This is a genomic window from Streptomyces caniscabiei, from assembly GCF_014930365.1.
In the GTDB taxonomy this organism is placed as follows: Bacteria; Actinomycetota; Actinomycetes; order Streptomycetales; family Streptomycetaceae; genus Streptomyces; species Streptomyces caniscabiei.
Genome location: NZ_JABXWI010000006.1, coordinates 343245 through 536188 on the forward strand (window position 1 = coordinate 343245; position 192944 = coordinate 536188).

Sequence of the window (192944 nt, forward strand, 5' to 3'; positions counted from 1 at the left end):
CCCTCGTGGCCGGCTCGCTCGCGCTGGCCGGCTGCGCGGACAACGGCAAGAGCGAGACGAAGGACAACTCCAAGTCCCAGAAGGACGCCGCCGAGCAGTCGAAGCCTGTCGCCTACGGTGACGCCGCTGCCTCCACCGGCCCGGCCGAAGAGGTCAAGGGCGCCAAGTCCGGCGGTGTCATCAACGTCTACCAGCAGTCGGACATCACCCACCTGGACCCGGGGCAGATCTACGTCTCCGACGCCGGTCAGCTCGCGAACCTGATCCACCGCGGTCTGACGAACTACCAGGAGGACGACAAGGGCAACCTGACGGTCGTCGGTGACATCGCCACCGACTCCGGCAAGTCCTCCGACGGCGGCAAGACCTGGACGTACACGCTCAAGGACGGCATCAAGGACGAGGACGGCAACGCCATCACCTCGGCCGACGTCCGTCACACCATCGAGCGCCAGTACTCCAAGGTCATCTTCGACGGCCCGACGTACGTCCAGAGCTGGCTCTCCGGCTCCGACTACCGCAAGGCGCTGCCGGACGGCCCCTACAAGGGCAAGCACCTGCCGGACTCCGTCCTGGAGACCCCGGACGACAAGACGGTCGTCTTCCACTTCGACCAGCCGCGCCCGGACCTGCCGCAGGCCCTCGCCATGGCCGGTTACGCCATCGTGCCCGAGAAGCAGGACACGAAGGAGAAGTACGACAAGGCGCCGGCCTCCCTCGGCCCGTACAAGATCTCCGAGCTCAAGGCCGGCAAGTCGCTGACGCTGGTCAAGAACGACCAGTGGGACCCGAAGACGGACGTCGTGCGTCACCAGTACGTCGACGGCTTCAACTTCACCAACACCATCGACCAGGCCAGCCAGACCAAGCGTCTGATCGCCGACCAGGGCGAGGCCAAGAACGCCATGCAGTTCACGGACTCCGTGGACCCGGCGCAGATGTCGACGGTCATCGGCAACGCCGCGACCAAGAAGCGCACCATCCAGGGCTACCAGCCCTACGTGTGGCAGCTGACCTTCAACCTCGACGCCGCCGCCGTCAAGGACAAGAAGGTCCGCGACGCGATCACCTACGCGATCCCGTCCCAGGCCATGGTCCAGGCCGACGGTGGCCGCTACGGCGGTGAGGTCGCCGGTGGTCTGCTGGCGCCGACCCTGCCGGGTTACGACGCGTCCTACGACCCGTTCGGCAAGCACAAGAAGCCCAACGGTGACCTGGACAAGGCCAAGGCGCTGCTGAAGGAGGCGGGTGTCAAGGAGGGCACGAAGCTCACCTACGCCTACTCCAACACCCCGCGTGGCCAGGCCCAGCAGGTGATCATCAAGGACGCGCTGGCCAAGATCGGCTTCGACGTCCAGGCCAAGGAGATCGACCGGGCCAGCTTCTACGAGCAGGTCGGCAAGCTGGACAACCCGTACGACATCTACATGACCGGCTGGGGCCAGGACTGGTCCTCCCCGTCCACGGTCATCACCCCGGTCTACGACGGCACCCTGGTCGCCGACGGTGGCTCGAACTACTCCCACATCAAGGACGCCAAGGTCGACGCCCTCATCAAGAAGGCGCTGACCGAGGAGCCCGAGGCCGCGGCCAAGACGTGGGAAGAGGCTCACCACCGCATCGTGGAGGAGATCAACCCGGCCGCCCCGGTCTACTACTCGAAGCAGATCCAGCTCTTCGGATCGAACATCGGTGGTGCCCGGTACAGCACGGAGTCGAGCTACATCGACATCAACGACGTGTTCCTGAAGCAGCCGTAACACGTCAGTCCGGCTGATCCGCGGGGGTGTGCGCCAGGCGGAGCGCACCCCCGCGGTCGGTTCCACCCCCTCCGACCGCCGCGTTTTCGAAGAGAGCATCCACCCGCCATGCTTCAGTTCCTCATCCGCAGGCTGATCGGCGCCGTCGTCACCATGTTTTTGATCGGCGCCTTCACGTTCTTCCTGTTCTATACGATCCCCCAAGACTTCGCGCAGTTGTCCTGCGGCAAGAACTGCTCCCCCGAGAACATCGCGGTCATCAGAGAGAACCTCGGTCTCGACAAGCCCATCACCACGCAGTTCTGGGAGTTCATGTCGGGCATCGTCCTCGGCCGAGATTTTCCCGTGGGGCACTGCTCCGCGCCCTGCCTGGGCGTGTCCTTCAAGAGCGGTGACTTCGTCTGGGACTCCATCGCCGACAGTTTCCCGCTCACTCTGTCGCTGACTCTCGGCGGACTGGCCATCTTTCTGGCGCTGGGCCTCGGCTCCGGTCTGCTCGCCGCCTGGAAGCGCGGCACTCCGGTCGACAAGGCTGTCAGTGGCGCCTCCATGGTGCTGAGCTCGTTCCAGATCTACTTCCTCGGCCCGATTGTTCTCGGCATCTTCGTGTACAGCACGGGTTGGATGGAGATGCCGAAGTACGTGCCGTTCACCGAGAACCCGGTGGCCTGGTTCATGGGCCTGCTGATCCCCTGGGCTGTCATGGCCACCATTTTCACCGCCCAGTACACGCGTATGGCCCGCTCGACCATGATTGAGCAACTCTCGGAGGAACACGTCCGCACGGCCCGCGCGAAGGGCATGAAGCAGCGGTACGTATTCTTTCGTTACGCCTGGCGTGGTTCACTCATCCCGATCGTCACCATCATCGGCATGGACCTGAGCGCGCTCCTGTCCGGCGCGGTGGTCACGGAATACACCTTCGACCTGGCCGGTATCGGCCGTCTCGCGGTTGAGTCGTCGCAGGGCAAGGACATCCCGCTGACGATGGGCGTGATGCTGTTCGGCGCGTTCTTCATCCTGATGCTGAACATCATCGTGGACATCGCCTACGCCTACATCGACCCGCGCGTGCGCCTCAGCTAGGAGAAATACCGTGACCACTCTGACCAAGACCGAAGGTGAGAAGGCCCCGACCGGGCCGGAGGCCTTCCTCTCGGTCCGCGACCTGCGGGTGCGGTTCTCCACCGAGGACGGCATAGTCAAGGCCGTCGACGGGCTCTCCTTCGACGTCGAGCGCGGCAAGACGCTGGGCATCGTGGGTGAGTCGGGCTCCGGCAAGTCCGTGACCAACCTGACCGTCCTCGGTCTGCACAACCCCAAGACCACCACCGTCGAGGGCGAGATCATCCTCGACGGCAAGGAACTCGTCACCGCCAAGGAGAAGGAGCTGGAGCAGCTCCGCGGCAACAAGGTGGCGATGATCTTCCAGGACCCGCTGACGGCGCTCTCGCCGTACTACACGGTGGGCCGGCAGATCGCGGAGCCGTACATGAAGCACACCGGAGCCTCCAAGAAGGAGGCCCGGCAGCGGACGATCGAGATGCTGGCCAAGGTCGGCATCCCGCACCCGCAGTCCCGCGTGGACGACTACCCGCACCAGTTCTCCGGCGGTATGCGCCAGCGCGCCATGATCGCCATGGCCCTGGTCTGCGACCCCGACCTGCTGATCGCGGACGAGCCGACCACCGCGCTCGACGTGACCGTCCAGGCGCAGATCCTCGACCTGCTCAAGGACCTCCAGCAGGAGTTCGGCTCCGCGATCATCTTCATCACCCATGACCTCGGCGTCATCTCCGACATGGCCGACGACCTGCTGGTGATGTACTCGGGCCGGGCCGTGGAGCGCGGCAGCGTCCGTGAGGTGCTGCGTGAGCCCAAGCATCCCTACACCTGGGGCCTGCTCAGCTCGATGCCCCGCCTCGGCGGCGACACCGGGCAGGCGCTCACCCCGATCCCCGGCTCCCCGCCCAGCCTGCTCAACCCGCCCACCGGCTGCCCGTTCCACCCGCGCTGCGCGTTCACCGGTGAGGTCACCGGCAACCGCTGCAGCACGGAGCGGCCACCGCTCGGCGAGGGGCGTGCCTCTGCCTGCCACCTGACGGCGGACCAGAAGCAGACCATCTTCATCGACAAGATCCAGCCCCGGCTGCGCTAGGGAGAACCGAGATCATGAGTGACAACCTCACCCTCCCCGCACAGCAGGGCTCCCAGGACACCGCGGCCGAGACGCTGCTCAAGGTCGAGGGGCTGACGAAGCACTTCCCCATCTACGGCGGCTTCCCGATCAAACGCAAGGTCGGTGCGGTCCAGGCCGTGGACGGCATCGACCTGACCGTCGGGGTCGGCGAGAGCGTCGGCCTGGTCGGTGAGTCGGGCTGCGGCAAGTCGACCACCGGCCGGCTGATCACCCGGCTGATGGAGCCGACCGGCGGGAAGATCACCTACCGGGACCAGGACATCACCCACGCCTCGCGCAGGCAGCTGGCGCCGGTGCGGTCCGAGATCCAGATGATCTTCCAGGACCCGTACTCCTCCCTCAACCCGCGGCAGACGGTCGGCACGATCATCAAGTCGCCGATGGAGGTCAACGGGATCAACCCCGAGGGCGGCCGGGAGAAGAAGGTCCGCGAGCTCCTCGAACTGGTCGGGCTCAACCCCGAGCACTACAACCGGTTCCCGCACGAGTTCTCCGGTGGTCAGCGCCAGCGCATCGGTGTGGCGCGCGCGCTCGCCCTGAACCCGAAGCTGATCGTCGCGGACGAGCCGGTCTCGGCGCTGGACGTGTCGATCCAGGCGCAGGTCGTGAACCTGCTCCAGAAGGTCCAGGACGAGCTGGGCATCGCGTTCCTGTTCATCGCGCACGACCTCGCGATCGTCCGGCACTTCTCCAAGCGCGTCGCGGTGATGTACCTCGGCAAGATCGTCGAGGTGGCGGACCGGGACTCGCTGTACAACCGGCCCCGGCACCCGTACACCCACGCCCTGCTCTCGGCGGTGCCCGAGGTGGCCGTCGACGACGAGGTCGAGACGAAGGAGCGGATCCGGCTCGCCGGTGACGTGCCCTCGCCGATCGCGCCGCCGTCCGGCTGCCGCTTCCGGACGCGGTGCTGGAAGGCCCAGGACAAGTGCGCCTCCGAGGAGCCGCCGCTGGTCCAGCTCTCCGGCAACCTGGCCGGCCACCTGACGGCCTGCCACTTCCCGGAGGACCCGACGACCGAGGCCCGCACCGAGGACGTCGTGCTGGACCCGGGGTTGAAGGCGCTGGAGACGGGCGCCGCTGAGGTTTCTAAGGGGACGAAGGACTGACCTTTCGGCGCCGGCATGCCGGGCGACGGGAAATCCAGGCTGGGGAGGGGCTGTTGGCCCTCCCCAGCCTTTTTTGTTTCACCTCAGATGTACCTCAAGTCGCGTGACATGGCCTCGACATCTCCGCGAACATATTCGTTGTAGATCTTCCACGGTCCGATGTCGGTGTATGCGACGTCGGCGACGAAACTGCACTCGGGGATGAAGATGACCATGAGGCGAATCCTTTCCGTCGGTGTGATGGCGTCGGCAATGGCGGTGGGCATGGCTGTCAGTGCGCCTGCCCCCACCGCTCAGGCGGAGGCGGGTGGCCGGTGGTACATGGTGAACAAGTACAACGGCAAGTGCGTCAAGGGCAACGGGGTCAAGGAGAAGCTGGTCCTGGCCACCTGTAAGAAGAAGGACGCCTTTCACTGGAACAACTACGGTTCGGCTCAGTACGCGAACTACAGTGCGCCCACGATTTCCTACGCCGCTTGCATCGCGGACAACGGAAGGAACAAGCCTCCCTATCTGAGGGCCTGCAACGGCGGCAAGGGAACCAAGAGCTTTGCGCTCGCTTCGCTGAAGAACGGGGCCAAGACCCCGATCGCTGGAAATTGCGGCTACCTGCAGGCAGCGAGCAAGACCAGCCTCAAGTGCGGAAGGAAGCCGGCCAACTTCAATAAGGCCACGTGGATCATCAAGTACTCGCTGAAGTGATCCGGGCTTCGATCGAGTGGTTCGCGGCGGCGAGGCGGCGTCGGTCAGGTGTGTGCGCGAGCTACTCGGGCGGCCGTTGGTCGAGGATGACGAGCCCGGGGGCGCCCCGGCGGCGGCCGGGTGCTGATGACTGACGCCGAGGGCAATGAATTCCGCGTGGAGCGCGGCGAGTTGGGCTGAAGCTCAGGTGTTGCTCAAGTTGCGTGCGGGGCCCGTGAGTTCGCTGATAGAAAGAGAACACCTTCCGGGCCGGAGGGTAACGGGGAAAAACGGGGAAAACTTGATGAAGATCAGAAACAGGAATGTCGCCGGAATGGTCACGGCCGCGCTTCTCGCCGTGCTCACCTCCATGATTCCCGCGTCGTCGGCGCACGCCGAGGCAGGCGGCCGCTGGTATTTCGTGAACCAGTACAACGGCAAGTGCCTGAAGGGGAACGGTGAGGGCAAGGCGCTCTCGCTGGCCACCTGCAAGAACAAGGACGCCTTCCACTGGATCAACTACGGCCAGACCGGGATGGTGAACTTCAGCCTCGACGTGTACCCGTACGGCGCGATCTGCATCAACAACAAGGGCCGGGGCAAGACGCCCAACCTGAAGGCGTGCGGCACGGCCGACACCTCGGGCTGGCGGATCAATTCCGCCAAGAAGAACGCGAAGACCGGTCTGGTGCACATCGGGTGCGGTTATCTGCAGGCGGTGAGCAAGACCAAGGTCGTCTGCACGAAGCGCCCGAAGAACATCAAGAAGATGACCTACATCGTCAAGTACTCCCTGAAGTGACCGAGTCGTCGGTCGTGCTCGCGGTGTGAATTGCTGGTGGATCAAACGGGGGATTCACCGGGAAAGCGCGCCGCGGAAAGGCCCGGGTCCGTCTCTCCACGGACCCGGGCCTTTTTCCTGTGGCCGACCTTTTCGTATTTCCCGGGTGCCTTCGCGTGGGGCACGCCTTTTCGTGGACCCTAGGCCAGCCGCACCCGTGGATCGATCAGCGCGTACACCGCGTCGACCACGATGTTCGCGATGACGATCGCGGTGGCCGCGACCAGCACCACCCCCAGCAGCAGGGGCAGGTCGTTGTCGCGGACGGCCTTGATGGAGAGGGCTCCGATGCCGTGCAGGCCGAAGGTCTCCTCGGTGATGATGGCGCCGCCGAGGAGGTAGCCGATGTCGAGGCCGAGGATGGTGACGATGGGGCCCATGGCGCCGCGCCAGGCGTGCCGGAAGAAGACCGTGGGCCGGGACATGCCCTTGGCACGGGCCGTGCGGACGTAGTCCTCGGCGAGGCTCTCCACGAGCTGGGAGCGGGTCATCCGGGTGTAGTTGGCGGTGAAGATGATCGCGAGGACCAGCCAGGGCAGGAGCAGGCCCTTGAACCAGGCGAGCGGGTCCTGGGTCAGGCCCACGGCGTCCGAGGGGCGGGGGAGCAGGCCCCACTGGTCGGAGAGGTAGTACATCGCCACCACGCCGACGATGTAGATCTGGAGCGACGAGCCGACCAGGGACGCCGACGAGGCGATCTTGTCCGCCGCCTTGCCCTGCTTGACCGCCGCGATCATGCCGGTGCCCACACCGAACACCACGAAGACGACCGTGCTGCCGAGGGCGAGGGAGAGCGTGGTCGGGAAGCGGTCGGTGATCAGGCCGAGGACCGGTTCGTGGTTGGTGAAGGAGTAGCCCAGACAGGGGGCGGGGCAGTGGCCGAGCCCGGCGAAGTCCCGGCCGGCGAAGACCCCCACCAGCCAGTGCCAGTACTGCACGGGCAGCGGATCGGCGATACCGAGGTTGTGCCGGACCAGGGCGAGCGTCTGCGGGGTGCACAGCTTGCCGCAGGCGGCGCGGGCGGGGTCGCGCGGGGCGACGTAGAAGAGGAGGAAGGTGATGGCGCTGATGATCAGCAGGATCAGCAGCGCGCTCAGCGTCCTGCGTGCGATGAAGCGGAGCATGACTGCGCGGTTCCCTGGCCGGCTCAGGCCTTGGCGTACAGCTTGTGGATGAGGAACGCCGAGAACAGCGGGTCGAACTGGGCGCCGCCCACCTTCGAGCCGTACAGGTAGTAACGCCGCTGGTAGGTCTCCGGGATGATCGGCGCCTCCTTGGCCATGATCTCCTTGTCCAGGGCCGCCCAGGCGGCGTTCTCCTTCGCGGTGTCCGTGATGGTCGAGTCCTTCTTGATCGCCGTATTGACCCAGCCCACGTTCAGCTGGGAGACGTTGGGGGCGTTGTCGGCGATCGTGGTGCCGTCGAAGAGCGGCTGGATGAGGGTGTAGGCGGCGGGCCAGTCGGGCGACCAGCCGTACCACATCACATCGAACTGGTTGTCGATCTGGCCGACCTGGTCGTAGTAGCTCGTCGACTCCACGGGCTTGACGACCGGGTCGAAGCCCGCCTCCTTCAGGGCGTTGGCGATGACGACCTTGGTCTTCTCGTAGGCGTCGTTGCCGCCCTGTGGATAGGTGTAGACGATCTTCTGGCCGAGCTTGCCGGCCTCCTTCAGCAGGGCCTTCGCCTTCGCCGTGTCGCCGCGCGGGTTCTTCAGCTTGCCGTAGACGTCGAACTTCACCCGGCCCGCGATGTCCGGGCTGAGGATGGTCGTCGCGTAGTCACCGGCGGACGGGCCGCCGTAGATGGAACGGATCTGCTCCAGTGGCCAGGCGTGATTGAGGGCCTGGCGGACCCGGACGTCCTTGATGCGGCGGCAGTTGACGGCGTAGTAGTACAGGCCGGTCAGCAGGCCGTCGATCGTGCGGGACTCCAGCGTGCTGTCACTGATCACCTTCTGGATGCGCTCGGCCGGCACCCCGCTGTAGGCCATGACCGCGTACCGGTCGGTCCCCGAGTCGGCGATCAGCCGGTCGGTGGCCGGCAGGGCCTCGGGGCCGAACTCGAAGACGACGGAGTCCGGGTAGGCGTTGCGGATCGCGTCCGTCTTCGGGTCCCAGTGGGTGTTGCGCACCAGCGTCAGGGACTTGTCGACCGAGTGCTGCTTGATCCGGTACGGACCGCAGGAGACCGGGTCCTTGTCGTACTTCTCCTTGCTGTCGTGCGCGACCGGCACGGCACCGTAGGAGTGCATCGCCAGCGCCCAGTCGAGGTCGGGGCGGGCCGTCCTCAGATGGAAGGTGATGGTCTTCTTCGCGGTGTCCGTGACGACCGAGGAGAGATGCTTGCCGCCGTACGGGCCCTTGTAGACGGACCGGAAGTCGTGCGAGCCGGTCAGCCAGGTCTGGACGTACGTGGCGCCCTCGGTGGTGAAGCTCGCGAAGCCGCGCTCGATGCCGTGGCGTACGTCCTCGACGGTCAGTTCGCTGCCGTCCTCCCACTTCAGGCCGTCCTTGAGGGTGAACGTCCAGGTCGCGCCGCCGTCGGACATGGTCCCGGCGTCGGTGGCGAGGTCGCCGACGAGCTTCATGGAGCCGTCGGAGGCGATCTTGTAGCCGGTGAGGCAGCGGACGTAGAGGTTCGCGACCGTGGAGTTCCAGGCGAAGTAGATCCGCTGCGGGTCGAGGTGGGAGAAGTCGTCCGGGCCGATCGGACGGATCGTGCCGCCCTTGCGCGCGCCCGGCACCTCCGGAGCGGGGCCGGCGGAGTCCGCGGCGGTGCCCACCGCGACCTTGGAGTACGTGGCGGCGGAGCCGGAGGCCGTGCCGCTCCCCGCCGCACCGCCCCCGCCGCCGCTGCTGCACGCGCTGAGGACGAGGGCGCCGCCGGCCGTCGCGACCGAGCTTGCGATGACGAAGTTCCTGCGGGAGATCGACATGGGTGTCCTGCCTGAATCAGGGAGAGGGAGTTTCTGGAGAAAGGAGGGGCGGGGAGGGGGCTCGGAGGAGGGGGTCAGCGTCTGGTCTTCGGGTCCAGCGCGTCGCGGACCGAGTCGCCGAGGAGGTTGAAGGCGATCACGAAGATCACCATCGAGAGACCGGGGAAGAGCATGTACGTGATGTCGCTCTGGTAGACCTGCGCGCCGCGCTGGATCATCACGCCCCAGTCCGGGGTGGGGTCGCTGAGGCCGACACCGAGGAAGGCGAGGGCCGCCTCGGTGGTGACGTACATCGGCAGCGCGAGGGTCGCCTGGATGAGGATCGGCGTCCACAGGTTGGGCAGCAGTTCCCGGAAGACGATCCGGGCGGGGGAGGCACCGGTGACCTTGGCCGCCTCCACGAACTCCCGCTCGCGCAGGGCCAGTACCTCGCCGCGCAGCAGCCGGGCGATGGGGGCCCAGCCGAAGGCGGTCATCACCGCGATCAGGCTGACCACCGTCAGCCAGGTCGGGGTGTTCTCGTCGGGCGGGACCAGGATCGAGATCAGCACCGGCCACATGGCGATGAAGAAGAGGGTGGAGGGGAAGGCCAGCAGGATGTCGACGACGCGGCCCACGAGGTTGTCGACGCGGCCGCCGAGATAGCCCGCCGTCACCCCGACGGTGATGCCGAGCGCCGTGACCAGCAGGGTCGTCACCGTGGCGATGAGCAGGGAGTTGCGGATGCCGTAGAGGAGGAGGGTGAGGACGTCCCGGCCGAGTTGTGGTTCCACACCGAACCAGAAGTCGCCGCTGACACCGCCGTTGGGGGCCACGGGGAAGCCGAACTGGTTGAGCAGGCCCGGCTGGTTCTGCCCGTACGTCGTGTACGGGTCCTTGCCGTAGAGCTTCGCGATCAGGGGGGCGGCGATCGCGGTGGCGAAGAACAACAGGACGACGTAGGCCGAGGCGACGCCGGCGCGGTCGCGGCGGAAGCGGCGCCAGGCGATGCGGCCGGGTGAGCGGGTGTCGCCGGGTCGGGACGGGGTGGGTGGTGCCGTCTCGACGGGGGCGGCGGTGAGTGTTGGCGTGGTCCCCATGACGTGACCCTTCAACCGGCTGCGGTGGTGGGTCAATGCGTTCGTGGGGGCTTTGACCAAGGGGAGGGGGATTGCCGAACGCGCTCTTACGGGGGCGAACCCTTCTCTTACCGGCTCTTCGGGATTTTTTCAGACGCGGGTGGGTGGGGCGGGGTGGGTGCGTTGTCGGGTGCGGGCCCGGTGGGGGCTGGTCGCGCAGTTCCCCGCGCCCCTGAAAAAGCGGGGCTGCGCCCCTGGCTTTTTCGGCCCGAGAGGGCCGTAGGCCCTTAAGGGGCGCGGGGAACTGCGCGACCAGCCCCCACCCACCCGCACCCGACAACGCACCCGACACCCCCCGGACCATGCCCCCCATACGGCCCCCCAAATGTGCGGTATAGGCGAAACGCGTCGATATTGTCCGGTAACAAGAAGATCGCGCACGTACGACGAGGAGGCCCCATGCGTGGAGCCACGCACGCCCGATGGATCGCCGGCGCGGCCGCGGTGGCTCTCGCCGCGACCGCCTGCGGAGGCGGGGACGACGACAGCGGCGGCGGCAGCGGCAGTGGTGACACGGGCGCGGTGCTCAGCTCCTCCTGGGGTGACCCGCAGAACCCGCTGGAGCCGGCCAACACCAACGAGGTGCAGGGCGGCAAGGTGCTGGACATGATCTTCCGCGGGCTGAAGCGATACGACGCCAAGACCGGCGAGGCGAACGACATGCTCGCCGAGAAGATCGAGACGACCGACTCGCAGAACTTCACGATCGACGTCAAGGACGGCTGGACCTTCCAGAACGGCGAGAAGGTCACCGCCAAGTCCTTCGTGGACGCCTGGAACTACGGGGCGAGTCTGAAGAACAACCAGAAGAACGCGTACTTCTTCGAGTACATCGAGGGCTACGACCAGACGCACCCCGACGACGGCAGCAAGCAGACCGCCGACACCCTCTCCGGGCTGAAGGTCGTCGACGAGAACACCTTCACCGTCAAGCTCACCCAGAAGTTCTCGACCTTCCCCGACACCCTCGGCTACAACGCGTACGCCCCGCTGCCGCAGTCGTTCTTCACCGACCACGACGCCTGGCTCGCCAAGCCCGTCGGCAACGGCCCGTACGCCGTCGACTCCTACACCAAGGGCTCCCAGCTGTCGGTGCGGAAGTGGGACGACTACCCCGGCGAGGACAAGGCGCAGAACGGTGGCGTGGACCTGAAGGTCTACACCGACAACAACACCGCCTACACCGACCTGATGGCCGGCAACCTCGACCTCGTCGACGACGTCCCCGCCGCCCAGCTGAAGAACGTCCAGGCCGACCTCGGCGACCGGTACATCAACACCCCGGCCGGCATCATCCAGACCCTGTCCTTCCCGTTCTACGACGCGGACTGGAACAAGGAGGGCTCGGAGAAGGTCCGCCAGGGGCTCTCCCGGGCGATCGACCGCGACCAGATCACCGACACCATCTTCCAGAAGACCCGCACCCCCGCCACCGACTGGACCTCCCCGGTCCTCGGCGAGGAGGGCGGCTACAAGAAGGGGCTGTGCGGTGACGCCTGCGAGTACGACGCGGCGGCGGCGAAGAAGCTGATCCAGGAGGGCGGCGGCCTCCCCGGCGGCCAGGTCAAGATCACGTACAACGCGGACACCGGCTCCCACAAGCAGTGGGTCGACGCCGTCTGCAACTCCATCAACAACGCCCTCGACAACGACAAGGCGTGCGTCGGCAACCCGGTCGGCACCTTCGCCGACTACCGCAACCAGATCACCCAGCGGAAGATGAGCGGCCCGTTCCGCGCGGGCTGGCAGATGGACTACCCGCTGATCCAGAACTTCCTGCAGCCGCTGTACTACACCAACGCCTCCTCCAACGACGGCAAGTGGTCCAACGCCGACTTCGACAAGCTCGTCGACCAGGCCAACGCCGAGTCGGACACGACGAAGGCCGTGGAGACCTTCCAGCAGGCCGAGGAGGTCGTCCGGGACAACATGGCCGCCATCCCGCTCTGGTACCAGAACGGCAGCGCCGGCTACTCGGAGCGGCTCTCCGACGTCACCCTGAACCCGTTCAGCGTCCCCGTGTACGACCAGATCAAGGTCAGCTGACCTCTCATGGGACGGTACGTCGCCCGGCGCCTGCTCCAGATGATCCCGGTCTTCGTGGGCGCCACCCTCCTGATCTTCCTGATGGTGAACGTGATGGGCGACCCCATCGCGGGCCTGTGCGGCGACCGGGAGTGCGATCCGGCGACGGCCGCCCAGCTCAGACGGGAGTTCGGCCTCGACAAGCCGGTGTGGCAGCAGTACCTGACCTACATGGGGAACGTCTTCACCGGCGACTTCGGCACCGCGTTCAACGGGCAGGAGGTCACCGAGCTGATGGCCTCCGCCTTCCCCGTCACCATCCGGCTGACGATCGTCGCGATCCTCTTCGAGATCGTCATCGGCATCACCCTCGGTGTCGTCACCGGCCTGCGGCGCGGCCGGCCCGTCGACACCGGGGCGCTGGTGGTCACCCTGGTCGTCATCTCCGTCCCCACCTTCGTCACCGGTCTGCTGCTCCAATTGTTGCTGGGCGTGGAGTGGGGCTGGATCCGGCCGTCCGTCTCCTCCGAGGCGCCGTTCGACGAGCTGATCGTCCCCGGGCTCGTCCTCGCCTCCGTCTCCCTCGCCTACGTCACCCGTCTGACCCGGACGTCCATCGCGGAGAACGCCCGCGCCGACTACGTCCGCACCGCCGTCGCCAAGGGGCTGCCCCGGCACCGGGTGATCCGCAAGCACCTGCTGCGGAACTCCCTGATCCCCGTGGTCACCTTCATCGGCACCGACATCGGCGCGCTGATGGGCGGCGCCATCGTCACCGAGCGGATCTTCAACATCCACGGCGTCGGATACCAGCTCTACCAGGGCATCCTCCGCCAGAACACCCAGACCGTCGTCGGCTTCGTGACCGTCCTCGTGCTGGTGTTCCTCATCGCCAACCTGCTCGTCGACCTCCTCTACGCCGTACTCGATCCGAGGATCCGCTATGCCTGAGCCGCTGCCCGAGGAGCCGCACGTGTCGGGCGGCCAGCGCGCCCCCGAGGGCGGGGCGATCGCCGCGACCGGGCAGGACGGCACGATGGACCTGGCCACCACCGAGGGGGAGACCCTGGAGAAGCGACTGGGCGACGGTCCGGCCGGCGGCCCGGACGACAAGGCCCGCAGCCTCTGGTCCGACGCCTGGCGCGACCTGCGCCGCAACCCCGTCTTCATCATCTCGGCGCTGGTGATCCTCTTCCTGGTCGTCATCTCCCTGTGGCCATCGCTGATCGCCTCCGGCAACCCGCTCAAGTGCGACCTCTCCAAGGCCCAGGAGGGCGCGCAGCCCGGTCACCCGTTCGGGTACGACGGTCAGGGCTGCGACGTCTACACCCGTACCGTCTACGGGGCGCGGATCTCCATCGCCGTCGGTGTCTGCGCCACGCTCGGCGTCGCCCTCCTCGGGTCGGTGCTGGGCGGGCTCGCCGGGTTCTTCGGCGGGTACTCGGACTCGTTCCTGTCCCGGATCACCGACGTCTTCTTCGCGATCCCGGTGGTGCTCGGCGGTCTGGTGCTGCTCTCCGTGGTCACCAGCAACTCCATCTGGCCGGTGATCGGCTTCATGGTGCTGCTGGGCTGGCCGCAGATCTCCCGCATCGCCCGCGGCTCGGTCATCACCGCCAAACAGAACGACTACGTGCAGGCCGCCCGCGCGCTCGGCGCCTCCAACTCCCGGATGCTGCTGCGGCACATCACGCCCAACGCGGTCGCCCCCGTCATCGTCGTGGCCACCATCGCGCTGGGCACCTACATCGCCCTGGAGGCGACCCTGTCCTACCTGGGCGTCGGCCTGAAGCCCCCGAGCGTCTCCTGGGGCATCGACATCTCGGCCGCCTCCCCGTACATCCGCAACGCCCCGCACGCCCTGCTGTGGCCCTCGGGCGCCCTCGCGATCACCGTCCTGGCCTTCATCATGCTGGGCGACGCGGTCCGCGACGCCCTCGACCCGAAGCTGAGGTGAGGCGTCGTCATGCTGCTCGAAGTGCGTGATCTGCACGTGGAGTTCCGGACGCGGGACGGGGTCGCCAAGGCCGTCAACGGGGTCGACTACGGGGTGGACGAGGGGCAGACGCTGGCCGTGCTGGGGGAGTCCGGCTCCGGAAAGTCGGTCACCGCGCAGGCGATCATGGGCATCCTCGACATGCCGCCCGGCAGGATCACCGGCGGCGAGATCCTCTTCAAGGGCCGGGACCTGCTGAAGCTCAAGGAGGACGAGCGCCGCAAGATCCGGGGCGCCGAGATGGCGATGATCTTCCAGGACGCCCTGTCCTCCCTGAACCCCGTCCTCTCCGTCGGCGACCAGCTCGGCGAGATGTTCGTCGTGCACCGGGGCATGACGAAGAAGGACGCCCGCGCCAAGGCCGTGGAGCTGATGGACCGGGTCCGCATCCCGGCCGCCAGGGAACGGGTACGGGACTACCCGCACCAGTTCTCCGGCGGTATGCGCCAGCGCATCATGATCGCCATGGCGCTGGCCCTCGAACCCGCGCTGATCATCGCCGACGAACCGACGACCGCGCTCGACGTCACCGTCCAGGCCCAGGTCATGGAGCTCCTCGCCGAACTCCAGCGGGAACTGCGCATGGGCCTGATCCTCATCACCCACGACCTCGGCGTCGTCGCGGACGTCGCCGACCGCATCGCCGTGATGTACGCGGGCCGGATCGTGGAGTCCGCCCCCGTCCACGACATCTACAAGGCCCCGGCCCACCCGTACACGCGCGGCCTGCTCGACTCGATCCCGCGCCTGGACCAGAAGGGCCAGGAGCTCTACGCGATCAAGGGCCTGCCGCCCAACCTGATGGCCATCCCGCCCGGCTGCGCGTTCAACCCCCGCTGCCCGATGGCCCGTGACGTGTGCAGGACCGACGTGCCCCCGTTGTACGACGTGGAGCCGGCGGACGGGATCCGGATGAGCGCCTGCCACTTCTGGAGGGAGTGCCTCGATGACCACCGCCACCGCTGAGGCCGAGCCGATCCTGGAGGTCAGCGGCCTGGTCAAGCACTACCCGCTCACCCAGGGCGTCCTCCTCAAGAAGCAGGTCGGCGCCGTGAAGGCGGTCGACGGCGTCGACTTCGCCCTCGGCCGGGGCGAGACCCTCGGCATCGTCGGCGAGTCCGGCTGCGGCAAGTCCACGGTCGCCAAGATGCTGGTCCACCTGGAACGCCCGACCGCCGGCTCGATCCGCTACAAGGGCGAGGACGTCACCAAGCTCTCCGGCAAGGCCCTCAAGAACGTCCGCCGCAACATCCAGATGGTCTTCCAGGACCCGTACACCTCCCTCAACCCCCGGATGACCGTCGGCGACATCATCGGGGAGCCCTACGACATCCACCCCGAGGTCGCGCCCAAGGGCGACCGCAGGCGCCGGGTGCAGGAACTCCTCGACGTGGTCGGCCTCAACCCCGAGTACATCAACCGCTACCCGCACCAGTTCTCCGGCGGCCAGCGCCAGCGCATCGGCATCGCCCGGGGGCTGGCGCTCCGCCCCGAGATCATCGTCGCCGACGAACCGGTCTCCGCCCTGGACGTCTCGGTGCAGGCCCAGGTCATCAACCTGCTGGACCGCCTCCAGGGCGAGTTCGGGCTGTCGTACGTGTTCATCGCCCACGACCTGTCCATCGTGCGGCACATCTCCGACCGGGTCGGCGTGATGTACCTCGGGCGGATCGTGGAGATCGGCCGCGACGCCGAGATCTACGACCATCCGACGCATCCCTACACCCAGGCGCTGCTGTCCGCCGTGCCCGTCCCGGACCCCGAGGCGCGCGAGCACCGGGAACGGATCATCCTCTTCGGCGATGTGCCCTCCCCGACGAACATCCCCTCCGGGTGCCGCTTCCGCACGCGGTGCTGGAAGGCCCGGGAGCGCTGTGCGCTGGAGGTGCCGCTGCTGGCGGTCCCGGCGGAGTTCCGGCTCACCAGCGGCCCGGCCGCCCATGACTCGGCCTGCCACTTCGCGGAGGAGAAACGGGTGGTGCCGCCCGAGGAGTCGGCGGACGATCATACGAATGAGGCGGAATAAGCCTACAAACCAGCACCAAATGCGTTAACACGCAGGCAACTTGGCTGACGCGGTTCCGATATACGGACGCGCGAATCTACTACGCGTACGGCCGTGCGGGTGCCGTAAACGGGCCGGGGCTCGCCATGTAGCCCCGGCCCGTTGCCGTGCCCGCATCCGCTTCCGCTACGCCAGGTTCAGTGCACGCTTCAGGAAGTCGACCTGGAGCAGCAGCAGGTTCTCCGCGACCTGTTCCTGCGGGGTGATGTGGGTGACGCCGGAGAGCGGCAGCACCTCGTGGGGGCGGCCGGCCGCGAGCAGCGCCGAGGACAGGCGCAGCGCGTGCGCGAAGACCACGTTGTCGTCGGCGGTGCCGTGCACGATCATCAGCGGGCGGTGCGGTTCGGCGGGCGAGGACAGTCCCTCGTCCGTGATCAGCGAACTCTTCGCGTAGGCCGCCGGGTTCTTCGCCGGGTCGCCGAGATAGCGCTCGGTGTAGTGCGTGTCGTACAGCCGCCAGTCGGTGACCGGGGCGCCCGCGATGCCGGCGTGGAAGACGTCCGGGCGGCGCAGCACCGCGAGCGCCGCCAGCCAGCCGCCGTAGGACCAGCCGCGGATCGCCACCCGGGACAGGTCCAGCGGATGGGACGTCGCCAGGTCGTGCAGCGCCTCCACCTGGTCGTCCAGGGAGAGCGTGAAGTCCCCGTCGATCTCCTTCTCCCAGGCGGGGGAGCGGCCGGGGGTGCCGCGGCCGTCGGCGACCACCACCGCGAACCCCTGGTCGGCGAACCACTGCGAGGTGAGGTGCGCGTTGTGCGCGGCGAGCACCCGGGGGCCGTGCGGACCGCCGTAGGGGTCCATCAGGACGGGCAGGGGTGTGACCCCGTCGTAGTCGCTCGGCATAAGCAGGGCGCACGGTACGCGGCGTGCGCCCCCCTGTGTAAACCGCACGCGCGGGGACAGACCGGGAGCTTCCGCGAAAGACGCCACGGTCGCGCACTGCTTGCCGTCGCGCAGCACCTGCACCTGGGCGTCGGCCCGTCCCGGAACGGCCGAGACGAGCACGGTCACGCCCCCGGCGCGCACCGCCGAGTGCACGCCGGGCTCCTGGGAGACGCGCTCCACGCCCAGTTCGTTCACCCGGTAGACGTGGATCTCCCCGATCTCCGGATCGGCCGCCGCCTCGCCCGCCGAGGCGGAGACCAGTACATCGGCGTCCGCGACGTCGAGCACCGCGCGGACGTGCAACTGGGGCCCGGTCAGCGGACGTTCGCCGACCGCCAGCACCCGCGCGCCGCCCTCGTCCGCGACACGCACGAGCCGGCCCGACGGACTCCACGCGGGCACTCCGGGGAAAAGATCAAGCCAATGTGGATCTTCGTCGGCGTGCACCATCCGTGTTGCCCCCGAGTCCGGGTCCACGGCCAGGAACAACTGGCTGAGCTGGTCCCGCGCCTGCACCAGGATCAGCGGGGCCCCCGCCGCCGACCAGTGCACATGCGCCAGATACGGGTAACGGGCCCGGTCCCACACGACCTCCGTGCGCGTCCCGGCGAGGTCGATCACGAAGAGCCGCACCTCCGCGTCGGCGGTCCCGGCCACCGGGTACGCCACCTGCCGTGGGCCCCTTTCCGGTTGCGCCGGGTCGGAGATCCACCAGCGGCGCACCGGCGTGTCGTCCACGCGCGCCACCAGCAGGCGGTCCGACTCGGGAGCCCACCAGAAGCCGCGCGAACGGCCCATCTCCTCGGCCGCGATGAACTCCGCCAGACCGAGGGTGACGTTCTCCGCCTCCTCCTCGGCGACCACCCGGTCCCCCTCGCCCTCCGCCCCGACCACCCGCAGCGCGCCCCGGGCGACGTAGGCGACGTGCCGGCCGTCGGGCGAGGGGCGGGGGTCGATCACCGGGCCCGGGACGTCGAGTTCACGTGCCGTCCCGGCCCGTAGCTCGGCCACGAAAAGCCGCCCTGACAAGGCGAAAGAGGCCAACTCCACGGCCGCGTCGGTGGCGTAGCCGACGATCCCGGCGCCGCCCTCGCGCAGGCGCTCACGGCGTGCGCGCTCCTCGGCCGACAACTCCTCCACGGACCCGGCGAGCAGCGCCCCCGGGTCCGCCGCCACCCTCTCCCGGCCCTCGGCCGGGCGGCCCCCCGTCCCGCTTCGCGCGCCGCCGTCCGGCAGATCCAGCACCCACAGCTTGTTGGCCCGGTCGGTGCCGGACGAGGACCGCAGAAACGCCACGCGGGAGCCGTCCGGCGCGACGGAGAAGGCCCTCGGCGCGCCGAGGGAGAAACGCTGGGTCCGGGCGTGTCGGCGGGGGAAGGACTCGGGCTGGGTCGTCATGCTCCGACCATATTGGCCATGCGCCCCCTTGTGCGGCCGTGCGCCGACCGATGCGCGCGTATGGATAGTTATGATCACTACCGCTGGGTGGGTATGAACCTGCTGGCCGCTGTATGGATTTACAACTGCGTCACCCACGTCACCGGTTGACGACGGCTTCGCCGTCAGCCCTCGACAACTGCTTCGCTCCCCAGGTCCCAGGGAACTTTTGGAGGTGAGCCGCCGTGGCACTCTCGATTTCGGCGGTGGTGCTGCTGGCGATCATCGTCTTCATCCTGATCAAGAAGTCAGGGCTGAAGGCACCACACGCGATCATCTGCATCCTGCTCGGGTTCTATCTCGCCTCCTCGACCATCGCGCCGACGATCAGCGAGCTGACGACCAACATCGCGGGCATGATCGGCAGTATCAAGTTCTGACACCTCCGGCCGCCGGGGGCCTCTCCCAGGGCCCGTCCCACCGGGCCCGCGACCCCCGCGGCCGACTGTTCCCGTGAATGACCATGCCCGGCACGGGCGCGGACCGGGGGCCTCGTAGGGTGGCCCCATGACGGATCTGCCCTCTCCCGGCCTCGGGCCGGGGGGACCCCCATCTAGCGTCGCTCGCCGACTGCTCCTGGTGCACGCGCACCCGGACGACGAGTCGATCAACAACGGCGCGACCATGGCCAGATACGCGGCCGAGGGAGCGCGGGTGACGCTGGTGACCTGCACCCTCGGTGAGGAGGGCGAGGTCATCCCGCCCGGCCTCGCCCATCTCGCGCCCGACCGCGACGACATCCTCGGCCCGCACCGGGTGGAGGAGCTGGCCGCGGCCATGAAGAAGCTCGGCGTCACCGACCACCGCTTCCTCGGCGGCCCCGGCCGCTACCGCGACTCCGGGATGATGGGCGTCGAACAGAACGAACGGCCCGGCGCCTTCTGGTCCGCCGACGTCGACGAGGCCGCCGCCCAGCTGGTCGAGGTGATCCGCGAGGTGCGCCCCCAGGTCCTCGTCACCTACGACCCGAACGGCGGCTACGGCCACCCCGACCACATCCAGGCCCACCGCGTCGCCATGCGCGCCGCCGACCTGACCGCCGACCCGGACTTCCGCCCCGACCTGGGCGAGCCCTGGGAGATCGCCAAGGTCTACTGGAACCGGGTGCCGCGCGGGGTGCTCCTGGAGGGCTTCGGCCGGCTCCTCCGCGAGCTCGCCGAGCCCGGACGGCTGCCGTTCGAGCGGGCCGCGAGCGTGACCGACGTGCCCGGAGTGGTCGACGACCACATCGTCACCACCGAGATCGACGGCACCGGCTTCGCGGCAGCGAAGGCCGCCGCGATGCGCGCGCACGCCACCCAGATCGAGGTCGCCGAGCCGTACTTCGTCCTCTCCAACGGGCTGGCCCAGCCGCTCCTGACCACCGAGTACTACGAGTTGGTGCGGGGCAGACGCGAAGGAGGGGGCCGGGAGCGCGACTTGTTCGAGGGGATTCCCGGTTTTTCTTTCGAGGATCGGCAGACTTTCGGGGAACAGCAGAACGGAACGGCCCTGTGATGCGTACGCATGGGTATGACACACCAGTGGCGCGGGCGCACGGCCGCCGAGAGGCGGGCCGGCGATGACCGCGAAGGACCGGCCGACGGGCGGGCAAGGCGGTGCGCTCGCCCAGCCGTTGACGTTTCCCCCGCTGGGCCGGGCCGCCGCGCACCTGGGACTCTTCGTGCTGGGCGCCGTGATCGGCCTGGCCGGCGGGCTGATCCAAGCGGCCTGGTTCCCCGGTGGGTTGCTGCTCGCGCTGCTCGGCGCGGCCGGGCTGTTCCTGGGCGGCGCCCGGGCGACGGGCGGCCGGGCCGGGGCCGTTGCGCCGGCCGCCGGCTGGATGATCTCCGTCGTCCTGCTGACGTCCACCCGGCCGGAGGGGGACTTCCTGTTCGGCGCGGGAGCGGGCTCGTACCTGTTCCTGCTCGGCGGCATGGCTGTGGCTGTGATGTGCGCCACCCTTGTGCGGGGGCGGCAACCGACCGGGTCCGACGCCCGACTTGGGAAGTGACGTACTACTTCGCCGTAGCGCGCGGGTGCGGGTCCCGTGTGGGTTTCCCACGCGGTCGTGGGATACGCGCCGGAAGTGGCCAGTATGGTGGTGCGCGCCGCCGAGCTGCCCGCTGAGTTGAGGTCGTGACGGGCGGCGGAGCAAACCGGGAGAACCTGCCTTGAGTCGTGAAACTGACACTTCGTCCTCCGGGGCCAATGGGCGCGGCAGCACCGCGTACCCGTCGGGGACACCGCCGTACGGCACGCCCATGGCCACCGAGGCCGGTGCCGAGGCGGCCAGGTCGGCCGCCGGCGAGCGGCCGGACGGACCCAAGACCGAGACCACGCTGACGACGCGGGTCCGGATCAACATCCCCGGCTCGCGTCCCATCCCGCCGGTCGTCGTCCGCAAGCCGGTCGCCGACGGCGAGGGCACCGCGGACGACGGCGGGTCGGAGTCGGAGACCACCGGCACCACGGCCATGCCCGTGTTCACGGACACCCCGCCGCCCGCGCCGGAGCCGGCCGCACCCGCCGACGACAAGCCGGCCAGCGACTGGTTCGCGCCCCGCAAGGGCGCGACCCCCGCCAGGGGCACGAACACCGGCGGCAGCAACGGCGCCGGGTTCCCCGCCGGCTCGATCGGTGGTCCCGGTGCCGGTGCCCCCGGCACGGGTGCCCGCCCCGGCGGTGCGGGCGGTCCCGGCCCGATGGCCGGCGGCCCCGGCGCACAGCCCGGCGGCCCGCGCCCCGGCGCGGGCAACGGCTCCCGGCCCGGCGGCGCGAAGGGTGCCGGGCTGCCCGGCGCCACCGGCGGTCAGCCGGTCGCTCCCGGCCACGGCGGCGGCACCGGCTCCTTCGACGTCTCGGCCGCGCTGGCCGGCACCAAGCCCGAGCGCGACGACCTGCCGTACTTCTCCGACAACGGCGGCGGCCGCCCCGGCGGCCCGGCCGGCCCCACCGGCGGCCCCGTCACCGGCGACAGCCCGCTCGGCCCGCCGCCCGGCCAGGGCGGCCCCGGTGGCCACGGCTACCAGGGCAACCCCTTCGCCCCCGACGCCGACTTCTCCGCGCCCGGTGCCTACGCCCGCCCCGGGGGCGGCATCAGCGACGACACCGCGGTCCTCACCCCGCAGCGGCCCGCCCCCGAACCGGGCACCCCGGGCTACGGCGGCCCCGGCCCCCTCGTCGACAACCCCTCCGGGCACACCCTGACCAGCGGCATCCCGGTCGTGCCCCCCGGCACCCAGGGCCCGCCGTTCGGCGCGGGCGGCCCCGACGGCGCCGTGCAGCACACCCCGCCGAAGCTGCCCGACCCCGGCCCGCAGCAGAAGTCCGGCCCGGCGAAGAACACCAAGTCCGCCAAGCCGGCCAAGAAGAAGGGCCGCAGCAAGCTCGGCCTGCTCGTCGGCGGAGTGATCGTCCTCGGCGGCGGTGTCTACGGCGCCGGTCTGCTGATGAACCACTCGGACGTCCCCAAGGGCACCACCGTCCTCGGCGTCGACATCGGCGGCGGCACCCGCGACGAGGCCGTCAACAAGCTCGACGCGGCCTTCGGCAAGAGCACGAGCGAGGCGCTGAAGCTCACGGTCGACGGCGAGACCGTCTCCCTCAAGCCCGACCAGGCCGGACTCCAGTTCGACAAGCAGGCCACGGTCAGCGCCGCCGCCGTCAGCGACTACAACCCGGTCTCGGTGATCGGCGCGCTCTTCGGCCAGGAGCGCGTGGTCGATCCCGTCATGCCCGTCGACGAGGAGAAGCTCAGGGCCGCCCTCCAGCGCGCCGCCGGCGGCTCCGGAACGGCGAGCGACGGCACCGTCAAGTACGAGGCCGGCAAGGCCGTCGCCGTCTACGGCAAGGCCGGCAAGGGCATCGCGGTCGACGAGTCCACCGAAGCCGTCGAGGAGGCCTACCGCGCCCAGGTGGAGACCGGAGAGGCCGCGCCGGTGCAGCTGCCGACGACCACCAAGGAGCCGTCGGTCGACAAGGCCGAGGTCGACCGGTTCATGAAGGAGTTCGCGGAGCCGGCGATGTCGGCCCCCGTGACGGTCCAGACGGACGCCGCCCACAGCGTCCTGCTGAGCCCCCAGAACTCCCTCTGGAAATTCCTCACCGTCAAGGCCGTCGACGGCAAGCTGGTCGACTCCTACGACGAGAAGGCCCTCAAGGAGCTCTACGGCGGCACCTTCGACGGGGTCCTCATCACCCGCGGCAACGGCGAGAAGACCCCGGTCACCGTCCAGGACGTCTACGGCGCCCTCCGCCAGGCCCTGAAGAGCACCACCGAGCGCACGGCGGTCATCGAGACGGACCCCAGCTAGCGGCACCCGGCGAACGCCGGTGAGCGGATCGCACGGCACGACGAGGGGGCACCTGGTACATCCCGGGTGCCCCCTCGTCACTGTCGCGGGTATGACTTCCGTCATGCCGGGGTGTGGACCCCCGACACTGCCGCCCGCACCCCCCGCGCGCCCACGATGGTGCCCATGACGACGACCACGACGACGACCACCGAGGCCGCCACCCGGCCCGCGGTGGTGGCGTTCGACCACGTGACGAAGGCGTACGGCGACGTGCGGGCCGTGGACGGCCTGACGCTCGCCCTGTACCCGGGGGAGACCGTGGCCCTGCTGGGCCCGAACGGCGCCGGCAAGTCCACCACCCTCGACCTGCTGCTCGGCCTCAGGAACCCCGACAGCGGCACGATCGACCTCTTCGGCACCGGCCCGCGCGAGGCGATCACCGCCGGACGCGTGGGCGCCATGCTGCAGAGCGGCGGCCTGATGGACGAGGTCACCGTCGCCGAACTGGTCCGGCTCGCCTGCGCCCTGCACCCGAGGCCGTACCCGGTCTCCGAGGTGCTCGCCCGCGCCGGCGTCACCCAGATCGCCGACCGCAAGGTCCACAAGCTCTCCGGCGGCCAGGTCCAGCGGGTCCGCTTCGCCCTCGCCACGGCAGGCGACAGCGACCTGATCGTCCTGGACGAGCCCACCACCGGCATGGACGTCTCCGCCCGCCAGGCCTTCTGGGCCACCATGCGCGAACAGGCCGACCGGGGCCGCACCGTCCTCTTCGCCACCCACTACCTCGAAGAGGCCGACGCCATCGCCGACCGCGTGCTCGTCCTGCACCGGGGCCGCCTGCTCGCCGACGGCACGGCGGCTGAGATCAAGGCCAGGGCGGGCGCCCGCCGCATCACCTTCGACCTGCCCGACGGCCCGCCGGACGAGCCGCGGCTGCGCGGCCTCCCCTTCCTGACCACGCTCGACGTGTCCGGCCGTACCGTGCGCATCCAGTCCTCCGACGCCGACGCGACCGTGCACGCCCTCTACGGACTCGGGGTGTACCCCCGCAATCTCGAGGTCACCGGCCTCGGACTGGAGCAGGCCTTCGTCGCGATCACCGCCGCCGAGGAGGCGATGTCGAAGTGAACAGCCTCATCAAGCTGGAACTCGCCCGCGCCCTGCGCAACCGCAAGTCCATGTTCTTCACGGTGCTCTACCCGTCGCTGCTGTTCCTGCTCATCGCGGGCAGCGCGAGCGGCACGGACGAGCTGGGCGACACCGGTCTGACCCTGCCGACGTACATGATGGTCTCCATGGCCTCCTTCGGCGCCCTGACGGCCGTCCTGATGGGCAACAGCGAACGCATCGCCAAGGAACGCGAGAGCGGCTGGGTACGGCAGCTGCGGCTCACCACGCTGCCGGGGCGCGGCTACGTCCTCGCGAAGACCGCGAGCGCGGCCGTGGTCAGCCTGCCGGCCATCGTGGTCGTCTTCGTGGTGGCCGCCGTCGTGAAGGACGTACGCCTGGACGCCTGGCAGTGGCTCGCCCTGACCGGCGCGATCTGGGCCGGCAGCCTCGTCTTCGCCGCGCTCGGCGTCGCCCTCGGCTACCTCGCCTCCGGCGACGCGGTCCGCCCCATCACGATGATCGTCTACTTCGGCCTGTCGATGCTCGGCGGTCTGTGGATGCCGACGACCACGTTCCCCGACTGGCTCCAGTCCGTCGCCAGGTGGGTGCCCACGCACGCGTACGCCGCCCTGGGGCAGGCCATCGAACAGAGTCAGGCACCGCACACCCGGGATCTCGTCATCCTGGCCGTCTCCTTCGCCCTGTTCGCGGGCGGCGCGGCCTGGCTCTACCGGAAGGACACGCTGAAGGCGTGAGCGGCGTCCCCCTCGGGCAGCGCCCGCAGAACCGCAGGCAGAGGGCGATCAAGTTCCTCTGGACCGGGATCTGGCTCGCCTATCTGAGCGCCCCCGTCAGCGACCTGCTGCACGGGGGCCACAGCGACGGCGTCGTCGTCCTCGGCTGGATCGGCCTGGTGGCCTTCGTCGCCTGGTACTTCGTGCTGATCTTCCGCACCGGCCGCCGCGACACCACCCCCATGGTGCTCGGCGCGCTCGCCGTCCTCGCCGCCCAGTCCGTCGTGCTCGCGCTCTCCCTCGGCCGCGAGTGGCTCGTCCTCTTCGTCTACGTGTCGGTCGCCTCCGGCGCGGCCCTCCCGCCGCGGCTCGCCCGCTTCACGGTCCCGGCGGTGTCGGCCCTGCTCACGGCTGCCGCCCTCGCCGTACCGGGCGGCGGGGCCTACCTCGCCTCGCTGCTCCTCCCGGCCCTCCTCGGCGGCTTCTCCATGACCGGTGTCCGCGAGCTCATCCGCACGACACAGGAACTGCGCGAGGCCAGGGCCACGGTCGCCCAGCTCGCCGCGAACGAGGAGCGCCTGCGTCTGGCCCGTGACCTGCACGACCTCCTCGGCCACTCGCTCTCCCTGATCACGCTCAAGAGCGAGCTGGCGGGCCGGATGCTCCCCGGCCGGCCCGACCAGGCCGCCCAGCAGGTCGCCGACATCGAACAGGTCAGCCGCCAGGCCCTGGTCGACGTCCGGGAGGCCGTCACCGGCTACCGGCGCCCCCGCCTCGGCGCGGAACTCGCGGGCGCCCGGGACGCCTTGACGGCGGCCGGCATCACCCCCGAACTGCCCGCCGACCCCGACCTCAGCGACGTGCCCGAGGAGAGCGAGTCCGCCCTCGCCTGGGCCCTGCGCGAGTCCGTCACCAACGTCGTACGGCACAGCGGCGCCCACCGCTGCACGGTGGACCTCGTCCGCCGTCACACCCTCGACGGGCCGGTGCTCGAACTGACCGTGGACGACGACGGACGCGGCGCTCCGGGCGGCACCCCCGGCGTAGGGACGGGCAGCGGCCTCGCGGGCCTCGCCGAACGGCTCGACAAGGTGGGCGGCACCCTGGAGGCGGGCCGCTCCCGGCACGGTTTCCGCATGGTCGCCCGGGCCCCCGCCTCACCCTCCGGCCCGGACGTAGGATCCGGCGCATGACCCGCACGATCAAGGTCCTGCTCGCCGAGGACCAGTCCATGGTCCGCGAGGCCCTGGCCGCCCTGCTCGGCCTGGAGGACGACATCGAGGTCGTGGCCCAGGTCGCCCGCGGCGACGAGGTCCTGCCGGCCGCCCGCGCCCACGCCGTCGACGTGGCCCTCCTCGACATCGAGATGCCGGGCGCGACGGGCATCGAGGCGGCCGCCGAGGTCCACCGGGCCCTCCCGGCGGTGAAACTGGTCGTCCTCACCACCTTCGGCCGCCCCGGCTACCTCCGCAGCGCCATGGAGGCCGGCGCCGACGCCTTCCTGGTCAAGGACGCCCCCGCCGCCCGACTCGCGGACGCGGTCCGCAGGGTCCTCGCGGGCGAGCGGGTCATCGACCCGACGCTCGCGGCAGCGGCCCTGGCCGAGGGCGCGAACCCCCTGACCGACCGCGAACGCGAGGTGCTGCGCGCGGCGGCCGACGGCTCGACCAACGCGGAACTGGCCGAGGCCCTGCACCTCTCCCAGGGCACGATCCGCAACTACCTGTCGACGGCGATCCACAAACTGGCGGTGAGAAACAGGACGGAGGCGGTCAGAACGGCACGGGAGAAGGGCTGGTTGTAACCGCCGACGGGCTGCGGAAGGGCCAGGGGCAGCCACCGCCAGGGGCGCGGGGAACAGCGCGACCAGCCACGACGCACCCGCACCCGCCGGACAACAGCCGCCCCACGGCGAACACGCGCCCGCGAACCGCCGAACCGCACCCTCAGTTCAGCCGAGCCCGAGCCGCCTCCGCCTGCCTGCGCATCTTCTCCGCGGCCCCGGCATCCACCCCGGCCACGACCTCCGCGTACTCCTCCAACGCGGCGGCACCCCGCACGAACTCCCCCCGCTGCACCAGCAACCGCGCCCACTCGTACCGCAACCGCCCGGGATGCGAAGGCATCGCCAGCGACAACTCCAGCGCCCACAACGCCACATCCGTCCGCTCGGGCCGCGCCGCCGCCCAGGCCCGCACGTTGTTGAGGACCCGCACCACCACGTCGAGCGGATCGGCGGGAGTCAGCACCGAGGGGTCCAGCGGAGCCCCCGTCGCCCCGGCCACCAGCAACTCCGCGTCGCTCCCGCTCAGCACCCGCCCTCCGTCGAACGGATCGGCGAGGACCTGCTCCTCACGGGGCCCGAAGCCGACCACGAAGTGCCCCGGCAGCGCGACCCCGTACACCGGCGCACCCGCCCGCCGGGCCACCTCCATCCACACCACGGACAACAGGATCGGCAACCCCCGCCGCCGTTCGAGCACCTGGTGCAGCAGCGACGACTCCAGCCGCTGGTAGTCCCCGGCGGCCCCCCGGAACCCGTACCGCTCGCCGAGCAGTTCGGCCGCCGCGACCGCCCACGCACGCGGCGTGCCGGGCCGGTACGGCATCAGCCCGGCCAGCCGGTCGAGCTCGATCTCGGCGGCGTCGACGCCCGCGTCGTCCAGCGCGCCGTCGCCCGCGGCCCCCACCAGCAGACACAGCAGCGCCAGGTCGGGCCGCTCGGCCCGCGCCTCCTGCGCGAACCGCCGCCGCACCTCGGCCGCCCGCTCCGGCTCGGGGGGAAACGGCGCCGGCACGGCGGGATGATGCCCGCTCACGACGACCCGCCCGACACAGCACCGGCACCGGAACCGGCACCGGAATCGGCCTCCGAACCGGTACCCGAACCCGCACCCGCCCCGGACCCGGCGTCACCACCGCGGCTCGCGCCCCCGGGCTCCCGGTAGTGGTGGTACGCGTGATGCGAGGCGAACCCCAGCCCCCCGTACAGCGCCCGCGCCCCCGCGTTGTCCGCCTCCACCTGGAGCCACCCCGCCGAGGCCCCCTCGTCCAGCGCCCGCCGGGCCAGCGCGGCCATCACGGTCGTCGCGAGCCCCCGCCGCCGCTGGGCCGGATCGACCTCGACGGCCGCGAAACCGGCCCACCGCCCGTCCACCACGCACCGCCCGATGGCGGCGGGACCCGCGCCGCCGGCTCCCGGCACGGTCGCGAACCACACCGAAGGCCCGCTCCCGAGCACCTTCAGCGCGACCTCGCCGAGCCCCTTGCGCTGGTAGCGGCCGAGCCACGCCTCGTCCGCCGTGCGCGACAGCTCGACCCCGGCCCCCTCCCGGTCCGCGACCGGCGCGAGAGCGCCGATCCACAGCTCGGCGGTCACCTCACGGACCCAGCCACGGTCCGCCACCTCCGCGCACAGCAGCTCCTGCGTCCCCTCGGCGCCCGTGGCCAGCTGGAGGAAGGCGGGCAGCCCCCGGGCCGCGTACCAGCCGCGCACGGCCGTCAGCGCGTCGTCCAGGGGCATTCCGGGGTCCCCCAAGGGCAGCACCGAGTTGGCACGCCGGGTGAAACCGGAGGCGGCCCGCAGCTCCCACTCGCCGAGCCGCTCCCGTTCGACCGGCTGCCAGGCCCGCGCGGCGACCCGCGCCAACTCCGCGTACGAGGCGGCAGGCCCACGCCGACGGGCCGGGGCGGCGGGCACGACCTTCCCCGCGACCAGCGACGTCTCCTCGATCCGTACCCGCTCCCCGTTCCGGCGGGTGATCAACAGGACACCGCCGTCCCATGATGTGAGAACACCAACCGTGTCAGTGAATTTCCCACCCCCGGCGACAGCGTCGTCGAGGCAGCGCACGGACACGCGTTTGCCCACGTCAGCAGCAGAGACACGGATCTCGAGCCGTCCACCGGCAGAGATTTCCACAGGTCTGTCCACCCCTCCTGTTCGGATCATGCCCCGGAACGGAGATACTAGGTGCGGGCATCGACGACGCCGCGCTCCCGCGCGCCAGGCGGCGGAGCCTGAGGAGGCCCGCCAGCGCCCTATCGAGGAGGAACGACAGCGTGACCTACGTCATCGCGCAGCCTTGTGTCGACGTCAAGGACAAGGCGTGCATCGAGGAGTGCCCGGTCGACTGCATCTACGAGGGGCAGCGGTCCCTCTACATCCACCCGGATGAATGCGTCGACTGCGGCGCCTGCGAGCCGGTGTGCCCGGTCGAGGCGATCTTCTACGAGGACGACACCCCGGAGGAGTGGAAGGACTACTACAAGGCGAACGTCGAGTTCTTCGACGAGCTCGGCTCGCCCGGTGGTGCCAGCAAGCTCGGTCTGATCGAGCGTGACCACCCCTTCGTCGCCGCACTCCCGCCGCAGGCCTGAGAGCGACGCCGCAGGTCCCGGGGCCGAGCCCCGGCGGCCCGCATCCGCGCCGCCCCGGTCCCGTACGGCCCGATCAGCATGATCGCCGTACGGGGCCGGGGCGTTCGCCAGTGAGAAAGTGAGCCAGATCCCGTGTCCGCAGTCAGCGACCGCCTTCCCGCCTTCCCCTGGGACAAGCTGGAGCCGTACAAGGCGAAGGCCGCCGCGCACCCCGGTGGCATCGTCGACCTGTCCGTCGGCACCCCCGTCGACCCGGTGCCCGACCTGATCCAGAAAGCGCTGGTCGCGGCGGCGGACTCGCCGGGCTATCCGACCGTCTGGGGCACCGTCGGACTGCGCGACGCGATCACGGGCTGGCTGGAGCGGCGCCTCGGCGCCCGGGACGTGACCCACAACCACGTCCTGCCGATCGTCGGCTCCAAGGAACTGGTGGCCTGGCTCCCCACCCAGCTCGGCCTCGGCCCCGGCGACCGGGTCGCGTACCCGCGCCTGGCCTACCCGACGTACGAGGTGGGCGCCCGGCTCGCCCGCGCGGAGCACGAGGTCTACGACGATCCGACGGACCTGGACCCGGCCGGCCTGAAGCTCCTCTGGCTGAACTCGCCGTCCAACCCCACGGGCAGGGTGCTCTCCAAGGACGAGCTGACCCGGATCGTGGCGTGGGCCCGCTCGCACGGCGTCCTGATCTTCTCCGACGAGTGCTACCTGGAGCTGGGCTGGGAGGCCGACCCGGTCTCGGTCCTCCACCCGGACGTCAACGGCGGCTCGTACGAGGGCATCGTCGCCGTCCACTCCCTCTCCAAGCGCTCCAACCTGGCGGGGTACCGCGCGGCCTTCCTCGCCGGCGACCCGGACGTCCTCGGCCCGCTCCTGCAGATCCGCAAGCACGGCGGCATGATGACCCCGGCCCCCACCCAGGCCGCGGTGGTCGCCGCCCTCGGGGACGATGCCCACGTCCAGGAGCAGCGCGTCCGCTACGCCTCCCGCCGTGCGGCCCTCCGCGAGGCCCTGGTCGCGCACGGCTTCCGCATCGAACACAGCGAGGCGAGCCTCTACCTGTGGGCCACCCGGGGCGAGTCCTGCTGGACCACCGTCGCCCACCTCGCCGACCTCGGCATCCTGGTGGCCCCCGGCGACTTCTACGGCACCGCCGGCGACCACCACGTCCGCGTGGCCTTCACGGCGACGGACGAGCGCGTGGCGGCAGCGGTGGAGCGCCTGTCCCGGGCGTAGCACCCACGACGTCGAAGGGGCCCGGGGAAGTTCCCCGGGCCCCTTCGACGTACGGCAGGTCAGCCGAGCGGGCTCTTGGCCGGCAGCTGGCCCGTCGGCAGGCCACCCTTCGTCGCCGTCTTGGTCGTGTCACCCAGAACGGTGCCGGCGGACCCGGCAGCCTCCCCGGCGGCCTTCTGCGCGACGGGCGTCGTCGTCTTGACGGTCTTCCCGCCGGTCTTGCTCACGGTCGGCAGGGTCTGCTTGGACGCCTTGGTGCCGGCGTCGCTCGCGACCCCGGTGACGTTCTGCGTCGCGCCGTCCACGGTGCTACCCGCGTTCGCCCCGTCCACGGCGGACAGGCCGCCGAGGTTCGGGGTGGCCGGGAGTTCGGGCGCCGCGCTCGCGGAGCCGGCCGCACCGACCACGGAGGCCGCTCCCGCTGCGGTCAGCAGCGCGGCACGGGCGATCCGGCGGGTCAGGGGGAGGGACATGGTGCTCCTTAGACGGAAGAGGACGGTGAAGTGTCCGACCGCGCCCGGGAGTTGACCAGTGGATGTGATCGTTCCGGGCTCGGACGCAGTGACTACCGACGCGAAGTCCCCGGAGGTTGCGGCGCCCCGACGTAAAGAGTTGGTAATGCGTCGCATCATCAAATACGGATTCAGTCGGACAAACGCCACTCGCCGTGACCGTCTGCTGAATCCTTACGGCCCTGTGTTCCCAACGGATTCCGCACACCGGGGGTGAGCAGGGGAAACCCCGCGCACCCCGTCCACCCGACGCGCCGTGCCTACCCCGCACGGGTGAGCCGCGCGGGCTACTGTCCAGTGACGATTCGGACCTCGGTGGAGGAGCCCGCCGCGCCGCCCGCCGCGCCCCGGGCCTTGCGCCACGCACCGGCCCGGCCCTCGGCGACCCACTCGCGGCCCGCGTAGGAGACGCGCTCGACCCCGAGCCGGGAGGAGTTGGCCACGGCCCAGTGCGCCAGCTCCCAGCCGCGCTGCCGGTCCCGGTCGGCGTCCTTGCCGTCCAGGGGGATGATCACGGTGCCGGCGGCGGGGGAGGCGCTCGGACTCGGCGTCGCGCTCGCCGCGGCGGACGCGCCGCCCTCGGAGCCGACCACCGCCGCGGCCGACTCGAACGCGTCGTCCCCGAAGTCCCGGGCGAGCGCGCCGCGCACGGCGTCCGGGCCGCCCGTGGAGGCGGTGCCGGTGCCGGTCGTGTCCCGGCGCCCCTCGCACGTCAGCGTGGCCGCAGACCGCCCGGTCAGCGCGGCGGCGAGCAGCGTGGCGTCGGGCTCGTGCTTGGCGTACGCCTCCGGGTAGCCGCTGCGCTGCACGCGCTGGGCGGCCACGGTCAGCGGCAGCCGCTCGTAGCCGTCGACCTTGACGAGGTGCTCGTAGAACTCACCCGCCGCGTAGACCGGGTCCTGGATCTGCTGCTCGGTGCCCCAGCCCTGCGACGGCCGCTGCTGGAACAGGCCGAGCGAGTCCCGGTCGCCATGGGCGATGTTGCGCAGGCTCGACTCCTGCAGCGCGGTCGCCAGCGCGATCGTCACGGCCCGCTCGGGCAGCTCGCGCGAGGTGCCGACCGCCGAGATCGTCGCCGCGTTGGCCGCCTGCTCGGGCGTGAACTCGTACGACTCCCCGTCGCCCGACCCGGACACGACCACGCACCGAGGCGTGCCGTTCCCCCCGGTCAGGTACTGCACGGTGAGATACGCCCCGATCGCGGCGAGCACGACGAAGGCCGCCATGAACTGCAGCACGCGACGGCCGCGACGGCGGGGGCGGGGACCTGGGGGGAAGGGGTACGGCTGCGACACGCCGTCCAAGGTACTGGAGAGTAATGGCCCTCGTGCAGGAGTTGTGAACAGAGATGTGAACGGGGACGCGGAAGTGACCGGATCCACGTGCCGAGCGGTCCGCTCCCGGGGGCGCGTTAGGGTCGGTGACATGGCCGAGACCCCGATTGACCTCACGCTGGACGCCGCGCGGCTGACCGCGCAGCTCGTCGACTTCCCCTCCGAGAGCGGCACCGAGAAGCCCCTCGCGGACGCGATCGAGACCGCCCTGCGCGCCCTGTCGCACCTCACGGTCGACCGGTACGGCAACAACATCGTCGCCCGTACGAACCTGGGCCGCGCCGAGCGCGTGATCCTGGCCGGCCACATCGACACCGTGCCGATCGCGGACAACGTCCCCTCCCGCCTCGACGAGGACGGCGTCCTGTGGGGCTGCGGCACCTGTGACATGAAGTCCGGCGTCGCGGTCCAGCTGCGCATCGCGGCCACGGTCCCGGCCCCCAACCGCGACCTGACCTTCGTCTTCTACGACAACGAGGAGGTCGCCGCGGACCTGAACGGCCTGAAGCACGTCTCCGAGGCCCACCCCGAGTGGCTGGAGGGCGACTTCGCGGTCCTTCTGGAGCCCACGGGCGGCGAGGTCGAGGGCGGCTGCCAGGGCACCCTGCGGGTCCTGCTGACGACCAAGGGCGAGCGCGCCCACTCCGCCCGCGGCTGGATGGGCTCCAACGCCATCCACGCGGCGGCCCCCATCCTGGCGAGGCTGGCGTCGTACGAGCCGCGGTACCCGGTGATCGACGGTCTGGAGTACCGCGAGGGCCTCAACGCGGTCGGCATCTCCGGCGGTGTCGCAGGCAACGTCATCCCCGACGTGTGCGTCGTGTCGGTCAACTTCCGCTACGCGCCCGACCGCAGCGAGGAGGAGGCCATCGCCCACGTCCGTGAGGTCTTCGCCGACTGCGGGGTCGAGGACTTCACCGTCGACGACCACAGCCCCGGCGCGCTGCCCGGTCTGTCCCACCCGGCGGCCGCGGCGTTCATCGAGGCCGTCGGCGGCACCGCCCAGCCCAAGTACGGCTGGACGGACGTCTCCCGCTTCAGCGCGCTCGGCGTCCCGGCCGTCAACTACGGCCCCGGCAACCCGCACTTGGCGCACCGGCGCGACGAACGCGTGGAGACGGCGAAGATCCTGGCGGGCGAGGAGCGGCTGAGGTCCTGGCTGACGGCGTGAGCTGTCCCCGGTGACGGATCGCGGCGGACACGCTGACGTCCCCCGTCCGTAACCCGTATGGATCTACGCTGAGGTGAACCACCAGCACGGCGGAGGGAGCGGACATGGCGACCGGCAACCCCGAGGGCAAGAAGCAGCCACCCGAGGAGCAGCGGCTCGGACCGGTGCTGCGCAGACGCGGCCAGGTTCAGGCGAGCACCACGGACCAGCGACTGCTGGACGCGGGCGGTCCCTCGGACTGGGTCCACACGGATCCGTGGCGCGTCCTGCGCATCCAGTCGGAGTTCATCGAGGGCTTCGGCACCCTCGCCGAACTCCCGCCCGCCATCAGCGTCTTCGGCTCGGCCCGCACGCCCGCGGACTCACCCGAGTACGAGGCGGGCGTTCGGCTCGGCCGCGGCCTGGTGGAGGCCGGCTTCGCCGTCATCACCGGCGGCGGCCCGGGCGCGATGGAGGCGGCCAACAAGGGTGCGCTGGAAGCGGGCGGCACCTCCGTCGGCCTCGGCATCGAGCTGCCCTTCGAACAGGGGCTCAACCCGTACGTCGACATCGGCCTCAACTTCCGCTACTTCTTTGTCCGAAAAATGATGTTCGTGAAGTATGCGCAAGGGTTCGTGGTGCTGCCCGGCGGCCTCGGCACCCTCGACGAACTCTTCGAGGCCCTCACCCTCGTCCAGACCCAGAAGGTCACCCGCTTCCCCATCGTCCTCTTCGGCGAGTCCTACTGGAGCGGCCTGGTCGACTGGCTCACCAACACCCTGATCGCCCAGGGCAAGGCGGCGGAGAAGGACCTGACCCTCTTCCACGTCACGGACGACGTGGACGAGGCGGTGGCCCTGGTCTCGAAGGAGGCGGGCAGGTAGGACCGGGTTTTTCCCGCGCCCCTCTCAGGGGCGCGGGGAACTGCGCGAACGGGGTCCGGGGCGGAGCGAAGAATCAGGCGAGCCCCCGCCGGGCCACGGCAGGCCTCCGCCACCCCGCGATCGCCCCCACCATCTCCACCACCTGCCGAGTCTCCGCCACCTCATGCACCCGGTACACCTGAGCCCCAAGCCAGGCCGAGACAGCCGTGGTCGCCAACGTCCCCACCACCCGCTCCTTCACCGGCCGGTCCAACGTCTCGCCCACGAAGTCCTTGTTGGACAGCGACACCAGCACCGGCCACCCCGTGGCGACCATCTCGCCCAGCCGCCGCGTCGCCTCCAGACTGTGCCGCGTGTTCTTGCCGAAGTCGTGCCCCGGATCGATCAGCACGGACTCCCGCGGCACCCCCAACGCCACCGCCCGCTCCGCCAGCCCCACGGTCACCCGCAGCACGTCGGCCATCACGTCGTCGTACTCGACCCGATGCGGCCGCGTACGCGGCTCAGCCCCACCCGCGTGCGTGCACACCAGCCCCACCCGGTACCGCGCCGCGACCTCCGCGAGCCGGGGATCGACCCCGCCCCACGCGTCGTTGAGCAGATCCGCCCCCGCCTCGCACACGGCCTCAGCCACCTCGTGCCGCCAGGTGTCGACGCTGATGATCACGTCGGGGAACCGCCGCCGCACCTGCGCGACGAACCCCACGGTCCGCCGGGCCTCCTCCGCCGCGGTCACTTCCTCCCCGGGCCCGGCCTTCACGCCGCCGATGTCGACGATGGCCGCGCCGTCGGCCACCGCCTGCTCCACGCGCGCGAGCGCCGGCTCGTCGCGGAAGGTGGCCCCCTGGTCGTAGAAGGAGTCCGGCGTCCGGTTCACGATCGCCATGATCACCGGCTCGTGCGGCCCGAATTCCCGCTTGCCCAGCCTGAGCATCCGCTGTGACCTCTCCCAGTACGTCCCGTCGATCGCCGGGCCTGCCCGACCGCCTGCGACCTTAACTGTCAGACTCGCATGGCACGATCGGAGCCGAACACACTCGAGGGGACCCAGCGATGTTCATGTTCTTGTTCCTGGTCGTCGCGCTCGCCGTCGTGGTCGCCGCGGTGACGCTCGCGGTGGTCGGCGGCGGTGACAACGCCGTGCTGCCGGAGGCCGCGGGCGAGCGGCTCCGGGACCCGCTGCCGGCGGACCGCCCGGTCAACCGCGCGGACGTCGAGGCGCTCCGCTTCCCGGTCGCCGTCCGCGGCTACCGCATGGTGGACGTGGACGACGCCCTCGGCCGCCTCAGCGCCGAGATCGCCGAGCGGGACGCCCGGATCGCCGACCTGGAGTCCGCGCTCGCGGGCGCCCGCGCGGCCACCACGACCTCGCTGCACAAGCCCGAGGAGGGCGACCACCGGTGAGCGACGGCACCGCCCTGCCCGGCTCCGACGGCGCGCTGCGCTGCCCCTGGGCCCTGTCCACCGAGGACTACGTGGCGTACCACGACGAGGAGTGGGGCCGCCCGGTCCACGGCGACGACGCGCTGTACGAGCGGCTCTGTCTGGAGGCCTTCCAGTCCGGCCTCTCCTGGATCACCGTCCTGCGCCGCCGCGAGGGCTTCCGCGCCGCCTTCGCCGGCTTCGAGATCGCCTCCGTCGCCCTGTTCACCGAGGCCGACCAGGAGCGTCTCCTCGCCGACCCCGGCATCATCCGCAACCGCGCCAAGATCGAGGCCACCGTCGCCAACGCCCGCGAGCTGTCCACCTGGACCGCCGGCGAGCTGGACGAACTCATCTGGTCCCACGCCCCGGACCCGGCGACCCGCCCGGCCCCGAGAACCCTCGCGGACGTCCCGGCGGTCACCCCCGAGTCCACGGCCCTCTCCAAGGCGTTGAAGAAGCGAGGCATCCGCTTCGTCGGCCCGACGACGGCGTACGCCCTGATGCAGGCGTGCGGCCTGGTGAACGACCACTTGGAGACATGCGTCGCGAGAACGGCGACCCCCTAGAAGCGTCCGCCCCGAAGGGGCACGGGGAACCACGTGACCGGCCACGACGGACCCGCAGCCACCCCACGACCTGTGACCGGCCGCGTCCAGCGACGCGTCACCGCCCCAGGTACTCCGGCGTCTCCTTGTTCACGAACGCCCGCACCGCGATCTGGTGGTCCTCCGAGGCACCCGCCCGGGTCTGGAGTTCGTCCTCCTTCTCCAGCGTCTCGGCCAGCGAGTGGGTGAAGCCGTACGCCATCGCCTCCTTGATCGCCGCGTACGCCACGGTCGGCCCCCCGGCCAGCATCCGGGCCACCTCCTCGGCGGCGGTGTGCAGCGAGGCCGCCGGCACGATCCGGTTCGCGATCCCCAGCTCGTACGCCTCCTGCGCCTTGATGCTGCGCGGGAAGAGCAGTAGATCGGCGGCCCGGCCGGGGCCGATCACCCGCGGCAGGGTCCACGAGACCCCGGAGTCGGCCGTGAGCGCCACCCCGGCGAAGGACGTGTTGAAGGAGGCCGTGTCGGCGACCACCCGGTAGTCCGCGGCGAGCGCGAACCCCAGACCGGCACCGGCCGCCACCCCGTTCACCCCGGCCACCACGGGCTTCGCCATGCTCGTGAGCGCCTTCACCACGGGGTTGTAGTGCTCCTTGACCGTGCTCATGACCTGCCCCGAGTCCTCGATCAGCAGCCCGATGTGCTCCTTGAGGTCCTGGCCCACACAGAACGCCCGCTCCCCGGCGGCCGTCAGCAGCACCGCCCGTACCGCGTCGTCCCCGGCGGCCTCCTCCACGGCCTCCCGCAGCGCCACCTTCGTCGCGATGTTGAGCGCGTTCATCGCCTCGGGGCGGTTGAGCGTGATCTTCGCGAGTCCGTCGCGCACCTCGTAGAGCACGGTGTCGGCCATGGCGGTTTCCCCTCCGGTGTCGCTTCGGCAGGCGACGTACTGGTCAGTACGCCCTCGTCACACCACAGCATGGCGGAGTTCACGGGTGACGGCCGGGCCCGGACGTGTGACCTGCGTCAAAGAATCACCAATGGGCGAGCGCCCACCTGGGACCGAGGGGTGGCGCAGTATCGCAGTCACACCGCCGAATTGGGTGGTTTTGCTCGCGCGCGTTGCCCAAGCGATGCCGACCGATGTTGGTCATCGGGTCATGAGATGCGGGATAATGGCCTGGAAGCAATGTGTTCGATGCCGGTGTCGCGTGTCCCCAGGTGGGCCCGCGCCTGCCCTCCCGGGCCGTCGGCTTGGCGATGAGCTGGTTTCAGGAAGGGGTACGAGCATGGCGGCCATGAAGCCGCGGACGGGCGATGGCCCGCTCGAGGTGACCAAGGAGGGGCGGGGCATCGTCATGCGCGTTCCGCTCGAAGGCGGCGGTCGGCTCGTCGTCGAGCTGACCCCTGACGAGGCCGATGCCCTCGGAGATGCCCTCAAGAAGGTCGTCGGCTGACGCGCGTAGCGACCATACCCTTTCAGTTGCCCCGGCACCGCCGCACCCGGCGGTGCCGGGGCGCTGTCGTGCCAGGGGTGTCAGAGGGAGGCCGGGGAGGCCGGTCGGATCGCGGGCGGCCGCTCAGCGCTTGACCGCGCACAGCAGGCCGTCGCCCACCGGGAGCAGGGACGGCACGAGCTCGGGGCTCTCCCGGACCGTGCGCAGCAGCTCCCGCAGACGTATGACCTCGGTGGGCTGGGGGTTGGAGTCCACCGTCCGGCCACTGGCGAAGACACCCTCGAAGGCGACCAGGCCACCGGGTCTGAGCAGGCGCAACGATTCAGCGAGGTAGTCGAGGCACTCGAGCCGGTCGCCGTCGCAGAAGACCAGGTCGTACCCGGAGTCCGCGAGCCGGGGCAGCACGTCCAGGGCGTGCCCCGGGATGAAGCGCGCGCGGTTGCTGGCGAAGCCGGCCGCGCGGAACGCCTGCCGGGCGAACTGCTGGTGCTCCGGTTCCGGATCCACGGTGGTCAGCACCCCGTCGGGCCGCATGCCGTGCAGCAGATGGATCCCGGAGACACCGGTGCCGGTCCCGATCTCCGCCACCGCCTTCGCGTCCACGGTGGCGGCGAGCACCCGCAGCGCGGCGCCCGTGCCGGGCGACACCGAGCGCAGCCCTGCTTCCCGGGCCCGTTCACGGGCCCAGCGCAGCGCGTCGTCCTCGGCGACAAAGGCGTCGGCGAACGCCCAGCTCGTCAGCCGGTTGCCGGTAATGACCCTCTCCTTATGTCCCCGTGGTTGCCTGGGCGTGACTGTATCCGTTGCCGTCGGGAACCTGCTGATGGGACCGGTCGTTTAAAGGGATGAGTGAGTGACGGGGGCCGCGACGGGGGGCACGGGATGGATCGGTCCGACGAGCAGGGGCGCGCATCGACGTGCCTGCTGACCAAGCCACAGCGGCCGCATCAGCAGGACGCGCCCCACCGGCGTACAGCAATTTCTTATAAAACCGCTTATCCGGAGCTAACGGGCGAGGTGGCTATGGTAGGGGCTCCACTGGACACCACCAGAGCCGACAGGGGAGGTGCGGCTGCGCCCGCGGATCGGGGAGGAGTGCTGCGGCGCTTTCTCGGATCGGCAGGCAGGCCGAAATCCGTGAACGACACCGCTGACCACAGCCACGCCGACGCTTCCGCCTCGGGCGGAGCACAGACCGCGACCTTCACCACGGACGCGCACGCACAGGCGTGGACTCCGCCCACCTGGGAGGAGATCGTCAGCACCCACAGCGGCCGCGTCTACCGGCTCGCCTACCGTCTGACCGGCAACCAGCACGACGCCGAGGACCTCACCCAGGAAGTCTTCGTCCGCGTCTTCCGCTCCCTGTCGACCTACACGCCCGGCACCTTCGAGGGCTGGCTGCACCGCATCACCACCAACCTCTTCCTGGACATGGTCCGGCGCAAGCAGCGCATCCGCTTCGACGCCCTCGGGGACGACGCGGCCGAGCGCCTGCCCAGCCGTGAGCCCACCCCGCAGCAGATCTTCAACGACGCGCACTTCGACGCCGACGTCCAGCAGGCCCTCGACACCCTGGCACCCGAGTTCCGCGCCGCCGTCGTCCTGTGCGACATCGAAGGGCTGTCCTACGAGGAGATCGCCGCGACCCTGGGCGTCAAGCTCGGCACGGTCCGCTCCCGGATCCACCGCGGCCGCTCCCAGCTCCGCAAGGCCCTCGCGCACCGCTCCCCGGAGGCCCGGGCCGAGCAGCGCCGCGGGTTCGCGGTGCCCCGGGTGGCCGTGCTGGGAGGAGGGGGCGCGACCGCGTGAGTGGATCCCGTCCTACGCCTGCCGAGCAACACCTGGGAGACCGTCTCTCCGCCCTGGTCGACGGAGAGCTCGGTCATGAGGCGCGCGACCGCGTCCTGGCACATCTCGCCACCTGCGCGAAGTGCAAGTCGGAGGCGGACGAGCAGCGCCGTCTGAAGAACGTCTTCGCGGAGGCCGCTCCGCCGCCCCCCTCCGAGAGCTTCCTGGCCCGTCTCCAGATGCTCCCGGCGGGCGGCGACGGCGACGGCGGCTCACCGCTGTCCGGTGGCTTCGGCGGAAGACTCGGAGGCACGGCCGGAGGGTCGGGTCTGCCCGGTGACCCCTCCGACTCCCGGGACTTCGCCGACTTCGGGGTCTTCGGCTCCGGCGACTCCTTCGGGTATGTCCCGTCGGGACCACACGGCGGCGCGCTGACGCCGTCGGAAGGCCGCGGGCTGCTCGGTGGCGGCCGTGGAACGTCCGGCGGCCGCGGGTTCCTCGGTGACCGGGGTTTCCTGAGCGGCCGTGGCTTCCTCGGCGACCGCGGAGCGCTGGGCGACCGCGGCTTCCTGGGCGGCGGACGCGACCTCTCCGGCGGTGCGGACGAGCGTCCGGACGGGGAGGAGAGAACCACCGACGACACGGACGACCAGCACGACAGAGGGGTCAGACGCGACCGCGGTTTCCGGATCCATGACGTGCGCCGGCACGAGGCGGAGCGTTCCGCCTCGCGCGGGATGCGGTTCGCCTTCGTCGCGGCGGGAGCCGTGTCGCTGGCCGCGATCGCCCTCGGCGGTGTGACCAACGGCATGCCCGTCGAGACGGCGGACGCCCGGGGCGGCTCCGGCGCCGGGAGCAACGTCACCCCGCTGCGGACCCCGGCCGGCACGGTCCCGACGCCCGAGGCACAGCGCCGCCGGGGAGCCGTCGGCCCGCTGCTCGGACAGGGCCAGCAGTCCCTGGGCGACATGCCCGTCGCCCCGACGGAGATCTCCGCGCCCCTGCTGCCCGGGGTCCCCGCTCCGGCCGGCCAGGACCGTCGGTCCGTACACCCGCTGACCGCACCCGTGCTGGCCGGTGCGGCCGTCATGTCGCCGCTCATACGTCCGCTCACCGACGCGCCGCCGCTGCAGCTGACCGACTGGTCCCCGGCCTCCGAACTCGCCGGACCCGGCCTGCTGACGGCGCCCGACACCACCTCGTCCCCCACACCCACCTCGCCCGTCCTCCGCTGACCCCGAGTTCTGCGCGCCGGGCCGCGAACCTGGTTGAATCCAGAGTGGGCCGTGTCCGCTCGGGCCGGTTCCGGCTCGCGGCACTCGGTGAACGGTGGGCGTCGGGCCGGTCCTCGGGACAGGCCCTAGGTGTGGGGAGAACATGAACGAGGGGAAGCCCACGAAGGCGAAGTGGTGGAGCCGCCCCCGGGCGCACGGCGCGGAGGGCGGGACGACGGGGGACACGGGCCCGGTCGGCACCGCTGACTCCGGAGAGTCCGCCGGGAGTGTGGACGCCCTCGGGCCGTCCGCGAACGCGGCGCGTGCGGAAAACCCAGAGGGCGACTTCGAGTTGGAACGCCCGGCGACTCCGACGGTGACGGCACCGGCCTTCGCCGGGACCGACTCCCGGACCGAGACCGTGGGCAAGGCGGCCGAGATCGACGGCAAGACCGAGGCCGATTCCGGCTCCGATTTCGAACTGGCTCGCCCGGTCGCCGAGGCTTCGCCCGGGGGCGCCCTCACATCGGCGGTCGACGTGGCCGGTGACCGGGTGGGCGACTCGGACGGCGACTTCGAGTTGGAACGGCCGAGCGCGAGGAACGCGGGGCACGACGCCGAGGGCGGGGCGAACTCGCCGACGGAGGCCGACGGTTCGCCGGTCGCGTCGGGCGGTTCGGTGGCTGAGCCCGAGGGTGCGTCGGTCGGCACCGACGGGGTCGGTGCCGGCGCTGCCGCAGCCCCTGGCACGCCCGCGACCACGGTCGTGGGCGCCGTCGCGGTCGCCGATGCCCTGCCGTCGGCTCAGCAGGGTGCCCTGAGCGCCCCTGACGCCCCCTCTGAGCGCCCCAAGCCGCTGCACGACCCCGATCCCTACAGCACCCCGCCGTACGGCGAGCCCGGCCCCTGGGCGCCCGCTCCGCCGTTCCAGCATCCGGCGACCACCTCGGCCCCTGGCACGAACGTCCGGCCGGAGACATCGGCACACGACGCGCACCCGGTCGCGGAGGAGCCGGCACTGGCCGGGGCGCCCGCGACCGCCGCCCCCGGATACGCCGACACGAGCACCCCGGTGACTCCGGCCCACGGCACCGCCGTACCGGCGGCCGCTCCGCGGCCCACGAGGACGTACGCGGAGGCGCCTGTGGCCGCCGCCGCGGCCCCCTTCCCGGACGCGGCCCGGCCCGCCGCCGCGCCCTACCCCGACATCTCCCAGCCTCCCGGCGCCTCGTACGCGTATCCGTCCCAGCCGGGACCGCCGCCCTTCGGGGACGCGGCGCAGCCGGTCGCGCCCCCGTACGCGGGCGGGGCCCAGGCCGCGCCCGCCTCGCCGGGAGCCGGAGTCCCGCATCCCTCGGGGGCCTTCGCCGATCCCGGGCAGTCGCCGCCCGGCCCGCAGGGGCCCTGGCAGAACTACGACCCGTGGGCCGGGTCGGGGTCGCTGCAGCAGAACGGGGCCGCGGTGGACGACGTGGCGCGGCGGCGCCGGCGCAGGCGCAGGACGCTCGTGGTCGGGGCCGTGCTGATCGCCGTCGTAGCCGGCGGCATCGGCGGAGCCGTGGGCGCGTACCTGGAGCGCAACGGCGGCGTCGGGGCCATCGAGCTGCCGCAGACCAGCGACGGGGCGACGGGGCGGGCGCCCGACAGCGTCGCCGGGATCGCCGCCAGCGCGCTGCCCGGCGTCGTGACCCTGCACGTCAGCGGGGACAGCGCGCAGGGCACCGGCACCGGCTTCGTGCTCGACGAGCGCGGCCACATCCTCACCAACAACCACGTCGTCGACCCCGCCGGCAGCGACGGCGAGATATCGGTGACCTTCAGCGGCGGTGAGACGGCCAAGGCCACCATCGTCGGCCGGGACACCGGCTACGACCTGGCCGTGGTCAAGGTCTCCGGCGTCCGCGGACTCAAACCGCTGCCCCTCGGCAACTCCGAGGAGGTCCGGGTCGGCGACCCGGTCGTCGCCATCGGTGCCCCCTTCGACCTGGCCAACACCGTCACCTCCGGCATCATCAGCGCCAAGGAGCGGCCCATCACGGCGGGCGGTGAGAGCGGCGACGTCAGCGACGTGTCGTACGTGGACGCGCTGCAGACCGACGCGCCGATAAACCCGGGCAACTCCGGAGGCCCGCTCCTCGACGGCAAGGGCCGTGTGATCGGCATCAACAGCGCCATCCGCTCCGCCGGCAGCGGCTCCGAGTCGGAGGGCGGGCAGGCCGGTTCCATCGGTCTGGGCTTCGCGATCCCCATCAACCAGGGCAAGCGCGTCGCCGAGGAGCTGATCAACACCGGCAAGGCCACCCACCCGGTCATCGGGGTCACCCTCGACATGGACTACTCCGGTGACGGCGCCCGCATCGGCGACAAGGGCGACGGCGACGGCTCCGGGGTGACCCCGGGCGGTCCCGCCGACCGGGCGGGCATGCGCGCGGGCGACGTCATCACCCAGGTCGACGGCCAGCGTGTGCACTCCGGCAACGAACTGATCGTCAAGGTCCGCGCGCACCGGCCCGGCGACCGCCTGGAGCTCACCCTCCTGCGGAACGGCAGGGAGCGGACGGTCACCCTCACCCTCGGCTCGTCCGGCGGCTGACCGTGTCCCCGGTGGTCACGCATGCGCGGCCACGACGACGGGGTCCACTGACGCCAACTTCACAGGAGGGGCCCCGCACCCCCTCCTGCCAGGCAAACAGCTGGGAAAACCCGTCCTTCGGGCACGGTCCGAAGCGGCCCGAAGGTACCGGATCGGCGGGATCGCCGGGTACCGTGGATCCGGCCCGGACCACGGACGACCTGCCGAGGCCCGCGGATCGGGACCGAGGACATCGCAAGGAGCTTCAGGTGTTCAATGACATAGGTGCGCTCGAGGTGGTGACGCTCGTCGTCCTCGCCGTGCTCGTCTTCGGTCCGGACAAGCTCCCGAAGGTGATCCAGGACGTCACGCGGACCATCCGCAAGATCCGCGAGTTCTCGGACAGCGCCAAGGCGGACATCCGCAGCGAACTCGGACCGGAGTTCAAGGACTTCGAGTTCGAGGACCTCAACCCCAAGACGTTCATCCGCAAGCAGCTGGACAACGACGAGCTGGGGCTGAAGGAGATCCGCAACGGCTTCGACCTGAAGAAGGAGATGGCCGAGCTCACGGACGCGGTCCACGGCCGCGAGTCCGAGGGCTCGTCCGGCTCCTCCTCGTCCGGCTCCGCCTCGGACTCCTCGGGCGGCTCCTCCTCGGGTGCGGCCGGCGGCTCCGTCGACATGACGAAGAAGCCCGAACTCGAAGAGCGTCCGCCGTACGACATGGACGCCACCTGAGTCGTACGCCGGTGTGCTGCGGCGCCCCCTACGTGATGCGATTCATACCGTCACGCACCCTCGTACGGCCCGAACCCGCCAGTACGCCGTCCTACGCGCCGGGCGCTTTCCCTGCTGCTCGGAGAGCTGTGGCTATGCTGCCCAGTTGTTGTGCGGACCGTAAGAAGAGCGAGCGACGACGCCCGAGGGGGGCGGGCCGCTCCGGTCCGTCGAGAGCGAGGAGGCGTCCGGGCACATGGAGACGACAAGTCGGGTAGGCGCGCAGGCGTCGGCCGCGGAGGGTGGACAACAGGTCCCCTCCGCCCGACGCACGGTCGACGGCTACCTGCTGGCGCCCTTCCCGTGGTACGGCCTCGACGAGGCCTTCACGGGACCGCGCTGGCTGATGCAGGTGGGTACGTCGGCGGAAGGAGCCGTCGAGCACGGTTCGATCGGCCACGGTGACGAGCCCTCGGTGCGCAACGAGTACACCGCCGGGTCGGACGACGAGGTCAAAGAGCGGTTCGCGGTCGTGGTGACCGTCGCGGAGAACCCGTCCCGCAGGAGCGCCGACGGTACGGGGCTGCTGGAGGCCACGTCGGTCTCCTCGGCGGCGTGGCTCGCGGGTGTGGGGCTGCTGTCCTTCACCTGGCCCGGGCAGCTGGACCACTCCCTGCGGGACGACTGGCTGGACCAGCAGACCGAGGCCGCGTGGGTGCTGGCCGACGATCTCGCCGGGCCCGACTGGACGACCCTGTCCCTGCCGGTGGACGGCGTGCCGACGCCGTTCCACTACCGCGAGTCCGAGTTCGGGTGGGTGCTCGCGGGGTCGACGTCGCAGGGGGTGCATGTGGGGGCGTACGGGCGCGGGATGAGCGCGTACGGTCTTGGCTTCGCCGTGATCAAGGACATCGAGGCGTACGCATAGCGTTGGAGGGCACCGCCGGGTTGTGGTGCGGTGCCCTCCAACGCCGTAGGGGCTTCGGTGGTCAGGGGGCTGCGGGTGCGTCGTGGCTTGTCGCGCAGTTCCCCGCGCCCCTTTGCGGGCAGCCCCAGACTTTGACGGCCGCCCTAGAACTTGTTCCTCGGGGTGATGCCCAGGCTCATGCCCGACAGGCCCCGCTGACGGCCGCCCAGCTTGCCCGCGATCCCTCGCAGGGCCGAGCCCGCAGGGGAGTCGGGGTCGCTCAGGACGACCGGCTTGCCTTCGTCGCCGCCCTCGCGGAGGCGGACGTCGATGGGGATGGAGCCGAGGACCGGGACCGTGGCGCCGGTGGTGCGGGTGAGGCCGTCGGCGACGGTCTGGCCGCCGCCCGTGCCGAACACGTCGACCATCTCGTCGCAGTGCGGGCAGGGCAGCCCCGACATGTTCTCGACGACGCCGACGATCTTCTGGTGGGTCTGCACGGCGATGGAGCCGGCGCGCTCGGCGACCTCGGCCGCCGCCTGCTGCGGGGTCGTCACGACGAGGATCTCGGCGTTCGGGACCAGCTGGGCCACCGAGATGGCGATGTCGCCCGTGCCCGGCGGGAGGTCGAGGAGGAGGACGTCCAGGTCGCCCCAGTAGACGTCCGAGAGGAACTGCTGGAGGGCGCGGTGGAGCATCGGGCCGCGCCAGACCACCGGGGCGTTGCCCGGGGTGAACATGCCGATAGAGATGACCTTCACGCCGTTCGCGGACGGCGGCATGATCATGTTCTCGACCTGGGTGGGAAGGCCGTCGGCGCCCAGCATGCGGGGCACGGAGTGGCCGTAGATGTCGGCGTCGACGACACCGACCTTGAGACCGTCGGCCGCCATGGCCGCCGCCAGGTTCACCGTCACCGAGGACTTGCCGACGCCGCCCTTGCCGGAGGCGACGGCGTACACGCGGGTGAGGGAGCCCGGCTTGGCGAAGGGGACCTCGCGCTCGGCCTGGCCGCCGCGCAACGCGGTCGCCAGTTCCTTGCGCTGCTCGTCGCTCATGACGTCCAGCTCGACGTCGACGCGGGTGACGCCCCCGACCCGCTCGACCGCCTCCGTCACGCGCTTGGTGATGGTGTCGCGCATGGGGCAGCCGGAGACCGTCAGGTACACGGCGACCGCGACCGCTCCGTCCTCGCCGATCTCCACCGACTTGACCATCCCGAGTTCGGTGATGGGGCGGTTGATCTCGGGGTCGTTCACCGTCGACAGAGCCTCGCGCACCGCGTCTTCCGTAGCCATAAGGACGATGGTACGGCGCCGCGCGGGGCCGCTGGGAGCCTTCTCAGCGGTCGCCCATGTCACGTCCGCGGGCGTGTTCCGGCGGGAATACGGTCCGGGTCCCGCGCGGCCCGTCACCGTCGTGCTCGTGCATCTCCCTGACCAGGTCCTGGAGCTCCGAGCGCAGCCAGTCGCGGGTGGCGACCTCGCCGAGACCGATGCGCAGCGCGGCGATCTCCCTGGTCAGATACTCGGTGTCGGCGATCGACCGCTCGTTCTGCTTGCGGTCCTGTTCGAGGTTGACCCGGTCGCGGTCGTCCTGGCGGTTCTGCGCGAGCAGGATCAGCGGGGCCGCGTAGGAGGCCTGGAGGGACAGCATGAGGGTGAGGAAGATGAAGGGGTAGTTGTCGAAGCGCAGATCGCTCGGGGCGGAGACGTTCCACACCACCCAGAGGATGATGACGACCGTCATCCAGACGATGAACCGCCCGGTGCCCAGAAACCGCGCGATCCGCTCCGACAGCCGTCCGAAGGCCTCCGGGTCCCACTCGGGCAGGAACCTGGCCCGGCGCGGCAGCGGCAGGTCGAGACGCGTACGCGGGCGCGCGGTGGCCCCGGAGGGCGTGCGTTCCCTCAGGGGAGCGCCGGAGGGCGACGTGCGCTCCCGGTGGCCCGCGCCGGCGTGCGCCCGCTCCCGCCCCGGGTGCCGCCCCTCGCGCCCCTCGCGCCCCTCGCGGGCCTCGCGCCCGTCCCGGTCAGGAGCCATCGCCGGCCTCCTGCCCGTCCGCGACGTCGTCGTCCTCGGCCTCGTCCTCGTCCTCGTACAGATGGAACTCCGTCTCCCGCCAGTCCTCCGGAAGCATGTGGTCCAGGACGTCGTCGACGGTCACCGCCCCCAGCAGGGAGCCGCTCTCGTCGACCACGGGCGCCGCGACCATGTCGTACGTCGCGAAGAACCCGGCGACGGCGCGCAGCGCGGCCTCCGGGTCCAGTGGCTGGAGATCGTCGTCGACGAGCGAGCTGACCAGGGTGTACGGCGGATCCCGCAGCAGCCGCTGGAAGTGGACCGTGCCGAGGTACTTGCCGGTCGGGGTCTCGTCCGGCGGCCGGCACACGTACACCTGGGCGGCGAGCGCCGGGGACAGATCCGCGTTGCGGACCCGCGCGAGCGCGTCGGCGACGGTCGCGTCCGGGCGCAGCACGATCGGCTCGGTGGTCATCAGACCGCCGGCGGTCTTCTCCTCGTACGCCATCAGCCGCCGTACGTCGGCCGCGTCGTCCGGCTGCATCAGCGTCAGCAGCCGTTCCTGTTCCTCCTCGGGAAGCTCGGCGAGGAGGTCGGCGGCGTCGTCCGGGTCCATGGCCTCCAGGACGTCGGCGGCCCGCTCCTCCTTGAGCTTGCCGAGGATCTCGATCTGGTCGTCCTCGGGCAGCTCCTCCAAAACGTCGGCGAGCCGGTCGTCGTCGAGGGCGGCGGCGACCTCGGCCCGGCGCTTGGGGGAGAGGTGGTGCAGCACATTGGCCAGGTCGGCCGGGCGCAGCTGCTCGAAGGTGGCGAGGAGGTTCTCGGCGCCCTGCCCGTGCTCCTCCAGCGAGAAGCCGGTGACCGCCGACCACTCCACGGTCACCGTCTCGCCCTTGTGCCGCCGGAACGCCCCGCCCTTGCCCTTGCGGACGAAGACCCGGTCGATCTCCCAGTCCCGGCGGGCCGGCAGCTGCTGGACCGAGATGTCGAGGACCGTCACCTCCTCGCCGGTCTCGACGAGGGTCACACGGCGGTCCAGCAGTTCCCCGATGACGAGGCGCTCGGTGGGGCGCTGCTCGAAGCGGCGCACGTTCAGCACGCCGGTGGTGATGACCTGGCCCGACTCGATGCCGGTGACCCGGGTCATGGGCAGGAAGATCCGGCGGCGGGTGGAGAGTTCGACGACCAGGCCGAGCAGGCGCGGGGGCTTGCGGCCCACCCGCAGGATGGCCACCAGATCCCGGACGCGGCCCACCTGATCGCCGTTCGGGTCGAAGACGGCGACACCGGAGAGATGGGAGACGAAGATCCGGGGCGCCACCGCCGCCATGAGCCGCCCCTTTCCTTCCCGTCGTGAGGGGAATGTCCGCCGAGGACGGCTTCAGGCTAGCCCGTCCCGATCGGATATGCCCTGGTGAGCGGTGCGGACGGACTGGCTCAGTGGTGGGTCGGGAGCCCCGGTACTCTGCGGTACGCCTGGACTCCCCACGAAGAGGTGCATCGCCTGTGACTGTGATTCCCCGTACCCGAAGGGCCGCACTGGTGAGCGCCGTCTGCACCTTGGTGGTCGGCGGGCTGGGGCTCACGGGGTGCAGCGAGGATCCCGATGAGGGCACCAACGGGGTCGGCAAACTGGAGCCGGCGAAGATCCAGAACACGACCAGGGCGGCGGCCACGGCGGCGGACACGGTCCGGCTGTCCGGGGCCGTGGTGAGCAACGGCAAGACCTACAAGCTGGACATGCGCCTGAAGGAGGACGGCGGCACGGGTTCGGTGACGACGGAGGGCTCCACGTTCCGGCTGCTGAAGGTGGGGGAGCACCTCTTCCTCAAGGCCGACGCGGACTTCTGGGACCACGAGGACTCCGGGAAGGGCGGCGAGCAGGGCGAGGACTCGGAGACGGCCGCCGCGGACAAGCTGGACGGCATGTATGTGAAGGTGCCGACCGGTGACCCCGCCTACAAGCGGTTCAGCGGCTTCACCGACAAGGACGTCCTCCTCAACAGCCTGCTCACCCTGCACGGCACGCTTTCCACCGAGGGCCACCACGAGCAGTCCGGCACCCGCACCATCCGCATCACCGGCGACAAGGGCTCCGGCGGCACCCTCGACGTCTCCCTCGAAGGCACCCCCTACCCCCTCCGCCTCGTCCGCGCCGGCGACGCCGGCACCATCCTGCTATCCGACTGGGGCAAGGACTTCACCCTGGAGGAGCCGGACGGCAAGTCGGTGGTGGACTACGGCAAGCAACTGCCGACGTCGTAGTACGACGCAGTACGGGCGAGGACGAGCGGGACGGCCTGCGGCGTCGTGGAGCGGCGGCGTAGCGCGTGGGCGGTGCGGCGGGCGGGCGGGCGGGCGGTGCGGACGGGTGGGCCGCGAGGGCGAAAGGCGCCGCGCGCCCGCGTGGGGCCACCGCCCGGGGCAACGGACCGCGTCCGAGGGGCGCCCCCGGCAAGGCGCCCCGTGGCCCGGTGGGACGCGCCGCTTCTGATCAGTGCCCGCGGCTCGGCTCCGCGCCGCGGCCGGCGTCAGGCTGCTGCCCGTAGCTCCGCAGGTCCCCCGTACTGGCGGCGCCGCCGCTCAGTCGGTCGTCCATCTCCGCCGGGTCCCTCCACTCCGCCGCGGCTGCGACCTGCCGCGGTGGTGGGTTTCGGCGGTGTCGAGCGGGGCGCGGACGCTGTCAGGCGCCGGGGCTCATCGCTGTCGCTTGCGGCGGCCGAAGAGCAGGCGTGGCACCGCCGCCGGGATCGGCTGCCGTGTGGTCGCCGACGTCGCGACCGGTGCCTGAGCCAGGTCGTCGTCGGGCAGGGGCAGGGTCACCCCCGTCGGCCGCAGGCGGAGCACCCGGCACTCGCGCGCCCACCTGCCCGGCATCGCCTCCCCGTCGGGCGCGTTGAGCCGTTTGCCCTTCAGCTCGGCCACCACGGCCTCCCAGTCGGGGGAGTCCGGGGCCAGTTCGACGACGTCCGCGGCCCAGCTGACCAGCCGCCCGCCCTTGTCCTTGCTGCGGACGGTCACCACCGCCGACCCGCCGTCGGCCAGCCCGGGCAGCGGCTGCTCACCGGGCCCGTCGCCCACCACACACGCCGCACCCTCGTGCCAGACGTGCCACAGCGCCCGCGACGCCTCACCGCCCCGGACCCAGATCAGCCCGGACTTCTTGGTGGCCTCCTCGACGAGTGCCTGTTCGAGCAGCGCGTCGGGGGTCGGCGAATCGGCGGGGAGCGAATCGGCGGTCATGGGGGCAGCCTAACCGTGCTCCCACGAGCCTGGCCCGCCCCCTCGAAGCCCCCGGCCGACCGCCCCGACCGCGGCCTCCCGCGTCACAGCCACCCGTTGCGCTTCAGCGTCCGGTGGATGCCGAGGCAGAGCGCGACCGTGACACCGAGGACCACCGGGTAGCCGAACTTCCAGTGCGTCTCCGGCATGTAGTCGAAGTTCATCCCGTACACGCCGCACACCATCGTCGGTACGGCGATGATGGCCGCCCAGGACGTGATCTTGCGCATGTCCTCGTTCTGCGCGACGGAGGCCTGCGCCAGGTTCGCCTGGAGGATCGAGTTGAGGAGCTCGTCGAACCCGACGACCTGCTCCTGGACCCGGGCGAGGTGGTCGGCCACGTCACGGAAGTACTTCTGGATGTCGGGGTCGATCAGCCGCATCGGCCGCTCGCTCAGCAGCTGCATGGGCCGCACCAGCGGCAACACCGCGCGCTTGAACTCCATGACCTCGCGCTTGAGTTGGTAGATCCGGCCGGCGTCGGTGCCCCGGGGCGTGCCCTTGCGCCCGGGGGAGAACACCTCCGTCTCCACCTCGTCGATGTCGTCCTGCACGGCGTCCGCGACCGCCACGTACCCGTCGACGACATGGTCGGCGATGGCGTGCAGCACGGCCGACGGGCCCTTGCCGAGCAACTCCGGGTCGTCCTGCAGCCGGTGACGGAGCGCCCGCAACGAGCCCTGCCCGCCGTGCCGGACGGTGATGAAGAAGTCCCGTCCGGTGAAGCACATGACCTCGCCGGACTCCACGACCTCGCTGGTGGCGGTGAGTTCGTCGTGCTCGACGTAGTGGATGGTCTTGAAGACGGTGAAGAGGGTGTCGTCGTACCGCTCCAGCTTCGGCCGCTGGTGCGCGTGCACCGCGTCCTCCACGGCCAGCGGGTGCAGCCCGAACTCGGCCGCGATACCGGAGAATTCGGCCTCCGACGGCTCGTGCAGGCCGATCCAGACGAAGCCGCCGTCACGGCGCACCTGACGGATCGCCTCGTGCGGGGTCAGGTTGCGCTCGAACGACACGCGCGCGCCGTCGCGGTACACGGCGCAGTCCACGACGGCCGTGGCCGTCTCCGCCGGACGCGTGGCGTCGTACATCCCGCCGTCCTTGCGCAGCGACAGCCGCGAGGGACGGGACGGGCGGACCGCGGCACGCAGGTTGTGGATCATCGACATGAGCTGGCTCCTTCGCAACGAAAGGCCGCCGACGACGGTTGGAACTACCCGGAATGGGGACGTTTTGACTTCGGATGTTTGGCACGTCCACAAAGCGGGGAGCACCGCACCGTCGCGGTGACAGCTTCGCTTGATTCAGATCAAGACGGGAAAGAAGTGCTCTTCCGATGCGCGGCGACCGACGAGCGGCACGACGCGAGTGAGGGCGGTAGCGAGCGGAGCGAGAACTACGGCTACGACCAGAGCTACGGAACTCGAACAGCGGAAGAGCGGGTGGTACTGCCAGGTCGACTTCGGTCCATCGCAGCCCCACCTCCTCCGGCCGGTCCCTCGTAAGGGACGTTCCATACCCCATCCGGGGTTCCCCGTAGGGGAGTCAGTCTTCTCGGCGCGGGACGCGAAGGCGTGAGAAGCCTTGAGAGCGAGGCTTCCGTGTGCTGCCCGCGTGCTGTCCCGACCGGCGGCCCAGAGTAACAGTCGGCTGAAGTGTCAAGGCGCCCGTTTGCCGGTTCCTGACGAGTTCTATGCTCGGCTCATGGCTGATGTTCTTCCGTTGGTGGAGGCCCGTTTGCGCACCGCGCTGGGCGAACCGGACGCGCGCGCCGCGGTCACCTTCCTCGGCACGGACCGTATCGAGGTCCTCCGTTTCACCGACGGCGACGTCGTCCGCTACGCCACGCTCGGCATGTCCGCCCAGCCGATGGCCGACCCCACCGCGGTCCTCGCCGACCCCGTCAAGGGCCCGCGCGCCGAGCTCGTCCTGTCCGTGCGGCGCGGAGTCGCCGACACCGACAAGGTACTGCGCCCGCTGGCCGTACTCGCCGCGTCGCCGCAGGTGGAGGGCTTGATCGTGGCCCCCGGCGCCTCGCTCGACGTGGGTGATCCGCTCTGGCCCAAAGCACCCTTCACCTCCGTCCTCGTCGCCGAGTCCGGCGGCCTGGTCGAGGACCTCGAACTCGACGCCCCCGCCGACCCCGTACGGTTCCTGCCCCTCCTGCCGATGACGCCCAACGAGGCGGCCTGGAAGCGGGTGCACGGCGCCCAGGCCCTCCAGGAGCGCTGGCTCACCCAGGGGACAGACCTCCGTGACCCGGCCCGCACATCGGTCCCCCTGGACTGACCGGATGGACTGACCGGATCGCGCGACACGGCTTCCCCGTGTGACGGACGGCACGCCATACGTGACCGGAGGCGGCTCGACAGGTGGCCGAAAATCGCCGCTTCCCTTGGTCGTGTGGGTAGTTGATCCCGTTGGCCGGTCCGACGGGCCGACCGTGGGCCGCAGGCCGCCGTTCGTGCGCGGAACGTGCGCGGAATGTGACGCGCACACGCCGGACGGGTGATCGTCCTTGACGCGAGCAGGCACGGGGAGGACCGTTGGGCCCTATGAGGGGCGAACCCAGTTGCCCGAAGTGTGGTGGCCGGGTCAGGGCTCCCGGCCTCTTTGCCGACTCCTGGCAGTGCGCCGCGCACGGGACGGTGCACCCGCTGCAGCCCGTGATCCCGCCCAGCGTCGAGGCCCTCAGCGTCGTGGTGCACCGCGCCAAGGTGCCGGTCTGGATGCCCTGGCCGCTGCCCGTGGGCTGGCTCTTCACGGGTGCCGCCTTCGCCGGGGACGACCGCAGCGGCGGACGTGCCACCGCCGTGGCCTGCTCCGGTCCCGGCCCGCTCGGTGGCGTCGGGGAGCTCGTCCTCATCGCGGAGGAGCTCGGCGTCGGCCTCGGCGCGCGGTACGCGGGCATCGACGGTCCCGACCCCGGCCCCTACCTGAGCGTCGAGAAGCCGCCCCAGGCCAAGGTGCTGGCCGCCGGACGGCCCACACCGCTGTGGCACGTCACCGGCACGCCGGACGACCGCGCGGTCTTCGCGGGCGAGGCGCTCGGGCTGTGGCTGTGGGCGATCGTGTGGCCCGAACAGACGGGGTTGCTGATGTACGACGAACTGGTGCTGACGGACCTGCGGGACGCCGGCGCGGAGGTGGAACTGCTGCCGTGCGGGGCGCTCTCACCGCGCATCCTGGAGCCGTAGGGGGCCTCGCGCCCGAGGGCGGAGGCGTGGCTCCCGGTGGCGGAGGCGCGTCTCCGGGCATGTCCCCTGTAGGGGGTGCCCCCGGCTTTCGGGTGTGACAGGAGCAGCCCGGAAGGGCGCTATCCTTGAGCGTCCGCTTCCGTTTCCCCGCGCCTGGAGTCCGAGTCGTGCGTATCGATCTGCACTGCCACTCCACCGCGTCCGACGGTACGGACACCCCGGCGGAGCTGGTACGGAAGGCGCGGACGGCCGGTCTGGACGTCGTCGCGCTCACCGACCACGACACCACGCGCGGGCACGCCGAGGCGATCGCCGCGCTCCCGGAAGGGCTCACCCTGGTCACGGGCGCAGAGCTGTCGTGCCGGCTGGACGGCGTCAGCATGCACATGCTGGCCTATCTGTTCGACCCCGAGGAGCCCGACCTGCTGGCCGAGCGCGAGCTGGTGCGGGACGACCGGGTCCCCCGGGCCCAGGGGATGATCGCCAAGCTGAACGAGCTGGGTGTGCCGGTGACCTGGGACCAGGTCGCCCGGATCGCCGCCGGCGGTTCCGTGGGGCGGCCGCATGTGGCCACCGCGCTCGTCGAACTCGGCGTCGTACCGACCGTGAGCGACGCGTTCACGGAGCAGTGGCTCGCCGACGGCGGCCGCGCCTACGTCGCAAAGCACGAGACCGACCCGTTCGAGGCGATCCGGCTGATCAAGGGCGCCGGCGGTGTCGCCGTCTTCGCCCACCCCGCCGCCGTCAAGCGCGGCCGGACCGTGCCGGAGTCCGCCATCGCCGAGCTGGCCGCCGCCGGACTCGACGGCATCGAGGTCGACCACATGGAGCACGACCCGGCGACCCGGGCCCGGCTGCGCGGCCTGGCGAAGGAGCTGGGGCTCCTCGCCACCGGATCCTCGGACTACCACGGCAGCCGGAAGACCTGTGTGCTCGGCGAGTACACGACCGACCCCGAGGTGTACGGCGAGATCACGCGCCGGGCCACCGGCGCGTTTCCCGTCCCGGGGACCGGCGGGACCAGCTGACTCCCTGACCGTGGGGCGGTAGGCTCCGGCGGCCGCCGGTAGTGCCCGGCCCACCGCACTCTCCACTGTGTTCGCGCGGGGCGACGCCCCGTCTCTCCGCGCGACGATCGCCCCGGCCGTACCTCACCCGGTACCTCGCCGAGGGCTGCCCTCTCGCTCGCTCTTCCTCTCCGGCAAGGCATCCCCGTGTTCGATCTCGCCATCTTCGGTTCGCTCTTCCTCACCCTCTTCGTGATCATGGATCCCCCGGGGATCACCCCGATCTTCCTCGGCCTCACCGCGGGCCGTCCCGCGCGTACCCAGAAGCGGATGGCCTTCCAGGCCGTCTGTGTGGCCGGTGGTGTGATCACCGTCTTCGGGCTGCTGGGACACCAGATACTGGACTACCTGCATGTGTCCGTCCCGGCGCTGATGATCGCGGGCGGGCTGCTGCTCCTGCTGATCGCGCTCGACCTCCTGACCGGCAAGACGGACGAGCCGAAGCAGACCAAGGACGTGAACGTCGCGCTCGTGCCGCTGGGGATGCCGTTGCTCGCCGGTCCCGGTGCGATCGTGTCGGTGATCCTCGCCGTGCAGAAGGCGGACGGTGCCGCCGCTCATGTCTCCGTGTGGGCCGCGATCCTCGCCATCCATGTCGTGCTGTGGCTGACGATGCGGTACTCGCTGCTGATCATCCGGGTCATCAAGGACGGCGGTGTGGTGCTGGTGACCCGGCTCGCGGGCATGATGCTCTCCGCGATCGCCGTGCAGCAGATCATCAACGGTGTCACCCAGGTCGTACAGGGCGCCTAGCGCACGCGCCGACGCGCCTGGCCGGGACGTCGCAGAGCCCCGTACGGCGTCGTGCCGTACGGGGCTCCGAAGTGTGAACGGATCCGCGTCCTATGAAGCGGTCACGTCGGCCGGGCGGATCCAGAGGCGCTGTCCGATGGCGGCGGCCTGCTGCACGATCCGGTTGACGGAGGCGGCGTCCACGACCGTGCTGTCGACGGGCGTGCCGTCGATGTCGTCGAGTCGCAGGATTTCGAAGCGCAAGGGCTTCTCCCTTCGTCTGGTCATCCTCCTGAGGAGAACTACTGGTGGTGGTGGCCCACGGGTCGTCGGTGCCCGTGTTCCATGAGGAGTCAACGGTATGCGTGTTACAAACATTCCCTACGCTAAGGAAATTTTTCGGGAAGCTAATTACTAGCAGGTAAGCGGTGTGGTGGTATGTCTACCTGAAGGCAGGAAGACTGATTGGGACCGGTTGTGTTCGCAGCGTGACCGCCGGGACAATGGGCAGTAATGAACGACGACCTCACGGCGCTCGGCGCCCGCATCGACCGAACGAACGAGCTGCTGCACCGCATGCTCGCCGAGGTGGCGAAGACACCCTCGACGCACGCGATCTTCGTCGATGCCGGGTATCTGTACGCGGCCGTGGGACGGCTCGTCGCGGGGACGGAGGACCGGCGGTCCTTCGACCTCGACCCGGAAGGGCTCATCGACGCGCTGATCGACAAGGCGCGCACGATCTTCGCGGACAGCCGGCTGCTGAGGGTCTACTGGTACGACGGGGCGCGCCGCCGCATCCATACGGCGGAACAGCAGTCGATCGCCGAGCTGCCGGACGTGAAGGTCCGCCTCGGCAACCTCAACGCGAACAACCAGCAGAAGGGCGTCGACTCCCTGATCCGCACCGACCTGGAGTCACTGGCCCGCCACCGCGCGATCAGCGACGCGGCCCTGATCGGCGGCGACGAGGACCTGGTGTCGGCGGTCGAGGCTGCCCAGGGGTACGGGGCGCGGGTCCATCTGTGGGGCATCGAGGCGCCTGAGGGCCGCAACCAGGCCGAGCCGCTGCTCTGGGAGGTCGACAGCCAGCGCACCTTCGACCTCGACTTCTTCAAGCCGTACGTGTCACGCCGGGCCGCCGCCACCTACGACGCCCCCACCGGGGCGCGCCCCAGCCGTGAGGACGTCCGCTTCGTCGGCGCCCAGATCGCCGCGAAGTGGCTCGCCTCCCGGGGCCGGGAGACCTTGCAGGAACTGCTCCACGGCCACCCGTACCTCCCCGGTTCCGTCGACCAGGACCTGCTCGTCGAGGCGGAGGGCCTGCTCCAGTACTCGCTGCGGGGACAGGCGGACCTGAGACGGGCGCTGCGGGACGGCTTCTGGGAGCACCTGCGGGCCCAGTACTGAGGGCAGGGCAGGCGGGGCAGAGCAGAGCTGGGCCGGCTGTTCGGCGCGTTCGGCGGGGTTCGGTCCTAGTGGCGCTCAGCGGCCGAGCCGGTCCCAGAAGCCGATGAGGGCGTCGGCCGTCGCCTGCGGCTGATCGGTGTTGGGGGAGTGCTCGGCGCCGCGGACGACGGTGCGGTGGGCGCGCAGCCGGACGGCCATGTCGTCGAGGACCGGGATGGGCCAGGTGTCGTCGCGTTCGCCGGAGATGACGTGCTTGGGCAGGCCCACGGCGGCGAGTTCGGCGACGCGGTCGGGTTCCGCGCAGAGCTGGCGGCCCGTGGCGATGAGCTGGGCCGGTTGGGTGGCGAGCCAGCGGCGGCGCAGGTCGTCCCGGTCGTCCAGCCCCGCGTCGAGGGCGCCCGTGTCGGCCTCCTCCGGCTCCGGTGCCTCCATCGCCTGGATGGCGTCCCACACCTGCTCCATGTCCATCACGGCCAGGGCGTCCCGCAACAGCTTCACGCGCTCCTGCTGACCGGCCGAGATCTCGGCCGGGCCCGAGGCCATGAGGGTGAGGGAGGCGAAGGGGGAGGCGTCCCTCAGCACGGCGGCGCGGGAGATCTGGCCGCCGAGTGAGTGGCCGACGAGGTGGAGCGGGCCGCCGTCGCCCACGGCCTGTGCCTGGGCGAGCAGGTCCTGCGCCAACTCCGCCTGAGCGTAAGGCGCTTCGTCGTTCTCGGCGCCCGGGCTCTCGTACTGGCCGCGCCCGTCCACGGCCACCGTCCGGTACCCCGCCGCCGCCAACGGCTCGTGCAGCGCGATGAAGTCCTCCTTGCTCCCGGTGAACCCCGGCACGAGCAGGACGCTCCCCTTCACCGCCACCCCCGCCTCGATCACGGCGAACTCCCCACGAGGGGTACGCAAACGATGGGCGCGCGCGCCGGGAGGAGGGGTGAACGAGGGGGGACGGCTCATGGGGGGAGCGTAACGGGCCCCGGCGGGGGCGGCTCGTGGTGCCCCTGGGGGCGGCGTCGGGTGCGTTGTCGGGTGCGTGGTGGGTGGGGGTTGCTCGCGCAGTTCCCCGCGCCCCTGAAAAGCAGGGGCTGCGCCCCGTGCTTTTCGGCCCGAAATGGCCGTAGGCCTTTCAGGGGCGCGGGGAACTGCGCGACCAGCCCCCACCGAAGGGACGCTTGGGGGTCGAAGGGGCGCAGCCCCTCAAGGACGGGACGGGTAGGGGCGGCGGGGGCGAGCAAAAAAGGCCGGAGGCCCGGCCCCACCAGGGAACCGGACCTCCACCAGCCAGCCAGAACGGACTCAGCCCTCCGAGCCCTCCACCACAGCCACAGCAGCCTTCCGCACCCGCCGCCGAGGAGCCGGAGCCTCAGCCCCCGCCTCCCCACCGTCCACGGACGCCGCAGCCTTCCGCGTCCGACGCGGCTTCGTCGCCTGCTCCTCCGTAGGCTGCGCGGGAACCGCCCCCTCAGCCGCCGCCGTGACCTTACGGGCCCGGCGGCGCGGCTTGGGCGCCTCGGCGGCGTCGACGGCGGTCTCGGCGGCGCTGTCCGTCGCCTCGCCCACGCTCTCGACGCTCTCGGCGACCTTGCGGGTACGCCGGCGCGGCTTGGCCGTTGCCGGTGCCTCCTCGGCCGCGGCTTCCTCGCTCACGGTCTCGGCGGGCGCCGCCTCGACGGGGGCAGCGACCTTGCGCGTACGGCGACGCGGCTTGGTCACGGCCTCGGCGGCAGGCTCGGCGACAGCCGTGCCCTCCGCCGTGTCGACCACGGCCTCGGCGGCAGGCGCCTCGACGGCGGCCGCGACCTTGCGGGTCCGACGACGCGGGGCCGGAGCCTCGACCACCGCCTCCTCGGCGACAGCCTCCACCACGCTCTCGGCAGCCGTCGCAGCGACCTTGCGGGTCCGGCGGCGCGGCTTGGGCGCCTCGGCGGCGCTGTCCGTCGCCTCGACGGCACTCTCGACGCTCTCGGCGGCCTTACGGGTACGCCGACGCGGCTTGGCCGTTGCCAGGGCCTCCTCGGCCGCGGCCGCGGCTTCCTCGCTCACGGTCTCGGCCGGCGCCGCCTCGACGGGGGCGGCGACCTTGCGCGTACGGCGACGCGGCTTGGTCACGGCCTCGGCGGCCGGCTCGACGCCGGTCGTACCCTCCGCCGTGTCCAGCGCGGCATCCGCGCCGGGCGCGGCCTCGGCCACGGGAGCGGCGGCGGCCTCGACCGACTTACGGGTGCGGCGGCGACGCGGCTTGGGAGCCTCCTCCACCGACTCGACGGGCGCGCCCGCGACGGTGTCGACCACGACCTCCGCCGACTCGACCGGCGCACTGTCGACCGTCTCGGTCTCGGTCTCGGCCCCGGTCACGGCCTCGGCGGCGGGGTTCGCCCCGGCGCGCGTCCGGCGGCGACGGCGAGGCGTACGCGGCTCGGACGCGACGGAGTCGCTGCCCGGCGTCTGCGTGGACTCCGACGGCTCCGTGACCGCGACGGCCTCCGGCGACGCCCCTTCCGCGGTGCTGCCACCACGCGTACGGCGGCGACGACGCGGCGTACGCGCCGGGCGCTCACGCTCGGCGGACGACGGACCGGAGGAGCCACTGCCACGGCCGCCACGCCCGCGCGGACCACGCCCGCCCGGCTCGCCGAGGTCCTCCAGCTCCTCCGCGTCCAGCCCGGCGCGGGTGCGCTCGGAACGCGGCAGGACGCCCTTCGTGCCGGCGGGGATGCTCAGTTCCTCGAAGAGGTGCGGGGACGTCGAGTACGTTTCCGGCGGGTCGTTGAACCCGAGGTCCAGCGCCTTGTTGATGAGCTGCCAGCGCGGGATGTCGTCCCAGTCGACGAGGGTGATCGCGATGCCCTTGGCGCCCGCGCGGCCCGTACGGCCGATGCGGTGCAGGTACGTCTTCTCGTCCTCGGGGGACTGGTAGTTGATGACGTGGGTGACACCCTCGACGTCGATGCCGCGGGCGGCGACGTCGGTGCAGACGAGGACGTCCACCTTGCCGTTGCGGAAGGCGCGCAGCGCCTGCTCGCGGGCGCCCTGGCCCAGGTCGCCGTGGACCGCGCCGGAGGCGAAGCCCCGCTGCTTGAGCTGGTCGGCGAGGTCGGCGGCCGTGCGCTTGGTGCGGCAGAAGACCATGGCCAGTCCCCGGCCGTCGGCCTGCAGTATGCGCGCGACCAGCTCGGGCTTGTCCATGTTGTGCGCACGGTAGATGTGCTGCGAGGTGTTGCGGACCGTCGCGCCCTCGTCGTCCGGAGCCGTGGCGCGGATGTGCGTCGGCTGGGACATGTAACGGCGGGCGAGGCCGATGACCGCGCCCGGCATGGTCGCCGAGAACAGCATGGTCTGGCGGCGGGCCGGAAGCATGTTGATGATCTTCTCGACGTCGGGCAGGAAGCCCAGGTCGAGCATCTCGTCGGCCTCGTCGAGGACCAGGCACTTGACGTGCTTGAGGTTCAGCTTCTTCTGGCCCGCGAGGTCGAGGAGCCGCCCGGGGGTACCGATGACGACGTCGACGCCCTTCTTCAGGGCCTCGACCTGGGGCTCGTACGCGCGGCCGCCGTAGATCGCGGTGACGCGGACGTTGCGCACCTTGCCGGCGGTGAGCAGGTCGTTGGTGACCTGGGTGCACAGCTCACGGGTGGGGACGACCACGAGCGCCTGCGGCGAGTCGACGAGGTCCTCGGGCTTGGCGCGGCCGGCCTCGACGTCGGCGGGGACGATGACGCGCTCGAGGAGCGGAAGACCGAAGCCCAGCGTCTTGCCGGTGCCGGTCTTGGCCTGGCCGATGACGTCGGTGCCGGAGAGGGCGACCGGGAGCGTCATCTCCTGGATGGGGAAGGGGGTGATGATGCCGACGGCCTCAAGGGCCTCGGCCGTCTCGGGGAAGATGCCGAGATCGCGGAAAGTCGTAGTCAGGGTGCTGCCTCTTCTGTGTACGCGGTGTGAGGCGAGCGCGGGGGGGCGTGTCAGACCGTGCCGGGGGACGTCGGCCGCCCTCACGGGCGGACCGTGTGGGCACGGGACCACTGCCGACGCTCTAGCGCTCATACCGCTGAGGGGTTCCCTCCGGACGCCGTACGTGAAGTGCCGTACGGAAAAGGAGGGCTGTCGGGTCGGAGCCGATCGGGCCACCGACCGGGCATCCTCATGCGTGCGGCCTGTCGAGGCACCGTCGAACTACATCTCGGTACCAGCAGGCGCATTACCACCATACCCCGGAATCGCGCATATGCGATGGCCGATTTGGTCACGTAGTCGTCGTCACACTGTGGGGCGCGCGATATGACCGGGCCCTTCCGCCTTGCGCGGAGCGGGCTATTGTGCGCTTCATGACCACGTCTGACAAGCCTGAGAACGCCACCGGCGGCGAGTCCGCCGACGCCGCCGACACCACGGAGGTCACCGGGATCGCCGCCCAGAACTGGGAGCGTGCCTCCGCCGACCCGCAGTACCGCGCCGCGGTGGTGGATCTGCTGGGCGCGCTGGCGTACGGGGAGCTGGCGGCGTTCGAACGGCTCGCGGAGGACGCGAAGCTGGCGCCGACCCTCGTCGACAAGGCGGAGCTGGCGAAGATGGCGGCGGCCGAGTTCCACCACTTCGAGAGGCTCGCCGGCCGGCTCACCGAGATCGGGGAGGAGCCCACGCGCGCCATGGAGCCCTTCGTCGACGCGCTCGACGGCTTCCACAAGCAGACCGCCCCCTCGGACTGGCTGGAGGGCCTCGTCAAGGCCTACGTCGGCGACTCGATCGCCAGCGACTTCTACCGGGAGGTCGCGGCGCACCTCGACTCGGACACGCGCGGACTCGTGCTCGCGGTGCTCGACGACACGGGGCACGCCGGGTTCGCCGTGGAGAAGGTGCGGGCCGCGATCGACGAGGACCCGCGGGTGGGCGGCCGACTCGCCCTCTGGGCAAGGAGGTTGATGGGGGAGGCGCTCTCGCAGTCGCAGCGGGTGGTGGCCGACCGGGACGCCCTGTCCACGATGCTCGTGGGCGGTGTGGCCGACGGGTTCGACCTCGCCGAGGTGGGGCGCATGTTCTCCCGGATCACCGAGGCACACACCAAGCGGATGGCTGCGCTCGGCCTGGCAGCGTGAGCGCCTAGGGCGTGTTGCGAAAGTCCCGTCGTTCGCCCGAAGGGCGGGCCTCGCGGCGTCAGGTGCGTGCTCTCGGCGTGCCGGGCGGAAGCCCTCGTACTGGATGTACTTGGGCTTTCGCCCGGCGCGGCGAGAGTGCGTGCATGGCGTCGCGAGGCAGGCGGGACTTTCGCAACACGCCCTAGCCGCCGTGGGGTGAGCTGTCGTCCGGCCGGGGCGGGTGCGGGTGCTTCGTGGCTGGTCCCGCACTGCCCCGCGCCCCTGGATGGGGCTTCGCCCCTATCCGTTGATCCTCACGCTGTCGCTGAGCTGCTGCGTCGAAAGCGTTCCGTCGGGCGGAGGAGCAGCGAGAGGGAGGCCGCCGCGACGACGAGGGCGCCGGCGAGGACCACCAGGTAGTTGGCCGAACCCAGTGCCGTGTGCGTGAGGAACGCGCCGAAGAGGCCACCGGCGGTGCCCGTCGGCAGGACCAGAGCGCGGGCCGGCAGACGGTGCGGCAGACGGTAGACGACGGCGCAGGCGAGGGCGAAACCGAGGAGTGCGGATCCGAGTGCTTCCAAGAACATGATCGGGTTCCCTCCCGCACGGCCTGGCCTGGGCAAATCGGTTGTAGCCGGTATTACCCGCGAGGCGTGGGACGCAATCATCGTCTGTGGACGAGTTGTGGCCGCTCTGTGGCGCGCGTCCCATGGCGGCCATGAGACGCGGGCGCATGGAAGGGGCCCGGTGGTTTCACACCACCGGGCCCCTTCCGTACGCCTCTTGTGCTCGTGACTACAGCGCGCTGAAGCCCACCTTGCGGACGGTCGGCTCGCCGATGTCGATGTAAGCGAGACGGTCGGCCGGGATCAGCACCTTGCGGCCGTGCTCGTCCGTGAGGCTCAGCAGCGCCGACTTGCCGGTCAGCGCCTCGGCAACCGCACGCTCGACCTCCTCGGCACTCTGACCGCTCTCCAGAACGATCTCGCGGGGCGCGTGCTGCACGCCGATCTTGACCTCCACGGCTATGTCCCTCCGACGGTCAGTGAAATGCGCGGGCTTCCGCGCCGTACGCAGCACACATTAGCCCGGTGAGGGGACGTACACGCTCCGCCCGAGAACGCCAGGAGCGAACAGGGGGCGGGAACAAATCCCCGGACCTGTGTGCGGCGGGGTCGGCCGGCCGACGGGGTCAGTGCTGGTCGAGGCCGTGCAGGGGGAAGCCCGCGATACCGCGCCAGGCCAGCGAGGCCAGCAACTGGACCGCCTGCTCACGCGGGACGCTGCGGTCGCTGTGCAGCCAGGACCGTGCCACCACCTGGGAGAGGCCGCCCAGACCCGAGGCGAGGAGCATCGACTCCGCACGGGAGAGGCCCGTGTCCTCCTCGATGACGTCGCAGATGGCCTCGGCGCACTCGTTGGTGACCTTGTCGACGCGCTCGCGCACGGCGGGCTCGTTCGTCAGGTCGGACTCGAAGACCAGCCGGAAGGCACCGCCCTCGTCCTCGACGTACGCGAAGTAGGCGTCCATCGTCGCCCGGACCCGCTGCTTGTTGTCGGTCGTCGACGCCAGCGCGCCGCGCACCGCCTGGATCAGGGCCTCGCAGTGCTGGTCCAGCAGGGCCAGGTAGAGGTCGAGCTTGCCGGGGAAGTGCTGGTAGAGCACCGGCTTGCTGACTCCGGCGCGCTCGGCGATGTCGTCCATCGCGGCGGAGTGGTAGCCCTGGGCCACGAAGACTTCCTGGGCGGCGCCCAGCAACTGGTTCCGTCGGGCTCGGCGGGGCAGCCGTGTGCCCCGCGGGCGCGCCGCCTCTGTCTGCTCGATGGCTGTCACGCCGCCTCCCAAGATCGTCCACATGCGGGTGTGCGCCGCGCCGCCATCGTACTTTTCAGTAACCCTGGTGTGCGCGGTGCGAGCGCAGAATTTCACGGACCGGACAGCTGGGAAAGTGCCGCCAATCACGTCAAACGGGGGCAGGGCGGGCAGAAGGAAGCCCTTTCTCGTCACCGGTCGTCGTCCCTGGTGAGGATCGGGTTACCGATAGTCGTCCTCGTCCAGGGAGACCACGCGGGCCTGTTCCGCCAGATCGGCCTCGTTGGCCGTGCCCGGATCGACGTCGGTCAGCGGATCGTCCCGGTGCGGGGCGACGTCCGCGTGCTGCTCGGCGGCATCGGCCTCGGGGGCCTCGACATCGTCCAACTCCACGGAGTCCTCCTCGGCGAAGGTGTCGGGATCGGTCGGATCGACTGCCATCGTGGTTCCCCTTTCCTGCTGCTGCCCGGTGCTGTCCTGGTGCCGCCGGAACGTCCCCGACGGCGACGGGGGCCACGTACGGGTGCCCTCTTCGCGAGCCCGGATGCGCCGCCCGCGAGCTCGGCTCGCGAGCCTGTGCCCGGTCTCGGTCCGGGGTGCGTGCCCGGGCTGCCTCCGGGCCGCTTCCGGGCCGGCTCGTGGGCGGGCTTGCGGGCCCCTCCGCGAGCACGCTTCCGAGCCTAGGAGACAGGTCATCGCGGCGCTACGCGGTCGGGCCGGACCCGGTGCGGACCGTCGGGGCGCGGACGGTCCGGCGGCGAAGTGACCGGCATCCGGTACCCCCTGAGAAGTGGCTGAATTGTGGTGTCGTCTGTGACGGCGAACACATGAGTCACTGCGTGATCGTCTCGTAACATTGCCCGCATGTCTTCGACCGATCTGCCGTCCCTGCTGACCGCCACCGCGTCGCCGAAGGCGAGTGCCGTGCGCGTGGCGCCCGGTGAGCGGCTGAGGTCGGTCCGGTTGCCGGGCATCACGTTGTCGGTTCGGTCGAGACCGCCGGCGCGCGAGGGGCTGCCGCCCGCCCTGTACGTGCACGGCCTGGGCGGCTCCTCGCAGAACTGGTCCGCGCTGATGCCACTGCTCGACGGGCTCGTCGAGAGCGAGGCGCTCGACCTGCCCGGCTTCGGCGACTCGCCGCCGCCGGACGACGGCAACTACTCCGTCACCGGACACGCGCGCGCGGTCATCCGCTACCTCGACTCCACCGGGCGCGGCCCCGTACACCTCTTCGGCAACTCTCTCGGCGGCGCGATCACGACCCGTGTCGCCGCACTGCGCCCGGACCTCGTCCGCACCCTGACCCTCGTGTCGCCCGCCCTGCCGGAGTTGCGCGTGCAGCGGACCGCCGTGCCGACGGGGCTGCTCGCCCTGCCGGGCATGGCGGCGCTCTTCACCCGCTTCACCAAGGGCTGGAGCGCCGAACAGCGCGTCCGGGGCGTCACGGCGCTCTGCTACGGCGACCCCGGCCGTGTCACGGACGAGGGTTTCCGCAACGCCGTGGAGGAGATGGAGCGGCGCCTACAACTGCCGTACATGTGGGACGCGTTGACGCGTTCGGCCCGAGGGATCGTGGACGCCTACACTTTGGGCGGGCAGCACTCGCTCTGGCGCCAGGCCGAGCGGGTCCTCGCCCCGACCCTCCTCGTCTACGGCCGACGCGACCAGCTCGTCGGCTACCGCATGGCCCAGCGCGCCGCCCGCTCCTTCCGCGACTCCCGTCTCGTCTCCCTGCCGGACGCGGGGCACGTGGCGATGATGGAGTACCCGGAGGCGGTCGCCGCCGCGTTCCGCGAACTGCTCGCGGATTCGGGGAGCTCGCGGGGCGGGGCGGATGCGATGCCGGCGGGTTCGGAATCGGCGGATCTGGTGTCCGTGGGTTCGGAGGCGGCGGATCTGGTGTCCGTGGGTTCGGAGGCGGCGGATCTGGTGCCGGTGGGTTCGGAGAAGGGTGCAGAGTCCGGGTCCGGGTCGGGGTCGGTCGAGTTTTCGGGTGAGGGTGGTTCGGTGAGTGGCGGTGGGTCGGTCGGCGCCGACGACGGTGATTCGGTCGCCGAAGGGCCGCCCAAGGGCTCGCCCGGCGTGGGGAGCTGAGGCGCGGCGTGGGACGGCACAGCCGCAAGGGGCGGGCGCCGAAAGGCGACACAACCGATATCAAAACCGGTGTCACAGCCGATGTCACAGCCGACAACGCAGCCGATATGAGGACAGCTCGGACGGATGCGTCCACCGGCGCGGGTGGCCGGCCGTCCGCCGCTCGGCCGCAGGCGCAGCCGCCGCAGGGCGCTGCGCCGCCCCGGGGGCACGAGGCGCCGGGGTACGGCAGGACGCCGGGGCAAGGGGCCCCGGGCCAGGGGAGGCCGTCGGGGTTCGGTGGTGGCGTGCCGGGGCAGCAGGGTCGGCCGCCCGGCTTCGGGGGCGCTGCGCCCGGGCAGCAGGGCGCGCGCTTCCCCGACGGCACGCCCGCGCACGGCTTCCCGCGCCATCCCGACGGCACACCGGCACACGGCGTACCGCGATTCGCGGACGGCACTCCGGCGCACGGGTTCCCCCGTCTCCCTGACGGCGCGCCCGGGCAGCAGGGGGCGCGCTTCCCGGACGGCACGCCCGCGCACGGCTTCCCGCGTGTCCCGGACGGTGCCCAGGCGCGCGGCTTTCCTCCGGGTCGGGGAGAACACCCCGAACAGCGTGAAGCGGGCGGGGGTTGGGGCCACCTGGGTGGTGCCGGGCGTCGGCAGGGTGCCGGACCCGGCGTGGCGCCAGGGGCTCCCGGCGGGCCCCCCTATGGTGGGCCGGGCGAGGCGTCACCCCATGGCGCCCCGCACGGCGTGCCTCCGGAGAGTTCGGGCCGCCGTATCCCCATTCCCCGGCAGCGGCAGGAGACCATGCCCCCCGGAGGCCCCCGCCAGGCCTATCTGGACGCCTTCGACGAGGTCGACGACGCCTTCGCACCCGGCCGGACCCATCGCGGCGCGCCGGGGGCCGACGACGACGGCCGAGCCGAGACGGCTCTGGAGGAAAAACCGCTGCGCCGACGGTCACCCCGGCAGGGCGTGTCCGGACAAGGGCCGTCACAGGGCGCGTCCCAGGGGGCGTCCGAGCAGCCGCCGGGCGACGAGGCCGAGGTCGCCGGGACGGCGAAGGGCGGCAAGGGGCGGGCGTTCGTCGGGATCGCGGCCGCCGCTGTCACGACCGTGCTGGTGGTCGTCGTGGGCGGACAGATGGCCGTCGGGGAGGACGACACCGCCGCTCGGCCGCAGGCCGCCGACGCCGGCGAGCGTGCCGTGCGCGACGCCTCGCGCAGTGACAACCGGCCCACACCGTCGGTCCCGCCCAGCCCGAGCGCGACCCCGCTGACGTACGAGCAGAAGATGGACCAGAAGTACGCGCTCGCCGTGGATCTGGAGGGCGGCGGGAAGTTCGAGGCGGTCGGGGGCTTCGACAGGGCGCCGGGGGCGGGGCAGAAGTACCGCTACCGGGTCGATGTCGAGAAGGGGCTCGGGCTGGACGCGGAACTGTTCGCCGACGCCGTGCAGAAGACCCTGAACGACGAACGGAGTTGGGCCCACGGTGGTGGCCGTACGTTCGAGCGGATCTCCTCGGGCACACCCGATTTCGTGATCACGCTGGCGAGTCCGGGGACCACCGCGTTCTGGTGCGCCAAGTCGGGGCTCGACACCACCGTGGACAACGTCTCGTGCGACTCGGCCGCCACCGAGCGCGTGATGATCAACGCGTACCGCTGGGCCCAGGGTTCGGAGACGTACGGCGACGAGATCCACGCGTACCGGCAGATGCTGATCAACCACGAGATCGGCCACCGCCTCAAGTACCCCCATGTGACCTGCGACAAGGACGGCGAACTCGCGCCCGTCATGCAGCAGCAGAGCAAGTTCCTTACCTACGGCGGGATCACCTGCAAGGCCAATCCCTGGCCCTATCCGGGGAGTTGACCGGCTCCGCCGGGGCCGTCGGTGGCCCACGCAGCGTGATCGAGTGATCCTGTAGCGCGACAAAACGCGTCCCGCTAGTGAAAGTTACGACCGTTCACCCCTTTTGGTGGCGCGATGGACAACCGTCCGTCGCGCCACTGCCTTGTCCGCATACGTTCGTCCCGCTGCGGGCCGCCGGGCGAACGGCGGCTCCACAAACGGGAGATCGGGGGTGCACGCGTGCGCATCGGACTGCTTACGGAGGGTGGCTATCCGTATGTGAGCGGTGACGCCAGGCTCTGGTGCGACCGACTCGTACGTGGGCTGGAGCGACACGAGTTCGACATCTACGCGCTCAGCCGGAGCGAGCAACAGGAGGACGAGGGCTGGATCCCGCTGCCGTCGCAGGTCAGCCGGGTCCGTACGGCACCGCTGTGGACGGCCGAGGACGACGGGGTCGTTCATGGCCGCCGGGCGCGAAGGCGCTTCGCGGAGGCGTACGGCGAGCTCGTTGCGGCCGTCTGTTCGGGAGGAGCGGGCGGCGCCGATGCGGGTGGGCGGAACGGCGAGGGTCCGGTCGATGCCGAGGCGGACCGTTTCGGCAACGCGCTGTACGGGCTCGCCGAGCTGGCCCGGGACGAAGGCGGACTGGTCGGCGCGCTGCGCTCCGAGGCCGCCGTCCGCACACTGGAGCGCGCCTGTCGCGCGCCGGGCGCGCTGCGGGGGGCGCGCGAGGCTCGCGTACCGGATCTGCTGACCGTCGCCACCCATCTGGAACGCGCCCTGCGCCCCCTCTCGCTCGACTGGTACGAGGACGACGGCCTCGGCTCGGTCGACCTGTGCCATGCCGCGGCGGGCGGATCGGCCGCGCTGCCCGGGTTGTTGGCCCGACATTTCCACGGGGTGCCCCTCCTGGTCACCGAATACGGCGTGCCGCTGCGGGCGCACTACCTCGGGACGTCGGGAGAGGCGCCGGTACGCGCGCTCCTCGCGGCCTTCCACCGGCGACTGACCGCCGAGGTGTACCGGCAGGCCGCCTGTCTCACCCCCGGCAACACCCATGCCCGCCGCTGGCAGGAGCGCTGCGGCGCCGACCGGGCCAGGATCCGTACCGTCTACCCCGGCATGGACGCCGCCCGCTTCGCGGAGGTCGGCGAGTCGCCGGAGTGCGCGGATCCGCACACGCTGGTGTGGGTGGGCCGGATCGAGCCCGCCAAGGACCTGATCTCGCTGCTGCACGCCTTCGCCGAGATCCGCCGGGCGGAGCCCAGGGCGCGGCTCAGGATCGTCGGAGCGGCGGCGGGGGCCGAGGCCACCGCCTATCTGGGCCACTGCAAGGCCCTCGCCGCGCAGCTCTTCCCCGACGAGGCGGACGGCGTCCACGCCGTCGGCGACAACCCCGTCTCCTTCGAGGAGATCGGCGACCCGGCCGTCCCCGACCTGGCCGAGGCCTACGCCGCAGGCGCGGTGGTCGTGCTGTCGAGCGTCGTCGAGGGGTTCCCGATCAGCCTGGTCGAGGCCATGTTCTGCGCCCGGCCCACGGTCTCCACCGACGTGGGAGCGGTCGTGGAGGTCATCGGCGGCACCGGGCTCGTCGTCCCCCCGCGCAATCCGCGGGCGCTCGCGGAAGCGTGCGTGGCGCTCCTGCGTGAACCCGAGCGCCGTGCGCGCCTGGGCGCGGCCGCCCGCGCCCGCGCTCTCGAACTCTTCACGGTGGAGCAGAACGTCGCGGCATTTCGTGGCATCTACCTGGAGATCGTCTCCCACGCACCGGTACGCAAGATCGTCCTCGACTCCGCCGGCGAACCACTTCCCTTCGGGGCCCCTGCCGAGGCCCACGTCCCCGGCCGCTGGACCGAATCCCGGCCGTCTGCGGGGGGCCTTGGGGCAGTGAGGGGCGCGGGTGTGGTGGGCGTAGCGGGTGTGGCAGGGGTTGCGGGTGTGGCAGGGGTGGCCGGTGTCGTGGGGGTGGCTGGAGTGGCGGGGGCTTCCGGAATGGCCGGAGCTTCCGGAGCGGCTGGGGCTGTCGGGGGAACCGGTGGTGCTGGTAGTGCCGGGGGCGCCGGGACGGCGGGTTCGGATGAGAAGAGGGCCGGGGCCGGGAGACCGCGCTGGGCGGTTGGCTCAGCTGCGCGGACTGCGGCGCCGGGCCGGGAGGCGGTGCCCGAGCGGGATGGGGCGCCGGTCCGGGACGCGGTGATGGGGCGGGATGGGGCGCCGGTTCGAGACGCTGGTCCGGGTTGGGACAGGGCGGTCCGGGACGTTGGTCCGGGGCCGGACGGGGCGGCTCCGCGCGGCGGGGTGTCTGCGCGAGGGGCGGCTTCGGCGGTGGGCGGGACACCGGCCGTTGGGTCTGTTCCTGGGGCGGCTTCCGAGGCCGGCTCGGCTGTGGAGCGGGGCGCTGTACGCGGCTCGACCTCGGCTGAGGCCTCCGGCACGGCCTCAGCCGGGGGCGCAGCTTCGGCGGCGGCCACCACCGCTTCGACTTCCGCCGCGGACGCCGCTTCGGCGGGTGCCAGGGCCGTGGCCCGGTTCCCGGCCACGGCCTCGGCGTCCGCTGCGACCGCCGATGGGGCAGGTGCCACGACGGCGGCCCCCCGCTCGGTCTCGGCCACTGCCGCAGTCACCGGTGTGACCAGGGCGTCGGCAGCGGCGTCCGCTTCGGTACGGGCTGCGGAAAGGCCTTCAGGTGCGGGTGCCGACGAGCCGGTGCCCGCGGGGGAGGGGGCGCGATGAGCGAGTTGCGGTTGAACGGACTGGACGGGCTGGACGGGCTGGACGGGTTCGATGCGAAGCACCCGGTGGACGCCATGACGCCGGACGACCTCCTGGCCCCGCGGGACCTCGTCGCCCCGCCCGACCCTGTCCTCCGGGCGCCCCGCGACGACCTTTCCCTACCCGGGGCCGGACCCAGGTCCGCTCCCCGGCGCGGTGTCGTGGACCCCGTGAAGGCGCTGATGCACCGGCACCGGGAACTCTGCGAGCGGGCGGTCGACCCCCTGGAGATCGCCGCCGGCCTGGAGGCGCACGGGCTGACCGACCGGACGGCCGCCCGCTTTCGGCACCGCGACGTGTTCTCGCTCGCCGAGGAGATGTACGCGCGCGTGTCGCGGGACGGTGAGGAATCCGCGCAGCGCGCGCCAGTGCCGAGCGCGCCCGGCGCACGCGGTGGATGGGTCCTGTTCCCCCTGTTGCCGGGCGCCCTCTGCGCGGCGGGCGTCGTCGGGGTACGGCTCACCGAGGGCCAACCCCGGCTCGCGGCCGCGGCCCTCGGCGCCCTCGCGGTGGCGTTCGGCCTCCGCACGGCACTCGACCGGGGTCCACTGCGCGCCCCGTCCGGTACAGCGGGCCGTACTCGCGCCTGGACCTGCTGGCTGATCGCGTACGCCCTTCTCGGCGACGGCCTGCTCGCCGCCGGGCTCGACGGCGGGCCCCACGGGATGTGGCCCCTGTCCGTCGCACCCGTGCTCGCGCTCGCCCTGTCCTGCACTCCCGCCGTCTGGTGCGCCCACCTCCTCTCCGTGCGGGCTCGCCGCAAACTCACCGCCAGCCGGGGCCTCGCGGAGTTCGCCGAGTCCATGAAGCCGCTGATCCTCGGCGTGTTCGCACTTCACCTCGGTGCCCTGGCCGCCCTGCTGGCGCTCTGCGGCACCTTCCTGGACGAGCCCGCCGGCCACGCGGGCGCCGCGGCCCTCGGGGCGCTGCTGCTGCTCGCCCGTCTCCTCATCGCCCACGGCTTCGCCCAGGCCCCGGTGATCGCCCTCCGCACGGCCGCGCTGGCCGAGGCGCTCGCGCTCGGCACCGTCTTCGCGAGCCGCCTGCCGGGCTGCTCCTTCCTGGCAGTCCCCGTCGAGACCGTCACCCATGCCTGGGGGCCCGAGGCCGTTCCTGCCCTTGTCTGCGGCACCGCCGCACTCGCCCTGCTCCTTCACACCCTCCGCACCCTGACCCGGGCCTCGGCCCATGCCTTGCCCTCCGGGGCGACCTGACCCTCTCGGACTTCCCGCGACGGCCCCATGCCGCCGCGGGAAGTCCGAGCCCGACCGATGCGCGGGGCTCCCGCCCTGTGCGTCCCCTTCCCGCGGGGCCGACACCGCGGGACACCTCATCACCCACGGCACCACCCCATAAGGAGAACGCCAGATGATCACCTCCCGAACCGGAGAACCCGCCCCGGGAGCCGCCCGATGAGGGTCCTGCTGATCGGAGCCAACGGATATCTCGGCCGCTTCGTCGCCGAACGTCTGCTCGCCGACCCGGCCGTCCAGCTCACCGCCCTCGGCCGCGGCGACGACGCCGACGTACGGTTCGACCTCGCCACCGGCAGCCCCGGCGCGCTCACCCGCTTCCTGGACGCCGTCCACCCCGGAGTCGTCGTCAACTGCGCCGGCGCCACCCGCGGCGGTGCCCGCGAACTCACCCGGCACAACACCGTCGCCGTCGCCACCGTCTGCGAAGCCCTGCGCCGCAGCGGCTGCGGGGCGCGGCTGGTGCAACTCGGCTGCGGCGCCGAGTACGGGCCGAGCCAGCCCGGCTCCTCCACCGCCGAGGACGCCGTGCCCCGCCCCGGCGGCCCGTACGGAGTGAGCAAGCTCGCCGCCACCGAACTCGTCCTCGGCTCCGGCCTGGACGCCGTGGTCCTGCGCGTCTTCTCGCCCGCCGGACCCGGGACACCCGCCGGCTCCCCGCTCGGCCGCCTCGCCGAAGCCATGCGCCGCGCCATGCAGTCGGGCGACGGCGAACTCAAACTCGGCGGCCTCGGCGTCCAGCGCGACTTCATCGACGTACGCGACGTCGCCCGCGCCGTCCACGCCGCCTCGCTCTCCGCGGCCCAGGGTGTGATCAACATCGGCTCCGGCCGGGCTGTGCGCCTCCGTGACGCCGCGGCCGTACTCGCCCGCGTCGCCGGCTACGGCGGGGCCCTCCACGAACTGGACGCCCCGCCCAACCCCCTCAGGTCCACCATCGGCCACCCCCGCCCCGAACCCGACCACGCCGCCCCCGTCTCCTACCCCTACCCGGACGGCTGCGGCAGCTGGCAGCAGGCCGATGTACGCACCGCCCGCGACCGGCTCGGCTGGCGGCCCCGCATCAACCTGGAGGAATCCCTGGCCGACATCTGGATGGAGGCGGCGTGTCGTATCTGACCCCCGCCCCGTCCGGCATCGCCCGCACCGGGTTAAGCCTGGGCATCGGTGTCCCCGGCTATGCCCACCCCCTCGTCGCTCCACTGGAATGGGGCGAACTCACCCGCCCCGACACCCCTCTGCACTGGGTCGCCCTCGATGTCGCCGACGGCCCCGGCACCCGCCCCGACCGCCACTGTCTGGAGGCCGCCGGACGCCTGCGGAACGGGGGCGTCCAGGTCCTCGGCCGGCTGGACATGACCTATGGGGCGCGCGCCTTCGCCGAACTCACCGCCGACGCCCGCCGCTATCTCGACTGGTATCTGGTCGACGGCTTCCTCCTGGACCGCTGCCCCACCGAGCGCGGCGCCCTCGCCGAGACCGGCCGCACGGTCACCACACTCCGCGCACTCCTCGGCGGCGGCCACATCGTCCTCGGCCACGGCACCCACCCACACCCCGGCTATGTCGAGACCGCCGACCAGCTGGTGACCTTCTCCGGCCCCTGGAGCGACTACCGGTGGTCGCAGGCCGCCGAATGGACAGCCGACCATCCACCCGAGCGTTTCTGCCACTTCGTCCATGGCGTCCCGCGCGGTCACCTCGACGAGGCCCTGCGCATCGCCCGCTGGCAAGGGGCCGCCACGATCTACTTCACCGACCGTACGGATCGCGGCGGCAGGATCGACCCCTGGGAGACGATGCCCGGCTACTGGGACGAAATCGTCTCGCTGGTTGGAACGGGTGTCTCGGAATGAAAAAGGGCGTGGCAGTGTTACGGGGAGAACAACTGTAGTGATTGACCGACCAACGGAGTCCCCGTGTCGCTGCCACCCCTGGTCGAGCCCGCTTCCGAGCTCACCGTAGACGAGGTCCGCAGGTACTCCCGCCACCTGATCATCCCCGACGTCGGGATGGACGGGCAGAAGCGGCTGAAGAACGCCAAGGTGCTCTGTGTGGGCGCCGGCGGCCTGGGCTCGCCGGCGCTGATGTACCTGGCCGCGGCGGGCGTCGGCACGCTCGGCATCGTGGAGTTCGACGAGGTCGACGAGTCGAACCTGCAGCGCCAGATCATCCACAGCCAGGCCGACATCGGCCGCTCCAAGGCCGCGTCCGCGCGCGACTCCGTCCTCGGCATCAACCCGTACGTGAACGTGATCCTCCACGAAGAGCGGCTCGAGGCCGAGAACGTGATGGACATCTTCAGCCAGTACGACCTGATCGTCGACGGCACGGACAACTTCGCCACCCGCTACCTGGTCAACGACGCCTGCGTGCTGCTGAACAAGCCGTACGTCTGGGGTTCGATCTACCGCTTCGACGGTCAAGCCTCCGTCTTCTGGTCCGAGCACGGTCCCTGCTACCGCTGCCTCTACCCGGAGCCCCCGCCGCCGGGCATGGTCCCCTCCTGCGCCGAGGGCGGCGTCCTCGGTGTGCTGTGCGCCTCCATCGGCTCCATCCAGGTCACCGAGGCCATCAAGGTCCTCACCGGCACGGGCGAGCCGCTGGTCGGCCGTCTGATGATCTACGACGCCCTGGAGATGCAGTACCGCCAGGTCAAGGTCCGCAAGGACCCCGACTGCGCCGTCTGCGGCGAGAACCCCACCGTGACCGAGCTCATCGACTACGAGGCCTTCTGCGGCGTCGTATCCGAGGAGGCCCAGGAGGCGGCCGCCGGCTCGACGATCACTCCCAAGCAGCTCAAGGAGTGGATCGACGACGGCGAGAACATCGAGATCATCGACGTCCGTGAGATCAACGAGTACGAGATCGTCTCCATCCCGGGCGCCAAGCTGATCCCGAAGAACGAGTTCCTCATGGGCACCGCCCTGGAGGCCCTCCCGCAGGACAAGAAGATCGTCCTGCACTGCAAGACGGGTGTCCGCAGTGCGGAAGTCCTCGCGGTCCTGAAGTCGGCGGGCTTCGCCGACGCGGTCCACGTCGGCGGTGGCGTGATCGGCTGGGTCAACCAGATCGAGCCCAGCAAGCCGGTCTACTAGCCGCACGGACCGGTTCACCGGACGGGCGCCTTTTCGGAGGGGGCTCGGCACCATGCGTGCCGAGCCCCTCTTCGTTGCCCGGTGGGCCGGCGTGAGCCGGTGGCCGCACCGGACTACGCGCAGACCTTGCCGTCCTCGGGCACCTTCCCGTTCAGCAGATACGCGTTCACCGTCGAGTCGACACAGTCGCTGCCGCTGCCGTACGCGCCATGGCCCTCGCCCTTCCAGGTGAGCATCACACCGACGCCCTCGCCGAGTTCCCCGGCCATCTTCCGCGCGCCCTCGTAGGGCGTCGCCGGATCCCCGGTGTTGCCCACCACGAGGACGGGCTCCGCTCCCGGGGCGCTCACCTCCGGCGAGTCCGTGAGGCCGGGCACCGGCCAGTCGTGGCACCAGCCCGCCGTGTCCCAGCCCAGGAACTCGCCGAACACGGAAGAGATCTCCCGGAACTCGGGCAGGAGCCTCTTCGTCTCCTCCGGGGTCGGCCGCTGCTTCTGGTCCAAGCACGATATGACCCGTTGGGAGTGGGTCGTCGTGCCGTAGTGGCCCGACGGGTCACGCTCGTTGTACCCGTCGGCCAGCGCGAGCAGCTCGGTGCCGTCGCCGTCCTCGGCCGCGTCGAGCGCGCTGGTCAGTGTGGGCCAGCTCTGCTCGCTGTAGAGCGGCAGCACGATCCCGGTGGTCGCAAGGGTCTGGGTGAGCTCGCGGCCGGACGTCGTCGCGAGCGGCTCGGCGTCGATGCGCCGCAGCAGCTTCTCGATCTTCCGGGTGCCTTCGTCGGGGTCCTGGCCCGTGGACTTCAGATAGTTGTCGAGGGCGCGCTGGAAACCCAGGGCCTGGTTCTTCGCGTGGCCCACCGTGTCGGCGGTCGGGTCGACCACCGCGTCCAGGACCAGGCGCCCGACCTTCTCGGGGAACAGATGGGCGTAGACGCCGCCGAGTTCGGTGCCGTAGGAGATACCGAAGTAGTGCATCTTCTCGTCGCCGAGGACCTGGCGCATGACGTCCATGTCGCGGGCGGTCTCGGTGGTCGACACGTGCGACAGGAGCTGCCCCGCGGCCTTCTCGCAGCCCGCGCCGAAGTCGGCCGCGTCCTTGAAGAAGGCCGTCTCCTCGGATGTGTCGTCCGGTGTGGCGTCCACCGACTCACCCGCCTGGATCTCCTTGTCGCTGCGGCAGCGCACCCCGTCGCTCTGGGCCACCCCGCGCGGGTCCCAGCTCACCAGGTCGTACCGCTTGTGCAGTTCGCTCGTCAGGCCCGCGTACGACGGCAGAGTGGAGACGCCCGAGCCGCCCGGTCCGCCGAAGTTGAACAGGAGGGAGCCGACACGGTCGTCGGCGTCGCCCGTCGCCTCGCTGCGGATCAGCGCGAGCCCGATCTTCGGGCCGTCCGGTTCGGCGTAGTCCAGTGGCACCTTCAGCGTCGCGCACTGCCATTCGTCGCCCGGCGCCGGACCCTCCGATGTCGCCTTGCAGCGCCCCCAGTCGAGTTCCTGGGACGCGGCCGAAGGCGTCGGTGCGGTTGCGGAGGCCTTCCCGTCGTCCGTCCTGTCGTCGGCTCCGTCGTCCGTGCCGCCGCTACAGCCGGCGACCAGCAGCACGGCGGCGGCCAGCGCCGCCCCCCGTGGAAAACGCGCCATGAACACTTCCCCCCTCTCGCGGTACCGTCCGTCGGTTGTCCCGAATGACGGTCATGCCATGGTATGCGGATCGCGGGGAGCGCCGAGACGGCCTGTGGATAACGTTCTGACCTGCATGTTCACGAGCAGACGGTGCCGGATTTCGGTACCTTCCCCGACAGCAGGTAGCCGTCCACGGCACTCTGGACGCACCCGTTGCCGCTGCCGTACGCGCCATGGCCCTGTCCTTTGTACGTCAGCTCCACCCCGACCCCCGGCCCGAGCGCTTCGACCATCTTTCGCGCACCCTCGTACGGTGTGGCGGGGTCGCCCGTGGTGCCGATCACGAGGATCGGCGCCGAGCCGGGGGCCCGCACATCGGGATGGTCGGCCGCGCCGGCGACCGCCCAGTCGGTGCAGCTGAGCATGGACCAGGCGAGCCAGTCACCGAAGACCGGCGAGGCCGCCCGGAACTCGGCCAGCCTCCCCTCCACGTCCTCGACGGTGTAGCGCGGCTTGTCGTCGGCGCAGTTGACGGCGACGTTCGCCGCGGTGATATTGCTGTACTCGCCGTTCTCGCTGCGCCCGTTCAACGAGTCGGACAACAACATCAGCACCTGACCGTCCCCGTCGTACGCCTGTTGCAGGCCCTCCGTCAGGTACTGCCAGAGGTCCTGGGAGTACAGGGCCTGGGCGATGCCGTTCCTTGCCTCGGACTCGGTCAGGTCGCGGGGGAAGACCCCGGGGATCGGCTTTCTGTCGAGGTCTGCGAGCAGCTTGACGATCCGGTCCTCGACGTCCTGTGCGGTGTCGCCCACCGGGCAGTCCGCCACCTGGGAGACACAGTCCCGGGCGTAGTTGTCGAGCGCCCGCTGGAAGCCCCTGGCCTGTCCGAGTGAGCCCTGTTCGGCGGTCTGGGTCGGGTCGACGACCGCGTCGAACACGGCCCGCCCGACGTTCTCGGGGAACAGATGGGCGTAGACGCCGCCGAGTTCGGTGCCGTACGAGAAGCCGAAGTAGTGGAGTCTGTCCTCGCCGAGGACGCGCCGCATGAGGTCCATGTCGCGGGCCGCGTCCGTGGTGGGGACGTGCGGGAGGGTCTTGCCGGAGTTCTCCTCGCAGGCGGAGTTGAACGTCTCGGTGTTGTCGAGGAACTCCGTCCGCTCGGACGCGTCGTCCGGTGTCATGTCCTGCTGGAAGTACTCGTCGAGCGCCTCGTCGTCCTCGCACTGGATGCCGGCGCTGCGTCCGACGCCACGCGGATCGAAGCTCACCAGGTCGTAGCGGGTGCGCAGTTTCGCGTAGTCCTCGCCGAACGAGGGGAGCGTCTTGACGCCCGAGAGGCCGGGACCGCCGAAGTTGAAGACGAGTGAGCCGATCCTCCGGCTCGCGGAGCCGCTGGAGCGGGCCCGGATCAGTGCGACGCCGATCGTGTCGCCGTCGGGGTCGTCCCAGTCGAGAGGCGCCTTCATGGTGGCGCACTGCCAGGCGTCGCCGTCCGGCAGCGGTGAGGGCGCGGTGCCGCCGCCCTGGGCCTCGGACGGGGCCTCGCAGGTCTTCCAACTCAGCTTCTGCGTCGTCAGGTCCCCGTCGTCGCCCTGGGCGTCGTCGCCGCAGCCCGCGGCCGTCAGGGACAGCAGGACGGCGAGGGCGGTCACGGCGACGGCGCGCGGACGGGGAGAGAGGGGCATGCCCCCCATCCTGGAGGCGCCCGGAACGATGCGCTCGGGGCGCGGGCCGTGCGGGTGAGCCCCGGGAGAGCGGTCCACGCGCGCGTGGACCGCGACGTCGATAAGGAGGGCCCACGCGCGCGTGGGTCCCTACAGCGCGCCCTTGCGTGACAGCTGATTGAAGGCCAGCCACCCCGGCAGCACGGGCAGCCACAGGGTCAGTAGACGGAACAGCAGCACGGCGGGCGCGGCGACCTCCTTGGGGAGGCCCACGGCGATCAGACCGACCGTCAGGGTGGCCTCGACGGCACCCACACCGCCCGGGGTGGGTGCCGCGGAACCGAGCGCGTTGCCCGCGAGGAAGACGACCGCGACGCTGGCGATGCTGATCGACACGTCCTCGTTGCCGAACGCGCGGATCGAGGCGTCCAGACACATCACGAAGCAGCCCGTGAGGAGCAGCATGCCGCCGATGCCGGTGACCAGCTTCTGCGGCCGCTGCAGCACATCGAGCATGCGAGGCACGACACCGGCGAAGAGCGACCGCACGCGCGTGACGACGAACTTGCGCAGGAACGGGATCGACGTCACCACCAGCACGAGCACCGCGACCGTCAACAGGCCCGCGATGACGGTGCGGGAGGGCGACAGGGACGGAGTCTTCTCGGTGCCGGTCAGATAGCCGAAGGCCAGCAGCATCAGGATGTGGCAGCCGAGTCCGAAGAGCTGCGAGGCGCCGACACTCGCCACCGCGAGCCCCGGCCGCACCCCCGCACGCTGCAGGAAGCGTGTGTTGAGTGCCACACCGCCCACCGCGGCCGGGGCCACGATCTTCACGAACGACCCGGCGACCTGCGCTCCGATCGTCCGCAGGAACGGCACCCGCTCCGGCACGAAGCCCAGCAGGCTCATCGCCGCCGCGACATAGCTCAGCGCGGAGAAGAACACCGCCGCGGCGACCCAGCCCCACTCGGCGTTCTCGATGAGCGGCCCGAACTCGATATGGGTGAGCTGAGTCAGCAGGAAGTACGCGCCGATCGCGCCGGCGATGAGGCTGATCAGCGTGCGCGGTTTGACCCGCTCCAGACGGGCCGGTTCGACCGGTGCCTGGGGCCTGATCAGCAGCACCTGGTGGCGGATCTGGGTGAGCAGGTCCTCCTCGCGGGCCTCCTCCAGGGCCTCGTCGAGCGCCCGCTTCTCGGCCCGCTGCTCGGCCCGCACGGCCTTCTTGTCGGCCTTGCCCGGCTCGGCGGCCCTGCTGTGTTCCTCCGCACGGGCCTGCTTGGCCAGGTGGGACGCCTCCAGGACCGCCTCGCGCTCGCGTTCGGCGCGCTCCCGGGCGAGTCTGCGCAGGGTCGCGCGCGTGGAGCGTGACAGGGCGATCGGCTGGAGCAGCGGCAGACAGTCGGCCACCGCGTCGGGGCCGAGCACACTGACGGCCGAGGCCACCGCGCGTTCCGCGCCCACCCGCAGGCCGAGCGTCGTCAGCAACTGCGAGACGTCCATGCGCAGCACCAGGTCGCCCGCCGCGATCTCGCCGACGCGCAGATCGGTGAGGATCACCGTGCCGGAACGATCCACCAGAACCGCGTCGCCCACGAGCCTGCGGTGAGCGATGCGCCGCGACTGCAGCGCTTTCACCTGGTGCCAGGTGTCCGACATCAGCTCGTCGGTGACCTCGTCGTCCGCCAGGGAGTCCAGGGTGCGGCCACCGGTGTGCTCGTAGACGAGCATCACGGCGTCCGGCCCGAGCTCGGAGGTGGCGATCAGCTTCGGCGCGTTGGCGCCGGCCGCGATGGCCGCGTACGCCAGGAGGGCCTCCTGCTCCAGCGCCTGCCGCAGCGACTGGAGGCTGCGGCGTGTGGTGATGCCGCGCAGCGTCAGACGCCGCCAGACGCGGTAGAAGAAGCCCTGGGCCTGCTGTTCACGGTCCACGACGGTGACGTCCAGGGGTGGGCCGTCCTCCAGCGTGACGAAGTACCGGCGGCCGCGGTCCCCGCCCTCCGCGGTCTCCGGGACCTCCTCACGGGCCGCGCTCACCGGCTTGAAGCCGACCCGCCTGAGGCCGGCCATCAGGGTCCGGCCGGTCGGGCGGACGTTCGGCGAGCCGACCGCGTACAGCGTTCCGTAGGCGACGGTCCAGCCGATCAGCACCGTCAGGATGATCGAGAACGGTGTCGTGTAGCCCGTGACCAGCATCGAGAAGGCGTCCAGCAGCAGCACGATCCACAGCACGGCCCGCCAGCGGGGTCTGCGTGACATCCCTACGGCGGTCATGTACGCGATGACCGGCGCGAGATAGCCGTGCACGGGGTCCGTGAGGGCGTGGATGTCGCCGGGCGAGGGCTGGGTGAGCGCCTCCTGGATCGAGTCCGGGGCGGCCCTGGCGACCCACAGGTCGGTCGCCAGCGTCACTCCGTGCGCCAGGACGGCCGCGAGCACGCCGTCGGCGATGCGCAGACCGTCCCGCTTGATCAGCCGTTCGATCGCGAAGGCGACCGGTACGAGCAGGATCGCGATGCTCGATCCCAGGCCGGCGAGCTTGATCAGGAGATCGGGTGCCTGTCCGGTGCCCTTGTTGATGTCCTGTTCGAGTCCGGAGGTGGTGCCGTGGGCGAACGCGGCGATCGCCAGCAGGACGATGATCCCGAGGATGCCGACCGACAGCCGCATGAGGTCGGAAGGGCGGTGCACGCGCGCGGGGAGCAGTGGTTCGTCACCCTCGACCTCTTCGGCGTGCGCCTCATCGAGATCGTCCTCGCCCTGCCCGTCCTCCCTGTCCGGCCCGTCAGCTTCCTTGTCAGCGGATTCGGTGGCGGGAGGGGTGCTGCCGGAGGCCTTCTTCGAGACGCCGTCCGCGCCCTCGTCGCCGCCCTCGGAGGCGTTCGGGCGCGACGAGGCGTCAGAGGTGCCCGCCGCGTCATCGGGGTGCACGCTCTGCTGCTTCATCGTCTCTTCTTGGTCTCGTATCACCAGTCACCGCCCGCACGATGGTGGCATGCCGGGTGGGCACACAGGGGCATCAGGGTGCAATGCGGGGGCGCACAGTCTGCCCGATGACCGCCCCCGGGGCGAGGGACGCACGCGGCGGCCGCCACGTCCCATTGTCGGTGGCGTGGGGCAGGATGGGGCGGATGAGCGAGGAGAGCCTTCCGGCGGACGCCCTGCCGGAGTACGCGGAGCGGGTCCTCGAGGTCGCCGACCTGATCCCGCCCGGGCGGGTCATGACATACGGGGACGTCGCCGAATGGCTGGGGGAGGGCGGTCCGCGCCAGGTGGGCCGTGTCATGGCCCTCTATGGGGGCGCGGTTCCGTGGTGGCGGGTCGTCCGCGCCGACGGCGTCCTGCTGCCCGGCCACGAACTGAGAGCGCTGGACCACTACCGCGCGGAGGCCACCCCCCTGCGGGAAGCGAGCCGCGCCACCGAGGGCCATGTGCCGCGCGTCGACATGAGACGGGCACGCTGGGACGGCGGCGCGGGCGCGGAGGGTCACACCTGACAGCTTCCGGCATCCGGTGGATCTCGGTGCGACCCCTGGTACGGGGGACGCGGGACACGTCGGTGCCATGCCGTACGTTCGTGGGGCGAGGGACGCCCGTGCCGCGCGCGTCGGGAGGCAATAAGGGGAAGCCCTGCTTCCGCACCACCCGTCGGCGTAGCGTCGGCTGAGCGTGTCCTTCTCACCCCGCAACCACCCTCCTCGACGGGCGGCGCGCCGCGCACCCCTTTCCCGACCACCACCCAGCGACACCGGCGCACCGCGTCGGCAGTGACACCTCGCACACCCACCAGGACCGGCGAACCACGTGAGCTCCTCTTTCTCCACCAGGCGCCTGTCGCACACCCAGGTGCGACAGGGGAGCCGTGGCGCTTACCGGCTGGTGCGTACCCCACCGGCCCGGACGGACCCCCCTCGTCTGGACGCCGAGCAGCGCGGCGTGGTTGACCACGAGAGGGGGCCCCTGCTGGTTCTCGCAGGTCCGGGCACCGGCAAGACGACCACGCTCGTCGAGTCGGTGGGGGCCCGCGTCGCCCGCGGGGCCGACCCCGGGCGCGTGCTGGTCCTGACCTTCAGCCGCAAGGCGGCCGTGGAACTGCGCGACCGCATGGCGCTGCGCCTGGGCGCCGCACGCGCCCCGCAGGCCACCACCTTCCACTCGTTCTGCTACGCCCTGGTCCGCGCCCACCAGGACAGCGACCTGTTCGTCGAGCCCCTGCGCCTGCTGTCCGGCCCGGAGCAGGACGTGGCGGTCCGTGAACTGCTCGCCGGCCAGCCCGACCTGGAGCGCCTGGGCCTCGCGCACGTGCGCTGGCCGGACGAGCTGCGCGCCTGCCTGACCACCCGTGGCTTCGCCGACGAGGTCCGCGCGGTCCTCGCCCGCAGCCGTGAACTGGGCCTGGCCCCCGAGGACCTGCGCGCCTTCGCCGCCCGCATCGGCCGCCCGGACTGGCTCGCGGCCTCCGCCTTCCTCGCCGAGTACCTCGACGTCCTCGACCTGCGGGGCGTGCTCGACTACGCGGAGCTGGTCCACCGCGCGGTGCTCCTGGCCGGCCGCCCCGACGTCGCCGAGCGGCTGGCCGCGCAGTACGACGCCGTCTACGTCGACGAGTACCAGGACACCGACCCCGCGCAGGTACGGCTGCTGCGGTCCCTCGCCGGCGGCGGCCGCACCCTGGTCGCCTTCGGCGACCCCGACCAGTCGATCTACACCTTCCGCGGCGCCGACGTGAACGGCATCCTGGAGTTCCCGCAGGCCTTCCCGCGCGCGGACGGCCGCCGGGCGCCGGTCGCGGTCCTCAGGAACTCCCGCCGCTCGGCGGCGAACCTGCTAGGCGCCAGCCGCCTGCTCACCCAGCGCATGCCGCTCACCCGTCTCCCCGCCGAGAAGGTGCGTGCCCATCGCGAGCTGAGGCCCGTGCGGGACGGTGGACGCGTCGAGGTCTACACGTATCCGACACCGGGCACCGAACTGGACAACATCGCGGACATCCTTCGCCGGGCCCATCTCGAGGACGGCGTCCCCTGGAGCGAGATGGCCGTCCTGGTACGTGCCGGCGCACGCACGATCCCCTCGATCCGGCGCACCCTCACCGCCGCGGGCGTCCCTCTGGAGATCGACGGCGACGACCTGCCCCTGCGCCACGAGCCGGCCGTACAGCCCCTGCTGACGGCGCTACGGGCGGTGGCACGGGCAGAGCTGGGCGAGACGCCTCCCAGGGCCTCGGCAGAGGAACCCGACGAGTCACCCGACCCGCAGCCCTGCTGGCTGGACACCGAGACCGCGCTCGACCTTCTCACCTCCCCCCTGGCGGGCATGGACACCGCCGACCTGCGGCGCCTGGGCCGCGCGCTCCGCGAGGAGGAGCGGGCCGGCGGCAACCCCGTACCGCCGCCCTCGGACGAACTGCTGGCACGCGCGCTGGCGGAGCCGGAGCGGCTGGTGGCGCACGATCCGGTGTACGCGCGGGGCGCGCAACGCCTCGGCGCGCTGCTGCGGCAAGCCCGGGAAGGCCTCGCGGGCGGCGGTACGGCCGAGGAGGCGCTGTGGGAGCTGTGGGACGGCACGCCGTGGCCCAGGCGCCTGGAGCGTGCCGCCCGGCGCGGCGGCGCGGCCGGGCGCAACGCGGACCGCGACCTCGACGCCGTGTGCGCGCTGTTCGCCACCGCGGCGCGCGCGGAGGAGCGCAGCGGCGGCCTGGGCGCCCTCAACTTCCTGGCCGAGATCGAGGCCGAGGACATCGCCGCCGACACGCTCACCGGGCGTGCCGTCCGCCCCGACGCCGTACGCCTGATGACCGCACACCGTGCCAAGGGCCTCCAGTGGCGCCTGGTCGTCGTCGCGGGCGTCCAGGAGGGCCTGTGGCCCGACCTCCGCCGTCGCGGATCACTCCTGGAGGCCGACCGCATCGGCCGCGACGGTCTCGCCGAACCGCTCACGCCGGGCGCGCTCCTCGCGGAGGAACGTCGCCTGTTCTACGTGGCCGCCACGCGCGCGCGTGAACGTCTCGTCGTCACCGCGGTGAAGGCCCCCGCCGACGACGGCGACCAGCCCTCCCGCTTCCTCACCGAACTGGGGGTCGAACCCAAGGACGTCACCGGCCGTCCCCGCCGCCCGCTGTCCGTGGCCGCCCTCGTCGCCGAACTGCGCGCCACCACGGTGGACCCGCGCGTGTCGGAGACCCTTCGTGAGGCGGCCGCCCTGCGGCTGGCCCGGCTGGCCGCGCTGAGCGACGAGGACGGCCGGCCGCTCGTGCCGTCGGCGCATCCCTACCGCTGGTGGGGCATGTTCGAGCCCACCGAGAGCAAGGTGCCGCTCAGGAACCGTGACCAGCCCGTCGTGCTGTCGGGCAGCGCCCTCGACCAGCTCGCCAACACCTGCGCCCTGCAGTGGTTCCTGGGCCGTGAGGTGAAGGCCGACGCGCCAGCGACCGCCGCCCAGGGCTTCGGCAACGTCGTCCACGTGCTCGCCGACGAGGTCGCCTCCGGACGCACCCCGGCCGATCTCGACGTCCTCATGGAGCGTCTCGACTCCGTGTGGAACGCGCTCGCGTTCGACGCGCCCTGGAAGTCGGAGCAGGAGAAGCAGCACGCGCGCGTGGCGCTCGAACGCTTCCTGAAGTGGCATGTCATGGACCGCGCGGGGCGTGCTCCGGTGGCCAGCGAGCACGACTTCGACGTCACCCTCGAGGCGGGCGACTACGAGGTGCGCATCCGTGGCTCCATGGATCGTGTCGAGACCGACACCGAGGGTCGTGCGTACGTGGTCGACTTCAAGACGGGCAAGCAGTCCGTGAGTTCCGCCGAGGTGACCCGCCACCCGCAGCTGGCGGTGTACCAGCTCGCGATCCGCGCGGGAGCTGTCGACGAGCCGTTCGGCGGCGTCCGTCCGGAACCGGGCGGCGCCGAACTCGTCCAGCTGCGACAGGGCGCCGCGAAGAAGAACGGCGGCGAGACCGTCCCCAAGGTGCAGGCGCAGGGCCCTCTCGAAGGCGCGGAGGGGGAGTGGGTGGGCGACCTCCTGGCCACCGCCGCGGGCAAGGTCCTGGACGAACGTTTCTCCCCCACCGCCGGACAACACTGCACGCATTGCGCATTCCGGGCGTCGTGCAGCGCCCGGCCCGAGGGGCGTCACGTGGTCGAGTGACGGCGTCCGCCCGGCGGCCCCACGGCCGCTGTCGGTGGCCGGCGTTAGCCTCTCTGGAATGTCCGCCCGTATCAGCGATCCCGAGCAGCTCAAGGAGCTCCTCGGGATCCCGTTCACCCCGGAGCAGACGGCCTGCATCGTCGCGCCGCCGGCTCCGCAGGTGATCGTGGCCGGAGCCGGTTCGGGCAAGACCACCGTGATGGCCGCGCGCGTGGTGTGGCTCGTCGGCACCGGACAGGTCGCCCCCGAACAGGTGCTCGGCCTGACCTTCACCAACAAGGCGGCCGGCGAACTCGCCGAGCGCGTGCGCAAGGCCCTGGTCAGAGCGGGCATAACCGACCCGGACGTGATCGACCCGGACAACCCGCCGGGCGAACCGGTCATCTCCACGTACCACGCCTTCGCGGGCCGCCTGCTGACCGACCACGGCCTGCGCATCGGCCTGGAGCCCACCTCCCGACTCCTCGCCGACGCCACCCGCTACCAGCTCGCCGCACGTGTCCTGAGGGAGTCCCCGGGCCCGTACCCGGCGCTGACCCGCTCCTTCCCCGACCTGGTCAGCGACCTCCTGACCCTCGATTCCGAACTCGCCGAGCATCTCGTACGACCCGAGGACCTACGCGCGTACGACGCCGAACTGCTGCGCGAACTGGAGGGCGCCAAGCTCACCAACGCGGATCTGCGCAAGGTCCCCGAGGCCGCCGCCGCCCGACGCGAACTCACCGAACTGGTCGGCCGCTACCGCGCGGCCAAACGCGAACGGGACCTCCTCGACTTCGGCGACCAGATCGCCCTGTCCGCCGGCCTCGCCCGACTCCCCGAGGTGGGGCGCCTCCTGCGGGACGAGTTCCGTGTGGTCCTGCTCGACGAGTACCAGGACACCTCGGTCGCGCAACGCGTCCTGCTGGCAGGCCTGTTCGGCGGCGGCACCGGCCATCCCGTGACCGCCGTGGGCGACCCCTGCCAGGCCATCTACGGCTGGCGCGGCGCCTCCGTCGCCAACCTCGACGACTTCCCCGAGCACTTCGCCCACCCCGACGGCCGCCCCGCGACCCGCCAGGCGCTCAGCGAGAACCGCCGCAGCGGCGGCCGCCTCCTCGACCTCGCCAACGGTCTCGCGGAGCCCCTGCGGGCCATGCACGCGGGCGTGGAGGCCCTCCGGCCCGCCCCCGGCGCCGAACGCGACGGCGTGGTCCGCTGCGCCCTGCTGAACACGCACGCCGAGGAGCTGGACTGGCTCGCCGACTCCATCGCCCACCTGGTGCGCACCGGCAAGGAACCCGGCGAGATCGCGGTCCTGTGCCGCACCGCCGGCGACTTCGCCGAGATCCAGAGCGCCCTCGTCGCCCGGGACGTCCCGGTCGAGGTGGTCGGCCTCTCCGGGCTGCTGCACCTGCCCGAGGTGGCCGACCTCGTCGCCGTCTGCGAGGTCCTCCAGGACCCCGGTGCCAACGCCTCCCTCGTCCGCCTCCTCACCGGCCCGCGCTGGCGGATCGGACCCCGCGACCTCGCCCTCCTCGGGCGGCGCGCCAGGCTGCTGGTGTCGCACGCCCGCGTGGACGGCGACGCGGACCCGGACCGCCGGCTCGCCGCGGCCGTCGAGGGCGTCGACCCGTCCGAGGTGATCTCGCTGGCGGACGCGCTGGACACCTTCCTGGAACTCCCCCTCGAAGCCGAGGCGGAGGACGACGGGCTGCCGTTCTCGCCGGACGCGCGCGTCCGGTTCGCCCGGCTCGCCGCCGAGCTGCGCGACCTGCGCCGCTCGCTCGCCGATCCGCTGATGGACGTCCTCCACCGGGTGCTCGCCGTCACCGGCCTGGAGGTGGAACTCTCCGCGTCCCCCCACGCGCTCGCCGCCCGCCGCCGCGAGACCCTGTCCAACTTCCTGGACATCGCCGCCTCCTTCGCCGCCAACAGCGCCGGAGAGGCCACCCTGCTCGCCTTCCTCGGCTTCCTGCGTACGGCCGCCCGGTACGAGAAGGGCCTCGACAACGCCCTGCCGGGCGGGGAGAACACCGTCAAGGTCCTCACCGCCCACAAGTCCAAGGGCCTGGAGTGGGACGTCGTCGCCGTCCCCGGCCTGGTCACCGGCACCTTCCCCAGCACCCAGGGCCGGGAGAAGTGGACCGCCCAGGGAAAGGTCCTGCCGCACGAGCTGCGCGGCGACGCCGACACCCTCCCCGACGTCGAGACCTGGGACTCGCGCGGCCTGAAGGCCTTCCAGGAGGCCATGAAGGACCACCAGCACACCGAGGAACTCCGCCTCGGCTACGTCACGTTCACCCGCCCCCGCTCCCTCCTCCTCGGCTCCGGCCACTGGTGGGGCCCGTCCCAGAAGCGCCCGCGCGGGCCGTCCGACTTCCTCAAGGCCCTGTACGACCACTGTGTCGCCGGTCACGGCGAGATCGAGGCCTGGGCCGACGAGCCGGAGGAGGACGCCGAGAACCCCGCCCTCCACGAGACGGCGGCCGACCACGCCTGGCCGCTCCCGCTCGACGACATGGCCCTGATGCGCCGCCGCGCGGCGGCCCGGACCGTACTGGCCCACCTGGACGCGGCAGCCTCCCCCGACTCCAGGGATCCGGGTCCCGCCGACGAGGACTTCCCGGACGACCCCTTCGTCGACGAGGACCCCTTCGTCGACGAGGACCCCTCCGTCCACGAGGACACCGACGACTGGGACTCCTGGTCGTCGGGCCGCCCCGCGCGGAGCCCCCACGCGCGTATGGACCACCCCGCACCGGGCGAGCGCCCACCGTCCGTGCCGCACGCCCGCAGACACCCCACCACCTCCGGACTCACCCCCGAAGAGGCCCGCACCGTCGCCTCGTGGGACCGCGACCTGGACGCCCTCGCCGGAGAGCTCATGCGGGCCCGCGCGAAGGTCACCGACGTCCCCCTGCCGGCGTCGCTGACCACCTCGCAGCTGATGCGGCTGGCCGCCGACCCGGACGGCTTCGCGCAGGAGCTCGCCCGCCCCATGCCGCGCCCCCCGCAGCCCGCGGCCCGTCGCGGCACCCGATTCCACGCCTGGCTCGAGGCCCGCTTCGAGGAGCTGCGGCTGCCCATGCTGGAACCCGACGAACTGCCCGGCGGCGAGGCCGAGATCGCCGACGAACTGGACCTGGAGGCCCTCAAGGAGGCATTCGAACGCACGCCGTACGCACACCGCACCCCGCTCCGGGTCGAGGCACCCTTCCAGATCGGCATCGCCGGCCGTGTCGTACGCGGCCGTATCGACGCCGTCTACCGGGCCGACAGCGAGGACGGGACGACGACGTACGAGATCGTCGACTGGAAGACCAGCCGCACCCGCGCCGCGGACCCGCTCCAGCTCGCCGTCTACCGGCTCGCCTGGGCCGAGCAGCAGGGCGTGCCCCTGGAGTCCGTCGACGCGGCCTTCCTGTACGTCCGCACAGGTGCCGTCGTGCGGCCCGCGAACCTTCCCGACCGGGAGGCGCTGGAGCGACTGCTCCTGGAGGAACCCGGTGCCGAAGAGGTGCCGGGTTCGACCGCGGAGGGACCGGAGCCGTCGGCGGACGGCCGGGAGACGCTCACGGACGAACCGCCGGACGAGCATGCAGGCGCGGGCCGATAGGCTCGTGAGCATGAGCCAGTCCGTTGACAGCGACGTCAGCGTCGTCCGTACGTACATCGAGAACCACCGTGCCGCCTTCCTCGACGACCTCGTGGAATGGCTGCGCATCCCGTCGGTCTCGGCCCAGCCCGAGCATGCGACGGACGTACGCCGCAGCGCCGACTGGTTGGCCGTCAAGCTCCGGGAGACCGGCTTCCCGACCGCCGAGGTGTGGGAGACGCCGGGAGCCCCCGCCGTCTTCGCGGAATGGCCTTCCACGGACGCCGGCGCCCCCACGGTCCTGGTCTACGGACACCACGACGTGCAGCCCGCGGCCCGCGAGGACGGCTGGGCCACCGAACCCTTCGACCCGGTGATCCGCGGCAACCGGCTCCACGCGCGCGGGGCGGCCGACGACAAGGGACAGGTGTTCTTCCACACACTCGGTGTCCGCGCCCACCTCGCCGCCACCGGCCGCACCGCTCCCGCCGTCCACCTGAAGATGCTGATCGAGGGCGAGGAGGAGTCCGGCTCCCCGCACTTCCGCGCCCTCGTCGAAGCGCAGGCCGAACGCCTCGCCGCCGACGCGGTGGTCGTCTCCGACACCGGGATGTGGGCCGAGGACACCCCCACCGTCTGCACCGGCATGCGCGGCCTCGCCGAGTGCGAGATCCGGCTCCACGGCCCCGACCAGGACATCCACTCCGGATCCTTCGGCGGCGCCGTACCGAATCCGGCCACCGAGATCGCCCGCCTCGTCGCCGCCCTGCACGACGAGCACGCGCGCGTGGCGATCCCCGGCTTCTACGACGGCGTCGTCGAACTGACCGACCGCGAGCGCGAACTCTTCGCCGAACTCCCCTTCGACGAGGAGCGATGGCTGCGCACAGCGAGGTCGACCGCGGCGCACGGCGAAGCAGGTCACACCACCCTGGAACGCATCTGGGCCCGCCCGACCGCCGAGGTCAACGGCATCGGCGGCGGCTACCAGGGCGCCGGAAGCAAGACGATCATCCCGTCCTCGGCCATGGTGAAGCTGTCCTTCCGCCTGGTCGCGGGCCAGCACCCGGACCACATCGAGAAGGTGGTCACCGCCTGGGCCGCCGAGCGGATCCCCGCCGGGATCCGTCACGAGATCACGTTCAGCGGCTCCACCCGCCCCTGCCTGACGCCCCTGGACCACCCGGCCCTGCGGTCGGTCGTCCGGGCCATGGGCCGCGCCTTCCAGCAGCCGGTCCGCCACACGCGCGAGGGCGGCTCCGGCCCCGCCGCCGACCTCCAGGAAGTCCTCGACGCCCCCGTGCTCTTCCTGGGTATCTCCGTCCCCTCCGACGGTTGGCACGCCCCCGACGAGAAGGTCGAACTCGATCTGCTGTTCAAGGGTGTCGAGACCAGCGCCTACCTCTGGACGGAACTGGCCGAAAGCACCCACGAGGCACACTGAAGAAGGCCCCGCCCACCCCAGCGCGTCCGCCCGCCGCACGCCCCGCCGAACCGCCCGCCCCATCAACCGTTTCACCGGGGGAGTTGGAAGCACTCGTGACCACCTGGACCGACCACACCGCCGACCGACCCATCGCGCTCACCGCCCCCAGCGGCATCGACCGGGCCGCCCACCACCGGCTCGACGAGGCCTGGCTCGCGGCGGCCTGGAGCCACCCCACCACCCGCTGCTTCGTGGTCTCCGGCGGTCAGGTCCTCATCGACGAGACCCCGGACGGCACCACCGAACTCGTCATGACCCCCTCCTTCGAGGCCCCGCTCACCGAGGCGCACCGCTACTTCCTGGGCACCGACGCCGACGGTGTGAGCTATTTCGCACTCCAGAAGGACGCGCTGCCCGGCCGCATGGACCAGTCGGCCCGCCCGGCCGGACTGCGGGAGGCGGGCATGCTGCTGTCGCCGCGTGACACGGGCCTCATGGTGCACGCGGTCGGCCTGGAGAACTGGCAGCGCACCCACCGCTTCTGCTCCCGTTGCGGCGAACGCACCGTCATCGCGGCGGCCGGCCACATCCGGCGCTGCCCGGCCTGCGGTGCGGAGCACTACCCGCGCACCGACCCGGCGGTGATCATGGCGGTCACGGACGACGAGGACCGCATCCTGCTCGGCCGCCAGGTCCACTGGCCCGAGGGCCGCTTCTCCACCCTCGCGGGCTTCGTGGAGCCCGGCGAATCCATCGAGCAGTCCGTGAGGCGAGAGGTCCAGGAAGAGGTCGGCATCACCGTCGGCCAGGTCGAGTACATCGCCAGCCAGCCCTGGCCCTTCCCCTCCAGCCTGATGCTGGGGTTCATGGCCCGGGCCACCTCCACCACCGTGGACGTCGACGGCGACGAGATCCACGAGGCCCGCTGGTTCTCCCGCGAAGAGCTGCGGACCGCGTTCGAGACCGGGGAGGTCCTGCCTCCCTACGGCATCTCGATCGCGGCCCGACTGATCGAACTCTGGTACGGAAAGCCTCTGCCGACACGAGGTCACACCGGCTAGGGCCCGTCCGCGGTTACGCGCCGATCTTCTGCTTGACCTGCGCCAGCGAAGGGTTGGTGAGCGTCGAACCGTCCGGGAAGAGGACGGTGGGGACCGTCTGGTTCCCGCCGTTCGCCTTCTCCACGAAGGCGGCGGACTCCGGGTCCTGCTCGATGTTGATCTCGTTGTACGTGATGCCCTCGCGGTCCATCTGGCTCTTCAGCCGACGGCAGTAGCCGCACCACGTGGTGCTGTACATCGTCACAGTGCCCGGCATGTCCCTGGCGCTCCTTCACGGTCTGAGGGGTGCGTGCTCGCAGTGAGGGAACGTACGCGACGGGCCCGCCATTCCCCCGGACGGGTGGCATCCACCACCGCTGCCCGCCTCGGGGACACCGGAGAACAGAGGCGCCTGCCGCATTAGTACGACTACAGGGCCCTGCCTGTGGACAACCTGCTCAGCCGTCTCCGGCGACCTGGCAGCATGGCCGTGTGACAGCAGCAACGCATTCCACCCTCTTCCCGCGGGTCCCCGACTCGGCCGACGCGGTGCTCGAAGGGCTCGACCCCGAGCAGCGCGCGGTGGCCACCGCCCTGCACGGGCCGGTGTGCGTGCTGGCCGGCGCCGGTACGGGCAAGACCCGTGCGATCACCCACCGCATCGCCTACGGAGTGCGGGCCGGCATGCTCCAGCCCGCCAGTGTGCTGGCCGTCACCTTCACCAACCGCGCCGCCGGAGAGATGCGCGGCCGTCTGCGCCAGCTCGGCGCCGCCGGAGTCCAGGCCCGGACCTTCCACTCGGCCGCGCTGCGCCAACTCCAGTACTTCTGGCCGAAAGCCGTCGGCGGCGGCATGCCGCGCATCATCGACCGCAAGATCCAGCTCGTCGCGGACGCCGCCGCCGCCTGCCGCATCCGTCTCGATCGCAACGAACTGCGCGACGCCGCCGCCGAGATCGAGTGGTCCAAGGTCACCCGCACCGTCCCCGCCGACTACGCCGCCGCGACCGCCAAGCACGGCCGCGAGGCCCCCCGCGACCCCGCCGAGATCGCCCAGATCTACGCCACCTACGAGGACCTCAAGCGCGAGCGGGCCGTCATCGACTTCGAGGACGTCCTCCTGCTCACGGTCGGCGTCCTCCAGGACCGCCACGACATCGCCGAGCAGGTCCGCTCCCAGTACCAGCACTTCGTGGTCGACGAGTACCAGGACGTCAGCCCGCTCCAGCAGCGCCTGCTGGAGCTGTGGCTCGGGGACCGGGACGACCTGTGCGTCGTGGGCGACGCCAGCCAGACGATCTATTCGTTCACCGGCGCAACTCCCGACCATCTGCTCGACTTCCGCCACCGCCACCCCGGGGCCACCGTCGTCAAGCTCGTACGCGACTACCGCTCCACCCCGCAGGTAGTCCATCTCGCCAACGGCCTGCTCTCCCAGGCCCGCGGCCGCGCCGCCGACCACCGCCTCGAACTGATCTCCCAGCGCCCCCCGGGCCCCGAACCCCGGTACACCGAGTACGCGGACGAGCCCGCCGAGGCCGAGGGTGCCGCCCGCCGCATCCGTGACCTCATCGCCTCCGGAGTGCCCGCGAGCGAGATCGCCGTCCTGTTCCGCACGAACTCCCAGTCCGAGACCTATGAACAGGCTCTGGCGGACGTCGGAGTGCCCTATCAGCTGCGCGGCGCGGAGCGGTTCTTCGACCGCCCCGAGGTGCGCAAGGCGGGTGCCGCGCTGCGGGCGGCCGCGCGGTTCGGGGCAAACGACACCCTCCTCGAGGACGCCGTCGACCTCCCCTCACAGGTACGGGCCGTGCTGTCCGGCGAGGGCTGGACCGGCGAACCACCGGCGGGCTCCGGAGCGGTCAGGGAACGCTGGGAGTCACTGGCCGCCCTGGTGAACCTGGCCCACGACTTCACCGCTGCCAAGCCCGACGCCACGCTCGGCGACCTGGTCGCGGAACTCGACGAACGAGCGGGCGCCCAGCACGCCCCGACCGTCCAGGGCGTCACCCTCGCCTCCCTGCACTCCGCGAAGGGCCTGGAGTGGGACGTCGTCTTCCTCGTCGGGGTCGCCGAGGGCATGATGCCGATCACCTACGCGAGAACGGACGAACAGATCGAGGAGGAGCGACGACTCCTCTACGTGGGCGTCACCCGAGCGCGCGAACAGCTCTCCGTCTCCTGGGCCCTGTCCCGGTCGCCCGGCAGCCGCCCCAACCGCCGCCCCAGCCGCTTCCTCAACGGCCTGCGGCCCGGATCCACCGCCACCGCGGGTCGGACCGCCACAGCCGGCTCCGGAGGCGTCGAAGTGGGCTCCCCGGGTCGCCGGACCGGGGACCTCGTGAGCGGCGGCACCGAAGGGGCGCCGCGTCGCACCAGCCGGACCCCGGCGCGCTGTCGCGTCTGCGGGCGCACCCTGCGGGACGCCGGCGAGATGAAGCTGATGCGCTGCGAGGACTGCCCCTCCGACATGGACGAGGGCCTCTACGAGCGGCTGCGGGAGTGGCGCGCGGTCCAGGCGCAGCGCAGCGGCCAACCAGACTTCTGTGTCTTCACGGACCGGACCCTGATGGCGATCGCGGAAGCGGGGCCGAGCACTCCGGTTGAACTGGGCCGCATCCCCGGCGTCCGCGCCCGCAAGCTACAGCGGTACGGCGCCGATGTTCTCGACATCTGCGCAGGTCGGGAGCCTGAGTACGAGGACGGGAACGACTGATGCGAACTCGTCGAAAAAATAGTTTGCGCATGCCCCAGCAATCCCCATAGGTTCTTAGGCACGAGAGCAGCGGCCTTCTCGAAGGCCCTGGTTTCGTGATGTACTTCATATCCGTCGGAACGGTTCGCGCCGGTCCCCGTAGACGCCGAGAGGAGGCGAGTCCAGTGATCAGCATCAACACCAGCTACATCAGCACGGTCAAAATGACCGATCGCTCGGCCGTCTCCCTGTGCATGCTCGGCGTCTCGAACCTGGGCACCGGTCTGTCCGCCATCAGTGGCGGCCGTCCGGCGTCCTCCGTGTCTCTGGCGGGTCTCCCCGTCCGTGAGCGCAATGAGCGACCGACCAAGGCACTGGAAGCAGCAGTAGAGGCACAGGCCCAGGCCTATGCCTTCGCGGCGGCCGGTGCCGGATTCCGGAAGCAGACGACGCAGCACCACCTGATGTGGGCCTTCCGTGGGCCTGAACCCTGGAGTGATCCAGCCTGATCGACGATCAGGTCGGCGCCTTCAGGGCCGCGGAACCCCATCCGGGATCCGCGGCCCTTCTGTTTGTCCCCGACCGGGGACTACAGAGCGAAGGGGCCTCGGGACAAGAAAAGAACCCGGTACCAGCCGCCACCGGCCAACAGGCCGGAACGACCAGACGAGGAAGACGAACCGTGCAACTCGAAGCGCACGCCCCGTCCGTACCGCCTTCCGAAACGATCCCCCCGCCCGGCCTCACGGAGGACTCCACCTTGACCCCGCTCACCGCGCTCACCGCGCTCGACGACGCCATCGAGAACCTCGGCGTACCCGTCCCCTGCCGCTCCTACGACCCGGAGGTCTTCTTCGCCGAGTCGCCGGCCGATGTCGAGTACGCCAAGTCCCTCTGCCGCACCTGCCCGCTGATGGAGGCCTGCCTCGCCGGCGCCAAGGAGCGGCGTGAGCCGTGGGGTGTCTGGGGTGGCGAGCTCTTCGTCCAGGGTGTCGTCGTGGCCCGCAAGCGGCCCCGTGGTCGCCCGCGCAAGAACCCGGTCACGGCATGAACATCACCGGAACGATCGACCGCCCCCTCACGCACGACCCCAAGAAGCAGGCCCCGATGAAGCCGTCCACGAGCGAGCCCGCCGGCTCCGCGACACCTGATTTCACCACCACCGGCGCGAACGCCTCGCGTCAGAACAGGACCCGAGAGATGCATCTCATGCCAGAAGCCCTGGCTCGTGCGCATATGCACGAGCGCCTGCACCAGGCTGAGCAGGAACGCCGGGCCATGCGCCTGGCGGTCGCTCAGCGGATGCAGCGCAGGGCCGAGCGCGCCTCGCTGCGCGCCCGCCGTGCGCTCGCCATGGCGGTCATGCAGTAGCCGCCACGCGGCGACCCGCATGACCTCGCCTGGAAAGGCACGTCACCACCAGCAGTAGCTCCCCGCGGGGGCCGGTCCGAAGGGACCGGCCCCCGCGGTGCGTTGTGCCCACGCATCCGCCGAGGGCGGCGATATCGTCGCCGAGTGACGAGTCTTTCCGGGGACAGTGACCAGGGCGGCCCCGCCGCGGAACCCCAGACCCTCGTGTGCGCCCGCTGCGGCACCACCGCCGAGGCCCCTCGACCTCTGTGGATCTGTTCCGTGGAGAACGGCGCACGGCGCTACTTCTGCGAGACCTGCGCCAGGGAGAACCTGCGCGCGATCGAAGGCAGGCTGGACTCGGCCTGGTGGTGAACCCGCCCCCCGCCCGGACCGGCTACGCCTCCGCGACCGACTCGCCCTCCACCTCTTCAGTCAGGAAACCCGGCAGCCACTCCTCCAGCTCGTCGCGCATACGGACCGTCGCGCCGAGCTGGCACAGGACGCCGATGGTGCTCAGGGTCACCCGGTGGATGAGGAGATAGGAGGGCGGCAGGTTCAGCTGCTTGCCCAACTGGTGGGCGGGGGAGCGCGGATCGGCGATCCGCGCGGCCTGGCTGCGCATCCAACCGCGGGCGAAGGTGAACTCGTCCGCCCGGACCGGCTCGATGATGGGGTGCAGATAGTCGAGGACGGCGTCCGGATCCAGGTCTATCGACTCCTTCACGAAACCCTCGGTGCGCAGCATCTCGTAGACGGCCTCGGCCTCGCCCTCGATGGTCAGCCGGAGGGCATCGCCGATCGGGGTCGGCAGGCCGCCCGGCAGTCGGTCCACTGTGCCGAAGTCGAGGACGCCCAGGCGCCAGCCGCTCTTCTCGTCCGGCAGGAGGCGGAAGTTCCCCGGATGCGGGTCGGCGTGCAGGAGGCCGGTGCGGGCCGGACCGGAGAAGAGGAAACGGGTCAGCAGCTGGCCCGCGCGGTCGCGCTGTTCCTGAGAGCCGTCGGTGATCACCTCGGAGAGAGGGATTCCCTCCATCCACTCGGTCACCAGCACCTGCTCGCACTGATGCACCACGGCCGGGACCATCACGTCCGGATCGTCCGCGAACTCCTCCGCGTGTGCCTGCTGGGCCTGGGCCTCCAGGCCGTAGTCGAGCTCCTCCGAGACACGGTCCCGCAGCTCGGAGATGAGCGGCTTGATGTCCATCCCGGGGATCAGCGGGCCCAGGAGGCGGGCGAACCGGCTGAGTTGACCGAGGTCGGAGAGGAGGGCCTCGCCTGCGCCCGGGTACTGCACCTTGACGGCGACCTCTCGGCCGTCGTGCCACACCGCTCGATGCACCTGGCCGATCGAGGCCGCTGCGGCCGGCTTGTCGTCGAACTCCAGGAACGACTCCTGCCAGTCCGCTCCGATGCGCTCGGCCAGCACGGCGTGCACCGTGCGCGTCGGCATCGGCGGTGCCGCGTCCTGGAGCTTCGTCAGAGCCGCGCGGTAGGGACCGGCGACCTCCTCGGGAAGCGCCGACTCGAAGACGGACAGGGCCTGCCCGAACTTCATCGCGCCGCCCTTCAGCTCGCCGAGGACCTTGAACAACTGCTCCGCCGTGCGCTGCTGGAGTTCTCGGCCCACGAGATCGGCCGACTCGCCGACGATCCGCTTGCCGAGTCCCCAGGTGGCCCGGCCTGCGATGCCGAGCGGAAGCGCGGCGAGCTTGGCGGTCCGGGTGACCGCCTTCCGGGGAAGATCAGACATGCGCCCTCCAAGTCCCAGCAGGCCGTGCCGCGTGTGCCTTGCGGGACAACCTCGTTGACCGCTGATGCCCCGCCATTGTCTCGTGCGCCTCCCCGTCCTTTGCGGTGTGTTCCCCATTACCTTTTCCGGCGGCGCCGCTTTCGGCGGCCGTGCAGGAACAGGCGGGGTGAGGCCACACCGGGCGCGAGTGCCAGTCGAACCCCGGTACCGAGACCTCCCAGCGGACGCCCGTGCTGGACGGGGTCAGGCCGTCGAGGAAGGCGAGCGCGTGCGCCGCGGCCAGGCCGGCGACGGTCGTGGCCAGGGCCAGGTCGCACGCCTCCGGCTGGTGCGGCCGTCCGGACCGCCATTGTGCGACCAGCCGGGGCCACGTCTCGTCGCGGTCGGTACGGCTCTGCTCCAGGCAGCCCGCGCAGCCCGTCTCACCGGGCAGGACCAGAGGGCCCACCACGCCCGTCCCCTCGACCACACCCGCATAGAGATGGGGTGTGCCCGAGGAGATGAGCGGCTCGGCGGTCATGGGCCGGGGAGCGTGGACGTCGACCCCGTCGCGCGGGGCGAGGATCACCAGAGAGAACCCGGCCTCCTCACGGAGACGTTCCACCGTGAGGTCCCCGTTCGGAGCCCCGGGCGGGCGGGAGCCGCGGCGACGCCGGGGCGGGCGATCGGGTGCCGCGTGGCGAGCGGCCCGGCGGGCGGCCGTGTCCCGGCGCTCACCGATCGACTCGGCCGGCAGCCCACCCGGTGCCACGTCACTCGGCTCGACCCGTCCGACATCGCGGACGTCGACCTCACCGACCCCCGCGCCCGACAACAGGGAGGCGAGCACCGACCCCACGCGTCCGGCGCCCCTCACCTGCACTCTCAGCGACCGGCGTCCAGCCAGACGCCTCATGGCGTCGCCCGGCTCGGAGGCGATCAGAGAGAGCGTGGCGGCGTCGGGCCGCAGCCGGTCCAGGACCTCCGGTTTGGCGCGCAGCTCGTCGGCAGCCGGGCCGCCGCCCGTCGCGTCGTCCAGCAGCCCGGACCGGGACAGGCGGTCCACCAGCCCGTCCACATGCCCGTCCGGCAGACCCATGCGGCGCCCCTCGTCACGCAGGAGCGGCAACCCGCGGGTGCCGTCGAGCAGGGCGAGGAAACTGCCTGTCGTCGTGTCCATCGGGCCCAGCACCATGGCGTGCGCCGGTGCCAGGCCGAACTGCACGGTGTTGAGATCCCGCCAGCCGCGCCGGAGCGCGGGCTTCACCATCGGATGCATGTCGGCCCCCCGTAGCCAGAGATCGGTTCCGTCCGTCGACGGGGCGAGTGCCTGGTCCGCCGACGAGTGCCAGCATGCACGGACAGCGACGACGCCTGTCGAGAGTTGTCCACAGGCGACGGCATTCGTCGTACAAATCAGGCGCTTGGAGTGCGGATCGATATCGAACCGTCCCGGAGGCGGGACTTCCCCCGTGTGCAGCGGGTAACGTCGGGGCGTGCCCGCCGACCCACTGCACCGCGCCGCAAAGCCACCGCGCAGCACGACGAGCCAGCCGCCGAGCGGCTCGGGGGCGAGCGCGATCGAGGTCCGCAGGAGCGCGCGACGGCGCAGAACGGTTTCCGCGTACCGAGAGGGCGACCGCACCGTCGTACTCATTCCCGCCCGGATGTCCGAGGCGGAGGAGCAGCGCTGGGTGACCGTCATGCTCGACAAGCTGGCAGCGCAGGAGAGCAAACGCCGGCTCGGCGACACCGAACTGGCGGAGCGGGCGGCCCGGCTCTCGGACCAGTACTTCGGTGGGCGTGCCCGGCCCACCTCCGTGCGCTGGGTCACCAACCAGAACACCCGCTGGGGCTCGTGCACCCCCGCCGAGGGCAGCATCCGCCTTTCGCACCGGCTGCAGGGCATGCCCGAGTACGTCGTCGACTACGTCCTCCTCCATGAACTCGCACACCTGCTCGTACCGGGTCATGGCCCCCGGTTCTGGCAGCTGCTGGACGCGTATCCACGTACCGAGCGTGCTCGCGGCTACCTCGAAGGGGTGGTCGCCGCCGACCGGCTGCCCCACCTGCCCCTCACCCAGGAGGAGTGACACCTCGCGGGACCTTCGCCGAGACGCGTCCCGTGACCTGCGGCCCGAAATTGCCGCCCGGCCGGCGCCCCGGGCGTGAGTGCCGGGAAACGGTCGCTTCACGCGCGCGTGTGCGTTTGTGGGACCGGTGACCGAAGTCGCGCTTTTGTACCGTCTCTGTACCAGCCTCGTACACCTCAGGACTTTGCGGTTAGCCTGGCGCGACGCATTCGCAGGCGCACGCACTTTCGGGATGGGGGACGGTCGTTACGCATGGCCAGGGAATTCCAACGCGGCCACAAGGCCAAGATCAGTGACCTCACCGCGGGGACGGATCTGTACGTAGGCGTACAGATCTCCGGCCCCGGGCTGACCTTCGACATCAGTTGCTTCGGGCTGGACGCCGACGAACGGCTCTCGGACGACCGCTACTTCGTCTTCTTCAACCAGCCGAAGACCCCCGAGGAGTCGATCCAGCTCCTGGGCACCCAGTCGGGCGACACCGAGTCCTTCCGCGTCACCCTCGACAAGATCCCGTCGCAGATCCAGAAGCTGTCCTTCACGGCGACGATCGACGGCAACGGGCAGATGTCGCAGATCGCCCCCGGTTACCTCCGTATCGTCGCGGGCGGCGAGGAAGTGGCCAGGTATCCCTTCGACGGCTCGGAGTTCTCCACCGAGCGCGCCGTGATGCTGGGCGACTTCTACCTGAAGGACGTATGGCGGTTCGCGGCCGTCGGACAGGGTTTCGACGGCGGCCTCGACGCGCTGCTGAAGAACTTCGGCGGCGAGGTCGCCGAGGAGGAGCCCGCCGCCCCTCAGCAGCCGCAGTCCGACGCCACGCCCGGCTTCGCGCCCCCCGCGTTCGGTGCCCCCGCGGCTCCGGCCGCTCCGGCGCCCGCCCAGCCGTTCGCGCCCCCGGCGCCCCCGCCCTCCGTGCACGCCGCTCCGACGATCGTCGCGCCCCTGCACACCCCGCCCGGCGGCACCGTCCCGCCCCCGGCCGCCCCCGCGCCTCAGGGCGGGCCCTTCACTCCGCCGGGCGCTCCGCCGCAGGGGGGCCCTTTCACCCCTCCCGGTGCCCCGCCGCAGGGCGGACCGTTCACGCCTCCGGGAGCGGCTCCGCAAGGAGGGCCGTTCACGCCCCCGGGCGCCCCCGTCGCCTTCCCCGGCCAGGCGCAGCCTTTCGGTGGCGGTACCCAGCTCGCGCCGGTGCCGCCGGAGGCAGGGCTGCGGGTCGTCCTGACGAAGTACTCCGAGGCCCCCGTCGGCGACCGCTGGACCGAGCAGAACCCGCAGCTGGTGCGGGCCACGCTCACCAAGGGCGCCAACATCCTCGCCAAGCAGGGCAGCATGGTCGCCTACCAGGGCGACATCGACTTCGCCCACAAGGGTTCCGGCCTGCTCGGCAAGCTGACGGGCCAACTCACCGGACAGGGCATGGCCCTGATGCGGTGTTCCGGAGACGGTGAGGTCTTCCTCGCCGACGAGGGCAGCCACCTCTTCGTCATCCGCCTGGAGAACGAGCAGCTCTACACCAGCGCACGCGGCGTCCTCGCCTTCGACGAGTCGCTGGACACCGAGATCCGCCGCATCGAGGGCGCGGGCCTGCCCGGTGGCGGCCTGTTCAGTATGCTCTTCTCCGGCACGGGAGCGGTCGTCGTCAAGACGCGCGGAATCCCCGTCGTGCTGCCCGTCGGTCCGGCCACCTACGTCGACGGCAATGCCGTCATCGCCTGGTCCGCCGGCGCACAGGCCGTCACCACGACCTCACTGAGGCTGCGCCGCTCCGGGTACGCCCGGCAGACCCAGGAGGCCGTCAACCTCCAGTTCCGCGGCGCCCCCGGCAACTTCGTCGTCGTCCAGCCCTTCGAGGTGTGAGGCAGAGCATGGACCTCCAGACACTCAACGCGCACCGCTCCGCCTCCACCGGCGTCCGTATGAGCGTGCACAGCTCCAAGACGCTCAAGGTCACGATGGTCACCGGCCAGGACCTCCTGGCCAAGGCCGGCTCGATGATCGCGTACGACGGCTACGTACAGTTCGACGGTCCGCCCGCCACGCTGCGGCGCAGCGCGGAGGAAATGGTCACCGGCGAGGGCGGCAAGCTGATGCTCTGCCGGGGCGACGGGGACCTGTACCTCGCCGACTACGGCGGCGACGTCCTCATCCTCCACCTGAACAACGAGGCGCTCTCGGTCAACGGCCCGACCCTGCTGGCCTGCGACGCCTCCCTCCAGCTCTCCATCGAGCCGGTCAAGGGCCTCGCCAAGCTCTCCGGTTCCGGCCTCACCAACCTCGTGGTCCGGGGCACCGGATGGGTCGCTCTGGTCAGCCGGGGCGTGCCGATCTCCCTCGACTGCGCGGAACGGGAGACGTACGTCGACCCGGACGCGCTCATCGCCTGGACCGACGGCCTCGACATGAAGGCCCGTCGCACGATCAAGGCCAGTGCGCTGATCGGGCGGGGCAGCGGGGAGGCGTTCCAGATCGGGTTCAAGGGACGGGGCTTCGTCGTCGTCCAGCCCAGCGAGGACACCGGCGACCGTTTCAAGATCCGTGGCTGACCGGGGCTGAGAGGAGAACAGCACACCATGCACAGCACACTCTTCGCGCATATCCCGGTGAACCACACCGAGCGCTACACACTGCAGAACCCGCAGCTGCTCAAGACCGACATCACCATCGGCAGCAGCCCGGTCCTGGCCCGCCAGGGCGCCATGGTCGCCTTCGAGGGGCAGGTCGACTTCGACAGCCAGTACCGCAACCGCAGCTGGCGCAACGCCGAGCGGATGACCGGCGAGCGCCTGGAACTCATGCGCTGCAAGGGCAACGGGATCGTGTATCTCGCCAACTTCGCGCAGTACCTGCACATCATGGAGGTCGGTCGCGGCATCACCGTCGACTCGTCCGCCGTCCTCGCCTTCGACGGCTCCCTGAACGTCGGCATCGTCGCCGTGGACAGCGCCGTCGAGGTGGCCTCCGCGGGGGCGTACAACCTGGAGCTGTCCGGCGGCGGCAAGGTCGTCCTGATGACCTCGGGCGAGCCGCTGGCCCTGGAGGTGACGCCCGAGAAGAACGTCTGTGTCGACTCGGACGCCGTCATCGCCTGGTCGACCTCGCTGCGCACCCAGCTCCAGGCGCCGACCTCCACCTCCGCCGTGTGGCGCCGCAGGGGATCCACCGGCGAGGGCTGGGAGATGCACTTCGGCGGCCACGGGCATGTCCTGGTGCAGCCGAGCGAGCTGCTTCCGCCACAGCACCTGCGGACGTCCGGGGTGCTCGGACAGTTCGGCATGGGCGCCGGCGGACTGAGCGGGAACTCCCTCGGGGGCAGCCGCAACTGAGGCGACGGACCGAAGGGCGCGCGGGACCGGCCCATCGGGAAATGGGCTCACGTGTAAGGGGCGTCCGCTTGGCGGACGCCCCTTACGGCGTTCGTCCCCCCGGCGGGGGCATGCCCACGCCCCCGCGGCGCCATGCCCCCAGCCCGCCGAAGCCATGCGAAAGAGCGAGGTCAGAGCCGTGCCCGGGTCGCCTCCAGCAGGCGCACGACCGACTCGTCGGCCACGGTGGGGACCTCGTCGTAGGCGAACCAGCGCAGGTCGAGGGACTCGTCGCTGATCGCTTCCACCGCGTCGGCCGGGGCGAGGGCCGCGTACTGGACGTCCAGGTGCCAGGCGCACGGGGTGTGGTGGCGGTCGAGGCGGACCGGGCCGCCGGGCAGGAGCGTCAGGCCCGCGATGCCGGACTCCTCCGTGGCCTCGCGGAGCGCGGAGTCCTCGAGGGCGGTGTCACCCGGCTCGCAGTGGCCGCCCATCTGGAGCCACATGCGCAGCTTCTTGTGCAGGGTGAGCAGCACCCGGCCGCGCTCGGGGTCGACCACCAGGCCGCTCGCCGTGATGTGTCCGGCGCCGCAAGCCTTCCACATGCCGTCCGGGTGGGCCGCGAGATGGTCGAGGTACACCTGGCGCAGCTCGGCCTGGTCCTCGTAGCTCTTCAGTACGAGGACCGCGTCGTCGTGCAGGCTCACTCGGTGTCGTCGTCCTTCTTCTTGAGGTCCGGCTTCTCGGTGGAACCGCCCGCGGCCTCGCCGAGCATCTTGTCCAGCTCGGAGAAGTCCATCTGCTCCCGGTGGACGAAGCCGTCCGGGTCGTCCAGGTCGGAGGCGGTGGGCAGCATGTCGGGGTGGGCCCACAGGGCGTCGCGGCCGTCGACACCGCGCGCGTCCGTGAGGGACGCCCACAGACGGGAGGCGTCGCGCAGGCGGCGGGGGCGCAGCTCCAGACCGATCAGCGTGGCGAAGGTCTGCTCGGCCGGGCCGCCGGTGGCACGGCGGCGGCGCAGGGTCTCGCGGAGGGCGTCCGCGGACGACAGGCGCGGCTTCGCGGCCGCGTGCACGACCGCGTCCACCCAGCCCTCCACCAGCGCCAGAGCGGTCTCCAGACGGGCCAGGGCGGCCTTCTGCGCCGGGGTGTCCTCCGGCTGGAACATGCCCTGCTGGAGTGCCTGCTGCAGCTCCTCGGGGTTCTGCGGGTCGAACTGGCCGACCACGTCCTCCAGCTTGGCCGTGTCGACCTTGATCCCGCGCGCGTAGCCCTCGACCGCGCCGAACAGGTGCGAGCGCAGCCATGGCACATGCGCGAAGAGGCGCTGGTGGGCGGCCTCGCGCAGGGCCAGGTAGAGCCGCACCTCGTCCTTGCCGACGCCCAGGTCCTTGCCGAACGCCTCCACGTTCAGCGGCAGCAGCGCGGCCTTGCCTGCCGGTCCGAGCGGCAGGCCGACGTCGGTGGATCCGACGACCTCGCCCGCGAGCACGCCCACGGCCTGCCCGATCTGCTGGCCGAACATGGCGCCGCCCATCGACTTCATCATGCCGATCAGCGGGCCGGCCATGGCCTGCATCTCCTCCGGCAGGATGTCGCCCATGGCGCCGCCGACCCGCTCGGCCACCGGGTCGACCAGTTCCTTCCAGGCGGGCAGGGTGGCCTCGACCCACTCCGCGCGGCTCCACGCCACGGCGGAGCCGGCGCCGGACGGCAGGGAGGTCGCGTCGTCCAGCCACAGATCGGCCAGGCGGACGGCCTCCTCGACGGCGGTGCGCTCGGCCGGGCCGACGCTCTCGTCCTTCGCGCCGTCGGCGGTGCCCTGGGCGACGGTCTGGCGGGCGATCTGCTTGGCCATGTCCCAGTTCACCGGGCCGCCCTCGTACGAGAGCATCTGGCCCAGCTGCTGGAAGGCGGCGCCCAGGTCGGTGGGGTTCATGGAACCGAACATCGCGGCGAACGGATTGTCGGCGCCGGGGCCGCCGGCCCCGGGGAACCCGAAACCGAACGGGTTGGCCGGGCCCTGACCACCACCGCTCTGCTGGTCCTTCTTCTTGCCCTCGTCGCCGTCGTCCGGCTCCTCCGGCGGAAGGCCGAATCCGAATGGGGTGTCACTCACGGGATTCCTCGGCTGATAGGGCCATCGGTTTTCTCCGACGGCACGGCTGCCCGAACACCACCCAGCGTAGACACCACGGCGGGTTAAGGCCTCGGTGCTCCGCCGACCGAATGCCTGCGGCAGGATGGATGCCACCTGGTACGTACGCGTCACCCGCGTGCGTACTGAAGACAACCGCTGGAGACGCCCGGTGAGTTCCCCAGATCCGCAGGTTCGCGCAGCGCGAAACCACTCAACCAGTCCCGCCGCGCGCGGGCCCGTCGTCGCGGTCACCGGTGCCGCGTCCGGCGTAGGAGCGCTGCTCACCGAGCGGCTCGCCGAGTCCGACGAGATCCGGCAGGTCATCGCCATCGACGAGCGGCGCGGCGACTGCGTGGCCGCCCAGTGGCACATCCTGGACGTGCGCGACCCGGCGATCGCCGAGAAGCTGCGCGGGGCCGACGTGGTGGTGCACCTCGCCGTCGACCTCGACCTGGGCACCGACTCGGCGGCACGCAGCGCGTACAACGTGCGCGGGACACAGACCGTGCTCACGGCCGCCGCCGCGGCCGGGGTGCACCGGGTCGTGCTGTGCACGTCGGCGATGGTCTACGGGGCGCTGCCCGACAACGAGCTGCCGCTCTCGGAGGACGCGGAGCTGCGGGCGACCGCCGAGGCCACAGGGGTCGGCGACCTGCTGGAGATCGAGCGGCTCGCGCGCCGGGCGCCGCGCGCCCATCCGGGCCTCAATGTCACCGTGGTGCGTCCCGCGACCCTCGTCGGAGGCACGGACACGGCGCTGACCAGGTACTTCGAGTCGCCCCGGCTCCTGGTCGTGGCCGGTTCGCGACCCGCCTGGCAGTTCTGTCACGTCGAGGACCTCTGCGCGGCGCTGGAGTACGCCGTGCTGGAGAAGGTCGACGGGGAGCTGGCCGTCGGGTGCGAGGGGTGGCTGGAGCAGGAGGAGGTCGAGGAGCTCAGCGGGATCCGGCGCATGGAGCTGCCGTCCGCGGTCGCGCTCGGGGCCGCCGCCCGGCTGCACCGGATCGGGCTCACGCCGTCACCGGCGGGGGACCTGGCGTACACGATGTACCCGTGGGTGGTGAGCGGGAGCCGGCTGCACGACGCCGGGTGGCGGCCGCTGTGGACGAACGAGGAAGTGCTCGCGGAGTTGCTGGAGGAGGTCGCCGGGCGGCACACCGTGGCCGGGCGGCGGCTGGGGCGCAAGGACGCGACGGCCGCGGGTGCCGCGGGTGCGACGGTCGCGCTGCTGGGTACGGCGGCGCTGGTGCGGCGGGCGCGGAAGGCGCGGGGCAGGCGCTGAGCGGTGTGCCCTCGGTACGTACGGCGGGGAGACGCCGTCCTGTCGCGTGGGGCACGATGGGGGTATGGCTGTGAATGATGATCACCCTGGTGAGCAGGGGGCCGAGGAGCCCGTCAAGCTGATCGGGATCCGAGAGACGGCGCTCTCCCTGGACGAGGTGTTCCGGGCGGTCGGGGACGAGGCGGCCGGGGGCACGGCGCTGTTCGTGGGAACCGTGCGGAACCACGACGGGGGAGCCGATGTCGACGAGCTCGGCTATTCGTGTCACCCCACGGCCGAGGCCGAGATGCGGCGGATCGCGGAGAAGGTGGTCGCCGAGTACCCGGTGCGGGCGCTCGCGGCGGTGCACCGCGTGGGAGACCTGAAGGTCGGGGACCTGGCCGTGGTCGTCGCGGTGTCCTGCCCGCATCGGGGCGAGGCCTTCGAGGCGTGCCGCAGGCTGATCGACGACCTGAAGCACGAGGTGCCCATCTGGAAGCACCAGAAGTTCTCCGACGGCACCGACGAGTGGGTCGGCGCCTAGCGTCGCCGTCGCCGCGTGACCGGAATACGCCCATGCGCGTTCCGGTTGCGTAACCCGCCCCCCGACGAGAGCGTTGACAGGGCGGACGGATAATCTGCTGATCAGTCAGTTGTGGTTGCTTCATAGGGGTTGGGAGGCCGGCATGGCGGCGCTTGCCTGGTTGCTGATTCCGCTGGTGGCCGCGATCGGTGCCGGACTGTGGGGCGGCTGGGCCGGCCGGAACCGCAGGAGCATCGAGGACGGCACGGAGCTCGCGGGCTACTCGCGCTTCCGTGAGGCCATGGAGCGGTCCCACACCGGCGGCTGACACCCTCCGGCCCCGCCCCGGACGGACGGCCCCGACGGTCCCCTGACAGGCCTGTCCCGTACTGTCGTTCCATGCCACGCCGCACCGCGACGATGCTCGCCTCCACCCTGATGCTGATCGCGCTCCTGTGCGCGGGAGTGATCATTCCCGTGCCGTATTCGGAGATGTCCCCGGGGCCGACGGTGAACACGCTCGGGGAGCACGACGGCGAGCCGGTGCTGCAGATCTCGGGACGCAAGACGTACGCGACGACCGGCCACCTGAACATGACGACGGTCCGGGTGACCAGCGCCGACTACCGGATGAACCTCGTCGAGGCCGTGTACGGCTGGCTGGCGCACGACAACAAGATCGTGCCGCACGACACGCTCTATCCCGACGGCAAGACCGAGGAGCAGTCGACGCAGGAGAACGCCGAGGAGTTCAGCCAGTCCCAGGAGAGCGCCAAGGTCGCCGCCCTGAAGGAGCTGGACATCCCGGTGAAGTCGTGGGTGATCGTCTCCACCGTCCTTAAGGACTCGCCGGCCGAGGGCGAGCTGCACGCCGGTGACGTGATCAAGTCCGTCGACGGTACGGCGGTCAAGGCGCCCGAGGACGTCGCGAAGCTGGTAACCGAGCACAAGCCCGGCGAGGACGTCGACTTCGTCATCGTGCCCGCCAAGGCGCAGGCCGCCGCCGAGAAGGCGAACAGGACGGCGACCGAGACGGAGACGGTCACGATCACCACAGGCAAGTCCGACGACACGGGCGAGGAGCGCGCGATCGTCGGGATCTCCGCCGGGACCGACCACACCTTCCCGTTCACCATCGACATCAAGCTCGCCGACGTCGGCGGCCCGAGCGCCGGACTGATGTTCGCCCTCGGTATCTACGACAAGCTGACGCCCGGCAACCTGACGGGTGGCACGTTCGTGGCCGGCACCGGCACGATCGACGACGCGGGCAAGGTCGGCCCCATCGGCGGCATCGAGATGAAGACGGTCGGCGCGCGGGACAAGGGCGCCGAGTACTTCCTGACGCCCAAGGACAACTGCGCCACGGCCGCCAAGGACGTCCCCGACGGACTCACCCTCGTCAAGGTCGACACCATCGAGGACGCGCTCGGGGCCCTGAAGGACATCCGCTCCGGCGACACGGCCGACCTGCCGAAGTGCACCACCAAGGGCTGACAGGAGCAGAGGACGGCGCACGCGCGCGTGGGGGCGCCCTCGCGGCCGGAGGGCGCCCCCATGGTCGTAGATCGGATCGTCGGGGATCCGTAGATCAGTCCACGAAGGTCGCGGACAGGGCCTCCGCCAGGCCCGGGACCAGCTCGGGGCCGGTCAGGACCTCCGTCGGGCTGTCCTTCTCGCGCAGGCGCAGGGCCGAGTCGCGGGAGCCGTCGCGCAGGACGGCGACCGTCATCCGGACCTCCTGGCGGTCCGGGTGGGAGGCGACCCACTTGGTCAGGCGGGCCCCGTCGAGGCCCTCCGGGACGGACGCCTCGGCGGACGGCGGCAGCATCAGCCGCTCCACGGTCAGCGCGCAGCCGACCACCGCGTCGGGCCAGGCGATGGTGCCGAGGAACTCGTCCAGCGCCTTGCCCGCGGGAAGCTCGTCCTGCTCGATCGGGGTGAGACCGACGGTCTCGGACTCGTCCTGCAGACCGAGCTGGGCCGCGAGGGCGGGTTCCTGGGACCGCAGACGCGCGGTATCCACCAGGGCGAAGAGGCGAGCGGGCTGGTCCCAGCCGAGGCCGGCTGCGTACTCGTCGATCTCGAGCACGGCCCGGGTGAGGGGGTTCGCTGCCATGGGAGTGTTGGACATGGTCACAATCCTGCCTCGTTCGTTCCCCGAAGCGGGAACCGAGTAAAGCGTGAGTAAGTTGCATAGGTGAGGCCCCTGCGATCACGGGGCCCGCTGGAGGGTCCGTAGACGCGGGCCTGACGTATCGACAGCGAACTTCGAGGTGCGCACCTTGGCTTTCCAGATGCCGGACCGCGGCGGAGGCCCGACGGGGCCGCGGATCAGAGTGGGCCGACCGTCCCGACGTGTCCGGACGCTGCTCATGACGTTGGGCGTCCTTGCCGTCCTCGGCATGGCCTTCGTCATGTTCGCGGGGTTCTGGACGGACTGGCTCTGGTACCGGTCGGTGAAGTATTCGTCGGTCTTCACCACCACGCTGTGGACCAAGATCGGGCTCTTCTTCGTCTTCGGTCTGCTGATGTCGGCCTCGGTCGGCTTCAACATCTGGCTGGCGCACCGGCTGCGGCCGCCGCTGAGCGCGATGTCGATGGAGCAGCAGAGCCTCGACAGGTACCGCATGGGCATCGCGCCCTACAAGAAGTGGCTGCTCCTCGGGATCACCTCCCTGGTGGGCCTCATCGCCGGCGCCTCCGCCTCCGGGCAGTGGCGCACCTGGCTGATGTGGGTCAACGGGGTGTCGTTCGGGCAGAAGGACCCCCAGTTCCAGCTGGACGTCGCCTTCTACGCCTTCGACCTGCCCTGGTACCGCTTCCTGCTCGGCTTCGGCTTCGCCGCCGCCGTGCTCTCGGTGATCGCCGCCGCGCTCACGCACTACCTGTACGGCGGCCTCAGGGTCACCTCCCCGGGCGCGCGGGCAACCGCCGCGGCCACCGGGCACCTGTCGGTGCTGCTCGGCATCTTCGTCGCCCTGAAGGCCGTCGCCTACTGGCTCGACCGCTACGGGCTCGCCGTGAAGTCCAGCGACTTCAAGGCCACGGGCAACTGGACGGGCCTGAGGTACGTCGACGCGAACGCGTACCTGCCGGCCAAGACGATCCTGTTCTGCATCGCCGTGATCTGCGCGCTGCTGTTCTTCGCCACCATCTGGCGGCGCACCTGGCAGCTCCCGGTCATCGGCTTCGGCCTGATGGTGCTCTCCGCGATCCTCATCGGCGGGCTGTACCCGGCCATCGTCCAGAAGTTCCAGGTCCAGCCGAACGAGCAGGCCAAGGAGGCACCGTACGTCGAGAAGAACCTGGCGGCGACCCGGCAGGCCTACGGCATCGACGGGACCGACGTCCAGGAGTACTCGGGCGTGAGCGACACCACGGACAAGGCCAAGCTCCGCAAGGACGCCGACACCACGGCCAGCATCCGTCTGCTCGACCCGAACATCGTCTCGCCGACGTTCCAGCAGCTCCAGCAGATGCGGAACTACTACGCGTTCCCCACGAACCTGGACGTCGACCGGTACAGCAATGAGGACGGCGCGGACCAGGACACGGTCATCGGTCTGCGCGAGCTGAACCTCGCCGGCATCCCGAAGAACAACTGGATCAACGACCACTTCCGCTACACCCACGGCTTCGGCGTGGTCGCCGCCAAGGGCACCGAGGCCACCTCCGGCGGCCGCCCGGTGTTCACCGAGTCGGACCTGCCGTCCAAGGGCGACCTGGGCGAGTACCAGCAGCGGGTCTACTACGGCGAGAAGACCACCCAGTACTCGATCGTCGGCGGTCCCCAGGACGAGATCGACTACTCCGACGACAGCGGTGAGAAGACCACCAGCTACGAGGGCAACAGCGGGGTCAACCTCTCCAGCCCGGTCAACCGGGCCGCGTACGCGGTGGCGTTCAACGAGCCGCAGATCCTCTACTCCGGTGCCATCGGCGAGGGTTCGCGGATCCTGTACAACCGCACGCCCAAGGAGCGCGTCGAGGCGGTCGCCCCGTGGCTGACCATCGACGGCGACGCCTATCCGGCCGTCGTCGACGGCAAGATCCAGTGGATCGTCGACGCGTACACCACCACCAACGGCTATCCGTACGCCTCGCGCACCACCCTGGGCGACACGACGGCCGACTCGCTGACCGCGGACAACAGCCAGCGCGCGGTGGTGGCCCAGCAGAACCAGGTCAACTACATCCGCAACTCGGTGAAGGCGACCGTCGACGCGTACACGGGTCAGGTCAAGCTCTACCAGTGGGACACCAAGGACCCGGTCCTGAAGACCTGGATGAAGGCGTTCCCGGGCACGGTGGAGCCGAAGGACGACATCTCCGACTCGCTGCTGGCCCATCTGCGGTACCCGCAGGACCTGTTCAAGGTGCAGCGTGAACTGCTGACCCGCTACCACGTGAAGGACGCCGAGACGTTCCTCAGCGGCAGCGAGGTGTGGCAGGTCCCGGACGACCCGACCAACACCTCGGGCAACGCGGTGCCGCCGTACTACCTGAGCATGAGGCTGCCGGGCCAGTCGGCACAGGCGTTCTCGCTGACCACGACGCTCACGCCGAACGGCCGGGACAACCTCAGCGCCTTCGTCTCGGTCAACGCCGAGGCGGGCACCAAGGACTACGGCAAGATCCAGATCCTGAAACTGCCGACCAGCGAACCGATCGACGGGCCCAAACAGGTCCAGAGCCAGTTCAACTCCGAACAGGACATCGCCGAGACGATCAGCCTCCTGAAGAGAGGTGACTCACAGGTCGAGTACGGCAACCTCCTGACGGTCCCGCTCGACGGTGGACTGCTCTATGTGGAGCCGGTCTATGTGCGAGGCGGCGGCCTCAAGTACCCGCTGTTGCGCAAGGTCCTGGTCACCTACGGCGGCAACACGGCCTTCGAGGACACCCTCGACGCGGCGCTGAACAAGGTGTTCGAAACCGAGGGTCCGCCCACCGAGCCGCCGGTGGACGACGGCGACGAGGGCACCGACGAGCCGCCGAAGACCGGCGACCCGACGGTCCAACAGGCCCTGGAGGAAGCCCAGAAGGCGTTCGACGAGGGGCAGCAGGCCCTCAAGGACGGCGACTGGGAGGCGTACGGCCGGGCCCAACAGGACCTGGAGGACGCGCTGAAGCGTGCCGAGGACGCCCAGGCCAAGGCCGGCGGGACCGGCGGCAGCGGCAACGAGGACAGCGACAAGAGCGGCGACGGAGGCTCCGGAAGCGGCTGATGCAAGGCTTCGTCCCGCGCCGTGATACGGTTGCAACGCAACGGCGCGGGGTGGAGCAGCTCGGTAGCTCGCTGGGCTCATAACCCAGAGGTCGCAGGTTCAAATCCTGTCCCCGCTACTGAAGTTGAAGGCCCGGATCCTCTAAAGGATCCGGGCCTTCGACGTGTTGGCGGGGATGGTCGGCACATCTGTGTTTGACTTGTCGCTCTGTGGGCATGTCGACAAAACGCTGTAGTGACCTCAATGGCTGCGGTATACCAGGTGTACCCAGGTTGCAGGTGGTGCGACGATGGACGTTATGGGGGACAAGGCAACTCTGTTGGAGACCGGGCGGTTTGCGCAGCCTGCCGACATTGCGCTGCCTGCCGACTTCGTGGTGCCCGAGTCCGCCTCGTCGGTCGAGTCCGTGCAGGCCGCGGACGAGGACGAGACGGCGGACGCCGTCGAGGAAGCGCGTCAGCGGCTCGCCGCCGAAGCCGGTGACACCGAGGCCATGAGTGTCCTCGGCGCCATGCTGCTGCGCCGCGGCGACCTCGACGGAGCCGAGCCCTGTCTGCGGGGTGCCACGGCCGCCGGGGACCGCGCGGCCGCCAACAACCTGGGTGTCCTGCTGCACCAGCGTGGATACGCCGACGAGGCCGCCAGCTGGTGGCGGGTCGCGGCCGTCGCCGGTTCCGCCGCCGCCGCGCACGCCCTCGGCCGGCACCACCGTGAGCGCGGCGACGAACCGGCCGCCGAGTACTGGCTGCGCCAGTCCGCCGAGCAGGGCCATGCCCTCGGGGCGTACGCGCTGGCCGACCTGCTGGAGCACCGCAGCGACGCCGCCTCCGAGCGGTGGATGAGAGTGGCCGCCGAACGCGGCCACCGCGAGGCCGCGTACCGGCTCGCGCGAGCGCTCGACCAGCGCGCCGAGCAGGAGGAGCGTGCCGCCGTGCGCGAGGGGCGGAAGCTCGCGCGTGCGGCGCTGGAGATCGGGAGCGGCGGCCGTGAGGCGGTCCGTGAGGGACGTGGCGCGGGGCGCAGGCCCGCCGCGGCCACGGGGGAGCGCGGCGCTGACAACGGTGTCGGGGCCGGTGCCGCCGAGGAGGCCGAGCAGTGGTACCGGCAGGCCGCCGCGCGCGGGCACCGGCGGGCCGCGCTGCACCTCGGGGCGATCCTGGAGCGACGCGGGGAGCTCAAGGAGGCCGGCCGCTGGTACCTGACCTCCGCCAAGGACGGGGAGCCGCGCGCCGCGTGCGCGCTCGGGTTCCTGCTGCGGGACGCCGGCGACACGGAGAGCGCCGCCGTGTGGTGGCTGCGAGCCGCCCAGGACGGCGACGGCAACGCGGCGAACGCGCTGGGCGCGCTGCACGCCGAGCGCGGTGAGACCCAGACCGCCGAGCGCTGGTACCGGGCCGCGATGGACGCCGGCGACGTCAACGGCGCGTACAACCTCGGGCTGCTCTGCGCCGAGCAGGGGCGGACCGCGCAGGCCGAGCAGTGGTACCGGCGTGCCGCCTACGCCGGGCACCGGGAGGCTGCCAACGCCCTGGCCATCCTGCTGCTCCAGGTCGGCGACGCGTCCGGCGCCGAGCCGTGGTTCTCCAAGGCCGCGGAGGCCGGGAGCGTCGACGCCGCCTTCAACCTGGGCATTCTGTTCGCCGGGCGGGGCGACGACGCGACGGCACTGGTCTGGTACGAGCGGGCGGCCGCCGCAGGGCACACCGAGGCGGCGCTCCAGGTCGCCATAGCGCGGCTGCGGGACGGTGACGAGCGGGCTGCCGAGCGGCATCTGCGGTGCGCCGCCGGTGGGGGCAGCGCGGAAGCCGCGTACCGGCTGGCCGCCGTGCTCGACGCACGCCGTCCGCCCGCGCCCGCGCACGAGCTGGGCGAGCCGGTGCGGGAGAAGAACGAGTGCGAGGAGTGGTACGAGCGGGCCGCGTCGCAGGGGCATCGGCGGGCGCAGGTGCGGGTCGGGATGCTGGCGGCCGGGCGCGGGGACGTGGTCGAGGCCGCGCGGTGGTACCGGGTCGCGGCGGAGTCCGGGTCGCGGAACGGCGCGTTCAATCTGGGGCTGCTGCTGGCCCGGGAGGGCAGTGAGCCGGAGGCCGCGGTGTGGTGGGCCCGTGCCGCCGACGCGGGGCACGGGCGGGCGGCGTTGCGGCTCGCCCTCGTCTACGCGCGTCGGGGGGAGCTGGTGGAAGGGAAGCGGTGGGCCGATCGGGCCGTGGCGCTCGGGCCGGCGGAGGTGGCGGAGCGGGCGGCACGGCTGCGGGACGCGTTGCGGGACGAGCTGTCGGCGTAGGGGGTGTGACGGCGAGGGTGGCTGCGTGGGCCCGGGGCTGCGAGGGTGCCCGGGGGTGGGTGCTGGGCAAGCGGGGTTTCGCTCGCCCGCGCTTGCGGGGTGCCGCCTGCGCCCACCCGTGCCGCCCCAGCGGCACGATTGCCCGCAGGCTGTGGGATGGGCAGCGGTGCTGGTCAGAGGGCGGGGGTAATGGATTTGCTCTGGTCGGTCAGGGTGACGTAGTGTTCAGTTCATCGACGCGGGGTGGAGCAGCTCGGTAGCTCGCTGGGCTCATAACCCAGAGGTCGCAGGTTCAAATCCTGTCCCCGCTACTGAAGGCCGATGGCCCGGAACCGAACAGGTTCCGGGCCATCGGTGTTTTCGTGTGTGGGGGCGGGCGTGGGCGGCGGGGCTACGCCTTGGTGCAGTTCGGGCAGACACCTCGGTAGGTGACCTCCACGTCCGAGACGGTGAAGCCGAAGCGCTCGGAGGCGGGGAGGTCGGCCAGCGGGTCGCCGGTCGGGTGCACGTCGCGGATCGTGCCGCACTGCGCGCAGACCAGGTGGTGGTGTGGACGGTGCGCGTTCGGGTCGTACCGCTTGGCGCGCCGGTCCGTGGCCACCTCGAGCACCTCGCCGAGGGAGACCAGCTCACCGAGGGTGTTGTAGACGGTCGCCCGGGAGATCTCGGGCAGCTTGGCGACAGCGCGCGTGTGTACCTCGTCGGCCGTCAGATGGACGTGCTCGCCGTCGAGGACCTCGGCCACGACACGCCGCTGCGCGGTCATTCGCCATCCGCGTCCGCGCAGCCGCTCCAGAAGGTCACTCATAACGGTCAGCGTAACAGCAGGTGGGAACAGATCCCGAACAGGTGTGACTTTAGAGCATGCCTTGACTTGGATTTAGTCCAATGTAGGATCGCGTTCGAGCGACGCAGGCTTCGGCAAGCGCCTGGAGGTCGCCGTCCAGGCCTTTTGCGGCCGACCGGGGTTGGACCGCTTGCCGTTGGGGCGGGCCGGGATCTCGTAGGAGACCCGGCCCGTTCGTGCGTCCGGTCGGGGTCGAACCGCGAGTGGGTCGGGGGCTATGCCGGTGCGGGCTGTCGGGCGGGGGCCCAGCAGCGGATGATGTCGCGGACCGAGACGATGCCGACGGGGGCGCCCTCGTCGAGGACGATCAGATGGCGGAAGCCGCCGTGGGACATGGCGCGGGCCGCTTCCTCCAGGGTCCAGGACGGCGTGGCGAACACGACGTCGTTCGTGGTGTGGGCGTGCGCGCGCTCGGCGTCGGGGCTCTGGCCCAGGCCGACGGAGATGAGGACGTCGCGTTCGGTCAGGATGCCGAGTCCGCCGGCGTCCGGGTCGAGGACCACGGCCGCGCCGATACGGCGAGCCGCCATCAGGGCGGCGGCCTGGCGGAGGGTGTGATCGGGGCCGATGGTGAGGACCACTGTGCTCATGGCGTCGCGGACGAGCATGGAGTTCAGCCACCTCCTAGGGAATCCGGTGAACGGGTTGTTCAAGGATTCACAAGTTCACAAGTGGGGGAACTCTCAATGTGGCAGGTAAAGCGGAGGTCAACAAGGGGGCGTGCGTGGTCAGTTCGGGGCGCCCCGGATCATTGCCGGGCTCAGTAGCGCTGGTTCAGATAGCCCAGGAGCTCGTCGTGGAGGAGGCCGTTCGAGGCCGCCGCGTTGCCGCTGTGCGGGCCGGGGCGGCCGTCGAGGCCGGTGAAGCTGCCGCCCGCCTCGGTCACGATGATCGCGTTGGCGGCCATGTCCCAGAGAGAGAGCTCGGGTTCGGCGCAGATGTCCACGGAGCCCTCGGCGACCATCATGTACGGCCAGAAATCGCCGTACGCGCGCGTGCGCCACACCTCGCGGGTCAGGTCCAGGAAGCCGCCCAGGAGGCCGCGCTCCTCCCAGCCACTGAGGGAGGAGTACGCGAAGGAGGCGTCCGGCAGATCGGCGACGCGGGAGACGCGCAGACGGGAGGCCGAGCTCAGGCTGCGGCCGGTGAAGGCGCCGTGGCCCTTCGCGGCCCACCAGCGGCGGCCGAGCGCGGGGGCGGAGACCACGCCGACGACGGGCTGGTAGCCGCCCTCGGCCGCCTCCATCAGGGAGATCAGGGTGGCCCAGACGGGGACGCCCCGGACGTAGTTCTTGGTGCCGTCGATCGGGTCGACGACCCAGCGGCGGGGGCCCGTGCCCTCGACGCCGTACTCCTCACCGAGGATGGCGTCCCGGGGCCGGGCGCGCTGGAGTTGGCTGCGGATGAGTTCCTCGGCGGCCTTGTCGGCCTCGCTCACCGGGGTCATGTCGGGCTTCGTCTCGACCTTCAGGTCGAGGGCCTTGAAGCGGCCCATGGTGGTCGCGTCGGCGGCGTCCGCGAGGACGTGGGCGAGGCGGAGGTCGTCGAGGTAATCGGCCATGTGGCGAACGGTATCCGCCGAGGTCGGTGCGGGGCTACAGGGGGGCCGGGGGTGGAGGGGGTGGAGGGGGTGGAGGGGGCGCGACGGTCGTTGGCGGCGGAGCGGTGCGGCCGCCGAGGATGCGGGCACGGCCCTCGTGGCGGTGGACACGCCAGCCGGTGCGGCGGACACGGCCGCCGAGGCGGTGGGCATGGCCGTCGACGCGGTGGGCATGGCCGTCGGGGTGGTGGGCACACGAGGGAGTGTTGATCGTCGGGTGAGGTGTTTCGGGGGCTCGTACTTCTTTTCGGTGTAGGTGCCGGGCGTTCGTTCAGCGTGCCGCGCACGTTGGCCGGTGTGCGCCCCTGCGGAGCGCCGTGAACCCTTGACAGTGACTTGATGCGCGTCAAATCTGAGGGCCAGAGCCGCCCGCTCGTATTCAGGGAGGCGATGATGCCTGCAGCGCGGGAATCCTTGTTGGACGCCGCTTACGCGGCGCTGGTGCGTCGGCCGTGGTCGGCCGTGCGCATGGTGGACGTCGCGGCGGTGGCCGGAGTGTCACGTCAGACGCTGTACAACGAGTTCGGCAGCAAGGACGGGCTCGCCCGGGCCCTGGTCCGCAGGGAGGCGGACGGCTATCTGGCGGGCGTCGAGCGGGCGCTGGCCACCCGCGTGGACTCCCGTGACCGGTTGGCCGCGACCGCCGAGTGGACCGTGGCCGCCTCCCGCAACAACGCGTTGATTCGCGCCATGCTCACCGGCTGCTGGAGCGAGCGGCTGCCGTCACCGTCGCTCGCCGCGGTGCGTTCCTCCTCCGCGATACCCGCGCAGCGCCGCGCGGACGGACCGCTGCCCGCGCCCGCCGACTTCGTGGCCCTGGTGCGTGAGCGGGCCGTGTCCGTGCTGTCCGCGCCCGGCACCCCCAGGTCGGACACGGCGGAACTCGCCCGGTCCTGTGAACTCGCGGTGCGGCTCGCCCTCTCGTGCGTCGCGGCGCCCCCGGTCGAGGGCGGGGTCACGGATCTCGTACGGACGGCGCTGCCCCGTCAGCTCAGCCGGACCCTCGGCTAGCCGACGCCGACGCCGACGCCGACGCTGGAGGCAGCGGGCAGCGGGCAGCGGGCAGCGGGCAGCGGGCAGCGGGCAGCGGGCAGGCGTGCGGCAGGGGCGGGGTGAACTAGTGGGCCGAGCCCGACAGTTGGAGTCCCACGACGCCCACGATCACCAGGCTGATCGAGACGATCTTCAACGTCGACACGATGTCGCCGAGGAAGATCATCCCGTAGATCGCGGTGCCGGCCGCGCCGATGCCCGTCCAGACGGCGTACGCGGGGCCGACGTCGAGCTTCTTCAGGGACAGGGTCAGCAGGCCGAAGCTGCCGAGGGCGAAGACGCAGAAGGCGACCGTGGGCCAGAGTCTGGTGAAGCCGTGCGAGAGTTTCAGACAGACGGCGAACCCGGTCTCCAGAAGCCCCGCCACGACCACCAGCAGCCACGCCATGTCTCGTCCTCCCGTGTCCCACGTTCCGTGACCGCTTCGTCTGTTCTCGGCTGATCTCGTCTGGTCTGGGTCCGACTCGGTGCGATTATGCACTTACCGGGTGGACGGGGGCGCAAACAACGCGGAGGTCAGTGCGGAGTCAGTCGCCTTCCCGCCGTTCGCGCGTCGCGAGCAGCCTGCGCAGGGAGTAGAGCCGGGCCGGGTCCGCGTGTCCGTCCGCCACCCACTGGTCCAGCGCGCAGTCCTGCTCGTCGTGGCTGCACGCGCGCGGGCAGCCCTCCGTGCCCGGCACCAGGTCCGGGAAGGCGTTGATCACCCGGGACGGATCGATGTGCGCGAGACCGAAGGAACGCACGCCGGGGGTGTCCACGACCCAGCCGCCGTCCGAGTCCGCGAGGGGGAGGGCGAGTGCGGAGGTCGTGGTGTGCCGGCCGCGGCCGGTCACCGCGTTGACATGGCCCGTGGTGCGGCGCCGGTCCTCCGGGACGAGGGCGTTCACCAGAGTCGTCTTGCCGACGCCCGAGTGGCCGACGAACGCGGTGACCTTGCCCGCGAGGTGTTCGCGGACGCGGTCGGCGGCGCCGCCCGTCTCCAGCTCGTCGCGGCTCGTCACGACGTACGGGATGTCGATGTCGCCGTAGAGCTCCAGGAGTTTGTCCGCGGAGGCCAGGTCCGACTTCGTCAGGACGAGGAGCGGGTCCAGACCGCCGTCGTAGGCCGCCACCAGGCAGCGGTCGATGAGGCGGGGGCGCGGCTCGGGGTCGGCGAGGGCGGTGACGATGGCGAGTTGGTCGGCGTTCGCGACGACGACGCGTTCGTAGGGGTCGTCGTCGTCGGCCGTGCGGCGCAGCACCGACGTGCGCTCGGTGATGCGGACGATCCGCGCGAGGGTGTCCTTCTTGCCGGAGAGGTCGCCCACGAGGGCCACGATGTCGCCGACGACCGCGGCCTTGCGGCCCAGTTCGCGGGCCTTCATCGCGAGGACGACGCGGTCCTCGACGAGACAGGTCAGCCGGCCCCGGTCGACCGTGAGGACCAGGCCCTCGGCGGCGTCCTCGTGCTTCGGGCGGATGTTCGTCCGGGGACGGTTGCCCTTGCGGTTCGGGCGGCTGCGGATGTCGTCCTCGTCGGTGTGCTTGCCGTAACGGCGCATGATCCCGGTCCGCCCGTCAGTTCTTCCCGAGCATCCCGGTCCACAGGTCGGGGAAGTCCGGCAGTGTCTTGGCCGTCGTCTCCACGTTCTCGATCCGTACGCCCTCCACGGCCAGGCCGATGATCGCACCGGCGGTGGCCATGCGGTGGTCGTCGTAGGTGTGGAAGACACCGCCGTGCAGCGGGCGGGGGCGGATGTGGAGGCCGTCGGCGGTCTCGGTGACGTCGCCGCCGAGTTCGTTGATCTCCTTGGTGAGCGCGGCCAGGCGGTCCGTCTCGTGGAGGCGGAGGTGAGCGACGCCGCGCAGCGTGGAGGGGGAGTCGGCCAGGGCGGCGACCGCCGCGATGCCCGGGGTCAGCTCGCCCACCTCGCTCAGGTCCACGTCGATGCCGTGGATCGCGCCGGAACCGGTGAACACCAGTCCGTACTCGGTCAGTTCGCAGGTACCGCCCATCTCCGTGAAGATCTCGCGGAGCTGGTCGCCGGGCTGCGTGGTGCGCGCGGGCCAGTCGGGGACGACGACCTTGCCGCCGGTCACCAGGGCCGCAGCCAGGAACGGCTGCGCGTTGGAGAGGTCCGGCTCGATCGTGAGGTCGCGGCCCAGCAGGGCGCCCGGCGTGACCCGCCAGACGTTGGGCTCGCCGCCCGACTCCGGGGTGTCCACCTGCGCGCCCACCGAGCGCAGCATGTCCACGGTCATCCGGATGTGGGGGAGGGAGGGCAGGGTCGCGCCGGTGTGGCGGACCTCGACGCCCTGGTTGAAGCGGGGGGCCGAGAGGAGGAGCGCCGAGACGAACTGCGACGACGAGGACGCGTCGATCGCCACCGGGCCGCCGTCGAGGGCGCCGCCGCCGTGGACCGTCAGGGGGAGCGCGCCCCGGCCGTCGTCGTCGATGCGGGCGCCGAGGGCGCGCAGGGCGTCGATCACGCCGTTCAGGGGGCGCTCGTAGGAGCGGGGGTCGCCGTCGAAGCGGACGGGGCCGTCCGCCAGGGCCGCCACCGGGGGGAGGAAGCGCATGACCGTGCCCGCGTTGCCGACGTCGACCGTGGCCGGGCCGTGCAGACCGGTGGGCAGGACGCGCCAGGCCTCGCCGGTGCCGCCCGCGCCGGAGGAACTGGAGGAGACGGTCTCCTCGATGCCGACGCCCATCGCGCGCAGGGCGTTCGCCATCAGGAGGGTGTCGCGGGAGCGCAGGGGGCGGCGCAGCCAGCCGGGTTCGCTGGCGAGGGCGGCGAGGACGAGGGCGCGGTTGGTGACCGATTTGGACCCCGGGACGTGGACCGTCGCGTCGACGGCTCCGCTCGCGGTGGGGGCGGGCCAGAGGGCGGGCTGTGCGTTCAGGGCCATGCGGCCACTTTAGTAGGGGTTCGCCCGAGGGGGTGCCTCGTGATCGCCGTGGGCGGCTGAGGGTTCGGCGGGAGTTCTCGCGCGGTCCCGCGTGCCCTTTGACGGGCGCCCCGCGGGGCCTCGGCTCCAGGGCGCTCAGAGGTTCAGCAGCCAGCGTCCGCCGCCCGTCAGGGCGCACAGGGACACCACGTGGAACATCACCAGCCACACCGTCGCCGGGAGGTGGGTCAGCCGGGAGAGCTGGTCGGCGTCGGAGTCGCCGGCGCCTCCCCGGCGGCGCTTCGCCTGGAGCTCGAAGGCCGGGCGGACGCCTCCCAGCAGCAGGAACCAGACCACCGCGTAGGCGAAGGCGGCCTGGACCTGGGGGCCCGCCAGCCAGGAGACGACGAAGGTGCCGCCGGTGACGAGGACCGTCAGGGCGCCGTAGGCGTTGCGGATCATGACCAGCATGGCGACCAGCAGGATCGTGGCGAGCCAGAGGAGGAGGGTGATGCGCCCGGAGCCGAGGAGTGCGGCGCCGCCGAGGCCGAGGAGCGGGGGAGCCGTGTAGCCGGCGGCGGCGGTGAGGATCATGCCGAGGCCGGTGGGCTTGCCGCGGCTGACCGTGAGGCCGCTGGTGTCGGAGTGCAGTCGGATGCCGGTGAGGGTGCGGCCGGTGAGCAGCGCGATCAGTCCGTGTCCGCCCTCGTGCGCGATGGTGATGGCGTTGCGCGAGAGCCGCCAGACGCCGTGCGGGACGATCGCCGCGAGCGCGGCGACCGCGGTGGCTATGACGACCCACAGGTCGGGATCGGGCTGGGTGCCGAAGACTTCGTCCCACAGGCTGGCCAGCGAGGTGGCTGCGGTGCTTTCCATGTTCTGCGGTGGCTCCTCGGGGTCGCGATCGACGCGGGCGCGTGGCGCCATTGTCGGGGGGCGGTGGTCGGGTGACGGGTCGGCCTGGCAGTGTGGCAGTCATGTGCGGACGGTATGCGTCGAGTCGTAGGCCCGAGGATCTCGCAGGAGTCTTTGAGATCGAGAAGTGGGAGCCGGAGGAGACCCTGGAGCCGGATTACAACGTGGCTCCCACCAAGGAGGTCTACGCGGTCCTCGACCGCCCTCTGAAGGACGCCGACGACAAGCGGCCGGTTCGCCAGCTGCGGAAGCTGAAGTGGGGACTGGTCCCCTCCTGGTCCAAGAACCCCGAGGGCGCCGCGCGGATGATCAACGCCCGCGCGGAGACCGTGCACGAGAAGCCGTCGTACCGCCGCGCCTTCGCCACCCGGCGGTGCATCCTGCCCGCCGACGGCTACTTCGAGTGGGTCACCGGCCAGGGGGAGCGGGAGCTGGAGGTGGAGGGCAAGAAGAAGCGGCCGCGCAAGCAGCCCTACTTCGTGCTCCCGGCCGACGGCTCCGTCTTCGCGATGGCCGGCCTGTACGAGTTCTGGCGGGACAGGACGCTGCCCGACGACCATCCGCAGGCCTGGTGGGCGACCTGCTCGGTGATCACGACGGAGGCCGAGACGAGCCCGCTGGCGGTGGCACCGGCGGACGGCCCGCACGCGTTGGCCGACATCCACCCCCGGATGCCGCTGATGCTGACGCCGGACCGCTGGGACAGCTGGCTCGACCCGGCGCGCACGGACCTCGACGACCTGCGCGGGCTGCTCGACCCGCCGCCCGCCGGGCTGATGCGCGCCTACCCCGTCTCCACGGCCGTCAGCAACGTCCGCAACAACGGCCCGGAGCTGCTGAAGGAGCTGGAGGGGCCCGAGGAGGGCACACTCTTCTGACGTGACCGAGAACGAGGCAGCAGCGCGGGAAGAGATCGACACCGAGGCCGGCACGGGCCGCGTCAGCTGGTACGAGGCCGAGGACCCGGCCTTCGTGCTCGCCGTCGGCCATGGCGCCGGCGGCGGCATCGAGGCCCGTGATCTGCGGGCCCTCGCCGCCGTGCTCCCCGCGCACGGGGTGACCGTCGCCCTGGTGGAACAGCCGTGGCGGGTGGCTGGGAAGAAGCTCGCGCCCGCGCCCGGAACGCTGGACGTGGGCTGGCGGGGACTGTGGCCCGCGCTGGCGAAGCCGGGACTGCCGGTGATCGCGGGCGGCCGGAGCGCCGGGGCCCGGGTGGCCTGCCGCACGGCCACGGAGCTGGGCGCGGCGGCCGTACTGGCGCTGAGCTTTCCGCTGCATCCGCCGGGCAGGCCGGAGAAGTCCCGGGCCGACGAGCTGCTCGGGGCGGGGGTGCCCACCCTCGTGGTCCAGGGCGGCAACGATCCGTTCGGCAGGCCGGAGGAGTTCCCGGAGGGCGCGTACGGGCTCGTGGAGGTGCCGTACGGGGATCACGGGTTCGCCGTGCCGAAGCGGGCGCCCCTCGGGCAGGACGAGGCGCTGACGGTGATCACGGACGGTGTCGTGGAGTGGATCGCGTCACTTGGATGACCCGTCCGGCGGTGGGCGGGAATGCGGAGCGGCGGACCTTGGTTGTGCGGATCAGACAGCGCGAAAGATGGCGCTGACCGCCGTACGAGAGGAAGTCCGCCGCATGGGTTCGACCTATTGCCCGAGCCGTAGCAGCCGCGCTGACCTGGACTGGACGGTGCTGCACGCGGCCAAGAGCGGGCCTGTTCGGGCGGCGGCGGGCATGGATCGTCGTCTATCCTCCGATTCTGGTGGTACCGGTTTCGGTATCGCACAGACGCTGGAGGAGGTGGGTCCGGTCACTGGGACCGACGCAGGGACCGAACGGGGCCAGGCGGAGCAGCCCGAGGGCACCGAGACCGCCGCGGAGCGCAGCGCCCGGTTCGAGCGGGATGCTCTGGAATTCCTCGACCAGATGTACTCGGCCGCGCTGCGCATGACGCGTAACCCGGCCGACGCCGAGGACCTGGTGCAGGAGACGTACGCGAAGGCGTACGCGTCCTTCCACCAGTTCCGTGAGGGCACCAACCTGAAGGCCTGGCTGTACCGCATCCTCACGAACACCTTCATCAACTCGTACCGCAAGAAGCAGCGCGAACCCCAGCGCAGCGCGGCCGAGGAGATCGAGGACTGGCAGCTGGCGCGCGCCGAGTCGCACATGTCGACAGGCCTGCGTTCGGCCGAGTCGCAGGCGCTCGATCACCTGCCCGACTCGGATGTGAAGGCGGCGCTGCAGGCGATCCCCGAGGAGTTCCGCATCGCGGTGTATCTCGCCGATGTCGAGGGCTTTGCGTACAAGGAGATCGCCGACATCATGGGGACACCCATCGGTACGGTGATGTCCCGGCTGCACCGGGGCCGTCGTCAACTGCGCGGCATGCTCGAGGACTACGCGCGTGACCGCGGGCTGGTTCCGGCCGGCGCCGGGGAGTCGAACGAAGCGAAAGGCTCGGGCTCATGAGCTGCGGAGAGCCGCATGAGACGGATTGCAGCGAAATCCTCGATCATCTCTACGAGTTCCTCGACCGGGAGATGCCCGACGCCGACTGCACCAAGTTCGAGCACCACTTCGAGGAGTGCTCGCCCTGCCTGGAGAAGTACGGGCTCGAACAGGCCGTCAAGAAGCTGGTCAAGCGGTGCTGTGGGCAGGACGACGTGCCCACCGATCTGCGCGCCAAGGTGATGGGCCGGATCGATCTGGTCCGATCGGGACAGACCGTTCCCGAGCATGATGTGACGGCTTCGCCGGTCACACCACAGGAGAGCTGAACCGTCCACTGAGCCCGTTCCGTGAACGGCCGTCCGGCCGCCCACGGAACGGGCTCAGTCGTGTGCGGAACGCGGTGGGGGAACGGGCTCAGACCTCGAGGCCGTTCTCGATGCGCTTCAGGCCGTGCCGCGCAAGCGCCAGGTTGCTGCGGGAGCGGTCCAGCGCCAGATAGAGGAAGAGCGATCCCTTGCTGCTGCTCAGCGGGCGGATCAGGTGGTACTGCCGGCCCAGGGTGATCAGGATGTCCTCGATCACGTCGTCCATGTCCAGCGAGGCCAGCGTGCGCATCTTGGAGCGCACCACCTCGGTGTTTCCGGCCGCCGCGAGTTCGAGGTCGAGGTGCTGCCCGCCACCGAGGGCGCCGAGCGACATGCCGCTCTCGTAGTCGACCAGCGCGACACCGACCGCACCGTCGAGGGCCATGGCTTCCTTGAGTGCCGTCTCGATGTTCATTTGCTGCCCCAATTCCTCAGTGCTGCTGACCGGTCACTGTCCGGCCAACTACGATCGACACGAGTGACCCCAGCGGTCACAAACATCAACTTTGCTGTGGCTTACGGAAGTTGGCGTTCAAAGTACTGTGCGGCGCGTCAACATGGAGGGCGAATGGGGGGACTTGAGGAAAGGAAGCCCGCGCTCCAGGCCTCCCTGGACCGACTTCTCGACTCTCCCGGTGTCACCGGCCTCGCCTTGATCGACGCGGTCACGGGACTCACCTACGCCGTCGCGGGCGACGCCGCCCAGGCTGGTACGGGGGCGGAGTGCTCGGATCTCGCCACCCTCATCTCCGACCGGCTCGGCGCGGCCGGGGCCGAGGGCGAGCTGGAGAGCGTGGTCATGACCAGCAGGCGACGCCATCATGTACTGCTCTCCGTGGACCGGTCGGCCGGTGACCCGCTGCTGCTCGCGGCCGGACTCGACCGCGACCGGGCGAACGTGGCGCTGGCACTGCGCAGCCTGGGCGACCGGGCGCGCGAGGTGCTGGCGTGAAGACACCCTCGGCACGCAACGTCCCCGCCCTGCTGCAGGCACTGCACCAGGAGAGCTACACCGGCACGGTGAGGGTCTCCGGTTCCCCCGGTGGCACGATTCACCTGCGGGACGGACTGATCGGGGCGATCGAGACACCGGGCGCGCCGACCGCGACGTCCACGCTGCTCGCCTCCGGCCGGATCGACGACGACGCCTGGCTGGCGGCCTGCGCGGCCGAACCCGACGCGGACCGGCTCGCCGCGCAGCTGGTCGCCGCCGGTCTGATCGGCGCCGCCGAACTGGAGGTCGTCTGCACGGCGGCCGTGTTCGACGGGGCCTTCGCGATGGCGCTCAGCCCGCCCGGCGGCTGGGAGCTGACCGAACGCCGGCCCACCCTCCTCGCCCGGCCCGGGATCGAGCCCCGGCCGCTGGCCGAGGAGACCACCCGCCGTATGGCCCTGCTGACCCGGCTGTGGGGTCCCGCGGGCGAACTGGCCCGCATCCGGCCCCGGCCGGCCGGCGCCCACGGCACCCCGGAGCCCGACGCACGACTGACTCGACGTCACCGGGACCTCGTCGAGAGCGCCAACGGCCGCCGCACCCCCCGTGATCTCGCCTTCGCCCGGGGGCGCGGACTTTACGCGGTGATGCTGGACCTCATCCGACTGGAAGCGCGCCGAGCCGTCCACTGGGAGACCAGGCCCGTCCCCGACGGTCGGCCCAGCACCGCGCCCCGGGCCCTCCAGGGGCAGCCCGCACCGGACGAACAGTCACCGAGAGCCGGTCCCCTGCCCAGACGCAGGCCCGGCGGAGGCTCTCCCGCCGGAGACCTCGGAGCGAAGGGCGGGTAGTGAGCCCCCACAAGGACCCGGCCCGCAAACGCCGTATACGCAGCAAGGTCGCCCGCCTGAGACGGCGTCCGGTGCCGAGAGCGCCCGCGGACGACCGCCCGGTCCCGCCCGCCGAAGCCCCGCGGTCCGTCGCGCCCGTCCACCCCGGTGCCGCACGACCACCGTCCGCCGAGCCCGGGGGCGGCGCGGCCGCACGGCCACCGTCCGGTGGGACGGCGGCCGGAACAGCACCGCCCACCGAGCACGACGCCCCGGCCGCAGAACGGCCGTCGCGCGCCGGACCCGGTGAAGTCGCCGCGAAGCCACCGCCGTTACCCGTGCGGGGCGCGCCGCATCCTCCCGCGGACGCCGGTGGCGACACGTCGGACAATCCGGCCGTGCCGTCCCCGTTCCCGCCCATGTCCCTGCTGTCGGCCGAGGAACTGCTCGCCGACCAACCCTCCGTCGACATGCTGCGGCGTGTCCGCCGCGGGCTGCGGGCTCTCCCCGAGTCCGACCCTCACCTGCCCGAGTAGCGGGCGCCGGGGCAGTCCCGCCAGCACCTTCTGCCGCTCGGACCGCACACCCACCGCAGACGTATGGACCAAGGAGCACGTGCCCATGACCGCACACGCATCGACCGAATCGCTGACCGGCATCCTGGCCTCGTTGCGTGACCGGGTGATGGGCGTCGCCGAGAGCGTCCTGTCCACCGTGGACGGGCTCCTCGTCGTCGCCGACGTCGACAAGGTCCACCCCGAGTCCGTCGCCGCCCTCGCCGCCGCCACCCTCGGGGTCAGCCGCCGCATGGCCGACCAGTCCGGAGTCGGGGCGCTCCGTGAGGTCGTCGTCCGGTGCGGCGCGGGGCACGTCATCGTCGTCGCCGTGGGGGAGCGCACCCTGCTGACCGTCATGGGCGACGACGGCCTCGACCTCGCCGCCTTCCAGCGCGAGTCCCCGGCGACCGTGGAACAGCTCAACAGGGCGCTCGCCGCGGACGTGGCGCACTGAGCGGAAGCGGCTCGACGGGCGCGGCAGGCAAAGGCGCGAGACGCGAAGGCGTGAGGTCCGGCGGTGCGAGGCGCGGCGGTGCGAGGCGCGGCGGTGCGAGGCGCACGATGGTGTGAGGTCGGGCGGTGTGAGGCGCACGGCGGTGTGAGGCACGGTGGTGCGTCGGTCGGGCCGGTCCGCTCGGGAGCGGCGCTTCACTCGAAGGAGCTAATCCGGCCGTCGTGGCGTGATGGATTCACCCGTAGCCGTGCCCTCCCGTTCCGGCCCGTCCCAGGCTCCGGAGCCTGCACTCGGGAGGGTGCCGCGGGCTCGGTGCCGGCATGGGCACGTGCTGTACGTCGCCTGTGTCGTCCTCGGAGCCCTGGCCTGCCCCTTCATGGGCCACCGCGCGCCCCAGGGCATGGGCACCTTCTTCCCCGTCCTCCTCGCCGGGGCGCTTTCTGCTGCCGGTGTCCGCCGCCGCGCTCGTCGCCGTGCCGGGGGGCGCTGGTCTCCCGGGTCGAGGGCCCCGACTTCCCTTACGTGCTGCTGCCCGCCGGGGCCGCGGCGGTGGTGTTCTGCGGGGTGCTCGCGCTGCTCGACGGCGGGATCCTGGTGTTCGCCGAGCGGGTGCCCGCTCGGGGCGGCCGGGACGCGGTCGCCGGCGTACGCGCTGCTGAGGGAGAACGCCGGGCAGCCGACGGGGCACGGCGTGCTCCAGGTCGTCGCCGTCGTCGTCGCGGCCGTCATGGCCCTCGCGATCGGTGTCGCCGGGCTGTGCGCGCTGCCGGTCTTCTCGCTGCCGCTGCTGCTCACCCAGCTGTCGCTGCGGCGCTACGCCCACGTCCGTGCCACCTACCGGCAGACCATCGCCTCCCTCGCCCGCGCCACCGAGATCGCCGGGTACACACCCGCCGGGCACGCCCGGCGGAGGCCCTGCTGAGCCGCGAAGTGGGCCGTGAGCTGGGGCTCGGCGAGTCCCAGCTGACCGTCGTCGAGTACGCGGCCCTGATGCACGACATCGGCCGGCTGAGCCTCGTCGGCCCCGTCCCCGCCGGGGCCACCGCCGGCGGCCGAGCAGCGCCGGATCGCGCTGCTGGGCGGCGCCGTCGTACGGCAGACCGGGGTGGACGCCGAGGTCGCCGTGGTGGTGGAACGGCAGGCGGATCCGTACCGTGAGCAGCCGGTCGGCGCGCGAATCGTGCGTGCCGTGAACGCATACGAGGAGAAGGTCCGGGAAGCAGGGCTCGAAGGACCGCTCAGGGTGCTGGAGGAACTGCGCCCGGGCACGGCTCGGGACTATCACCCGGAGGTGGTGGAGTCGCTCGCGCGGGTACTGTCGAGAGACTGTCTGACCTTGCCCGCGGTGGGGTAACCCATGGGTAATGAGCGGCCCTCCATCCGGTCGTGGTTGGATGCGAGGGAGAGGGTGTACCGGGGGCGACGGCCAGCCCACTCCGACGGAACTGGCAGGCGGGAACCGTAACTGGCAGGCGGGAATCGTGAGGATCTTCGGCAAGGGACGGCATCGGCCCTCCGCCTCCTGGCGGCAGGCCACCGATCGTGCGTTCACGCTGATCGGCGACGGTCGGTACGAGGACGCGGGGGCGCTGCTGACACGTGCCGCGGACCTGGAGCCGTGGCTGTCCGAGTCCTGGTTCAACCTGGCGCTGCTGCACAAGTTCCGGCACGACTGGGAGCAGGCGAGAGCGGCCGGCCTCAGGGCCGTCGCGCTGCTCGACCGGGAGACCGGCGCACCGGACTGGTGGAACGTCGGCATCGCCGCGACCGCCCTCCAGGACTGGCCGCTGGCCCGTCGGGCCTGGCAGGCGTACGGGCTGCGGGTGCCCGGGGGCGCGTCCCGGCCGAAACCCGGAAGCGGACCCGGTGACTCCGGTGAGCCGGTGGGCATGGACCTCGGCAGCGCGGCCGTACGGCTCTCGCCCGAGGGCGAGGCCGAGGTGGTCTGGGGGCGGCGGCTCGACCCCGCCCGGATCGAGGTGCTCTCCATCCCGTTGCCGTCCTCCGGGCGGCGCTGGGGCGAGGTCGTCCTGCACGACGGGGTGCCGCACGGCGAGCGGACCACGGCCGCGGGGCACGCGTATCCGGTGTTCGACGAGATCGAGTTGTGGGCGCCGTCCCCCGTGCCGACCTGGGTGGTGCTGCTGGAGGCCGCGACCGAGGCGGACCGGGACGCGCTGGAGCGGCTCGCGGCGGACGCGGGGTTCGCGGCGGAGGACTGGTCGTCGTCGGTGCGGTTGCTGTGCCGGCTGTGCTCGGAGTCGCGGATGCCGTCCGACGAGGGCGACGGCGAGCATCTCGATCCGCACGATCACAGTGAGCCGGGGCATCCCGGGCCGCTGGGACACGTCACGGACGGGCAGCTGTGGGCGCCGGAGCGGGAGTGCGGGGTGGCCGCGCCGGCCTCGCTGGTCCGGGGGTTGCTGGACGGGTGGGTGGCCGACAGTCCGGATTCCCGTGATTGGCGGGATCTGGAAGAGGTTTGTTAGGGGGCTCGCGGTTCCCTTTCGGCCACGGTTCGTCGTGGTTGCTCGCGCAGTTCCCCGCGCCCCTTACGGGGCTCGGTCCCCGTACCCTGTATCAGCAACTTCATCGCTTGTTGTTTTGAGGAAGGCGTACGTCTGTCATGGCCCAGCAGGACACCGATCAGCAGCACGTGGGCGTGCTCCCCGTCGATGACGAGGGGTTCGTCGTCGACACGGAGGACTGCGAGGAGCGCGAGCAGGCCTACCGCGAGCGTGGCACGTCGTTGCCGATCACCGTGGTCGGGAACCCGGTGCTGCACAAGGAGTGCAAGGACGTCACGGAATTCGGCGACGAGCTGGCCAAGCTGGTGGACGACATGTTCGCCAGCCAGCACACCGCCGAGGGCGTGGGCCTGGCCGCGAACCAGGTCGGCGTCGACCTGAAGGTGTTCGTGTACGACTGCCCGGACGACGAGGGCAAGCGCCACACCGGTGTCGTCTGCAACCCGAAGCTGGTCGAACTGCCCGCCGAGAAGCGCCGGTTGGACGACAGCAACGAGGGCTGCCTGTCCGTGCCGACGGCGTACATGCCGCTCGCCCGCCCCGACTACGCCGAGGTCACCGGGCAGGACGAGAAGGGCAACCCGATCAAGGTCCGCGGCACCGGCTACTTCGCGCGCTGCCTCCAGCACGAGACCGACCACCTCTACGGCTACCTCTACATCGACCGGCTCTCCAAGCGCGACCGCAAGGACGCCCTGCGGCAGATGGCCGAGAACGAGCCCCGCTACCCCGTGGTCGCCAACGACTGAGCGGGTCCGCAGCCGCCTCAGGCGGCCTCCGGGCCCCGGAACGTCCGGCGGTAGGCCTGCGGGGTCGTGCCCAGCGACCGGACGAACTGATGACGCAGGGCGGCGGCGGTGCCGAAGCCGGTGCGCCAGGCGATGGCGTCCACCGTCTCGTCCGTCGCCTCCAGCAACCGCTGGGCCAGCAGCACCCGTTGGCGCAGGATCCAGCGGTACGGCGTGGTCCCGGTCTCCTGCTGGAAGCGGCGCGCGAAGGTGCGCGGGGACATGTGCGCGCGGGCGGCGAGCTGCTCGACGGTGACCTCCTCGTCGAGATGCCGCTCCATCCACACGAGCACCTCGCCGACTGTGTCGCACTGCGAGCGCGGCAGCGGCCGCTCGATGAACTGGGCCTGGCCGCCGTCGCGGTGCGGCGGCACCACCATCCGCCGGGCGATCCTGTTCGCCACCTCCGGCCCCTGCTCCTTGCGGACGATGTGCAGACAGGCGTCGATACCGGCCGCCGTGCCCGCCGAGGTGATCACCGGGTCCGCGTCCACGTACAGCACGTCCGGCTCGACCATCGCGCGCGGATACTGCCGGGCCAGTTCCTCGGCGTGCCGCCAGTGGACCGTGCACGGCCGGCCGTCCAGCAGCCCGGCGGCGCCGAGCACGAAGACGCCCGAGCACACGCTCAGCACCCGGGCGCCCCGGTCCGCGGCCCGGCGCAGCGCGTCGAGCAGCTCGGCCGGGTAGGTCCGGTGCACATAGCTGTCGCCCGCCGGTACGACGACCAGGTCGGCCTCTTCGAGCCGGTCCAGGCCGTACGGCGTGGAGACGGTGAACCCCGCGTGCGTCCCCAGGGTCGGGCCCTCCGCCGAGGCGACCGCGAAGTCGTACACCGGCAGGCCCTCGTCGCTGCGGTCGAGGCCGAAGACCTCGCAGACGACGCCCAGTTCGAAGGGATGTATCCCGTCCATGAGGATGGCGGCCACGTTCTTCAGCATGCTGCCAGTGTGCCTCCTCCGTGGCAGGAATTCGAGGGGGTGCGGCAGTCCTGCCACTGTTTGTCAGGAGCGTTCGGCGCGACAGTGGTGTCCATGGATACGACACAGCTGCAAGGACTCATCGGAACACTGGCCGTCCTCGGACTCCTCGCCCTGGTGGTGCTGCCCGCGGTCGTCGGCGTCGTGCACGACCGACGCGTCGACCGGCAGCTCGCGCGGGCGGCGGAGGAACGGCGGGCGTCGTCCCACCACGTCGCCCGCCCCGCCTGATCGCCTACCTGTACGACAGTGATCAGCCCTCTGTGTAGCCTCTCCTCGACCCAAGGGGAGGATCATGAGACACAGAACGCGCCCCGCACACGGCCGGACCCTGGCCGTGGCGGGCGGGGCGGCGGCCCTGGTGCTGCTGGCGGCGACCGGCGCCCATGCCGAGGGCAAGGGGGACGTCCGCGTCACCAGGACGGTCGTCAACGGGGGCAAGAACGTCATCATCGGAACGGCGAAGACCATCCGGTACCCGGTCGCCGTCACCGTCAAGGACAACTCGGGTGCCAAGAAGATCACCGATCTCAGCACCTTCAACCGGACCAACGGCTACGGCTTCACGACCTGGGACGGTGACTCGTCCTGCAAGAAGAAGAGTTCGACGACATCGGTGTGCACGGGAACGATGACGGTCGACCCCGGCTGGATCGCCGACAGCGACGACATCGACTCCAACCGCGTCGCCGGAGTCTGGCAGGTCAACGCCACCGTCAAGGCGAACGACGGTGATTACTGGATCTCCGACGACATCGCCCGGTACAAGGTCAAGCGCGCCTCGGTCCTGACCTCCGTGATCAAGCCCGAGAAGGTCACCAAGGGCACGGCGATCACCGTCGGCGGCAAGCTGACCCGGGCCGACTGGGAGACGCTGACGTACCGCGGCTTCACCGGGCAGTCGGTACAGCTCCAGTTCAGGAAGAAGGGCGCCGCCCGCTACACCACCGTGAAGACGGTGAAGACGGGCAGCGCCGGCAAGGTCGCCGCCAAGGTGACCGTCACGGCGGCGGGCAGCTGGCGCTGGTACTTCCCCGGCACGACGACGACCGCGAGGGTCACCTCGGCCGGGGACGCGGTCACCCTCAAGTGACCCCGGCGGACCGGGAGTTCCTCGGAACCCCCGGCGGACCGGGAGTTTCCCGGAGCACCCGGCCGGGGGCTCCGAGAGGAACCCCTAGAAGTCCTCGTCCAGGTCGACGGTGCCCTCCACCGCGACCTGGTACGCGGACGGACGCCGCTCGAAGAAGTTGGTCAGCTCCTGGACGCCCTGCAACTCCATGAAGGAGAAGGGGTTCTCCGAGCCGTAGACCGGGGCGAAACCGAGGCGGGTCAGGCGCTGGTCGGCCACGCACTCCAGGTACTGCCGCATCGACTCGGTGTTCATGCCCGGGAGGCCGTCACCGCACAGGTCGCGCCCGAACTGCAGCTCGGCCTCGACGGCCTCCCTCAGCATGTCCGTGACCTGCTGCTGGAGCTGGTCGTCGAAGAGCTCCGGCTCCTCCTTGCGGACGGTGTCCACCACCTCGAAGGCGAAGGACATGTGCATCGTCTCGTCGCGGAACACCCAGTTGGTGCCGGTGGCCAGACCGTGCAGCAGACCCCGGCTGCGGAACCAGTAGACGTACGCGAAGGCGCCGTAGAAGAACAGGCCCTCGATGCACGCCGCGAAGCAGATCAGGTTGAGCAGGAAGCGGCGGCGGTCCGCCTGGGACTCCAGCCGGTCCAGCTTCTCGACTGAGTCCATCCACCGGAAGCAGAACTCCGCCTTCTCCCGGATGGAGGGGATGTTCTCCACCGCCGCGAAGGCCGCCGTCCGGTCCTCCGGGTCGGGGAGGTAGGTGTCCAGCAGCGTCAGATAGAACTGGACGTGCACGGCCTCCTCGAAGAGCTGGCGGCTCAGATAGAGCCGCGCCTCGGGGGAGTTGATGTGCTTGTAGAGAGTCAGCACGAGGTTGTTCGCCACGATCGAGTCGCCCGTCGCGAAGAACGCGACCAGACGGCCGATCAGGTGCTGCTCCGCGGGGGAGAGCTTCGCGAGGTCGGCGACGTCCGAGTGGAGGTCGACCTCCTCCACGGTCCAGGTGTTCTTGATCGCGTCCCGGTAGCGCTCGTAGAAGTCCGGGTAACGCATCGGGCGGAGCGTCAGCTCGAAGCCGGGGTCGAGGAGATTCTGGTTGCTGGACATCACTGACAGGCCTCGCAGGACTCGGGGTTCTCAAGGGAGCAGGCGACGGCGTCCGGGTCGGCCGCCTGCTGTGCCGGGATGGTGTTCTCGGGCAGGGCCGGGGTCTGCGCCGCGCCCCTGCCCTGCGCCGCGCGGGCGATGCGGGTCGCCGGGCGGGAGCGCAGGTAGTACGTGGTCTTCAGGCCCGACTTCCAGGCGTACGCGTACATCGAGGAGAGCTTGCCGATGGTCGGCGTCTCCAGGAACAGGTTGAGCGACTGCGCCTGGTCCAGATACGGCGTGCGGGCGGCGGCCATGTCGATCAGGCCGCGCTGCGGGATCTCCCAGGCCGTGCGGTACAGCGCCCGGACCTCGGCCGGGATCCACGCGAAGTCCTGCACCGAGCCATTGGACTCGCGCAGCGCCTCACGGGTGCGGGCGTCCCAGACGCCCAGCTCCTTCAGGTCCTTCACCAGATACGAGTTGACCTGGAGGAACTCGCCGGACAGCGTCTCGCGCTTGAACAGGTTGGACACCTGCGGCTCGATGCACTCGTACACACCGGCGATCGAGGCGATGGTGGCCGTCGGCGCGATGGCGAGGAGCAGGGAGTTGCGCAGGCCGGTCCTCGCGACGCGCTCACGCAGGGCCGCCCAGCGCTCCGACCAGGTGAACTCGACACCGTAGTGGTCGGGGTGCAGCACACCGCGCGCCGTGCGCGTCTTCTCCCAGGCCGGCAGCGGGCCCGTGCGCTCGGCGAGGTCGGCGGAGGCCTCGTACGCGGCGAGCATGATCCGCTCGGCGATCCGGGTGGAGAGCGCCTTCGCCTCGGGGGAGTCGAAGGGCAGCCGCAGTTGGAAGAAGACGTCCTGGAGACCCATGGCGCCGAGCCCGACCGGACGCCACTTGGCGTTGGAGCGGCCCGCCTGCTCGGTCGGGTAGAAGTTGATGTCGACCACGCGGTCGAGGAAGGTGACGGCGGTGCGGACGGTCGCGTCCAGCCGCGCCCAGTCCATGTCGCCCGTAGCCCGGTCGACGAACGCGCCGAGGTTCACCGAGCCCAGGTTGCAGACCGCGGTCTCCTCGTCGTTGGTGACCTCCAGGATCTCCGTGCAGAGGTTGGAGGAGTGGATGACATGGCCCGGCTCGGCCGTCTGGTTCGCCGTGCGGTTGGCCGCGTCCTTGAAGGTCATCCAGCCGTTGCCGGTCTGCGCGAGGGTGCGCATCATCCGGCCGTACAGGTCACGGGCGGCGATGGTCTTCTTCGCGAGGCCCTCCGCCTCCGCCCTGCGGTACGCGGCCTCGAACTCCTCGCCCCACAGGTCGACCAGCTCGGGCACGTCGGACGGGGAGAACAGCGACCACTGCTCGTCGGCCTCGACCCGGCGCATGAACTCGTCCGGGATCCAGTGCGCCAGGTTCAGGTTGTGCGTACGCCGGGCGTCCTCGCCGGTGTTGTCGCGCAGCTCCAGGAACTCCTCGATGTCGGAGTGCCAGGTCTCCAGGTAGACCGCGGCCGCGCCCTTGCGCCGGCCGCCCTGGTTCACGGCGGCGACCGAGGCGTCCAGCGTCTTCAGGAACGGCACGATGCCGTTGGAGTGCCCGTTGGTGCCCCGGATCAGCGAACCGCGCGAGCGGATGCGGGAGTACGACAGGCCGATGCCGCCGGCGTGCTTCGAGAGGCGGGCCACCTGGTGGTAGCGGTCGTAGAGGGAGTCCAGCTCGTCCAGCGGGGAGTCGAGGAGGTAGCAGGACGACATCTGGGGGTGTCGCGTACCGGAGTTGAAGAGCGTGGGGGAGGAGGGGAGGTAGTCGAGGCGGCTCATGAGCCCGTAGAGCGCGGCGACTTCGTCGAGGGCGCGGACGCCCGCCTGCTCGTCGGCCCCCGTCTCCTCGGCCAGGCCCGCGGCGACTCGCAGCATGAAGTGCTGGGGCGTCTCGACGACCTTGCGGGTGAGGGGGTGACGGAGCAGATAGCGGCTGTACAGGGTGCGCAGGCCGAAGTAGCCGAAGCGGTCGTCGCCCGCCGGGTCGATCAGGGCGTCGAGGCGCTCGGCGTGGGTGCGGGTGAACTCGGCCGTGCGGTCGGCGACGAGGCCCTCGCGGTGCCCGACGGCGATGGAGTCGGTGAACGTCGTGACGCCCTGCGAGGCGGCCTCGGCACGGATGCCGATGGCCAGCAGCCGGGCGGCCAGTCGCGAGTAGGCGGGGTCCTCGGAGATGAGGCCCGCGGCCGCCTCCGTGGCCAGCTCGCGCAGTTCCGCGACCATCTCGGCGGAGGACGCGCGCACCGACCGGCCGCGCAGCGCGGCGGCGGCGACCCGGCCGGGGTCGGCGTCGGGGAGGTCGGCGGTCAGCTCGGTCAGGGTCCGCAGCAACGCGGTACCGGGAGCGTCGGTCTCCGTCGCCGGGTCGGCTGGAACCGGCTCGGCTGCGGCCAGGTCGGCTGCGGCCAGGTCGGCTGACACCGGATCGGCTGGCGCGATGGTCACGTGGGGCTCTCCCTCGCTCGGCTGGAGGCCCTGCGGAGGGCAGGCGGCAGCACACGAGCGCACGGGGGCGTCGCGTCCACCGGCCCATTCCACGAGGCCCGGACGTCAGGGCACCCGGACCGGACGGCCGGGCGCACTGTCGGCAGGTGTTCGGACTGAACAGGCGTGCGCACATGGTGATGTGTACACGCAAGTACACCGTTGCGGGACAGCTCCGGATTCACACCGGATTCCCCTGCGGCGACAGCGAGCATGAGCATACATCTAGTGCCGGGGCGCGGTGTCACCCCCACATGTTGTGTCGCATTCGGCTTCGCAGGGTGTCAGAGCGTCAACTCAGAGGTGATCGGCGTGACGTCGGGGACGAAGCTCACTCCGCCCAGCACCTGTCTGTCGGCGGCTGGGTCGGCCTGGGCGGCGATCTCACCCGGCGCGGCGTACTCCTCGGGAGCCGCTCTCCTGATCGTGATGTCCATGCGTCGCAGTCTGCACGAGAGGCGGCTCGGCGCGGCGGCGGTTGTCCACAGGGGAGTGCCGCCGGTCGGACAATCGGATTTCGTCAGGCCGTCGCCGGCCACTTGGGCAGCGTCGTCACGAAGTCCTGGGTGAAGTCGCGGGTGCCCGGGCCCAGCGCGACGCGGCCGGTGGCGCGCAGTCGGGCGGTCAGGCCGGGGGACTCGGAGTAGTAGACGCGCCGGGCGGAGGTCGGCACGAACACGGTCTGGCCGCGGGTGAGTTCGCTCGCGCACTCCACGACGACCGCCCCGTCGGCGGCCTCGACGAACGCCTCGTCGCCGCAGACGCCCACCGCCAGCGGATCGTGCAGCGGGCAGGTGCCGTCGCCGCCGTGGCGGGCGTAGGCGTCCATGTAGGTGCGCATCAGCCGGGCGGCGAGGGCCGTGCCGGGGCCCGCGGCCTCCAGCGCGGCGAGGTCCTCCGGGCGGAACAGCCAGCGGTGCGAGGCGTCCAGGTCGACCATGGTGAACGGGATGCCGGAGGACAGCACGATCTCGGCGGCGTCCGGGTCGGCCCAGATGTTGAACTCGGCGACCGGGGTGAAGTTGCCCGGGACCTGGGCCGCACCGCCCATGAACACGAACTTGCGGACGCGGTGGGCGAAGTGCGGGTCCTCCAGGAGGGCGATGGCCACGTTGGTGAGGGGGCCGGTGGCGCACACCGTCAGCTCGCCCTCGTACTGCTTCGACAGGCGGAGCAGGGCCTGGGCGGACGACTCCGTCGGGTGGGCGGCCGTCGAGTCGGGCAGGGTCTCGTCGCCGAGGCCCGCGGGGCCGTGGAAGGCGGATGCCTCGCGGTAGGGGAGGCGGGAGAGGGGCCGGCCGGCGCCTCTGTGGACCGGGATGTGGGTGTCGATGCGGAGGGCTCTCGCCAGGGCGCGGGCGTTGGCGTACGTCGCCTCGGCGGGGAGGTTGCCGCCGGCGGAGGTGTAGGCCTTGAGGTCCCACAGGCCGGTTCCCAGCAGGTACTGGAGGGCTACGGCGTCGTCGATGCCGGGGTCGCTGTCCAGGACGATCGGGGGGCGAACGGTCACCGTTTCAGAGTAGCCGTGCGTTGTGCGCCCCCGCCGCCCCTACCCGTCCCTCCCCCACTCTCGGCTTCGCTCGAGCGGGAGGTGCCCCCACCCAGGGGCTGCGCCCCTTCGACCCCCAGGCGTCCGTCCGGTGGGGCTTCTCGCGCAGTTCCCCGTGCCCCTGAAGGAGCCTTCGGCCCTTCGGGGAAAAGCGTGGGGCGCAGCCCCTGCTTTTCAGGGGCGCGGGGAACTGCGCGACCAGCCCCCACCGGACCCGCACCCGCCAACGCACCGGACAACGCACCGGACGCGGGGTCGGCCCGAGGCCACGGCTAGTGGCTGGTCCCCGCCGTCGCCGGAGGCAGTTCCACCTGGACGCCCGGGTCGCCGGCGTCCGCCGTGTAGTCCTGGGGCCTGGTCTCGTCGATGCCGTCGGGTGCCTTGGCGGCCCGCAGGACGAAGGTGAGGATCACCGTGACCAGGAGGTTCAGGACGAAGGCCGTGAGACCGATGTAGCCGATCTCGCCGATGCCGGGGATCTCGGCGGACGAGCCGCCGAAGTGCTTCTGGGTCGGCGAGGCCACGCCGTACGCGGCGATCGTCCCGTACAGCATGCCGACCGCCCAGCCGGCGATGAGGGCCCAGCGGTGGAACCAGCGGGTGAAGAGGCCGCCCACGAGGGCCGGGAAGGTCTGGAGGATCCAGATGCCGCCCAGGAGCTGGAAGTTGATGGCGACCGTCTTGTCCATGGTGAGGACGAAGGCCAGCGCGCCCACCTTCACCAGCAGGGACACCAGCTTGGAGACCTTGGTCTCCTGCGCGGGCGTGGCGTCCGGCTTGATGAAGTCCTTGTAGATGTTGCGGGTGAAGAGGTTCGCCGCCGCGATGGACATGATCGCCGCGGGCACCAGGGCGCCGATGCCGATGGCGGCGAAGGCCACGCCCGCGAACCAGTCGGGGAACATCGTCTCGAACAGCTGCGGGATCGCCAGCTGCCCGTTCTGCACCTGGATGCCGGCCGCGATCGCCATGAAGCCCAGCAGGGCCAGCAGGCCCAGCATCAGGGAGTACAGCGGCAGGATCGTGGTGTTGCGGCGGATGACCTCACGGCTCCTGGACGACAGCGTCGCCGTGATCGAGTGCGGGTACATGAAGAGCGCCAGTGCCGAGCCGAGGGCCAGCGTCGCGTACGTCCACTGGTTGGCGTCGCCCGGGACGAGCGCGCCGCGCGGCTTGTCCGTCGCCGGGTTGGTCTGGCTGTAGGCCTCGCCCGCCTTGGCGAAGATGTCGTCGAAGCCGCCGAGCTTGATCGGGATGTAGATGATCGCCACCGCGATGACGACGTAGATCAGGGTGTCCTTCACGAACGCGATCAGCGCCGGGGCCCGCAGGCCGGAGGAGTAGGTGTAGGCCGCCAGGACACCGAACGCGATCAGCAGCGGCAGGTCCTTGATGAACCAGTTGGTGTCCTCACCGCCGCCGACGCCCATCACGTCCAGGACGGCCTGGATGCCGACGAGTTGCAGGGCGATGTACGGCATCGTGGCGAGGATGCCGGTCAGCGCGACCGCCAGCGACAGGCCCTTCGAGCCGAAGCGCCCGCGGACGAAGTCCGAGGTCGTCACATAGCCGTGCTTGTGCGACACCGACCACAGCCGGGGCAGGAACGTGAAGATCAGCGGGTACACGAGGATCGTGTACGGCACCGCGAAGAAGCCCGCCGCGCCCGCCGCGTAGATCGCCGCCGGCACGGCGACGAAGGTGTACGCCGTGTACAGGTCGCCGCCGAGCAGGAACCAGGTCACCCAGGTGCCGAACGACCGGCCGCCCAGGCCCCATTCGTCGAGGCTGTGCTCGTTCTCGGCCTTGCGCCAGCGCGCGGCCAGAAAGCCCATGACCGTGACGGCCAGGAAGAAGAAGATGAAGACGGCGAGTGCCACGCCGTTCACGCCGTCCTTCACTTCGCGACACCCCCGTCCTGGGACTGCTGGGACTGCTCGGGCCGCTGGGACGCGGTGGACCTCCGGGCGCGCTGGTCGCGCTGCCACAGCACGTACGCGGTGGCGGTCAGCGCCGTGGAGATGAGCACCCAGGCCATCTGGTACCAGTAGAAGAAGGGGATGCCGATGAACGCCGGCTCCGTCTTGGCGTACGAGCCGACCCAGAGCATCGCCACGAACGGGGCGATCAGACACACGGCGATGACCACTCTGACAGGTGTCACCACCGGTGCTCCCGGTGGTCTCACTTCAGGCGCTTCTGACATGTCCGACTCCGTCCCCTTGCTGGTCACCTGCTGAGCGCGCAGGAAATCTAAGGGACGCGTTCCGTCGTACGGAACCCCCAGTCCGGATATCGGATGCGGAGGTTGTGTGGAGTGGCGGGTGTTCGACGCAGGAGGGCTCCGGGTGGCTCAGTCCTGAGGCCGCTTGAGGCGGGCCACGAACTTGTACCGGTCGCCCCGGTACACGGACCGCACCCACTCCACCGGCTGACCGTCCTTGTCCAGCGAATGCCGGGAGAGCATCAGCATCGGCAGACCCACGTCCGTGCCCAGCAGGCCCGCCTCGCGGGGGGTGGCCAGCGAGGTCTCGATGGTCTCCTCGGCCTCGGCGAGCCGGACGTCGTACACCTCGGCGAGCGCGGTGTAGAGGGACGTGTACTTCACCAGCGACCTGCGCAGCGCCGGGAAGCGCTTGGCGCTCAGATGGGTCGTCTCGATCGCCATCGGCTCGCCGTTCGCCATGCGGAGGCGCTCGATGCGCAGCACCCGGCCGCCGGCGGTGATGTCGAGCTGTCCCGCGAGCGTGTCGTCGGCCGTGATGTAACCGATGTCCAGCAGCTGGGACGTGGGTTCCAGTCCCTGGGCGCGCATGTCCTCGGTGTACGAAGTGAGTTGCAGCGCCTGGGAGACCTTCGGCTTGGCCACGAACGTGCCCTTGCCCTGGATGCGCTCCAGCCGCCCCTCGACCACCAGCTCCTGCAGCGCCTGGCGCACGGTCGTGCGCGAGGTGTCGAACTCGGCGGCCAGGGTGCGCTCGGGCGGTACCGGCGTGCCGGGCGGAAGCGTCTCGGTCATGTCGAGCAGGTGCTTCTTCAGGCGGTAGTACTTGGGCACGCGTGCGGTACGGACGGTCGCCCCGTTCTCGTGCTCCGCACTGCTGACGTCGGTGCTCATGCTCCGCCTTCCCGGCTCCTCGTGGCGTGATCCCTCTGTATACCTCTGCGCGCCCCGCTGGTCTAGTCCACGGAAGGGTCTCCGCCGGTCCGCCTCGGGAGGGCGCAGTGGTCTACCCGAAGAGTGTGGCTCAACCGCGCGGTTTTCGCTGGCTTATTACATAAAGGTTCCTGCATATGTAGGTCGCATAACGGCTGGTGGGAGGGGGTTCGAGCACCCTTGACACAGTGAATGGTCTGAGCCAAGCTCCGGCGTACTGGTCTACACCATTGGTCCAGGTCCTGGCCCCATGGGCGGTACGTCTGTCACCGCGGGGAGCAGGGGGGTTTGTGGCATCCCTGAGCAATGGCATCCCTGAGGAGGGTGGCGTGAAGAGGAAGCTGACGACCGCGATCTGTGTCGCGGGCATGATGGTCTCCATCGCGGCGTGCGGGGGCGGCGAGAAGAAGAGCTCGGACACCGGCGCCGACACCAAGGAGCTGACGGTCTGGCTCACGGTGGACGCGCAGAACAACTGGCCGGAGCTGGTCAAGGCCGCCGACGCGGCGATCGAGAAGAAGCACCCCGGCATCACGATCACGCACGAGTACTACGGCTGGCCCGACAAGAACGCCAAGCTCGACGCCGTCCTCGCCACCGACAAGGCCCCCGACGTGGTCGAGATGGGCAACACGGAGATGCTCGCCTACATGGTCAAGGGCGCCTTCGCCCCCTTGGACCAGGCGAAGTTCGACAACGCGGACGCCTGGCTGGACGGCCTCAAGGCCTCCGTCACCTACGAGGGCAAGACCTACGGCGTCCCGTACTACGCCGGTGGCCGCGTCGCCAACTGGCGCAAGGACGTCTTCGCCGCCGCGGGCGTCAAGTCCCCGCCGAAGACGTACGACGAGCTGACCGCCGCCCTCGACAAGGTGCAGAAGAAGCAGGGCGACAAGTTCAGCGCCTGGTACCAGCCCACCCGCGACTGGTACGCGGCCATGTCCTTCGTCTACGACGCCGGCGGCTCCATAGCCGTCGAATCCGGCGGCAAGTGGAAGGCCAACCTCTCCTCCCCGGAGTCCGTCAAGGGCCTGAACGAGTTCAAGAACGTCGTCGACACGTACATGCACGGCGACAAGACCAAGGACGAGTCCGACCGGTACATCGTCTACGGCCAGGGCAAGTCCGGCATGATCTTCGCCCCCGCCTGGGAGGGCGCGACCGCCGCGGCCAAGGAGAACGACAAGACCGGCAAGCTCGAAGGCAACGTCGAGAACTTCGTGATGCCCGGCCCGTCCGGCAAGAACCTGCCCGTCTTCCTCGGCGGCAGCGACCTCGCCGTCCCGGTGAAGTCCGACGCGCAGACCGTCGCCGCCGAGTGGATCAACGCCTTCACCGGGCCGGCCGGGCAGAAGGGGCTGATGGAGAAGGGCAACCTGCCCAACAACAAGACCGACCTCGCCACGCTGAAGGACGACCCGGCGACGGCGGTCCCGGCCACCGCGGCGGAGTCCAACTGGTTCGTGCCGATGGCACCGGGCTGGGGCCAGGTCGAGAAGGCGCAGATCCTGCAGACGATGCTGCAGTCCATCGGCACCGGCAAGCAGTCGGTCGAGGAGGCCGCGAAGACGGCGGACGCCGAGATCGACAAGGTCATCAACAACGAGTGAGGTGACCTGCCGGTCGGGCCCGGCCGTGGTGGCCGGGCCCGACCGGGAGTAGCCGCACGAGCCCGGTGTTCGTGGGTGACACAGGACAGTGCCGCGACGGTGTGCCGGTTCGCTGCCGGTGCGTCGTGGCTGGTCGCGCAGTTCCCCGCGCCCCTCGACGGCCGCTGCGCGGCCCATCGCGGGGCCGGGGGCTGCCTGGCCCCCCTCTTCACTGCTTAGGAGTGCGGGATGAGTGCCGCAGATACGACCACTGCCACCAAAGTGCCGCCGCGGCAGGCGTCGCCGCCGAGCGTCCCGGAAGCACCGACGAGAAAACGGACCTCCGGCGGAGCCGCCGTGCCCTGGGCCCTGCTGGCCCCCTGTCTGCTGATCCTCGCCGTCGTCCTCGGCTACCCGCTCGTCCGTCTCGTCGCCCTGTCCTTCCAGGAGTTCGGCCAGTCCCAGCTCTGGGGGTTCAAGCCGGCGGAGTCCGTCGGCTTCGACAACTTCGCCGAGGTGCTCGGCGACGGCGAGTTCTGGGCCGTCGTCGTCCGCACCATCGTCTTCGCCGCCGCCTGCGTCGTCTTCACGATGGTCATCGGCATGGCGATCGCCCTGCTGCTCCAGCGGGTCTCCGGCTGGGTGAAGACGCTCATCAACATCGCGCTCGTGGCGAGCTGGGGCATGCCGATCATCGTGGCCACCACCGTCTTCAAGTGGCTCTTCGACTCCGACTACGGCATCTTCAACGCGCTGCTCAGCAAACTCCCCGGCGTCGACATGATCGGCCACAACTGGTTCGCCAGCGGACCCGAGGGCCTGGCCGTCATCACGCTGCTGGTCGTCTGGGGCGCGGTGCCGTTCGTCGTCATCACCCTCAGCGCCGGACTCACCCAGGTCCCCAAGGAGTTGGAGGAGGCCGCCCGCCTCGACGGCGCCGGTTCCTGGGGCGTCTTCCGCTATGTCACCCTCCCCATCCTCAAGCCCATCATCGTGATGCTCACGACCCTCTCCGTCATCTGGGACATGGGCGTCTTCCCCCAGGTCTTCGTGATGCGCAACGGCCACCCGGAGGCCGAGTTCCAGTTGCTCACGACCTACTCGTACGACAAGGCGTTCGTGGTCAACGACTACGCGCAGGGCTCCGCGATCGCCCTGCTCACCGTGCTGCTTCTGCTCGGCGTGATCGGCGTCTACATGCGTCAGATGCTGAAGATCGGAGAGGTCGAATGAGTACCGCCACCGCCTCGGGCCCCCGGAAGTCCAAGCTCGGCTGGAACCTCCTCGGTCTGTTCGTCTTCGTCACGGCCGGCTTCCCCGTCTACTGGATGCTCAACACGGCGTTCAAACCGGCGAAGGACGCGATCGACCCGGACCCGAGCCTGCTGCCGACGTCGATCACCTTCGCCAACTTCGGCCGGGCGCTGGACATCGCGGACTTCTGGGGTCCGGTCGGCCGCAGCCTCGTCGTCTCCCTGACGGTCGTCGTGATCGGCATCGTCGTCGGCATGCTGGCCGCCCTGGCCATCTCCCGCTTCGCCTTCCGCGGCCGCAAGGTCGTCATCGTCGGCATCCTGGCGGTGCAGATGGTCCCGCTGGTCGCCATGATCATCCCGGTCTTCCTGCTCCTGAACGACCTCGGCCAGTACGACCGTCTGACCGGCCTGATCATCACCTACCTGACGTTCATCCTCCCGTTCACGGTGTGGACCCTGCGCGGCTTCATCGTCAACATCCCGCGTGAACTGGAGGAGGCGGCCATGGTCGACGGCTGCTCCCGCACCACCGCCTTCATCCGCGTGGTGTTCCCCCTGCTGGCCCCCGGCATGGTGGCGACCTCGGTCTACGGCTTCATCCAGGCCTGGAACGAGTATCTGTACGCCCTGATGCTGATGAGTCAGCAGAACCAGACCGCGACCGTCTGGCTCGGCAACTTCACCACCAAACACGGCACCGAATACGCCCCGATGATGGCCGGCTCCACCATGATGGCCGTGCCGATCGTCGTCCTCTTCCTCCTCGTCCAGCGCAAGATGGCCGCGGGCCTCACCGCGGGCGCCGTGAAGGGATAACCGACCCTCATGTCACCGACGACATTCGCCACCGGCTCGCCCGGTTCCCCCTCCGGACAGGACGGGCTCACACGGGACGCCCTGACGGTCCTCCAGCCCGGCTTCACCGGCACCACCGCCCCCGACTGGCTGCTGCGCCGCGTCGGCGAGGGACTCGCCTCCGTCGGTCTCTTCGGCCGCAACATCGTCTCGCCCGGACAACTCGCCACCCTCACCGCACAGTTGCGCGCCGAGCACGAGGACGTCCTGGTCGCGATCGACGAGGAGGGCGGCGACGTCACCCGCCTCGAGGTCCGCACCGGCTCCTCCTTCCCGGGCAACCACGCCCTGGGCGCGGTCGACGACGTGGACCTCACCAGGCAGGTCGCGTTCGCCCTGGGCCGCCGTCTGGCGGAGTGCGGCGTCAACTTCAACTGGGCCCCGTCGGCCGACGTGAACGCCAACCCGTCCAACCCCGTCATCGGGGTGCGCTCCTTCGGCGCCGACCCCGGCCTGGTCGCCCGCCACACGGCCGCCTACGTCACCGGTCTCCAGGCAGCGGGCGTCGCCGCCTGCACCAAGCACTTCCCGGGCCACGGCGACACCGCCGTCGACTCCCATCATTCCCTGCCCCGCATCGACGCGGACCGCTCGCTCGTGGACACCCGGGACCTGGCCCCCTTCCGGGCCGCCATCGCCGCCGGATCGCGCGCCATGATGAGCGCCCACATCCTGGTCCCGGCCCTCGACCCCGACCTCCCGGCAACGTTGTCCCGGGGCATCCTCACCGGCCTCCTCCGCGACGAGCTGGGCTACGACGGCCTCATCGTCACCGACGGCATGGAGATGCAGGCCATCGCCGGCACCTACGGCATCGAACACGGCAGCGTCCTGGCGCTCGCGGCCGGGGCCGACGCGATCTGCGTCGGCGGCGGCCTCGCCGACGACGAGACCGTCCGCCGTCTCCGCGACGCCCTCGTCACCGCCGTCCGCACCGGCGAACTCCCCGAGGAACGCCTCGCCGACGCGGCGAACCGGGTCCGGGCACTGGCACGGTGGACACGATCGGCCGCCGGGGGAGCGGAAGCCCCCGACGGGACGCCGCCCGAGCCCCTCGGGGAGACCGGCCCCGCCGGGGGCGGCGGCACGGGCGGGGGCATCGGCCTCGTGGCTGCCCGCCGCGCCCTGACGACGACCTACGCGGAGCCCTACGACCCGCCCACCCAGCCCGTGTACGTCGCGGCCTTCACTCCGGTGGCGAACATCGCCGTGGGCGACGAGACCCCCTGGGGCGTCGGCGCGGAACTGGCCCGCCTCCTCCCCGGCACCGAGACGGGCACCTTCGCCGGCGACAGCGCCGGTGCCTCCGCCCTCGCGGTCGCGGGCACCCGCCGGATCGTCGCCGTCGTCCGCGACGAACACCGCCACCCCTGGATGACCGCCGCCCTGGACGTCCTCCTCGCCACCCGCCCGGACACGGTCGTCGTGGAGATGGGCGTCCCCCAGTCCCCACCCCGAGCCGCCCTCCACATCGCCACGCACGGCGCGGCCAGGGTCTGCGGCAGAGCGGCCGCGGAGATCATCGCGGGGACGCGCTAGCGACGGGGCGCGCCGGCGACGGGGGGCGCGCTGGCGGCGGGGGGCGCGCCGGCGACGGGGGCGCGAGCGGCGCACGACAGGCGTCGGTGCCGGTACGGACGTACGACCGACACCGGTGGCGCCGAAGCGGCGCGTACTCGGCAGAGGCTCCGAAGCCTCCGGCACGCCGGCGGGAGCCCGGCCACGCGGGTGGCCGGCGGCGGGTCCCCCAGCCACCCGCGACGACCCGCCCCCACCCCCACCCCTACATCGGCCCCCCACACATACATCGGCGCCACAGCCCAGCTCACCGGGCCGTGGCGCCGATGGCGCGCTCCTCGCCGGCTAGATCCCCTGCCAGTCGGGCTTGTTGTCGTACGTGTGCCGGAAGTAGTCCGCCAGCTTCAGCTTCGACGCGGCGCCCTCGTCCACCACGACGGTCGCGTGGCGGTGGAGCTGCAACGCCGACGCCGGGCACACCGCCGCCACCGGCCCCTCCACGGTCGCCGCGACGGCGTCCGCCTTGCCCTCGCCCGTGGCGAGCAGCACCAGGTGCCGGGCCTCCAGGATCGTGCCGATGCCCTGGGTGATCACGTGGTGCGGCACCTGGTCGATGTCGCCGTCGAAGAAGCGCGCGTTGTCGATCCGGGTCTGCTCGGTGAGCGTCTTGATCCGCGTCCGGGAGGCGAGGGACGAGCACGGTTCGTTGAACCCGATGTGCCCGTCGGTCCCGATGCCGAGCAGCTGCAGATCCACACCCCCCGCCTCGGCCAGCGCCCTGTCGTACGCCTCGCTCGCCCCCGCCACGTCCTCGGCGGTGCCGTCGGGGCCCATGAAGGCGTCCATCCCGAGCCCCAGGGGTTCCAGCACCTCCCGCCGCAGGACCGAGCGGTACGACTCGGGATGCTCGGCGGGCAGCCCCACGTACTCGTCGAGCTGGGCGACCCGGGCCCGGGAGACGTCCACGGCACCGGAGCGCGCCTTCCGGGCCAGCGCCTGGTAGATGGGCAGCGGGGTGGACCCCGTGGCCACCCCGAGCAGCGCCTCGGGCTTGCGTCGGAGCAACTCCGCCATCGCCTCGGCTATGAGCTCGCCACCCGCCTTGGCATCCGGAACGATGACAACTTCCACGCTGGGCCTGCCGATCTGGAAAGTAAGGACTCAAGAGGACTCGACCGGAACCTGCGGGGTCAAGCACCTTTCATGTGGTGTAGACCAATCTAGCAGGGGTCGCCCCTTCCCCACAGGGGTCTTTGCGGGAGGCGGCCGCGTGCGTGAGACCGGTCACCGGGGCGGTGACGCTGTTCCCGGCCCGCGCCCGGGCGAAGCGGGCTACGCTGCCAGTGGACCCGTCCGTGGATGTCGGACGAGGGAACAACAACAAACATCCGCCAACGCATGGACACACGCAGTGGTCTAGTCAACAATGCGTGGTAGTGCGTGTGATCGATCAGCGGCCAGCCGCCGGTGATCGCGCACGACGACAAGCCTCCGTCTTCCCCGCACAGGAAGGCGGACCGAGGACCCGGCGCTCTCTGCCCTGACTGCTCCGGATCCTCATCCTTCGGCCGACCGGGACCGCACACCCCACGGCCGATGTTGCTCCGGGCTGCGGTGCCGGGAGGGCTGAGGGTCCCTCTCAGGCGCCGCGGCCCGCGGGTGTCCCCGGGCCCGTACCGGCCACACCCCCACTGTTTCCGGTCAGGTCCGTACCGCCAGGTACGCTCGCACACGTGCCCTCCATGAACGAACTCGTCCGCCAGCACACCGCCCTCAGCGACTCCGACCTGGAGTGGCTGCATCTGCTGGTGTCGGAGTGGCAGCTGCTGTCCGACCTCTCCTTCGCCGACCTGGTCCTCTGGGTCCCCACGCGCGACGGCACCCGCTATGTCTCCGTGGCCCAGATGCGCCCCAACACCGGCCCCACCTCGTACCAGGACGACATGGTCGGCCACCTGGTCCCGCGCGGCCGCCGGCCCCTGCTCGACGCCGCGCACGACGAGGGCCGGATCGTCCGCGAGGGCGATCCGGAGTGGCGCGAGGAGGTGCCCGTACGGGTCGAGTCCATCCCCGTGCGCAGGGAGGGCCGCGTCCTCGGCGTCATCGCGCGCAACACCAATCTGCTGACCGTGCGGACCCCGAGCCGTCTGGAGCTGACGTACCTCCAGAGCGCCTCCGACCTGGCCCAGATGATCGCCGCGGGCGCGTTCCCGTTCCCCGACCAGCAGGTCGACATGGACGCCTCACCGCGCGTCGGCGACGGGCTGATCAGGCTCGACGCCGACGGCATCGTCCAGTACGCCTCCCCGAACGCCCTCTCCGCCTACCACCGCCTCGGCCTCGCCGCCGACCTGGTGGGCTGCCACCTCGGCCGTACGACCGCCGAACTCGCCCCCTCCCGGGGCCCGGTGGACGAGGCGCTCGCCAAGCTGGCGAGCGGGTGGGCGCCGCGCGAGTTCGAGATCGAGTCCGACGACGGGGTGATCCAGTTCCGCGCGATCCCGCTCAAGCCCAAGGGGCCGCGCATCGGTTCGCTGGTGCTGCTGCGGGACGTGACCGAACTGCGGCGCCGCGAGCGCGAGTTGATCACCAAGGACGCGACCATCCGGGAGATCCACCACCGGGTGAAGAACAACCTCCAGACCGTGGCCGCGCTGCTGCGACTCCAGGCCCGGCGCATCGAGTCCGAACGCGGCAGGGAGGCCCTCGAAGAGGCCGTACGGCGGGTCGGGTCGATCGCGATCGTGCATGAGACGCTGTCCCAGAATCTGGACGAGCGGGTGGAGTTCGACGAGATCGCCGACCGCGTGCTGGCGATGGTCGCCGAGATCTCACCGGGCAAGGTCGCCGGCCGGCGCACCGGACGGTTCGGCATCCTGGACGCGGAGGTCGCCACCCCGCTCTCCATGGTCCTCACCGAGATCCTGCAGAACGCCCTCGAACACGGTTTCCGCGAGGGCGACACCGGCACGGTCGAGGTCTCGGCCGTACGCGGCGGCTCCACCAAGGACACCCGGCTGCTCGTCACCGTGCAGGACGACGGCGTCGGCCTCCCCGAGGGCTTCGACCCGCACCGCTCGGGCAACCTCGGCCTGCAGATCGTACGGACGCTGGTGGAGGGGGAGTTGGGCGGTACCTTCGACATGGTCCCGGCGCCGGAGCAGGGCACCCAGGTGATCCTGGACATCCCGGTGCGGGCCCAGAAGTAGCGGGCGTACGGCGATCGCGCCGGCCGGGACACCACGGTCGGCGTACGGGAAACGGCACCCAGCCTCTTCGCGCCGGCAACGCCACTGAGGGTCTTCGTACCGGGAACAGCACCGAGCCCCGGACCAACGTGTGGTCCGGGGCTCGGGCTCGTGGCTGATTAAGCGCACCGGGGGTACTGCGCGCTGCGGCTCGGGGGCGGGAGAAGCGCACTCGCTGTGCGCGCCGCCAAGCTCAGGCTATTGCTGGGTGGGATGTCAGGCGGATGCCTGACGGGCCCGGTTGCGGGCGGCGCGGCGCTTCATGGCGCGGCGCTCGTCCTCGCTGAGACCACCCCAGACGCCGGAGTCCTGGCCGGACTCAAGCGCCCACTGCAGACACTGCTCGATAACCGGGCAGCGACGGCAGACAGCCTTGGCTTCCTCGATCTGCAGCAGCGCAGGACCGGTGTTGCCGATGGGGAAGAAGAGCTCGGGGTCTTCCTCGCGGCAAACGGCGTTGTGACGCCAGTCCATGGCTGCTACCTCTCCTTGGTATTACATGCACGTTAGCTTGTGAATGTGAACGCTTTCACGAATCCCTCAACAAGTGAAGGGCCGATCACCAGGCGGACTGGTGTGGTCCTGTGGGTTGAGGAGGGGTTCTGGCGCTTGCTTGAGCCGGTGTTGCGGGCTGTCCCGAGCGCCACGTAGAGACTCGCAAACCTCGGCGGCGGATACAACCCCTTCCGGAAAGTTTTTTTTGATTCCTCGGTGTCGACTGTGTCACAGCCGTACTTCCATGGGGTGGATCCTGGCCTAAACGTTCGAGTGGAAGGACTTTTGCCCGTTCCGCTCACACAATCACACGCAGTGCACGGCGTACGCCTGTGAACGTCACGCTCGTACGCAGTCCGAGGTGGTCGCCGTCCATCTGGAGGGGGAGGGGGACCTTCGAATGCAAGGTGAAGTCGGTCAGATCGTGCAGGGTGGTGGCGTGCTTGCCCTGGGGTCCGCGCTCGGGGGACGAAGTGAGCAACTGTGTGCCATATCGGGCGAGTGCGGGCGTCGACATCCGGCTGAGACCGAGCACGTCGAGACCTTTATCGAACGAGGCCTTAGGCGACGCGTACACCGGGCGATTACCCAGAAACGTCCACGGGGACGTGTTGCAGACTATGGACAGCACAAGATCGGAAATCGGATCCTCGCCGGCCCGCTCCAAAGTGATCGTGCCGAGCCTGCGATGGGGCTCTTCCAGAAACTGCCGGAAAGCCTGACGCAGGTAAAGGGCGTGTGTGGATTTCCGTCCGCGTTCCCGCTGTTGCTCGACCCGGCCGATCACCCCCGCGTCGAATCCCAGGCCGGCGCAGAACGTGAACCAGCGGGACGGCACCGCCTCGTCCTCCGTGCCCGGGGTGCCCGAGGCCATACCCAGGCCGACCGTGCGCTCCCGGCTCTCGCGCAGGGCGTCGAGCAGGACGCCGGTCGCCTCCACGGCGTCGTTGGGCAGGCCCAGGGCGCGGGCGAAGACATTGGTGGAGCCGCCGGGGACCACGGCGAGACGGGGGAGGCGGTCGGGGTCCGGGCCGTGGTGCAGCAGGCCGTTCACGACCTCGTTGACCGTGCCGTCGCCGCCGAGCGCGACGACCAGTTCGATGTCGTCCTTGCCCTCGGCGGCCTGGCGGGCGAGGTCGCGGGCGTGACCCCGGTACTCGGTGGTCACCGCCTCCAGTTTCATCTCGCTCGCGAGAGCGTGGATCAGCACATCGCGCGTACGTGCGCTTGTGGTGGTTGCCGCCGGGTTGACCACGAGAAGTGCACGCATGAGTTGCAGGGTACCTACTGGGTGGTACCCGGCCCATACCGAGGTGCGGATCAAGGGGGAGATCAGGTAGTGACGATGAGCACGCGGGGGGCGCGCGGACGCGGGGTGCGTGCCCGGCACCGGGGGCGGAGGGGGCGACGGGGGCGAGGGCTACCCTTCAGGAGTGAGCCCTGAGCAGACCCCCGTGCCGGACACCTCCGACGCCGAGCGCCGCCCCGGGCGGCTGACCGCCGCGGCCGCGCTGGCCGCGCTGGAGGGGGTGGCCCTGCTGGTGGGCGGCGGGGCCATGCTCGTCGTCGGCCTCACCGGTGACTCGGACGACCTGAGCACCGGCGTCACCGGCGGCATCACCCTCGTCGCGCTGGCCCTGCTGCCGCTGATCGCCGCGCGCGGCCTGCTGCTGCGGCGGAGCTGGAGCCGGGGCCCCGCCGTCATCACCCAGATCATGGCGCTGCCGGTGGCCTACAACCTGCTGCGCGCCGACAGCGTGGCGATCCCGGCGGGCATCGCCCTGGCGGTGATCGCGGTCTCCGCCCTGGTCCTGCTGCTCAACCCCGCCACGACCCGGGCCCTCGACATCCAGGGCCCCGGCCGCGCCCAGGAACCGAAGGCGTAACGGGCGGACGGTCACGGAGGTGCTCGCCGGCTCCCGGGAACCGAGGAGTCCGGGCGCCGACGGCTCTTGGAACCGTCGCTCCCGGCCGCTCCCCGCTACTCCTCGACCAGCAGCTTCTCCCGCAGTTGGGCCAGGGTCCTCGCCAGCAGTCGGGAGACGTGCATCTGGGAGATGCCGACCTCCTGGGCGATCTGCGACTGGGTCATGTTGCCGAAGAACCGCAGCAGCAGGATCCGCTTCTCGCGCGGCGGGAGGTCCTCCAGCAGCGGCTTCAGCGACTCCCGGTACTCGACGCCCTCCAGCGCCTCGTCCTCCGCGCCGAGCGTGTCCGCGACGGCCGGCGACTCGTCGTCGGTGTCGGGGACGTCCAGCGAGAGCGTGGAGTACGCGTTGGCCGACTCCAGGCCCTCCAGGACCTCCTCCTCCGAGATGGCCAGCTTCTCGGCCAGCTCGTGCACCGTCGGGGAGCGTCCGTGCTGCTGGGACAGCTCGGCCGTGGCCGTGGTCAGCGCGAGCCGCAGCTCCTGCAGCCGACGCGGCACCCGCACCGCCCAGCCCTTGTCGCGGAAGTGCCGCTTGATCTCGCCGACGACCGTCGGGGTCGCGTACGTGGAGAACTCCACCCCGCGGTCCGGGTCGAAGCGGTCCACCGACTTGATCAGGCCGATGGTGGCGACCTGGGTCAGGTCGTCCAGCGGCTCGCCGCGGTTGCGGAACCGGCGCGCGAGGTGCTCCACGAGCGGCAGATGCATCCGGACGAGCCGGTTGCGCAGCTCCGCGTACTCCGCACTGCCGTCCGGCAGGGCGCGCAGCTCCACGAACAGGGCGCGCGCCCCCGTGCGGTCGTGAGGGTTGTGCTGTGCGCTGCGCACGCTCTGCGCGCCCGCCTCGTCGTGTCGCTCGTGCTCGCTCATAGTCCCGCCCGCCGTCACCGTTCCCCCAGCCCTCGACTGTGCTCGAGCGGGGGAGGCCCCAGTCCGCCCTCGTGAGGACGTGGTGCTCCGTAGGGCACCCTCCGGATCCCGTTGCCCGTCGGAGGGCGTCTCGTCGTCGGACGGCTCCGCCCACCGAGACGCTCCGGCCGCCGCCGAGGACTCGTCCTCCGGGTGCGGCCGGGCCTGCTCGGGGATGCCGTCGACGCCGTCCGCCAGATGCGCCGGCCCACTCGGACCGCCGTCGTCCTCCGCGGGCAGTTCCCGTGTGCCGCGTTCTTCGTCCCGCACCGGCCCGTCCCCGTTCCTCACGCCGGCCCGGGTCCCGCGCCGCGCTGTTTGTAGAGGCTGATCGAAACGGTTTTGTCGTCGGCCACCGCGGAGGAGACCTTGCCCGCCAGGGCCGACAGCACGGTCCAGGCGAAGGTGTCGCGCGAGGGGGCGTGGCCGTCCGTCGTGGGGGCCGAGACCGTGACCTCCAGCGAATCGTCGACCAGACGGAAGACACAGCTGAGCACCGAGCCGGGCACGGCCTGCTGAAGCAGGATCGCGCAGGCCTCGTCGACCGCGATGCGCAGGTCCTCGATCTCGTCGAGGGTGAAGTCCAAACGGGCCGCGAGGCCGGCCGTCGCCGTACGCAGCACCGACAGGTAGGCACCCGCGGCCGGCAGCCGGACTTCCACGAAGTCCTGGGTCCCGGGCTCGCCTGCGATCTGGGACACCCTCACCTCCAAGGTGGTACAAGCTTTTTCGGGGGCCGAGGGTCGCCCCCCGGGGTAACGCGCTACGTGGTTCAGCGGTGACGCTATCGCGCTACCGAGCGCCGTGTCCTCGGGGTCCTGAGGACCCCACCCCATGCTGTCACTCATAGTAAGCCTATGAATACGCTCGGTGGCTAGAGGTCTGCGGGCCTCAAATAGGAAGAGCGCGCGCCGGATTGACGTACCCAGGCGCCGGACCGCCGAACCGTGTCACACGAGTACGTCGACGTGTCACGGGGTGACATGGTTCCGTCGTACGACGTCTCGGTCGTGTTCGTCAAACCAGTACATGGTCCACGAAGCACCAGCGCCAGGTCTCGCCGGCCTCGAACGTGCGCATGATGGGATGGCCGCTCTCCTTGTGGTGCTCGGTGGCGTGGCGCATCGGGGAGGAGTCGCAGCACCCCACGTGCCCGCACTCCAGGCACATCCGCAACTGCACCGGGTGGCTCCCGGCGGCCAGGCACTCCGGGCAGGTGTCGCTCAGCGGTTCGGGCTCGGGGTGCGGCAGCGCGTCCGTGTGCGTGCACTGTTTCATGATTGCCAGGTTACGACGGGCGCGCGGAACCTCGCGCGGAAACGAAGGCGGCGGAAGCGATGCACTTTTTGCCCTTGCTGTTGCTGGTCGCAGGGAGTGCGACGGTCGCCGGTGCCGCCCGGCGTACGCCGGTGCCCGCCCCACTGCTGCTGGTCGCGGCGGGGCTCGCGGTGTCTTATGTGCCCGGAGTGCCCCACTACGAGCTCGACCCCGAGATCGTCCTGCCGCTGATCCTGCCCCCGCTGCTGTACACCGCCGCCAGCGACAGCTCCTACCTCGACCTGCGGGCCCAACTGCGGCCCGTGGCCCTGCTGTCGGTCGGCTACGTCCTCTTCGCGACCCTGGCCGTGGGCTGGGCCGCGTACCTGATCGTGCCCGGGTTGCCGCTGACCGCCGCGCTGGTGCTCGGCGCGATCGTGGCGCCGCCGGACGCGGTCGCGGCGACGGCGGTCGCCCGGCGGGTGGGGCTGCCGTCGCGGATCACCACGATCCTTCAGGGTGAGTCCCTGGTGAACGACGCGACCGCGATCACCGCGTACCGGGTGGCCCTCGCGGCCACCATCGGCGAGGGCGCGAGCTGGACCGGCGGGATCGTGGAGTTCCTGGTGGCGGCGGTCGGCGGCGTCGTGGTGGGCCTGGCGCTGATGGTGCCCATCCACTGGCTGCGCACGCACCTCAAGGAGGCGCTGCTGCAGAACACCCTCTCCCTGCTGATCCCCTTCGTCGCCTACGGGCTCGCCGAGTGGGTGCACGCCTCCGGGGTGCTCGCCGTGGTCGTCGTCGGCCTCTACCTCGGCCACCGCAACTGGCAGGTCGACTTCGCCACCCGCCTCCAGGAGGAGGCCGTCTGGAAGATGGTCGCCTTCCTGCTCGAATCCGCCGTGTTCGCCCTCATCGGACTCCAGCTCCCGGTCGTCCTCGAAGGGCTCGGCGAGTACGAGGGAATCCGCGCCACCTGGTACGCCGTGGCCGTCTTCCTCGTGGTCGTGGCCTCCCGCTTCGTCTGGGTCTATCCGGCGACCTACCTGCCGCGCATGGTCTCCCGACGCATCCGGGAACGCGAGGTCGACCCCACCTGGAAGGGGCCCTTCGTCATCGCCTGGGCCGGCATGCGCGGCGTCGTCTCGCTGGCCATCGCCTTCTCGATCCCGCTCACCGTGCACGGCGGGGAGGACTTCCCCGAGCGGAACCTGATCCTGTTCCTGACCTTCACGACGGTCATCGGCACGCTCGTCATCCAGGGGCTGACCCTGCCGCCGCTGATCCGCTTCCTGAAACTGCCGGGCCGCGACCAGCAGGCGGAGACCCTCGCCGAGGCCAACGCCCAGGCGCAGGCGTCCCGAGCGGCCGAGGCCCGCCTCGACGAACTCCTCGCGAACGAACGCAACGAACTCCCGCCCCCGCTCGTCGAACGCCTTCACACGGTCCTCGAACGGCGGCGCAACGCCGTCTGGGAACGGCTCGGCGCCGTGAACCCGGTGACCGGCGAGAGCGTCGACGACACCTACAGCCGCCTCTCCCGCGAGATGATCGGCGCCGAACGCGAGGTCTTCGTCAAGCTGCGGGACGGCAGGTACATCGACGACGAGATGCTGCGCACCCTGCTGCGAAGGCTGGACCTGGAGGAGGCTGCGGTCTACCGCGAGGCCTCCTAGGGTCTGTCCGGCGGGCCCTCGGGCACGCGCTCCGGGAACGGGCGGCCCGTGATCACCGCCGCGAGCGTCGTCCCGCGCGGGAAGGCGCCCTCTCCCGCCAGAGTGACAAGTCCGTAGAGCAATTTGGCGACATAGAGATGCTCCATCGGGAGCATGTGGCGGATCTCGAAGTCGTCCGCGAAGGCGTCCAGTTCGGGCGAGGTCCGGGCGTAACCGCCGAAGTGGAAGCGGTCGTCGAGGCTCCAGTCGCCGCGCGGGCCGCCGAACGCCTTCTCCTGAAGCTGTCGTATCTCCTCGTCGAGGAAGCCGCCCTTGAGAACCGGAATGCCGAGGGCGCGCTGGTCGGGGGCCAGTCCCGCGGCCAGTCCGGCGAGGGTGCCGCCGGTGCCGCAGGCGAGGGCCACCACGTCGGCCCGGCCGCGCAGCTCCGCGCCGAGGTCCTGACAGCCCCGCACGGCGAGGCTGTTGCTGCCGCCCTCGGGGACCACGTACGCGTCCTCCGCGCCGGCGGCCCGGAGGACGGCCGCCAGGGTGGCCGGGTCGGACTTGTGGCGATACGTCGATCTGTCGACGAAGTGCAGCCGCATGCCGTCCGCCGCGCAGCGGGCCAGCGACGGGTTGAGGTGGCGGCCGGCCAGTTCCTGGCCGCGCACCACGCCCACGGTGGGCAGGCCCAGGAGGTGGCCCGCGGCAGCCGTGGCGCGCAGATGGTTCGAGTAGGCACCGCCGAAGGTGAGCAGCGGGCGGCCCGCCGCCGCGCGCAGGTTCGGGGCCAGTTTGCGCCACTTGTTGCCGACGAGCCGCGGGTGGATCAGATCGTCGCGCTTGAGCAGCAACCGGAGGCCGCGGCGAGCGAAGCGCTCGTCCGCGACCTCCTGGAGGGGTGACGGCAGCCTGGGCTTCAGGACGGTGGTGGGGTCGTCGGGGGCGGAGGGCTGGCCGGTCACATGGCCATTGTCGGACACATGACCGGTGGGTGTCGGCCGCGCCCGCCGCCGGGGTCCTATTTCAGGCGGTCCCGGACGCGCTCTCTCATGCCGGCCATGGAGAAGCCTCGTGGGTCGACCTTGCCGGGCTGCCATTCGAGGTGCCCGATGACGGACCGCTGGTTCCAGCCGTGGTGACGGCAGACGGCGGCCGAGACCCGCTCGATGGCTTCGAGCTGTGCCGCCGGCCAGGGGTCCTCGCCGTCGCCGAGGTTCTCGCACTCGAAGCCGTAGAAGTGACGGTTGCCGTCGGTGTTGGCCTCGTTGTCCTTGGGCAGCGCCTTCTCGGCGATCACGGCCCGCAGGACGTCGTCGTCGCCCAGACCGGCGTGGTTGGCCCGGCCGTAGCCGACGAGGTGCACCCGGCCGTCCTTGGTGATCACACCGTGGCACAACGGGCCGGGCAGACCCGAGTACCCGTCACGGCAGATACGGACGGTGCGTTCGCTGCCGGACGTGACGGTGTGGTGGATCATCACGCCGTGGACGGGCCCCCACGGGCCCACGTGGTTGCGGTTGTGATGTTCCCAGTCGCCGACCTCGACGACCCGGACGCCCTCGTTCTTGAGGACGGTGAGAAACCTGCTCGCGGACATGGGTGGGGCCATGGCCGGCTCCTTCGTGCCGTGCGACGGCCGCTGGTCGTGGCCGCCTCGTACGCGGTGTGTACCCCAACTCGCGGTGTGGGCGAGGCGGACGAGGGGGCGCGCGGATGGATCCGGTCAGATTCGGCGGGGGCTCGTACGGGGGTGCGAGTGGCCGACAGAAACAGTGGGCTTGCCCAGTCTGCGAAGATCCATTCCCGCTCTTTCGGGTAATAGCATCAGCACGCTCCGTGATGCAAGGCTGGATCGCGAGATCGGTGACCGCGATCAGTGCTGTCAGTGCATACCCGGAGGGGAATCCGCATGTCGGTAGGCGAAGAGGTTCGCTCGCAGCAGGACAGGCCGCAGCAGAGTCTCGGCACGGCCGCTGCCCGGAACCTGGCCACCACCACGAAGTCCACGCCCCAGATGCAGGAGATCAGCTCCCGCTGGCTGCTGCGCACCCTGCCGTGGGTGAATGTGCAGGGCGGCACGTACCGGGTGAACAGGCGGCTCACCTACGCGGTCGGCGACGGCCGCGTCACCTTTGTGAAGACCGGCGACCGGGTCGCCGTCATCCCCGCGGAGCTCGGCGAACTGCCGGCCCTGCGGACCTACGAGGACATCGACGTCCTGGGCGAGCTGGCCCAGCGGTGCGAGCAGCGGGAGTTCGCGCCCGGCGACGTCCTGGCCGAATTCGGCAGCCAGGCGCAGGAGGTGTTCCTGCTCGCGCACGGCAAGGTCGAGAAGGTCGGCACCGGCCCCTACGGCGACGACGCTGTCCTCGGCGTACTGGCCGACGGCGCCTACTTCGGCGAGCAGTCCCTGCTCGACCCCGACGCGATCTGGGAGTACACGGCCCGCGCGGTCACCGCGTGCACGGTGCTCGTCCTGCCGCGCCAGGCCGTCGAGCAACTCGCCGAGCGCGCGGAGACGTTGAGCGAGCACCTTCAGGAGCAGCGCGCGATCCCGTCGCAGCGCACCAACAAGTACGGTGAGAAGGAGATCGACCTCGCCGCCGGCCACAGCGGTGAGCCGGACATCCCGCACACCTTCGTCGACTACGAGGCCGCGCCGCGCGAGTACGAACTCAGCGTCGCCCAGACCGTCCTGCGCATCCACACCCGCGTGGCCGACCTCTACAACCAGCCGATGAACCAGACCGAGCAGCAGATCAGGCTGACGGTCGAGGCGTTGAAGGAACGCCAGGAGCACGAGCTCGTCAACAACCGGGAGTTCGGCCTCCTCCACAACTGCGAGTACGACCAGCGACTCCAGCCGCACGACGGTGTGCCCAGCCCGGACGACCTGGACGAACTGCTCTCCCGGCGCCGGGGCACCAAGCTGCTGCTCGCCCACCCGCGCGCGATCTCCGCGTTCGGCCGCGAGCTGAACAAGCGCGGACTGGTCCCGGAGACCGTCGACATCGCCGGCAACCGCATCCCCACCTGGCGCGGCGTGCCCATCTACCCGTGCAACAAGATCCCGGTGACCGAGGCCAGGACCACGTCGATCATCGCCATGCGTACCGGCGAGGAGGACCAGGGTGTCATCGGTCTGCGGGCCGCGAGCATCCCCGACGAGATCGAGCCCAGCCTGTCGGTGCGGTTCATGGGCATCAACGAACAGGCGATCATCAAGTACCTCGTGACGGCCTACTACTCGGCCGCGGTCCTGGTCCCCGACGCGCTCGGCGTGCTGGAGAACGTCGAGATCGGCCGCTGGCGGTGACCCTGTCCGACCGGACGCCGTGTCCCCGCCCGCCAGGGCGGGGGCGCCCCGCGCGCACGCGCGCCCACCCGGCGGGACCACCACCGGCCGCGGCCTCGCCGGGGCGACCCCATGAGTGAGTCCGTGACGGAGACGAAGCGGAGCGCCGCCGGCCCGGTCCCGAGGCCGGCGATGGTCGTCGAGCGGAAGCGGAGGGGAACTCTGGAGCCGGAAGGGGAGACGGAACCGGGGAAGGACCCGCCCGCCCCCGGTGCCGACGGACCGGCCGGCCGGGCGGGCGCGGCGAGCGGCCTCGACGGACATGAGGCGGCGGAGATCCTGGAGCGGGCACGGACGTCGGTCGATCCCGAACTGCGCAGGGCCGTCGGGTCGTTACCCGGTTCGCTGCGCCGGGTCGCGCGTTACCACTTCGGCTGGGAGGACGTGGACGGCACCCCGGTCACGGGGAACGCCGGCAAGGCGATACGCCCGGCGCTGGTGCTGGCCGCCGTCGCCGCGCTCGGTGGGCGTGAGTCCGCCGCCGTGCGGGCCGCCGCCGCGGTGGAACTGGTGCACAACTTCACGCTGCTGCACGACGACGTGATGGACCGGGACACCACGCGCAGACACAGGGCCACCGCGTGGACGGTGTTCGGGATCCCCGACGCGATCCTGGCCGGGGACGCGCTCCAGGCCCTGGCCCAGCGGCTGCTCGCCGAGGATCCGCACCCGGCGTCGGCCGCGGCCTCCGCCCGGCTCGCGGCCTGTGTCGTCGAACTGTGCGCGGGCCAGCAGACCGACACCGAGATGGAGGGGCGCCGGCCGGAGGAGGTCACTCTCGACGAGGTGCTCGTCATGGCCGAGGCCAAGACGGGTGCGCTGCTCGGCTGCGCCTGCGCGGTGGGCGCCCTGTACGCGGGCGCCGGCGAGGAGGACGTCGAGGCCCTCGACGCGTTCGGGCGGGAGGCCGGGCTGGCCTTCCAGCTCATCGACGACGTGATCGGCATCTGGGGCGACCCGAGTCACACCGGCAAGCCGGCCGGGGCGGATCTCATGATCCGCAAGAAGTCCCTCCCGGTGGTCGCCGCGCTGGCCTCGGGCACCCCGGAGGCCGCCGAACTCGCCGAGCTGTACGGACTGCCGTTCGAGGAGGGGGACCTGGAGCGTACGGCGTCGGTGGTGGAGCGGGCCGGTGGGCGCGACTGGGCGCAGATCCAGGCCGCCGACCGCATGGCCAGGGCCATGCACGAACTCTCACGCGCGGTCCCGGACCCGGAGTCGGCCGGAGGACTCCTCGCCCTGGCCGAGTTCGTGACGCGCCGCAGCAGCTGAGGTCGGCCGAGGGGCGCTGGATGCTCCGGAGGCGTCGTGCCGTGCGGACCTGACCCCGCGCGGTGGCGGTGCCTTCGGGTGGTCGGCGGGTCCCGCACATCCCCACGGTGTGCGGGGCCCGCCGGTTCTTCGTCGCTACGGGACGATCGTTCTCACGACCCGTTCCATCAGGCCGTCCGGGGCGGGCACCCCGGGGAGGGCGTCTTCGAGGACGTCCGGCAGGGTCAGGTGTTCGAGCAGAAGGCCCTGCATGGCCAGGTAGAGCACCATGACGGTCTCGTCGCCGCCGGGGAGGCCCGCCTCACGGTGGAACCGCATGCCGAAGTCGAGTTCGCCGCGCACCGACTCGGTGTACGAGGCGTAGAGGGCCGGGCGGCGGGTGGCTTCGAGGCGTAGTTCCAGGTGGGCCAGGTAGCCGGTCCGGTCCCCGGTGACGCGGGCCAGCAGATCACGCATGAGGGCCGTGACCAGGGAGCGGTCCTTCGGCGAGGCGAGCAGCTTCTCGACCACGGCGGGGTCGGGGGCCAGGCGTTCCTTCAGCCGTGCGTCGATCTGATGGAGCAGGGCGTCGCGGTCGGCGAAGTAGTTCGACGCGGTGCCCACCGGGACGGCGGCCTCGGCGTCCACCGCGCGGAACGTCAGCCCGCGTGCGCCCTCGCGGGCCAGCACCGCCACCGCGGCGTCCAGCAGAGCGCCCCTGCGCTCGGGGTTCCTGACCATCCGGACTCCTCCGTACTCATTGCCTCGTACCTAAATCCCTTGCAACCACTACAGATGAAGTACTATAACTGACGTGGTTGCAGGGGGGGTGTGGCGTCGAATGGCCGCCGTCGGCTCTGACGCGACTTGTCTGTCCGTCCGACGAGGAAAAGAGACCGATTTGCGCAAGCTCACGTACCTCATCGCGTGTTCGATCGACGGGTTCATCGGAGATCCGAACGGTGACGCGTCCTACATGTATCCCTACGTCGTGGGTGAGTACGCCGAGTACGTCATCGCGGCGTACCCGGACACCAACCCGGTCCATGTCCGTCGGCTCATCGGCACCGATGGTCTGCCCAACAAGGACTACGACACGATCATCCAGGGCCGAGCCAGCTACGACGTGGCGCTGAAGGAGGGCATCACCAGCCCGTTCGCCCATCTGCGCGAGTACGTCGCCTCGCGCACGCTGAAGAAGTCGCCCGATCCGAACGTCGAGATCATCTCCGACGACCTGGTCGGCAAGGTCCGCGAACTCAAGGCGGAGGACGGCGATCTCGGCATCTACCTCTGCGGCGGCTCGGTGGTCGCGGGAGAGCTGGTCGACGAGATCGACGAGCTGATCATCAAGACGTACCCGGTCGTGCAGGGAAGCGGCATGCCGATGTTCGGCTCCGGATTCGCCCTCACCGAGTTCACGCTCGACGACGTGCGCGGCTTCGACAACGGGGTCGTCGTGCGGAAGTACAGCAGGAAGCGCTGAGCGTCGGCTCCACGCGCCCGTTCGGCCCGCACGTTTCCCGGCAGGCTCCGGGCGGCGGCCCCGGGCGGCGGAGATTGCCGGTGCACGGCGGGGAGCGCACCGATCCCGTCGGCCATACCCTGAGCACATGGGCATCGACGAGCATGTCTGCCCGGTCTGCGGACAGCCTGTGGCCACGGTCGTACGGCGACACAAGACGCTGGGCGCGTGGGTACCCGTGTGGGGTCCGAGTCCGTGCAGGAATCACGAGTGCGCGGCGTACGTCGACGAGGCCGTCGAGGCCGCGGAGGCCGCCGCGGAGAAGCCCCGGGCGGTGGCCCGGCGGACGCACGGGAGCCATGGTGGGCATGGCGGTCACGGTGGTCGTGCGGGTCAGGCCGATCACGCGTCAGCCGAGTCGGCCGGGGTGACGGAGTCGTCCCCGGCGGCCGTGGCGGCTCCGGCCGAGGAGAGGACCGAGGCGAGGACCGAGGAGAAGGCCTGACCGGGCGGTCCGGACTCGGCCCCGGCTCAGGCCTGCGGCAGACGAAGGAGCGGACTCATGAAGTTCCTGATGATGGTCCAGGGCACGCAGGCGGACTACGAGGGCATGCGGGGCACTGCCTCCGAGCACTCTCCCGCCTGGACGCAGGAACAGTTGCGGGCCATGTACGCCTATATGAGCGCGATCAACGACGACCTCACCGAGAGCGGGGAGATGCTCGACGGGCAGGGCCTGGCCGAGCCGGCGAGCACGCGGTTCGTCACGGCGGACGCCGACGGCAAACCGGTGGTCACGGACGGGCCGTACCCGGACACCGCCGAACTGCTCGCCGGGTACTGGCTCCTGGACTGCGCCGACCTGGACCGGGTCACGGAGATCGCGGCCCGCGTCGCCCAGTGCCCCGGCCCCGAGGGGCTCAAGGAGTACCCGGTGGTCATCCGCCCGGTGCTGGAAGGGGCGGAGGACATCTGAACGGCGGTCGTGTCGCCTGAACGGCGGTCGTGTCGCCCCGAGCTCCGCCGCCCCGAGCCCCGGGCCGGCACGCACCCCGGGGCTTCGCTCTCACCCCGCTGTCGGAGGAAGTCCGCCCGTCTCCGGGTCCCGGGCCGTCAGGCAGTACGTGCCGCCCGCCGGGTCGCGCATCACGGTCCAGTGGGGCTGGTGGGACACATGGGTGGCGCCGAGGGACTCGTGGTGGGCCCGGACGGTGTCGATGTCGGCGCAGGCGAAGTCGAGGTGGGCGGAGGTCGGGCGCGGGGAGTCGAGGCGCTGGAGGAGGATGCGCAGGGGGAGGCCGGTCGGCGGGCGCAGCACATGGAACTCCGGGCGGGAACCCGGACGGGAGTCCCACCCCGTCAGGGCCGTCCAGAAGGTGACCTCGGCCTCGAAGGCGGCCGGCGTCACGTCGACGCACACCTGGTCCAGCCGCCTGCCGTCGACCACCGGCTGCCGCTCGGCCTCTCCGTGCCAGGGCACCACGCAGAAGAGCTGCCCGGCGGGTGAGCGCAGCACCGCCCAGTCGTCGTGCGGGGCGACGACCTCGGCGCCGAGGTCGACCGCCCGGTCGACGAGCGCGTGGACGTCCTCGACCAGGAGATCCAGGTGGGCGCCGCCGTCGCCAGAGTCGACCCCCTGCGCCTTCACGCAGGCGTCGCCGTTCTCCGGCAGCAGCGTGACGAACTCGCCCTGATCGCCCCGCGGCGCGGACAGCCGCGTCGCCGTGACCGCCGTCCAGAAGGCACAGGCCCGCTCGAACACGGCCGCCGGCCGGTCGACGAACGCGTACGTCCACCGAATCGGCCCACCGGCCCCGCCGGCCCCGCGCACCGAGCCGCTGCCCGAGCCGTCGTCCCCGAGGCCACCGCCGCCACTGCCGTTCCGGCCCACTCCACCCACAGCGCCGCTCCCTGTCGTACGGTCCAACCCCACGGCCGGACGACTCGTACGGTCCCTCTCCGCCCCGCTGCGCGCAACGCGGTTTCGGGGGCCGGGCGCGGCCGGGGCGCCCGGGTGATCAGTCCCGGCGCTGCATGAAGCGCAGCATGTTGCCCGCCGGGTCGCGGAACGCGCAGTCGCGGACGCCGTACGGCTGGTCCGTGGGTGCCTGGAGGACGTCGGCGCCGGAGGCTTCGACACGGGCGTAGAGGGCGTCGCAGTCGGTGGTGGTGAAGTTGACGCCACGCAGGACGCCCTTGGCGAGGAGGGTGGCGATGGTCTCGCGGTCGGCGGGGGAGGTGTCGGGGTCGGCGGCGGGCGGCTCCAGGACGATCTCGACGTCCGGTTGGAGCGGGGAGCCCACGGTGACCCAGCGCATGCCCTCGAAGCCGACGTCGCCGCGGACCTCCATGCCCAGCACGTCGCGGTAGAAGGCGAGCGCCTTGTCATGGTCGTCGACGGCGAGGAAGCACTGGGCGAGCTTCACGTCCGGGGCGGGGAGGCCGTGCGCGGTGTTCGGATCGTTCGTAGCCATGCCCTCACGCTAGTGCCGCGTCAGGCAACGTTCGCCCCGTCGCGACGCCCGGCACGCCCTCTCGCCGCACCGGCCGAAAACCCAAGTACATCCAGTACGAGGGCTTTCGGCCGGCACACCGAGAGCACGCACCGGACGCCGCTCCTTGACGGGCAGACGTTGCCTGACGCGGCACTAGGACGCCTCGCCCGGTTCCGCCGTGCGTATGCGGTGGCGGGTCGGGCGGGTCAGGCGCTTCGCCACGCACGCAGGGATGGCCGCGCTCTCCTCGTGCGAGCGGGCCCGGTACGCGCTCGGGGTCTCGCCGACCAGCTCGGTGAAGCGGGAGCTGAACGACCCGAGCGACGTACAGCCCACGGCCATGCACACCTCGGTCACCGTGAGGTCGCCTCGGCGCAGCAACGCCTTGGCGCGCTCTATGCGGCGGGTCATGAGATAGCCGTACGGGGTCTCGCCGAAGGCCGCGCGGAAGCTGCGCTGGAAGTGTCCGGGGGACATCAGCGCGGTGCGGGCGAGCGCGGTCACGTCCAGCGGCTCGGCGTACTCGCGGTCCATGCGGTCCCGCGCCCGCCGCAGCCGCACCAGATCGTCCCGGTTCATGCCCACAGCATCGCACCGGCCACTGACAACCGCGTCACCCCTTCACCGCCGAGCTGGCCACCCCCTGGACGAACCACCGCTGGAAGAAGGCGAAGACGATCAGTACCGGCAGGACGAGGAGGACGCCGAAGGCGAGGATCTGGCCCCAGTCCGGGGGCTGCTGGCCCTGGAAGACGCTCATCTCCAGCGGAAGCGGACGGACCGACGGGTCGGAGACCATCAGCACCGGCCACAGGAACGATCCCCACTGAGTGAGGAAGGTCAGGATGGCGACCGAGGCGAAGGCCGGCTTCGACATCGGGACGATGATCGCGAAGAAGGTGCGCCAGGGGCCCGCGCCGTCCAGCCGGGCGGCCTCCTCGATGCTCGGCGGGATCGAGCGGAAGAACGTGTGGAACTGGTAGACCGAGAAGGCGTTGGCGACGAACGGGAGCGCCTGGACGAAGAGCGTGTTGCGCTGGTCGTTGAACATGTAGAACAGCGGCACGGCCACCGACTCGAACGGCACCAGCATCAGCAGCAGGACCAGGGTGAAGACGGCCTCCCGGCCCCGCCACCTGAGCCGCGAGAGCCCGTACGCCGCCATCGAGTTGACGAAGAGACCGCCGGTCACCACCACGAACGCCAGCAGCAGCGAGACGCCCATGAACTGCCAGAAGTAGCCCGTGCTGTCGGAGTTCAGGCTGTCCAGGACGGCGGAGTAGTTGTCGAAGGACAGATGGGTGGGGAGGAAGCCGGACAGTCCGTTGAGGACCTCGTCGGACGGCTTGAGGCTGCCCAGGAGGAGGTAGAGGACGGGCAGCGCGAAGACGAACGCCAGGACGGAGAGGACGGCGTAGTCGAGGAAGCGGCGCAGCGGTCCGCGGGACAGGCCGCCGCTCGTGGCCGCGCCCCTGCCCATGCCCGTGCCCACACCGGTGTGCGTGCTCGTGGTCGTGCTCATGGTCAGTCCTCGTTGTCGGGCCGGACGACGCGGCGCTGGATCAGGGTCAGGGCGACGACGATCAGGAAGAACACGACGGTGATCGCGGACGCCTGGCCGATGTTGTTCTGGTCGAAGGCGGTGGTGACGGCCTGGTACATCACCGTGCGGGCCGCGTCCTCGTCGAGCCCGCCGCCCTTCACCAGGACGTACACCTGGTCGAAGACGCGGAAGGACAGCACCGAGGTGAGCATCACGACGAAGACGAGCGTGGAGCGGATGCCGGGCAGGGTGACGTGCCGGAACTGCTGCCACCGCGACGCCCGGTCGAGCTGGGCGGCCTCGTAGAGCTCGCCCGGTATCTGCTGGAGCCCGGCGAGCAGGATGACCATCTGGAACCCCACGCCCTGCCAGACGGAGAGGACGATGATCGACGCCATGGCGGTCAGGCCGTCGCCGAGCCAGTCGAACGCGCCCCAGTTGCCGAGACTCACCGCGTCCAGAGCCGAGTTGAGCATGCCCTGGTCGCTGCGGGCGAGGATCAGCCGCCAGATCACCGCGACCAGGGCCATCGGGAAGACGACCGGCATGAAGAACACCGACCGGAAGATCCCGATCGCCTTCAGCTTGCGGTTGAGCAGGATCGCCAGGCCCAGCGCGAGGCCCGTCTGGAGGGGGACGACGACCACGGCGAAGGTCAGGTTGTTGAGCAGCGCCCGCAGGAACGGGCCGGAGAGGTCGGGGTCGGTGAACAGCCGCCGGTACTGCTCGACTCCGAAGAAGGTGGGTTCCAGCGGGGAGCCGAGGCGCACGTTGTAGAAGGAGAGCACGACGGCGTAGCAGAAGGGGATGCCGACGAAGGCGATCAGTCCGGCGACGGCGGGGGCGGACATGAGCAGTCCGGACAGCCATTCACGGTCGCGGCGTGACGGCCGCCGGGCCGGTGTGCCGGGGGATGCGGCCTGCTGCCGGCCTGGGGCCGCCGCGGGCGCGGGTTCCACGGTTTTCACGGAGGGGTCCTCTTCCCGGAGGGGCGGACGGACACGGCGTGCGCGCCCGCCCCGGCCGATGGGTTCGGCTGAACCCGTTGAGTTCGACTGGACCGATGGGTGCGATGCGGCCGACCGGGCGCGTCGCTACGGGATCTCGTAACCGGCGTTGTCCGAGAAGTCCCGGTCGATCGCGCGGGCGGCCTTCGCCAGGGCCTCCTTGGGGTCGGCGCCGCCGTAGATCGAGTTCACGGCCTCGCTGAACTTCGCGGTCACCACGGGGTATCCGGCGGTCACCGGCCGGGTGACGGCGACGCACGACGTGCTGATGTCGCGGTCGCCGCAGGGCTTGGCGAGCTGGTCGGCGAAGAGCTGGAGCGGGCCGCCCTGCTTGTAGAGGGGGCTCGCGGCGAGCGCGGACTTGGTGGCCGGCGGAGCGCCGTTGGCCTTCGTCATGGCGCCGACGTTGGTGTCGTCGAGCAGGAAGTCCAGGAAGGTGCCCGCGGCCTTGGCGTTCTTGCTGTTCGCGCCGACACCCCAGGCCCAGGAGCCCTGGCCGGTCTTCGGGCCGTCGCCGAAGTCGGGCAGCGGCAGCACGACCAGGTCGTCACCGAGCGCCTCGCTGTAGGCGGGGTACATCCAGTGCCCGACCCAGCTCAGGGCGACCCGGCCCTTGGCGAAGGCGTTGCCGTCGGTGTTGGCGTCCGTCGTGGCCTTCCAGGACTGGAAGGTCTTCATGGCCGACACGACGGCAGGGGTGTCCAGGGCGCCCTCCGCCTTGCCGTCCTTGAGCAGGGAGCCGCCGGCCGACCAGACGATCGGGGCGAATCCGTAGGTCCCCCACTCGTTGGCGTAGCCGTTGCCCTCCTGGAGGTCGATGACCTTGCCGTCGGAGTCCTTCGCCTTGAGCGCCTTGAGCGCGGCGTCGAACTCCTGCGCGGTCCAGGCGTCGTCCAGGCCCTTCGGGTACGTCACACCGGCCGCGTCCAGCAGCTTCTTGCTGCCGTACATGCCGAGCCCGGAGTCGAACATGCCCAGGCCGTAGTGCTTTCCGTCGATCTCGCCCTGCGCCTTGCTCGCGTCGGTCGCGTTGGCGAGTGTCTTGGCGGAGACGTGGTCGTCGATCGGGGCGAGCTTCTTGTTGTAGACGAAGTTCGCCATCGTCGGGCCGTCGAACTCCATGACGTCCGGCAGTTCGCTCGCGTCCGTCGCGGTGATCGTCTTGGTGTAGTCGGTCTCCGGTATCAGCTTCAGTTCGACCTTGACCTTCTTCTGCGAGGAGTTGAACGACTTCACCGCGTTCTGCAGCGCCTCCGACTCGCTCTTCTGCCCCTGGTGGGCCCAGATGCTGATCGTCCCCTCGCCGCTGCCGGCCTCGGCGGACGTGTCGCCCCCACCGCCCCCGCCGCAGGCGGCCAGCACCGCCAGGGGAAGGGTCAGGGCCACTCCCGTACGGGCGGCGCGGCGGAACCTTCTGCTGGTCGAGCCGATGGTCGGATTCATGGTGTGTGCCTCCGTGCGAGATGAGGGTGCGAGGTGCGGGGGGCTCTCGGGTGCTGGGCGGCCGGGCCCGACGGCGTTCGGCGGGCGGGGACATGAGAGGTACGGGGCATGCGGGCCGTATGGGGCGTGCAGGTCGTGCGGGCCGTGTGGGCCCTGTGGGGTGTACGGGCCGTGTGGGCCCTGTGGGGTGTACGGGCCGTGCGGGGTGTACGGGTCGTCCGGGACGTGCGGGGTGTGCAGGTCGTCCGGGGCGTCACTGGGGACCGCGCGGACGCGGTGGTGCCGTCGTCTCGCGCAGGACGAGCCGGATCGGCATCTCCAACCGGCCGGGCGGCCGTTCGGCGTCCGGCTCGTCCAGTTGCCGCAGCAGCAGCCGGGCGGCCTCCGCGCCCTGACCGGCGACCGGCTGGGCGACGGTGGTCAGCCCGACCACATCGGCGAGTTCGTGATCGTCGAAGCCGACCACCGACACGTCGTCCGGCACCCGGAGCCGATGCCGTCTGAGCGCGCGCAACGCGCCCATCGCCATCTCGTCGGACTGGGCGAACACGGCGGTCGGCGGCCGGGACGAGGCCAGCAGTTCGGTCATCGCCCGCTCGCCGCCGTCCACCGTGTAGTCGCCGTCCGCCACCAGCGCCGGATCGTGCTCGATCCCGGCCTCGGCGAGGACCTGCAGATAGGCGGTGCGACGGTCGACGGGGGTGGTCCAGTGCAGCGGTCCGCTGGCCCCGGAGATCATGCCGATCCGGCGGTGGCCGAGGTTCACCAGATGCCGTACGGCGCTCTCCGCGCCCGCCCGGTCGTCGATGCCGACCACCGTGAAGCCGGGCCGCGCGCCCCCGACCGTGGAGGCCAGAGGCACCCCGAGGGAGCGCAACGCGGCGGACTCGTCCTCGTCCGGGATGAGCAGCGACAGCACCGCGTCGACCCGCTTGCGCACCGGCAGCTTGGTGAAGAACCGCTTGCGCGCCTCGGCCGAGCCCAGGTTGTAGAGCAGTACGTCGTAACCGGCGGCGCTGAACACCTGCTCTGCCGCGTCCAGCACGGTCCCGAAGAACCAGCGGCCGATGTACGGGGCGACGACCCCGATCGTGTACGTGCGCCCGCTGGCCAGGCTGGACGCCGAACGGGAGGCGGTGTAGCCGAGTTGTGCGGCGACGGCCGCGATCTGGGTGCGCACCTCGTCAGAGACGCCCGGCCGGCCCCGCAGCGCGCGGGACACGGTGGACGCCGAGACGCCGGCGGCGCGGGCGACATCGGTGATGCTGACCGTCACGGCGGATTTCTCCCGTCGGGTTCACGTCGGTGTGTGTCTGGGGGTGACGTGACCGTAAACCCGGCCTCCTTGTTGCGCAAGCGTTTGCGTTCAGTTTTACTTGCGCTGATTCTCAAGCGATATCTCTCCGAACCATGGTCAGCGCACGCGTTTGGGCGCTACGAGCCGACAGGACTGCTGCGCATGCGATACGCCCCGCCCGGCCTCTGCGTGAACGACTTCGCCCTGCTCCGCGAGGACGACGGCACCTACACGGTGCTGCATCTCCAGGGCCCCTGGACCGCCGAGTTCGACCATCTGCGGATGGAGACCTCCTACGGTCGGGCCACCTCGGTCGACCTGGTCGGCTGGCGGCCCGAGGGCACCGCCTTCGGCAACGGTCTGCCCGGGCGCTTCGACCAGCAGGCGGTGTGGACGATGCACCCCATCCGCCACGGCACGGGGAGCGCGATGTTCTACACGGGGGTGAGCGGGCTGACTCCGGAGGGCTGGCCCCTCCAGTCCGTCGGCCTCGCCCGTTCCGACCGCACGGACGGCACGGGCTGGCGGCGCCACGGCACCGGACCGGTCGTCGAGGCCGACGCCCGCTGGTACCGCACCGGCGACCGCATGGGCTGGCGCGACCCGTTCGTCGTCCCCGACGACGAGGGCGACGGCTGGGTCATGGTGATCTGCGCGAGCGACGCCTCGCTCCCCGTGGAGGTCAGCGGTTGCGTGGCCCTCGCCACGTCACCGGACCTGGAGCACTGGACCGTCCACCCGCCGCTGGTGTCCCCGGGCGACGTGGACGAGCTGGAGTGCCCCGTCCTGGAGCGCCTCGACGACGGCACCTGGCTCCTGCTGGGCTCGATCGGCGCGACGCGCGGCTTCGACGCATGGACCGCCCCCCGTCTGCGTGGCCCCTGGACCCGGCACGGCGGGCTCGGCCCCACCGGGGCGTACGCCCCCCGCGTCACCACCGACCCGGACGGCGCCCGAGTCGTGCTGCACACGACCCCGCGCCGGGTCGGCCTCACCGATGCCGGTGACACCTGCCGGGGGATGCTCGCCCAGCCCAAGTCCCTGGTCGTACCGGACGGTTCGGCCCCTTACCTGGCCTGGTGGCCGGGCCTGGACGCCTGGCTCGGCGAGCCGACGACCGCCCCGGCCCTCCACGCGGTCGGCGACATCGCCCTCTCCGGCCGCCCCGTCGAGATCGCCCTGCGCACCGATACCGCCGACCCCGCCCGCCCGGCCCTCACCGTCAGCTGCGACGGCAGGAAGCTCCAGGCCACGGGCCTCGCCGGCGCCCCGTTCGCGGAGACGGTCCTGGGTGAACCCCCCGCGTCCCTGCGCATCCTGACGGTCGGCGAGTACGTCGAGGTCTACGCGGACGGCGTCTTCGTCCTGACCGCCCTCTGCTACTCCGGCCGCCCCGCCCCCTGGACGGCCACCACCGACGGCCGCCCCACCCCGGTCCCCGTCCGCCCCCTCCGCCTCCCGGACCCCGACCGCGACGACGCGTCGGCGATCTGGCCGGGCCCCGACCCGACCCCCTGACGCCGGCCGGGCGAACGGCCCGCACAGGCCCCCGAACACGACCGCACCCGGCCCGTCACACCGTCGTGCGAGACGGCGGTATACGGACCGGGTGCGGACGGGAGCAGGCCGGGGCTACCCCATTTTTGCGGAATTCGGATTTCCTGACGAAGTACGTACGCTCTGGACTGCCCCTGTTTTCCACTACGACCGGAGATTGGGTGCGGTGGGGGAACCGGTAACCGCTACATCGGCATCGACGGCCTTGCCCAGTACTTCGCCGAAGCCTCCTTGCTCCTGTGGGGCGACGACGGTCAGATGCTCCTCGGCGCGGCTCGCAGCCAGATAGAACTGGGAGTACAGGGCCCGCATTGCGCTGATGCCATGTCCGTACTCGTGGTTCCCGCTAGTGCCCCCGACCACCACGACATGCGAAAACTGTAGGCCGGCTGCATACTCGGCTGCCGTCACGATGAGGGCGCGCCGCGAGTAGCGCAGTCGTTCGATCTCGTCCCTTCCGTCGATCAGGACGTACGAGGCCGTGGAGTGTCCCTTTTCCTTGAGGACCTCTCTGATTTCCTCCAGCTCGCTGTTCCCTATTCCGATGAGGGCCACCCGCTGTTCCTGAGTGCTCGCGGCGTGCAAGGCGAAAGCTTCTGCGACGCCCGTCTGGGCCAACTGGTGACGGCTGACGAATCGTGCTCTGGGCAGCTCCCGGCCAGTCTTACCGGAGTTGGGGATCGCGTCGTACACCCAGTCGTGTCCGAGCTCTACCACGTTCGGCATCTGGGTGTGCAAATAGCGCAGGAAATTGAAGACGGGCTCGGTGAATCGATGCGTGGTCTTCAAATCGATCGACTTCGTCTGCCCGCGCTGGATCATGCTGCTGGTAGTGCGGCTGATATCGGTCTCGGCAAGTCCGGTGAGCAGCAAGAAAACGGACTGGCTCGGGTCCATGGCCATGACCAGGCGCGGTGGCTTCTCCGCTTCGCGCGTGAGTAAATGCAGGAGGTAGCGCTCGGGGTCGCTGAAGAGATGAAACTCATCGACGAAGACGATGTCGTAGCCACGGCCGGCCCGGACGGCATTCCACTCGTATTTCTCGAGATCCCTCCTCAGATCGTCCACCACCTGGTCGGTGGTGACCAGGCCCTCCTCCACCAGCTGTCGGACGTAGTACTTGTAGACGCGGAAGGAAAGTTCTCGGTCCGCATTCGTCTCGAGTGGCACCATCCACGATTCGCGAGGGAGATCGATGTATTTCTGCAGCGCATTGGGGAGGGTCTTGATCTCACGCGAGTCGAAGACCTCAGCGAATTCACGCAGCAATGCCCAGCACAGACGGAGTCGATCGGCGTCGTCCCGGTCGGCGTCGACGCCCCGCTGTACCCAGTCACTGACATTCGCCTTGTAGCTCGTCCAAATGCTGGACTTGATGTGCTCGACAGCCTCGCTGATGAGGCGCATCTGCTGCTGCTTGCCGTCCAGGCTGTCCTCGCCGAGGACCTCGACCTCCGACGACAAGGGGCCTTGGAGCCACTCCTTCAGGTAGAGGAGCGGCATGACGTCGATCCTGGAGGAGAGCCCGCGCTCGTCGAGCCGCCTGAACGCTTCCTCGACCTGCTCCGCCATGGACCAACTGTGCGTGAGGAACAGGATCCGAGGCAGGGCTGCGCTGCCGGTGGCCGGGCTCTGGGCGCTGCTCTCCGCCGGAGAGGACTTGTACAGCTCGTGCAGCGCCTTCAGCTGAAGGGTGAGGGTTTTGCCCGAGCCGGCGACACCCCGGATCTTCAACGGGTCGGCCAATGCGTTGTCGAGAATGTCCCGCTGGGCGTCCGTCAGTTGCGGAAGCCACTCCGAGTACGAGCGTTCACGGGCAACGGATCCCGCACCCACCCGCATCAGGTCGATGGAGGGCTGCAGCAGTTGGGGCTTCGCCTTGACGCTACTGAACGCCTTGACGGCCGCCTCCAACACCTGGCGGTAACCGTAGATCGCATCGCTGACGGGCGCATGGTCGATGGTGAAGCTCTGAAGGGGTTTCGGATCGCTCCGGTCGGTGAGGTACCAGAAAGCCGCATGTCCTCCTGGGAGAGTTTCGGCGACCCATCGCAGCGAGTCAGGGTTGATGTTGCGGGGTAGTGCGAAGAAAGCCAGAAAATTTTCGTACGAGAACTTGCTCCACTGATGCGGAAGGGAGACGGGCGGATGAGCCATTGCGCGAGATGCCCGGTCGATGCGTTCCAAGAAACGGGTGGCCGTCTCCGTGGAGTTGTCGTCCGTGATCAGTTCCCAGCACCAGTTGTTCACCAGGATCAATCGACTGTCCTGATCGTCCTCGCGGCGTACGAAGAAGCGGCAGTCCATCGTGTCGGAGAGGAATAGGTTGTCTCCCAGCAGCCCTGGTCCAGGATTTGACTCGAAGCCTTCGACACGGCCGTGCTCGATGTATTCAGGAAGGCTGCTGCTTGTAAAGACGATCAACGTCACTTGCCCCAACTTTCAACGTAGTCATCAAGGTGGGAGTCCCGTGCTTCCTCGTAGTCGGTAGGCAAGCCGATGTCGGTGAAAACCTGAGCCATCTGCTGGACGACACGGTGACAATAGAGGGTCTTGAGACGGGCGATACGTCGGGCTCGATGTTCCCCGGGGGAGTGGTATTCATCGGCCGGACGCAGGGCTACCGAGGAGTCCTCGATGCTGCGGATGAGGCGCAACATCACGACGTAGCCACCTGAATGGCCGGGGCCGGGCTCGGACAGGTAGAGGGTGTCGCCGGGGAAGCTTCTGAGTCTGCTTCTTATCTCCTTTCGGAGCGTTTCCTTGCTGCTCGTCCTGGGCTTGCGCAGTTTGTCGAGATCGGTACTGAGCACCTCAAGGTGATTCCAGTACTCCGAAGAGTCAGTGCACTGCTTCAGAGTGACCTGGGCGGTCCAGTAAAGCTTGAAGGTCTGGAGTGCGGTCTCGAAGCGTGGGTGCTCCTTGCTGTCCGGGGGCAGCAGTACCGAAATTTGCTCCATCGGGTAGCCGAGGTGCAGCATCTCCAGGGCGCGTTCCACGGAATCGGTTGCCACTTCCTGGGCGAACAGGCCGTGCAGTGCTTTCTCTGTCCTTGTGCATTCCGTGGCGAGGATCTTCGGAATGATGAATTGCTGGACGTAGACGTCGAACGGAATTGCCGGCACATAGGTGACCGTTCCCCAGTGTTTCCCGAAGGACAAGTCGCAGTTCGCGGTCACAACAATGGCAATCGTGTCGCGCCAGCCGACCGGGAATTCCTCTTTCTGGAGGAACTCCAGTACATCGCCCTGCCGTAGGGGCTGCTCGCTCAAGCCGGTCTCGTACTCGCGGAACGGTGCTGATGTGGCGTCCATCACGTCTGGATGCTACAGGCCGGCCCTGACCTTTCGTAGCCGCTTGCAGGTTCAACTGCCCTGCCCTCCACAGCCCTTGACGCAAGGCCGGGGGGCTCGATCTCTAGAAGCGCGGAGAGCCTGCGGCCGGAAAAAAAGACCGCACCCGGGCCGTCATGGACGCCGTGTCGGCGACATGCGGACCGGGTGCGGACCGGTTGACCTGGCGACCAAGGAAATCGCAGGTCATATGGCGTGATCAAAGATCAGGCCTTCTTGGTCTCCCAGAAGATCTTGTCGATCTGGGCGATGTAGTCCAGAGCCTTCTGGCCCGTCGCCGGGTCGGTCGAGCCCTTGGCGGCCGAGAGGGCCTTGAGGGTGTCGTTGACCAGCTGGTGCAGCTCCGGGTACTTCTCGAAGTGCGGGGGCTTGAAGTAGTCGCTCCAGAGGACCGACACATGGTGCTTGGCGAGCTCGGCGCGCTGCTCCTTGATGACGGTCGCGCGAGCTTGGAAGTGCGCGTCGTCGTTGGCGGCCATCTTCTCCTGCACGGCCTTCACCGACTCCGCCTCGATGCGGGCCTGGGCCGGGTCGTACACACCGCAGGGCAGGTCGCAGTGGGCGCTGACCTTGACCTTGGGGGCAAACAGGCGGGAAAGCATGGAGCATTCCTTCCTCGTGATCGTCTTCTCAGGTGGGACATTACTCCCTACGAGAGAGGTTTTCGCGAGTGCCCCCATGGGCTTAGGACAAAAGTCCGGGGTCAGACTGGGACTGGTGGAGCACTGGAGAGGAACGGACCGGGGAGGTGCCGGGTGATGCCGGAACTGTCGCAGGAGAGCGAGCGGGGCAGGGCCCTCCTGCCCTTCGGAGTGGCCGAGGTCACGGGGCCCTCCATGGTTCCCACGCTGCGCCACGGCGACCAGCTGCTCGTCCACTACGGGGCACGCCTGCGGGTCGGAGACGTCCTCGTGCTGCGTCATCCCTTCCAGCAGGACCTGCTCGTCGTCAAACGGATCGCCGAGCGGCGCGACGGCGGGTGGTGGGTGCTCGGGGACAACGCGTACGCGGGCGGGGACAGCACGGACTACGGGGTCGTCCCCGACGAACTGGTGCTGGGGAAGGTGCGGTTCCGCTACCGGCCGAGGCCCGCGGGTCAGCGTTCGCCGTTCGCGCTCGCCCGCTGGGCGTTCTCGGCGGCCCGGCCCGTGTTCGGCGACCGGTCCGCCTCCAGGCGTTTGCGGGCCCGGTAGGCCGCCACGTTGGCGCGGGTCGCGCAGCGGTCCGAGCAGTAGCGGCGGGAGCGGTTGGTGGAGGTGTCGAGGTAGGCGTTGCGGCAGGGCGCGGCCTCGCACAGGCCGAGCCGGTCCACGCCGTACTCGGTGAGGTGGAAGGCCAGGCCCATCGCGGCGATGGCGGCATAGCCCGCCGTCGCGTTGGACGGGTGGTCCGCCAGGTGCATGTGCCACAGCGGGCTGCCGGCGTCGTCCCGGAAGTCGTGCCCCGAGATCTGCGGGCTCACCGGGAATTCGAGCAGCAACGAGTTCAGCAGGTCCACGGCGAGGGTCTCGTCGCCGCCGTTCGCCGCCTCGAAGACCGAGCGCAGCCGGGTCCGCACCGACCGGAACCGGGTGACGTCGGCGTCCGTCGCCCGCCGGGCCGCCTGCCGGTTGGGCCCGAAGAGATCGCGAACGGCCTCGACCGAGGTGAGCGTGTCCTTGCCCCGGGCCGGCTCCTCGGTGTTGACGAGGCGTACGGCGTAGTCCGAGTAATGGGCCAGTTCCACTTGTAGTCCTTACGAGGGCGTTCTAGTGTCGTGGTGTGGGTCAAGTAATGACTGCTCGTGCTTACAGGGTATTACGCGTGGACGGGAAGCAGTGGTACAAGCGGTACACCGAGGAAGGGGACCTCATGACCACCACGGCCGGAACCGACTGGCACGCCTGGCAGGAGAGCTGGGACCGGCAGCAGGAGCTGTATCTGCCGGACCGTGAGGAGCGGTTCCGGGTGATGCTCGACATGGTCGAGGCCTTCACCGGCCCCGAGCCCCGCGTGCTCGACCTCGCCTGCGGTACGGGTTCCATCACGTCCAGGCTGTTCGCGCGGTTCCCGAACGCCGTCAGCACCGGCGTGGACCTCGACCCGGCCCTCCTCGCCATCGCCGAGGGCACCTTCGACGGCGACCGGCGGGTCACCTTCGTGACCGCCGACCTCACCGGCCCCGACTGGCCGGCCCGGCTGCCGCACGACTCGTACGACGCCGTCCTGACGGCCACAGCCCTGCACTGGCTGCACAGCGAACCCCTCGCCGCCCTCTACGGTCAGGTCGCGGAACTCCTCCGCGACGGCGGTGTCTTCATGAACGCGGACCACATGATCGACCAGTCGACGCCCCGGATCAACGCGGCGGAGCGCGCGCACCGGCACGCGGGTATGGAACAAGCCACGGCGGACGGTGCTCTCGACTGGGCCGCATGGTGGCAGCTCGCAGCCCAGGACCCCGTGCTCGCCGCGCCGACCGCGCGCCGCTTCGAGATCTACGGCGAGCACGCCGACGGCGACTTCCAGAGCGTCGACTGGCACGCCCGCGTCCTGCGCGAGCAGGGCTTCGCCGAGGCCCGCGCGGTGTGGTGCTCGCCCTCGGACTCGATGGTGCTGGCGGTGAAGTAGCCCCCGGGCCCGACTACGGGTCCCGCGGCGCGGGGCGCGGGAGTGCGAGTCCCGTGACATGAGTCCCGTGACACGAGTGAGGGGCGGTACGGATGTCCGTACCGCCCCTGTTCGCTCGTGTGTCCGGTCGGTCAGAGGACCTTGGACAGGAACGACTGCGTCCGCTCTTCCTGCGGGTTCGTCAGCACGTCACGCGGGTTGCCGGACTCGACCACCACACCGCCGTCCATGAAGACCAGGCTGTCGCCGACCTCACGGGCGAAGCCCATCTCGTGGGTGACGACGACCATCGTCATCCCGGACTCGGCCAGGTCGCGCATGACGTCGAGGACGTCGCCCACCAGCTCCGGGTCGAGTGCCGAGGTCGGCTCGTCGAAGAGCATCAGCTTCGGTTCCATGGCCAGGGCCCGGGCGATGGCCACCCGCTGCTGCTGACCGCCGGAGAGCTGCGAGGGGTAGTTGCCCGACTTGTCGCCGAGGCCGACGCGCTCCAGCAGCTCGTGGGCGCGCTCACGGGCCTGGGCCCTGCTGACGCCCTTGACCTGGACCGGCGCCTCCATGACGTTCTCCGCGGCCGTCATGTGCGGGAACAGGTTGAAGCGCTGGAACACCATGCCGATGTCACGCCGCTTGAGCGCGACCTCGCTGTCCTTGAGCTCGTACAGCTTGTCGCCCTTCTGGCGGTAGCCGACCAGCTCGCCGTCGACGTACAGCCGCCCGGCGTTGATCTTCTCGAGGTGGTTGATGCACCGGAGGAAGGTCGACTTGCCGGAGCCGGACGGACCGATGAGGCAGAACACCTCGCCCGTCTGCACCTCCAGATCGATGCCCTTGAGGACCTCGACGGGGCCGAACGACTTGTGGATGCCCTCGGCCTTCACCATGGCGGTCATGCCGCGACTCCCTTCTTACGGCGCACCGGCAGCACGGCCGTCTTGAGACGCTGCATCGGTGTCGGCGGCAGGGACCGGGAGGACCCCTTCGCGTAGTGCCTCTCCAGGTAGTACTGCCCGACGCTGAAGATGCTGGTCAGGATCAGGTACCAGGCGGCGGCGAGGAACAGCATCTCCACCGTGGAACCGGAGCCCTGGCCGATGTCCTGGGCCGCCTTGAGCAGGTCCACGTACTGCACCGTCGAGACGAGCGACGTGGTCTTCAGCATGTTGATGACCTCGTTGCCCGTGGGCGGCACGATCACGCGCATCGCCTGCGGGATCACGATCCGCCGCAGCGTTTTCGCGTGGCTCATGCCGAGCGCGTGCGACGCCTCGGTCTGGCCCTCGTCGACCGAGAGCAGACCGGCGCGGCAGATCTCCGCCATGTACGCGGCCTCGTTGAGACCGAGGCCGAGCAGCGCCGTCAGCAGCGGCGTCATGAAGGACGACCAGTAGTCCTTGTAGATCGGCCCGAGGTTGATGTACTCGAAGACCAGGCCCAGGTTGAACCAGACGAAGAGCTGGACCAGGACCGGGGTGCCGCGGAAGAACCAGATGTAGAACCACGCCACCGACGAGGTCACCGGGTTCTTGGACAGCCGCATCACGGCGAGCAGGATGCCGCCGACGATGCCGATCACCATGGACAGCACGGTGAGCAGCAGGGTGTTCAGGACGCCTTCGATGATGCGGTCGTCGAAGAAGTAGTCGGGGACCGCACCCCAGTTGATCTTCTTGGCCTGCGCGAACGCGTAGACGATCGAACCGAGGAGGGCGAGTGCGATGGCCGCGGACACATAGCGCCCCGGGTGCCGGACCGGAATGGCCTTGAGGGCCTCCGGGCCGGCGGGGGGAGTGTCCGAGGGACCGTCCGTCTTGCTGACGTCAACAGTCACGGGTGGAGCCTTTCAGAACCGAACCGAGAATCAGGAGCGCGCGATCAGGAGCCGCCGTTGACCTTGGCCTCGGTGACGGCGCCGTCCTCGACGCCCCACTTCTTGATGATCTTCTCGTACTCGCCGCTGTCGATGATCGCCTGGACGGCGGCCTGGAGCGCGTCCCGCAGCTCGGTGTTGTCCTTCGCCACGGCGATGCCGTAGGGGCCGGCCTCGACCTGGTCGCCGACGATCTGGAAGTAGTCGCCGCCGCCCGAGGTCTTCACCGAGTACGCGGCCACCGGGTAGTCGGCGGAGACGACGTCCGCGCCCTTGGAGCGCATCCGGGTCTCGGCCTCGGGGTTGGTGGCGAAGTCCTCGATCTTGAGCGCCTTCTTCTTGTCGTCCTTGCACTTCTTCGCCTGGTCCTTGGCGAGGTCGTGCGAGAACGTGTTGCGCTGCACGGCGATCGTCTTGCCGCACAGGTCGTCCCAGGTCTTGATGCCCTGGTCGTCGCCCTTGTTGGTGTACAGCGAGACACCCGCGGTGAAGTAGTCGACGAAGTCCACGCCGGCGCCGACCTTCTTGCCGGTGTCGGCGTCGATGCCCTCCTGGCGGTCCTTGGTGTCGGTCATGGCCGACATCGCGATGTCGTACCGCTTGGCGGCCAGACCACCGATGAGGGTGTCGAAGGTGGCGTTCTGGAACTTGAAGTCCACACCGAGCTGCTTGCCCATCGCCGCGGCGATGTCGAGGTCGATGCCGACGACCTTGCCGGACTCGTCCTTGTACTCGACCGGGGCGTAGGCGATGTCGGAACCGACGTTGATGACGCCCTTGTCCCGGACGGACGCGGGGAGCTTGTCCGCCAGCGGCGCCGCGCTGGTGGAGGCGCTCTCGGAACCGCCCTCCTTCTTGGTCTGGTCACCGCAGCCGGTGAGCAGCAGGGCGCCCGCGACCGCGATCGCTCCGACCGCGGCTGTACGGGAACGCAGGCCGGTCGTACGACGGGTGGTGCTTGCGGTCATGGTGGGTTCCTCCGGCGGGGTGGTGTGGAGTTGCCGACAGGTCGACGATTAACACGCGTCTTCGAGTGTGGCGACCTCGTGTGATTACGGCATCTTGCCATTCGGGCATGTGCAATCAGATGACCAGCCATGTCAAAATCGGATAACGGGTGACCCCCGAATGACCTACGAACCGCCGTGGACCGCGTGATCACACCGGACCATGTGCGGGATTCCCCCCTTCCGGCCGGAAGATCTTCGGTGCATCTCAGGATGCGGTCGGCCGCGAACTCCGCACACGTGGCCGTACAGGATTTGTCGTGATGTGACCCGACTTGTCCTGTCATCCGTCGATGAGTCGAGCCAACCATGATCGTCTTCAATTGACCTTCGAGTTGTGACCTTCAAGGTATGAAGTCTCATGGACTCGTCGTCGGCGCCGTCCGTCCGGTAAGAAGGTTCTTTACACCCCTCATCCGGGGCCCAGGGCGCGTGTGCGGCGCGCCCGTCGCGTCTGAGCCCGCAGGCGTCGCCGTACGTACCGGTGACCTGGGCCTTACGCGGTGCCCGCCCGCCTCCGAACCGGGAGCGGTCACCCTCAAACCATGCAGACCTAAGGGGTACACACAGTGGCAGCGGAGATTGTCAATCCTCGCACCGACAACAGCGACGGCAGTACGGGCCAGGAAGGCGGCGGGGAGCCCCTCAATTCCCTCGACTCCTTCGACCCGGCGTTCGCCCTGCACCGCGGCGGCAAGATGGCCGTGCAGGCCACCGTGCCGATCCGGGACAAGGACGACCTGTCCCTCGCCTACACGCCCGGCGTCGCGCGGGTGTGCACCGCCATCGCCGAGCAGCCGGACCTGGTCAACGACTACACCTGGAAGTCGTCGGTCGTCGCCGTCGTGACGGACGGTACGGCGGTCCTCGGCCTCGGCGACATCGGCCCCGAGGCCTCCCTCCCCGTGATGGAGGGCAAGGCGATCCTGTTCAAGCAGTTCGGCGGCGTCGACGCGGTGCCGATCGCGCTCGCCTGCACGGACGTCGACGAGATCATCGAGACCGTGGTCCGCCTCGCTCCCTCCTTCGGCGGCGTGAACCTGGAGGACATCTCCGCGCCGCGCTGCTTCGAGATCGAGAAGCGGCTCCAGGAGCGCCTGGACATCCCGGTCTTCCACGACGACCAGCACGGTACGGCGGTCGTGACGCTGGCGGCCCTGCGGAACGCGGCGAAGCTGACCGGACGCGGTCTGGGCGACCTGCGCGCCGTCATCTCCGGCGCGGGCGCGGCGGGTGTCGCCATCGCCAAGATGCTGCTGGAGGCCGGTCTCGGCGACGTCGCGGTCACCGACCGCAAGGGCATCGTCTCCGTGGACCGCGAGGACCTCACCCCGGTCAAGCGCGAGCTCGCCGAACTCACCAACCGGGCCGGGCTGTCGGGCTCGCTGGAGGACGCCCTCGCGGGCGCGGACGTCTTCATCGGCGTCTCCGGCGGTACGGTCCCGGAGGAGGCGGTGGCCTCCATGGCGGAGAACGCGTTCGTGTTCGCCATGGCCAACCCCAACCCCGAGGTGCACCCGGACGTCGCCCACAAGTACGCGGCGGTCGTCGCGACCGGGCGCTCCGACTACCCGAACCAGATCAACAACGTCCTCGCGTTCCCGGGGATCTTCGCGGGGGCCCTTCAGGTGCGGGCCTCCCGGATCACCGAGGGGATGAAGATCGCGGCGGCGGAGGCGTTGGCGTCGGTGGTCGGTGACGATCTTGCGGCGGACTATGTCATTCCGTCGCCGTTCGACGAGCGGGTTGCTCCTGCTGTGACCGCGGCGGTGGCTGCGGCGGCTCGGGCGGAGGGTGTGGCTCGGCGTTGAGCCGTGGGGGTGGTCGGGGGTGCGTTCTTCGCCCCCGCCGCCCCTACCCGTCCCTCCTCAAGGGGCTGCGCCCCTTTGACCCCCGGCGTCCGTCCGGTGGGGGCTGGTCGCGCAGTTCCCCGCGCCCCTCAAAAAGCAGGGGCTGCGCCCCGTGCTTTTTGCTTTTAGGGGCGCGGGGAACTGACGACGCACCCCCTCGTTCCCGTGCCCGGTGGGTGGGGGACGGGACGCGTGTCACAGGGGTTCGCGGTTCCATCGGGTCCGGCATCCCCCTATGGTCAGGCGCATGTTCGCTGCCTACGCCGCCCGCATCGACCGTGATCAACCGCTCAACGGACTGGAGTTGGGCGACCGGCCCGCGCCGGAACCGAGGCCCGGCTGGACGACCGTGAGGGTGAAGGCCGCCTCGCTGAACCATCACGACCTGTGGTCCCTGCGCGGAGTCGGCCTCGCGGAGGACAAGTTGCCCATGATCCTCGGCTGTGACGCCGCCGGCGTCGACGAGGACGGCAACGAGGTCGTGCTGCACTCGGTGATCGGCCAGTCCGGCCACGGCGTCGGCCCGGACGAACCCCGCTCGATCCTCACCGAGCGCTACCAGGGCACCTTCGCCGAGCTCGTCTCCGTCCCCACCTGGAACGTCCTGCCCAAGCCGGCCGAGCTCTCCTTCGAAGAGGCCGCCTGTCTGCCCACCGCCTGGCTGACGGCCTACCGCATGCTCTTCACCAACGCCGGTGTACGCCCCGGCGACTCCGTTCTCGTCCAGGGCGCCGGCGGCGGTGTCGCCACCGCCGCGATCGTGCTCGGCAAGGCGGCGGGCCTGCGGGTCTTCGCCACCAGCCGGGACGAGGCCAAGCGCAAGCGGGCACTGGAACTCGGTGCCGTGGAGGCGCTGGAGTCGGGGGCTCGGCTCCCGCAGCGCGTCGACGCGGTCATCGAGACCGTCGGCGCCGCCACCTGGTCCCACTCGGTGAAGTCCCTGCGCCCCGGCGGCAGTCTCGTCATCTCGGGCGCCACCAGCGGCGATCGCCCCTCCCACGCCGAACTGACCCGCATCTTCTTCCTCGAACTCAAGGTCGTCGGCTCCACCATGGGGACCAAGGACGAGTTGGAGGATCTGCTCTCCTTCTGCGCCGCGACCGGTGTCCGCCCCGTCATCGACGAGGTGCTGCCGCTGGACCGCGCCCGCGAGGGCTTCGAACGCCTCGCGTCGGGCGACCAGTTCGGCAAGATCGTGCTCACCAGCCCCTGACGGGTTGACTCCCTCGGCGTGACGACGGCCGGCCCGGACCTCCGGGCCGGCCGTCGTCATGTCAACCAGGGTTGACGCGCCCGGTCATGTCAATGTAGGTTGACGTCATGACCGAAGCAACGGATCTCGCCGAGCGCGCGGGCGATCGAGACCCCCGGGTCGGACTGCGAGCCGTCGCCGCGCTGCGGAGGCTGCTGGAGCAGTTGGAGTCGGTACAGGTGCGCAGCGCGCGCAACCAGGGCTGGTCGTGGCAGGAGATCGCCGCGGAACTCGGCGTCAGCAGGCAGGCCGTCCACAAGAAGTACGGGAGGCATTGATGTTCGAGCGGTTCACGAAGGATGCCCGGGCCGTGGTACTGGGCGCGGTCGAGCATGCCGAACGCGCCCGTGCGGGGGAGGTGACCGAGGAACATCTGCTCCTCTCCCTGCTGGACAGGAAGGCCAGCCGCGCCTCGTTCGCCCTGGGCGCGCTCGGGCTGGCCGAGGGCGAGCGCCGCGACTCCGTCGCCCGGGCCCTCGCCGAGGCCCGGCGCCGGGGCGGCCTCTCCCGCGCGGACACGGACGCCCTCTCCGGTCTCGGCATCGACCTCTCGGAGATCGTCTCCCGCGTCGAAGAGGCCCACGGGGTCGGAGCGTTGGAACCGGGTGCGACGGGCCGCCGACGGCGGCGGTCGTCGGGGCATCGTCCCTTCACCCGCGGTGCCAAGGACGTCCTCACCCGCTCCCTGCGCACCGCCCACGCCCACCGCGACCTCCCCCACGCTCGAATCCGCTCGCGCGGGGGGACCCCCGTCATCGGCGACGAGCACCTCCTCCTCGCCCTCACCACCCGCCCCGGAGTCCCGGCCGAGGTCCTCGCCGACCATGGGGTGACCTACGAGACGTTGGAGCGGGTCCTCTACGGGGTCGGGGAGGCCAAGGCGGGTTGAGTTGAAGGGAGTCGGAGTCGGCTGGGAGGGGGCGGCGGTGGGAAGGGTGTTGCGGGCTGTCCGGGCGGCGCGACGGTCGGGCGGTTCCCCGCGCCCCTCGACGAGGGGTGCCCGATGCCGGTCCTCCGGTCACCCCCTGGGGGCTCGCAGTATCACCCCGATGTGTGCCGCCGCTGTCGACAGATGGCGGCGGGCGTCACGGAGTTGGGCCTCTGTCACGCCGTGGTCGCGGGCCGCGTCGCGGATGTCGTCGCGGAAGCGGTCCAGCAGGCGGTCGAGGTCGCGGGACGGGTCGCCGGTGGGGGTCTCGTGCACCCAGGCGGGCTCGTACTCGGCAGGGAAGTCCTCAGGGGTGGTCGAGTACTCGGGCTCCCCACCGCCGGTGGCTGTCCCGGTCCCCTTTGGCGAGGTCGTCCCCGGGCCCGGGCCGCCTTCCGCGCCGGCCGTCGTCGAGCCGGGCTCCGGTCCCGGCCGTCCGAAGCCGAAGTCCTTGCCGAACTCCTTTCCGAAGTCCTTCCCGAACTCGCCGAACTCCTTGGCCAGCTCGGTCAGCCCCTCGCGCACCCCCGTCGGCCAGTCGCCCCGGGTGAAGTGGTCCTGGACGTGGTCCTGGACCCGCTTGGCGATGCGCTGCAACTCCTCCTGGGCCTGGGTGCGGGCGTGCTCCTGCGCTTCCTTCGCCTGGCGGCGGGCGCGCTGGGCCTCCTCCCGGGCTCGCCGGCTCTCGTCCTTCGCCCGGCGGGCCTGCTCCTTCCACTCCTGCTTGACGCGGCGCATCTCCTCCTTCGCGACCCGCCAGGACTCGCTGTCGGCATACTCTCCGGGCTCTCCGGACGGGCCCCCGTCCCCGCCGCCCCTGCGGGCCTCGGAGGCCGCCGCCCGCATCTCACGGCGCAGGTCGCCCGCCGCGCCCCTGACATCGGCCCGGATCTCGGCGGCCAGCTCCGCGACCGACTCCCGGATCTCAAGCTCCAGATCGGCCAACTCGCCGCTGCGGTCGGCCAGTTCGGCGCGGCCCGCGTCGGTGATCGCGTAGACCTTGCGGCCGCCCTCGGTGGTGTGGGTGACCAGGCCCTCGGCCTCCAGCTTGGCCAGGCGGGGGTAGACGGTGCCGGCCGAGGGCGCGTACAGGCCCTGGAAGCGTTCCTCCAGCAGGCGGATCACCTCGTAGCCGTGGCGTGGGGCCTCGTCCAGCAGCTTCAGCAGGTACAGCCGCAGGCGTCCGTGGGCGAAGACGGGAGGCATGTCAGAGCACCTTCTTGTCGGTCGTGCGAGGGGTCGTGCCGTCGGTCGCGTCGGCGGGCGCGTCTGCGGATGTGGCGTTCGCGTCAGCGGCCTTGGCGTCCGGGTCGGGGGAGTCCGGGGTGTCCCAGGGCTGGTCCTCCGACGGGGGCCTGCGGAGGAGGGCGATGGAGCCGGAGATCGTCGTGGCCTTGAGGCGGCCGTTGCCCGGGCCGAGGCGGCCGGTGACCTTGTGGGCGCCCCAGGGGCCGCTGACACGGAGGTCGTCGAAGGCGTTGGAGATGGTGCCGCTGGCCGTGTTGGCCTCGACCTCGGCGTCGGCGGGGTGGGGGAGGCGGATGGCGATCTCGCCGGAGACGCTGGAGAGGCCGATGTCGGTGGGGCCGCCCATGGGGTCGAGGTCGAGGATGATGGCACCGCTCACCGAGTCGGCCTTCACCGTGGGGCAGGAGCCCTCTATGACGGTCAGATCGCCGGAGACGGAACTGAGCCGCAGATCGCCGGTGAGGGCCTGTGCCTCCACACTTCCCGAGACCGTGGTGGCGCGCACCGGGCCCGACAGGCCGACCAGGGTGGTGTCCCCCGAGACGCCCTTCACCTCCGTACGCCCTCCCAGCCCGGAGACGACGGCCGTGGCACCCACCACGCCCACCTCGACCCGGGTGCCCGTGGGGACGGCGAGCGACACCAGGACGTTGCGGCGCCAGCCCTTGCGGTCGAGCCACTTCAGGAAGCCCTTCCAGGGCAGGTCGTCGTAGGCCACGGTCAGGGTGCCGTCCTTCTGCGTCACCGTAAGCGGTGGGCCCTCGACATCGGCCACCTCCAGGCGGGCGGAACCTTCGTCGGTGCCCATGACGTTCACCGTTCCGTTGACGACGCGCACGTGCAGTGCCGTCACCGGCTCGTCGAACGTGAGCTTTCGCGGCTCGGCGACGGACCACTCGGACATGGTGCTGACCTCCTCGACGGACCAAGACACGACAAGAACACCAGACGCGCACTATCGCGTCTCCCGCAATTCACGATATATCGCGGTGAGGGAAAGTCAAGACACCCGTTCTGGTGATCCCGCAGGATGTTCCCGGACAAATCGGCCTAGCGTGGAGGCATGTCGACGGAACGCTCCCAGGGATCCCGTGACCCCCGGCCCGCCCCCGCGCCCGGCGCGCTCCTGCTCTGCCGGGCGGATCCCGACTCCGTCGCCCCCGTCGCCCAGCTGCTGCGCGAACGCATGCTGCTCGTCCCCGCCGGCCCCGAGTGGACGGCGCTCGTACCGGAGGGAAAGCCCTGGTCGCACGGCGGGGAGCTGGTCGACCGGGTCCTCACCGGCTGGGCCACCGCCCTCGCCGTCGGAGTCCCGTGGCCCGTCCTCGCCCTGTGGTGGGACGCCGACCGCGGCGGCTACACGCTCGCCGCCGGATTCCGCCGCACCGTCGGCTACGTATGGCTCGCGAACGGCACCCCCGTCGGCGAGGACGAGGCCATGCGCACCTTCGCCGCCCGACTGGGGCTGGATCCGGTCCTTGACGGGGAGTCGCTGGACCACCTCACCGAGCCCGACCCGGCCGCCGACGCCCGCGCCCGCCTGCTGGGCCTGCTCGCCGTCCTCACCCGCGCGGGCATGTCACTCCCCGCGGGCCTCACCCCGGGCGAACCCGCCGACCGGCTCCGTGAGGTCGCCCGTGTCCAGCCCGGGGTCCAGCGCATCGAGTGGACCGGCTGGCGCGGGGCCGTCCGCACGGAACTCGACGCCCTCGAACGTGGCCGCCTCGGCCCGTGGCTCCCCTGGGCCGGCACCCCCAGAGCGCGCGCCCTTGCCACCGTCCAGCTCCTCGCGGGCCTCCCGCTCACCGCCTGGGGCCTGCACCGCCGCAGCCCCGGCTGGCTCGTCGCCGGCGCCCTCCTGATCGGCCACGGCACCCTGGGCCTGCTCTACGACCTGGCCCACCCGCGAGACTGAACCGGCCGCGAGACAAGACGGAAGCCGGCCGTGGAGTGAGCGGGCCACGGGACTGAACCGGGCCGCGAGACAAGACGGAAGCCGGCCGTGGAGCGAGCCGGCCGCGAGGCTGAAGCCGGTCGTACGAGTGAGGTCGGCCCCGCCGCCGAGCCCTGGCCCTGTCGCTGAGCCCCGGCCGCGCCCGCCCAAAAGGTGGCTACTCGTCCTCGTCCTCGTCGTCCAGCCGTGCCAGCCACGTGGCCAGCCGCTCCACCGGCACCTCGAAGTCCGGGTTCAGGTCCACGAAGGTCCGCAGCTGCTCGGCGAGCCACTCGAACGTGACCTCCTCCTCGCCGCGCCGCTTCTCCAGTTCCTCGATGCCGCGGTCGGTGAAGTACATGGCTCGCTCTCCTGGGTCCGTACATGGTCGATGTGCCGCTCACAGCGTACGAAATCGATCGACGCCCCTCGGTCGCGTCGGCCGACGGCTATGGTGTGCGCCTGGCGATTTCTGGGCAACTGCCCTATTTCGTACGCCTGTTCAGGGAGCGGTGAGATGTCCGAACTGATATCGGCGGTCGGTCAGCTGTCCCCCTATCTGAGCGCGGCCGCGGCCTCGATGGGGACGGCCGTGCTCGTCACGGCCAGGGATCAGCTGGCGGTCAGTGCCGTACGCGGCGGCCGCGCGTTCCTGGCCGCGGCCCTGCGCCGCCGGGACGACGCGGGGGACGAGGACGCCGCCGGGGCGGCGACGGTGTTCGAAGGGCTCGGCGACGAGGAGCGGGCCCTGGTGGAAGCGGCCGTGGGCCACTGGCTCGCCGGTGGCGACCTGAGCGCCGCCGCCCTGGAGGCGCAGGTCACGAAGGCCGAGGGCGTCGGGCGGGGCGGTGACCTCCATGTGACGGCTCGCGGGAGGCACGCGGTGGCCGTGGGGCGGATCGAACGCGATCTCACCATCACGTTCGGGGCGGACCCGCGAGCGGCAGATGTCCCAGCCGACTGACAGCATCCCGACGAGCGGCCACGACGAGCCCGTCGAGGACCGACGGCCCGGCGTCTTCGGACAGGGCCGCTGGGTGACGGCCGTCGGACAGGTACTGGGCAACCTCGTGGTCAGCCTGGTCGTGGGCGACGCGCTCAAGGACGCCGCCGAGGGGGCGCGGAGCTGGCGGGTCTGGAACTGGCTGCCCTTCCTGGTGGTCCTCGGCCTGGGCGGCACCGCCCTGCTCCGTACGAAGGGCTCCTCCGAGCAGTTGCTGTGGGTGTGCCTGATGCTCGGTGTGGCGGTGACGGCCGCGCTGGTACGGGTGGCGGGCTTCCGGCACCCCGCGGCCGTCGCCGCCCTCGTCTCGGCGCTGTCCGTGGCCCTCGCCGCCGGTGCGGTGGTGCGGGCGGAGTATCTCCGTGAGCACGGGGAGGTCGACGTCAAGGGCCGGACGACGGTCTCGCCTTCCCGGTCGCTGACGGACGGGGAGACGCTCGACGTGATGGTGCGCGGTACGCAGGCGCGCACCCATCTGCGCCTCGTCCTCTCGGTCGCGGACGCCCACGAGGACACGGACTTCTGTACCCCGGACACCACTCTCGACGTCGGTCCGGGCGGTGGCCGGCCCCCAGTCATCGGGGTCCGCTCGGGTGAGGTGGTCGACCTCGCGCTGGGCGGGTCACGGCCGGACGCCCAGGTCCGTGTGACGGTCCGCACGTCCCCCGGCTGCCAGATGCACGTGACCGTCCGCGATGCCGTCCTGCACGGCTGAAGGAGACCGTATGAACTGGAACACCCGTTGGATCTTCGCTGCCTCGCTTGTCCTCTTCGTCTGCAGTGCCACCGGTCTCGCGGTGGGCGGCATACCGGACGAGCAGGCTCCCACTTTCCTCGGCTCGGAACAGCTCAGAGTGGGCATGCACAACGACCTGCCCAACATCTCCTACGAGGAGAACTACAAGCGCCACGGATTCGATCCCGAGGTGTTCCGGGCGGCCATGAAGGGGCTGGACATCGAGGAGGACGACGTGACGCTGACCAATGTGTCCTCCGAGGCTCGCGTCGCGAAGCTGCGGGAGGGCCACCTCGACATGGTGGTCGCCAGCTTCTCCATCACTCCGGAGCGGATGAAGGTGATCGACTTCGCGGGGCCGTACGCCACCACGTTCCAGGGGTTCCTGGTGGGCCCTGAAGGCGATGGCATCGAGGAGCTGACCGACCTGGGCGGAAAGATCGTGTGTTCCTGGGACGGCAGTACCTCCGCGGACGTACTGCGGCGCTTCAAGCTCGCCGACATCGAGGCGAAGATCCTCCTCGACGCCTCCGACTGCGTCGAGCAGCTCAGGGAGGGGAAGGTCGACGCCGTCTTCACCGACCAGATGATCCTCCAGGGCTTCGCGGAGCGTCACAGCGACGACGGGCTCAGGGTGGTTCCCGGACTCACGATGGGCGGGCCCCAGCACTGGGGTATCGGTCTGCCCAAGGGGCACCGGCCCGACTGCCTGCGACTGCGCGAGATCGTGAAGGACTACGTCGCGAGCAGCCAGTGGAAGAGCGACTTCGAGGCATGGCTGCCGGGCATCGCCGACCAGGACGCGGGCTGGATCGACGACTACCGGCCGAGTGCCGACGCGATCGACGCCCGTTCCTGCCGCGACAGTCCCTGACGTCGCCCGGCGCGAACGCCGAGGGCCCGGTCCGAGTGACGTAGCACTCGGGCCGGGCCCTCGCCGTGACCGGAGGTCAGAGGCTCACGCCTCGAACACCTCGCGCACCAGCTGCTCCTGCTCGGCCTGGTGGCGCTTCGCCGAACCGACCGCCGGGGACGACCCGTGCGGGCGGGAGATGCGCCGCAGGCGCTCGCCGTGCGGGACGTCCGCGCCGACCGCGAGGTCGAGGTGGTCGATCAGGTTGAGGGCGATGAAGGGCCAGGCGCCCTGGTTCGCCGGCTCCTCCTGGGTCCACAGGTACTTCTCGGCGTTCGGGTACTTGTTGACCTCCGCCTGGACCTCGGCCCCGGGGAGGGGGTAGAGGCGCTCGATGCGGATGATCGCCGTGTCCGTGACGCCGCGCTTCTGACGCTCGGCCTCCAGGTCGTAGTAGACCTTGCCGGCGCAGAAGACGACCTTCTTGACCGCGTTCGGGTCGACCGAGCTGTCGCCGATGACCGGGCGGAACTCGCCGCTCGTGAACTCCTCCGCCTTCGACGCGGCGGCCTTCAGACGCAGCATCGACTTCGGGGTGAAGACGACCAGCGGCTTGTGGTGCGGGTTGTGCACCTGCCAGCGCAGAAGGTGGAAGTAGTTCGACGGCGACGTCGGCATGGCGACCGTCATGTTGTTCTGGGCGCACATCTGGAGGAAGCGCTCCGGGCGGGCGGACGAGTGGTCCGGGCCCTGGCCCTCGTAGCCGTGCGGGAGCAGCAGGGTGACGCCGGACGTCTGGCCCCACTTCTGCTCCGCCGAGGAGATGAACTCGTCCACGACCGTCTGGGCGCCGTTGACGAAGTCGCCGAACTGCGCCTCCCACATCACCAGGGACTCGGGGCGGGCCAGCGAGTAGCCGTACTCGAAGCCCATCGCCGCGTACTCGGAGAGCAGGGAGTTGTAGACGTTCAGCCGCGCCTGGTCCTCGGAGAGGTACATCAGCGGCGTGAACTCCTCGCCCGTCTCACGGTCGATGATGACCGCGTGACGCTGGCCGAAGGTGCCGCGCTGCGAGTCCTGGCCGGCCAGCCGGACCGGGGTGCCCTCCAGCAGGAGGGAGCCGACCGCGAGGGTCTCGCCCATGCCCCAGTCGATCGTGCCGTCCTCGACCATGGCCGCCCGGCGCTGCAGCTGCGGCAGCAGACGCGGGTGGGCGGTGATGTGGTCCGGGACGTTGACCTGGGACTCGGCGATGCGCTTGACGGTCTCCGCCGTGATCGCGGTGTTCACCGCGACCGGGAAGCCGTCCTGCGGGTCGTGGACCTCGGCGGACGCCGACTGGGAGGTGGCCTCGCGGACCTCCGTGAAGACCTTCTCCAGCTGGCCCTGGTAGTCCTGCAGGGCCTGCTCGGCCTCTTCCAGGGTGATGTCGCCGCGACCGATGAGGGACTCGGTGTAGAGCTTGCGCACCGAGCGCTTCTTGTCGATCAGGTCGTACATCAGCGGCTGGGTGAAGGCCGGGTTGTCCGACTCGTTGTGACCGCGGCGGCGGTAGCAGATGAGGTCGATCACCACGTCCTTGTTGAACGCCTGACGGAACTCGAAGGCGAGCCGCGCGACGCGGACCACGGCCTCCGGGTCGTCGCCGTTCACGTGGAAGATCGGGGCCTCGATCATGCGGGCCACGTCCGTCGCGTACATCGAGGAACGCGACGACTCGGGGGCCGCGGTGAAGCCGACCTGGTTGTTGATGACGATGTGGACCGTGCCGCCGGTGCGGTAGCCGCGCAGCTGCGACATGTTCAGGGTCTCGGCCACCACGCCCTGGCCCGCGAAGGCCGCGTCGCCGTGGATCGCCACCGGCATGACCGTGAAGTCCGTGCCGCCCTTGTTGATGATGTCCTGCTTGGCACGGACGATGCCCTCGAGGACCGGGTCCACCGCCTCCAGGTGGGAGGGGTTGGCGGCCAGGGAGACCTTGATCTGCTCGCCGTCCAGGCCCGTGAAGGTGCCCTCGGCGCCCAGGTGGTACTTCACGTCGCCGGAGCCGTGCATCGACTTCGGATCGAGGTTGCCCTCGAACTCGCGGAAGATCTGCGCGTACGACTTGCCGACGATGTTCGCCAGGACGTTCAGCCGGCCGCGGTGGGCCATGCCGATGACGACCTCGTCGAGGCGGGACTCCGCCGCCGAGTCGATGACCGCGTCGAGCAGCGGGATGACCGACTCGCCGCCCTCGAGCGAGAAGCGCTTCTGGCCGACGTACTTGGTCTGCAGGAAGGTCTCGAAGGCCTCCGCCGCGTTCAGCCGGCGCAGGATGCGCAGCTGCTCCTCGCGCTCCGGCTTGCTGTGCGGGCGCTCGATGCGGTCCTGGATCCAGCGGCGCTGCTTCGGGTCCTGGATGTGCATGAACTCGACGCCGGTGGTGCGGCAGTACGAGTCGCGCAGCACGCCCAGGATGTCGCGCAGCTTCATCAGGGACTTGCCCGCGAAGCCGCCGACCGCGAACTCCCGCTCCAGGTCCCACAGGGTGAGACCGTGCTCGGTGATGTCCAGGTCGGGGTGCTTGCGCTGGCGGTACTCCAGCGGGTCGGTGTCGGCCATGACGTGGCCGCGGACCCGGTAGGAGTGGATCAGCTCGAAGACGCGGGCGGCCTTGGTGACGTCGTCGTCGTGGCTGGCGTCGATGTCCTTGAGCCAGCGGACCGGCTCGTAGGGGATGCGCAGCGCCTCGAAGATCTCGTCGTAGAAGCCGTTCTCCCCGAGGAGGGAGTTGGCGACGACGCGGAGGAACTCGCCGGACGCGGCGCCCTGGATGACCCGGTGGTCGTAGGTCGACGTGAGCGTCATGACCTTCGCGATGCCGAGCTTGTTCAGGGTGTCCTGGCTGGTGCCCTGGAACTCCGCCGGGTAGTCCATCGAGCCCACGCCCATGATGACCGACTGGCCGGGCATCAGACGGGGCACGGAGTGGACGGTGCCGAGGCCGCCGGGGTTGGTCAGGGAGACCGTGACACCGGTGAAGTCGTCCATCGTCAGCTTGCCGTCACGGGCGCGGCGGACGATGTCCTCGTAGGCCTGCCAGAACTCGAAGAAGTTCAGCGTCTCGGCCTTCTTGATGCCCGCGACGACCAGCTGGCGGTCGCCGTTGGGCTTCACCAGGTCGATGGCGAGGCCGAAGTTGACGTGCGGCGGCTTGACGAGGGTGGGCTTCCCGTCCTTCTCCGCGTAGTGCCAGTTCATCGACGGCATCGTCTTGATGGCCTGCACCATCGCGTAGCCGATCAGGTGCGTGAAGGAGATCTTCCCGCCCCGGGCGCGCTTCAGGTGGTTGTTGATGACGATGCGGTTGTCGAACAGCAGCTTCACCGGGACCGCGCGCACGGACGTGGCCGTGGGCAGCTCCAGGGAGGCGTTCATGTTCTTCGCGACCGCGGCGGCCGGGCCGCGCAGGGTGATCAGCTCCGGGCCCTCGGCGGCGGCAGCGGCGGGCGCGGCCTGCTTCGCGGGGGCGGCGGCCTTCGGCTTCGCCGGCGCGGGCGCGGCGGCCGCGGGCTTCGCGGG

177 protein-coding genes, 2 tRNA genes, 1 pseudogene and 1 riboswitch (1 of these 181 only partly in view) are annotated in these 192944 nt (G+C 70.8%); of the genes and pseudogenes, 104 read left to right on the plus strand and 76 right to left on the minus strand.

Annotation, left to right across the window (positions count from 1 at the left end; genetic code table 11):
• The 4 genes from HW837_RS19015 to HW837_RS19030 form a co-directional block, all read left to right on the plus strand.
• Positions 1-1760 carry the 3' portion of an ABC transporter substrate-binding protein gene (locus HW837_RS19015; protein WP_045559135.1) on the plus strand. Its footprint begins 43 nt before the window's first position, so 1760 of the gene's 1803 nt are visible here — the last part of the coding sequence; the start codon falls outside the window, past its left edge; its stop codon occupies positions 1758-1760.
• A gap of 108 nt (positions 1761-1868) precedes the next feature.
• On the plus strand, positions 1869-2846 hold the full coding sequence (locus HW837_RS19020; RefSeq protein ID WP_045559134.1) for an ABC transporter permease: 978 nt from the start codon (positions 1869-1871) through the stop codon (positions 2844-2846).
• Positions 2847-2856: 10 nt separating this feature from the next.
• Positions 2857-3918, plus strand: a complete 1062-nt coding sequence (locus tag HW837_RS19025; RefSeq protein ID WP_045559133.1) for an ABC transporter ATP-binding protein — start codon at positions 2857-2859, stop codon at positions 3916-3918.
• Between the two features lie 14 nt (positions 3919-3932).
• Positions 3933-5069, plus strand: a complete 1137-nt coding sequence (locus HW837_RS19030; protein ID WP_093791634.1) for an ABC transporter ATP-binding protein — start codon at positions 3933-3935, stop codon at positions 5067-5069.
• A gap of 83 nt (positions 5070-5152) precedes the next feature.
• On the opposite strand, the gene HW837_RS49625 is transcribed toward HW837_RS19030, so the two are convergent.
• Entirely contained in the window at positions 5153-5284 is a 132-nt protein-coding gene (locus HW837_RS49625) for a hypothetical protein (RefSeq protein WP_269153661.1), read from the minus strand.
• On the opposite strand from HW837_RS49625, the gene HW837_RS19035 reads away from it, so the two are divergent.
• Positions 5271-5771, plus strand: coding sequence for a hypothetical protein (locus HW837_RS19035; protein WP_143110769.1), 501 nt, complete (start codon positions 5271-5273; stop codon positions 5769-5771). The two genes, HW837_RS49625 and HW837_RS19035, sit on opposite strands and share 14 nt — an antisense overlap.
• A 283-nt stretch (positions 5772-6054) precedes the next feature.
• Complete coding sequence (locus HW837_RS19040) at positions 6055-6552, plus strand: hypothetical protein (protein WP_143110768.1); 498 nt, start codon at positions 6055-6057, stop codon at positions 6550-6552.
• A gap of 179 nt (positions 6553-6731) precedes the next feature.
• On the opposite strand, the gene HW837_RS19045 is transcribed toward HW837_RS19040, so the two are convergent.
• The 3 genes from HW837_RS19045 to HW837_RS19055 form a co-directional block, all read right to left on the minus strand.
• Positions 6732-7715 carry an ABC transporter permease gene (locus tag HW837_RS19045; protein ID WP_045559130.1) on the minus strand — a complete coding sequence of 328 codons (984 nt, stop codon included), beginning with the start codon at positions 7713-7715 and terminating at the stop codon, positions 6732-6734.
• Between the two features lie 23 nt (positions 7716-7738).
• Positions 7739-9529, minus strand: a complete 1791-nt coding sequence (locus HW837_RS19050) for an ABC transporter substrate-binding protein (RefSeq protein ID WP_193382525.1) — start codon at positions 9527-9529, stop codon at positions 7739-7741.
• Between the two features lie 74 nt (positions 9530-9603).
• Positions 9604-10608, minus strand: a complete 1005-nt coding sequence (locus HW837_RS19055; RefSeq protein WP_045559128.1) for an ABC transporter permease — start codon at positions 10606-10608, stop codon at positions 9604-9606.
• Between the two features lie 438 nt (positions 10609-11046).
• On the opposite strand from HW837_RS19055, the gene HW837_RS19060 reads away from it, so the two are divergent.
• Genes HW837_RS19060 through HW837_RS19080 form a run of 5 tightly spaced genes read left to right on the plus strand, consistent with a single transcriptional unit; the run spans position 11047 to position 16694 of the window.
• The gene (locus HW837_RS19060; RefSeq protein ID WP_045559127.1) at positions 11047-12693 is read left to right on the plus strand and encodes a peptide ABC transporter substrate-binding protein; all 1647 of its coding nucleotides are present in this window, start codon (positions 11047-11049) and stop codon (positions 12691-12693) included.
• 6 nt (positions 12694-12699) lie between these two features.
• Complete coding sequence (locus HW837_RS19065) at positions 12700-13623, plus strand: ABC transporter permease (protein WP_045559126.1); 924 nt, start codon at positions 12700-12702, stop codon at positions 13621-13623.
• Positions 13616-14629: an ABC transporter permease gene (locus HW837_RS19070; RefSeq protein WP_093792409.1), complete on the plus strand. Its 1014-nt coding sequence runs from the start codon at positions 13616-13618 to the stop codon at positions 14627-14629. Before HW837_RS19065 ends, HW837_RS19070 begins: the two co-directional genes overlap by 8 nt.
• A 9-nt stretch (positions 14630-14638) precedes the next feature.
• Positions 14639-15634: an ABC transporter ATP-binding protein gene (locus HW837_RS19075; RefSeq protein WP_045559124.1), complete on the plus strand. Its 996-nt coding sequence runs from the start codon at positions 14639-14641 to the stop codon at positions 15632-15634.
• Positions 15615-16694, plus strand: a complete 1080-nt coding sequence (locus HW837_RS19080) for an ABC transporter ATP-binding protein (RefSeq protein WP_093792411.1) — start codon at positions 15615-15617, stop codon at positions 16692-16694. Before HW837_RS19075 ends, HW837_RS19080 begins: the two co-directional genes overlap by 20 nt.
• Positions 16695-16859: 165 nt before the next feature.
• Here HW837_RS19080 and HW837_RS19085 read toward each other — a convergent pair whose 3' ends face one another.
• Positions 16860-19016: a S9 family peptidase gene (locus HW837_RS19085; protein WP_193382526.1), complete on the minus strand. Its 2157-nt coding sequence runs from the start codon at positions 19014-19016 to the stop codon at positions 16860-16862.
• 224 nt (positions 19017-19240) lie between these two features.
• Here HW837_RS19085 and HW837_RS19090 point away from each other — a divergent pair, with 224 nt between their 5' ends.
• From HW837_RS19090 to HW837_RS19125, 8 genes are all read left to right on the plus strand, one after another.
• Complete coding sequence (locus HW837_RS19090) at positions 19241-19435, plus strand: hypothetical protein (RefSeq protein ID WP_005480627.1); 195 nt, start codon at positions 19241-19243, stop codon at positions 19433-19435.
• Between the two features lie 127 nt (positions 19436-19562).
• Positions 19563-20552 (plus strand): N-acetyl-1-D-myo-inositol-2-amino-2-deoxy-alpha-D-glucopyranoside deacetylase, encoded by a 990-nt coding sequence (gene mshB / locus HW837_RS19095; RefSeq protein WP_193382527.1) that lies wholly within the window; start codon positions 19563-19565, stop codon positions 20550-20552.
• A 64-nt stretch (positions 20553-20616) separates the two neighbouring features.
• On the plus strand, positions 20617-21048 hold the full coding sequence (locus tag HW837_RS19100) for a DUF6113 family protein (RefSeq protein WP_045559120.1): 432 nt from the start codon (positions 20617-20619) through the stop codon (positions 21046-21048).
• A gap of 160 nt (positions 21049-21208) precedes the next feature.
• Positions 21209-23350 (plus strand): hypothetical protein, encoded by a 2142-nt coding sequence (locus HW837_RS19105; protein ID WP_193383457.1) that lies wholly within the window; start codon positions 21209-21211, stop codon positions 23348-23350.
• Positions 23351-23515: 165 nt separating this feature from the next.
• Positions 23516-24460, plus strand: coding sequence for an ABC transporter ATP-binding protein (locus tag HW837_RS19110; RefSeq protein ID WP_193382691.1), 945 nt, complete (start codon positions 23516-23518; stop codon positions 24458-24460).
• On the plus strand, positions 24457-25197 hold the full coding sequence (locus HW837_RS19115) for an ABC transporter permease (protein ID WP_093792415.1): 741 nt from the start codon (positions 24457-24459) through the stop codon (positions 25195-25197). Before HW837_RS19110 ends, HW837_RS19115 begins: the two co-directional genes overlap by 4 nt.
• The gene (locus HW837_RS19120; protein WP_093792417.1) at positions 25194-26369 is read left to right on the plus strand and encodes a sensor histidine kinase; all 1176 of its coding nucleotides are present in this window, start codon (positions 25194-25196) and stop codon (positions 26367-26369) included. Before HW837_RS19115 ends, HW837_RS19120 begins: the two co-directional genes overlap by 4 nt.
• Complete coding sequence (locus HW837_RS19125) at positions 26366-26980, plus strand: response regulator transcription factor (protein ID WP_045559115.1); 615 nt, start codon at positions 26366-26368, stop codon at positions 26978-26980. Before HW837_RS19120 ends, HW837_RS19125 begins: the two co-directional genes overlap by 4 nt.
• A 142-nt stretch (positions 26981-27122) precedes the next feature.
• On the opposite strand, the gene HW837_RS19130 is transcribed toward HW837_RS19125, so the two are convergent.
• Positions 27123-27974: a transglutaminase-like and tetratricopeptide repeat-containing protein gene (locus HW837_RS19130; RefSeq protein WP_078853608.1), complete on the minus strand. Its 852-nt coding sequence runs from the start codon at positions 27972-27974 to the stop codon at positions 27123-27125.
• 17 nt (positions 27975-27991) lie between these two features.
• Complete coding sequence (locus HW837_RS19135; protein WP_193382690.1) at positions 27992-29098, minus strand: GNAT family N-acetyltransferase; 1107 nt, start codon at positions 29096-29098, stop codon at positions 27992-27994.
• A 140-nt stretch (positions 29099-29238) separates the two neighbouring features.
• Between HW837_RS19135 and fdxA the strand changes: the two genes are divergently transcribed.
• On the plus strand, positions 29239-29556 hold the full coding sequence (fdxA, locus tag HW837_RS19140) for a ferredoxin (RefSeq protein ID WP_005480604.1): 318 nt from the start codon (positions 29239-29241) through the stop codon (positions 29554-29556).
• A gap of 132 nt (positions 29557-29688) precedes the next feature.
• Positions 29689-30789: a bifunctional succinyldiaminopimelate transaminase/glutamate-prephenate aminotransferase gene (locus HW837_RS19145; protein ID WP_193382689.1), complete on the plus strand. Its 1101-nt coding sequence runs from the start codon at positions 29689-29691 to the stop codon at positions 30787-30789.
• A gap of 59 nt (positions 30790-30848) precedes the next feature.
• Here HW837_RS19145 and HW837_RS19150 read toward each other — a convergent pair whose 3' ends face one another.
• The gene (locus HW837_RS19150; RefSeq protein WP_045559111.1) at positions 30849-31262 is read right to left on the minus strand and encodes a hypothetical protein; all 414 of its coding nucleotides are present in this window, start codon (positions 31260-31262) and stop codon (positions 30849-30851) included.
• 326 nt (positions 31263-31588) lie between these two features.
• The gene (locus HW837_RS19155; RefSeq protein ID WP_196789921.1) at positions 31589-32527 is read right to left on the minus strand and encodes a VldE C-terminal domain-containing protein; all 939 of its coding nucleotides are present in this window, start codon (positions 32525-32527) and stop codon (positions 31589-31591) included.
• A gap of 199 nt (positions 32528-32726) precedes the next feature.
• Between HW837_RS19155 and dapE the strand changes: the two genes are divergently transcribed.
• Both dapE and HW837_RS19165 read left to right on the plus strand, forming a co-directional pair.
• Complete coding sequence (gene dapE, locus HW837_RS19160; RefSeq protein ID WP_093792425.1) at positions 32727-33806, plus strand: succinyl-diaminopimelate desuccinylase; 1080 nt, start codon at positions 32727-32729, stop codon at positions 33804-33806.
• Positions 33807-33910: 104 nt separating this feature from the next.
• On the plus strand, positions 33911-34669 hold the full coding sequence (locus HW837_RS19165) for an LOG family protein (RefSeq protein WP_045559108.1): 759 nt from the start codon (positions 33911-33913) through the stop codon (positions 34667-34669).
• Positions 34670-34742: 73 nt separating this feature from the next.
• On the opposite strand, the gene folP is transcribed toward HW837_RS19165, so the two are convergent.
• Positions 34743-35603, minus strand: a complete 861-nt coding sequence (gene folP / locus HW837_RS19170; RefSeq protein ID WP_193381548.1) for a dihydropteroate synthase — start codon at positions 35601-35603, stop codon at positions 34743-34745.
• Positions 35604-35722: 119 nt separating this feature from the next.
• Here folP and HW837_RS19175 point away from each other — a divergent pair, with 119 nt between their 5' ends.
• Together HW837_RS19175 and HW837_RS19180 are read left to right on the plus strand one after the other, a co-directional pair.
• Positions 35723-36073, plus strand: coding sequence for a DivIVA domain-containing protein (locus HW837_RS19175; RefSeq protein ID WP_045559106.1), 351 nt, complete (start codon positions 35723-35725; stop codon positions 36071-36073).
• Positions 36070-36660 carry a DNA-3-methyladenine glycosylase I gene (locus tag HW837_RS19180; RefSeq protein WP_193382688.1) on the plus strand — a complete coding sequence of 197 codons (591 nt, stop codon included), beginning with the start codon at positions 36070-36072 and terminating at the stop codon, positions 36658-36660. The genes HW837_RS19175 and HW837_RS19180 overlap by 4 nt, the downstream gene beginning before the upstream one ends.
• Positions 36661-36757: 97 nt before the next feature.
• Here HW837_RS19180 and chcB read toward each other — a convergent pair whose 3' ends face one another.
• Positions 36758-37549 carry a 2-cyclohexenylcarbonyl CoA isomerase gene (gene chcB / locus HW837_RS19185; protein ID WP_045559104.1) on the minus strand — a complete coding sequence of 264 codons (792 nt, stop codon included), beginning with the start codon at positions 37547-37549 and terminating at the stop codon, positions 36758-36760.
• 379 nt (positions 37550-37928) lie between these two features.
• On the opposite strand from chcB, the gene HW837_RS19190 reads away from it, so the two are divergent.
• Positions 37929-38096, plus strand: coding sequence for a DUF3117 domain-containing protein (locus HW837_RS19190; RefSeq protein WP_003966491.1), 168 nt, complete (start codon positions 37929-37931; stop codon positions 38094-38096).
• Between the two features lie 123 nt (positions 38097-38219).
• Here the strand turns inward: HW837_RS19190 and HW837_RS19195 are convergent, their stop codons facing one another.
• Positions 38220-38921 (minus strand): O-methyltransferase, encoded by a 702-nt coding sequence (locus HW837_RS19195; protein WP_272819702.1) that lies wholly within the window; start codon positions 38919-38921, stop codon positions 38220-38222.
• A gap of 270 nt (positions 38922-39191) precedes the next feature.
• Here HW837_RS19195 and sigE point away from each other — a divergent pair, with 270 nt between their 5' ends.
• From sigE to HW837_RS19220, 5 genes are all read left to right on the plus strand, one after another.
• On the plus strand, positions 39192-39908 hold the full coding sequence (gene sigE, locus HW837_RS19200; RefSeq protein ID WP_045559102.1) for an RNA polymerase sigma factor SigE: 717 nt from the start codon (positions 39192-39194) through the stop codon (positions 39906-39908).
• Complete coding sequence (locus tag HW837_RS19205) at positions 39905-41122, plus strand: zf-HC2 domain-containing protein (RefSeq protein ID WP_193381545.1); 1218 nt, start codon at positions 39905-39907, stop codon at positions 41120-41122. The genes sigE and HW837_RS19205 overlap by 4 nt, the downstream gene beginning before the upstream one ends.
• A gap of 142 nt (positions 41123-41264) precedes the next feature.
• Positions 41265-43694: a S1C family serine protease gene (locus HW837_RS19210; protein ID WP_237270250.1), complete on the plus strand. Its 2430-nt coding sequence runs from the start codon at positions 41265-41267 to the stop codon at positions 43692-43694.
• 248 nt (positions 43695-43942) lie between these two features.
• Complete coding sequence (locus HW837_RS19215; protein ID WP_045559099.1) at positions 43943-44413, plus strand: sec-independent translocase; 471 nt, start codon at positions 43943-43945, stop codon at positions 44411-44413.
• 235 nt (positions 44414-44648) lie between these two features.
• Complete coding sequence (locus HW837_RS19220) at positions 44649-45320, plus strand: hypothetical protein (protein ID WP_045559098.1); 672 nt, start codon at positions 44649-44651, stop codon at positions 45318-45320.
• A 143-nt stretch (positions 45321-45463) separates the two neighbouring features.
• Here HW837_RS19220 and HW837_RS19225 read toward each other — a convergent pair whose 3' ends face one another.
• Genes HW837_RS19225 through HW837_RS19235 form a run of 3 tightly spaced genes read right to left on the minus strand, consistent with a single transcriptional unit; the run spans position 45464 to position 48651 of the window.
• Entirely contained in the window at positions 45464-46597 is a 1134-nt protein-coding gene (locus HW837_RS19225; RefSeq protein WP_193382687.1) for an Mrp/NBP35 family ATP-binding protein, read from the minus strand.
• A 43-nt stretch (positions 46598-46640) separates the two neighbouring features.
• A complete protein-coding gene (locus HW837_RS19230; RefSeq protein WP_237270251.1) occupies positions 46641-47342 on the minus strand; it encodes a DUF1003 domain-containing protein in 702 nt (233 codons plus the stop codon).
• A complete protein-coding gene (locus HW837_RS19235) occupies positions 47332-48651 on the minus strand; it encodes a magnesium transporter MgtE N-terminal domain-containing protein (RefSeq protein ID WP_093792429.1) in 1320 nt (439 codons plus the stop codon). The genes HW837_RS19230 and HW837_RS19235 overlap by 11 nt, the downstream gene beginning before the upstream one ends.
• A gap of 176 nt (positions 48652-48827) precedes the next feature.
• Between HW837_RS19235 and HW837_RS19240 the strand changes: the two genes are divergently transcribed.
• Positions 48828-49586, plus strand: coding sequence for a lipoprotein (locus tag HW837_RS19240; RefSeq protein WP_045559095.1), 759 nt, complete (start codon positions 48828-48830; stop codon positions 49584-49586).
• 432 nt (positions 49587-50018) lie between these two features.
• Here HW837_RS19240 and HW837_RS19245 read toward each other — a convergent pair whose 3' ends face one another.
• Both HW837_RS19245 and HW837_RS19250 read right to left on the minus strand, forming a co-directional pair.
• A complete protein-coding gene (locus HW837_RS19245; protein WP_045559094.1) occupies positions 50019-50564 on the minus strand; it encodes a hypothetical protein in 546 nt (181 codons plus the stop codon).
• Positions 50565-50647: 83 nt separating this feature from the next.
• Positions 50648-51772: a magnesium and cobalt transport protein CorA gene (locus HW837_RS19250; RefSeq protein WP_045559093.1), complete on the minus strand. Its 1125-nt coding sequence runs from the start codon at positions 51770-51772 to the stop codon at positions 50648-50650.
• A 535-nt stretch (positions 51773-52307) separates the two neighbouring features.
• Here HW837_RS19250 and HW837_RS19255 point away from each other — a divergent pair.
• From HW837_RS19255 to HW837_RS19270, 4 genes are all read left to right on the plus strand, one after another.
• Entirely contained in the window at positions 52308-52892 is a 585-nt protein-coding gene (locus tag HW837_RS19255) for a suppressor of fused domain protein (RefSeq protein WP_045559092.1), read from the plus strand.
• Positions 52893-53158: 266 nt separating this feature from the next.
• Positions 53159-53800 carry a DUF6758 family protein gene (locus HW837_RS19260; RefSeq protein WP_033525501.1) on the plus strand — a complete coding sequence of 214 codons (642 nt, stop codon included), beginning with the start codon at positions 53159-53161 and terminating at the stop codon, positions 53798-53800.
• A 167-nt stretch (positions 53801-53967) separates the two neighbouring features.
• The gene (locus HW837_RS19265; protein ID WP_093792433.1) at positions 53968-54828 is read left to right on the plus strand and encodes a PHP domain-containing protein; all 861 of its coding nucleotides are present in this window, start codon (positions 53968-53970) and stop codon (positions 54826-54828) included.
• A 186-nt stretch (positions 54829-55014) separates the two neighbouring features.
• A complete protein-coding gene (locus tag HW837_RS19270; protein WP_045559090.1) occupies positions 55015-55620 on the plus strand; it encodes a MarC family protein in 606 nt (201 codons plus the stop codon).
• 90 nt (positions 55621-55710) lie between these two features.
• Here the strand turns inward: HW837_RS19270 and HW837_RS19275 are convergent, their stop codons facing one another.
• Positions 55711-55863, minus strand: a complete 153-nt coding sequence (locus tag HW837_RS19275; protein WP_086786875.1) for a hypothetical protein — start codon at positions 55861-55863, stop codon at positions 55711-55713.
• 249 nt (positions 55864-56112) lie between these two features.
• Between HW837_RS19275 and HW837_RS19280 the strand changes: the two genes are divergently transcribed.
• Positions 56113-57009, plus strand: coding sequence for an NYN domain-containing protein (locus HW837_RS19280; RefSeq protein ID WP_045559089.1), 897 nt, complete (start codon positions 56113-56115; stop codon positions 57007-57009).
• 75 nt (positions 57010-57084) lie between these two features.
• Here HW837_RS19280 and HW837_RS19285 read toward each other — a convergent pair whose 3' ends face one another.
• Both HW837_RS19285 and HW837_RS19290 read right to left on the minus strand, forming a co-directional pair.
• Complete coding sequence (locus HW837_RS19285; RefSeq protein ID WP_093792435.1) at positions 57085-57960, minus strand: alpha/beta fold hydrolase; 876 nt, start codon at positions 57958-57960, stop codon at positions 57085-57087.
• Between the two features lie 339 nt (positions 57961-58299).
• A complete protein-coding gene (locus HW837_RS19290) occupies positions 58300-60996 on the minus strand; it encodes a DEAD/DEAH box helicase (RefSeq protein ID WP_390623618.1) in 2697 nt (898 codons plus the stop codon).
• Positions 60997-61316: 320 nt separating this feature from the next.
• Between HW837_RS19290 and HW837_RS19295 the strand changes: the two genes are divergently transcribed.
• Positions 61317-62093, plus strand: coding sequence for a ferritin-like fold-containing protein (locus HW837_RS19295; protein WP_033525496.1), 777 nt, complete (start codon positions 61317-61319; stop codon positions 62091-62093).
• Positions 62094-62386: 293 nt separating this feature from the next.
• Here the strand turns inward: HW837_RS19295 and HW837_RS19300 are convergent, their stop codons facing one another.
• The 4 genes from HW837_RS19300 to HW837_RS19315 form a co-directional block, all read right to left on the minus strand.
• Positions 62387-62659, minus strand: a complete 273-nt coding sequence (locus tag HW837_RS19300; protein WP_045559086.1) for a hypothetical protein — start codon at positions 62657-62659, stop codon at positions 62387-62389.
• Positions 62660-62867: 208 nt separating this feature from the next.
• Positions 62868-63095: a DUF3107 domain-containing protein gene (locus HW837_RS48725; RefSeq protein WP_045559085.1), complete on the minus strand. Its 228-nt coding sequence runs from the start codon at positions 63093-63095 to the stop codon at positions 62868-62870.
• Positions 63096-63264: 169 nt separating this feature from the next.
• On the minus strand, positions 63265-63906 hold the full coding sequence (locus tag HW837_RS19310; RefSeq protein ID WP_045559253.1) for a TetR/AcrR family transcriptional regulator: 642 nt from the start codon (positions 63904-63906) through the stop codon (positions 63265-63267).
• Between the two features lie 201 nt (positions 63907-64107).
• Positions 64108-64326, minus strand: coding sequence for a hypothetical protein (locus HW837_RS19315; RefSeq protein WP_045559084.1), 219 nt, complete (start codon positions 64324-64326; stop codon positions 64108-64110).
• Between the two features lie 423 nt (positions 64327-64749).
• Here HW837_RS19315 and HW837_RS19320 point away from each other — a divergent pair, with 423 nt between their 5' ends.
• The 7 genes from HW837_RS19320 to moeZ all read left to right on the plus strand — a co-directional run bounded on the left by HW837_RS19320 (position 64750) and on the right by moeZ (position 74943).
• Positions 64750-65979: an alpha/beta fold hydrolase gene (locus tag HW837_RS19320; RefSeq protein WP_193382685.1), complete on the plus strand. Its 1230-nt coding sequence runs from the start codon at positions 64750-64752 to the stop codon at positions 65977-65979.
• A 287-nt stretch (positions 65980-66266) separates the two neighbouring features.
• Complete coding sequence (locus HW837_RS48730) at positions 66267-67838, plus strand: DUF3152 domain-containing protein (RefSeq protein WP_456340286.1); 1572 nt, start codon at positions 66267-66269, stop codon at positions 67836-67838.
• Between the two features lie 219 nt (positions 67839-68057).
• Entirely contained in the window at positions 68058-70553 is a 2496-nt protein-coding gene (locus HW837_RS19330) for a DUF3492 domain-containing protein (protein WP_313895647.1), read from the plus strand.
• Entirely contained in the window at positions 70550-71806 is a 1257-nt protein-coding gene (locus HW837_RS19335) for a hypothetical protein (RefSeq protein WP_237270252.1), read from the plus strand. The genes HW837_RS19330 and HW837_RS19335 overlap by 4 nt, the downstream gene beginning before the upstream one ends.
• A gap of 198 nt (positions 71807-72004) precedes the next feature.
• Entirely contained in the window at positions 72005-72964 is a 960-nt protein-coding gene (locus HW837_RS19340; protein WP_045559081.1) for an NAD-dependent epimerase/dehydratase family protein, read from the plus strand.
• Positions 72952-73701: a spherulation-specific family 4 protein gene (locus tag HW837_RS19345; protein ID WP_045559080.1), complete on the plus strand. Its 750-nt coding sequence runs from the start codon at positions 72952-72954 to the stop codon at positions 73699-73701. The genes HW837_RS19340 and HW837_RS19345 overlap by 13 nt, the downstream gene beginning before the upstream one ends.
• 63 nt (positions 73702-73764) lie before the next feature.
• Complete coding sequence (gene moeZ / locus HW837_RS19350) at positions 73765-74943, plus strand: adenylyltransferase/sulfurtransferase MoeZ (RefSeq protein WP_045559079.1); 1179 nt, start codon at positions 73765-73767, stop codon at positions 74941-74943.
• Positions 74944-75056: 113 nt separating this feature from the next.
• Here the strand turns inward: moeZ and HW837_RS19355 are convergent, their stop codons facing one another.
• The 3 genes from HW837_RS19355 to HW837_RS19365 form a co-directional block, all read right to left on the minus strand.
• Positions 75057-76583 carry an alpha/beta hydrolase gene (locus tag HW837_RS19355; RefSeq protein ID WP_193381537.1) on the minus strand — a complete coding sequence of 509 codons (1527 nt, stop codon included), beginning with the start codon at positions 76581-76583 and terminating at the stop codon, positions 75057-75059.
• A gap of 119 nt (positions 76584-76702) precedes the next feature.
• Positions 76703-78253, minus strand: a complete 1551-nt coding sequence (locus HW837_RS19360; RefSeq protein WP_045559077.1) for an alpha/beta hydrolase — start codon at positions 78251-78253, stop codon at positions 76703-76705.
• Positions 78254-78382: 129 nt separating this feature from the next.
• The gene (locus HW837_RS19365) at positions 78383-81181 is read right to left on the minus strand and encodes a lysylphosphatidylglycerol synthase transmembrane domain-containing protein (protein ID WP_193381536.1); all 2799 of its coding nucleotides are present in this window, start codon (positions 81179-81181) and stop codon (positions 78383-78385) included.
• A gap of 185 nt (positions 81182-81366) precedes the next feature.
• Here HW837_RS19365 and HW837_RS19370 point away from each other — a divergent pair, with 185 nt between their 5' ends.
• The 5 genes from HW837_RS19370 to nudC all read left to right on the plus strand — a co-directional run bounded on the left by HW837_RS19370 (position 81367) and on the right by nudC (position 91442).
• Positions 81367-81732, plus strand: coding sequence for an MGMT family protein (locus HW837_RS19370; protein ID WP_045559075.1), 366 nt, complete (start codon positions 81367-81369; stop codon positions 81730-81732).
• Positions 81733-82039: 307 nt separating this feature from the next.
• Positions 82040-85378 carry an ATP-dependent helicase gene (locus tag HW837_RS19375; RefSeq protein ID WP_078853602.1) on the plus strand — a complete coding sequence of 1113 codons (3339 nt, stop codon included), beginning with the start codon at positions 82040-82042 and terminating at the stop codon, positions 85376-85378.
• Between the two features lie 58 nt (positions 85379-85436).
• A complete protein-coding gene (locus tag HW837_RS19380; protein WP_193381535.1) occupies positions 85437-88976 on the plus strand; it encodes an ATP-dependent DNA helicase in 3540 nt (1179 codons plus the stop codon).
• Positions 88977-88986: 10 nt separating this feature from the next.
• Positions 88987-90399 (plus strand): dipeptidase, encoded by a 1413-nt coding sequence (locus HW837_RS19385; protein WP_045559072.1) that lies wholly within the window; start codon positions 88987-88989, stop codon positions 90397-90399.
• 95 nt (positions 90400-90494) lie between these two features.
• On the plus strand, positions 90495-91442 hold the full coding sequence (gene nudC / locus HW837_RS19390) for an NAD(+) diphosphatase (RefSeq protein WP_177262105.1): 948 nt from the start codon (positions 90495-90497) through the stop codon (positions 91440-91442).
• 13 nt (positions 91443-91455) lie between these two features.
• On the opposite strand, the gene HW837_RS19395 is transcribed toward nudC, so the two are convergent.
• Positions 91456-91698, minus strand: coding sequence for a mycoredoxin (locus tag HW837_RS19395; RefSeq protein ID WP_045559070.1), 243 nt, complete (start codon positions 91696-91698; stop codon positions 91456-91458).
• A gap of 215 nt (positions 91699-91913) precedes the next feature.
• Between HW837_RS19395 and HW837_RS19400 the strand changes: the two genes are divergently transcribed.
• The 5 genes from HW837_RS19400 to HW837_RS19420 all read left to right on the plus strand — a co-directional run bounded on the left by HW837_RS19400 (position 91914) and on the right by HW837_RS19420 (position 95840).
• Positions 91914-94136, plus strand: a complete 2223-nt coding sequence (locus tag HW837_RS19400) for an ATP-dependent DNA helicase UvrD2 (RefSeq protein ID WP_193381534.1) — start codon at positions 91914-91916, stop codon at positions 94134-94136.
• Positions 94137-94300: 164 nt separating this feature from the next.
• Complete coding sequence (locus tag HW837_RS19405) at positions 94301-94624, plus strand: hypothetical protein (RefSeq protein ID WP_045559069.1); 324 nt, start codon at positions 94301-94303, stop codon at positions 94622-94624.
• Between the two features lie 173 nt (positions 94625-94797).
• Positions 94798-95166: a WhiB family transcriptional regulator gene (locus HW837_RS19410; RefSeq protein ID WP_005480495.1), complete on the plus strand. Its 369-nt coding sequence runs from the start codon at positions 94798-94800 to the stop codon at positions 95164-95166.
• A complete protein-coding gene (locus HW837_RS19415; protein ID WP_045559068.1) occupies positions 95163-95486 on the plus strand; it encodes a hypothetical protein in 324 nt (107 codons plus the stop codon). Before HW837_RS19410 ends, HW837_RS19415 begins: the two co-directional genes overlap by 4 nt.
• A gap of 144 nt (positions 95487-95630) precedes the next feature.
• A complete protein-coding gene (locus HW837_RS19420; protein ID WP_078853601.1) occupies positions 95631-95840 on the plus strand; it encodes a hypothetical protein in 210 nt (69 codons plus the stop codon).
• A 22-nt stretch (positions 95841-95862) separates the two neighbouring features.
• Here the strand turns inward: HW837_RS19420 and HW837_RS19425 are convergent, their stop codons facing one another.
• Both HW837_RS19425 and HW837_RS19430 read right to left on the minus strand, forming a co-directional pair.
• Entirely contained in the window at positions 95863-97218 is a 1356-nt protein-coding gene (locus HW837_RS19425; protein WP_193381533.1) for an ABC1 kinase family protein, read from the minus strand.
• Positions 97211-98476, minus strand: a complete 1266-nt coding sequence (locus HW837_RS19430; RefSeq protein WP_193381532.1) for a TOMM precursor leader peptide-binding protein — start codon at positions 98474-98476, stop codon at positions 97211-97213. Before HW837_RS19430 ends, HW837_RS19425 begins: the two co-directional genes overlap by 8 nt.
• A gap of 217 nt (positions 98477-98693) precedes the next feature.
• On the opposite strand from HW837_RS19430, the gene HW837_RS19435 reads away from it, so the two are divergent.
• From HW837_RS19435 to HW837_RS19450, 4 genes are all read left to right on the plus strand, one after another.
• Complete coding sequence (locus HW837_RS19435; protein ID WP_078853600.1) at positions 98694-99290, plus strand: M48 metallopeptidase family protein; 597 nt, start codon at positions 98694-98696, stop codon at positions 99288-99290.
• Between the two features lie 252 nt (positions 99291-99542).
• Positions 99543-101150, plus strand: a complete 1608-nt coding sequence (locus tag HW837_RS19440; RefSeq protein WP_045559064.1) for a TerD family protein — start codon at positions 99543-99545, stop codon at positions 101148-101150.
• Positions 101151-101158: 8 nt separating this feature from the next.
• On the plus strand, positions 101159-101836 hold the full coding sequence (locus HW837_RS19445; protein ID WP_045559063.1) for an AIM24 family protein: 678 nt from the start codon (positions 101159-101161) through the stop codon (positions 101834-101836).
• Between the two features lie 27 nt (positions 101837-101863).
• Positions 101864-102616 carry an AIM24 family protein gene (locus HW837_RS19450; RefSeq protein WP_045559062.1) on the plus strand — a complete coding sequence of 251 codons (753 nt, stop codon included), beginning with the start codon at positions 101864-101866 and terminating at the stop codon, positions 102614-102616.
• A gap of 170 nt (positions 102617-102786) precedes the next feature.
• Here the strand turns inward: HW837_RS19450 and HW837_RS19455 are convergent, their stop codons facing one another.
• Together HW837_RS19455 and HW837_RS19460 are read right to left on the minus strand one after the other, a co-directional pair.
• Complete coding sequence (locus tag HW837_RS19455; protein ID WP_193381531.1) at positions 102787-103302, minus strand: NUDIX hydrolase; 516 nt, start codon at positions 103300-103302, stop codon at positions 102787-102789.
• Positions 103299-104714 (minus strand): zinc-dependent metalloprotease, encoded by a 1416-nt coding sequence (locus tag HW837_RS19460; protein ID WP_045559060.1) that lies wholly within the window; start codon positions 104712-104714, stop codon positions 103299-103301. Before HW837_RS19460 ends, HW837_RS19455 begins: the two co-directional genes overlap by 4 nt.
• Before the next feature lie 190 nt (positions 104715-104904).
• On the opposite strand from HW837_RS19460, the gene HW837_RS19465 reads away from it, so the two are divergent.
• The 4 genes from HW837_RS19465 to HW837_RS19480 all read left to right on the plus strand — a co-directional run bounded on the left by HW837_RS19465 (position 104905) and on the right by HW837_RS19480 (position 108016).
• A complete protein-coding gene (locus HW837_RS19465; protein ID WP_045559059.1) occupies positions 104905-106017 on the plus strand; it encodes an SDR family oxidoreductase in 1113 nt (370 codons plus the stop codon).
• A 64-nt stretch (positions 106018-106081) separates the two neighbouring features.
• Positions 106082-106540: a molybdenum cofactor biosynthesis protein MoaE gene (locus tag HW837_RS19470; RefSeq protein WP_045559058.1), complete on the plus strand. Its 459-nt coding sequence runs from the start codon at positions 106082-106084 to the stop codon at positions 106538-106540.
• 142 nt (positions 106541-106682) lie between these two features.
• Positions 106683-106847: a hypothetical protein gene (locus HW837_RS19475; RefSeq protein ID WP_177262103.1), complete on the plus strand. Its 165-nt coding sequence runs from the start codon at positions 106683-106685 to the stop codon at positions 106845-106847.
• A 71-nt stretch (positions 106848-106918) separates the two neighbouring features.
• Positions 106919-108016 (plus strand): YlbL family protein, encoded by a 1098-nt coding sequence (locus tag HW837_RS19480; RefSeq protein WP_045559057.1) that lies wholly within the window; start codon positions 106919-106921, stop codon positions 108014-108016.
• Positions 108017-108110: 94 nt separating this feature from the next.
• On the opposite strand, the gene HW837_RS19485 is transcribed toward HW837_RS19480, so the two are convergent.
• The gene (locus tag HW837_RS19485; RefSeq protein ID WP_045559056.1) at positions 108111-108653 is read right to left on the minus strand and encodes a PPA1309 family protein; all 543 of its coding nucleotides are present in this window, start codon (positions 108651-108653) and stop codon (positions 108111-108113) included.
• A gap of 163 nt (positions 108654-108816) precedes the next feature.
• Between HW837_RS19485 and HW837_RS19490 the strand changes: the two genes are divergently transcribed.
• The 4 genes from HW837_RS19490 to HW837_RS19505 all read left to right on the plus strand — a co-directional run bounded on the left by HW837_RS19490 (position 108817) and on the right by HW837_RS19505 (position 114345).
• The gene (locus tag HW837_RS19490) at positions 108817-111750 is read left to right on the plus strand and encodes a UPF0182 family membrane protein (RefSeq protein WP_078853598.1); all 2934 of its coding nucleotides are present in this window, start codon (positions 108817-108819) and stop codon (positions 111748-111750) included.
• Between the two features lie 44 nt (positions 111751-111794).
• Positions 111795-111868, plus strand: a tRNA-Met gene (locus HW837_RS19495).
• A gap of 171 nt (positions 111869-112039) precedes the next feature.
• Positions 112040-114034, plus strand: a complete 1995-nt coding sequence (locus HW837_RS19500; protein ID WP_193381530.1) for a tetratricopeptide repeat protein — start codon at positions 112040-112042, stop codon at positions 114032-114034.
• A gap of 237 nt (positions 114035-114271) precedes the next feature.
• Positions 114272-114345 (plus strand) — tRNA-Met (locus HW837_RS19505).
• An 80-nt stretch (positions 114346-114425) separates the two neighbouring features.
• On the opposite strand, the gene HW837_RS19510 is transcribed toward HW837_RS19505, so the two are convergent.
• From HW837_RS19510 to hisN, 3 genes are all read right to left on the minus strand, one after another.
• Positions 114426-114842 carry a Fur family transcriptional regulator gene (locus HW837_RS19510; RefSeq protein ID WP_045559053.1) on the minus strand — a complete coding sequence of 139 codons (417 nt, stop codon included), beginning with the start codon at positions 114840-114842 and terminating at the stop codon, positions 114426-114428.
• A 254-nt stretch (positions 114843-115096) separates the two neighbouring features.
• The gene (locus HW837_RS19515; RefSeq protein ID WP_045559052.1) at positions 115097-115489 is read right to left on the minus strand and encodes a CBS domain-containing protein; all 393 of its coding nucleotides are present in this window, start codon (positions 115487-115489) and stop codon (positions 115097-115099) included.
• A gap of 152 nt (positions 115490-115641) precedes the next feature.
• The gene (gene hisN / locus HW837_RS19520; protein ID WP_193382683.1) at positions 115642-116442 is read right to left on the minus strand and encodes a histidinol-phosphatase; all 801 of its coding nucleotides are present in this window, start codon (positions 116440-116442) and stop codon (positions 115642-115644) included.
• A 429-nt stretch (positions 116443-116871) separates the two neighbouring features.
• On the opposite strand from hisN, the gene HW837_RS19525 reads away from it, so the two are divergent.
• Entirely contained in the window at positions 116872-117492 is a 621-nt protein-coding gene (locus HW837_RS19525) for a TetR/AcrR family transcriptional regulator (protein ID WP_193382682.1), read from the plus strand.
• Positions 117493-117598: 106 nt separating this feature from the next.
• Here the strand turns inward: HW837_RS19525 and HW837_RS19530 are convergent, their stop codons facing one another.
• From HW837_RS19530 to HW837_RS19545, 4 genes are all read right to left on the minus strand, one after another.
• Positions 117599-117922 (minus strand): DMT family transporter, encoded by a 324-nt coding sequence (locus tag HW837_RS19530; RefSeq protein WP_045559048.1) that lies wholly within the window; start codon positions 117920-117922, stop codon positions 117599-117601.
• 139 nt (positions 117923-118061) lie between these two features.
• Positions 118062-119075 carry a ribosome small subunit-dependent GTPase A gene (gene rsgA / locus HW837_RS19535; RefSeq protein ID WP_045559047.1) on the minus strand — a complete coding sequence of 338 codons (1014 nt, stop codon included), beginning with the start codon at positions 119073-119075 and terminating at the stop codon, positions 118062-118064.
• A gap of 16 nt (positions 119076-119091) precedes the next feature.
• Positions 119092-120423: a 3-phosphoshikimate 1-carboxyvinyltransferase gene (gene aroA, locus HW837_RS19540; RefSeq protein WP_193381529.1), complete on the minus strand. Its 1332-nt coding sequence runs from the start codon at positions 120421-120423 to the stop codon at positions 119092-119094.
• A 135-nt stretch (positions 120424-120558) separates the two neighbouring features.
• Complete coding sequence (locus HW837_RS19545) at positions 120559-121278, minus strand: M50 family metallopeptidase (protein WP_193381528.1); 720 nt, start codon at positions 121276-121278, stop codon at positions 120559-120561.
• 101 nt (positions 121279-121379) lie between these two features.
• Here HW837_RS19545 and HW837_RS19550 point away from each other — a divergent pair, with 101 nt between their 5' ends.
• The 4 genes from HW837_RS19550 (at position 121380) to rsrA (ending at position 124092) form a co-directional block, all read left to right on the plus strand.
• Positions 121380-122195 carry an SOS response-associated peptidase gene (locus tag HW837_RS19550; protein ID WP_078853596.1) on the plus strand — a complete coding sequence of 272 codons (816 nt, stop codon included), beginning with the start codon at positions 121380-121382 and terminating at the stop codon, positions 122193-122195.
• 1 nt (position 122196) lies between these two features.
• On the plus strand, positions 122197-122844 hold the full coding sequence (locus tag HW837_RS19555; RefSeq protein ID WP_193381527.1) for an alpha/beta hydrolase family protein: 648 nt from the start codon (positions 122197-122199) through the stop codon (positions 122842-122844).
• Positions 122845-123112: 268 nt separating this feature from the next.
• On the plus strand, positions 123113-123784 hold the full coding sequence (sigR, locus tag HW837_RS19560; RefSeq protein WP_045559042.1) for an RNA polymerase sigma factor SigR: 672 nt from the start codon (positions 123113-123115) through the stop codon (positions 123782-123784).
• Positions 123781-124092: a mycothiol system anti-sigma-R factor gene (gene rsrA / locus HW837_RS19565; protein WP_045559041.1), complete on the plus strand. Its 312-nt coding sequence runs from the start codon at positions 123781-123783 to the stop codon at positions 124090-124092. The genes sigR and rsrA overlap by 4 nt, the downstream gene beginning before the upstream one ends.
• Positions 124093-124180: 88 nt before the next feature.
• On the opposite strand, the gene HW837_RS19570 is transcribed toward rsrA, so the two are convergent.
• Positions 124181-124546 (minus strand): hypothetical protein, encoded by a 366-nt coding sequence (locus HW837_RS19570; protein ID WP_045559040.1) that lies wholly within the window; start codon positions 124544-124546, stop codon positions 124181-124183.
• A gap of 195 nt (positions 124547-124741) precedes the next feature.
• On the opposite strand from HW837_RS19570, the gene HW837_RS19575 reads away from it, so the two are divergent.
• The 7 genes and pseudogenes from HW837_RS19575 (at position 124742) to def (ending at position 130183) form a co-directional block, all read left to right on the plus strand.
• Positions 124742-125083 carry a hypothetical protein gene (locus tag HW837_RS19575; protein WP_045559249.1) on the plus strand — a complete coding sequence of 114 codons (342 nt, stop codon included), beginning with the start codon at positions 124742-124744 and terminating at the stop codon, positions 125081-125083.
• On the plus strand, positions 125080-125916 hold the full coding sequence (locus HW837_RS19580; RefSeq protein WP_045559039.1) for a DUF4388 domain-containing protein: 837 nt from the start codon (positions 125080-125082) through the stop codon (positions 125914-125916). The genes HW837_RS19575 and HW837_RS19580 overlap by 4 nt, the downstream gene beginning before the upstream one ends.
• A 377-nt stretch (positions 125917-126293) precedes the next feature.
• Positions 126294-126431: a hypothetical protein gene (locus tag HW837_RS19585; protein WP_196789926.1), complete on the plus strand. Its 138-nt coding sequence runs from the start codon at positions 126294-126296 to the stop codon at positions 126429-126431.
• Positions 126432-126516: 85 nt separating this feature from the next.
• Entirely contained in the window at positions 126517-126906 is a 390-nt protein-coding gene (locus HW837_RS19590; RefSeq protein WP_045559037.1) for a roadblock/LC7 domain-containing protein, read from the plus strand.
• Between the two features lie 625 nt (positions 126907-127531).
• Positions 127532-128260, plus strand: a pseudogene (locus HW837_RS19595) (HD domain-containing protein); the annotation flags it as partial.
• 127 nt (positions 128261-128387) lie between these two features.
• Positions 128388-129395, plus strand: a complete 1008-nt coding sequence (locus tag HW837_RS19600; protein ID WP_045559036.1) for a tetratricopeptide repeat protein — start codon at positions 128388-128390, stop codon at positions 129393-129395.
• Between the two features lie 137 nt (positions 129396-129532).
• Positions 129533-130183, plus strand: a complete 651-nt coding sequence (gene def, locus HW837_RS19605) for a peptide deformylase (RefSeq protein WP_045559035.1) — start codon at positions 129533-129535, stop codon at positions 130181-130183.
• 17 nt (positions 130184-130200) lie between these two features.
• Here def and HW837_RS19610 read toward each other — a convergent pair whose 3' ends face one another.
• Positions 130201-131163, minus strand: a complete 963-nt coding sequence (locus tag HW837_RS19610; RefSeq protein WP_045559034.1) for a GlxA family transcriptional regulator — start codon at positions 131161-131163, stop codon at positions 130201-130203.
• Positions 131164-131256: 93 nt separating this feature from the next.
• On the opposite strand from HW837_RS19610, the gene HW837_RS19615 reads away from it, so the two are divergent.
• Together HW837_RS19615 and HW837_RS19620 are read left to right on the plus strand one after the other, a co-directional pair.
• Positions 131257-131433 (plus strand): hypothetical protein, encoded by a 177-nt coding sequence (locus HW837_RS19615; protein ID WP_177262101.1) that lies wholly within the window; start codon positions 131257-131259, stop codon positions 131431-131433.
• A gap of 64 nt (positions 131434-131497) precedes the next feature.
• Positions 131498-132295 carry a hypothetical protein gene (locus HW837_RS19620; RefSeq protein WP_196789887.1) on the plus strand — a complete coding sequence of 266 codons (798 nt, stop codon included), beginning with the start codon at positions 131498-131500 and terminating at the stop codon, positions 132293-132295.
• Between the two features lie 84 nt (positions 132296-132379).
• Here the strand turns inward: HW837_RS19620 and HW837_RS19625 are convergent, their stop codons facing one another.
• The 7 genes from HW837_RS19625 to HW837_RS19655 form a co-directional block, all read right to left on the minus strand.
• Positions 132380-133390, minus strand: coding sequence for a ribonucleotide-diphosphate reductase subunit beta (locus HW837_RS19625; RefSeq protein ID WP_078853594.1), 1011 nt, complete (start codon positions 133388-133390; stop codon positions 132380-132382).
• Positions 133390-135861, minus strand: a complete 2472-nt coding sequence (locus HW837_RS19630) for a ribonucleoside-diphosphate reductase subunit alpha (protein ID WP_390623617.1) — start codon at positions 135859-135861, stop codon at positions 133390-133392. The genes HW837_RS19625 and HW837_RS19630 overlap by 1 nt, the downstream gene beginning before the upstream one ends.
• Positions 135862-135985: 124 nt before the next feature.
• Positions 135986-136121, minus strand: a riboswitch (cobalamin riboswitch).
• A 63-nt stretch (positions 136122-136184) separates the two neighbouring features.
• Complete coding sequence (locus tag HW837_RS19635) at positions 136185-136337, minus strand: hypothetical protein (protein WP_159040915.1); 153 nt, start codon at positions 136335-136337, stop codon at positions 136185-136187.
• A gap of 83 nt (positions 136338-136420) precedes the next feature.
• Positions 136421-137410: a nucleoside hydrolase gene (locus tag HW837_RS19640; RefSeq protein WP_193381526.1), complete on the minus strand. Its 990-nt coding sequence runs from the start codon at positions 137408-137410 to the stop codon at positions 136421-136423.
• Between the two features lie 311 nt (positions 137411-137721).
• Entirely contained in the window at positions 137722-139350 is a 1629-nt protein-coding gene (gene mctP / locus HW837_RS19645) for a monocarboxylate uptake permease MctP (RefSeq protein WP_193381525.1), read from the minus strand.
• Entirely contained in the window at positions 139347-139655 is a 309-nt protein-coding gene (locus HW837_RS19650) for a DUF3311 domain-containing protein (RefSeq protein ID WP_064744251.1), read from the minus strand. The genes mctP and HW837_RS19650 overlap by 4 nt, the downstream gene beginning before the upstream one ends.
• A gap of 147 nt (positions 139656-139802) precedes the next feature.
• Positions 139803-140567, minus strand: coding sequence for a GntR family transcriptional regulator (locus HW837_RS19655; RefSeq protein WP_045559025.1), 765 nt, complete (start codon positions 140565-140567; stop codon positions 139803-139805).
• Positions 140568-140935: 368 nt separating this feature from the next.
• Here HW837_RS19655 and HW837_RS19660 point away from each other — a divergent pair, with 368 nt between their 5' ends.
• The 4 genes from HW837_RS19660 (at position 140936) to HW837_RS19675 (ending at position 145845) form a co-directional block, all read left to right on the plus strand.
• Positions 140936-142216, plus strand: a complete 1281-nt coding sequence (locus HW837_RS19660) for an extracellular solute-binding protein (protein WP_045559024.1) — start codon at positions 140936-140938, stop codon at positions 142214-142216.
• A 228-nt stretch (positions 142217-142444) separates the two neighbouring features.
• On the plus strand, positions 142445-143428 hold the full coding sequence (locus HW837_RS19665; protein ID WP_193381524.1) for a carbohydrate ABC transporter permease: 984 nt from the start codon (positions 142445-142447) through the stop codon (positions 143426-143428).
• Positions 143425-144267, plus strand: coding sequence for a carbohydrate ABC transporter permease (locus tag HW837_RS19670; RefSeq protein ID WP_093791928.1), 843 nt, complete (start codon positions 143425-143427; stop codon positions 144265-144267). Before HW837_RS19665 ends, HW837_RS19670 begins: the two co-directional genes overlap by 4 nt.
• 9 nt (positions 144268-144276) lie before the next feature.
• Positions 144277-145845, plus strand: coding sequence for a glycoside hydrolase family 3 protein (locus HW837_RS19675; protein ID WP_045559021.1), 1569 nt, complete (start codon positions 144277-144279; stop codon positions 145843-145845).
• Positions 145846-146169: 324 nt separating this feature from the next.
• Here the strand turns inward: HW837_RS19675 and nagB are convergent, their stop codons facing one another.
• Entirely contained in the window at positions 146170-146955 is a 786-nt protein-coding gene (gene nagB / locus HW837_RS19680) for a glucosamine-6-phosphate deaminase (protein WP_045559020.1), read from the minus strand.
• Positions 146956-147566: 611 nt separating this feature from the next.
• Between nagB and HW837_RS19685 the strand changes: the two genes are divergently transcribed.
• Positions 147567-149033: a sensor histidine kinase gene (locus HW837_RS19685; RefSeq protein ID WP_045559019.1), complete on the plus strand. Its 1467-nt coding sequence runs from the start codon at positions 147567-147569 to the stop codon at positions 149031-149033.
• Positions 149034-149288: 255 nt separating this feature from the next.
• Here the strand turns inward: HW837_RS19685 and HW837_RS19690 are convergent, their stop codons facing one another.
• Positions 149289-149546 (minus strand): WhiB family transcriptional regulator, encoded by a 258-nt coding sequence (locus HW837_RS19690; RefSeq protein WP_003992873.1) that lies wholly within the window; start codon positions 149544-149546, stop codon positions 149289-149291.
• Between the two features lie 319 nt (positions 149547-149865).
• A complete protein-coding gene (locus tag HW837_RS19695; RefSeq protein WP_093791924.1) occupies positions 149866-150837 on the minus strand; it encodes a diacylglycerol/lipid kinase family protein in 972 nt (323 codons plus the stop codon).
• 163 nt (positions 150838-151000) lie between these two features.
• On the opposite strand from HW837_RS19695, the gene HW837_RS19700 reads away from it, so the two are divergent.
• Complete coding sequence (locus tag HW837_RS19700) at positions 151001-151453, plus strand: hypothetical protein (protein ID WP_086786472.1); 453 nt, start codon at positions 151001-151003, stop codon at positions 151451-151453.
• Positions 151454-151548: 95 nt separating this feature from the next.
• On the opposite strand, the gene HW837_RS19705 is transcribed toward HW837_RS19700, so the two are convergent.
• The 3 genes from HW837_RS19705 to HW837_RS19715 all read right to left on the minus strand — a co-directional run bounded on the left by HW837_RS19705 (position 151549) and on the right by HW837_RS19715 (position 153684).
• Positions 151549-152697 carry a SigB/SigF/SigG family RNA polymerase sigma factor gene (locus HW837_RS19705; protein WP_078853593.1) on the minus strand — a complete coding sequence of 383 codons (1149 nt, stop codon included), beginning with the start codon at positions 152695-152697 and terminating at the stop codon, positions 151549-151551.
• Positions 152694-153107 (minus strand): ATP-binding protein, encoded by a 414-nt coding sequence (locus tag HW837_RS19710; RefSeq protein ID WP_033525425.1) that lies wholly within the window; start codon positions 153105-153107, stop codon positions 152694-152696. The genes HW837_RS19705 and HW837_RS19710 overlap by 4 nt, the downstream gene beginning before the upstream one ends.
• Positions 153108-153423: 316 nt before the next feature.
• Positions 153424-153684: a UBP-type zinc finger domain-containing protein gene (locus HW837_RS19715; protein ID WP_045559016.1), complete on the minus strand. Its 261-nt coding sequence runs from the start codon at positions 153682-153684 to the stop codon at positions 153424-153426.
• A gap of 59 nt (positions 153685-153743) precedes the next feature.
• Here HW837_RS19715 and HW837_RS19720 point away from each other — a divergent pair, with 59 nt between their 5' ends.
• A complete protein-coding gene (locus HW837_RS19720; protein ID WP_045559015.1) occupies positions 153744-155339 on the plus strand; it encodes a Na+/H+ antiporter in 1596 nt (531 codons plus the stop codon).
• On the opposite strand, the gene HW837_RS19725 is transcribed toward HW837_RS19720, so the two are convergent.
• Entirely contained in the window at positions 155336-156286 is a 951-nt protein-coding gene (locus HW837_RS19725) for a 1-aminocyclopropane-1-carboxylate deaminase/D-cysteine desulfhydrase (protein WP_313895646.1), read from the minus strand. The two genes, HW837_RS19720 and HW837_RS19725, sit on opposite strands and share 4 nt — an antisense overlap.
• Before the next feature lie 56 nt (positions 156287-156342).
• Entirely contained in the window at positions 156343-156933 is a 591-nt protein-coding gene (locus HW837_RS19730; protein ID WP_177262099.1) for an N-acetylmuramoyl-L-alanine amidase, read from the minus strand.
• Between the two features lie 300 nt (positions 156934-157233).
• On the opposite strand from HW837_RS19730, the gene HW837_RS19735 reads away from it, so the two are divergent.
• Complete coding sequence (locus HW837_RS19735; RefSeq protein ID WP_045559012.1) at positions 157234-158640, plus strand: family 2B encapsulin nanocompartment shell protein; 1407 nt, start codon at positions 157234-157236, stop codon at positions 158638-158640.
• A gap of 111 nt (positions 158641-158751) precedes the next feature.
• Positions 158752-159951, plus strand: a complete 1200-nt coding sequence (locus HW837_RS19740; RefSeq protein ID WP_045559011.1) for a family 2 encapsulin nanocompartment cargo protein polyprenyl transferase — start codon at positions 158752-158754, stop codon at positions 159949-159951.
• Between the two features lie 135 nt (positions 159952-160086).
• Here the strand turns inward: HW837_RS19740 and HW837_RS19745 are convergent, their stop codons facing one another.
• Positions 160087-160671, minus strand: coding sequence for a TetR/AcrR family transcriptional regulator (locus HW837_RS19745; RefSeq protein ID WP_093791920.1), 585 nt, complete (start codon positions 160669-160671; stop codon positions 160087-160089).
• 160 nt (positions 160672-160831) lie between these two features.
• Here HW837_RS19745 and HW837_RS19750 point away from each other — a divergent pair, with 160 nt between their 5' ends.
• From HW837_RS19750 to HW837_RS19760, 3 genes are all read left to right on the plus strand, one after another.
• The gene (locus HW837_RS19750) at positions 160832-161416 is read left to right on the plus strand and encodes a dihydrofolate reductase family protein (protein ID WP_193382680.1); all 585 of its coding nucleotides are present in this window, start codon (positions 160832-160834) and stop codon (positions 161414-161416) included.
• Between the two features lie 127 nt (positions 161417-161543).
• Positions 161544-161900 carry a hypothetical protein gene (locus HW837_RS49630; RefSeq protein ID WP_045559008.1) on the plus strand — a complete coding sequence of 119 codons (357 nt, stop codon included), beginning with the start codon at positions 161544-161546 and terminating at the stop codon, positions 161898-161900.
• 57 nt (positions 161901-161957) lie between these two features.
• Positions 161958-162371, plus strand: coding sequence for a YciI family protein (locus HW837_RS19760; RefSeq protein WP_045559007.1), 414 nt, complete (start codon positions 161958-161960; stop codon positions 162369-162371).
• Positions 162372-162461: 90 nt separating this feature from the next.
• Here the strand turns inward: HW837_RS19760 and HW837_RS19765 are convergent, their stop codons facing one another.
• The 7 genes from HW837_RS19765 to HW837_RS19795 all read right to left on the minus strand — a co-directional run bounded on the left by HW837_RS19765 (position 162462) and on the right by HW837_RS19795 (position 169159).
• Positions 162462-163295 carry a VOC family protein gene (locus tag HW837_RS19765; protein ID WP_390623616.1) on the minus strand — a complete coding sequence of 278 codons (834 nt, stop codon included), beginning with the start codon at positions 163293-163295 and terminating at the stop codon, positions 162462-162464.
• A gap of 118 nt (positions 163296-163413) precedes the next feature.
• Positions 163414-163869: a VOC family protein gene (locus HW837_RS19770; RefSeq protein WP_045559005.1), complete on the minus strand. Its 456-nt coding sequence runs from the start codon at positions 163867-163869 to the stop codon at positions 163414-163416.
• A gap of 174 nt (positions 163870-164043) precedes the next feature.
• A complete protein-coding gene (locus tag HW837_RS19775) occupies positions 164044-164469 on the minus strand; it encodes a helix-turn-helix transcriptional regulator (RefSeq protein ID WP_045559247.1) in 426 nt (141 codons plus the stop codon).
• A 34-nt stretch (positions 164470-164503) separates the two neighbouring features.
• Positions 164504-165412: a carbohydrate ABC transporter permease gene (locus HW837_RS19780; protein ID WP_052682929.1), complete on the minus strand. Its 909-nt coding sequence runs from the start codon at positions 165410-165412 to the stop codon at positions 164504-164506.
• 2 nt (positions 165413-165414) lie between these two features.
• Complete coding sequence (locus HW837_RS19785) at positions 165415-166401, minus strand: carbohydrate ABC transporter permease (RefSeq protein ID WP_192366078.1); 987 nt, start codon at positions 166399-166401, stop codon at positions 165415-165417.
• A gap of 126 nt (positions 166402-166527) precedes the next feature.
• Entirely contained in the window at positions 166528-167883 is a 1356-nt protein-coding gene (locus tag HW837_RS19790; RefSeq protein ID WP_193382679.1) for an ABC transporter substrate-binding protein, read from the minus strand.
• A 253-nt stretch (positions 167884-168136) separates the two neighbouring features.
• Positions 168137-169159 (minus strand): LacI family DNA-binding transcriptional regulator, encoded by a 1023-nt coding sequence (locus HW837_RS19795; protein WP_045559002.1) that lies wholly within the window; start codon positions 169157-169159, stop codon positions 168137-168139.
• A gap of 183 nt (positions 169160-169342) precedes the next feature.
• On the opposite strand from HW837_RS19795, the gene HW837_RS19800 reads away from it, so the two are divergent.
• Positions 169343-170698: a glycoside hydrolase family protein gene (locus HW837_RS19800; RefSeq protein ID WP_193382678.1), complete on the plus strand. Its 1356-nt coding sequence runs from the start codon at positions 169343-169345 to the stop codon at positions 170696-170698.
• Between the two features lie 183 nt (positions 170699-170881).
• Here HW837_RS19800 and HW837_RS19805 read toward each other — a convergent pair whose 3' ends face one another.
• From HW837_RS19805 to sodN, 3 genes are all read right to left on the minus strand, one after another.
• A complete protein-coding gene (locus tag HW837_RS19805) occupies positions 170882-173167 on the minus strand; it encodes a UvrD-helicase domain-containing protein (protein ID WP_193382677.1) in 2286 nt (761 codons plus the stop codon).
• Positions 173164-174054, minus strand: a complete 891-nt coding sequence (locus HW837_RS19810) for a hypothetical protein (protein ID WP_193382676.1) — start codon at positions 174052-174054, stop codon at positions 173164-173166. Before HW837_RS19810 ends, HW837_RS19805 begins: the two co-directional genes overlap by 4 nt.
• A gap of 242 nt (positions 174055-174296) precedes the next feature.
• Positions 174297-174692 carry a superoxide dismutase, Ni gene (gene sodN / locus HW837_RS19815; RefSeq protein WP_045558998.1) on the minus strand — a complete coding sequence of 132 codons (396 nt, stop codon included), beginning with the start codon at positions 174690-174692 and terminating at the stop codon, positions 174297-174299.
• A 156-nt stretch (positions 174693-174848) separates the two neighbouring features.
• On the opposite strand from sodN, the gene sodX reads away from it, so the two are divergent.
• Positions 174849-175283, plus strand: coding sequence for a nickel-type superoxide dismutase maturation protease (gene sodX, locus HW837_RS19820; RefSeq protein WP_045558997.1), 435 nt, complete (start codon positions 174849-174851; stop codon positions 175281-175283).
• Here the strand turns inward: sodX and HW837_RS19825 are convergent.
• On the minus strand, positions 175187-175816 hold the full coding sequence (locus HW837_RS19825) for a CGNR zinc finger domain-containing protein (RefSeq protein ID WP_045558996.1): 630 nt from the start codon (positions 175814-175816) through the stop codon (positions 175187-175189). The two genes, sodX and HW837_RS19825, sit on opposite strands and share 97 nt — an antisense overlap.
• A 125-nt stretch (positions 175817-175941) precedes the next feature.
• On the opposite strand from HW837_RS19825, the gene HW837_RS19830 reads away from it, so the two are divergent.
• Positions 175942-176700 (plus strand): class I SAM-dependent methyltransferase, encoded by a 759-nt coding sequence (locus HW837_RS19830; protein WP_093790706.1) that lies wholly within the window; start codon positions 175942-175944, stop codon positions 176698-176700.
• Positions 176701-176831: 131 nt separating this feature from the next.
• Here the strand turns inward: HW837_RS19830 and HW837_RS19835 are convergent, their stop codons facing one another.
• From HW837_RS19835 to HW837_RS19845, 3 genes are read right to left on the minus strand one after another with little or no spacing between them, the layout of a single operon-like run.
• Positions 176832-177593, minus strand: a complete 762-nt coding sequence (locus tag HW837_RS19835) for an amino acid ABC transporter ATP-binding protein (protein WP_045558995.1) — start codon at positions 177591-177593, stop codon at positions 176832-176834.
• Positions 177590-178531 (minus strand): amino acid ABC transporter permease, encoded by a 942-nt coding sequence (locus tag HW837_RS19840; RefSeq protein ID WP_045558994.1) that lies wholly within the window; start codon positions 178529-178531, stop codon positions 177590-177592. Before HW837_RS19840 ends, HW837_RS19835 begins: the two co-directional genes overlap by 4 nt.
• A 44-nt stretch (positions 178532-178575) precedes the next feature.
• On the minus strand, positions 178576-179538 hold the full coding sequence (locus HW837_RS19845; RefSeq protein ID WP_045558993.1) for an ABC transporter substrate-binding protein: 963 nt from the start codon (positions 179536-179538) through the stop codon (positions 178576-178578).
• A gap of 608 nt (positions 179539-180146) precedes the next feature.
• On the opposite strand from HW837_RS19845, the gene HW837_RS19850 reads away from it, so the two are divergent.
• The 4 genes from HW837_RS19850 (at position 180147) to HW837_RS19865 (ending at position 183568) form a co-directional block, all read left to right on the plus strand.
• A complete protein-coding gene (locus tag HW837_RS19850) occupies positions 180147-181388 on the plus strand; it encodes an NAD(P)-dependent malic enzyme (RefSeq protein ID WP_045558992.1) in 1242 nt (413 codons plus the stop codon).
• Between the two features lie 286 nt (positions 181389-181674).
• Positions 181675-182640 carry a zinc-binding dehydrogenase gene (locus HW837_RS19855; protein ID WP_060883326.1) on the plus strand — a complete coding sequence of 322 codons (966 nt, stop codon included), beginning with the start codon at positions 181675-181677 and terminating at the stop codon, positions 182638-182640.
• A gap of 107 nt (positions 182641-182747) precedes the next feature.
• On the plus strand, positions 182748-182957 hold the full coding sequence (locus HW837_RS19860) for a helix-turn-helix domain-containing protein (protein ID WP_007384656.1): 210 nt from the start codon (positions 182748-182750) through the stop codon (positions 182955-182957).
• Positions 182957-183568, plus strand: a complete 612-nt coding sequence (locus HW837_RS19865; RefSeq protein ID WP_045558990.1) for a Clp protease N-terminal domain-containing protein — start codon at positions 182957-182959, stop codon at positions 183566-183568. Before HW837_RS19860 ends, HW837_RS19865 begins: the two co-directional genes overlap by 1 nt.
• A gap of 129 nt (positions 183569-183697) precedes the next feature.
• On the opposite strand, the gene HW837_RS19870 is transcribed toward HW837_RS19865, so the two are convergent.
• Entirely contained in the window at positions 183698-184813 is a 1116-nt protein-coding gene (locus HW837_RS19870) for a PadR family transcriptional regulator (RefSeq protein ID WP_045558989.1), read from the minus strand.
• 1 nt (position 184814) lies between these two features.
• Positions 184815-185759: a DUF4097 family beta strand repeat-containing protein gene (locus HW837_RS19875; protein ID WP_078853590.1), complete on the minus strand. Its 945-nt coding sequence runs from the start codon at positions 185757-185759 to the stop codon at positions 184815-184817.
• A 159-nt stretch (positions 185760-185918) separates the two neighbouring features.
• Between HW837_RS19875 and HW837_RS19880 the strand changes: the two genes are divergently transcribed.
• Entirely contained in the window at positions 185919-186770 is an 852-nt protein-coding gene (locus HW837_RS19880) for a hypothetical protein (protein WP_045558987.1), read from the plus strand.
• Positions 186771-186966: 196 nt separating this feature from the next.
• Here HW837_RS19880 and HW837_RS19885 read toward each other — a convergent pair whose 3' ends face one another.
• The gene (locus tag HW837_RS19885; protein WP_003961784.1) at positions 186967-187149 is read right to left on the minus strand and encodes a DUF6104 family protein; all 183 of its coding nucleotides are present in this window, start codon (positions 187147-187149) and stop codon (positions 186967-186969) included.
• Positions 187150-187305: 156 nt separating this feature from the next.
• Between HW837_RS19885 and HW837_RS19890 the strand changes: the two genes are divergently transcribed.
• The 3 genes from HW837_RS19890 to HW837_RS19900 are packed head-to-tail and all read left to right on the plus strand — an operon-like array spanning position 187306 to position 189401.
• Positions 187306-187752: a hypothetical protein gene (locus HW837_RS19890; protein ID WP_045558986.1), complete on the plus strand. Its 447-nt coding sequence runs from the start codon at positions 187306-187308 to the stop codon at positions 187750-187752.
• Positions 187736-188506 carry a hypothetical protein gene (locus HW837_RS19895; RefSeq protein ID WP_193382675.1) on the plus strand — a complete coding sequence of 257 codons (771 nt, stop codon included), beginning with the start codon at positions 187736-187738 and terminating at the stop codon, positions 188504-188506. The genes HW837_RS19890 and HW837_RS19895 overlap by 17 nt, the downstream gene beginning before the upstream one ends.
• A gap of 10 nt (positions 188507-188516) precedes the next feature.
• Positions 188517-189401: a transporter substrate-binding domain-containing protein gene (locus tag HW837_RS19900; RefSeq protein ID WP_177261988.1), complete on the plus strand. Its 885-nt coding sequence runs from the start codon at positions 188517-188519 to the stop codon at positions 189399-189401.
• Positions 189402-189485: 84 nt separating this feature from the next.
• On the opposite strand, the gene HW837_RS19905 is transcribed toward HW837_RS19900, so the two are convergent.
• Positions 189486-192944 (minus strand): multifunctional oxoglutarate decarboxylase/oxoglutarate dehydrogenase thiamine pyrophosphate-binding subunit/dihydrolipoyllysine-residue succinyltransferase subunit (locus HW837_RS19905; protein ID WP_193383458.1); only part of this gene is annotated, 3459 nt, incomplete at its 5' end.

Excerpts from the sequence above, each read along its gene's own strand:
- HW837_RS19395 (WP_045559070.1), bottom strand. The coding sequence starts at position 91,698 with ATGCCGGGCACTGTGACGATGTACAGCACCACGTGGTGCGGCTACTGC.
- HW837_RS19775 (WP_045559247.1), bottom strand. The coding sequence starts at position 164,469 with ATGAACCGGGACGATCTGGTGCGGCTGCGGCGGGCGCGGGACCGCATG.
- HW837_RS19320 (WP_193382685.1), top strand. The coding sequence starts at position 64,750 with ATGTCTTCGACCGATCTGCCGTCCCTGCTGACCGCCACCGCGTCGCCG.
- HW837_RS19225 (WP_193382687.1), bottom strand. The coding sequence starts at position 46,597 with ATGGCTACGGAAGACGCGGTGCGCGAGGCTCTGTCGACGGTGAACGAC.
- HW837_RS19035 (WP_143110769.1), top strand. The coding sequence starts at position 5,271 with ATGAAGATGACCATGAGGCGAATCCTTTCCGTCGGTGTGATGGCGTCG.
- sodX (WP_045558997.1), top strand. The coding sequence starts at position 174,849 with ATGCCGGAACTGTCGCAGGAGAGCGAGCGGGGCAGGGCCCTCCTGCCC.
- HW837_RS19190 (WP_003966491.1), top strand. The coding sequence starts at position 37,929 with ATGGCGGCCATGAAGCCGCGGACGGGCGATGGCCCGCTCGAGGTGACC.
- HW837_RS19335 (WP_237270252.1), top strand. The coding sequence starts at position 70,550 with ATGAGCGAGTTGCGGTTGAACGGACTGGACGGGCTGGACGGGCTGGAC.
- HW837_RS19285 (WP_093792435.1), bottom strand. The coding sequence starts at position 57,960 with ATGAGCCGTCCCCCCTCGTTCACCCCTCCTCCCGGCGCGCGCGCCCAT.
- HW837_RS19845 (WP_045558993.1), bottom strand. The coding sequence starts at position 179,538 with ATGACCGCAAGCACCACCCGTCGTACGACCGGCCTGCGTTCCCGTACA.
- HW837_RS19150 (WP_045559111.1), bottom strand. The coding sequence starts at position 31,262 with ATGTCCCTCCCCCTGACCCGCCGGATCGCCCGTGCCGCGCTGCTGACC.
- HW837_RS19800 (WP_193382678.1), top strand. The coding sequence starts at position 169,343 with ATGCGATACGCCCCGCCCGGCCTCTGCGTGAACGACTTCGCCCTGCTC.
- HW837_RS19855 (WP_060883326.1), top strand. The coding sequence starts at position 181,675 with ATGTTCGCTGCCTACGCCGCCCGCATCGACCGTGATCAACCGCTCAAC.
- HW837_RS19670 (WP_093791928.1), top strand. The coding sequence starts at position 143,425 with ATGAGTACCGCCACCGCCTCGGGCCCCCGGAAGTCCAAGCTCGGCTGG.
- aroA (WP_193381529.1), bottom strand. The coding sequence starts at position 120,423 with ATGGCCCTGAACGCACAGCCCGCCCTCTGGCCCGCCCCCACCGCGAGC.
- HW837_RS19020 (WP_045559134.1), top strand. The coding sequence starts at position 1,869 with ATGCTTCAGTTCCTCATCCGCAGGCTGATCGGCGCCGTCGTCACCATG.
- HW837_RS19235 (WP_093792429.1), bottom strand. The coding sequence starts at position 48,651 with ATGGCGGCGGTGGCGCCCCGGATCTTCGTCTCCCATCTCTCCGGTGTC.
- HW837_RS19485 (WP_045559056.1), bottom strand. The coding sequence starts at position 108,653 with ATGTCCAACACTCCCATGGCAGCGAACCCCCTCACCCGGGCCGTGCTC.
- HW837_RS19250 (WP_045559093.1), bottom strand. The coding sequence starts at position 51,772 with ATGTCGATGATCCACAACCTGCGTGCCGCGGTCCGCCCGTCCCGTCCC.
- HW837_RS19900 (WP_177261988.1), top strand. The coding sequence starts at position 188,517 with ATGAACTGGAACACCCGTTGGATCTTCGCTGCCTCGCTTGTCCTCTTC.
- HW837_RS19230 (WP_237270251.1), bottom strand. The coding sequence starts at position 47,342 with ATGGCTCCTGACCGGGACGGGCGCGAGGCCCGCGAGGGGCGCGAGGGG.
- HW837_RS19080 (WP_093792411.1), top strand. The coding sequence starts at position 15,615 with ATGACCACCGCCACCGCTGAGGCCGAGCCGATCCTGGAGGTCAGCGGC.
- hisN (WP_193382683.1), bottom strand. The coding sequence starts at position 116,442 with ATGGCCGATTACCTCGACGACCTCCGCCTCGCCCACGTCCTCGCGGAC.
- HW837_RS19100 (WP_045559120.1), top strand. The coding sequence starts at position 20,617 with ATGACCGCGAAGGACCGGCCGACGGGCGGGCAAGGCGGTGCGCTCGCC.
- HW837_RS19365 (WP_193381536.1), bottom strand. The coding sequence starts at position 81,181 with ATGAAGCAGCAGAGCGTGCACCCCGATGACGCGGCGGGCACCTCTGAC.
- HW837_RS19720 (WP_045559015.1), top strand. The coding sequence starts at position 153,744 with ATGCACTTTTTGCCCTTGCTGTTGCTGGTCGCAGGGAGTGCGACGGTC.
- HW837_RS19040 (WP_143110768.1), top strand. The coding sequence starts at position 6,055 with ATGAAGATCAGAAACAGGAATGTCGCCGGAATGGTCACGGCCGCGCTT.
- HW837_RS19635 (WP_159040915.1), bottom strand. The coding sequence starts at position 136,337 with ATGGACATCACGATCAGGAGAGCGGCTCCCGAGGAGTACGCCGCGCCG.
- HW837_RS19340 (WP_045559081.1), top strand. The coding sequence starts at position 72,005 with ATGAGGGTCCTGCTGATCGGAGCCAACGGATATCTCGGCCGCTTCGTC.
- HW837_RS19110 (WP_193382691.1), top strand. The coding sequence starts at position 23,516 with ATGACGACGACCACGACGACGACCACCGAGGCCGCCACCCGGCCCGCG.
- HW837_RS19430 (WP_193381532.1), bottom strand. The coding sequence starts at position 98,476 with ATGCATCCGATGGTGAAGCCCGCGCTCCGGCGCGGCTGGCGGGATCTC.
- HW837_RS19415 (WP_045559068.1), top strand. The coding sequence starts at position 95,163 with ATGAACATCACCGGAACGATCGACCGCCCCCTCACGCACGACCCCAAG.
- HW837_RS19770 (WP_045559005.1), bottom strand. The coding sequence starts at position 163,869 with ATGGCTACGAACGATCCGAACACCGCGCACGGCCTCCCCGCCCCGGAC.
- HW837_RS19500 (WP_193381530.1), top strand. The coding sequence starts at position 112,040 with ATGGACGTTATGGGGGACAAGGCAACTCTGTTGGAGACCGGGCGGTTT.
- HW837_RS19300 (WP_045559086.1), bottom strand. The coding sequence starts at position 62,659 with ATGTTCTTGGAAGCACTCGGATCCGCACTCCTCGGTTTCGCCCTCGCC.
- HW837_RS19445 (WP_045559063.1), top strand. The coding sequence starts at position 101,159 with ATGGACCTCCAGACACTCAACGCGCACCGCTCCGCCTCCACCGGCGTC.
- HW837_RS19125 (WP_045559115.1), top strand. The coding sequence starts at position 26,366 with ATGACCCGCACGATCAAGGTCCTGCTCGCCGAGGACCAGTCCATGGTC.
- HW837_RS19890 (WP_045558986.1), top strand. The coding sequence starts at position 187,306 with ATGTCCGAACTGATATCGGCGGTCGGTCAGCTGTCCCCCTATCTGAGC.
- HW837_RS19210 (WP_237270250.1), top strand. The coding sequence starts at position 41,265 with ATGAACGAGGGGAAGCCCACGAAGGCGAAGTGGTGGAGCCGCCCCCGG.
- HW837_RS19530 (WP_045559048.1), bottom strand. The coding sequence starts at position 117,922 with ATGGCGTGGCTGCTGGTGGTCGTGGCGGGGCTTCTGGAGACCGGGTTC.
- HW837_RS19085 (WP_193382526.1), bottom strand. The coding sequence starts at position 19,016 with ATGACGACCCAGCCCGAGTCCTTCCCCCGCCGACACGCCCGGACCCAG.
- HW837_RS19665 (WP_193381524.1), top strand. The coding sequence starts at position 142,445 with ATGAGTGCCGCAGATACGACCACTGCCACCAAAGTGCCGCCGCGGCAG.
- HW837_RS19175 (WP_045559106.1), top strand. The coding sequence starts at position 35,723 with ATGTTCATGTTCTTGTTCCTGGTCGTCGCGCTCGCCGTCGTGGTCGCC.
- HW837_RS19070 (WP_093792409.1), top strand. The coding sequence starts at position 13,616 with ATGCCTGAGCCGCTGCCCGAGGAGCCGCACGTGTCGGGCGGCCAGCGC.
- HW837_RS19380 (WP_193381535.1), top strand. The coding sequence starts at position 85,437 with ATGTCCGCCCGTATCAGCGATCCCGAGCAGCTCAAGGAGCTCCTCGGG.
- HW837_RS49630 (WP_045559008.1), top strand. The coding sequence starts at position 161,544 with ATGGGCATCGACGAGCATGTCTGCCCGGTCTGCGGACAGCCTGTGGCC.
- HW837_RS19760 (WP_045559007.1), top strand. The coding sequence starts at position 161,958 with ATGAAGTTCCTGATGATGGTCCAGGGCACGCAGGCGGACTACGAGGGC.
- HW837_RS19425 (WP_193381533.1), bottom strand. The coding sequence starts at position 97,218 with ATGTCTGATCTTCCCCGGAAGGCGGTCACCCGGACCGCCAAGCTCGCC.
- HW837_RS19690 (WP_003992873.1), bottom strand. The coding sequence starts at position 149,546 with ATGGACTGGCGTCACAACGCCGTTTGCCGCGAGGAAGACCCCGAGCTC.
- HW837_RS19245 (WP_045559094.1), bottom strand. The coding sequence starts at position 50,564 with ATGACCGCCGATTCGCTCCCCGCCGATTCGCCGACCCCCGACGCGCTG.
- HW837_RS19470 (WP_045559058.1), top strand. The coding sequence starts at position 106,082 with ATGGCTGTGAATGATGATCACCCTGGTGAGCAGGGGGCCGAGGAGCCC.
- HW837_RS19730 (WP_177262099.1), bottom strand. The coding sequence starts at position 156,933 with ATGGCCCCACCCATGTCCGCGAGCAGGTTTCTCACCGTCCTCAAGAAC.
- HW837_RS19790 (WP_193382679.1), bottom strand. The coding sequence starts at position 167,883 with ATGAATCCGACCATCGGCTCGACCAGCAGAAGGTTCCGCCGCGCCGCC.
- HW837_RS19895 (WP_193382675.1), top strand. The coding sequence starts at position 187,736 with ATGTCCCAGCCGACTGACAGCATCCCGACGAGCGGCCACGACGAGCCC.
- HW837_RS19475 (WP_177262103.1), top strand. The coding sequence starts at position 106,683 with ATGGCGGCGCTTGCCTGGTTGCTGATTCCGCTGGTGGCCGCGATCGGT.
- HW837_RS19880 (WP_045558987.1), top strand. The coding sequence starts at position 185,919 with ATGTCGACGGAACGCTCCCAGGGATCCCGTGACCCCCGGCCCGCCCCC.
- HW837_RS19060 (WP_045559127.1), top strand. The coding sequence starts at position 11,047 with ATGCGTGGAGCCACGCACGCCCGATGGATCGCCGGCGCGGCCGCGGTG.
- HW837_RS19055 (WP_045559128.1), bottom strand. The coding sequence starts at position 10,608 with ATGGGGACCACGCCAACACTCACCGCCGCCCCCGTCGAGACGGCACCA.
- HW837_RS19515 (WP_045559052.1), bottom strand. The coding sequence starts at position 115,489 with ATGCTCGTCCGCGACGCCATGAGCACAGTGGTCCTCACCATCGGCCCC.
- HW837_RS19655 (WP_045559025.1), bottom strand. The coding sequence starts at position 140,567 with ATGAGCACCGACGTCAGCAGTGCGGAGCACGAGAACGGGGCGACCGTC.
- HW837_RS19510 (WP_045559053.1), bottom strand. The coding sequence starts at position 114,842 with ATGAGTGACCTTCTGGAGCGGCTGCGCGGACGCGGATGGCGAATGACC.
- sodN (WP_045558998.1), bottom strand. The coding sequence starts at position 174,692 with ATGCTTTCCCGCCTGTTTGCCCCCAAGGTCAAGGTCAGCGCCCACTGC.
- HW837_RS19570 (WP_045559040.1), bottom strand. The coding sequence starts at position 124,546 with ATGAACATCGAGACGGCACTCAAGGAAGCCATGGCCCTCGACGGTGCG.
- HW837_RS19870 (WP_045558989.1), bottom strand. The coding sequence starts at position 184,813 with ATGCCTCCCGTCTTCGCCCACGGACGCCTGCGGCTGTACCTGCTGAAG.
- HW837_RS19050 (WP_193382525.1), bottom strand. The coding sequence starts at position 9,529 with ATGTCGATCTCCCGCAGGAACTTCGTCATCGCAAGCTCGGTCGCGACG.
- HW837_RS19355 (WP_193381537.1), bottom strand. The coding sequence starts at position 76,583 with ATGGCGCGTTTTCCACGGGGGGCGGCGCTGGCCGCCGCCGTGCTGCTG.
- HW837_RS19525 (WP_193382682.1), top strand. The coding sequence starts at position 116,872 with ATGATGCCTGCAGCGCGGGAATCCTTGTTGGACGCCGCTTACGCGGCG.
- HW837_RS19030 (WP_093791634.1), top strand. The coding sequence starts at position 3,933 with ATGAGTGACAACCTCACCCTCCCCGCACAGCAGGGCTCCCAGGACACC.
- HW837_RS19490 (WP_078853598.1), top strand. The coding sequence starts at position 108,817 with ATGCCGGACCGCGGCGGAGGCCCGACGGGGCCGCGGATCAGAGTGGGC.
- HW837_RS19440 (WP_045559064.1), top strand. The coding sequence starts at position 99,543 with ATGGCCAGGGAATTCCAACGCGGCCACAAGGCCAAGATCAGTGACCTC.
- HW837_RS19065 (WP_045559126.1), top strand. The coding sequence starts at position 12,700 with ATGGGACGGTACGTCGCCCGGCGCCTGCTCCAGATGATCCCGGTCTTC.
- HW837_RS19695 (WP_093791924.1), bottom strand. The coding sequence starts at position 150,837 with ATGCGTGCACTTCTCGTGGTCAACCCGGCGGCAACCACCACAAGCGCA.
- HW837_RS19545 (WP_193381528.1), bottom strand. The coding sequence starts at position 121,278 with ATGGAAAGCACCGCAGCCACCTCGCTGGCCAGCCTGTGGGACGAAGTC.
- HW837_RS19860 (WP_007384656.1), top strand. The coding sequence starts at position 182,748 with ATGACCGAAGCAACGGATCTCGCCGAGCGCGCGGGCGATCGAGACCCC.
- HW837_RS19715 (WP_045559016.1), bottom strand. The coding sequence starts at position 153,684 with ATGAAACAGTGCACGCACACGGACGCGCTGCCGCACCCCGAGCCCGAA.
- def (WP_045559035.1), top strand. The coding sequence starts at position 129,533 with ATGGCCCAGCAGGACACCGATCAGCAGCACGTGGGCGTGCTCCCCGTC.
- HW837_RS19885 (WP_003961784.1), bottom strand. The coding sequence starts at position 187,149 with ATGTACTTCACCGACCGCGGCATCGAGGAACTGGAGAAGCGGCGCGGC.
- HW837_RS19255 (WP_045559092.1), top strand. The coding sequence starts at position 52,308 with ATGGCTGATGTTCTTCCGTTGGTGGAGGCCCGTTTGCGCACCGCGCTG.
- HW837_RS19280 (WP_045559089.1), top strand. The coding sequence starts at position 56,113 with ATGAACGACGACCTCACGGCGCTCGGCGCCCGCATCGACCGAACGAAC.
- HW837_RS19740 (WP_045559011.1), top strand. The coding sequence starts at position 158,752 with ATGAGTGAGTCCGTGACGGAGACGAAGCGGAGCGCCGCCGGCCCGGTC.
- HW837_RS19260 (WP_033525501.1), top strand. The coding sequence starts at position 53,159 with ATGAGGGGCGAACCCAGTTGCCCGAAGTGTGGTGGCCGGGTCAGGGCT.
- HW837_RS19865 (WP_045558990.1), top strand. The coding sequence starts at position 182,957 with ATGTTCGAGCGGTTCACGAAGGATGCCCGGGCCGTGGTACTGGGCGCG.
- HW837_RS19735 (WP_045559012.1), top strand. The coding sequence starts at position 157,234 with ATGTCGGTAGGCGAAGAGGTTCGCTCGCAGCAGGACAGGCCGCAGCAG.
- HW837_RS19315 (WP_045559084.1), bottom strand. The coding sequence starts at position 64,326 with ATGGCAGTCGATCCGACCGATCCCGACACCTTCGCCGAGGAGGACTCC.
- HW837_RS19610 (WP_045559034.1), bottom strand. The coding sequence starts at position 131,163 with ATGCTGAAGAACGTGGCCGCCATCCTCATGGACGGGATACATCCCTTC.
- HW837_RS19450 (WP_045559062.1), top strand. The coding sequence starts at position 101,864 with ATGCACAGCACACTCTTCGCGCATATCCCGGTGAACCACACCGAGCGC.
- HW837_RS19360 (WP_045559077.1), bottom strand. The coding sequence starts at position 78,253 with ATGCCCCTCTCTCCCCGTCCGCGCGCCGTCGCCGTGACCGCCCTCGCC.
- HW837_RS19385 (WP_045559072.1), top strand. The coding sequence starts at position 88,987 with ATGAGCCAGTCCGTTGACAGCGACGTCAGCGTCGTCCGTACGTACATC.
- HW837_RS19875 (WP_078853590.1), bottom strand. The coding sequence starts at position 185,759 with ATGTCCGAGTGGTCCGTCGCCGAGCCGCGAAAGCTCACGTTCGACGAG.
- HW837_RS19830 (WP_093790706.1), top strand. The coding sequence starts at position 175,942 with ATGACCACCACGGCCGGAACCGACTGGCACGCCTGGCAGGAGAGCTGG.
- HW837_RS19780 (WP_052682929.1), bottom strand. The coding sequence starts at position 165,412 with ATGAGCACGACCACGAGCACGCACACCGGTGTGGGCACGGGCATGGGC.
- HW837_RS19835 (WP_045558995.1), bottom strand. The coding sequence starts at position 177,593 with ATGACCGCCATGGTGAAGGCCGAGGGCATCCACAAGTCGTTCGGCCCC.
- HW837_RS49625 (WP_269153661.1), bottom strand. The coding sequence starts at position 5,284 with ATGGTCATCTTCATCCCCGAGTGCAGTTTCGTCGCCGACGTCGCATAC.
- HW837_RS19480 (WP_045559057.1), top strand. The coding sequence starts at position 106,919 with ATGCCACGCCGCACCGCGACGATGCTCGCCTCCACCCTGATGCTGATC.
- HW837_RS19625 (WP_078853594.1), bottom strand. The coding sequence starts at position 133,390 with ATGTCCAGCAACCAGAATCTCCTCGACCCCGGCTTCGAGCTGACGCTC.
- HW837_RS19550 (WP_078853596.1), top strand. The coding sequence starts at position 121,380 with ATGTGCGGACGGTATGCGTCGAGTCGTAGGCCCGAGGATCTCGCAGGA.
- chcB (WP_045559104.1), bottom strand. The coding sequence starts at position 37,549 with ATGGCCGACACCGTGCTCTACGAGGTGCGCGACGGACTCGCGAAGATC.
- HW837_RS19685 (WP_045559019.1), top strand. The coding sequence starts at position 147,567 with ATGAACGAACTCGTCCGCCAGCACACCGCCCTCAGCGACTCCGACCTG.
- HW837_RS19220 (WP_045559098.1), top strand. The coding sequence starts at position 44,649 with ATGGAGACGACAAGTCGGGTAGGCGCGCAGGCGTCGGCCGCGGAGGGT.
- HW837_RS19045 (WP_045559130.1), bottom strand. The coding sequence starts at position 7,715 with ATGCTCCGCTTCATCGCACGCAGGACGCTGAGCGCGCTGCTGATCCTG.
- HW837_RS19165 (WP_045559108.1), top strand. The coding sequence starts at position 33,911 with ATGGCGACCGGCAACCCCGAGGGCAAGAAGCAGCCACCCGAGGAGCAG.
- HW837_RS19745 (WP_093791920.1), bottom strand. The coding sequence starts at position 160,671 with ATGGTCAGGAACCCCGAGCGCAGGGGCGCTCTGCTGGACGCCGCGGTG.
- HW837_RS19675 (WP_045559021.1), top strand. The coding sequence starts at position 144,277 with ATGTCACCGACGACATTCGCCACCGGCTCGCCCGGTTCCCCCTCCGGA.
- HW837_RS19370 (WP_045559075.1), top strand. The coding sequence starts at position 81,367 with ATGAGCGAGGAGAGCCTTCCGGCGGACGCCCTGCCGGAGTACGCGGAG.
- HW837_RS19620 (WP_196789887.1), top strand. The coding sequence starts at position 131,498 with ATGAGACACAGAACGCGCCCCGCACACGGCCGGACCCTGGCCGTGGCG.
- folP (WP_193381548.1), bottom strand. The coding sequence starts at position 35,603 with ATGCTCAGGCTGGGCAAGCGGGAATTCGGGCCGCACGAGCCGGTGATC.
- HW837_RS19615 (WP_177262101.1), top strand. The coding sequence starts at position 131,257 with ATGGATACGACACAGCTGCAAGGACTCATCGGAACACTGGCCGTCCTC.
- HW837_RS19155 (WP_196789921.1), bottom strand. The coding sequence starts at position 32,527 with ATGGCGGCCTTCGTCGTGCTCGCCGCGATCGGGGCGTATCTCACCGTG.
- rsrA (WP_045559041.1), top strand. The coding sequence starts at position 123,781 with ATGAGCTGCGGAGAGCCGCATGAGACGGATTGCAGCGAAATCCTCGAT.
- HW837_RS19590 (WP_045559037.1), top strand. The coding sequence starts at position 126,517 with ATGACCGCACACGCATCGACCGAATCGCTGACCGGCATCCTGGCCTCG.
- HW837_RS19075 (WP_045559124.1), top strand. The coding sequence starts at position 14,639 with ATGCTGCTCGAAGTGCGTGATCTGCACGTGGAGTTCCGGACGCGGGAC.
- mshB (WP_193382527.1), top strand. The coding sequence starts at position 19,563 with ATGACGGATCTGCCCTCTCCCGGCCTCGGGCCGGGGGGACCCCCATCT.
- rsgA (WP_045559047.1), bottom strand. The coding sequence starts at position 119,075 with ATGCGCCGTTACGGCAAGCACACCGACGAGGACGACATCCGCAGCCGC.
- dapE (WP_093792425.1), top strand. The coding sequence starts at position 32,727 with ATGGCCGAGACCCCGATTGACCTCACGCTGGACGCCGCGCGGCTGACC.
- HW837_RS19650 (WP_064744251.1), bottom strand. The coding sequence starts at position 139,655 with ATGTCAGAAGCGCCTGAAGTGAGACCACCGGGAGCACCGGTGGTGACA.